The organism is Kosakonia sp. R1.Fl (assembly GCF_023516815.1).
Taxonomy (GTDB): domain Bacteria; phylum Pseudomonadota; class Gammaproteobacteria; order Enterobacterales; family Enterobacteriaceae; genus Kosakonia.
The window spans coordinates 1,025,384-1,254,898 of record NZ_JAMGSQ010000001.1 but is presented as its reverse complement, the minus strand read 5'-3'; the positions used below and the strand labels follow the sequence as shown (position 1 = coordinate 1,254,898).

214 protein-coding genes, 2 tRNA genes, 1 other RNA gene, 1 pseudogene and 1 other annotated feature (2 of these 219 only partly in view) are annotated in these 229,515 nt (G+C 54.6%); of the genes and pseudogenes, 123 read left to right on the top strand and 95 right to left on the bottom strand.

Annotated elements, in window-relative coordinates; translation table 11 throughout:
- Positions 1-793, bottom strand: the 5' portion of a protein-coding gene (locus M8Q36_RS05950; protein WP_249880330.1) for a right-handed parallel beta-helix repeat-containing protein. The gene continues 1,325 nt to the left of window position 1, outside the view; only the first 793 of its 2,118 coding nucleotides appear in the window; the start codon lies at positions 791-793; the stop codon falls past the left edge of the window.
- Positions 794-1,136: 343 nt separating this feature from the next.
- Between M8Q36_RS05950 and glmU the strand changes: the two genes are divergently transcribed.
- The 8 genes from glmU to phoU all read left to right on the top strand — a co-directional run bounded on the left by glmU (position 1,137) and on the right by phoU (position 10,090).
- On the top strand, positions 1,137-2,507 hold the full coding sequence (gene glmU / locus M8Q36_RS05945) for a bifunctional UDP-N-acetylglucosamine diphosphorylase/glucosamine-1-phosphate N-acetyltransferase GlmU (protein ID WP_249880329.1): 1,371 nt from the start codon (positions 1,137-1,139) through the stop codon (positions 2,505-2,507).
- A gap of 207 nt (positions 2,508-2,714) precedes the next feature.
- Positions 2,715-4,544 (top strand): glutamine--fructose-6-phosphate transaminase (isomerizing), encoded by a 1,830-nt coding sequence (gene glmS, locus M8Q36_RS05940; protein WP_249880328.1) that lies wholly within the window; start codon positions 2,715-2,717, stop codon positions 4,542-4,544.
- Between the two features lie 66 nt (positions 4,545-4,610).
- Positions 4,611-5,189: a hypothetical protein gene (locus M8Q36_RS05935; protein ID WP_249880327.1), complete on the top strand. Its 579-nt coding sequence runs from the start codon at positions 4,611-4,613 to the stop codon at positions 5,187-5,189.
- 272 nt (positions 5,190-5,461) lie between these two features.
- Complete coding sequence (pstS, locus tag M8Q36_RS05930) at positions 5,462-6,502, top strand: phosphate ABC transporter substrate-binding protein PstS (RefSeq protein ID WP_020455856.1); 1,041 nt, start codon at positions 5,462-5,464, stop codon at positions 6,500-6,502.
- 123 nt (positions 6,503-6,625) lie between these two features.
- Positions 6,626-7,585, top strand: coding sequence for a phosphate ABC transporter permease PstC (pstC, locus tag M8Q36_RS05925; RefSeq protein WP_017458058.1), 960 nt, complete (start codon positions 6,626-6,628; stop codon positions 7,583-7,585).
- Positions 7,585-8,475 (top strand): phosphate ABC transporter permease PstA, encoded by an 891-nt coding sequence (gene pstA / locus M8Q36_RS05920; protein ID WP_017458059.1) that lies wholly within the window; start codon positions 7,585-7,587, stop codon positions 8,473-8,475. Before pstC ends, pstA begins: the two co-directional genes overlap by 1 nt.
- Positions 8,476-8,521: 46 nt before the next feature.
- A complete protein-coding gene (gene pstB, locus M8Q36_RS05915) occupies positions 8,522-9,295 on the top strand; it encodes a phosphate ABC transporter ATP-binding protein PstB (protein WP_017458060.1) in 774 nt (257 codons plus the stop codon).
- A gap of 69 nt (positions 9,296-9,364) precedes the next feature.
- A complete protein-coding gene (phoU, locus tag M8Q36_RS05910) occupies positions 9,365-10,090 on the top strand; it encodes a phosphate signaling complex protein PhoU (RefSeq protein ID WP_017458061.1) in 726 nt (241 codons plus the stop codon).
- A 34-nt stretch (positions 10,091-10,124) separates the two neighbouring features.
- On the opposite strand, the gene M8Q36_RS05905 is transcribed toward phoU, so the two are convergent.
- From M8Q36_RS05905 to yieH, 3 genes are read right to left on the bottom strand one after another with little or no spacing between them, the layout of a single operon-like run.
- Entirely contained in the window at positions 10,125-11,027 is a 903-nt protein-coding gene (locus M8Q36_RS05905; protein ID WP_249880326.1) for an ADP-ribosylglycohydrolase family protein, read from the bottom strand.
- Between the two features lie 24 nt (positions 11,028-11,051).
- Positions 11,052-11,639 (bottom strand): PF03691 family colicin E2 tolerance protein CbrC, encoded by a 588-nt coding sequence (cbrC, locus tag M8Q36_RS05900; RefSeq protein WP_249880325.1) that lies wholly within the window; start codon positions 11,637-11,639, stop codon positions 11,052-11,054.
- A 26-nt stretch (positions 11,640-11,665) separates the two neighbouring features.
- Positions 11,666-12,331, bottom strand: coding sequence for a 6-phosphogluconate phosphatase (yieH, locus tag M8Q36_RS05895; RefSeq protein ID WP_249880324.1), 666 nt, complete (start codon positions 12,329-12,331; stop codon positions 11,666-11,668).
- Positions 12,332-12,500: 169 nt separating this feature from the next.
- Between yieH and M8Q36_RS05890 the strand changes: the two genes are divergently transcribed.
- Positions 12,501-13,838, top strand: coding sequence for an NCS2 family permease (locus M8Q36_RS05890; protein WP_249880323.1), 1,338 nt, complete (start codon positions 12,501-12,503; stop codon positions 13,836-13,838).
- Positions 13,839-13,875: 37 nt separating this feature from the next.
- Here M8Q36_RS05890 and M8Q36_RS05885 read toward each other — a convergent pair whose 3' ends face one another.
- From M8Q36_RS05885 to rpmH, 7 genes are all read right to left on the bottom strand, one after another.
- The gene (locus tag M8Q36_RS05885; protein WP_020455851.1) at positions 13,876-14,442 is read right to left on the bottom strand and encodes an NADPH-dependent FMN reductase; all 567 of its coding nucleotides are present in this window, start codon (positions 14,440-14,442) and stop codon (positions 13,876-13,878) included.
- Between the two features lie 19 nt (positions 14,443-14,461).
- A complete protein-coding gene (locus M8Q36_RS05880) occupies positions 14,462-15,205 on the bottom strand; it encodes a 4'-phosphopantetheinyl transferase family protein (RefSeq protein WP_249880322.1) in 744 nt (247 codons plus the stop codon).
- Between the two features lie 197 nt (positions 15,206-15,402).
- A complete protein-coding gene (mnmE, locus tag M8Q36_RS05875) occupies positions 15,403-16,767 on the bottom strand; it encodes a tRNA uridine-5-carboxymethylaminomethyl(34) synthesis GTPase MnmE (protein WP_249880321.1) in 1,365 nt (454 codons plus the stop codon).
- A gap of 72 nt (positions 16,768-16,839) precedes the next feature.
- A complete protein-coding gene (gene yidC, locus M8Q36_RS05870) occupies positions 16,840-18,486 on the bottom strand; it encodes a membrane protein insertase YidC (RefSeq protein WP_097407245.1) in 1,647 nt (548 codons plus the stop codon).
- Positions 18,487-18,488: 2 nt separating this feature from the next.
- Positions 18,489-18,746, bottom strand: coding sequence for a membrane protein insertion efficiency factor YidD (gene yidD / locus M8Q36_RS05865; protein ID WP_017458070.1), 258 nt, complete (start codon positions 18,744-18,746; stop codon positions 18,489-18,491).
- Positions 18,710-19,069, bottom strand: coding sequence for a ribonuclease P protein component (rnpA, locus tag M8Q36_RS05860; protein ID WP_017458071.1), 360 nt, complete (start codon positions 19,067-19,069; stop codon positions 18,710-18,712). Before rnpA ends, yidD begins: the two co-directional genes overlap by 37 nt.
- 16 nt (positions 19,070-19,085) lie before the next feature.
- Entirely contained in the window at positions 19,086-19,226 is a 141-nt protein-coding gene (gene rpmH, locus M8Q36_RS05855) for a 50S ribosomal protein L34 (protein ID WP_000831330.1), read from the bottom strand.
- A 604-nt stretch (positions 19,227-19,830) separates the two neighbouring features.
- Between rpmH and dnaA the strand changes: the two genes are divergently transcribed.
- From dnaA to yidA, 5 genes are all read left to right on the top strand, one after another.
- Positions 19,831-21,228, top strand: coding sequence for a chromosomal replication initiator protein DnaA (dnaA, locus tag M8Q36_RS05850; RefSeq protein WP_017458072.1), 1,398 nt, complete (start codon positions 19,831-19,833; stop codon positions 21,226-21,228).
- Between the two features lie 4 nt (positions 21,229-21,232).
- Positions 21,233-22,333 carry a DNA polymerase III subunit beta gene (dnaN, locus tag M8Q36_RS05845; RefSeq protein WP_065369723.1) on the top strand — a complete coding sequence of 367 codons (1,101 nt, stop codon included), beginning with the start codon at positions 21,233-21,235 and terminating at the stop codon, positions 22,331-22,333.
- A 146-nt stretch (positions 22,334-22,479) separates the two neighbouring features.
- On the top strand, positions 22,480-23,553 hold the full coding sequence (gene recF, locus M8Q36_RS05840) for a DNA replication/repair protein RecF (RefSeq protein ID WP_017458074.1): 1,074 nt from the start codon (positions 22,480-22,482) through the stop codon (positions 23,551-23,553).
- A gap of 28 nt (positions 23,554-23,581) precedes the next feature.
- Positions 23,582-25,996 (top strand): DNA topoisomerase (ATP-hydrolyzing) subunit B, encoded by a 2,415-nt coding sequence (gene gyrB / locus M8Q36_RS05835; protein WP_249880320.1) that lies wholly within the window; start codon positions 23,582-23,584, stop codon positions 25,994-25,996.
- Positions 25,997-26,147: 151 nt separating this feature from the next.
- Entirely contained in the window at positions 26,148-26,960 is an 813-nt protein-coding gene (gene yidA / locus M8Q36_RS05830; RefSeq protein ID WP_249880319.1) for a sugar-phosphatase, read from the top strand.
- Between the two features lie 21 nt (positions 26,961-26,981).
- Here the strand turns inward: yidA and M8Q36_RS05825 are convergent, their stop codons facing one another.
- The gene (locus M8Q36_RS05825; protein ID WP_249882720.1) at positions 26,982-28,070 is read right to left on the bottom strand and encodes an FAD-binding protein; all 1,089 of its coding nucleotides are present in this window, start codon (positions 28,068-28,070) and stop codon (positions 26,982-26,984) included.
- Between the two features lie 124 nt (positions 28,071-28,194).
- Between M8Q36_RS05825 and M8Q36_RS05820 the strand changes: the two genes are divergently transcribed.
- Entirely contained in the window at positions 28,195-29,421 is a 1,227-nt protein-coding gene (locus M8Q36_RS05820) for a YidR family protein (protein ID WP_249880318.1), read from the top strand.
- Position 29,422: 1 nt separating this feature from the next.
- On the opposite strand, the gene M8Q36_RS05815 is transcribed toward M8Q36_RS05820, so the two are convergent.
- On the bottom strand, positions 29,423-29,749 hold the full coding sequence (locus M8Q36_RS05815) for a YceK/YidQ family lipoprotein (RefSeq protein WP_249880317.1): 327 nt from the start codon (positions 29,747-29,749) through the stop codon (positions 29,423-29,425).
- 242 nt (positions 29,750-29,991) lie between these two features.
- Positions 29,992-30,067 (top strand) — a sequence feature (ROSE (Repression Of Heat Shock gene Expression) occurs in the 5'-region of heat shock genes and acts as an RNA thermometer to modulate expression.).
- Here M8Q36_RS05815 and ibpA point away from each other — a divergent pair.
- Together ibpA and ibpB are read left to right on the top strand one after the other, a co-directional pair.
- Positions 30,061-30,474, top strand: a complete 414-nt coding sequence (gene ibpA / locus M8Q36_RS05810; protein ID WP_017458080.1) for a small heat shock chaperone IbpA — start codon at positions 30,061-30,063, stop codon at positions 30,472-30,474. Its footprint overlaps the feature before it by 7 nt.
- A 110-nt stretch (positions 30,475-30,584) precedes the next feature.
- Positions 30,585-31,013, top strand: a complete 429-nt coding sequence (gene ibpB / locus M8Q36_RS05805; RefSeq protein WP_017458081.1) for a small heat shock chaperone IbpB — start codon at positions 30,585-30,587, stop codon at positions 31,011-31,013.
- Positions 31,014-31,055: 42 nt separating this feature from the next.
- On the opposite strand, the pseudogene oxlT reads toward ibpB, so the two are convergent.
- A pseudogene (gene oxlT / locus M8Q36_RS05800) lies at positions 31,056-32,318 on the bottom strand (oxalate/formate MFS antiporter).
- A gap of 288 nt (positions 32,319-32,606) precedes the next feature.
- Between oxlT and M8Q36_RS05795 the strand changes: the two are divergent.
- Entirely contained in the window at positions 32,607-34,268 is a 1,662-nt protein-coding gene (locus M8Q36_RS05795; protein WP_249880316.1) for a putative transporter, read from the top strand.
- Here M8Q36_RS05795 and M8Q36_RS05790 read toward each other — a convergent pair.
- Positions 34,236-34,982 (bottom strand): GntR family transcriptional regulator, encoded by a 747-nt coding sequence (locus M8Q36_RS05790; protein ID WP_020455836.1) that lies wholly within the window; start codon positions 34,980-34,982, stop codon positions 34,236-34,238. The two genes, M8Q36_RS05795 and M8Q36_RS05790, sit on opposite strands and share 33 nt — an antisense overlap.
- Positions 34,983-35,203: 221 nt before the next feature.
- Here M8Q36_RS05790 and M8Q36_RS05785 point away from each other — a divergent pair, with 221 nt between their 5' ends.
- The 5 genes from M8Q36_RS05785 to M8Q36_RS05765 all read left to right on the top strand — a co-directional run bounded on the left by M8Q36_RS05785 (position 35,204) and on the right by M8Q36_RS05765 (position 40,068).
- Positions 35,204-36,823: an alpha-glucoside-specific PTS transporter subunit IIBC gene (locus M8Q36_RS05785; protein ID WP_249880315.1), complete on the top strand. Its 1,620-nt coding sequence runs from the start codon at positions 35,204-35,206 to the stop codon at positions 36,821-36,823.
- Entirely contained in the window at positions 36,820-38,142 is a 1,323-nt protein-coding gene (locus M8Q36_RS05780) for a 6-phospho-alpha-glucosidase (RefSeq protein ID WP_249880314.1), read from the top strand. The genes M8Q36_RS05785 and M8Q36_RS05780 overlap by 4 nt, the downstream gene beginning before the upstream one ends.
- Positions 38,143-38,248: 106 nt before the next feature.
- Positions 38,249-38,596 carry a YidH family protein gene (locus M8Q36_RS05775; protein WP_200551117.1) on the top strand — a complete coding sequence of 116 codons (348 nt, stop codon included), beginning with the start codon at positions 38,249-38,251 and terminating at the stop codon, positions 38,594-38,596.
- Entirely contained in the window at positions 38,586-38,936 is a 351-nt protein-coding gene (locus tag M8Q36_RS05770) for a DUF202 domain-containing protein (RefSeq protein WP_249880313.1), read from the top strand. The genes M8Q36_RS05775 and M8Q36_RS05770 overlap by 11 nt, the downstream gene beginning before the upstream one ends.
- 10 nt (positions 38,937-38,946) lie before the next feature.
- Complete coding sequence (locus M8Q36_RS05765) at positions 38,947-40,068, top strand: anaerobic sulfatase maturase (protein WP_249880312.1); 1,122 nt, start codon at positions 38,947-38,949, stop codon at positions 40,066-40,068.
- Between the two features lies 1 nt (position 40,069).
- Here M8Q36_RS05765 and dsdA read toward each other — a convergent pair whose 3' ends face one another.
- Positions 40,070-41,386 (bottom strand): D-serine ammonia-lyase, encoded by a 1,317-nt coding sequence (gene dsdA, locus M8Q36_RS05760; RefSeq protein WP_249880311.1) that lies wholly within the window; start codon positions 41,384-41,386, stop codon positions 40,070-40,072.
- A gap of 161 nt (positions 41,387-41,547) precedes the next feature.
- Between dsdA and M8Q36_RS05755 the strand changes: the two genes are divergently transcribed.
- Positions 41,548-42,636: a cellulase family glycosylhydrolase gene (locus M8Q36_RS05755; protein ID WP_249880310.1), complete on the top strand. Its 1,089-nt coding sequence runs from the start codon at positions 41,548-41,550 to the stop codon at positions 42,634-42,636.
- Here the strand turns inward: M8Q36_RS05755 and emrD are convergent.
- Positions 42,539-43,723 carry a multidrug efflux MFS transporter EmrD gene (emrD, locus tag M8Q36_RS05750; RefSeq protein WP_249880309.1) on the bottom strand — a complete coding sequence of 395 codons (1,185 nt, stop codon included), beginning with the start codon at positions 43,721-43,723 and terminating at the stop codon, positions 42,539-42,541. The genes M8Q36_RS05755 and emrD overlap by 98 nt on opposite strands.
- Before the next feature lie 177 nt (positions 43,724-43,900).
- A complete protein-coding gene (locus M8Q36_RS05745; protein ID WP_249880308.1) occupies positions 43,901-44,734 on the bottom strand; it encodes an EamA family transporter in 834 nt (277 codons plus the stop codon).
- Between the two features lie 193 nt (positions 44,735-44,927).
- Between M8Q36_RS05745 and M8Q36_RS05740 the strand changes: the two genes are divergently transcribed.
- The 5 genes from M8Q36_RS05740 to M8Q36_RS05720 are packed head-to-tail and all read left to right on the top strand — an operon-like array spanning position 44,928 to position 47,728.
- Positions 44,928-45,134, top strand: coding sequence for a type III secretion system major pilin HrpA (locus tag M8Q36_RS05740; protein WP_131413070.1), 207 nt, complete (start codon positions 44,928-44,930; stop codon positions 45,132-45,134).
- Between the two features lie 42 nt (positions 45,135-45,176).
- Positions 45,177-45,782, top strand: coding sequence for an EscF/YscF/HrpA family type III secretion system needle major subunit (locus M8Q36_RS05735; protein ID WP_249880307.1), 606 nt, complete (start codon positions 45,177-45,179; stop codon positions 45,780-45,782).
- A gap of 15 nt (positions 45,783-45,797) precedes the next feature.
- Entirely contained in the window at positions 45,798-46,502 is a 705-nt protein-coding gene (sctJ, locus tag M8Q36_RS05730; RefSeq protein ID WP_249880306.1) for a type III secretion system inner membrane ring lipoprotein SctJ, read from the top strand.
- Positions 46,503-46,527: 25 nt separating this feature from the next.
- Positions 46,528-47,109 carry a hypothetical protein gene (locus M8Q36_RS05725; RefSeq protein ID WP_249880305.1) on the top strand — a complete coding sequence of 194 codons (582 nt, stop codon included), beginning with the start codon at positions 46,528-46,530 and terminating at the stop codon, positions 47,107-47,109.
- Positions 47,093-47,728, top strand: a complete 636-nt coding sequence (locus M8Q36_RS05720; RefSeq protein ID WP_249880304.1) for an HrpE/YscL family type III secretion apparatus protein — start codon at positions 47,093-47,095, stop codon at positions 47,726-47,728. The genes M8Q36_RS05725 and M8Q36_RS05720 overlap by 17 nt, the downstream gene beginning before the upstream one ends.
- Positions 47,729-47,781: 53 nt before the next feature.
- Here M8Q36_RS05720 and M8Q36_RS05715 read toward each other — a convergent pair whose 3' ends face one another.
- The 6 genes from M8Q36_RS05715 to M8Q36_RS05690 are packed head-to-tail and all read right to left on the bottom strand — an operon-like array spanning position 47,782 to position 55,606.
- A complete protein-coding gene (locus M8Q36_RS05715) occupies positions 47,782-50,106 on the bottom strand; it encodes a hypothetical protein (RefSeq protein ID WP_249880303.1) in 2,325 nt (774 codons plus the stop codon).
- 51 nt (positions 50,107-50,157) lie between these two features.
- A complete protein-coding gene (locus M8Q36_RS05710) occupies positions 50,158-52,269 on the bottom strand; it encodes a hypothetical protein (protein ID WP_249880302.1) in 2,112 nt (703 codons plus the stop codon).
- Between the two features lie 31 nt (positions 52,270-52,300).
- Positions 52,301-54,250, bottom strand: coding sequence for a secretin N-terminal domain-containing protein (locus M8Q36_RS05705; RefSeq protein WP_249880301.1), 1,950 nt, complete (start codon positions 54,248-54,250; stop codon positions 52,301-52,303).
- 17 nt (positions 54,251-54,267) lie between these two features.
- Positions 54,268-54,489, bottom strand: a complete 222-nt coding sequence (locus M8Q36_RS05700; protein ID WP_249880300.1) for a type III secretion protein HrpF — start codon at positions 54,487-54,489, stop codon at positions 54,268-54,270.
- Between the two features lie 16 nt (positions 54,490-54,505).
- A complete protein-coding gene (locus M8Q36_RS05695; protein ID WP_249880299.1) occupies positions 54,506-55,057 on the bottom strand; it encodes a GNAT family N-acetyltransferase in 552 nt (183 codons plus the stop codon).
- Positions 55,058-55,060: 3 nt separating this feature from the next.
- Complete coding sequence (locus M8Q36_RS05690) at positions 55,061-55,606, bottom strand: RNA polymerase sigma factor (protein ID WP_249880298.1); 546 nt, start codon at positions 55,604-55,606, stop codon at positions 55,061-55,063.
- A 345-nt stretch (positions 55,607-55,951) separates the two neighbouring features.
- Between M8Q36_RS05690 and sctV the strand changes: the two genes are divergently transcribed.
- Genes sctV through M8Q36_RS05645 form a run of 9 tightly spaced genes read left to right on the top strand, consistent with a single transcriptional unit; the run spans position 55,952 to position 64,646 of the window.
- On the top strand, positions 55,952-58,054 hold the full coding sequence (gene sctV / locus M8Q36_RS05685; protein ID WP_249880297.1) for a type III secretion system export apparatus subunit SctV: 2,103 nt from the start codon (positions 55,952-55,954) through the stop codon (positions 58,052-58,054).
- An 11-nt stretch (positions 58,055-58,065) separates the two neighbouring features.
- Positions 58,066-58,968: an FHA domain-containing protein gene (locus M8Q36_RS05680; protein ID WP_249880296.1), complete on the top strand. Its 903-nt coding sequence runs from the start codon at positions 58,066-58,068 to the stop codon at positions 58,966-58,968.
- Positions 58,962-60,338 carry a FliI/YscN family ATPase gene (locus M8Q36_RS05675; RefSeq protein ID WP_502825489.1) on the top strand — a complete coding sequence of 459 codons (1,377 nt, stop codon included), beginning with the start codon at positions 58,962-58,964 and terminating at the stop codon, positions 60,336-60,338. Before M8Q36_RS05680 ends, M8Q36_RS05675 begins: the two co-directional genes overlap by 7 nt.
- Positions 60,328-60,780, top strand: a complete 453-nt coding sequence (locus M8Q36_RS05670; protein ID WP_249880294.1) for a hypothetical protein — start codon at positions 60,328-60,330, stop codon at positions 60,778-60,780. Before M8Q36_RS05675 ends, M8Q36_RS05670 begins: the two co-directional genes overlap by 11 nt.
- A 23-nt stretch (positions 60,781-60,803) precedes the next feature.
- On the top strand, positions 60,804-61,838 hold the full coding sequence (locus tag M8Q36_RS05665; protein WP_249880293.1) for a FliM/FliN family flagellar motor switch protein: 1,035 nt from the start codon (positions 60,804-60,806) through the stop codon (positions 61,836-61,838).
- Positions 61,838-62,491 (top strand): type III secretion system export apparatus subunit SctR, encoded by a 654-nt coding sequence (gene sctR / locus M8Q36_RS05660; protein WP_249880292.1) that lies wholly within the window; start codon positions 61,838-61,840, stop codon positions 62,489-62,491. Before M8Q36_RS05665 ends, sctR begins: the two co-directional genes overlap by 1 nt.
- Positions 62,492-62,505: 14 nt before the next feature.
- Positions 62,506-62,772 carry a type III secretion system export apparatus subunit SctS gene (gene sctS, locus M8Q36_RS05655; RefSeq protein WP_249880291.1) on the top strand — a complete coding sequence of 89 codons (267 nt, stop codon included), beginning with the start codon at positions 62,506-62,508 and terminating at the stop codon, positions 62,770-62,772.
- Positions 62,769-63,572 (top strand): EscT/YscT/HrcT family type III secretion system export apparatus protein, encoded by an 804-nt coding sequence (locus tag M8Q36_RS05650; RefSeq protein WP_249880290.1) that lies wholly within the window; start codon positions 62,769-62,771, stop codon positions 63,570-63,572. The genes sctS and M8Q36_RS05650 overlap by 4 nt, the downstream gene beginning before the upstream one ends.
- 3 nt (positions 63,573-63,575) lie before the next feature.
- Complete coding sequence (locus M8Q36_RS05645; protein ID WP_249880289.1) at positions 63,576-64,646, top strand: EscU/YscU/HrcU family type III secretion system export apparatus switch protein; 1,071 nt, start codon at positions 63,576-63,578, stop codon at positions 64,644-64,646.
- Positions 64,647-64,701: 55 nt separating this feature from the next.
- Here the strand turns inward: M8Q36_RS05645 and tisB are convergent, their stop codons facing one another.
- The gene (tisB, locus tag M8Q36_RS05640; protein WP_017458115.1) at positions 64,702-64,791 is read right to left on the bottom strand and encodes a type I toxin-antitoxin system toxin TisB; all 90 of its coding nucleotides are present in this window, start codon (positions 64,789-64,791) and stop codon (positions 64,702-64,704) included.
- Positions 64,792-65,301: 510 nt separating this feature from the next.
- Between tisB and ivbL the strand changes: the two genes are divergently transcribed.
- The 3 genes from ivbL (at position 65,302) to ilvN (ending at position 67,482) form a co-directional block, all read left to right on the top strand.
- On the top strand, positions 65,302-65,400 hold the full coding sequence (gene ivbL, locus M8Q36_RS05635; protein ID WP_249880288.1) for an ilvB operon leader peptide IvbL: 99 nt from the start codon (positions 65,302-65,304) through the stop codon (positions 65,398-65,400).
- A 105-nt stretch (positions 65,401-65,505) separates the two neighbouring features.
- Positions 65,506-67,194, top strand: a complete 1,689-nt coding sequence (gene ilvB, locus M8Q36_RS05630; protein ID WP_249880287.1) for an acetolactate synthase large subunit — start codon at positions 65,506-65,508, stop codon at positions 67,192-67,194.
- A 3-nt stretch (positions 67,195-67,197) separates the two neighbouring features.
- Positions 67,198-67,482 (top strand): acetolactate synthase small subunit, encoded by a 285-nt coding sequence (gene ilvN / locus M8Q36_RS05625; protein WP_017458118.1) that lies wholly within the window; start codon positions 67,198-67,200, stop codon positions 67,480-67,482.
- 9 nt (positions 67,483-67,491) lie between these two features.
- Here the strand turns inward: ilvN and M8Q36_RS05620 are convergent, their stop codons facing one another.
- Entirely contained in the window at positions 67,492-68,394 is a 903-nt protein-coding gene (locus M8Q36_RS05620) for a LysR family transcriptional regulator (protein WP_249880286.1), read from the bottom strand.
- A gap of 104 nt (positions 68,395-68,498) precedes the next feature.
- Between M8Q36_RS05620 and M8Q36_RS05615 the strand changes: the two genes are divergently transcribed.
- The 3 genes from M8Q36_RS05615 to nepI all read left to right on the top strand — a co-directional run bounded on the left by M8Q36_RS05615 (position 68,499) and on the right by nepI (position 70,966).
- Positions 68,499-68,951: a DUF1198 domain-containing protein gene (locus tag M8Q36_RS05615; RefSeq protein ID WP_045507402.1), complete on the top strand. Its 453-nt coding sequence runs from the start codon at positions 68,499-68,501 to the stop codon at positions 68,949-68,951.
- A gap of 96 nt (positions 68,952-69,047) precedes the next feature.
- Complete coding sequence (locus M8Q36_RS05610; RefSeq protein WP_249880285.1) at positions 69,048-69,581, top strand: SRPBCC family protein; 534 nt, start codon at positions 69,048-69,050, stop codon at positions 69,579-69,581.
- A 200-nt stretch (positions 69,582-69,781) separates the two neighbouring features.
- Positions 69,782-70,966, top strand: coding sequence for a purine ribonucleoside efflux pump NepI (gene nepI / locus M8Q36_RS05605; protein WP_249880284.1), 1,185 nt, complete (start codon positions 69,782-69,784; stop codon positions 70,964-70,966).
- 10 nt (positions 70,967-70,976) lie between these two features.
- On the opposite strand, the gene M8Q36_RS05600 is transcribed toward nepI, so the two are convergent.
- The 6 genes from M8Q36_RS05600 to M8Q36_RS05575 form a co-directional block, all read right to left on the bottom strand.
- Positions 70,977-71,879 (bottom strand): EamA family transporter, encoded by a 903-nt coding sequence (locus M8Q36_RS05600; RefSeq protein ID WP_044489528.1) that lies wholly within the window; start codon positions 71,877-71,879, stop codon positions 70,977-70,979.
- A gap of 114 nt (positions 71,880-71,993) precedes the next feature.
- Positions 71,994-73,373: a carbohydrate porin gene (locus M8Q36_RS05595; protein ID WP_249880283.1), complete on the bottom strand. Its 1,380-nt coding sequence runs from the start codon at positions 73,371-73,373 to the stop codon at positions 71,994-71,996.
- A 148-nt stretch (positions 73,374-73,521) separates the two neighbouring features.
- Entirely contained in the window at positions 73,522-73,833 is a 312-nt protein-coding gene (locus M8Q36_RS05590; protein WP_044489757.1) for a PTS lactose/cellobiose transporter subunit IIA, read from the bottom strand.
- A 6-nt stretch (positions 73,834-73,839) separates the two neighbouring features.
- Positions 73,840-75,228, bottom strand: coding sequence for a 6-phospho-beta-glucosidase GmuD (gene gmuD / locus M8Q36_RS05585; RefSeq protein WP_249880282.1), 1,389 nt, complete (start codon positions 75,226-75,228; stop codon positions 73,840-73,842).
- A gap of 37 nt (positions 75,229-75,265) precedes the next feature.
- Positions 75,266-76,594, bottom strand: coding sequence for a PTS cellobiose transporter subunit IIC (locus M8Q36_RS05580; protein WP_020455796.1), 1,329 nt, complete (start codon positions 76,592-76,594; stop codon positions 75,266-75,268).
- A 12-nt stretch (positions 76,595-76,606) separates the two neighbouring features.
- A complete protein-coding gene (locus M8Q36_RS05575; RefSeq protein ID WP_017458127.1) occupies positions 76,607-76,921 on the bottom strand; it encodes a PTS sugar transporter subunit IIB in 315 nt (104 codons plus the stop codon).
- Positions 76,922-77,214: 293 nt separating this feature from the next.
- Here M8Q36_RS05575 and M8Q36_RS05570 point away from each other — a divergent pair, with 293 nt between their 5' ends.
- The 11 genes from M8Q36_RS05570 to M8Q36_RS05520 all read left to right on the top strand — a co-directional run bounded on the left by M8Q36_RS05570 (position 77,215) and on the right by M8Q36_RS05520 (position 87,464).
- On the top strand, positions 77,215-78,171 hold the full coding sequence (locus M8Q36_RS05570) for a LacI family DNA-binding transcriptional regulator (RefSeq protein WP_020455794.1): 957 nt from the start codon (positions 77,215-77,217) through the stop codon (positions 78,169-78,171).
- A gap of 189 nt (positions 78,172-78,360) precedes the next feature.
- Positions 78,361-78,765, top strand: a complete 405-nt coding sequence (locus tag M8Q36_RS05565) for a hypothetical protein (protein WP_249880281.1) — start codon at positions 78,361-78,363, stop codon at positions 78,763-78,765.
- 3 nt (positions 78,766-78,768) lie between these two features.
- Positions 78,769-79,377 carry a hypothetical protein gene (locus M8Q36_RS05560; protein ID WP_249880280.1) on the top strand — a complete coding sequence of 203 codons (609 nt, stop codon included), beginning with the start codon at positions 78,769-78,771 and terminating at the stop codon, positions 79,375-79,377.
- Between the two features lie 25 nt (positions 79,378-79,402).
- Positions 79,403-79,783, top strand: a complete 381-nt coding sequence (locus M8Q36_RS05555) for a hypothetical protein (protein WP_249880279.1) — start codon at positions 79,403-79,405, stop codon at positions 79,781-79,783.
- 28 nt (positions 79,784-79,811) lie between these two features.
- Positions 79,812-80,138, top strand: a complete 327-nt coding sequence (locus M8Q36_RS05550; protein WP_249880278.1) for a zinc ABC transporter substrate-binding protein — start codon at positions 79,812-79,814, stop codon at positions 80,136-80,138.
- Positions 80,139-80,412: 274 nt separating this feature from the next.
- Positions 80,413-82,116 (top strand): ABC transporter substrate-binding protein, encoded by a 1,704-nt coding sequence (locus M8Q36_RS05545; RefSeq protein ID WP_249880277.1) that lies wholly within the window; start codon positions 80,413-80,415, stop codon positions 82,114-82,116.
- A 47-nt stretch (positions 82,117-82,163) separates the two neighbouring features.
- On the top strand, positions 82,164-83,123 hold the full coding sequence (locus tag M8Q36_RS05540; RefSeq protein WP_249880276.1) for an ABC transporter permease: 960 nt from the start codon (positions 82,164-82,166) through the stop codon (positions 83,121-83,123).
- Entirely contained in the window at positions 83,123-84,070 is a 948-nt protein-coding gene (opp4C, locus tag M8Q36_RS05535; RefSeq protein ID WP_249880275.1) for an oligopeptide ABC transporter permease, read from the top strand. Before M8Q36_RS05540 ends, opp4C begins: the two co-directional genes overlap by 1 nt.
- Positions 84,067-85,047 carry an ABC transporter ATP-binding protein gene (locus M8Q36_RS05530; RefSeq protein WP_249880274.1) on the top strand — a complete coding sequence of 327 codons (981 nt, stop codon included), beginning with the start codon at positions 84,067-84,069 and terminating at the stop codon, positions 85,045-85,047. Before opp4C ends, M8Q36_RS05530 begins: the two co-directional genes overlap by 4 nt.
- Positions 85,044-86,021 carry an ABC transporter ATP-binding protein gene (locus M8Q36_RS05525; RefSeq protein ID WP_249880273.1) on the top strand — a complete coding sequence of 326 codons (978 nt, stop codon included), beginning with the start codon at positions 85,044-85,046 and terminating at the stop codon, positions 86,019-86,021. The genes M8Q36_RS05530 and M8Q36_RS05525 overlap by 4 nt, the downstream gene beginning before the upstream one ends.
- 249 nt (positions 86,022-86,270) lie before the next feature.
- Positions 86,271-87,464, top strand: a complete 1,194-nt coding sequence (locus M8Q36_RS05520; RefSeq protein ID WP_249880272.1) for a zinc-dependent alcohol dehydrogenase — start codon at positions 86,271-86,273, stop codon at positions 87,462-87,464.
- An 88-nt stretch (positions 87,465-87,552) separates the two neighbouring features.
- Here M8Q36_RS05520 and nfsB read toward each other — a convergent pair whose 3' ends face one another.
- A complete protein-coding gene (gene nfsB, locus M8Q36_RS05515) occupies positions 87,553-88,206 on the bottom strand; it encodes an oxygen-insensitive NAD(P)H nitroreductase (protein ID WP_160268368.1) in 654 nt (217 codons plus the stop codon).
- Positions 88,207-88,409: 203 nt separating this feature from the next.
- Between nfsB and M8Q36_RS05510 the strand changes: the two genes are divergently transcribed.
- The 3 genes from M8Q36_RS05510 (at position 88,410) to M8Q36_RS05500 (ending at position 91,752) form a co-directional block, all read left to right on the top strand.
- On the top strand, positions 88,410-89,345 hold the full coding sequence (locus tag M8Q36_RS05510; protein WP_249880271.1) for a LysR family transcriptional regulator: 936 nt from the start codon (positions 88,410-88,412) through the stop codon (positions 89,343-89,345).
- A 79-nt stretch (positions 89,346-89,424) separates the two neighbouring features.
- The gene (locus tag M8Q36_RS05505) at positions 89,425-90,378 is read left to right on the top strand and encodes an aldo/keto reductase (protein WP_249880270.1); all 954 of its coding nucleotides are present in this window, start codon (positions 89,425-89,427) and stop codon (positions 90,376-90,378) included.
- Between the two features lie 480 nt (positions 90,379-90,858).
- On the top strand, positions 90,859-91,752 hold the full coding sequence (locus tag M8Q36_RS05500; protein ID WP_160268369.1) for a WYL domain-containing protein: 894 nt from the start codon (positions 90,859-90,861) through the stop codon (positions 91,750-91,752).
- 102 nt (positions 91,753-91,854) lie between these two features.
- On the opposite strand, the gene M8Q36_RS05495 is transcribed toward M8Q36_RS05500, so the two are convergent.
- The 3 genes from M8Q36_RS05495 to M8Q36_RS05485 all read right to left on the bottom strand — a co-directional run bounded on the left by M8Q36_RS05495 (position 91,855) and on the right by M8Q36_RS05485 (position 94,352).
- Complete coding sequence (locus tag M8Q36_RS05495) at positions 91,855-92,250, bottom strand: (R)-mandelonitrile lyase (protein ID WP_200551167.1); 396 nt, start codon at positions 92,248-92,250, stop codon at positions 91,855-91,857.
- Between the two features lie 225 nt (positions 92,251-92,475).
- On the bottom strand, positions 92,476-93,639 hold the full coding sequence (locus tag M8Q36_RS05490; protein ID WP_249880269.1) for a multidrug effflux MFS transporter: 1,164 nt from the start codon (positions 93,637-93,639) through the stop codon (positions 92,476-92,478).
- A gap of 110 nt (positions 93,640-93,749) precedes the next feature.
- Entirely contained in the window at positions 93,750-94,352 is a 603-nt protein-coding gene (locus M8Q36_RS05485; RefSeq protein WP_249880268.1) for a helix-turn-helix domain-containing protein, read from the bottom strand.
- 45 nt (positions 94,353-94,397) lie between these two features.
- On the opposite strand from M8Q36_RS05485, the gene M8Q36_RS05480 reads away from it, so the two are divergent.
- From M8Q36_RS05480 to vapC, 4 genes are all read left to right on the top strand, one after another.
- A complete protein-coding gene (locus M8Q36_RS05480; protein ID WP_249880267.1) occupies positions 94,398-95,090 on the top strand; it encodes a B3/B4 domain-containing protein in 693 nt (230 codons plus the stop codon).
- Between the two features lie 10 nt (positions 95,091-95,100).
- Entirely contained in the window at positions 95,101-95,982 is an 882-nt protein-coding gene (locus tag M8Q36_RS05475; RefSeq protein WP_249880266.1) for a dihydrodipicolinate synthase family protein, read from the top strand.
- A 122-nt stretch (positions 95,983-96,104) separates the two neighbouring features.
- Positions 96,105-96,335 carry a type II toxin-antitoxin system VapB family antitoxin gene (gene vapB, locus M8Q36_RS05470; RefSeq protein WP_249880265.1) on the top strand — a complete coding sequence of 77 codons (231 nt, stop codon included), beginning with the start codon at positions 96,105-96,107 and terminating at the stop codon, positions 96,333-96,335.
- Positions 96,335-96,739, top strand: coding sequence for a type II toxin-antitoxin system tRNA(fMet)-specific endonuclease VapC (vapC, locus tag M8Q36_RS05465; RefSeq protein ID WP_249880264.1), 405 nt, complete (start codon positions 96,335-96,337; stop codon positions 96,737-96,739). Before vapB ends, vapC begins: the two co-directional genes overlap by 1 nt.
- Before the next feature lie 8 nt (positions 96,740-96,747).
- Here the strand turns inward: vapC and M8Q36_RS05460 are convergent, their stop codons facing one another.
- Positions 96,748-97,806 carry an AbrB family transcriptional regulator gene (locus M8Q36_RS05460; RefSeq protein WP_249880263.1) on the bottom strand — a complete coding sequence of 353 codons (1,059 nt, stop codon included), beginning with the start codon at positions 97,804-97,806 and terminating at the stop codon, positions 96,748-96,750.
- 862 nt (positions 97,807-98,668) lie between these two features.
- On the opposite strand from M8Q36_RS05460, the gene M8Q36_RS05455 reads away from it, so the two are divergent.
- Both M8Q36_RS05455 and M8Q36_RS05450 read left to right on the top strand, forming a co-directional pair.
- Entirely contained in the window at positions 98,669-99,349 is a 681-nt protein-coding gene (locus tag M8Q36_RS05455; RefSeq protein ID WP_249880262.1) for a helix-turn-helix transcriptional regulator, read from the top strand.
- A 108-nt stretch (positions 99,350-99,457) separates the two neighbouring features.
- The gene (locus tag M8Q36_RS05450) at positions 99,458-100,561 is read left to right on the top strand and encodes an alkene reductase (RefSeq protein ID WP_249880261.1); all 1,104 of its coding nucleotides are present in this window, start codon (positions 99,458-99,460) and stop codon (positions 100,559-100,561) included.
- 48 nt (positions 100,562-100,609) lie between these two features.
- On the opposite strand, the gene M8Q36_RS05445 is transcribed toward M8Q36_RS05450, so the two are convergent.
- Positions 100,610-100,891: a hypothetical protein gene (locus tag M8Q36_RS05445; RefSeq protein ID WP_249880260.1), complete on the bottom strand. Its 282-nt coding sequence runs from the start codon at positions 100,889-100,891 to the stop codon at positions 100,610-100,612.
- A 242-nt stretch (positions 100,892-101,133) separates the two neighbouring features.
- On the bottom strand, positions 101,134-101,442 hold the full coding sequence (locus tag M8Q36_RS05440; protein ID WP_131412458.1) for a SymE family type I addiction module toxin: 309 nt from the start codon (positions 101,440-101,442) through the stop codon (positions 101,134-101,136).
- A gap of 136 nt (positions 101,443-101,578) precedes the next feature.
- Between M8Q36_RS05440 and M8Q36_RS05435 the strand changes: the two genes are divergently transcribed.
- On the top strand, positions 101,579-101,770 hold the full coding sequence (locus M8Q36_RS05435) for a toxin-antitoxin system HicB family antitoxin (protein WP_249880259.1): 192 nt from the start codon (positions 101,579-101,581) through the stop codon (positions 101,768-101,770).
- Positions 101,771-101,800: 30 nt separating this feature from the next.
- Here the strand turns inward: M8Q36_RS05435 and M8Q36_RS05430 are convergent, their stop codons facing one another.
- Entirely contained in the window at positions 101,801-102,367 is a 567-nt protein-coding gene (locus tag M8Q36_RS05430; RefSeq protein ID WP_249880258.1) for a hypothetical protein, read from the bottom strand.
- Positions 102,354-102,448 (bottom strand) — tRNA-Sec (locus M8Q36_RS05425). The genes M8Q36_RS05430 and M8Q36_RS05425 overlap by 14 nt, the downstream gene beginning before the upstream one ends.
- A gap of 289 nt (positions 102,449-102,737) precedes the next feature.
- On the opposite strand from M8Q36_RS05425, the gene M8Q36_RS05420 reads away from it, so the two are divergent.
- Positions 102,738-104,129 carry a glycoside-pentoside-hexuronide family transporter gene (locus M8Q36_RS05420; RefSeq protein WP_249880257.1) on the top strand — a complete coding sequence of 464 codons (1,392 nt, stop codon included), beginning with the start codon at positions 102,738-102,740 and terminating at the stop codon, positions 104,127-104,129.
- 10 nt (positions 104,130-104,139) lie between these two features.
- Positions 104,140-106,458, top strand: coding sequence for an alpha-xylosidase (yicI, locus tag M8Q36_RS05415; protein ID WP_249880256.1), 2,319 nt, complete (start codon positions 104,140-104,142; stop codon positions 106,456-106,458).
- Positions 106,459-106,508: 50 nt separating this feature from the next.
- Here the strand turns inward: yicI and M8Q36_RS05410 are convergent, their stop codons facing one another.
- The 7 genes from M8Q36_RS05410 to gmk all read right to left on the bottom strand — a co-directional run bounded on the left by M8Q36_RS05410 (position 106,509) and on the right by gmk (position 115,745).
- Positions 106,509-108,245, bottom strand: a complete 1,737-nt coding sequence (locus M8Q36_RS05410; RefSeq protein ID WP_249880255.1) for an AsmA family protein — start codon at positions 108,243-108,245, stop codon at positions 106,509-106,511.
- A gap of 121 nt (positions 108,246-108,366) precedes the next feature.
- Positions 108,367-109,752 (bottom strand): nucleobase:cation symporter-2 family protein, encoded by a 1,386-nt coding sequence (locus tag M8Q36_RS05405; protein ID WP_249880254.1) that lies wholly within the window; start codon positions 109,750-109,752, stop codon positions 108,367-108,369.
- A gap of 124 nt (positions 109,753-109,876) precedes the next feature.
- On the bottom strand, positions 109,877-111,958 hold the full coding sequence (recG, locus tag M8Q36_RS05400; RefSeq protein ID WP_249880253.1) for an ATP-dependent DNA helicase RecG: 2,082 nt from the start codon (positions 111,956-111,958) through the stop codon (positions 109,877-109,879).
- 3 nt (positions 111,959-111,961) lie between these two features.
- Entirely contained in the window at positions 111,962-112,651 is a 690-nt protein-coding gene (gene trmH / locus M8Q36_RS05395; RefSeq protein WP_249880252.1) for a tRNA (guanosine(18)-2'-O)-methyltransferase TrmH, read from the bottom strand.
- A 4-nt stretch (positions 112,652-112,655) separates the two neighbouring features.
- Complete coding sequence (spoT, locus tag M8Q36_RS05390) at positions 112,656-114,773, bottom strand: bifunctional GTP diphosphokinase/guanosine-3',5'-bis pyrophosphate 3'-pyrophosphohydrolase (RefSeq protein ID WP_249880251.1); 2,118 nt, start codon at positions 114,771-114,773, stop codon at positions 112,656-112,658.
- A gap of 18 nt (positions 114,774-114,791) precedes the next feature.
- Positions 114,792-115,067 carry a DNA-directed RNA polymerase subunit omega gene (gene rpoZ / locus M8Q36_RS05385; RefSeq protein WP_007369481.1) on the bottom strand — a complete coding sequence of 92 codons (276 nt, stop codon included), beginning with the start codon at positions 115,065-115,067 and terminating at the stop codon, positions 114,792-114,794.
- A gap of 54 nt (positions 115,068-115,121) precedes the next feature.
- On the bottom strand, positions 115,122-115,745 hold the full coding sequence (gene gmk / locus M8Q36_RS05380) for a guanylate kinase (RefSeq protein WP_017458161.1): 624 nt from the start codon (positions 115,743-115,745) through the stop codon (positions 115,122-115,124).
- 257 nt (positions 115,746-116,002) lie between these two features.
- Between gmk and ligB the strand changes: the two genes are divergently transcribed.
- On the top strand, positions 116,003-117,682 hold the full coding sequence (gene ligB, locus M8Q36_RS05375) for an NAD-dependent DNA ligase LigB (RefSeq protein WP_249882719.1): 1,680 nt from the start codon (positions 116,003-116,005) through the stop codon (positions 117,680-117,682).
- Here ligB and M8Q36_RS05370 read toward each other — a convergent pair.
- Entirely contained in the window at positions 117,676-118,293 is a 618-nt protein-coding gene (locus M8Q36_RS05370; protein ID WP_249880250.1) for a trimeric intracellular cation channel family protein, read from the bottom strand. The two genes, ligB and M8Q36_RS05370, sit on opposite strands and share 7 nt — an antisense overlap.
- A 266-nt stretch (positions 118,294-118,559) precedes the next feature.
- The gene (locus tag M8Q36_RS05365) at positions 118,560-119,423 is read right to left on the bottom strand and encodes a YicC/YloC family endoribonuclease (RefSeq protein WP_020455758.1); all 864 of its coding nucleotides are present in this window, start codon (positions 119,421-119,423) and stop codon (positions 118,560-118,562) included.
- A 122-nt stretch (positions 119,424-119,545) separates the two neighbouring features.
- Between M8Q36_RS05365 and rph the strand changes: the two genes are divergently transcribed.
- Together rph and pyrE are read left to right on the top strand one after the other, a co-directional pair.
- The gene (gene rph, locus M8Q36_RS05360; protein WP_017458165.1) at positions 119,546-120,262 is read left to right on the top strand and encodes a ribonuclease PH; all 717 of its coding nucleotides are present in this window, start codon (positions 119,546-119,548) and stop codon (positions 120,260-120,262) included.
- Positions 120,263-120,445: 183 nt separating this feature from the next.
- Positions 120,446-121,087, top strand: coding sequence for an orotate phosphoribosyltransferase (gene pyrE, locus M8Q36_RS05355; RefSeq protein ID WP_249880249.1), 642 nt, complete (start codon positions 120,446-120,448; stop codon positions 121,085-121,087).
- Positions 121,088-121,120: 33 nt separating this feature from the next.
- Here pyrE and M8Q36_RS05350 read toward each other — a convergent pair whose 3' ends face one another.
- The 4 genes from M8Q36_RS05350 to coaBC all read right to left on the bottom strand — a co-directional run bounded on the left by M8Q36_RS05350 (position 121,121) and on the right by coaBC (position 124,688).
- Positions 121,121-122,137 carry an SMP-30/gluconolactonase/LRE family protein gene (locus M8Q36_RS05350; RefSeq protein WP_249880248.1) on the bottom strand — a complete coding sequence of 339 codons (1,017 nt, stop codon included), beginning with the start codon at positions 122,135-122,137 and terminating at the stop codon, positions 121,121-121,123.
- A 179-nt stretch (positions 122,138-122,316) separates the two neighbouring features.
- On the bottom strand, positions 122,317-122,913 hold the full coding sequence (slmA, locus tag M8Q36_RS05345) for a nucleoid occlusion factor SlmA (protein WP_017458168.1): 597 nt from the start codon (positions 122,911-122,913) through the stop codon (positions 122,317-122,319).
- A gap of 124 nt (positions 122,914-123,037) precedes the next feature.
- On the bottom strand, positions 123,038-123,496 hold the full coding sequence (gene dut / locus M8Q36_RS05340) for a dUTP diphosphatase (protein WP_017458169.1): 459 nt from the start codon (positions 123,494-123,496) through the stop codon (positions 123,038-123,040).
- Positions 123,474-124,688, bottom strand: coding sequence for a bifunctional phosphopantothenoylcysteine decarboxylase/phosphopantothenate--cysteine ligase CoaBC (gene coaBC, locus M8Q36_RS05335; protein ID WP_249880247.1), 1,215 nt, complete (start codon positions 124,686-124,688; stop codon positions 123,474-123,476). Before coaBC ends, dut begins: the two co-directional genes overlap by 23 nt.
- 170 nt (positions 124,689-124,858) lie before the next feature.
- On the opposite strand from coaBC, the gene radC reads away from it, so the two are divergent.
- The 4 genes from radC (at position 124,859) to mutM (ending at position 127,053) form a co-directional block, all read left to right on the top strand.
- Complete coding sequence (radC, locus tag M8Q36_RS05330) at positions 124,859-125,527, top strand: RadC family protein (RefSeq protein WP_020455753.1); 669 nt, start codon at positions 124,859-124,861, stop codon at positions 125,525-125,527.
- A 216-nt stretch (positions 125,528-125,743) separates the two neighbouring features.
- A complete protein-coding gene (rpmB, locus tag M8Q36_RS05325; protein WP_002436699.1) occupies positions 125,744-125,980 on the top strand; it encodes a 50S ribosomal protein L28 in 237 nt (78 codons plus the stop codon).
- Positions 125,981-126,000: 20 nt separating this feature from the next.
- Positions 126,001-126,168 (top strand): 50S ribosomal protein L33, encoded by a 168-nt coding sequence (rpmG, locus tag M8Q36_RS05320; RefSeq protein WP_003024094.1) that lies wholly within the window; start codon positions 126,001-126,003, stop codon positions 126,166-126,168.
- A gap of 75 nt (positions 126,169-126,243) precedes the next feature.
- Positions 126,244-127,053, top strand: coding sequence for a bifunctional DNA-formamidopyrimidine glycosylase/DNA-(apurinic or apyrimidinic site) lyase (gene mutM / locus M8Q36_RS05315; protein WP_249880246.1), 810 nt, complete (start codon positions 126,244-126,246; stop codon positions 127,051-127,053).
- Between the two features lie 11 nt (positions 127,054-127,064).
- On the opposite strand, the gene coaD is transcribed toward mutM, so the two are convergent.
- From coaD to M8Q36_RS05295, 4 genes are all read right to left on the bottom strand, one after another.
- A complete protein-coding gene (gene coaD, locus M8Q36_RS05310) occupies positions 127,065-127,544 on the bottom strand; it encodes a pantetheine-phosphate adenylyltransferase (protein WP_020455751.1) in 480 nt (159 codons plus the stop codon).
- A gap of 3 nt (positions 127,545-127,547) precedes the next feature.
- Positions 127,548-128,318, bottom strand: a complete 771-nt coding sequence (locus M8Q36_RS05305) for a glycosyltransferase family 2 protein (protein ID WP_249880244.1) — start codon at positions 128,316-128,318, stop codon at positions 127,548-127,550.
- The gene (gene waaA, locus M8Q36_RS05300) at positions 128,318-129,592 is read right to left on the bottom strand and encodes a lipid IV(A) 3-deoxy-D-manno-octulosonic acid transferase (protein ID WP_083126951.1); all 1,275 of its coding nucleotides are present in this window, start codon (positions 129,590-129,592) and stop codon (positions 128,318-128,320) included. The genes M8Q36_RS05305 and waaA overlap by 1 nt, the downstream gene beginning before the upstream one ends.
- Before the next feature lie 110 nt (positions 129,593-129,702).
- Complete coding sequence (locus M8Q36_RS05295; protein ID WP_097399819.1) at positions 129,703-130,692, bottom strand: glycosyltransferase; 990 nt, start codon at positions 130,690-130,692, stop codon at positions 129,703-129,705.
- A gap of 158 nt (positions 130,693-130,850) precedes the next feature.
- Here M8Q36_RS05295 and M8Q36_RS05290 point away from each other — a divergent pair, with 158 nt between their 5' ends.
- Positions 130,851-131,954: a glycosyltransferase family 4 protein gene (locus tag M8Q36_RS05290; protein WP_249880243.1), complete on the top strand. Its 1,104-nt coding sequence runs from the start codon at positions 130,851-130,853 to the stop codon at positions 131,952-131,954.
- Here the strand turns inward: M8Q36_RS05290 and M8Q36_RS05285 are convergent.
- From M8Q36_RS05285 to rfaD, 5 genes are read right to left on the bottom strand one after another with little or no spacing between them, the layout of a single operon-like run.
- The gene (locus tag M8Q36_RS05285) at positions 131,933-133,042 is read right to left on the bottom strand and encodes a glycosyltransferase family 4 protein (RefSeq protein ID WP_249880242.1); all 1,110 of its coding nucleotides are present in this window, start codon (positions 133,040-133,042) and stop codon (positions 131,933-131,935) included. The genes M8Q36_RS05290 and M8Q36_RS05285 overlap by 22 nt on opposite strands.
- Positions 133,039-134,142 carry a putative lipopolysaccharide heptosyltransferase III gene (rfaQ, locus tag M8Q36_RS05280; RefSeq protein ID WP_249880241.1) on the bottom strand — a complete coding sequence of 368 codons (1,104 nt, stop codon included), beginning with the start codon at positions 134,140-134,142 and terminating at the stop codon, positions 133,039-133,041. Before rfaQ ends, M8Q36_RS05285 begins: the two co-directional genes overlap by 4 nt.
- Positions 134,135-135,118 (bottom strand): lipopolysaccharide heptosyltransferase RfaC, encoded by a 984-nt coding sequence (gene rfaC, locus M8Q36_RS05275; protein ID WP_249880240.1) that lies wholly within the window; start codon positions 135,116-135,118, stop codon positions 134,135-134,137. The genes rfaQ and rfaC overlap by 8 nt, the downstream gene beginning before the upstream one ends.
- Before the next feature lie 3 nt (positions 135,119-135,121).
- The gene (gene rfaF, locus M8Q36_RS05270; RefSeq protein WP_249880238.1) at positions 135,122-136,168 is read right to left on the bottom strand and encodes an ADP-heptose--LPS heptosyltransferase RfaF; all 1,047 of its coding nucleotides are present in this window, start codon (positions 136,166-136,168) and stop codon (positions 135,122-135,124) included.
- A 2-nt stretch (positions 136,169-136,170) separates the two neighbouring features.
- Positions 136,171-137,103 (bottom strand): ADP-glyceromanno-heptose 6-epimerase, encoded by a 933-nt coding sequence (gene rfaD, locus M8Q36_RS05265; RefSeq protein ID WP_249880237.1) that lies wholly within the window; start codon positions 137,101-137,103, stop codon positions 136,171-136,173.
- Between the two features lie 216 nt (positions 137,104-137,319).
- On the opposite strand from rfaD, the gene kbl reads away from it, so the two are divergent.
- The 5 genes from kbl (at position 137,320) to M8Q36_RS05240 (ending at position 142,928) form a co-directional block, all read left to right on the top strand.
- Positions 137,320-138,516, top strand: coding sequence for a glycine C-acetyltransferase (gene kbl, locus M8Q36_RS05260; protein WP_249880235.1), 1,197 nt, complete (start codon positions 137,320-137,322; stop codon positions 138,514-138,516).
- A gap of 9 nt (positions 138,517-138,525) precedes the next feature.
- The gene (tdh, locus tag M8Q36_RS05255) at positions 138,526-139,551 is read left to right on the top strand and encodes an L-threonine 3-dehydrogenase (protein WP_249880234.1); all 1,026 of its coding nucleotides are present in this window, start codon (positions 138,526-138,528) and stop codon (positions 139,549-139,551) included.
- A gap of 263 nt (positions 139,552-139,814) precedes the next feature.
- Complete coding sequence (locus tag M8Q36_RS05250; protein ID WP_249880233.1) at positions 139,815-141,074, top strand: O-antigen ligase family protein; 1,260 nt, start codon at positions 139,815-139,817, stop codon at positions 141,072-141,074.
- A 68-nt stretch (positions 141,075-141,142) separates the two neighbouring features.
- Positions 141,143-141,994, top strand: a complete 852-nt coding sequence (locus tag M8Q36_RS05245; RefSeq protein WP_249880232.1) for a glycosyltransferase — start codon at positions 141,143-141,145, stop codon at positions 141,992-141,994.
- Between the two features lie 130 nt (positions 141,995-142,124).
- The gene (locus M8Q36_RS05240) at positions 142,125-142,928 is read left to right on the top strand and encodes a capsular polysaccharide synthesis protein (protein WP_249880231.1); all 804 of its coding nucleotides are present in this window, start codon (positions 142,125-142,127) and stop codon (positions 142,926-142,928) included.
- Positions 142,929-142,951: 23 nt separating this feature from the next.
- On the opposite strand, the gene M8Q36_RS05235 is transcribed toward M8Q36_RS05240, so the two are convergent.
- Genes M8Q36_RS05235 through gpmM form a run of 3 tightly spaced genes read right to left on the bottom strand, consistent with a single transcriptional unit; the run spans position 142,952 to position 146,719 of the window.
- The gene (locus M8Q36_RS05235) at positions 142,952-143,893 is read right to left on the bottom strand and encodes a divergent polysaccharide deacetylase family protein (protein ID WP_249880230.1); all 942 of its coding nucleotides are present in this window, start codon (positions 143,891-143,893) and stop codon (positions 142,952-142,954) included.
- A gap of 3 nt (positions 143,894-143,896) precedes the next feature.
- Positions 143,897-145,162, bottom strand: a complete 1,266-nt coding sequence (gene envC, locus M8Q36_RS05230; RefSeq protein ID WP_017458189.1) for a murein hydrolase activator EnvC — start codon at positions 145,160-145,162, stop codon at positions 143,897-143,899.
- A gap of 9 nt (positions 145,163-145,171) precedes the next feature.
- A complete protein-coding gene (gene gpmM / locus M8Q36_RS05225; protein WP_249880229.1) occupies positions 145,172-146,719 on the bottom strand; it encodes a 2,3-bisphosphoglycerate-independent phosphoglycerate mutase in 1,548 nt (515 codons plus the stop codon).
- 245 nt (positions 146,720-146,964) lie between these two features.
- Between gpmM and M8Q36_RS05220 the strand changes: the two genes are divergently transcribed.
- The 5 genes from M8Q36_RS05220 to cysE all read left to right on the top strand — a co-directional run bounded on the left by M8Q36_RS05220 (position 146,965) and on the right by cysE (position 150,102).
- On the top strand, positions 146,965-147,396 hold the full coding sequence (locus M8Q36_RS05220) for a rhodanese-like domain-containing protein (RefSeq protein ID WP_017458191.1): 432 nt from the start codon (positions 146,965-146,967) through the stop codon (positions 147,394-147,396).
- Between the two features lie 31 nt (positions 147,397-147,427).
- The gene (gene grxC / locus M8Q36_RS05215; protein ID WP_020455733.1) at positions 147,428-147,679 is read left to right on the top strand and encodes a glutaredoxin 3; all 252 of its coding nucleotides are present in this window, start codon (positions 147,428-147,430) and stop codon (positions 147,677-147,679) included.
- A gap of 39 nt (positions 147,680-147,718) precedes the next feature.
- Positions 147,719-148,186 carry a protein-export chaperone SecB gene (gene secB / locus M8Q36_RS05210; protein WP_017458193.1) on the top strand — a complete coding sequence of 156 codons (468 nt, stop codon included), beginning with the start codon at positions 147,719-147,721 and terminating at the stop codon, positions 148,184-148,186.
- Positions 148,186-149,196: an NAD(P)H-dependent glycerol-3-phosphate dehydrogenase gene (gpsA, locus tag M8Q36_RS05205; protein WP_017458194.1), complete on the top strand. Its 1,011-nt coding sequence runs from the start codon at positions 148,186-148,188 to the stop codon at positions 149,194-149,196. Before secB ends, gpsA begins: the two co-directional genes overlap by 1 nt.
- A gap of 84 nt (positions 149,197-149,280) precedes the next feature.
- Positions 149,281-150,102: a serine O-acetyltransferase gene (gene cysE, locus M8Q36_RS05200; protein ID WP_017458195.1), complete on the top strand. Its 822-nt coding sequence runs from the start codon at positions 149,281-149,283 to the stop codon at positions 150,100-150,102.
- Between the two features lie 195 nt (positions 150,103-150,297).
- On the opposite strand, the gene trmL is transcribed toward cysE, so the two are convergent.
- The 8 genes from trmL to M8Q36_RS05160 all read right to left on the bottom strand — a co-directional run bounded on the left by trmL (position 150,298) and on the right by M8Q36_RS05160 (position 158,888).
- Positions 150,298-150,807 carry a tRNA (uridine(34)/cytosine(34)/5-carboxymethylaminomethyluridine(34)-2'-O)-methyltransferase TrmL gene (trmL, locus tag M8Q36_RS05195; protein ID WP_249880228.1) on the bottom strand — a complete coding sequence of 170 codons (510 nt, stop codon included), beginning with the start codon at positions 150,805-150,807 and terminating at the stop codon, positions 150,298-150,300.
- A 36-nt stretch (positions 150,808-150,843) separates the two neighbouring features.
- Positions 150,844-152,031: an FMN-dependent L-lactate dehydrogenase LldD gene (lldD, locus tag M8Q36_RS05190; protein WP_065369647.1), complete on the bottom strand. Its 1,188-nt coding sequence runs from the start codon at positions 152,029-152,031 to the stop codon at positions 150,844-150,846.
- Positions 152,028-152,804 (bottom strand): transcriptional regulator LldR, encoded by a 777-nt coding sequence (gene lldR / locus M8Q36_RS05185; protein ID WP_249880224.1) that lies wholly within the window; start codon positions 152,802-152,804, stop codon positions 152,028-152,030. Before lldR ends, lldD begins: the two co-directional genes overlap by 4 nt.
- Positions 152,801-154,456, bottom strand: a complete 1,656-nt coding sequence (gene lldP, locus M8Q36_RS05180; protein ID WP_249880223.1) for an L-lactate permease — start codon at positions 154,454-154,456, stop codon at positions 152,801-152,803. Before lldP ends, lldR begins: the two co-directional genes overlap by 4 nt.
- A 263-nt stretch (positions 154,457-154,719) precedes the next feature.
- Positions 154,720-155,082, bottom strand: coding sequence for a YibL family ribosome-associated protein (locus M8Q36_RS05175; RefSeq protein WP_045507540.1), 363 nt, complete (start codon positions 155,080-155,082; stop codon positions 154,720-154,722).
- A 55-nt stretch (positions 155,083-155,137) separates the two neighbouring features.
- Positions 155,138-155,725 (bottom strand): mannitol operon repressor MtlR, encoded by a 588-nt coding sequence (gene mtlR, locus M8Q36_RS05170; RefSeq protein WP_249882718.1) that lies wholly within the window; start codon positions 155,723-155,725, stop codon positions 155,138-155,140.
- A complete protein-coding gene (gene mtlD, locus M8Q36_RS05165; protein WP_502825467.1) occupies positions 155,725-156,873 on the bottom strand; it encodes a mannitol-1-phosphate 5-dehydrogenase in 1,149 nt (382 codons plus the stop codon). The genes mtlR and mtlD overlap by 1 nt, the downstream gene beginning before the upstream one ends.
- Positions 156,874-156,980: 107 nt before the next feature.
- Positions 156,981-158,888, bottom strand: a complete 1,908-nt coding sequence (locus M8Q36_RS05160; protein ID WP_249880221.1) for a PTS mannitol transporter subunit IICBA — start codon at positions 158,886-158,888, stop codon at positions 156,981-156,983.
- A 514-nt stretch (positions 158,889-159,402) separates the two neighbouring features.
- Here M8Q36_RS05160 and M8Q36_RS05155 point away from each other — a divergent pair.
- From M8Q36_RS05155 to M8Q36_RS05135, 5 genes are all read left to right on the top strand, one after another.
- Positions 159,403-160,011 (top strand): glutathione S-transferase, encoded by a 609-nt coding sequence (locus M8Q36_RS05155; RefSeq protein ID WP_020455724.1) that lies wholly within the window; start codon positions 159,403-159,405, stop codon positions 160,009-160,011.
- Between the two features lie 91 nt (positions 160,012-160,102).
- A complete protein-coding gene (gene selA, locus M8Q36_RS05150) occupies positions 160,103-161,479 on the top strand; it encodes an L-seryl-tRNA(Sec) selenium transferase (RefSeq protein ID WP_249880220.1) in 1,377 nt (458 codons plus the stop codon).
- Positions 161,476-163,320, top strand: coding sequence for a selenocysteine-specific translation elongation factor (selB, locus tag M8Q36_RS05145; protein WP_249880219.1), 1,845 nt, complete (start codon positions 161,476-161,478; stop codon positions 163,318-163,320). Before selA ends, selB begins: the two co-directional genes overlap by 4 nt.
- On the top strand, positions 163,317-163,544 hold the full coding sequence (locus M8Q36_RS05140; RefSeq protein ID WP_249880218.1) for a hypothetical protein: 228 nt from the start codon (positions 163,317-163,319) through the stop codon (positions 163,542-163,544). The genes selB and M8Q36_RS05140 overlap by 4 nt, the downstream gene beginning before the upstream one ends.
- Positions 163,545-163,672: 128 nt before the next feature.
- The gene (locus M8Q36_RS05135; RefSeq protein ID WP_200551417.1) at positions 163,673-164,146 is read left to right on the top strand and encodes a 4Fe-4S dicluster domain-containing protein; all 474 of its coding nucleotides are present in this window, start codon (positions 163,673-163,675) and stop codon (positions 164,144-164,146) included.
- A gap of 182 nt (positions 164,147-164,328) precedes the next feature.
- Here the strand turns inward: M8Q36_RS05135 and avtA are convergent, their stop codons facing one another.
- Positions 164,329-165,579 (bottom strand): valine--pyruvate transaminase, encoded by a 1,251-nt coding sequence (gene avtA, locus M8Q36_RS05130; protein ID WP_349654608.1) that lies wholly within the window; start codon positions 165,577-165,579, stop codon positions 164,329-164,331.
- Positions 165,580-165,728: 149 nt separating this feature from the next.
- Positions 165,729-167,765: an alpha-amylase gene (locus tag M8Q36_RS05125; protein WP_249880216.1), complete on the bottom strand. Its 2,037-nt coding sequence runs from the start codon at positions 167,763-167,765 to the stop codon at positions 165,729-165,731.
- Between the two features lie 315 nt (positions 167,766-168,080).
- Here M8Q36_RS05125 and M8Q36_RS05120 point away from each other — a divergent pair, with 315 nt between their 5' ends.
- On the top strand, positions 168,081-168,908 hold the full coding sequence (locus tag M8Q36_RS05120) for a protein bax (RefSeq protein ID WP_249880215.1): 828 nt from the start codon (positions 168,081-168,083) through the stop codon (positions 168,906-168,908).
- Between the two features lie 47 nt (positions 168,909-168,955).
- Here the strand turns inward: M8Q36_RS05120 and xylR are convergent, their stop codons facing one another.
- The 4 genes from xylR to xylF all read right to left on the bottom strand — a co-directional run bounded on the left by xylR (position 168,956) and on the right by xylF (position 174,008).
- Positions 168,956-170,134, bottom strand: a complete 1,179-nt coding sequence (gene xylR, locus M8Q36_RS05115; RefSeq protein WP_045507552.1) for a D-xylose utilization transcriptional activator XylR — start codon at positions 170,132-170,134, stop codon at positions 168,956-168,958.
- 102 nt (positions 170,135-170,236) lie between these two features.
- Entirely contained in the window at positions 170,237-171,418 is a 1,182-nt protein-coding gene (gene xylH, locus M8Q36_RS05110) for a xylose ABC transporter permease XylH (RefSeq protein ID WP_249880214.1), read from the bottom strand.
- Entirely contained in the window at positions 171,396-172,937 is a 1,542-nt protein-coding gene (locus M8Q36_RS05105; protein ID WP_200551221.1) for a xylose ABC transporter ATP-binding protein, read from the bottom strand. The genes xylH and M8Q36_RS05105 overlap by 23 nt, the downstream gene beginning before the upstream one ends.
- 78 nt (positions 172,938-173,015) lie before the next feature.
- Positions 173,016-174,008 (bottom strand): D-xylose ABC transporter substrate-binding protein, encoded by a 993-nt coding sequence (gene xylF, locus M8Q36_RS05100; RefSeq protein WP_020455712.1) that lies wholly within the window; start codon positions 174,006-174,008, stop codon positions 173,016-173,018.
- A gap of 350 nt (positions 174,009-174,358) precedes the next feature.
- Between xylF and xylA the strand changes: the two genes are divergently transcribed.
- The 4 genes from xylA to M8Q36_RS05080 all read left to right on the top strand — a co-directional run bounded on the left by xylA (position 174,359) and on the right by M8Q36_RS05080 (position 178,771).
- The gene (xylA, locus tag M8Q36_RS05095) at positions 174,359-175,681 is read left to right on the top strand and encodes a xylose isomerase (RefSeq protein WP_249880212.1); all 1,323 of its coding nucleotides are present in this window, start codon (positions 174,359-174,361) and stop codon (positions 175,679-175,681) included.
- A gap of 49 nt (positions 175,682-175,730) precedes the next feature.
- Positions 175,731-177,185 (top strand): xylulokinase, encoded by a 1,455-nt coding sequence (gene xylB / locus M8Q36_RS05090; protein WP_249880211.1) that lies wholly within the window; start codon positions 175,731-175,733, stop codon positions 177,183-177,185.
- Between the two features lie 129 nt (positions 177,186-177,314).
- The gene (locus M8Q36_RS05085; RefSeq protein ID WP_249880210.1) at positions 177,315-177,851 is read left to right on the top strand and encodes an isochorismatase family protein; all 537 of its coding nucleotides are present in this window, start codon (positions 177,315-177,317) and stop codon (positions 177,849-177,851) included.
- On the top strand, positions 177,851-178,771 hold the full coding sequence (locus M8Q36_RS05080) for a GlxA family transcriptional regulator (RefSeq protein ID WP_249880209.1): 921 nt from the start codon (positions 177,851-177,853) through the stop codon (positions 178,769-178,771). The genes M8Q36_RS05085 and M8Q36_RS05080 overlap by 1 nt, the downstream gene beginning before the upstream one ends.
- Here the strand turns inward: M8Q36_RS05080 and M8Q36_RS05075 are convergent.
- Positions 178,764-179,759: an acyltransferase gene (locus tag M8Q36_RS05075; RefSeq protein ID WP_249880208.1), complete on the bottom strand. Its 996-nt coding sequence runs from the start codon at positions 179,757-179,759 to the stop codon at positions 178,764-178,766. The two genes, M8Q36_RS05080 and M8Q36_RS05075, sit on opposite strands and share 8 nt — an antisense overlap.
- A 172-nt stretch (positions 179,760-179,931) precedes the next feature.
- Here M8Q36_RS05075 and M8Q36_RS05070 point away from each other — a divergent pair, with 172 nt between their 5' ends.
- From M8Q36_RS05070 to glyS, 3 genes are all read left to right on the top strand, one after another.
- On the top strand, positions 179,932-180,231 hold the full coding sequence (locus tag M8Q36_RS05070) for a YsaB family lipoprotein (RefSeq protein ID WP_175273629.1): 300 nt from the start codon (positions 179,932-179,934) through the stop codon (positions 180,229-180,231).
- A 136-nt stretch (positions 180,232-180,367) separates the two neighbouring features.
- Positions 180,368-181,279 (top strand): glycine--tRNA ligase subunit alpha, encoded by a 912-nt coding sequence (gene glyQ / locus M8Q36_RS05065; RefSeq protein ID WP_020455704.1) that lies wholly within the window; start codon positions 180,368-180,370, stop codon positions 181,277-181,279.
- 9 nt (positions 181,280-181,288) lie between these two features.
- Positions 181,289-183,358 carry a glycine--tRNA ligase subunit beta gene (gene glyS / locus M8Q36_RS05060; protein ID WP_020455703.1) on the top strand — a complete coding sequence of 690 codons (2,070 nt, stop codon included), beginning with the start codon at positions 181,289-181,291 and terminating at the stop codon, positions 183,356-183,358.
- Positions 183,359-183,414: 56 nt separating this feature from the next.
- Here glyS and M8Q36_RS05055 read toward each other — a convergent pair whose 3' ends face one another.
- From M8Q36_RS05055 to M8Q36_RS05045, 3 genes are read right to left on the bottom strand one after another with little or no spacing between them, the layout of a single operon-like run.
- A complete protein-coding gene (locus M8Q36_RS05055) occupies positions 183,415-184,386 on the bottom strand; it encodes a GGDEF domain-containing protein (protein WP_249880207.1) in 972 nt (323 codons plus the stop codon).
- Between the two features lie 2 nt (positions 184,387-184,388).
- Positions 184,389-185,030 (bottom strand): chemotaxis protein CheC, encoded by a 642-nt coding sequence (locus tag M8Q36_RS05050; RefSeq protein ID WP_249880206.1) that lies wholly within the window; start codon positions 185,028-185,030, stop codon positions 184,389-184,391.
- Complete coding sequence (locus M8Q36_RS05045; protein ID WP_249880205.1) at positions 185,027-185,398, bottom strand: response regulator; 372 nt, start codon at positions 185,396-185,398, stop codon at positions 185,027-185,029. Before M8Q36_RS05045 ends, M8Q36_RS05050 begins: the two co-directional genes overlap by 4 nt.
- Before the next feature lie 412 nt (positions 185,399-185,810).
- Between M8Q36_RS05045 and M8Q36_RS05040 the strand changes: the two genes are divergently transcribed.
- Positions 185,811-187,430, top strand: coding sequence for an ABC-F family ATP-binding cassette domain-containing protein (locus M8Q36_RS05040; protein ID WP_249880204.1), 1,620 nt, complete (start codon positions 185,811-185,813; stop codon positions 187,428-187,430).
- A 45-nt stretch (positions 187,431-187,475) separates the two neighbouring features.
- Here M8Q36_RS05040 and M8Q36_RS05035 read toward each other — a convergent pair whose 3' ends face one another.
- Positions 187,476-187,769, bottom strand: coding sequence for an HTH-type transcriptional regulator (locus tag M8Q36_RS05035; RefSeq protein WP_249880203.1), 294 nt, complete (start codon positions 187,767-187,769; stop codon positions 187,476-187,478).
- A 390-nt stretch (positions 187,770-188,159) separates the two neighbouring features.
- Between M8Q36_RS05035 and M8Q36_RS05030 the strand changes: the two genes are divergently transcribed.
- Complete coding sequence (locus M8Q36_RS05030) at positions 188,160-188,873, top strand: DUF3053 domain-containing protein (RefSeq protein ID WP_249880202.1); 714 nt, start codon at positions 188,160-188,162, stop codon at positions 188,871-188,873.
- Between the two features lie 59 nt (positions 188,874-188,932).
- On the opposite strand, the gene ghrB is transcribed toward M8Q36_RS05030, so the two are convergent.
- From ghrB to M8Q36_RS05005, 5 genes are all read right to left on the bottom strand, one after another.
- On the bottom strand, positions 188,933-189,907 hold the full coding sequence (gene ghrB, locus M8Q36_RS05025) for a glyoxylate/hydroxypyruvate reductase GhrB (protein ID WP_249880201.1): 975 nt from the start codon (positions 189,905-189,907) through the stop codon (positions 188,933-188,935).
- Positions 189,904-191,193 carry an MFS transporter gene (locus M8Q36_RS05020; RefSeq protein ID WP_020455695.1) on the bottom strand — a complete coding sequence of 430 codons (1,290 nt, stop codon included), beginning with the start codon at positions 191,191-191,193 and terminating at the stop codon, positions 189,904-189,906. Before M8Q36_RS05020 ends, ghrB begins: the two co-directional genes overlap by 4 nt.
- Before the next feature lie 80 nt (positions 191,194-191,273).
- A complete protein-coding gene (locus tag M8Q36_RS05015) occupies positions 191,274-192,215 on the bottom strand; it encodes a sugar kinase (protein ID WP_249880200.1) in 942 nt (313 codons plus the stop codon).
- Positions 192,208-192,969 (bottom strand): sugar phosphate isomerase/epimerase family protein, encoded by a 762-nt coding sequence (locus M8Q36_RS05010; protein ID WP_249880199.1) that lies wholly within the window; start codon positions 192,967-192,969, stop codon positions 192,208-192,210. The genes M8Q36_RS05015 and M8Q36_RS05010 overlap by 8 nt, the downstream gene beginning before the upstream one ends.
- 112 nt (positions 192,970-193,081) lie before the next feature.
- Complete coding sequence (locus M8Q36_RS05005) at positions 193,082-194,098, bottom strand: LacI family DNA-binding transcriptional regulator (protein WP_249880198.1); 1,017 nt, start codon at positions 194,096-194,098, stop codon at positions 193,082-193,084.
- A 190-nt stretch (positions 194,099-194,288) separates the two neighbouring features.
- Between M8Q36_RS05005 and M8Q36_RS05000 the strand changes: the two genes are divergently transcribed.
- A complete protein-coding gene (locus M8Q36_RS05000; RefSeq protein ID WP_283945936.1) occupies positions 194,289-196,619 on the top strand; it encodes a molybdopterin guanine dinucleotide-containing S/N-oxide reductase in 2,331 nt (776 codons plus the stop codon).
- On the opposite strand, the gene M8Q36_RS04995 is transcribed toward M8Q36_RS05000, so the two are convergent.
- Complete coding sequence (locus tag M8Q36_RS04995; protein ID WP_175273639.1) at positions 196,582-197,028, bottom strand: N-acetyltransferase; 447 nt, start codon at positions 197,026-197,028, stop codon at positions 196,582-196,584. The genes M8Q36_RS05000 and M8Q36_RS04995 overlap by 38 nt on opposite strands.
- Positions 197,009-197,587: a DNA-3-methyladenine glycosylase I gene (gene tag, locus M8Q36_RS04990; RefSeq protein WP_249880197.1), complete on the bottom strand. Its 579-nt coding sequence runs from the start codon at positions 197,585-197,587 to the stop codon at positions 197,009-197,011. Before tag ends, M8Q36_RS04995 begins: the two co-directional genes overlap by 20 nt.
- A 148-nt stretch (positions 197,588-197,735) precedes the next feature.
- On the opposite strand from tag, the gene M8Q36_RS04985 reads away from it, so the two are divergent.
- The 18 genes from M8Q36_RS04985 to M8Q36_RS04900 all read left to right on the top strand — a co-directional run bounded on the left by M8Q36_RS04985 (position 197,736) and on the right by M8Q36_RS04900 (position 220,806).
- The gene (locus M8Q36_RS04985; RefSeq protein ID WP_249880196.1) at positions 197,736-198,425 is read left to right on the top strand and encodes an autotransporter outer membrane beta-barrel domain-containing protein; all 690 of its coding nucleotides are present in this window, start codon (positions 197,736-197,738) and stop codon (positions 198,423-198,425) included.
- Between the two features lie 242 nt (positions 198,426-198,667).
- The gene (locus M8Q36_RS04980) at positions 198,668-199,870 is read left to right on the top strand and encodes an L-lactate MFS transporter (protein ID WP_249880195.1); all 1,203 of its coding nucleotides are present in this window, start codon (positions 198,668-198,670) and stop codon (positions 199,868-199,870) included.
- Positions 199,871-199,985: 115 nt separating this feature from the next.
- The gene (locus M8Q36_RS04975; protein WP_007369567.1) at positions 199,986-200,417 is read left to right on the top strand and encodes an organic hydroperoxide resistance protein; all 432 of its coding nucleotides are present in this window, start codon (positions 199,986-199,988) and stop codon (positions 200,415-200,417) included.
- 215 nt (positions 200,418-200,632) lie between these two features.
- Positions 200,633-202,315: a kdo(2)-lipid A phosphoethanolamine 7''-transferase gene (gene eptB, locus M8Q36_RS04970; protein WP_249880194.1), complete on the top strand. Its 1,683-nt coding sequence runs from the start codon at positions 200,633-200,635 to the stop codon at positions 202,313-202,315.
- Between the two features lie 91 nt (positions 202,316-202,406).
- Positions 202,407-202,483 (top strand) — tRNA-Pro (locus tag M8Q36_RS04965).
- Positions 202,484-202,519: 36 nt separating this feature from the next.
- Positions 202,520-202,652: non-coding RNA, RtT sRNA (locus M8Q36_RS04960), on the top strand.
- Positions 202,653-203,328: 676 nt separating this feature from the next.
- Positions 203,329-204,936, top strand: a complete 1,608-nt coding sequence (gene dppA / locus M8Q36_RS04955) for a dipeptide ABC transporter periplasmic-binding protein DppA (RefSeq protein WP_249880193.1) — start codon at positions 203,329-203,331, stop codon at positions 204,934-204,936.
- Positions 204,937-205,044: 108 nt separating this feature from the next.
- Positions 205,045-206,064, top strand: coding sequence for a dipeptide ABC transporter permease DppB (gene dppB, locus M8Q36_RS04950; protein ID WP_017458244.1), 1,020 nt, complete (start codon positions 205,045-205,047; stop codon positions 206,062-206,064).
- A gap of 9 nt (positions 206,065-206,073) precedes the next feature.
- Positions 206,074-206,976: a dipeptide ABC transporter permease DppC gene (dppC, locus tag M8Q36_RS04945; protein ID WP_249880192.1), complete on the top strand. Its 903-nt coding sequence runs from the start codon at positions 206,074-206,076 to the stop codon at positions 206,974-206,976.
- 10 nt (positions 206,977-206,986) lie between these two features.
- Positions 206,987-207,970 carry a dipeptide ABC transporter ATP-binding protein gene (gene dppD / locus M8Q36_RS04940; protein WP_020455681.1) on the top strand — a complete coding sequence of 328 codons (984 nt, stop codon included), beginning with the start codon at positions 206,987-206,989 and terminating at the stop codon, positions 207,968-207,970.
- A complete protein-coding gene (dppF, locus tag M8Q36_RS04935) occupies positions 207,967-208,980 on the top strand; it encodes a dipeptide ABC transporter ATP-binding subunit DppF (RefSeq protein WP_017458247.1) in 1,014 nt (337 codons plus the stop codon). Before dppD ends, dppF begins: the two co-directional genes overlap by 4 nt.
- A 629-nt stretch (positions 208,981-209,609) precedes the next feature.
- Positions 209,610-210,122 carry a cellulose biosynthesis protein BcsO gene (gene bcsO / locus M8Q36_RS04930; protein ID WP_249880191.1) on the top strand — a complete coding sequence of 171 codons (513 nt, stop codon included), beginning with the start codon at positions 209,610-209,612 and terminating at the stop codon, positions 210,120-210,122.
- Entirely contained in the window at positions 210,113-210,916 is an 804-nt protein-coding gene (gene bcsQ, locus M8Q36_RS04925; protein ID WP_249880190.1) for a cellulose biosynthesis protein BcsQ, read from the top strand. Before bcsO ends, bcsQ (M8Q36_RS04925) begins: the two co-directional genes overlap by 10 nt.
- Before the next feature lie 15 nt (positions 210,917-210,931).
- Positions 210,932-213,043 carry a UDP-forming cellulose synthase catalytic subunit gene (bcsA, locus tag M8Q36_RS04920; RefSeq protein WP_249880189.1) on the top strand — a complete coding sequence of 704 codons (2,112 nt, stop codon included), beginning with the start codon at positions 210,932-210,934 and terminating at the stop codon, positions 213,041-213,043.
- Positions 213,040-215,325 carry a cellulose biosynthesis cyclic di-GMP-binding regulatory protein BcsB gene (bcsB, locus tag M8Q36_RS04915; RefSeq protein ID WP_249880188.1) on the top strand — a complete coding sequence of 762 codons (2,286 nt, stop codon included), beginning with the start codon at positions 213,040-213,042 and terminating at the stop codon, positions 215,323-215,325. The genes bcsA (M8Q36_RS04920) and bcsB (M8Q36_RS04915) overlap by 4 nt, the downstream gene beginning before the upstream one ends.
- Positions 215,326-215,339: 14 nt before the next feature.
- Complete coding sequence (locus M8Q36_RS04910; RefSeq protein ID WP_249880187.1) at positions 215,340-219,323, top strand: cellulose biosynthesis protein BcsC; 3,984 nt, start codon at positions 215,340-215,342, stop codon at positions 219,321-219,323.
- Complete coding sequence (gene bcsD / locus M8Q36_RS04905) at positions 219,323-219,802, top strand: cellulose biosynthesis protein BcsD (protein ID WP_249880186.1); 480 nt, start codon at positions 219,323-219,325, stop codon at positions 219,800-219,802. Before M8Q36_RS04910 ends, bcsD begins: the two co-directional genes overlap by 1 nt.
- A gap of 8 nt (positions 219,803-219,810) precedes the next feature.
- Positions 219,811-220,806, top strand: coding sequence for a family 8 glycosyl hydrolase (locus M8Q36_RS04900; protein ID WP_249880185.1), 996 nt, complete (start codon positions 219,811-219,813; stop codon positions 220,804-220,806).
- A 39-nt stretch (positions 220,807-220,845) separates the two neighbouring features.
- Here M8Q36_RS04900 and bcsG read toward each other — a convergent pair whose 3' ends face one another.
- The 3 genes from bcsG to bcsE are packed head-to-tail and all read right to left on the bottom strand — an operon-like array spanning position 220,846 to position 224,271.
- Complete coding sequence (gene bcsG, locus M8Q36_RS04895; protein WP_249880184.1) at positions 220,846-222,525, bottom strand: cellulose biosynthesis protein BcsG; 1,680 nt, start codon at positions 222,523-222,525, stop codon at positions 220,846-220,848.
- Positions 222,518-222,715 (bottom strand): cellulose biosynthesis protein BcsF, encoded by a 198-nt coding sequence (gene bcsF / locus M8Q36_RS04890; protein WP_017458256.1) that lies wholly within the window; start codon positions 222,713-222,715, stop codon positions 222,518-222,520. Before bcsF ends, bcsG begins: the two co-directional genes overlap by 8 nt.
- Entirely contained in the window at positions 222,712-224,271 is a 1,560-nt protein-coding gene (bcsE, locus tag M8Q36_RS04885; protein ID WP_249880183.1) for a cellulose biosynthesis c-di-GMP-binding protein BcsE, read from the bottom strand. Before bcsE ends, bcsF begins: the two co-directional genes overlap by 4 nt.
- A 172-nt stretch (positions 224,272-224,443) precedes the next feature.
- Here bcsE and bcsR point away from each other — a divergent pair, with 172 nt between their 5' ends.
- The 4 genes in view from bcsR to bcsB (M8Q36_RS04865) are tightly spaced (at most 25 nt apart) and all read left to right on the top strand, a layout consistent with a single transcriptional unit that may run on beyond the window.
- Positions 224,444-224,632 carry a cellulose biosynthesis protein BcsR gene (bcsR, locus tag M8Q36_RS04880; RefSeq protein ID WP_017458258.1) on the top strand — a complete coding sequence of 63 codons (189 nt, stop codon included), beginning with the start codon at positions 224,444-224,446 and terminating at the stop codon, positions 224,630-224,632.
- 12 nt (positions 224,633-224,644) lie between these two features.
- The gene (gene bcsQ, locus M8Q36_RS04875) at positions 224,645-225,409 is read left to right on the top strand and encodes a cellulose biosynthesis protein BcsQ (RefSeq protein WP_249880182.1); all 765 of its coding nucleotides are present in this window, start codon (positions 224,645-224,647) and stop codon (positions 225,407-225,409) included.
- Positions 225,406-228,009 (top strand): UDP-forming cellulose synthase catalytic subunit, encoded by a 2,604-nt coding sequence (gene bcsA / locus M8Q36_RS04870; RefSeq protein WP_249880181.1) that lies wholly within the window; start codon positions 225,406-225,408, stop codon positions 228,007-228,009. The genes bcsQ (M8Q36_RS04875) and bcsA (M8Q36_RS04870) overlap by 4 nt, the downstream gene beginning before the upstream one ends.
- 25 nt (positions 228,010-228,034) lie before the next feature.
- Positions 228,035-229,515: the 5' portion of a cellulose biosynthesis cyclic di-GMP-binding regulatory protein BcsB gene (gene bcsB / locus M8Q36_RS04865; RefSeq protein ID WP_249880180.1), read on the top strand. The gene runs 904 nt beyond the window's last position; the window shows 1,481 of its 2,385 coding nt (coding positions 1-1,481); its start codon is at positions 228,035-228,037; its stop codon lies beyond the right edge, outside the window.

Below are 229,515 nucleotides of genomic sequence, written 5' to 3'. Positions count from 1 at the left end.
TTTTGGCGTTACGTGAGGCAAAAAAACCCACGTAATAGTGATCCTTATTCTGCACCGAAATCAAATTGGCGCGCGGTACGCTGCGGCTGACCCATTGATCACTGCCCTGCGGCGCCCATGCGCTGATAAAACCGTCATTGGTACGTTCTAATTTCAGGCGGAAGGTTGGCGTCTGGCGAAGATCAACCTCTTCCTGATAACTCTGTTTCGAGATCGTGGCGCCAGCGTTCCCCCATGGTTGGCTGATCCCCTCGCGGGTGATCGCTTGCATCTTCACGCGGAAATTATCTTTTTTATCCTGCGTCATAATGGCGTTCATCACCATATTCGATGCCGCCGGAAACTCTTCATAACCCTCTTTCAACGGCTGCTGGCGAGGAGCACCTATCACGTCTCGTACCAGCAAACCTGCACCTTCCTGCGCGGCGGGTTTTGCGCCGTTTTCCGGACCGAATTGTTCAACAGTAATAGTCGCCTGTAAGACAAAATTTTCGTTACCGGGAAGCTGGGTATAAAAAAACGTCAGTCCTTCGTGGGAATTGGCAATTTTGCCGCCGCGGCTTTCAATTGCGATCGGATTTGTTAACGTTGCCTCATCCGCGACAGAAAGCTTTTTACCGGCGATAGTGACATCATTGACGCCTATTTTTTCCGGTAACACATTCGATGAGAAATTCACGTCGGTAGATTGCCCGAAAGCAATAGCTTTCCAGACAGGGGCTGTTGCAGCCAACGCAGGAACGGAAATAAGTGAACTGCAAACTGTGAGGGCCAGAGGTATTTTATAATTCATTCTATTCTCCTGATTGATAATTACCCGCCATTATCATCAAGATGAAACGCTGTTTCTTTTTTGTTCGTCACACTCTTTGATGATTAAAACACTGTTTTGTTTTTTTGCGATCTTTATTCAGGATGAAAATAATGGCTAACTCATTGTATGAATTAGCACCAGCGGGAAATGGCGCTATTTTTCAGCGGAAAACTGATTTACTCTGCGCACCAAATAGTCTTCAAATGGCCTGAAATAGCGGAACTTGTGCGTTTCGTCGGCAACCCATTTCATGCTACAAAATATGTAGAATTTTCAACGCGAAAGAGGTTTACTTCTTTCCCAAAATAGAGTCAGGACGCATATGTTGAACACAAAAATGAGTGTGGTGATCCTTGCTGCGGGCAAAGGCACACGCATGTATTCCGATCTTCCCAAAGTGCTGCATACGCTTGCAGGGAAAGCTATGGTTCAGCATGTCATTGATACTGCAACTTTTCTTGGCGCGAACCATGTTCATCTGGTGTATGGCCACGGCGGCGATCTGCTCAAAAAACGCCTTTCTGACGATAAACTCAATTGGGTTTTACAAGCTGAACAGCTGGGTACTGGCCATGCGATGCAGCAGGCTGCACCGTTCTTTGCTGATGACGAAGATATTCTCATGCTCTACGGCGATGTGCCGCTGATTTCAGTGGAAACACTGGAACGTCTGTGTGCTGCAAAACCGCAAGGCGGGATCGGTTTGTTAACTGTGGTTCTGGATGACCCTTCTGGATATGGTCGCATCACGCGCGAAAACGGCGTCGTGACGGGTATTGTTGAGCAGAAAGATGCCAGCGAAGAGCAGCGTAAGATTAATGAAATCAACACCGGTATTTTGATCGCTAATGGCGGCGATATGAAACGCTGGCTTGGTAAGCTCACCAACAACAATGCCCAGGGTGAATACTACATCACCGATATCATTGCGCTGGCTTATCAGGAAGGGCGTGAAATCGCCGCTGTGCACCCGCAGCGCCTGAGCGAAGTGGAAGGCGTTAATAATCGTCTTCAGTTGTCACGCCTGGAACGCGCTTACCAGTCTGAACAAGCCGAAAAATTGCTGCTGGCAGGCGTTATGCTGCGCGATCCTGCGCGTTTCGACCTGCGCGGTACGCTGGAGCACGGGCGGGATGTTGAGATCGATGCTAACGTCATCATTGAAGGTCACGTTAAGCTTGGTGATCGCGTGAAGATCGGCGCTGGTTGCATCCTGAAAAACAGCGAAATAGGCGACGATTGCGAAATCAGCCCGTACAGCGTTGTGGAAGATGCTCGTCTGGAAGCGGAATGTACCATCGGTCCTTTTGCGCGTTTGCGCCCGGGCGCTGAATTGCTGGTTGGCGCGCATGTCGGCAACTTTGTTGAAATGAAAAAAGCGCGTCTGGGAAAAGGTTCGAAAGCGGGCCATCTGACTTATCTGGGCGATGCAGAAATTGGCGACAACGTAAATGTCGGTGCAGGCGTTATTACCTGTAACTATGACGGCGCGAACAAACATAAAACTATTATTGGTGATGATGTATTCGTTGGTTCTGACACGCAACTGGTGGCACCTGTCACAGTCGGTAAAGGTGCGACGATTGCCGCCGGTACCACGGTGACGCGCAACGTTAACGAAAATGAACTGGTTTTAAGCCGCGTGCCGCAGGTGCAAAAACAGGGCTGGCAGCGTCCGGTGAAGAAGAAGTAACGATTTCAGGGATGAGGGGAAAGATAATTCCCCCGCCCAAATGCAGTACCTATAAAAATAACCCCACTCTCTACAAGGCTCGGGGAGTCCGATAATCGGACACTTACACTCAATAATTCGCGTTGTACAAAGGCAGCGTCGAAGAATGACGTGTAAACAGGTTGACCGACAACAAAAGGCATAATGCCAAAATCGGAATCAAAAAATATGTGTGGAATTGTTGGCGCAGTCGCGCAACGTGATGTAGCTGAAATCCTTCTCGAAGGCCTTCGTCGTCTGGAATACCGTGGTTATGACTCTGCTGGTCTGGCAGTGGTTGATGCACAAGGTCATATGACCCGTCTGCGCCGTCTTGGTAAAGTGCAGATGCTCTCTCAGGCGGCGGAAGAACACCCGCTGCATGGTGGCACCGGTATTGCTCATACGCGTTGGGCAACGCATGGTGAACCGTCAGAAGGCAACGCGCATCCGCATGTTTCTGACCATATTGTTGTGGTGCATAACGGTATTATCGAAAACCATGAACCGCTGCGTGAAGCGTTAAAAGCACGCGGTTATGTGTTTGTTTCTGAAACGGATACCGAAGTTATCGCGCACCTGGTGCATTGGGAACTGGAGCAGGGCGGCACGCTGCGTGAAGCTGTGCTGCGCACGATCCCGCAGTTACGCGGTGCATATGGCACGGTTATTATGGATACCCGCGATCCTAACACGCTGCTGGCAGCGCGCTCTGGCAGCCCGCTGGTTATTGGCCTGGGCATGGGTGAAAACTTTATTGCATCCGATCAGCTGGCCTTGCTGCCGGTTACCCGCCGCTTTATCTTCCTTGAAGAGGGCGATATTGCTGAAGTGACTCGCCGTAGCGTGACTGTTTTCGATAAATCTGGCGCGCAGGTTAAACGCCCTGAGATCGAATCGAATCTGCAATACGACGCTGGCGATAAAGGCATTTACCGCCATTACATGCAGAAAGAGATCTACGAGCAGCCGAACGCCATCAAAAATACCCTGATCGGCCGTATCAGCCATGGTGAAGTTGATCTGAGCGAACTGGGGCCGAATGCCAACGAATTGCTGTCGAAAGTTGAGCATATTCAGATTGTTGCCTGCGGTACGTCTTACAACTCCGGTATGGTTTCCCGCTACTGGTTTGAAGCGCTGGCGGGTGTTCCGTGCGATGTCGAAATCGCTTCTGAGTTCCGCTATCGCAAATCTGCGGTGCGTCGTAATAGTCTGATGATCACCCTGTCGCAGTCTGGCGAAACGGCGGATACGCTGGCGGCACTGCGCTTGTCAAAAGAGCTGGGTTATCTGGGTTCGCTGGCTATTTGTAACGTTCCGGGTTCCTCGCTGGTGCGCGAATCCGACCTGGCGATGATGACCAAAGCCGGTACGGAAATCGGCGTTGCATCAACCAAAGCGTTCACCACTCAGCTCACCGTATTGCTGATGCTGGTGGCGAAACTGAGCCGCCTGAAAGGGCTGGATGCGGCCATTGAGCACGATATCGTTCATGGTTTGCAGGCGCTGCCGAGCCGCATTGAGCAGATGCTGTCGCAGGATAAACGCATTGAAGCACTGGCAGAAGATTTCTCCGACAAGCATCATGCGCTGTTCCTTGGCCGTGGCGATCAATATCCGATCGCGCTGGAAGGCGCGCTGAAGCTGAAAGAGATCTCCTATATTCATGCCGAAGCCTATGCCGCAGGTGAACTGAAACATGGCCCATTGGCGCTGATTGATGCCGATATGCCGGTGATTGTCGTTGCGCCGAACAACGAGCTGCTGGAAAAACTGAAATCTAACATCGAAGAAGTTCGCGCCCGTGGCGGCGTGCTGTATGTCTTTGCCGATCAGGATGCCGGCTTCACCAGCAACGACAATATGCACATTATCGATATGCCACATGTAGAAGAGGTTATTGCGCCAATTTTCTATACCGTGCCGCTGCAATTGCTGGCTTACCATGTTGCGCTGATCAAAGGCACAGACGTGGATCAGCCGCGTAACCTGGCGAAATCGGTTACCGTGGAATAAGGTCTTAAGCTTGTCATAGTGTAGAAAGAGGTTGCCTGATGGCAGCCTCTTTTTTTAAGGATTCGCATGAGTTTGTTGGAAAAAATGGCAGGTGCGAGATTGCTTGCACTCATCAATTATTGCCGTGTCGTTGATGCGGGAATCGCGGGTCGCAAGCTGGCGCAGTTGAAGCTGGCGGTAGAGGCATTTAAAGAGATGCCAAAAGCCTATCCTGCAGGCAGAGGTGGGATGACATTTTATGGCAGCGTAACGGTGGTGTTTTATGCCTTGTTACTGAGCTATGCCTGCCTTGCGCTGACGGTGAAAACCGCCATTGGCGGTCTGGGTTTTATCGTCGGTGTCGCGGTATTTTTTATCCTGGTCGTGGCCCTCATCGGCATAGAAAAAGGGCGCACGCTCTCCTTAAAATTATTCCTGGTTGTCTGGTTGCTGTTATGTGTTTGCAACGTGCCAGTGGCAGGATGGCTTCTCATTGCTCCGTTTTCCGCACTGTCTCTGGTTTTTTGGGGGATTGGTATTGTTCTGTTATGGCTTACACGGAAAGTGATGAACGGGCCGGAACTCACGAAATTAGTGCAGTGGCGTGTATCGCTAAAAATAGCTCAATTCCGGCGTCAGGCGTTGACGCAATCTAAGCGTAAATAAAGTGATAAGCGGTGGCTTTTTCTCGCGTTTCGTTAGGACTTCTTGTCAGATTCAGCTACGTTTTTAATGTCATAAAACTAAAATTTTTCTGACATCTTATCGTCATCAGCTTTTTTATCTCGCTGATAAATCATCCCGAATTCGTTAAATCTGGCCGTAATCCGTTGCTGTCATCAAACAGTAACAATCTTTGCATATAACTGTCATCAAAGTGTCCTATTTTGCTCATCGTAGCCACTAAACAACGATTTACGATTCTTGCAGGAGACATTATGAACGTTATGCGTACCACTGTCGCAACTGTTGTCGCCGCGACCTTTTCTCTGAGTGCATTTGCTGTAAACGCAGCTGCCAGCCTGACAGGCGCGGGCGCAACTTTCCCGGCGCCGGTGTATGCCAAGTGGGCTGATACCTACCAGAAAGAAACAGGTAACAAGATTAACTACCAGGGTATCGGCTCGTCTGGTGGCGTTAAACAAATTACTGCTAAAACTGTTGATTTCGGCGCGTCCGATGCCCCGCTGGCTGATGACAAACTGGCTCAGGAAGGCCTGTTCCAGTTCCCGACCGTGATCGGCGGTATCGTGCTGGCAATCAACGTCCCGGGTGTTAAATCCGGTGAGCTGGTGCTGGACGGCAAGACCCTGGGTGATATCTACCTGGGTAATATCAAAAAATGGGATGACGCGGCTATTGCCAAACTCAACCCAGGCCTGAAGCTGCCTTCACAGAACATCGCTGTGGTTCGCCGCGCTGATGGTTCCGGTACCTCCTTCGTTTTCACCAGCTACCTGGCGAAAGTGAACGAAGAGTGGAAATCTAAAGTCGGTTCTGGCTCTACCGTTAACTGGCCGACCGGTCTGGGCGGTAAAGGTAACGACGGTATCGCGGCGTTCGTCCAGCGTTTGCCGGGCTCTATCGGTTACGTTGAATATGCTTACGCTAAGCAGAATAACCTGACCTACACCAAGCTGCTCTCTGCTGATGGTAAAGCGGTTAGCCCGACGGAAACCAGCTTCTCCAACGCGGCTAAAGATATCGACTGGAGCAAGTCTTTCGCGCAGGATCTGACTAACCAGAAAGGTGCGGATGTGTGGCCAATCACTTCCACCACGTTCATTCTGGTGCATAAAGAGCAGGCGAAACCTGAGCAAGGCGCTGAAGTGCTGAAGTTCTTTGACTGGGCCTACAAAAAAGGCGGCAAACAAGCTAACGACCTCGACTACGCAACCCTGCCGGATAGCGTTGTTGAACAAGTTCGCGCTGCCTGGAAAGCAAATGTGAAAGACAGCAGCGGTAAAGCACTGTACTAAGTACTGGTTTTTGAAGAACATGGCGGATGGCGCTTACACCATCCGCCTTACAGATCTGCTGTAGGCCGGCAAGCGCAAGTGCCTGCGGGCAAATTCGTAAGACGTTAAACTGAAGAGTAATTTATGGCTGCAACCAAGCCGGCATTTAATCCCCCGGGTAAAAAAGGCGACATGTTATTCAGCGCACTGGTAAGACTGGCTGCGCTGATTGTGTTATTGCTGCTCAGCGGCATTATCGTGTCCCTGATTTTCTCCTCATGGCCAAGCATTCAGAAGTTTGGTTTTTCTTTCCTGTGGACCAAAGAGTGGGATGCACCGAATGACGTCTACGGGGCGCTGGTACCGATTTACGGCACCATTGTTACCTCGGTCATCGCGCTACTTATCGCGGTTCCGGTGAGTTTTGGTATCGCACTGTTTCTGACGGAGCTGTCGCCAAACTGGCTGAAACGCCCGCTGGGTATTGCTATTGAACTGCTGGCGGCGATCCCGAGTATTGTGTACGGCATGTGGGGGCTGTTTATTTTTGCTCCGCTGTTCGCGACTTACTTCCAGGAGCCGGTGGGCAATGTCCTTTCTAACATTCCTTTTGTCGGCGCGCTGTTTTCCGGCCCCGCATTTGGTATCGGCATTCTGGCTGCCGGGGTGATCCTCGCCATTATGATTATTCCGTACATTGCGGCGGTAATGCGCGATGTATTCGAACAAACACCAGTGATGATGAAAGAGTCGGCCTACGGCATTGGCTGCACCACCTGGGAGGTTATCTGGCGTATCGTGTTGCCATTTACCAAAAACGGGGTGATTGGCGGCGTGATGCTGGGGCTGGGGCGCGCACTCGGTGAAACCATGGCGGTGACCTTTATCATCGGTAACACCTATCAGCTCGACAGTGCTTCGCTGTTTATGCCTGGCAACAGTATTACCTCCGCGCTGGCGAATGAGTTCGCCGAAGCCGAATCGGGCTTGCATGTCGCGGCATTGATGGAGCTGGGGCTTATCCTGTTCGTGATCACCTTTATCGTATTGGCCATTTCTAAATTTATGATCATGCGCCTGGCGAAAAACGAGGGGGCACGCTAATGGCTACGCTTGAAATGCAAAGTACAGCGCAACTGGCTGAATCGCGCCGTAAAATGCAGGCGCGCCGCCGTCTGAAAAACCGCATTGCCCTGACATTGTCGATGGCGACGATGGCCTTTGGTTTGTTCTGGTTGATTTGGATCCTGCTGTCGACGGTTACGCGCGGTTTTGATGGTATGTCGCTGGCGATGTTTACCGAAATGACGCCGCCGCCAAATACGGCGGGCGGTGGCCTGGCTAACGCCCTGGCGGGCAGCGGTCTGTTAATTCTCTGGGCGACGGTTGTCGGTACCCCACTGGGCATTATGGCCGGGATTTATCTGGCGGAGTATGGCCGTAAATCACTGTTGGCTGAAATTATTCGGTTTATCAATGACATTCTGCTTTCAGCGCCTTCTATCGTGGTTGGCCTGTTCGTTTACACCATCGTTGTCGCGCAGATGCAGCACTTCTCCGGTTGGGCCGGTGTGATTGCGCTGGCGCTGTTACAGGTGCCGATTGTCATCCGTACTACGGAAAACATGCTGAAACTGGTGCCGGACAGCCTGCGTGAAGCGGCTTACGCGTTGGGAACGCCGAAGTGGAAGATGATTTCCGCGATTACCCTGAAAGCCTCGGTTTCCGGGATTATGACCGGCGTGCTGCTGGCTGTCGCGCGTATTGCGGGTGAAACGGCGCCGCTGCTGTTTACCGCGCTCTCCAACCAGTTCTGGAGCACCGATATGATGCAGCCTATCGCTAACTTGCCGGTGACGATTTTCAAATTCGCGATGAGCCCGTTTGCCGAGTGGCAGCAGCTGGCCTGGGCCGGGGTGCTGATCATCACTCTCTGCGTACTGTTGTTAAATATTCTGGCGCGCGTCATTTTCGCGAAGAGTAAACACGGTTAATTTTTGCGACGCGGCGAATGCGGCGTCGAGTTGAGGAAAGAGATAAATGAGTATGGTTGAAACGACGCCGGGCAAGATTCAGGTTCGCGATTTGAACTTCTATTACGGCAAATTCCATGCACTGAAAAACATCAGCCTGGATATTGCCAAAAATCAGGTGACGGCGTTTATCGGGCCGTCGGGCTGCGGTAAGTCCACGCTGCTGCGTACGTTTAACAAAATGTTTGAGCTCTATCCTGAGCAGCGCGCGGAAGGCGAGATCCTGCTGGATGGCGACAATATTCTGACTAACACGCAGGATATTGCGCTGCTGCGCGCGAAAGTAGGGATGGTGTTTCAAAAGCCAACGCCGTTCCCGATGTCGATTTACGACAATATCGCTTTCGGTGTGCGCCTGTTTGAGAAGCTTTCACGCCCGGATATGGACGAGCGAGTGCAGTGGGCTTTGACTAAGGCCGCATTATGGAACGAAACCAAGGATAAACTGCACCAGAGCGGGTACTCTCTTTCTGGTGGTCAGCAGCAACGTCTGTGCATCGCCCGCGGCATCGCGATCCGCCCGGAAGTGCTGTTGCTTGATGAACCCTGTTCAGCGCTCGACCCGATCTCAACCGGTCGTATTGAAGAGCTGATTACGGAACTGAAACAGGATTACACCGTTGTTATCGTAACGCACAACATGCAGCAGGCGGCGCGCTGTTCCGATCACACGGCATTTATGTACCTCGGTGAGTTGATTGAGTTCAGCAATACAGATGATCTGTTCACGAAGCCGAAGAAGAAGCAAACGGAAGACTACATTACCGGGCGCTATGGTTGATTTACCGAGCCGTAAAGGTCTCAGCAACCCTGTTACAACGTGAAATCTGTCGGGCATTTGGAGTGCACCATGGACAATCTCAACCTTAACAAACACATTTCCGGGCAGTTCAACGCTGAGCTGGAAAGCATTCGCACTCAGGTAATGACCATGGGTGGAATGGTGGAGCAGCAGCTTTCTGATGCGATCACCGCCATGCACAACCAGGACAGCGAGCTGGCTAAGCGCGTTGTTGAGGGTGACAAGCAGGTCAATATGATGGAAGTTGCCATCGATGAAGCCTGTGTGCGTATCATCGCTAAGCGTCAGCCGACGGCGAGCGATTTACGTCTGGTGATGGCAATTATCAAAACCATCGCTGAGCTGGAACGTATAGGCGACGTGGCGGATAAAATCTGCCGTACCGCGCTGGAAAAGTTCTCCCAGCAACATCAGCCGCTGCTGGTAAGCCTTGAATCGCTGGGCCGTCACACCGTGCAGATGCTGCATGACGTGCTGGACGCTTTCGCCCGTATGGATCTGGACGAAGCGGTGCGTATCTACCGCGAAGATAAAAAAGTGGATCAGGAATATGAAGGCATTGTGCGTCAGTTAATGACCTACATGATGGAAGATTCCCGCACTATTCCGAGCGTGTTGACCGCGCTGTTCTGCGCCCGTTCCATCGAGCGTATCGGCGACCGTTGCCAGAATATCTGTGAATACATCTTCTACTTCGTGAAGGGGCAGGATTTCCGTCACGTTGGCGGCGATGAACTGGATAAACTGCTGGCGGGAAAAGATCCCAAAGAGTGATGCGAAAACCCCCTCAGCGACGAGGGGGTTTTTTTCAGGCTGATTTTGCCAGCAGCTTTCTTGCCAGCGTATCGATATCCTCGTACTGCCAGAGTTTGTCACGCCACGTTTGCGGAATGCCATTTACCCCGTAGAACGCGCCAGCCAGTTGTCCGGCAATGGCGGCGGTAGTATCCGCATCATCGCCGAGGTTGGTGGCCAGCAGGATGGTTTCTTCAAAGTCGTTACCTTTGGCGAAACACCACAGCGCCGCTTCCAGGCTCTGCACGCAGTAACCGGTACCAAAAATCTCCGCCCGGTTTTTTTGCAGATAGCGACCTTCAGCGATGTGGCGCAGGTTTTCCTGCTCCGGCAACTGCGCGATATCGGTCAGCGTTTCCTGCTTACTTTTGCCCTGTAAAGCATTCATAAGCTGTTGCGCGAATAGACGGCAGCTGGCGAGTGCTTCCGGCGCGGCGTGCGTCGTGCGTGAAGAGGCTTGTGCATATTCCAGCACTTGCGCTTGATCCGGAAAGAACCACAGCACCACAGGCGCCAGACGCATCAGCGAGCCGTTACCGGCTGTTCGCGGATTGCTGGAACCGGCAAACGGTTCGCCATCATTGGCGAACTTCTGCAGCGCGCTGGCAACGGTCATGCCGATATCAAAACAGTGACCCGTAGAGCTTAAATAGCCCCACTTCCACCAGTTCAGATAACGGTTCATCTGATCCTTAGCGTCAAACCCGTTACAGGTGACCAGACTTTCCGCAAGGCACAGCGCCATTGACGTATCGTCAGTCCACTGCCCGGCCTGTAAATGAAACGGGCCGCCACCTTCCATTCCCGTCACGGGTGGAAAGGAGTCCTTCGCGCTGAACTCCACTGTGGTACCAACCGCATCGCCTGCGGCCAGCCCAAGCAGGCAACCCTGATAACGTGCAAGTAATTCAGACATCTGTTGTGCTCCTGTCGCTCTCCATCAGGAGAAATCGGCCCACAGCCGCAGTTTCCCACAATGCAGACAGCGGAAGAGATAACCCTGGCAATCACCACCGTCGAGCAGGTATTCGGGTAGCTTCTCGTAATCAATGCCGAAAGCATCGCAGTCGGCCTGCAGATCGGCAAATTGGTCCAGCTTGTCGGCAATCTCTTTCCAGCCCACGTACCCTTCGAAGGCGCAGAAATCATTACAGTGCGCCAGCCAGAACTCCTGCTGCCAGCCACAATATCCCGGCGTTCTTTCGGTCAATTCAATCACGCTGGCTTCCGGCCAGGGATTTTTAAAGCCGGTAAATTCGCCTTCGTCGTCGAACTCGCTTTCTATACCCTCCAGAGAGGATTCATCCTGAAAGCTACCGCCAAATTTCGCTGCGGCTGCACCGTCTGCAATACACCATGGGCAGAGATAGTCGACATCTTGCTGGGTATAGAACGGATTGGTGTAGTAGACATTGGTCGGCTGCTGACAGCAGGCGCAGGTGACCGTTTTGTCTTCAGAGAACACCCCGGTTTCCAGAGGCTGCGGGTGATATTTAAATACCGGTAGAGGGCGATGTGTCTGGGCCATAAAAACATCCTGTTTAGTGGTTTAGATTAACGCGTAACATGCCACCCGCGAGCGCGCCACAGCTCTGGCAACTGCGCCAAATCAGTGAACGTAGTCACTTTTGGGTGGTCGATGGGTTTGTTATGCGGATCGGCGCAGAAGTAAAATACTTCCATCCCTGCCGCGATACCAGATTGCGCCCCGGCGGTGGAATCATCCACCAGAATACAGTTTGCCGGATCGACATTAAGCGCTTTAGCTGCATGGTACATTATCGCCGGATCGGGCTTCCAGCGTTGGATGTCATAGCCGCTAAACAGTTTTTCAGGAAAGTGATGTAGCATTCCAAGTTTGCCCAAAGAGTGTTGCATTTTGCTGACTGGGCCATTAGAAACGACGCACATAGGAATATCCATCGCGTCCAGCAATGCATTCGCGCCGGCAATCACTTCCAGCTCGCTGTCAAACAGACGCGCCACTTCTGCGCGATACACCGGCTCCAGCGCGCTTTTATCCAGCGGTTTACCGTACTCCTCGCCGATAACATCGATGATTTCATACAGTTTCATGCCTTTAAATCGTTTAAAAACCTCGTCCAGATCGAGCGAAATACCAAACGCTTCAAACATATGCACGTACGCGCGGGAACAAATTACTTCACTGTCGACCAGGGTGCCGTCACAGTCGAAAAATACCGCTTCAATGTGGGACATGCCGTTTCCTGTTTTATTGCAAGTTTAACGTTTACTTAACGCAGATTACGGGACGCAATCGTTGCCGTATAAGCAAATTCAATGAAAAAAAGTGTGTGATAACCGTCAACATTGTCTCATTTTGGTATAGGATAGCGACGAATTTTCCCTCCTATTCCGGAAATTGATAATGAGCCAACAACACACTACCCAGGCTTCAAGCCAGGGGTTGCTTGACCGCGTGTTTAAACTGCGCGAGCACGGTACTTCGGCACGCACCGAAGTGATCGCCGGTTTCACGACGTTTTTGACGATGGTGTATATCGTTTTTGTTAACCCCCAGATTCTGGGCGTCGCCGGAATGGATACCAGCGCAGTATTTGTGACAACCTGCCTGATTGCCGCTTTTGGTAGCATTCTGATGGGGCTGGTGGCGAATTTGCCGGTCGCACTGGCACCGGCCATGGGTCTGAATGCTTTCTTTGCGTTCGTGGTGGTTGGCGCAATGGGCCTCTCCTGGCAGATTGGCATGGGTGCGATTTTCTGGGGCGCGGTCGGTCTGCTGCTGTTGACCATTTTCCGCGTTCGTTACTGGATGATTGCCAATATCCCGGTGAGCCTGCGTGTTGGTATTACCAGCGGTATTGGTTTGTTTATTGGCATGATGGGGCTGAAAAACGCCGGTGTTATCGTCGCCAACAAAGAGACACTGGTGAGCATTGGCAACCTGACGTCTCACAGTGTTCTGCTGGGTGTGCTCGGTTTCTTTATCATCGCCATTCTGGCGTCGCGCAACATTCACGCCGCGGTGCTGATTTCTATTGTTGTGACAACGCTGCTGGGCTGGCTAATGGGTGATGTGCAGTACCACGGCATCGTTTCCGCGCCGCCGAGCGTTGCGTCTGTTGTCGGCAACGTTGACCTGGCTGGTTCGTTTAACATCGGTCTGGCTGGCGTGATCTTCTCGTTTATGCTGGTTAACCTGTTCGACTCTTCCGGTACGCTGATTGGCGTGACGGATAAAGCCGGTCTGGTGGATGAGAGCGGCAAATTCCCTCGCATGAAGCAGGCGCTGTATGTAGACAGCATCTCTTCGGTTGCCGGTTCGTTTATCGGCACCTCTTCCGTGACGGCGTATATCGAATCATCTTCTGGCGTGTCTGTCGGCGGGCGTACCGGTTTGACCGCGGTGGTGGTTGGTCTGCTGTTCTTGCTGGTTATCTTCCTGTCGCCGCTGGCGGGCATGGTTCCGGCATATGCCGCTGCAGGTGCGCTGATTTATGTTGGTGTGCTGATGACTTCCAGCCTCGCGCGCGTGAAGTGGGAAGATATGACAGAAGCCGTGCCTGCATTCATCACAGCCGTGATGATGCCGTTTAGCTTCTCAATTACTGAAGGTATTGCGCTCGGCTTTATCTCTTACTGTGTGATGAAGATTGGCACCGGTCGTTTGCGCGATCTGAGCCCGTGTGTGCTGGTGGTTGCGGTGCTGTTCCTGCTGAAAATCATCTTTATTGACGCGCATTAATCTTTCTCCCTCTCCCGCAAGGGAGAGGGATTTACCACTACCGCTTAACGCGTTGAATATAATCACCAAACGCCGTTAGCTGCCCGGTCAAATGGTCGAGCGTACTTTGATCAACCACTTCTCCTGTTTGCTGATCCACCTTGTTCTGGATCACGCCGCCCATAAACTCCGGCTTGTTCATTACCATCGCATCCAGGAATACCAGGATCTGGCGTAAGTGATACTGGCAGCGAGCACCACCAATCGCGCCCATTGAACTGGTCTGGATCAACACAGGTTTTCCAGCCAGCGGTTGCTCAGGCAGACGCGATAACCAGTCGATGGCGTTCTTCAGGCCGCCAGGCACGGAGTAGTTATACTCAGGCGTCACAATGACCACGCCATCCGCAGCGCGGATTTGTGCCGCGATTGCTTCCACACTTTGCGGGAAACCCTCTTCTTGCTGGATATCCGCGTCATACAGTGGGATATCAGCAATGGAAGGCAGCGGCGTCACTTCCATTCCTGCTGGAGCAAGTTTCGGTAACGTGCGTGCAACCATGGCATTAAATGAGCCTTTGCGCAGGCTCCCGAGAAGTGTCACAACCTTAAGTTCAGCAGACATAATGACTCCTGTGTAGGGATCAATTAAGGATCAGGGCTTTTTCCGCAGGCAGGCTGGTGAAGCGCATTAAGCGGGATGCTGGATCGTTAGCGCGCGTTTGCACATCTGAAAGGTAACGCCACCCTTTTTGACTGTCGAATTCCCAGATCTTCAGGCTTTCGATTGCCGGGCTCACCGCGACCGACCAAATCAGTACATCTTCCGCGTCACACATCACTTCCAACTGCGACAGCTGCGCGGCTCGCAGACGCCCGGATCCCGGCAATAACTGTAGCTGGCCCGGCTCATCCTGCATCTGGTGCAGTAGCTTCATTACGCTCTGGCGAATGGTCAAAAGCTGGGTTTGCGCTTCGTTAGCATCGTTTTGGTTGTTGATCCACAACTGTTCATTATTGGTGAACGTGTGTTTATGGCCGTGCGGGCTATGAAAACTCCGCGTTGCGCGCTGTAACTCCATATCCAGCCCGCATTCGCCTTCGGTGGTGATAGCCACACCGACCATGTTCCCGGCATATGCCAGTGAGAAGTGCGGCAGGCTGCTGTCGACAAACCTCGGTCTTCCGCTTGGCTCAACTTCTATTTCCGGCAGTTCACTCGCGCCGTAAAGCATAAACAGCATTTCGGCGAGTAACGCGCGGGAAGCGAGAAAGCGTGAGCGGCGATGTTCAGGAAGCTGGCGCGCCGTATCATGGCAGGCTAGCGGTAACCGGGTAGAGATGAGATTCCCTTCTGACAGGATCCCTCTTGCAAAGTGCGTCGCCATTTTTCTCTCCGTGATAATGGTCTGAATTGATCGAATCGATAATCAATATTATCGCCCATACTGCATAGGTTTTAATGCGGAAATTCGCATCTGAAAAGTCCTAATGGGGATATTTACACTTTCTTTCGCTGATCCGAAACACTTTAGGAAAATCCACCGTAGTAACACAAACGGCCGTTAAAACGGCCGCCGTGTCATTACTTACCAATACAGAAACTTGAGAAAATGCGCCCCAGCAAATCGTCTGAGGTAAACTCGCCGGTGATTTCACTTAAGTTCTGTTGTGCCAGGCGTAGCTCTTCGGCAAGCAGTTCACCTGCCCATGCACCTAACAGTTGCGCTTTGCCCTGTTGCAAATGCTCTGCGGCCATTTCCAGCGCTTGTAAATGACGACGACGCGCGAGGAAGCCGCCCTCCATGCTGGTGTCAAAGCCCATACTCTGTTTAAGATGCTGACGTAACACATCCACACCTTCACCGGTTCGTGCTGACAGACGAACAAGTGAGTGATTATTCACTTCACTAAGACCCAGCGGTTCGCCAGTCACGTCGGCTTTATTGCGCACCACGGTAATCGGTAGTTTCGCTGGCAAACGGGCAATAAAATCAGGCCAGATCGCCGCCGGGTCAACCGCATCGGTTGTGGTGCCATCCACCATAAACAGCACGCGGTCGGCTTGCTCGATCTCCTGCCAGGCGCGTTCAATACCAATGCGTTCCACTTCGTCGCTGGCTTCGCGCAGCCCGGCGGTATCAATGATATGCAGTGGCATACCGTCGATATGAATATGTTCGCGCAGTACGTCGCGAGTGGTGCCGGCGATATCGGTGACGATTGCCGCTTCGCGCCCGGCCAGCGCGTTCAGCAGGCTCGATTTCCCGGCATTTGGGCGACCGGCAATGACGACCTTCATCCCTTCGCGCAGCAGGCTACCCTGGCGTGCTTCGGCGCGTACGGCATCCAGATCGGCAATAACGTTATTCAGTTGCGCTTCGATTTTGCCATCGGAGAGGAAATCGATCTCCTCATCCGGAAAGTCAATTGCCGCTTCGACGTAGATGCGCAGGTGAGTAAGTGCTTCCACCAGGTGATTCACGCGGGCGGAAAACGCGCCCTGCAATGAGTTAACCGCCGAACGCGCCGCCTGCTCAGAACTGGCATCAATCAGGTCGGCAATTGCCTCAGCCTGCGCCAGGTCGAGCTTGTCGTTAAGGAATGCGCGCTCAGAGAACTCGCCAGGATTGGCGATACGCAGCCCTGGCAGCGTCAGGATGCGTTTTAACAGCAGATCGAGGATCACCGGGCCGCCGTGGCCTTGCAGCTCCAGCACGTCTTCACCGGTGAAAGAATTCGGGCCGGGGAACCACAGCGCAATGCCCTGGTCCAACGCGGTGCCGTCGACATCTATAAACGGCAGATAGTCGGCATAACGCGGTTTCGGTAGCTTGCCCAGCACCGCCTGCGCTACATCGCGTGCTTTGCTGCCTGAAATACGCAGGATGCCCACGCCACCGCGTCCCGGTGGGGTTGCCTGGGCGACAATCGTGTCGTTGTGGTTCATGGTTTATTTTCCGAAATCTCAAAATAAGAAAGGCGGTCAGTTGACCGCCTTCCGTAGAGCTATGACTTACTGTCAGGAGCTTTTCTTCTCGCGGCTATGCAAACCACGTTTCTCCAGACCACGGTAAATCAGCTGCTGCTGAATAATGGTCACCAGGTTGCTGACGATATAGTACAGCACCAGACCTGACGGGAACCACAGGAAGAACACCGTGAAGATGACCGGCATAAAGGTCATGATCTTCTGCTGCATCGGGTCGGTCACGGTGGTCGGCGACATCTTCTGAATGAAGAACATCGTTACGCCCATCAGGATCGGCAGGATGTAGTACGGGTCTTGCGCGGACAAGTCGTGGATCCACAGGGCGAACGGCGCGTGGCGCAGCTCAACGGAACCCATCAGCATGTAGTACAGCGCGAGGAAGATTGGCATCTGAATCAGCAGCGGGAAACAGCCACCCAGCGGGTTCACTTTCTCCGCTTTGTACATCGCCATCATTTCCTGGCTCATACGCTGTTTGTCATCGCCTAGACGCTCACGCATCGCCTGAATTTTCGGCTGCAGCATGCGCATTTTCGCCATGGAGGTGTACTGCGCTTTAGTCAGCGGGTACATGATGCCACGTACGATAAAGGTGATGGCGATGATGGCGAAGCCCCAGTTGCCGAGGAAGCTATGGATCCATTTCAGCAGTTTGAACAGCGGCTGAGAGATGAACCATAACCAGCCGTAATCCACGGTCAGATCCAGGTGAGGTGCCGCAGCAGCCATTTTGTCCTGAATCTCCGGGCCAACCCACAGGGTGCTGTTTAGCGCGGTAGTTTGACCCGGCTGAACAATCACCGGCTGGGATTTGTAGCCGATAGCGGCCACGCCATTACCCAGATTGCTGGTGTAGAAGTTATTGGCACTGTTGCTGCTCGGGATCCACGCTGTAGCGAAATACTGTTGCAGCATCGCAACCCAGCCGCCATTGGAGCTGACGTTCAGGTTTTCGTTATCGGCGATGGTGTCGAATTTGTATTTCTCATACTTCGCGTCTGGCGTGGAGTACGCCGCGCCACGGAAAGTATGCAAAGCAAAGTTGCTGCTGCCGGTATCACGGTGAGTCGGTAAATTGATGGATTGCTTCAACTGACCGAAGGCTGCCACTTCCAGCGGTTTGTCGCTGGCGTTCTGCACGTTATAGCCGACGTTCACCGTGTATTCACCGCGTTTCAGGGTGAAGACTTTAGTGAAGGTGTTGCCAGCCGCATCGGTATAGGTCAGCGGGATAGCCAGCTCGTTCTGGCCATCAGCCAGCACAAACGCATCTTTTTCCACGTTATACAGCGGACGTGGGCCGTTCGCCGGGTTATCCGGGCCATCACGACCTGTCAGGCCACTCTGCGCCTGATAGATAAACTGCGGGGTGGTTTCCAACAGCTGGAACGGCTCGCTGGAACCCAGCTCTTTCGGGTAAGCCGGAAGCAGTGCCTGCTCAACATCACCACCACGGGTGTTGATGGTCAGCTCGAGCACATCGGTTTTAACCGTAATCAGTTTCCCCTGGCCACTGGCCGGAACGCCCTGGTCGGCTGCGTTACCCGCTGCGGTGGTCGTAGTCTGCGTGGTCTGCTGCTGCGCCGGAGGAGGATTTTTATCCTTCTCCCACGTTTGCCAGATCATGAAAGACACGAACAACAAAGCGATGATAAAAAGATTGCGTTGCGAATCCATCGTTAGTGTTCTCTGGTTTTAGAAGGTCCTGGCGGGACGGGATCGTCTCCACCCGGGTGTAAAGGGTGGCATTTTAATACGCGTTTCACTGTCAACCAACTGCCTTTTATCACTCCAAACCTGCGCAATGCCTCAATTCCATAGTGAGAGCAGGTTGGGGTGAAACGGCAGTGCGGCCCGAGTAGCGGACTAATCAGGCGTTGATAGACCCGAATGAGGGCTATCAGGACCCTTGAGCCAGGCGACAATGGCGGCGCCATAATTTTTCCAACGCTTCCGAGAGAGCACGGTTATCGAGGTCGGCAACCCCTTTCTTCGCCACCACCACAAAATCCATTGCCGGCAGTTCATGCTGGCGTAAACGGAAACTTTCACGCGTCAGACGTTTAATCCGATTGCGTTCATGGGCGCGTTTGACGTTTTTTTTGGCGACGGTAAGACCGATACGGGGATGCCCCAGCGAATTCAGGCGGCCGAGGATGGTGATTTGCGGCGTGCCAGCCCGTTGTGGCTGCTGGAAGACGAAAGTGAAATGAGTGGGAGTTAACAAACGTAACTCCCTGGGAAAAGCGAGCTTAACCACTCAGGGGTTAGCTTTATTACTTGGAAACGGTCAGACGTGCGCGGCCTTTAGCGCGACGACGAGCCAGAACCTGGCGACCATTTTTAGTAGCCATACGAGCACGGAAGCCGTGAGAACGGTTGCGCTTCAGTACAGACGGTTGAAAAGTGCGTTTCATGGCGGTTTCTACCTAAACTTGAATAAATTCACTGACTTTTGCGTATGCCTGAACGGATATCGAACGACTGGCGCGCAAGCCATGGGTAATTAAAGAGGCCGGATTGTAATAATTGTACACTCCGGAGTCAATTCTCTTTCCTTATTGCGCTCCTATTTTTGCACAGATCCGCACAAAAAATAAGCAGCATTCGACGCCCAACAAGAGCAATACGCGCCGGGGGCAGAATTATACGGAGCCAACAGCAAAGCGCAAGGATCCTCCAGGATCTTCATTAGATCGTTTAAGCAATAAATCGGCGTTACTCATTAAATTTTCCAATATGCGGCGTAAATCGTCTCGCACGTCTGGTTGGATCGTTTACACTTACCCGATTCCGAATCGCCCTGTGGATAAATAGTGAAGAATCTGTGAGAAACACAAGATCTCTGCCGCGGTTTACGCTATGATCCGCGGTCCCGATCGCGATCCAGGATCGTGAGCAGGGCAAAAACCGTAAATAGCGGTTCGCACGTCACCCGGTTGGGTCTTATCGACGTGTGTCAAAAAACATTAATGTTTCTGTCTTTACTATTTATCGATTTTCGTTCGAGTGGAGTCCGCCGTGTCACTTTCGCTTTGGCAGCAGTGTCTTGCCCGATTGCAGGATGAGTTACCAGCCACAGAATTTAGTATGTGGATACGCCCATTGCAGGCGGAACTGAGCGATAACACGCTGGCTTTGTATGCGCCAAACCGTTTTGTCCTCGACTGGGTTAGGGACAAATACCTTAATAATATCAACGGGCTGCTGAATGATTTCTGCGGCACGGATGTTCCGCAGCTGCGTTTTGAAGTGGGCACCCGCCCGGTTAGCCAGACCCTGAAAGAACCTGCTGTTGTCGCTGCGCCCGCGCAGGCGGCGCAAGTGGTGGTGCAGCGTGCGGCTCCTGCAGCTCGCCCTGGCTGGGATAATGTTCCGGCACCTGCGGAACCGACTTACCGCTCAAACGTTAACGTGAAACATACCTTTGATAACTTCGTTGAAGGTAAGTCTAACCAGCTTGCTCGTGCGGCGGCTCGTCAGGTCGCGGATAACCCCGGTGGTGCGTATAACCCGTTGTTTTTATATGGCGGAACCGGTCTCGGTAAAACGCACTTGTTGCATGCGGTGGGTAACGGCATTGTGGCGCGAAAGCCCAACGCGAAAGTGGTGTATATGCACTCCGAGCGTTTTGTCCAGGACATGGTAAAAGCCCTGCAAAACAATGCGATCGAAGAGTTTAAACGCTACTACCGTTCCGTTGACGCCCTGCTGATCGACGATATTCAATTCTTTGCCAATAAAGAACGATCCCAGGAAGAGTTTTTCCACACCTTTAACGCCTTACTTGAAGGCAATCAGCAGATCATTTTGACGTCGGATCGTTATCCAAAAGAGATCAACGGCGTTGAAGATCGTCTGAAATCCCGCTTCGGCTGGGGGTTAACGGTGGCGATCGAGCCGCCGGAGCTGGAAACTCGCGTGGCGATCCTGATGAAAAAGGCCGATGAAAACGATATTCGTCTGCCGGGTGAAGTGGCCTTCTTTATTGCTAAGCGCCTGCGCTCTAACGTGCGTGAACTGGAAGGGGCGTTGAACCGCGTTATCGCCAACGCCAACTTTACTGGCCGCGCGATTACTATCGATTTTGTCCGTGAGGCGCTGCGCGATTTGCTGGCGTTGCAGGAAAAACTGGTCACCATCGACAATATTCAAAAGACGGTGGCGGAGTATTACAAGATCAAGGTAGCGGATCTGCTGTCGAAGCGTCGATCCCGTTCGGTAGCCCGCCCGCGTCAGATGGCGATGGCGCTGGCAAAGGAGCTGACCAACCACAGTCTGCCGGAAATCGGCGATGCATTTGGTGGTCGCGACCATACTACCGTGCTGCACGCCTGCCGTAAGATTGAGCAGTTGCGTGAAGAAAGCCATGATATCAAAGAAGATTTTTCCAATTTAATCAGAACATTATCTTCGTGACGCTATGAAATTTACCGTTGAACGTGAACACTTATTAAAGCCGCTGCAACAGGTTAGCGGCCCGCTGGGCGGACGTCCGACGTTGCCTATTCTCGGTAATCTGCTGCTTCAGGTTACTGAAGGCGCGTTGTCGCTGACCGGCACCGATCTCGAAATGGAGATGGTGGCGCGTCTTGCATTAGTCCAGCCGCATGAACAGGGAGCGACCACCGTACCGGCGCGTAAATTCTTCGACATCTGTCGCGGTCTGCCGGAAGGCGCTGAAATCGCTGTGCAGCTGGAAGGCGAGCGTATGCTGATCCGTTCCGGGCGCAGCCGTTTCTCTCTTTCCACTCTGCCTGCTGCAGATTTCCCCAATCTGGATGACTGGCAAAGCGAAGTGGAGTTCACGCTTCCGCAGGCCACCATGAAACGCCTGATCGAAGCGACACAATTTTCGATGGCGCATCAGGATGTGCGTTACTACTTAAACGGCATGCTGTTTGAAACCGAAGGCGAAGAGCTGCGCACGGTTGCGACTGATGGTCACCGTCTGGCAGTCTGCTCGATGCCAATTGGTCAGGCGCTGCCGAATCATTCGGTGATCGTGCCGCGTAAAGGGGTGATTGAGCTGATGCGTATGCTCGACGGCGGGGATACGCCGCTGCGCGTGCAGATTGGCAGCAATAATATCCGTGCGCACGTTGGCGATTTCATTTTTACCTCCAAGCTGGTTGATGGCCGTTTCCCGGATTATCGTCGCGTATTGCCGAAAAACCCGGACAAGACCCTCGAAGCGGGTTGTGATTCGCTGAAACAAGCATTTGCCCGCGCGGCGATCCTCTCTAACGAGAAATTCCGCGGCGTGCGTCTGTATGTCAGTGAGAATCAGATCAAAATCACCGCCAACAACCCGGAGCAGGAAGAAGCGGAAGAGTTTCTCGACGTCACCTACGGCGGGAGCGAAATGGAAATCGGCTTTAACGTCAGCTACGTGCTGGACGTACTGAATGCGCTGAAATGCGAAAATGTGCGCATTCTGCTGACCGATTCGGTTTCGAGTGTGCAGATTGAGGATGCGGCGAGTCAAAGCGCAGCCTATGTTGTCATGCCCATGCGTTTGTAGTGATTAAAAGGGGCTGGTTTACTTGCCATTTCGCCTTCCGGCAGTGCTCGAAATGCTCACGTACTTCGTGTACGCTCCGCTTTCTGTGCGCTGGCGGTAGACGAACTGGCTGCGATACTCACGCCCCTGGACTGATGCTCTGAACTATGTCACTGACCCGCCTTCTTATTAAAGACTTCCGTAACATCGAGAATGCGGATCTCGCGCTCTCCCCCGGTTTTAATTTCCTGGTCGGTGCGAACGGCAGCGGCAAAACCAGCGTGCTGGAAGCGATCTATACGCTCGGTCATGGGCGGGCGTTTCGCAGTTTGCAAATCGGCCGTGTGATCCGCCATGAGCAGGAATCTTTTGTTCTGCACGGGCGTTTACAGGGCGAAGAGCGGGAAACGGCGATTGGCCTGACCAAAGACAAGCTCGGCGATAGCAAAGTGCGCATTGACGGCACCGACGGGCATAAAGTCGCGGAGCTGGCGCTGCTGATGCCGATGCAGCTAATCACGCCGGAGGGGTTTACTTTACTCAACGGCGGCCCCAAATACCGAAGAGCGTTCCTCGACTGGGGATGCTTTCACAACGAAACCGGTTTTTTCACCGCCTGGAGCAATCTTAAGCGTTTGCTGAAACAGCGTAACGCCGCGTTGCGCCAGGTGAGTCACTACGCGCAGCTTCGTCCGTGGGACAAAGAACTTATCCCGCTGGCCGAGCAAATCAGCCGCTGGCGTGCGGAATACAGCACCGCTATCGCTGAAGATATGGCGGATACCTGCCAACAATTTTTGCCGGAGTTTTCCCTGACGTTCTCTTTTCAGCGTGGCTGGGAGAAAGAGACGGACTACGGCGACGTGCTGGAGCGCAATTTTGAGCGCGACCGCATGCTGACCTACACCGCGCACGGCCCGCACAAGGCGGATTTCCGCATTCGTGCGGACGGCGCGCCGGTAGAAGACACGCTGTCGCGCGGGCAGCTAAAACTCCTGATGTGCGCGCTGCGTCTGGCGCAGGGCGAGTTTTTAACGCGCGAGAGCGGACGACGCTGTTTATACCTGATAGATGATTTTGCCTCAGAACTTGATGACGCGAAGCGCGGGCTGTTAGCCAGCCGCTTAAAAGCTACGCAGTCGCAGGTTTTCGTCAGCGCTATCAGCGCTGATCACGTGATGGACATGTCGGACAAAAATTCGAAGATGTTCACCGTGGAAAAGGGTAAAATAACGGATTAACCCAAGATTAAATGAGCGAGAAACGTTGATGTCGAATTCTTATGACTCCTCCAGTATCAAAGTCCTGAAAGGGCTGGATGCGGTACGTAAGCGCCCGGGCATGTATATCGGCGATACGGATGACGGCACCGGTCTGCACCACATGGTATTCGAGGTGGTAGATAACGCTATCGACGAAGCGCTCGCAGGGTACTGTAAAGATATTATCGTCACTATTCATAGCGATAACTCCGTCTCCGTACAGGATGATGGTCGTGGTATTCCGACCGGTATTCACCCTGAAGAGGGCGTTTCCGCTGCGGAAGTGATCATGACCGTTCTGCACGCAGGCGGTAAGTTCGACGATAACTCCTATAAAGTTTCCGGTGGTCTGCACGGCGTGGGTGTTTCCGTGGTCAACGCCTTGTCGCAGAAACTGGAACTGGTTATCCAGCGCGATAACAAAATTCATCGCCAGATTTATGAGCACGGCGTTCCGCAGGCACCGCTGGCGGTTACCGGTGATACCGAGAAAACCGGGACGATGGTGCGTTTCTGGCCGAGCTATGAAACCTTCACCAACGTTACCGAATTCGAATATGAGATTCTGGCGAAGCGCCTGCGTGAGCTGTCATTCCTGAACTCTGGTGTGTCTATCCGCCTGCGTGACAAGCGCGACGGTAAAGAAGATCACTTCCACTATGAAGGCGGCATCAAGGCTTTTGTTGAATACCTCAACAAGAACAAAACGCCGATCCACCCAAATATCTTCTACTTCTCCACCGAAAAAGACGGTATCGGCGTCGAAGTTGCGCTGCAGTGGAACGATGGTTTCCAGGAAAACATCTACTGCTTTACTAACAACATTCCGCAACGCGATGGCGGTACTCACCTTGCAGGTTTCCGTGCGGCGATGACCCGTACGCTGAACGCCTACATGGATAAAGAGGGCTACAGCAAGAAAGCCAAAGTCAGCGCTACCGGCGATGATGCCCGTGAGGGCCTGATTGCGGTCGTCTCTGTAAAAGTGCCGGACCCGAAATTCTCCTCGCAGACCAAAGATAAACTGGTCTCTTCTGAGGTGAAATCGGCGGTAGAACAGCAGATGAACGAACTGCTCAGTGAATATCTGCTGGAAAACCCGTCCGACGCGAAAATCGTGGTCGGCAAAATTATCGATGCGGCGCGTGCGCGTGAAGCGGCGCGTAAAGCGCGTGAAATGACCCGCCGTAAAGGCGCGCTGGATCTTGCCGGCTTGCCAGGCAAACTGGCGGATTGCCAGGAACGCGACCCGGCGCTGTCCGAACTCTACCTGGTGGAAGGGGACTCCGCGGGCGGTTCTGCGAAGCAGGGCCGTAACCGTAAAAACCAGGCGATTCTGCCGTTGAAAGGCAAAATCCTGAACGTTGAGAAAGCGCGTTTCGATAAGATGCTCTCTTCGCAGGAAGTGGCGACGCTTATCACGGCGCTGGGTTGCGGCATCGGCCGCGATGAGTACAACCCGGATAAACTGCGTTATCACAGCATCATCATCATGACCGATGCGGACGTCGATGGTTCGCACATCCGTACCCTGCTGCTGACCTTCTTCTACCGTCAGATGCCGGAAATCGTTGAGCGCGGCCATGTCTACATTGCGCAGCCGCCGCTGTACAAAGTGAAAAAAGGCAAGCAGGAGCAGTACATCAAAGATGATGAAGCGATGGATCAGTACCAGATCGCAATCGCCCTTGATGGTGCCACCCTGCACACCAACGCCAGTGCGCCTGCGTTAGCCGGTGAGCCGCTGGAAAAACTGGTCGCTGAGTACAATGCAGCGCAGAAAATGATTGGTCGCATGGAGCGCCGTTTCCCGCGCGCGCTGCTGAAAGAGCTGGTGTATCAGCCGACGCTGGCCGAAGCCGACCTTTCCGACGAACAGAAAGTGACTCGCTGGGTTAATGCCCTGGTCACTGAGCTGAACGAAAAAGAGCAACACGGTAGCCAGTGGAAGTACGATGTGCGTGTTAATAGCGAGCTGAACCACTTCGAGCCGATTATTCGCGTGCGTACTCACGGCGTCGACACGGATTATCCGCTGGATAACGAGTTTATTATCGGTGGCGAATACCGTCGTCTCTGCGCATTGGGTGAAAAGCTGCGTGGCCTGATCGAAGACGACGCCTTTATCGAACGCGGCGAGCGCCGTCAGCCGGTTGCCAGCTTTGAGCAGGCGCTGGACTGGCTGGTGAAAGAGTCCCGTCGTGGTCTCGCTATCCAGCGTTATAAAGGTCTGGGCGAAATGAACCCGGATCAGCTGTGGGAAACCACCATGGATCCGGACAGCCGCCGCATGCTGCGCGTAACCGTCAAAGATGCGATTGCCGCAGACCAGCTGTTCACCACGCTGATGGGCGATGCGGTTGAACCGCGCCGCGCCTTTATCGAAGAAAACGCCCTGAAAGCGGCGAATATCGATATCTGATCCGCTGTTTCCCCTCTCCATCCGGAGAGGGGAAAATTTAAAAGAGGCACTTCCCGCCCCGGTTCTATCCCCCTTTTCCCGCCATCTCCGTGCTGTTTTTTGAGCGGAATCGCGTTAGCATGAGCCTGGAAATATCTCATCTGGGGATCTCATGGCTATCAAACTTATTGCAATCGATATGGACGGCACGCTGCTGCTGCCGGACCACACCATCTCTCCCGCGGTTAAAAACGCGATCGCCGCTGCGCGTGAACGCGGTATTAACGTGGTGCTGACCACTGGCCGGCCTTACGCGGGCGTACACAGCTACATGAAAGAGCTGCATATGGAACGGGAAGGGGATTATTGCATTACCTATAACGGCGCACTGGTACAGAATGCCAGCGATGGCAGCACTGTCGCGCAAACTGCGCTGAGCTATGATGATTATCGCTATCTGGAAAAACTCTCCCGCGAAGTGGGTGCCCACTTTCACGCGCTGGATCGCAATACGCTCTACACCGCTAACCGTGACATCAGCTACTACACCGTGCATGAATCGTATGTCGCCACCATTCCGCTGGTGTTCTGTGAAGCGGAAAAAATGGATCCGGCAATCCAGTTGCTGAAAGTGATGATGATTGATGAACCAACCATTCTCGATCAGGCCATTGCCCGTATTCCGCAGGAAGTGAAAGAGAAATATACCGTGCTGAAAAGTGCGCCGTACTTTCTCGAAATCCTCGATAAACGTGTCAACAAAGGCACCGGCGTCAAATCGCTGGCCGATGCGCTGAATATCAAACAAGAGGAGATCATGGCGATTGGCGATCAGGAAAATGACATCGCGATGATTGAATATGCAGGCGTGGGCGTGGCAATGGATAACGCCATCCCGGCGGTGAAAGAGGCGGCGAATTTCGTCACCAAATCGAACCTGGAAGACGGCGTTGCCTACGCGATTGAGAAATTTGCGCTGAACTAAGCCGTAACATGCGCAAGGGCGCTACGCCCTTGCCGCTGTTGTCGGTTTTTCTGCTGTCAGCGGGATATGCGCAACGCCGCTTTTCATGATCCATTTGCGTAACCACGGTGTGGTCAGAACGCGGTTTTTGATGATTTTTCCCAGCAGTTTTACGCGTAATCCTCGCGTTTTTCGGCGATAGACGGTATTCGCATTGTCCGGTGTACTACAAAGCACGCCGCTGAGGATTTCGGCGCTATCCAGCGCGTAACTGATGCCCCCGAGCGAGCTGGCGCTGATAAAACCGGCCGCTTCACCAATCAAAAACGCATTATCTTCTCCACAGACAAAATCGCCCCAGCGCGACGGGCATAACACCGTACATTTCTCGCTTTTTACCACCTCGCCAAAGCGAAAATCGAACGCTTCCAGCCGCGTTTTCAGCGCCTCAAAATTTTCACGGCTGTTTTTCAACGCAAACGCGCCGCCAAAAATAAAGTAGCCCTCTTTGCTGATGCTCCATGCATAACAATCGGTGGTCGCGTTATCAAAAACACAGGAGTAGAACGGCTGTGGATGTCGGTCTTTAAACCACTGTTGCAGCGCGACATATTTACGAATGTCATGCGCTGGGTAGAGCTCCCGCCTCACCATTGAGTTTGCGCCATCTGCGCCTACCAGATAGCGGCACGACACGGTGGATTCCACGCCTTCGGCGCAAAACGTCAGATGCCAGAGATCGTTTTCACGCCAGATTTTTCGGCAGAGCGCATCGTGGTAAACGTTGACTGAAGGTGGAATCAACGATTTCATCCACAAATCAAACGCATGGCGATCGATATTCAGGTAACTGCGCTGGTAGTTTCGCGTAAGGCCACTTTGCACATCGACCGTACGCACGCTAAAAATCTGCGGATCGGCCATCACCTGCACCGGAAGCGTAATACCTGCGCGGATAAACGCCCGCTGCGCATCGGGTGCCAGCAGCCCACCGCACGGTTTTTTAAAGCCGCGATTGCCCTGCTGCTGCTTTTTATCCAGCGCGATAACGCTCAGGTTCCCGGCTAACTGCCGCGCCAGTGCCGCGCCTGCTGGCCCCAGCCCGATTATTGCCACGTCAAAATGCTGCATCATTTCCTCCTGTGTCGAGCGAGGAAGGCTAAACCGTGTCTGTGAAGAGACCGTGAAGTGCAGAGTAGGCGAATCCCGCCCATTGCTATACCCTGAAGCGACATTATGGCTTCAGGGTCTTTTCATGAAACAGCTCACCTTTGCTCCGCGCAATCATCAACTTACCAATATCAACACCTGGACGGCAGACAGCCAGTGGCTGGTATTTGATGTTCGGCCCTCTGGCGCATCGTTTACTGGTAAAACCATTGAACGGGTCAATGTGCGCAACGGTGACGTTGAGGTGCTGTATACCGCAACACACGGTGCGCATGTCGGGGTGGTGACGGTGAACCCTCGGGCGCAAGAGTATGTCTTTATCCACGGTCCGGAAAACCCGGACGCCAGCTGGCAGTATGATTTTCACCATCGGCGCGGCGTGGTGTTGGCAAATGGTATCGCCCGTAATCTTGATGCGCTGGACATTACCGCGCCTTACACGCCCGGTGCATTACGCGGCGGCACACATGTGCATGTGTTCAGCCCGAATGGTGAGTTTGTGAGTTTCACGTATAACGACCATGTATTGCACGAGCGCGATCCGGCTCTGGATTTACGCAATGTCGGCGTTGCGGTGCCGTTTGGCCCGGTAACGCCGCCTTGTACGCATCCACGCGAATATGGAGGAAGCCACTGGAGTGTTTTGGTCAGCCGCACGACGCCCACGCCGCGACCGGGCAGCGATGAGATCAACCGCGCCTATGAAGAGGGTTGGGTGGGCAACCAGCGGCTGGCGTTTATCGGCGATACCTTGTCGCACAGCGGTGAAAAAGTGCCGGAGCTGTTTATTATTGCGCTTCCCGGCAATGAACAGGGCTGGAAAACGCCGGGCGATGCGCCATTAGCGGGCAGCGAACAAACCCTGCCCGCGCCGCCAAAAGGTGTGATGCAAAAACGCCTGACGTTTACCCATCACCGCCGCTACCCAGGATTAGTGAATGTGCCGCGTCACTGGGTGCGCAGCAATCCGCAAGCCACGGCAATCGCGTTTCTGATGCGCGACGACGATGGTATTGTGCAATTGTGGCTGATAAGCCCGGACGGCGGCGAACCGCGCCAGTTAACGCATACAACCCACGGAATTCAGTCAGCTTTTAACTGGCATCCTTCCGGCGAGGCGCTGGGGTTTGTGCTGGAAAACCGTATCGCGATGTGCGACGCACAGCATGGCGATATCACCTTTTTGAGCGCCGATCATGCAAACCCGCCGTCGGCGGATGCGGTGGTGTTTTCACCGGACGGTAAGCAGATTGCCTGGATGGAAGAGGTAGATGGTTTCCGCCAGCTATGGATGACGGAAACCGGTTGGTAATTTAATGCGCCGGCATAGGCGCGGGGGGGATCACCGAATCGGTTGCAAGCGAGGCTTTCTCGCTTTGTTCCACCCGCGATTTGAGAGAACTATCGCGGCGGAAAAGATCCCACGGCAGCAATAGCGTATCCAGGATGGCGGTAAAGGGCATATCCAGCACCACCAGTGATTTCGTGCCTATGCCGGTGTCATCATCAGCCAGCATCGCCGAACTGGCGCGTGTGCCGGGGTACGTCCCCTCTTTGCCGCCAGTATGCGACATCACGCTTGAACATCCCGACAACACCATCCCGCTGAGCAATGCAGAAACTATCAGAATCGTTTTCATTTTCGATATGTCATCGTTGTTTATCGTTTGAATGCTATCCGGGGGGTTATAGCCTCCCGAACGAGAAAGCGACAGCATTCGAGCTCCGCTCTGTAGCGGCATTCGCACTTTAACCATTTGTGCTGCAACCCCAGTCTATGCGTTGTGCCAGAAAGTGCAAAAAAAAGTCCGAATTGTGGGCTTGAAAACCTCTCCTTTAGCCACATTTTAGGAATGTAGCCCGGGAACATGCCGGAAGGGTGTTCGGCTACGTTAGTTGCCTGTCCATTGTGGAAGGCATAAAAATCTCGCTGATTTCAGGAGCTTTAACTATGCGTAACTTCGATCTTTCCCCGCTTTATCGTTCAGCCATTGGTTTTGACCGTCTGTTTAACCTGCTGGAAAACAACCAGAACCAGAGCAATGGCGGTTACCCTCCGTACAACGTCGAGTTAGTGGATGAAAACCACTATCGCATCGCTATTGCTGTGGCCGGTTTCGCTGAAAGCGAGCTGGAAATCACCGCCCAGGACAACCTGCTGGTGGTGAAAGGTTCCCATACCGACGAACAAAAAGAGCGCACTTACCTCTATCAGGGCATCGCCGAACGCAACTTCGAGCGCAAATTCCAGTTGGCGGAAAATATCCACGTTAAAGGAGCCAATCTGGTCAACGGCCTGCTGTATGTCGATTTAGAACGCGTGATCCCGGAAGAGAAAAAACCGCGTCGTATCGAAATTAACTGATTATCCAGGGTCGCGACTGGCGGCCCATTCCAGACATGCTCGCCGACAGGGAGCATATGTGAGCTTACGCGCTCGCAGGTATTCACTCGCTTCTTAGAAGGAGAAACACAATGCGTAACTACGATTTATCCCCGCTGCTGCGTCAATGGATCGGCTTTGACAAACTGGCCAACGCCCTGCAAAGCACCAGTGAGCAACAGGCGTTTCCGCCCTACAACATTGAGAAGGGCGACGACAATCACTACCGCATTACCCTCGCGCTGGCTGGTTTCCGCCAGGAAGAGCTGGATATCCAGTTGGAAAACGGGCGCTTAACCGTTAAAGGTACGCCGGAAAAACCGGCTAACGAGCCGAAGTGGCTGCATCAGGGGCTGGTGATCCAGCCGTTTAGCCTGAGCTTTACGCTGGCCGACTATATGGAAGTCTCCGGCGCGACCTTCACCAACGGCCTGCTGCATATCGATCTGCTGCGTAATGTGCCGGAAAGTGCCGCGCCACAGCGTATTGCCATCAGCAATCGCCCGGCGTTAAACAGCTAACGGTTAATAACGAAAAGGCTCCGCATGCGGAGCCTTTTTTGTTTATGCCCGCACACTCTGCAAGAAGCGGTGACGCCAGGGTTTCAGCACAAAAAATGCCAGCAAAGCACAGAGAATATCCAGCGTAATGGCGCAGCCAAACACCAGATCCCAGCTACCGGTTTTCTGGTACAGCAGCGCCGCCAGCGGGCCGCCGAAAATCGAACCAATCCCTTGAGAAATATAGAGCCAGCCGTAATTCGAGGTGGCATGCTGCGTGCCGAAGGTGTCGGTGAGCGTGGCGGGAAACAGGGAGAAAATCTCGCCCCAGCCGAAAAATACCACCCCGGAAAGCAGCACAAACAGCAGCGGATCGTCTTTGCACAACAACCACAGCGCCATTGCGCAGCCTTCCAGACCAAAGGCGATAAACATCATGTTTTCCCGGCCAATCCGGTCAGAAATATAACCGCACACCGGGCGCGTCAGCCCATTCATAAAACGGTCAATAGTCATTGCCAGCGGCAGCGCTGCCATGCCCATTACCGTTACGGCGGTGATGCCGAAATCCTCAGCGAAAATGGCCATCTGCGACGTCACCATCAGTCCTGAGGTAGACATCATGGTCATCATCGCAAACATCAACCAGAACAGCGGTTTGCGCAGCATCTCTTTCGGCGCGAAGCTTTTATCGCTCATATTCAGGTTGCTGGTAATTTCTTCTGTTCGGATGCTGTGCGGCGCCCGTAGCCCCTGGCTGGCGATAAACCCGATGACCGCCATCAGCAGGCCAAATTGCCACAGCGTATTCTCCAGCCCTTTGGCGGCCAGTGATTGCGTCACCGGGAAAGTCGTCAGGATCGCGCCCATACCGTAGCCCGCCGCCACCATCCCTGTGGCAAATCCGCGTTTTTCCGGGAACCATCACACCATCAGGCCAACCACGCCGATATAAACAATGCCGGTGCCAAGGCCGCCCAGTACGCCGTAATAGAGATAGAGTTCCGTCAGGCTGCTGATGGTGGCGGTCAGCATCCAGCTAACACCGCTCAACACCGTGCCGATGGCAATTAGCCGCCGTGGGCCAAACTTATCAATTAATCGCCCCTGAAAGGGGGAGAAGAAGGTTTGCAGAATAATCAGTAGCGAAAAGGTGAGCTGTATTTCCGCCAGGGGCACGTGCAGTTTTTCCATAAACGGCCGAGTCAGCAGTGCCCAGACATACTGCGGGCTGGAAATGGAAACCATGCATACCAGACCCAGCGCCAGTTGCATCCACTTTTTCGGGCTTGCTACCACCACGTTGGTCAATGTTGTATTTGTCATTCTGCCACCCTGTTGTTAACAAAAGTGGTCTTTTGCATTAACTATGCCATAACCTATTATTGCGGCTGGGATTGCGCCGATACTTAGCAGGCATAGGGTTTGAATCAATCCTGAAGCGGTCAGACAGGCGAACAGCACTGCTTTGATTCGGGGCAACCGTTATTTGCTGGTGCACTTTTCGCCACATCACGAAGCAGAGAAAATCCCTGCACTTTGTGCAGCATCACCCATACAGTTATTACAGCTTCTGCCAATATTCCTGTAGTCATCATGTACAGGGAAAAGATCATGAGTGATATCGCGTTAACCGTAAGCGTTCTGGCACTCGTTGCTGTTGTCGGGTTATGGATAGGTAACCTGAAGATTCGAGGCGTCGGGTTTGGCATTGGTGGTGTGCTGTTCGGTGGGATAATCGTCGGCCACTTTGTTGATCAACTGGGCATTCCGTTGAGTAGCCCAATGTTGTTATTTGTGCAGGAGTTCGGCCTGATCCTGTTTGTTTATACCATCGGCATTCAGGTCGGCCCGGGGTTCTTCGCCTCGTTACGCGTCTCCGGCCTGCGGCTGAATCTGTTCGCTATTCTGATCGTACTTCTCGGCGGCCTTGTCACCGCCATTTTGTATAAGCTGTTCGCCATTCCGTTGCCGGTGGTGCTGGGGATTTTCTCCGGCGCGGTAACCAACACGCCAGCACTTGGCGCGGGTCAACAAATCCTGCGTGATTTGGGCATTGCAGGCCCGGTGCTGGATCAGATGGGCATGAGCTACGCGATGGCCTATCCGTTCGGAATCTGCGGGATTTTGTTCAGCATGTGGTTACTGCGCGTGCTGTTTCGCGTCAATGTGGATGAGGAAGCGCGTAAGCACGACGCCACGCTCAGTAACGGCACATCGCTGATTCGCACCATCAATATTCGCGTCGAAAACCCGAATCTCAACAACATGGCGATTCAGGACGTGCCGATCCTCAACAGCGATAAAATCATCTGCTCGCGCTTAAAACGCGGTGAGTTGTTGATGGTGCCTGCGCCCGGTACGCTGATTGAAGCCGGCGATTTGCTGCATCTGGTGGGATTACCTAAAGATCTGCATAACGCTCAACTGGTTATCGGTCAGGAAGTTGATGTCTCGTTATCCACGCGCGGTACGGATTTGCGAGTGGAGCGCGTGGTGGTGACCAACGAAAAAGTGCTGGGGAAAAAGATTCGCGACCTGCACTTTAAAGAGCGCTATGACGTGGTGATTTCACGGCTTAACCGCGCCGGGGTTGAACTGGTGGCGAGCAGCGACGCCAGCCTGCAGTTCGGCGATATTCTCAACCTGGTAGGACGGCCATCGGCGATTGACGCCGTCGCGAATCAAGTCGGTAATGCGCAGCATAAACTGCAACAAGTGCAGATGCTGCCGGTGTTTATCGGTATTGGCCTCGGTGTGTTATTGGGATCGGTGCCGGTGTTTATCCCCGGTTTCCCTGCGGCGCTAAAACTGGGCCTGGCCGGTGGGCCGCTGATTATGGCGCTGATCCTTGGGCGTATCGGCAGTATCGGCAAGCTGTACTGGTTTATGCCGCCCAGCGCCAACCTGGCGCTGCGGGAACTGGGCATTGTACTGTTTTTGGCGGTGGTCGGGCTGAAATCGGGCGGGGATTTTATCGCCACGCTGACCCACGGCGATGGGGTGAAATGGATGTGTTACGGCATTTTCATTACTGCCGTTCCGCTGATAACCGTCGGCTTGCTGGCGCGGATGGTGGCGAAGATGAACTATCTGACCTTATGCGGCATGTTAGCCGGGTCGATGACCGATCCGCCCGCGCTGGCCTTTGCTAACGCGTTGCACCCCACCAGCGGCGCGGCGGCGCTCGCCTATGCCACGGTCTATCCGTTGGTGATGTTTTTGCGCATTATCACGCCGCAATTACTGGCGGTGATCTTCTGGGGAATGGGCTAATGGCGTTTCCGGGTGGATACGCCGCAAATGGTAATCCACCTGGTAATCGCGGGTGTTACGGAACATCACCGAGTAGTTAAGGAACTCGCCGCTGTCGCTGTAGGAAAGGGAGGTGATGCGCAGCAGCGGCGTTTGTTCCTGGATGTTCAATATTTGCGCCAGTTGCTTATCTGCCAGCACCGGCGTCAGGCTTTCGTAGTTGCCGCTGATCGTTATTCCGCACTCCTTTTCGATGTAATCGAACTTTGACCCTTCAAGGTGCGCCAGCGAGAGCGTACGGAACAGTTTCACCGGCATATAGCTATCTTCCAGCATCAGCGGTTTGCCTTCGACATAACGCACGCGGCGCGAGAAGTAGATGCGCTCATTGATTTGGATGCGCAACTGGCTGGCGATCGCCGGTGGCGCAGGCATCACTTCAAACAGCAGCACTTTGCTGTGTACCTCTTTCCCTTGCTGGCGCAGCACTTCTACCAGCCCCGTCAGGTTGGTAGTTTCATGATGTACATCTTTGCGCGCCACAAAGGTTCCGCTGCCGTGACGGCGCACCACCAGCCCCCACACCACCAGCAGATCAACCGCTTTGCGAATGGTCATTCGCGCTACGCCAAACTCCTGCGCCAGCGTTTTTTCACCCGGTAAGGGACTACCGACATTGTAATCCGATGAATTGAGCCGCAGACGCAGCCGCTCGGCTATCGATTTGTAGATCACCTGTATACCTCTTTACCCCCCATGTCAGGAATATACGCACCCTGCATGTCTATTTTTAACTCAAAAAGTAGACCTGAAGAGGCGAAATAAAACCATGAAAGGGATCACGGAACGCTGCGGCGTGTCCTGCCGGCAAGAAGGTGAATTCTTATGCTCATTTCAGGCCACTAAAACAAAACAAGGCCTCTCCCCCCTACAGGTTGTTTCATGAGGATTTAAAAATGCTCAGTCAAATACAACGTTTCGGCGGCGCAATGTTTACCCCGGTGCTGCTTTTTCCCTTCGCGGGCATGGTGGTGGGTATCGCCATTATGCTGCGCAACCCGCTTTTCGTCGGTGAAGCATTAACCGCACCCGATAATCTTTTCGCGCAGATTGTGCACATTATCGAAGAGGGCGGCTGGACCGTGTTTCGTAATATGCCGCTGCTGTTTGCCGTTGGTTTACCGATTGGCCTGGCAAAACAAGCGCAGGGGCGTGCCTGCCTGGCTGTGCTGATCAGCTTTTTAACCTGGAACTACTTTATTAACGCGATGGGAATGACCTGGGGTCACTTCTTTGGCGTGGATTTCTCCGCAGAGCCGACTGCTGGCAGCGGTCTGACGCTGATTGCCGGGATTAAAACGCTCGATACCAGCATTATTGGCGCGATCGTGATTTCCGGTATTGTGACCGCCATCCATAACCGTTTTTTTGAAAAGCCATTACCGGTCTTTCTGGGGATTTTCCAGGGCACGTCGTTTGTGGTGATTATCGCCTTTCTGGTGATGATCCCCTGCGCGTGGTTAACCCTGCTCGGCTGGCCGAAAGTGCAGTTGGGCATTGAATCCTTACAGGCTTTTTTACGCTCTGCCGGTGCGCTGGGCGTGTGGGTGTATACCTTCCTCGAACGCATTCTGATCCCGACCGGGTTGCACCATTTTGTCTATGGTCCGTTTATCTTCGGCCCGGCGGCAGTGGAAGGTGGCATCCAGGTTTACTGGGCGCAGCACTTACAAGAATTCAGCCAGAGCACCGAGCCGCTGAAAGCTCTGTTCCCGGAAGGCGGATTTGCGCTGCACGGTAACTCGAAAGTCTTCGGTTCTGTCGGTATCGCGTTGGCATTGTGGTATACCGCCGCGCCGGAAAACCGCGTCAAAGTTGCCGGTCTGCTGATCCCCGCCACGCTCACTGCTGTACTGGTAGGGATCACCGAACCGCTGGAATTTACCTTCCTGTTTATCTCGCCGCTGCTGTTCGCTATTCACGCGGTACTCGCCGCGTCCATGGCGACGGTGATGTACAGCTTCGGCGTAGTCGGCAACATGGGCGGCGGGCTGCTCGACCAGTTCCTGCCGCAAAACTGGATCCCGATGTTCCATAACCATGCGGCGATGGTGTTCACCCAAATCGCCATTGGTCTGTGCTTTACCGCGCTCTACTTCGTGGTTTTCCGCACATTGATCGTGCGCTTTAACCTGAAAACCCCGGGCCGGGAAGAGAGCGAAATCAAACTCTACAGCAAAGCCGATTACAAAGCCGCGCGCGGGCAAACCACGGCAGCGGCAGCGAATACCCAGCTCGGTCAGGCCGCCGGTTTCCTGCAGGCGCTGGGTGGCAGCGCAAATATTGAAAGCGTGAATAACTGTGCCACAAGGCTGCGTATCGCGCTGATCGATATGGCGAAAACACAAAGTGATGACGTCTTTAAAGCGCTTGGCGCGCACGGCGTGGTCCGGCGCGGCAACGCCATCCAGGTGATTGTCGGGCTGCATGTCCCGCAAGTACGCGACCAAATCGAATCGTTAATGAAAACCCCTTTAACCCCCGAACCATCTACCATGACAGAGGCTGTATCATGAAAAAATTCTCCGTTGTTATTGCCGGTGGCGGCAGCACTTTTACGCCGGGTATCGTTTTAATGCTGCTGGCTAATCGCGAACGTTTTCCGCTGCGGGCGCTGAAGTTCTATGACAATGACGGCGCGCGCCAGGAAACCATCGCCGAAGCCTGCAGAATCATCCTGCGTGAGCAGGCACCTGATATCGAATTTAGCTACACCACCGATCCGAAAACGGCCTTTACCGATGTCGACTTTGTGATGGCGCACATCCGCGTCGGCAAATATCCGATGCGCGAACAGGATGAAAAAATCCCGTTGCGCCACGGTGTTGTCGGCCAGGAAACCTGTGGGCCTGGCGGCATTGCTTACGGCATGCGCTCGATTGGCGGCGTGCTGGAGCTGGTGGACTATATGGAAAAATATTCCCCGAATGCCTGGATGCTGAACTACTCCAACCCGGCCGCGATCGTCGCGGAAGCGACACGCCGCCTGCGTCCGCAGGCAAAAATCCTTAATATCTGCGATATGCCCATCGGCATTGAAGGGCGTATGGCACAGATTGTGGGCCTGCAAGATCGCAAACAGATGCGGGTGCGCTATTACGGGCTGAACCACTTTGGCTGGTGGACATCGATTGAAGATTTGGACGGCAACGATTTAATGCCGAAATTACGCGAATATGTGGCGAAAAATGGCTATGTTCCTCCGGCGAAAGATGAGCACACCGAAGCAAGCTGGAACGATACCTTCGCCAAAGCGAAAGATGTGCAGGCGCTTGACCCGGATACGATGCCGAACACCTATCTGAAGTATTACTTGTTCCCGGATTATGTGGTGGCGCACTCCAATCCTGAGCGTACCCGCGCCAATGAAGTGATGGATCACCGTGAAAAACAGGTGTTTGGTTCCTGTCGCGCCATTATTGAAGCGGGGAAATCATCGGCAGGTGAGCTGGAAATCGACGAACATGCGTCGTATATCGTCGATCTGGCAACCGCCATCGCCTTTAACACCCAGGAACGGATGCTGCTGATTGTGCCGAACAACGGCGCGATCCATAACTTTGATGCTGACGCGATGGTGGAGATCCCTTGCCTGGTGGGTAAAAACGGCCCGCAACCGCTCACGGTGGGCGATATCCCGCATTTCCAGAAGGGGCTGATGAGCCAGCAGGTCGCCGTGGAAAAACTGGTGGTCGATGCCTGGGAGCAGCGCTCGTATCAGAAGTTGTGGCAGGCGATAACCTTGTCCAAAACGGTTCCGAGCGCTTCTGTCGCCAAAGCCATTCTGGATGATTTAGTCGAAGCCAATAAAGCGTTCTGGCCTGAGTTGCATTAATCCCCGCGACCGGCATCGTCAGGATGCCGGTCCTTACTCTGAAACGTATCGAAAAAATTCACCGTATCCGCTACTTTGTTGACCAGTACACCAACAAGGAGCACTGATGAAAATTTCTCGCGTTGGCCAGGCGCCGGACTACCGCTTCTCACTGGCGAACGAACGTACTTTTCTTGCGTGGATCCGCACGGCGCTTGGTTTTCTGGCGGCCGGTGTGGGTCTGGATCAGTTAGCACCGGAATTTGCCACGCCGCTGATTCGCGAAGTGCTGGCGCTGCTGCTGTGTCTCTTCGCAGGCGGTCTGGCGTTGTATGGCTATCTGCGCTGGCTGGGCAATGAAAAAGCGATGCGCCTGAAAGAGGATTTGCCTTACACTCGTGCGTTACTGGTAATAAGCGTTATTTTGCTGGCGGTTGCACTGGTGGTGATGGGGCTGGTTTTCTATGGCGGATAACCGTAAAGCACGCCGCGAAAAAGATCCCGGCTTGCAGCCGGAACGCACGTCGCTGGCGTGGCTGCGCACGTTGTTCGGCTACGGCGCGCTGATGGCGCTGGCGGTCAGGCATAACTGGCAGCATTCAGGGCTGCCGTTTTGGATCTCGCTGGGAGTGCTGCTGTGCGTGGCGCTTCTGCTCTGGCGTTACACACATAAACGTATCTTAATGGATGTGAATAAAAGTGATTTCGTCTTATCCGGCGCGGTACGTGACAAATTATTGATCTCCCTCGCGGTGCTCTCCCTCGCATTACTGTTTGCTGTAACGCATATCCGTCAATTACTCCTGATTTTCTGAGGAACACCGCATGCCCGGCTGCCACGTTATGGCCAAGCCCGCCAGTTCTCGCTGCAATCTTAACTGCCGCTACTGCTTTTACATTGAAAAGCCGCAACAAAAGGTCATGGATGATGCCACCCTGCAGGCGTTTATTCGCCAGCAGATCGACGCCCAACCGGGCAATGTCGTGCCGTTTGCCTGGCAAGGTGGTGAACCCACACTCAGCGGGCTGGATTTCTTTCGTCGGGTCGCCACGCTTCAGACGCAGTTCGCCAACGGCAAACGAATCGAAAATGCCTTTCAAACTAACGGTATTTTGCTGAACGATGCCTGGTGTCGCTTCTTTCGCGAGCACGGCTGGTTAGTCGGTATCTCTATTGATGGCCCGGCGCAGATGCATAACGCTTACCGCGTTAACCGTAGCGGCAAGCCGTCACACCATAACGTGATCGACGCCATTCAACGGCTGGCGAAACACGGTGTGGAATACAACGTGCTCTGTGTCGTCAACAACCTCAATAGCCAGCAGCCGCAGCGCTTGTACCAGTACCTGCGCACGCTCGGTACGCCTTTTTTGCAGTTTATCCCACTGGTGGAACAGGATGAGCAGGGGAATTTAACGGCGGAATCGGTGAGCGGCGAGGCGTGGGGGCGTTTCCTGACCACGGTTTTTGATTGCTGGGTGCGCGAGGATATTGGCCGGGTTTATGTTCAGCTCTTTGATTCAACGCTGGGCGTATGGAGCGGTTACCCGTCGCAAATGTGTACCTTTGGTGAAACCTGCGGTCACGCCTTCGCGCTGGAAGCGAACGGCGATATATATCAATGCGATCACTACGTTTACCCGGCCTACCGGCTTGGCAACCTGCACCATATTCCGATCAAAGAGATTAATCTCAGTCACGAGGTTAGCGCTTTTGGGCAAAACAAAAAGAGTACCCTGCACGCTGCCTGCCGCCGCTGCGATATGCTGCGCTTTTGTCAGGGCGACTGCCCGAAGCACCGCTTTGTGCAGGGAAAAAGCGCGTTATGCCACGGCTACTTTCACTTTTTCAGCCATACCGCGCCGCATATGTGCGTCATGCGTGACCTGCTTAAACAGCGGCGTTCACCGATGGAGTTAATGTCTTTTATGCGCAACCACCGCTGAATCAGCGCGCGTTCGCCAGGTATTGCGCCATCTCTTCTGCCGGAACCATACCGCCGCCCGTCGCCCACACCAGATGGGTGGCCTGCGCCAGTTGCGCCTGGCTAAAGCCGTGAAGCTGATGGTAAGAACTCTCTTCACTGATCTGTTTCGGACCCGGCATGCCCGCCAGCGCCGACGGTTCCAGTAAAATGTTCTCTTCCTGCGCCAGTAATCCCAGCAGGTTATAAAGTGTTTGGTCATCGACGGTGTAAAAACCGTCCAGCAGGCGTTCCATCGCGCGGCCAACAAAACCCGACGCGCGCCCGACGGCCAGCCCATCGGCGGCGGTCTGGTTATCAATGCCTAAATCCTGCACCGCAATGCCATCATGCAGGCCGGTGTACACGCCAAGCAGCATGCACGGCGAATGCGTCGGTTCGGCAAAAATGCAGTGGACATCATCGCCAAACGCCAGCTTCAGGCCGAACGCCACACCGCCAGGGCCGCCGCCAACGCCGCAGGGGAGATAGACAAACAGCGGATGGTCTTTATCGACCACTTTACCGATACGGGCGAACTGATCTTTTAGCCGTTGCCCGGCGACCGCATACCCGAGGAACAGCGTGCGGGAATTTTCATCATCAATAAAAAAGCAGTTCGCGTCTGCCTGCGCCGCGCGGCGGCCTTGCTCAACGGCGACACCGTAATCTTCGGCATACTCCACCACGTTCACCTCGTGGCTGCGCAGCAGCGCTTTTTTCCAGACGCGGGCATCGGCAGACATATGTACTGTTACGCGAAAACCGAGGCGCGCACTGATAATGCCAATCGACAGCCCGAGGTTACCGGTCGAACCGACGGCGATACTGTACTGGCTAAAAAAGCGGGTGAATTCCGGCGAGAGCAGGCGGCTGTAATCGTCTTGCGGCGTCAGCAACCCGGCGGCGAAAGCCAGTTTTTCTGCGTGGGTCAGCACCTCATAAATGCCGCCGCGCGCTTTGATTGAGCCAGAAACCGGCAAGTGGCTGTCTTTTTTCAGCCACAGCTCACCGGTGATGCTTTGTCCCAGACGGCGCTGCATTGCCGGGATCGGCACTACGTCGGATTCAATGATGCCGCCGCTGGCAGCGGTTTCCGGAAACGCTTTCGCAATAAAAGGCGCAAAGCGTGTCAGGCGGGCGTGCGCATCGCTCACATCTTGCGGTGTCAGACCAACATGCGGCAAAGCCTCGGCAACCGAGGTAGTATTAGGGTTAAACCAGCGCGTTTCTTGCAAATCAATCAGGCGTTGCACTAGCGGGTCGTGCTGGATGAGCTTCTGGAGGTCGGCGTTTTTCATCGGTTCTTCATCATCGAAAGCGGATGGTTAAAGAAAACAGGAATACGCCGTCGGTGCAAGTGTGCAGACGTGGTGAGAATTTATTACGTTTTGCCGCTACACGTTGTGGCGTAAAGCATGCTAAATACATGTATTCGCCCCCAATTTTCACAAGGTTAACTGTGTTAAAGCCACTGATTGCTGTTGCTATGCTGCTGGCGGGAACCTCTGCGTTTGCCGCTGATACTCCGCTGACAGCGGCGCATTACGCGCAGCAGTTGGGTGTGGGGATGGATGTCGACTGGGCGCGTACCGACCGGGGAATTCGTGAGTTTGACCCGCTGGTGGTGCGTGATTTCTACGAGGCGGGCATTCGCCATGTGCGTATTCGCGTTGCTGATAATATGACCGAAGCACGCCTGATCCATCTGCGAAAACTGGTGGAAGCCTGTGAAGCGTATGGCGTCATTCCGATTATTGCTTACCAGGCCGATAGCTTTAAAGCCGATCCCGACGCAAAAAACGAAGCGCAACTGGTGGTGTGGTGGAAAACCGTCGGCACCTTTTTTGGCACTGACCACCCGACGCTCGGTTTTGATGTAATCTATGAACCGGCCGATAAACTTAACCATGACCTTCCTGCGCTGAATCGCGCCTATGAAAACGTTGTCAGAACGCTGCATGATATCGATCCGCAGCGCATGATTTTTATCGCGCCGCGAATGCGCGCCGCTCCTGAAGATCTGCCCTCGCTGAAGCTGCCACCGCATAGTCAGAATTTCCTGCTCGCCGAATGGCACATCTTTCCCTGGGGACCGCTAAAAGCGAACGGCAAATACCCGTGGACATCCGGCACGGCGGCGGAAAAAGCCGCTATTCGCGCGCGTATCAACACCGCTGTACGCTGGCAGCAGAAAACGGGCCATACCAGTTGGGTTGGCGGTTGGGCAGTCGGCGAGTCAATGAAAAGCGCGCCAACCGAGTCGCAGCTGGCGTTTGCCCGTTTTATGGCGTGCGAATTGAACAGGGTGAAAATCCCGTACGCAATTAACACCGATACGCAATTTTATGACGGTGAAGAGGGCGCATGGCGACCCGCGCCGGAGCCGTTACTGAAGGTGATGATCGCGCCAGAGTGCTGCAAGCCCGACGCGAAGTCGGGCCATCATGAGGTTAAATCGCCGGTTCGTGGCGAGCAAAACGCGACGCCAGCGGCAGCCAGCACAGCAGGATCAAAAGCCCGGCCAGCGTCATCAGCATCCCAAGGCTAAACTGGCTGTTCTGCGGCAGTTGTGACGAAAGCCACGCCAGCCCGCCGGAGCCGATATTCTGCAAACCCCCGACCAGCGCCCCCGCCGTTCCGGCGAGAAACGGGAACGGCTCCATCGCACCGCTGGTTGCCAGCGGGAACAACATCCCGGCACCAAAGAAGAACAACGCGGCGGGAACCACCAAAGTCCAGATGTTCATCACGCCCAGCAAACCGGGGATCCACATCAGAATACCGGCCGCCAGGCAGCTAATCACCGACTGCCACATCAGCGTGGTGAAGCGCTTATTCTGCCGCCCGGCAAACCATGCGCCGAAAAACGCCGCCGGAATCGGCAGGATAAACAGCACGCTGACCGTCATGCTGTTGAGACCAAGAACACCGCCCATCAGCACGCCGGAACAGGCTTCAAACACCGCAATTCCCGCCAGACCGCCAATTAACATCAGCAGATAGCAGTTAAACGCACCGCTACCGAACAGTGTTTTATAGCTGGCGATAAGCCGGATGCGCGGCGCGTCCGTTGGGCGGGTTTCCGGCATCCAGCGCGCCATGCTGTAGGTGACGAAGACACACAGCGCCAGCAGGAAAATAAAACAGGCGCGCCAGTTCACCAGCGTGTTCAGCACGCCACCAATCAGCGGCGCCAGCAACGGGCTGACCAGAATCCCCATATTCAGAAGACTATTGGCGTGGCGCAGCTCCGTACCCGCGTAAAGATCACGCGGCAGGGTTCGCGCCATCACGCCGCCGACGCCGGTACCAATGCCTTGCAAGGCGCTGGCCAGAATGAGCACCGTCAGGCTGTGCGTGGAGATAGCAATCAGCGTCGCCAGCATAAAAATGGTCATCCCGGCGAGGATCACCGGCCTGCGCCCAATTCTGTCCGCCAGCGGGCCGTAAAACAGCTGCGAGACGCCATAAGTCAGCAGATAAGCCGCCATCACGCTCTGTACCGCGCCTTCACGCACGTTTAAATCGCGCGCCATATCGGCAATAGCCGGAATATAAATGGTTTGCGCCATTTGTCCGACAGCGACCAGAAGCACCAGCATCAACAGCAAATTGACGTTTCTTTGCCTTTTCATCTCGATGATTACTTTAAGAAAATGAGGAAATAAAGAATATATGGCTGCAATTCAGCCTTTATGCGGGAGAAATCTAACACAGTCAGATGACAGAACCACTATGCGGCACAGCAAAGGCGATGCTGCGCCAGGCAGGTTTTGTAAACGATCTTCGGCAACTTTTGTTGCCAGTTTGTCTTATGAAAGACGTAGTAAAATTGCTCCAACGGCAATACCGCAGGCAGCGATGATTCGCAGCCCGGCGACTTTCTCATTCAGCAATAAAAATGCCAGCAGCGCGCCGAACAGAATCGAGGTTTCGCGCAGTGCCGCCACTACCGCCAGCGGCGCTTGTGTCATGGCCCACAGCGCCAGCCCATAGGAGCCCATCGTGCCGATACCGCCGGGCAATCCCTTTTTCCAGTTTGCCGCCAGATAACGCGTCACTTCTTGTCGGCGCGCCAGCATTGCCCACAACAGCAGGCAGAAGCCGTTCATAAAGAATGTCCACAACGTGTAGCCGAGCGCCGAACCGGCGAGGCGCACACCAGTGCCATCCACCAGCGTGTAACCGGCGATAAAGCAGGAGTTGAGTAACGCCAGCCAGATGCCTTTACGCGACTGACTGCGGCCATTGAATGCCATGCCGAGAATCGACAGGCAGATCACCGCAATTCCGCCCCATGCCACGCTGGAGAGCGAATCACCAAGCCACAGCACGCTGATTATCGCCACCAGCAGCGGCGCGGTGCCGCGCATCAGCGGGTAGGTCTGGCTCATATCCGCCACCTGATAGGTTTTGGCGACCAGCACCGTGTAGATCACCTGTAAGGCGCAACTGGCAATGAGATAAGGCGCGCTGGCGAGAGTCGGCTGCGGAGAAAAAGGCAGTAAAACCAGCGCGATTAATGCGGCGGAACCACTGACGGCAATGGCCGAATAGAGCTTATCGCTGCCCGCTTTTACTATCGCGTTCCAGCTGGCATGCAGCAACGCGGCGAACAGCAGAATGCAAAATACAGAGAGGGTCATAGCGGCACACGTGGGTGGAATGTCACCAAAATGTAACATGATGAGCGCAATGGAAGCCAGCTAACCAGACCTGCGCAAACGGCACGCTAAACAGTGAAAAACGTCCCGCGAAAAGTGAACAGTTTTATAAAAAAGCGCCACCAATAAATCGTAGCAACCCCAAGTCACTACTTATCAATAAGGAGAAAACGTTATGGCCGGAGGAGCTTCAATGGGAGCGTCTTTAGCTTCCATGGGACAACTGGATATGGTTTCCGCCGCAACAACCATGATGAACGCCCAGGCGCAGTCAGCCAAAATGATCACCGATACCATTAACGGTATTACCAGTTCGTTCATCGATTCATCAACGAAAGCGCAAAACTCAATGCAACAGGCGGGTAAAGCCATTCAATATTGAATGGCAGCAATAAAATAACACTGTGCGATAAAGGAGTATTTTATGTGTTTTATTACCAGAGCAGCTTTAAATATGGTAAGCAACCCACAGGTTGTTTTTCAGCAAAATAACAACAACACCAACAATGTGCTAACGCGCTGCGGTTCCACCCCTAAACCGCCTGAAAATAATAATAACTGCTGTAAACCAGACGATGGCAAAAACTGTAATAAACCCAATAATGACTGGAATCATTGCAACAAGCCAAACAATGACTGGAATAACTGCAATAAACCTAATAACAACTGTCATAAACCAAATAATAACTGGGATGGTTGCAACCGCCCTGATAATAACTGGAATGGTTGCAATCGACCTGGCAATAATGGGAATAACTGCTCCGGTTCAAATAATCACTATCGGCCGGGCAATGACCGAAATGATTGTAATACCGATACGAAGTCTATCCTGCGCCAGTTATCTGATATGTTAGAAAAGCTGTCCAGGCAGGCGGGACGGGATTTAAAAGCGGCTTCCGGTAGCAATGATCCTTATGATGTGCTGAAAGCCAACCGTTCGATGTCAAACTATTATTTGAATAATCAGTTTGTCTCGAAAATGATCAGCAAAATGACTAACAGCGTGGAGCGAATGACAAACCTCCAATAACGATAAAAATCCATTATGTTAATAAGAGCAATTAACGCCACCATCTTGTTATTCCTGGTCATCTTCCTCTCCGGGTGTCAGGGTGAGCTGGCGTTATATCAGGGGCTTGCTGAGCCAGCGGCTAACGCCATCGTTGCAGAACTCAAGGACAAAGGTATTGAAGCCGCGAAGCATTCGGATAAAACGGGTTATTCCGTTTCGATAGCTATGTCCGATCTTCCTGAAGCTGTGAAAATATTACATTCCGCAGGATTGCCCTCCCAGAGCTATGTTAGCCTGGGAGATGTTTTTCGTAAGGAAGGTATGATTTCATCACCGCTTGAAGAACGTGTTCGTTATATTTATGCCCTGTCGCAGGAACTTGAGTTTACGTTATCGCAAATAGATGGTGTCATAATGGCAAGGGTGCATATTGTTCTTCCGGAACGTATCTCCGCTGGCGAGCCAATACAACCCGCATCCGCGGCGGTATTTATTAAATATAATCGGGATATTGATGTGGAAAAATTACAGCCTGTTATTAGACGCATGGCGCTCAGCAGTATTCCGGGAATGGTTAATGCCGATGATAAAAAGTTATCTATTTCCTTTATCCCCACGGCGGAATATAAAGTGCAGGGTGTTGTGCCGGAAGATAAAAAGTCAAACACCATGATACTGTATTTCCTCGGTTGTCTCTGCTTACTTGCGTCTTTTTATTTCTTTATACAGAAAAAATAAAACTAATTTTATTAAAGGGATTTTCATGCTGCGATGGATTCACTGGTGGCGCGATGGCTGGCGCCATAAACGTCATCACAGTTGGCCGTTGCCGGAAGAGTTGCACATTATCCACGCGGTTATCACTCATGCTGAAGCACATCAAAGACACTGGATCGATAGCCTTTTTGGCGTCAAACCTACGGCAATTCCTGAGCCAACAGAGGCGTTTATTAACGTCATTGAGCTCTTACAATACCAGCGCGTTTTATTATTTGAAGTCCTTTTTTGTGTCTGCGTGGATCATCCACAATCGGCCTATCGTTTTATGTCTTCAGGTGCTTTGCAATGGTGCCGCCGGTTGGCTATGGGGTTAAAACCTGGGCTGTGGACACCACCTCTCTCTCCTGATCCGGAAATTACCGCAATCATCCTGCTTCGTGGCTGGGTGGGTGAGCCGGTCTGGTCGCGGATGCGTTTTTCTCTACCGAAAGAAAAAGTCGAAGAGGTCGAGCGCCAGCCAGCCATCACTATCACAGCGCATAAGCTCTCCACGCTGTGGATGGCGGTTATCGCCTGGATGCAGCGCGAACGCCAACGGGAAAACGGTCATGTTAACGGTACATAAAATTAACCTGCTCGCCGGGGCTTCTCTTGTGCAACAACCGGTGCTGCGTAGAGAAGAGATAACCAATTTTTTTGTCGCGCAACAGGCGTGCGACATTGCCAATCTGCGCGCCAGCGAGACGATAAAACATGCGCAATTAGCGGCAGAGCGGATTCGCCATCAGGTGTATGAAGAGGTGTCGAAGACGCTATGGAAACAGGCACAGGTATTACTGGATGACTGGCAAAAAGAGCGGGAAGAGATGCGTAAGCAGGCGGTCGAGTGCGCAAAACAGTTGCTTACCCAGGCGCTGCGCCTTGCTCTTGCCAAAGAGCCCGCCAAAGCACGTATACACGCCCTTTTCAAACAGTTGCAAAAACATCCTGACGTTAACCATGCGGCAATGCTAATCGTTAATCCGCGGCAATATGAACAAGTCGAACAATTTTTAGGCGCGCAAGGCGATACACCCTGGACGCTGGTGAGTGATCCTCAGCAGGCCAAAGACGAATTGTGTCTGAAAAGCCCTCACGGGAAATATACGATCGGCTGGCAGACATTAACCGACACTTTTCTTTCTGCCATCACGGAAAGCGCGGTGAACGCCAGCGGGGAAAATGAAACCGAAGGGGGAGAGTAAAGTCATTGCGGAGCCATTACGCGGCGGTAATAGCTCCGTTTATTTTGCGGGCGTTAATAGATTTTGGTTATTTTATCCGGCGTGACCTGGTCATTGGCGAGATGAACCTCATCGAATGACCAGGCGTAATCGCCAAATCTTTCCAGCTGATTGACGCTGCGCAGACCAGCGACATATCCGGGCTGCATGGTGTTTGCCAGCTCCATATATTGCTCATTGTGTTCAATATTTTCCCGAAGTGAGACACCGGGTATGCCTTGCGCATCAATTTCATACAGATGAAAACCATTGTTCAGCTCGCCACGGCCAAAACGTTCTGCGCCCTCACGGGTTCGCGCAACGAATACCACCGGCCCGGACATCATCTTCTCAACACCGGCAAAGTAATTGCCGTCCCTGAAACCAACATCCTGTGGATCGCCACGCCGGTCGACCCGATCTGCCTGCTCAACGCGGTACAATTTATTAAAATCCCTTCTCTCAATGTAGCCACGATCGTTCAGATAGCTTCCAGGTGGCAACTGAACGTTATCTGCCCAGGGGTTGAAATTAATTGCATCGTCGGCGTAAGGCGTGTACCCAGCGCCGGAGGTTGCGACGGATGATGGGGTGCTCCTCCCTGAACTGTTTCCTGATCGCATTTCGGCGACCGATAACTCACTTTCCGCGCCTGGTGTTAACGGCCTGGAAAGAGGTGAACTTCGGTTTTCTGAGCCAAACAGGGAAGCGCCTGGCGTGCGCGGGAGGCCTGTTGCGGAATAACCTTCTGACATGGCTGGTGAGAAGGGGGTAACAGGTGTTGGTGCACGGCTGCTCGCCGTTGTGAATATCGGCGTGCCGGGCGTGGGTGGCAGGCTGTTTTCCGGCGATCGGCCATCCGGTAAGCGGCGGGGCAGACTCAGATCAAGAGGGCGTTCCGTTTCTGCTGTGCCGCGCGCTGTCGAAGGGCCTGGCTGTGAATCAACGTCCATCGGCGCTGGACGCGATAGTGATGCTGGCCGGGAGACACTGAGGTCGAGTGGCTGCTCGGGAAGGTCTGCGCGTGGATTGCCATACATTTTGCCTGCTGGCGCATTCAACGACTGACCCGGGTTAACCCCGCCGGGTAATGCGCTGCGCTGCCACTCGCCGTTGCCCGACTGCACGGTCAGCACCGGCTGGCGGGTCTGCGGGTCGATAATGCGCGCCCGCCCTTCGCCTTGGCGGAAATCCTGCCCGACTTCGTACACCCTGCTGTCACCTGTTCCATCGCGGTAGCGCAGCAGCCAGCGGTCATTTCCGGCGGCGTCCTTCACCTGATGAATGCCCCCGGAGCTGGCGCGGCTCCCGTTGAGCAGCGCCTCGCCATCCTTCACGGCGTACTGGCTGATATCACCCGCCAGCGAAGGACGCAGCCGGTTTACTGCTGCCGTTCCGGTTTCTCCGGCTGCTGCCGCCGTGGTTTCCCCTGTCATTACTCCCTTAGCGGCTCCGGCGGCGGCTGCCCTGGCTTCACCGGCCACTGCCATCTCCGCTGCTGCGGTACCGGCTTCGCTGGTTATCGCCACACCGGCTTCCCCGGCGGTCGCCAGCTCAGAGGTGTTGCGCAGCGTGGCCAGCGCGCTCCGGCCTTCCGTGGCCACCGCTTTTTCAGTGAAAAACTCCGCCATGGCGCCCGCTTCTGCGGCAATGCCGTCGAGCATCAGCAGCGCGCCGATATCTTTCATCACCCGCTCTGCGTTGGTGGGTTCATTCTGTTCGGTGCGCAGCGGCTGCCCGACAAAATGGCGCAGTGACTGCACTTTATCGCGGTCGCTGTACTGCGCCAGCGGTTTGCCTTCCAGACCCGGAACGTCATCGTGAGTGTTGGTTTTGTACTGTGCACCGGTATTGATCTGCTGGTCGAAAAAATCCCGCGCCGCCGCCACCAGAAGGGAAGGCGTGCGCGTGTTGCCCTGCGCGTCATAATGCGCCTGTGGGGAGGCGGCATACTGCTCGCGGACCTTATCCAGCATCGCTGTCGTCCGGGTATGCCCACTATCGGGCAGGCTGGATGGATCGTGAATGCCCGCCGCCGCCAGGCCATAAGCGAGGAGGGATTTTCTTGCCTCGTAAGGTGCGCCGTAGGAGGCGGTAAAGCCGGATTCGCTGGTCTGCCCTTCGCGCTGGCGGATCATCTGCCCGGCAATCTGTTTCTCAATGGAGGGATACCCTTCGCCACGCGGATCGGGAGTAAAAATCAGCGAGCGGGCATCGGGGCGGACAGGGCGGTCGTCATTGTTGTTTTGCGGGCCGGTATATAACGAGCCGGTGGGGATTTCACGTTTGTTTTTGGCAGAGGTTTCCTCGCGGATAAACGGCTGGGGAAAAACAGGAACGGATACAGAATCGATTTTCATAACCACCTCTTTTGCACAAATAAAAAAGATGTCGTACTTCAGGTCGCCAAATTAATGACGGATACCTAATTTTTTCAGGAGTGGCACTTCGACGGCGGGTAATTCAATTTTTCCGGAAAAAATATTCTTAATATCATGCCTGAAAGGGTGTTCTGCATCTTTCAATCTGACAATGGTTATGGGATCGCGTGATGCATTTCCTTCGAGGGCGTGAATCTCTTTCACTTTTAAAGGCGTGTTGGGATTAACTAAAATATGGTCCGGGAGCATTCCTCCGGCAGCCATTTTTTTTGGCGTAGTGTGGTCTAAAATGAAAAGCACTTTGTCAGTAGATTGCTTTTCAAATTGTCCAGTCCAGGTTTCAAGCCAGTTTATTGAATTCTGCGGTAATGCGGATGCCGACATAAATCCTGCGTCGGTCACCACATCGTTAACTTTTATTTTATTACCATACGTACCAGCGGGAACCGTCGCCGCCCGGTATGCCGGTGCGTCATAATCCTTTAATTTTGATACAACTGCTTTTAGTTCTGTTGCCAGCGTTTCCCCTTCGGCTGAGGGACTAATATGCCGCAGATGGTTATTTATCGTGCGGTAAGTCCCATCTCCCCCTTCAATATATTCCGCAAGAATAGCTGACTCTTGCCTGTTTTTAACCGAATTCAAATCCAGAAGGATTTTTTCATCGGCTGCTTTCTCTTTGGGTGTTCTGGCCCGGTATTGCCCCTCATCAGGCCTCATATAAAGTTCGCGAAGCTCTTCGCTGACCGGTGAAAACTTTTCCTGGCGGGCAGAGGAGAGCGCACTGCCGCCGGATGTTCCGGCGCTCGCTGCAAAGCTGGTTTGCGGTTCGGTGTTGGTGCGCGGCTTGACCCCACCGGGTAATGCGCTGCGCTGCCACTCGCCGTTGCCGGACTGCACGGTCAGTACCGGCTGGCGAGTCTGCGGGTCGATAATGCGCGCCCGCCCTTCGCCTGGGCGGAAATCCTGCCCGACTTCGTACACCCTGCTGTCACCTGTTCCATCGCGGTAGCGCAGCAGCCAGCGGTCATTTCCGGCGGCGTCCTTCACCTGATGAATGCCCCCGGCGCTGGCGCGGCTCCCGTTGAGCAGCGCCTCGCCATCCTTCACGGCGTACTGGCTGATATCACCCGCCAGCGAAGGACGCAGCCGGTTTACTGCTGCCGTTCCGGTTTCTCCGGCTGCTGCCGCCGTGGTTTCCCCTGTCATTACTCCCTTAGCGGCTCCGGCGGCGGCTGCCCTGGCTTCACCGGCCATCGCCATCTCCGCTGCTGCGGTACCGGCTTCGCTGGTTATCGCCACACCGGCTTCCCCGGCGGTCGCCTGCTCAGAGGTGTTGCGCAGCGTGGCCAGCGCGCTCCGGCCTTCCGTGGCCACCGCTTTTTCAGTGAAGAACTCCGCCATGGCGCCCGCTTCTGCGGCAATGCCGTCGAGCATCAGCAGCGCGCCGATATCTTTCATCACCAGTTCAGTGTTAGTGGGTTCATTCTGTTCGGTGCGCAGCGGCTGCCCGACAAAATGGCGCAGTGACTGCACTTTATCGCGGTCGCTGTACTGCGCCAGCGGTTTGCCTTCCAGACCCGGAACGTCATCGTGAGTGTTGGTTTTGTACTGTGCACCGGTATTGATCTGCTGGTCGAAAAAATCCCGCGCCGCTGCCACCAGCAGGGACGGTGTGCGTGTGTTGCCCTGCGCGTCATAGTGCGCCTGTGGGGAGGCGGCATACTGCTCGCGGACCTTATCCAGCATCGCTGTCGTCCGGGTATGCCCGCTATCGGGCAGGCTGGCCGGATCATGAATGCCCGCCGCCGCCAGGCCATAAGCGAGGAGGGATTTTCTTGCCTCGTAAGGCGCGCCGTAGGAGGCGGTAAAGCCGGATTCGCTGGTCTGCCCTTCGCGCTGGCGGATCATCTGCCCGGCAATCTGTTTCTCAATGGAGGGATACCCTTCGCCACGTGGGTCGGGAGTAAAGACCAGCGAGCGGGCATCCGGGCGGACAGGTCGGTCGTCGTTATTGTTCTGCGGGCCGGTGTATAACGAGCCGGTGGGAATATCCCGGCGGTCCCGTTTCTCAATGCCAGGATCTTGTTTGTTCTCCACCGGTGTATTAGTAATAGCAGGGGTTAATGGGTTAATTTTCATTGTAGGGCTCCTTCACGAACTTCGGACGAGGTTATTTCTGTGCTTCGATCTTTCTGGCAATATAAACTTCGATATAAGCACCGGGTGATATAGGCGCATTGGGGTAAGGGATAATCATGACATTTTCATCGTTATCACAATCGGCATCATGAAATAAAACGGACTGTTGCCCTGCGTTTTTTATTAATGATGAAGAAATAGTATATTCCTGCGTTGCCAGCGATTTAACGTTTCCAGCCAGAACGGTCAGTGGCCAGTTAATATCGCAGATATCCTCGATGGTTATATCATCGTTAGTTGGCGACGTAGCGGGTGGAATAGTGCCGCTGGATAGTCTGGTAATATCATCGAAAATCTGTTTGTACATCTTTTTAGAAAACGATTCGCCATATTCTGATGCGTTTTTTCTTGCCCTGGTTTTTTCTTTGTTAGCATCTTTTTGGATTATCTTCGGCGTAATGATAATAAACCGTTGCCGATTTTCACTTTCCCGCAAGTTGAAGGTAGTGTTCTTTTTTTCATGGACAGATAAACCGCCAATAATTAACGAATCACCCTCATCGACCGTTACCAGCGTGCTGAGATTGCCCGTCTTGTTGTTATCTTCAGGCGCTGGCGTTGTCCCTTTGTTATACATATTGACTTTTATCTGCAGCGCTTCCTGTTTGTCACTGGTAATAACACGAGGCGTGATTTGCAGCACCGCACCGTTGGATGCAGTAGAGAGCGGGTCATCTTTTGTCGCTTGTCGATTTTGATTACTAAAATTAAAGACTGCCGGAAAATTCTCCATTGTTGTCAGTGAAGGGCGAGCGGTTAACGACGCGCCGCCTTGCTCGACAATTTTTTGAATTTCAGCCTGGAATTTTTTCATCTCCTGGGCGTTAAGGACAGATTTGTTGCCGTTAATAACCTCATCGTAAACGCTGCCTCTGCGGCTTAAACGTTTTTCCTGCATGCCGGTGTTAAGAACCTGGCGGTTATCCACGTCGATAACCAGGGTGTCGATGGCGACCGATCTCAGTGGCACATCGAGTTTTTCAATGAGCTGCGCATATTCACTCCTTTTGGCGGGATTGTCCTGAATGAGGATGGCATTGCTGCGTGTACTGACCACGATTTTCGGTTTGTCCTCGCTGGACGCGGGCAGTGCGGGTGCTAGTGAAACGCGGTCAGTCAGGGCTGAAAACGAAGCGCCTAATCGGTTATTAAACGGGGTTTTGCTATCACCCGCATCGAGCGCAGCTGGGTAATTGTACCGCTGTAGCTGTGGCGAGGATTTCTTTGCATCTAATAGCTCCGATAATATTGTGCCAACACCCGGAATGGTGATCAGCTCATTCTGATATTCAACCCGGATATCGGCCGCTTCTGCGAAACGTAAAGGAAAGAACATGGTTTCAAAAGCGCCCTCTTTGTTTTTACTGGCATCAGGCTGCTCGGCAAACATCTTTATTAAATTGACATATTCGGTTGGGCCACTTACCAATATTTCAGCGCTCTCCGGCAGCTCTCCCCAGCCAAATCGCTTATCCAGCAGACCTATATCCGTTAATGCCTTTTTAAGGCTGTCAATCGACTCGCCAGAAACTTTTATTTTGAGAGATTGCTGATCCGTTTTACTGCTAACGTATAATTTATCTTCAAAAATAAACCACTGTAAATTATATTCGAGCGCCATGCGTTCAATAAACTGCTGAGCCGTATTAGCGCGTAGTTTATTCTTTACCTCTGCCGAAATCTTTGGGTCTATAACCAAACGTAGCGAAAATGCATGGGCAAAATCCTCCAGCACTTTATTTAACGGTGCGGGAGTGTTTTGATAAGAAAACTCACCACTGTTTAATATGGCAGGCACAGCCGCCACGGCATGTTGATGTATCAGGACTGTTAAAAATATCAGGGCTAGCGTTGCGCATCGTTTATATAACCTGGCGCAATGTGAAATAGGTGAATAAAAGACACGCCAGTATAATTTCATACATGCCACCTGTTAGCTTATCGGCCATCGTTGATAATTGAACGGGCCAGGTTATGATTGAGCGTCACTTCCTGGTTTGCAGCCCAGGTGGCTGAAGAATATTGTTTCATCTGCTGATGAAACGTGAGCCAGTCGCCCATTGACATGCCATTCATATTTTTCGCAGCGGTCTGAAAATCACTGCTGGCTTGTTTGAATTTACTATCTAACTGGCTACGCACAGAATCCATTTTTAGCATTACAATTATTCCTGTTTTATTTATAAAGACGCAGATCTGGCCGGAAACCAAAAAGCATGACGCTGGCGCGTTGTTCACCAAAACGGGCAATTCTGGGTAAGAAAGCCCATTGCTCTCCACCGAGATATTTAGCAATTCGTTGGCTGGCAAGGTTAGAAGCCATAATCCAGGCGACCATGGTTTCAAACCCATATTCGCGGCCAAGCAGCAACGCCGCCAGCCCAAGATGCACGCCAAGGCCGCTGCCGCAGCGATCCGCGCGCACATATAAAGCAATTTCTCCGGTTTGCCGGCAAGCTAATGTTCCCCAGCTAAAGCGGTTAATTGACAACCAGGCGACGATTTCCCCTTCGCGCTCCAGTACATACACCGGCAATTTATCCTGTTGATAAAGCTCGATATAAAACCCCAGTTCTTTAACGGTAATCAGCCTTGTTACGGGAGAATTCGCGCCGGTATTCGCAGTCTCATTGAAAATCATGGTCATGGCTTCAATATCGCTTTTTTGCGCTACCCTCAGCCCGCGAGGCAGTCTTTTTAAGACGCGTTCATCTAGTTTCATTTCCATTAATTACCTTTCTTGTTGATTATTTTTCAGTATTTTTCGAACTCTGGAGAGTCTGGAACGTATTGTTCCAATGGGAATACCTAATTGCTCGGCGGCGTCGTTATAACTGGTGTCTGAATCCATAATATGGTAAATGACGCTTTGCATTTTGAGCGGCAATTTATCGACCATGGCAATGGTTTCAGAAAGTTGTATTTTATGTTCGTTGATATAATCAGGATTGAATATCTGATCGGAAATTAAAAAATTGACATCATCCAGCGCCACCATCTCAGGTTTACTAAATGTCTTTTTAAAATGATTTCGCACCAGATTAGACGCAATGCCAAATAACCAGGTTTCTTTACTGGATGCGCCAATAAACTTATGTTGATTGCGAAACGCTTCAAGGTAGGTCATTTGTACAAGATCATCGACATCACTTTGATTGTAAACCCGACGGCTGATAAATTTCTTGAGTCTGGTCGAGGTGTTTGCGACTAACTCATCTATATCGAATGCACTTTTATACCCGGATTCATTATTAACACTGATGGGTAACTTCCCCATAAAAATTCCCTTTATATTATCCAGTTGTTCCTTGTTCACTTATGAGTGGCTATTAAGTGAAAATCTGCCTGGTTAATTTGCAGAATATTTCAAATACACCTTCAGATAAGTGATCTGTTTTTATGTGTGCGGGTGTGTGGAATACGCTCTCTACAATGTGTGATACGTTTTAGGTATTTTCTTTTGTACGGATTCATGGGTTGGGAACACTAAAGTAAAGGTGTTGCCTTTTGATTGATTTGAAAAATGTCGATTGCTGACGCGTTATCTAATACTGAGATGATTATCGATGGTTAATAAAGCTTACTTATTTGATCAATCTGGAAATATGTGGTGTTCATGAGAATGTTTTTCACAAAACTGGCCGTTCGAATGGTTAACCAGACGGAACTCATTGGTGCGGTTATTGTCATGACGATTGTCTTTATGATGGTTTTACCGCTGCCGGTTTTTATTATTGATACCGCCCTCTCTCTGAATATCTGTATTGCCACGTTACTGTCCATCCAGGCATTATTTATGCCCCACCCGCTGGCATTTTCGACGTTCCCTGCAGTGTTATTGCTGACAACCATGTTCCGCCTCGCGTTATCTGTCGCCACGACGCGCATGATTTTATTGCAACATGATGCGGGTCATGTTGTTGAAACTTTTGGTAATTTTGTCGCCGGCGGCAATCTCGCTGTGGGATTGGTTATCTTTTTAATCCTGACGCTTGTTAACTTTCTGGTCATTACGAAAGGGGCTGAGCGCGTTGCAGAGGTGTCGGCACGTTTTAATCTGGATGCGATGCCCGGTAAGCAGATGGCCATTGATAGCGATTTACGCTCGGGCCTGATTGATACGGCAGACGCGAGAGTGCGCCGCGAACAACTGACGAAAGAGAGCCAGCTTTTTGGCGCGATGGACGGGGCGATGAAATTCGTCAAAGGTGACGCCATTTCCGGGATTATCATCGTCTTTATTAACTTAATCGGTGGTTTTTCCGTCGGCATTTTGCAGCACGGCATGCCCGCCGCCGACGCCATGCATATCTACTCAATTTTAAGCATTGGTGATGGCCTGGTGGCGCAGATCCCGGCGCTGCTGATCTCGCTCGCGGCGGGCATTATTATTACGCGCGTCAATTCCGATAATGCAGCTTCCAGCGTCAATATTGGCGGTGAGATCATCTGGCAGTTAACGCGCCACCCTAAAGCCTGGATCTATTGCGGCATCATTATGGCGCTGTTTGCGGTGGTGCCTGGCATGCCAGCAATGCTTTTCACCACCCTGAGTTTGCTCTGCCTGACGTTAGCCTTCCTGCTCACCCGGCAGGAAAAGCCCAGGCTGGAAATGGCGGGGCAACCTACTTCATCGATTGCCGGTGTTGAGCCCGATAATTCAACAGAACTAATGGGTTATGAAAATGTTCGCCGCTTTTTTCCGCTGCGCCCCTACCTGATGCAATTTCACCCACAGCATCAACAACAGCCAGCGTTTGAACAACTGCTTCAGCGCATCTATGCCCTACGCAACGACACGGTTTTTGAATATGGCCTCACGCTGCCCTCTGTCGAGCTTGAGGGTAATGCGCAGCTGGCGCCCGATGAATTTCGTTTCTGCGTGTATGAAGTGCCGGTTATTCGCGCAACATATGATCCTGATAAGTGCGCCGTCTACGCCAGACTGGTCGCAGAAGATGACGGTACGCCCGGGCTTGAAGAGCGCGATGAGCAAGGCTTGCGATGGTTTGACGTTGACGATCACCGCTTATCTCAGTACGAGAACGAAAAACGCACTTCTGGCGATCTGATCCTCGCCAGAATGCGGCGGGCCATTCTGTCAACGGGGTGGAAATTTGTCGGCTTACAAGAGAGCAAAGCGCTGATTGACTGGCTACGAAGCGAGCAGCCTGAGCTGGCCGATGAACTCGAAAGGTGCTTGCCCATCGCGTGGTTTTCGGCGGTTTTGCAGCGGCTGGCCGCAGAACGTGTCACCCTGCGACCGCTGCGCCTGATTGCCGAAACATTGATTAAACATAGCCGCCATGAATCCAACCTGATGGTGTTAACCGAGCAGGTTCGCCACGCGCTGAGAGAGCAGATTTGTTACCAGTACAGCCAACATGAAACGCTGAATAGCTGGTTACTGGCACCCGCCACGGAAGCGGTGTTCCGCCAGGCATTAAACGCGGCGGATGCGCAGCCGATGACGCTCTCTTCAGTAATGCATGAGGCGTTACTTTCCCGTTTAGCGCAGTGCTTTCCCGCTGATGAAGAGTCCCCTTGCGTGCTGCTTGTCGAGCCTGAGTTGCGTGGCCCGCTTGCCGGTCTGCTACGGGAGTCGTCCACGTCTGTTCCGGTACTCGCCTTTTCGGAGCTTATCCCATCGATAAAAGTTCAGATCCAAGGGCGGATCGATCTTGAAGCAGAAACCCACGAACCCGCAGAACATGCAGCAGATTGAGGGAAAATAGCGTGCTCTATGAACTGAGAGTGCTTAGCGGTATGAATAGCGGCGCACTGTTACCCTTGACCGGTACGCAGTGGTTAATTGGATCATCGCCCGATGCGGACATGGTGCTATACGACGCGGCGATTGCGCAAAACCATTGTCAGCTGCGTGCGATGGACAACGGCTGGCAGCTGGAAGCCCTGCAAGGCGCGGTGCTGACGAATGAAGGTCGTCGCGTTGAACACATTGATAACCTCGAACCCGGTACGCCCTTCTCGCTGGCGGGGATTTGGTTATGTGTGGCGCAGTCCGACACGCCGTGGGAAACGGAAAGCGCTCCCGCTGCGCAAGCCGACAGCCAGGCGGGTTCGCACGCGCCGGTGGCTGAAAGACCGCGCCGTCGACTGAATAAAGCCGTGGCTGCAGTTTGTTTTATCCTCGCGATAGCCGCGTTCGGACTGGGCGGTTTTTCCGGCAAGGACGAGCAACCGACAGCGATTTCAACGCCGGTGCCGAAACCGCAGAAAACGTTTCTTGACTCTGCCGCGCAAACCCGCGAAATGCTGGCCTCGCTGCTTCAGCAGGCCGGTTTAGGGCAACGCGTCGATCTGGAAATAACCGGCAGTGACGACATTGTTTTGCATCTGGTCGGCGATGATAAGTTACAGGCTGAAACGCAGGCGCTACTGCAACATTTTGCCCGGCGGTACCAGAGTGCTGCGCAAATCTCAGTGGATATTGTCCAGCCGCCGCCACCGCTGCCTTTTCGCATTGCCCTTGTGGTAAAGGGTGAATCCCCGTATATCGTGACCGACAACGGGCTGCGGGTGTTTATCAATGATGAGATTAATGGCATCAAACTTCTCGCCATTAACGAAGAAAAGCTGATCTTTCAGGGTAAAACGCGGTTTGAGGTGCCCTGGTGAGCGACGGCTGGCAAGAGGAACTTGCCCGCTGGCAGCAGGCTACACAACGCCAGCTTGAGCAGACAGAGCCGGTAAACATTATCGGCTCGGTGACCGGGATTAGCGGCATCGTTTTACAGTGTTATCTTCCGGGCGCGCGCTTAGGAGACTTATGCCTTTTGCCGCGCACGTCGGGCGAGCCGATTATGGCTGAAGTGATTGGCTTCGATTCACAGGAGGTTTCACTTGCCGCACTGGATACGCTGGAAGGCATTAAGCCCGGCTCAGCGATCCACCCTTTAGGCTTGCCCCACAGCATACAGGTCTCGCCAGCGCTGAAAGGGTGCGTATTCGATGGGTTTGGTCGTGCTCTTGGTGGGCAGGGTCAGGCCGCTTTTGTCGACACCTTAACCGCGCGATCTGTACCGGTGATGCATAACGCCACGCTGGCGACCGATCGCCTGTGTATTGAGACGCCGCTCTGCACCGGGCTAAGCAGTATCGACGGTTTGCTGACGCTGGGCGCAGGCCAGCGGGCGGGGATTTTTGCCGGGGCGGGGTGCGGTAAAACAACGCTGCTGGCGGAGCTGGCGCGAAACATCCCTTGCGACACTATCGTGTTTTGTCTGACGGGTGAACGCGGGCGCGAGCTGCGTGAGTTTATGGACAGGGAGCTGGATGAAGCGCTACGTCAGCGCACCGTGCTCGTGTGTGCCACCTCGGATCGCAGCAGCATGGAGCGTGTGCGCGCTGCGTTTACGGCCACCGCCATCGCCGAAGGATTTCGCCAGCAAGGGGAATCCACATTGTTAATTGTTGATTCACTGACACGTCTTGCCCGCGCACAGCGCGAAATCGGGCTTGCCAACGGCGAACCGCCGGGGCGCAATGGCTTTCCTCCTTCGGTTTACAACCTGCTCTCGCGGCTGGTTGAACGCAGTGGGCGTACCCGGCAAGGAACCATCACCGCGCTGTATTCGGTACTGGTTGAACAAGATTCGATGCACGACCCGATTGCTGACGAAGTGCGCTCTTTAGTGGACGGGCATATTATCCTTTCGCGCAAACTGGCCGATCAGGGGCATTATCCCGCCATTGATGTGGCAGCCAGCCTGAGTCGGGTCATGAATAATATTACGGGAACTGAACAGCAAACTATTGCCACACATATAAGGCAATTAATGACGGCCTATGCCGATATTGAAATGTTAATTCGCCTGGGAGAATACCAGACCGGCAGCGATCCCTTTACCGATTACGCGGTCGCGGTTAAACCGGCACTGGACAATGTTCTCAAACAATCATTACGCGCGCCGCGAGCGCCTGAAATAACCTTAAATCAATTACGGGAGATCGTGGCGAATGCTCCGGGTCCGCAAGGTGTTTTATAACGCAGAGGATGAAAACACTGCAGATGAATCGCTAAGATTAACTTCGCTGCTGCGCCAGTTATTATCGCTTTATCATTACCGGACGATAAAAACGGAACTGGCGTGGTTAAAGCAACAGCGCGAAATGGTAAAAATGGCGCAACAACTTGATGCGCTTAATCGCCATTCACAACATATCGCCCACTATAATCGTGATTACTTTTCCGCGATGAGCGACCGTAATACACAGCGCGCGTTATCGTTAATGGATATGCGAAAGTGGCTTGAAAAAGAACAGGGAATGGTGCAGCAACAGCAGGACACCATATTGCGGATTAAGCAGCAAGAAACCGATTATCTGCGCCAGTGCGATAAGGTCGCTGCGCATTTTCAGTTGGTTGTCGGGAAAAGAAAACGGCAGGAAAAGTTTCGTTTTATCCTTGAACATCTGCATGCCATTTAGTGTTGGGCAACGAGCCATTATTGATGAATAAAGCTGCGCTGTTTTTTCCTCCTGTCAGTAAAAATGAGGTCATTGCCCGGCAATATCTGGATCGACAACCGATATTGAATTTTCAACTTAACGACCAGCAGGGGCAGTTACGGCTCTTTCCGTTGCAGGCAGGAGAACGACTGGCGAATAAACCGATATGTTTTGCCAGTCAACACGGGAAATTACGCCTTTATAATGCGGAACCTTTGCTGAACCTGTTATCGATTTGCCCGTTATTAGCCGAAAATAATAATGCTTCAGCCCAATGGTATTGGGATGTCTATAACGCCGCGCTCAGTCAGGAAATTAAAAATGTGCTGGGTTACTTGCAGCCTGCTGAGGAAAGCCATGAACCAGAAATTTATTGTTGGATTGAAATAAAAAACAGCGAGCAATATGAAAGAGGGTTAATGGCGCTATCGCCGTTAACATTAATTCGCCTGCTTCAGCATTCATCGTGGCACTTTTCCCCGACGCGGCAAAATAAGCAGTTTTTACTCTCTTTCCCGTTGATCCTGGCCTCAACGGAGCTTGCGGCAGACGCATTACGGCATTTACGCGTTGGCGACATTGTGCTGCCAGAAAACCGGCTTTTTAACCCGGCAGGAGCAGGGCAACTGCAAATCGGCACACAGTGTTTCTCTTTACAGCAATGCGCCCCGCTGGCGCACAGCTTTACGATTGTTTCCCATAAGGAGATTGAAATGGAATTCACCCCTGTTGATACGGCATTTCCGCACCCGGACGCGACGATTCCCCCGGTGCCTTTGTCGCGCGAGATCCCGTCACAACCTCATGAAATGCCGGATCTTTCCTCTGTTCCCCTGCGGATAACGCTGCGTGCGGGAACGCTCACATTGACGCTCGACGCGCTGCAGTCGCTGCGGGCGGGTTCGATACTGACATTCACGGATTTTACCCCCGGTCAGGCGGCCATTTATTATGGCGAGCGCCCGCTGGCGCAAGGTACTTTGGTGGATGTTGAAGGCGTGCTGGGGCTGCAAATTACCCGCATGGAGCATTTCTGATGGATATTCAGCAGATCAATCCCGCGGCGCTGGCGCTGTTTATCGCGGCGCTGACGTTGTTGCCCTTGCTGATGATTATCTCCACCTCGTTTCTTAAAATTTCCGTTGTCTTGCTAATTGTTCGCAACGCGTTGGGTATACAGCAGGTGCCTGGCAACATGGTGATCTACAGCATCTCGCTTGCCGCAACGCTGTTTATTATGGGGCCGGTGTTTAATGACATGACCCAGCGCGTGCGACAAATCTCACCGGATAAAATAGATGTCGCCGCGATTTATGCTCACTACCCGACGGTAATTGCGCCGCTACAAAATTTCTTACAGCGCAATATTGATGCCGAAACGCACGTTCGCTTAACGGAAGCGGCAAAAAAACTGTGGAAAGATCAGGCGAGTAACCCAATAACGCGCGATAACCCGGCGCTGATATTAAGCGCGTTTGTCCTTTCGGAATTACAGTCCGGGTTTAAAATTGGCTTTTTAATCTATATTCCTTTTTTAGTGATAGACCTCGTTGTATCGACAGTGCTGATGGCATTGGGAATGCAAATGGTGGCGCCGATGTTTATTGCTATTCCGCTTAAATTACTGCTTTTTGTTTTGATTGAAGGGTGGAGTCGTTTACTCGAAGGATTATTTTACAGCTACATTTAGCGATGAGAATAAATATGTATATTGTCGAACTGCTCAAGCAGGGATTAGTGCTGGCAATGTTGATATCGGTTCCTCCGGTGGTGACCGCTGTGGTAGCGGGTATTATCATTGCGCTGCTGCAATCGGTGATGCAATTACAGGATGCAACATTACCTTTTGCCATAAAAATGGTAGCTGTTGGCGTCATTCTGGCTTTTTCCGGTCACTGGATGCTGCAAAAAACAGTGCAATTAAGTATTAACTGTTTTGACTTAATCAGCCAAATAAGAGCCTGGCAATGACGTTTGTCTCTTTCGACTGGTTAGGTGAGGCGTTAATGGCTCTGGTGAGTGCCTGTGCGCGCATTTATCCCTGCATGGCTATTATTATTGCTTTTTCTTTCAAGGAGATCAGAGGCGCGGTGCTTTACAGTATCGCACTGGTATTTACTTTGCTTCCCGCCACTACCTTTTATACGCAACCCGATTTTGGCAATATTAAAGGCATCATGTTTATTTTTATGATGATAAAAGAGTCGCTGTTGGGTATTTTTTTAGGCTTTTTATTGGTTGTGCCTTTCTGGTTATTCGAAAGCGTCGGGGTTCTGTTTGATAATCAGAGCGGCGGACAAATGGGCGAGCAAATTAACCCGGCAATAACCAACAGTGGATCATTTTTTGGCTATGTCTTTAAAAGTATTTTTCTGCTGATTTTTATTCATTTTCACGGTTTCGCTTATCTCATTGATATTCTCTGGCGCAGCTACACCTTCTGGCCGATCGATAAACTTTTCTTCACTGACACAGCGGTAACCTTTAAACAGTGGTTAGCTTTTCTCGCAGACATATTCTCTTTTATTGTTATTTACAGCGCGCCTTTTGCTGTGCTGATGCTGATGATCGAATTTAGCGTGGCGATCCTGAGCCTTTACAGCCCGAAAATGCAGGTCACCACCGTGACCATCCCGTTAAAAATTATTATCGGTTTGTCCTTTCTGGTGGTGTATATCCCGATATTGCTGCATCTCGCTGAGCAGCAATTATTGCAGCCTGCGCGCGTCATCCCGATGATTTCTTCCACGCTTAATCTGAAAGCGGATTAAGCGATGGCGGAAAAAAACGAACAACCTACGCCGAAAAAAATCCGCGATGAGCGTAAGAAAGGGAATGTATTTAAAAATGAAGGTGTGCCGTTGCTGCTGCTGATCACGCTGGCGATGGAATTCATTTTTATCATTATGGAGCGCGGCATCGCTCGTCTGCAGCAGCTCTTCATTGTGGCGCTGAGCTTCATGACGCTGCCGTTTATTACAGCGGCAAAGCGGTTAACGCAGTTGCTGGCAGTAGAGTTGAGTATCTTCCTGGCGCCTGTTCTGGGTGTGGCGATAGCGGCAAGGTTATTAGGAAACTGGCTGCAATTTGGCTTTCTCATCGCGCCCGAATCGGCGATGCCGAAATTTGAACGCCTAAACCCGCTACAAAAAATTCAGCAAATGTTCTCCTCCAGGGAGCTTGCAGAATTGGTGAGCAGCCTGCTGAAATTCTTAACAATTGTCTATGCCAGCTACAGCGCGGTTTATCCACATATCAACGAAATCGTCTTCCTGGCGGCAAGCCCGCTGATGCGCTTACCGCAGGTGCTGCGTAACCTGGTTAGCGACATCTTTCACCACATATTGATATTGCTTGCGGTCTGGACGGCGCTCGATTTCGGCCTGCAAAAATATCTGTTTATCAAGACGCAAAGGATGAGCCTTGAGGAGGTGCGCCGGGAAAACAAAGATACTGAAGGCGATCCGCATATTAAATCGTACCGCAGAAGCCTGATGATGAGCCCGCCGCCGGTGCCCGTCGATGTGCCGCAGCCCGGGGAGGTATTAAAGCTGGCGGATGTGGTGCTGAATGATGCCGCATCACGGGCGGTTCTCCTGCGTTACGAACAGCAGAACATCGCGTTACCGCATATTCTTTTTAAACAGCAGGGCAAAGACGCAGTATCCGGGCTTCTTGATAGCGCCCACGCGTTGAACATCCCGGTTATTGACGCGCCGCAACTGGTTCATCTGCTGATGCAATATGAGAGTGGGCAGGCCATTCCACGCCAGGCGATTGCCCACACGGCGTATATTTACAACCAGTTGCAGCAACTGAAAAATCGCGAGCCAGAGACAGCCTGATAAGCGTAAAAGAGGGGCGGTTTCCCGCCCCTCTTTGGTGCGACTTGAACCTGAATTACCGCAAAAACTTCAGGACAGCTTCAAGCAGTTGCAACAAGGCAACAATGAGTTTCAGGATCAGAATAAACATCTCCATTCCGCCCATACGCTTCTCCTCTGGTCAAGGAGCACCGGCTGACGTACCTTTCCGCTACCTGTTGCCAGCCTTGTTGTTGGCGTAACGCAGTGTGCTCTTGAGGGGTTAAGGCACTGACGGCACCACCCGTTTCAGCCAGGAATTCTTGCGCCGTAGAACGCGGCCCCTCACGCTGGTTCGCAAGGTCATTATACATTAACACTGTTTATATATACAGTATTTATTGGCGGAATTTTCGACATTGATCCATACTCAATGCGGGAAAAACCGCCTGAAAATTGCGCATCCGCAGGATTCGTCGTATAGTTGCGTGGTTGACGTAACGCAGTGTGTTTTGCGGCCACCAACCGCGAAAATGCTGACAAAAACCTCGCTCCGGCGAGGTTTTTTGTTTTCAGACGCCAGGCAAATAAACGTGATCGGCTGCGCAGTTTTCTGCGGGTGCGTAAAAAGCAGTTGTCGGCGAATGATTCCTGTGCTTGTATAAATCTCGTAAATAACACAACAGACAGGCCCCTAATGAACGCTTCCACCAATCCGATGAGCCTACTAAAAACCGCGCATAACGCCGCGGTGGTCGTCGTGCGTGTGGTGGTGGTCGTCGGCAATGCGCCGTAGGGTCCGGAACAACACACGATTCCAAAACCCCGCCGGCGCAAACCGGGCGGGGTTTTTTGTTTAAGCCTCTCCTGGAAAGCCGGCTCAGAAGAAAAGGACTGGAGCATGGCAAGTTCGGGCAGCACATCGCAATCCACGCGCTACACAGGCGCGCAACTGATTGTTCATTTACTGGAACGTCAGGGCATCACCACCGTGACCGGCATCCCCGGCGGCACCGTTTTGCCGTTATACGACGCGCTAAGCCAAAGTAAACAGATTCGCCATGTGCTGGCGCGTCACGAGCAGGGCGCGGGCTTCATCGCGCAGGGCATGGCGCGTACGCAGGGCAAACCGGCGGTTTGTCTGGCGTGTAGCGGGCCAGGGGCAACCAACCTGGTGACCGCCATTGCCGACGCGCGTCTCGATTCGATCCCGCTGATTTGCATCACCGGCCAGGTTCCGGCCTCGATGATTGGCACCGATGCGTTCCAGGAAGTGGACACTTACGGCATTTCTATCCCCATCACGAAACACAACTATTTGGTTCGCGACATCAGCGAACTGCCGCAGGTGATTTGCGATGCGTTTCGCATTGCGCAGTCTGGTCGCCCGGGCCCGGTGTGGATAGATATTCCTAAAGATGTGCAGACGGCGGAAATCACCCTCAGCGAGCTGCCGGAACCGGGTCATAAAGCGCCAGCGCCCGCCTGGAACGCTCAGGATGTTCACGCCGCCGCAGAGATGATCAATGCCGCCGAGCGCCCGGTGCTGTATCTGGGCGGCGGGGTGATTAACGCACCGCAGCAAATCCGCCACCTGGCGGAGAAAGCCAATATGCCCACCACCATGACATTAATGGCTCTCGGCATGTTGCCAAAACAGCACCCGCTGTCGCTCGGGATGCTGGGAATGCACGGTGCCCGCAGCACCAACTACATTTTGCAGGAAGCGGATCTGCTGGTGGTGCTTGGCGCACGTTTTGATGACCGGGCGATTGGCAAAACTGAACAGTTCTGCCCGAATGCCAAAATTATTCATGTGGATATCGACCGCGCAGAGCTGGGCAAAGTGAAGCAGGCGCATGTGGCAATCCAGGGCGACGTTGGCGACGTGCTCGATGCGCTGATCCCGCAAGTTGAAGCCCATTCCCGCCACGCCTGGCGTAACACCGTGGAGCAGCTGCAAAAAGAGTTTCCCGGCGCGATCCCGCAAGCGGGCGACCCGCTCACCCATTACGGTTTGATCAATGCGGTCGCTGCCTGCGTGGACGACAGTGCGATTATCACCACCGATGTTGGTCAGCATCAGATGTGGACGGCGCAGGCTTACCCGCTGAACCGCCCGCGCCAGTGGCTGACTTCCGGCGGGCTGGGCACCATGGGCTTTGGCCTGCCGGCGGCGATTGGCGCGGCGCTGGCAAACCCGGAGCGTAAGATCATCTGCTTTTCCGGTGATGGTAGCCTGATGATGAACATCCAGGAGATGGCCACCGCCGCGGAAAATAATCTCGATGTGAAAATCATCCTGATGAATAACGAAGCGCTGGGGCTGGTGCATCAGCAACAGAGCCTGTTCTACAAATCCGGCGTGTTTGCCGCAACCTATCCCGGCATGATCAACTTTATGCAGATTGCCGCTGGTTTTGGCCTGCATACCTGCGATTTAAACGCCGAGTCCAACCCGCAGGCTGCGTTGCAGGAGATAATCTCCCGTCCTGGCCCGGCGCTGGTGCATGTGCGTATCGATCCGCAAGAAAAAGTTTACCCGATGGTGCCGCCGGGCGCGGCGAATACAGAAATGGTGGGGGAATAAGCCATGCAAACAACTGATAACGTCATTCTCGAACTCACCGTGCGCAACCATCCGGGCGTGATGACGCATGTCTGTGGGCTGTTTGCCCGCCGCGCGTTCAACGTGGAAGGCATTCTTTGTCTACCGCTACAAAGCGGCGAGCAGAGCCGCATCTGGCTCCAGGTGGCGAACGACCAGCGGCTGGAACAGATGATAAGCCAGATCGATAAGCTGGAAGATGTGGTGCAAATTATCCGCCACCAGACCGATCCCGGCGTGTTCAACAAACTCGGTCTGTTCTTTGAATAAGCGTTGTGCTTAGTCCCGGGTGATGTCGAACAGCAGATTGCGTAGCCACTGATGCGCCGGATCGCGGTGGCTGCGTTCGTGCCAGGCCAGGGTTTTGGTAAACCCCGGTATCGGCAAGGGCGCTTCACGCATACACATGCCCGGTGTCAGGCTGGCGAGGCGTTGCGGCACCACGGCAATCATATCGCTGACGGTTAACATCTCTGGCAGGATCAGAAAGTTATTCACCGACACGCCCACGCGGCGGCTTTTGCCGATTGCGGCCAGCGCATTATCTGCCACGCCGCGAAAACGGTCGCCATCCCACGATACCAGCGCATGCTCCAGCGCGCAGAAGCGATCAAGTGTCAGCGTGTCTTGCGCCGCATCCGGGTGATCGGCGCGCATCATGCAGACAAAACACTCATCAAACAGCGCCCGGCTGTGCAGTGCTTCCGGCGTGCTGTGCGGGGTCATTAACGCCGCATCCACTTGGCCTCGCTCAAGCTGGTTCACCAGCCGCTGCGGCTCCACGGGTTCAACGCGGATGCGGATCCCCGGCGCGTGCTTTTTCAGCTCAGCAATAAACGGCACGATCACCACTTTCAGCGCGTAGTCGGTTGCCGCCAGCGTCCAGATAAATGTGGCGCTGAGCGGGTCAAAGGCGGTGGGTTTGAGCAAGCGGTCGATATCCGCCAGAATCTGTTTAACCGGTGCCGCCAGGGCCTGCGCACGAGGCGTGGGCACCATGCCATGCGGCGCGCGGATAAACAGCGGGTCGGCAAAATAATCACGCAGGCGCGTCAACATGCCGCTCACCGCCGGTTGCGTCAGCGAAAGGCGGGCGGCAGCGCGGGTGACATTGCGTTCATCAAGCAAGGCATCGAGCGTTTTCAACAGGTTAAGATCGAGGTTTCTGATATCGTTATTCATGATAGTGACCAGCCAGAGCGATAATAAAGATTATCGCATTTACGGCTGTCCGTAGCGGGTAATTTCCCCGTATGATGAGCCTCTTTTGCGCTTCGGGAGCGGTTATGATTTGGTTGATGTTGGCAACGCTGGTGGTGGTTTTTGTGATTGGTTTCAGAGTATTAACCTCTGATTCTCGCCGCGCGATTCGCCGCCTCACCGACCGACTCAACATTCAGCCCGTGCCGGTGGAATCAATGATCGACCAGATGGGCAAAAGCGCCGGTAACGAATATTTAAGCTACCTGACGCGCCCGGACGAAGCGCACCTGCAAAACGCCGCCCAGGTGTTACTGATCTGGCAGGTGTCTATTGTCGATAGCAGCGAGCAGAACCTGGTTTACTGGCACCGGTTGCTGCAAAAAGCGCGGCTGGCAACACCTGTCACCGATGCGCAAATCCGCCTGGCGCAAGGGTTTCTGCGCGAACTGGAACCGGACAGAGCCGATCTCAATAATTTCCAGATGCGCTATAACGCGCTATTTATGCCCGAAGAGGGTGTTCACTGGCTGCACTGATATCACGCAGCGTGATGATGCTCATCAAAGATAGTCATTAGATTTATAACACCGCGCGGCGCAAAGTGGCCTCGTTCATCCATAACGAGGTACACCATGACGCAATCTCTGACGCAAAGTGCCATTGTCTGGCCGCAGGATTACTTGCCAGGCACCACCGATAATTTTGCCTCCAACGAAATCATTGTCGCCGGGCTTACGGCACACGACATTTGGGCGCAACTGAACGACACCCGCTTGTGGCCGACTTACTACAGCAACGCGCAAGATATCCGTTTCCACGATGGCAGCGGCCCGTTATTAAGCGCCAGTGCCCGTTTTTGTTTCACTACCTTTGGTTTCCCGGTCGAGGCGCAGGTGTGTGAATATGTGCCGCCGGTTGAAGGCCAGGCCGCTCGTATCGCCTGGTACGGCTGGGTGGAAGGGGATGCGCAGTCGCGCCTGGATGTGATTCATGCCTGGCTGTTTGAGGATTTACCCGGCAACCGCGTGCGCATCCTGACCCAAGAATCGCAAACCGGTGTTCCTGCGCAGCAAATGGCGAGCGCGGTGCCAAACCCGATGATCAATGCTCACCAGGAGTGGATTGTTGGCCTGGCAACAGCGGCGCGTAACGCACGGGTTAAATAGCTCCTGGTGCTGGTGACGCGGCATAAAACCCACCGGCGTTATGCCGCGATTCCGCGTCGCCATATACACACTGGCGGACGCGCCTTCTGCCTGGCGGTTGAATTCATCGCCGCCACAGAGTTGCCAAATTGTTAATTGCGTCACACATTTTGAATGTTACACTGCGCGACTTTCACGAATAAAAACTAAGCAGGTAACTAATGAGTGAGCAATCTGTGACGCCCTCTTCAACGGATGCGGTAAGCCGCCCGAACTGGTCGGCGGTTTTCGCCGTGGCGTTTTGCGTGGCCTGCCTGATTACCGTGGAGTTTTTGCCGGTAAGCCTGCTCACGCCAATGGCGCTGGATCTGGGCGTATCGGAAGGTCTGGCCGGGCAAACCGTCACCGTGACGGCATTTGTTGCGATGTTTGCCAGCCTGTTTATCACCACGGTTATCCGCGCGGCCGACCGCCGCTATGTGGTGATCGCGTTCGCGGTGCTGCTTACGCTTTCCTGCCTGCTGGTGTCGTTCGCCACCAATTTCACTTTGTTGCTGCTGGGTCGGGCCTGCCTTGGCCTGGCGTTAGGCGGTTTCTGGGCGATGTCGGCGTCGCTAACCATGCGGCTGGTGCCGATGCGCGTCGTGCCAAAAGCGCTGTCGGTGATCTTTGGCGCGGTGTCGATTGCGCTGGTGATCGCCGCCCCGCTCGGCAGTTTTCTCGGTGGCATTATTGGCTGGCGCAATGTGTTTAACGGCGCGGCGCTGATGGGCGCGGTCTGTATCATCTGGGTGTGGCGGGCATTGCCATCGCTGCCGGGGAAAACCGAGCACCACGAGAATATGTTCGGCCTGCTCAAGCGCCCCGGTGTACTGGCCGGGATGATCGCCATTTTTATGGTCTTCGCCGGGCAGTTTTCGTTCTTCACGTATATTCGCCCGGTTTATATGAATCTCGCCGGGTTTGACGTTGACGGGCTGACGTTAGTGCTGCTGAGCTTTGGTATCGCCAGCTTTGTCGGCACGTCGTTCTCCTCGGTGGTGATGAAACGCTCGGTGAAACTGGCGTTAGCGATGGCACCGTTAACCCTGGCCATTAGCGCCCTGGTACTGATTCTGTGGGGCAGCGATAAGGTTGTCGCGGCGGGCATTGCCGTTATCTGGGGGCTGGGTTTTGCGCTGATCCCGGTGGGATGGTCGACGTGGATCACCCGCACGCTTGCCGATCAGGCAGAAAAAGCCGGTTCCATTCAGGTGGCGGTGATCCAGCTTGCCAACACCTGCGGCGCGGCGATTGGCGGCTTTGCGCTGGATCATTACGGTTTACTCTCGCCGCTGGTCCTTTCCGGTAGCCTGATGCTGTTAACGGCGCTGCTGGTGGCCGCGAAAGTGCGGGTAAAAGCGTAAACCAGTCGGCTTATGCGGCGCGTATTTTGCGCCGCGAATCCCAGGAAATCAGCAATACCGACGAGACAATCAGCAGCGTGCCGAGCCAGTCCGGCAGCGAAAACGCCACGCCGAGGAGCGCCACTGACAACAGGGCGCTGCTCAGCGGTTCGGCGCAGCTCAGAATGCTGGCTTTCGAGCCGCCAATCATCTGCGCGCCTTTCAGATAGAGGCTAAATGTCAGCGCGGTGCCAATCACCACCAGGTAGAAGAACGCCATCAGCAGGCGGCCATTCACCACAACATCATTTCCCTGCCCGCCAAAGAACGGCGTCAGCATCAATCCCGCCAGCAACATACTCCAGCCGACAATCGGCAGCGTGCCGTAACGGGCGATAAGCTGCGAAGGGTAGGTAGTGTAAAACGCGGCGGCAAACGCCGAGACAATGCCCCACAGCAGCGCTTCAGGTGAAATAGAGAGCGACGTCAGATTGCCGTGCGTCACCAGTAAAAATGTACCGATAAGCGAAGTGACAATCGCCGACGCCACGGGGAAAGTGGGGCGCGCTTTGCGCACCAGCGCGAACCACGCCACGATAATCGTCGGCGAGAGAAATTGCAGCACCGTCGCGGTGGCGGCGTTGGATTTTTCAATCGTCAGCAGGAAAGTGAGCTGCACGGTTAGCGCGCCAAACAGCGAGAAGAACAGCAGGCTAAAGGCGTCTTTGCGGTTTTTCAGGATGGCGAAAATTTTGTCACCGTGGACAAACGACAGCGTTAACAAAATCACGCCGGTGAACAGCAGTCGCGTCATCGTCAGCCACGGCGAGGAGATATGACTTTTCTGCATGATGTACTGCGCGCAAACCCCGGAACTGCCCCATAAAACGGCGGCGGCCAGGACGTAAAACATCCCTTTCTTACTTGAACCCATGTGCTAACCCAACTCTGTGATGCTGATGACTTATCGTAAGGCCGCGCATCATAACACATGTACAGAGTTTAACCGGAGGCGGCATGAGGGGGGACCGCCTCCGGTTTTGTTACCTTACCACCAGGCTTCCCACATCGCGCCGATGTTGAACGAATCGAGCGTCGAGTCGTTGGTGCCGTTCACGCGTGCGGTGCGTTTGTTATCCACTTCGCCGCCGGTCACGTAGAAGCGCAGCATCGGGCGGAACTCTGGTCCCATCGCGATAGAGATGTTCTGCGACAGGGTTGCTTTCCAGCCGTGGTTATCGCCGCCGTCATCATAATCTACGCGTTGATAACCCAGTTCCAGCCAGGTGGAGTGCACATCGTTCCACCAGTGCATCGGGCGGACAATCGCACCATAGTTGCGGCGGTTATCCGCTTTGTTGGCGCTGTTGTCGTAGTCGTGGTACGCGAGCAGGTAATCTATCTGAGTCTGACGGGAGAATTTGTAGCTGCCTTCGAAGCTGGCGTAAATCGCGGTCAGATCGTCGGTTTTGTTAAATACGCTGTTATCCGCGTTATCGGAGTAGCGCGCGATCAGTTTGTTAATGCCGTGGTCGTAGGTGTGGCTCAGCACCGCACCACCTTGCCAGGCTTTCAGACGGGCATCGCTTTCAATCGCTTTCGAATCAAAACCGTAGTTAGCGTAGATTTCCAGATCCAGCGGGCCGACTTTCATGCCGTGGATTTTGGAGGTCACCGCATAGTTACCTTTATCGCCGACGTTGGAGCCGCCAGTACAGGTGATGCGTGACGGGTTGGCTTCATCTTCCAGCACTTCCGGGCTACAGGATGCCACCGAACCAACAGCCGCGACATCAAACTGCACGCCGCCGATATCGAAGTTTTTCACCCCGGCGCCCTGGCCGTCGTGGTTCATCCAGAAGTAGTCGTTGATGCCCTGTTGTGGACGCTGGTGGAAATCACGCCCTGCCCAGAAGTAGGCGTTCGGGTTGGATGCCAGCAGGTTGGTCACCCCGGCATAGGCTTTTTTCAGGTTAACTTCGTCGCCCCAGTGGTCGAACATCACGTTGACGTCCCAGATTGCGCCGTTGTCGCCTTTAAAGGCTTTGGAGAGCTGGAATTCACCGCCGTTGCCTTCGTTGCCCAGACGACCAATCGCCGACGCGCCGTTATAGGAGCCATCAACGCCAACATATTTCTGATCGCCAGACTGGAAGTGCGCGCCATAACGGGCGTAACCGCTAAATTTCAGGCCGTAAGGCACCGCCAAATCCGGGGTTTGCGCCGCGCTTTGCGGCTCCACCACCACATCCGCTTTTTTGTTCACGGCGGCGTCCATTTTCGCCTGGCGTTCCGCCAGCGCTTTATCCACCGCCTTGGCGACGATGGCATCGATTTGCTCTTGGGTAAACTCTTGTGCGAAGACGGAGCCAGAGCAAAGGGTGGCCGCAACCGCCAGCGCCACTGGAAGTTTTTTATTAATTCTCATGGTTATCTCAATTTAGTAAGTTATTCTCAGACAATAACCATCCCGGGTGACCGGGCAGAGATTATTGCCATCACCATTACGAACTGCTTTTATTTTTTAAATGCGGGTACAGCTTAATTAAGATTTACCGTAATCAATTCTCCGTTAATTATTGCCGATATAAAGTGTGAAGCTGAATTATCTCTTCGGATAACTCACGCGCTAATAATGATGTCATTAAATGATCCTGCGCGTGTACCATAATTAATGTCATCGGTTGCCGGGCTTCGCCCGCATCCTGTTCGATTAATTTGGTTTGCATGTGATGCGCCTGGCGCGAGTAGCCATCCGCCTCCTTCAGCAACTGGCGCGCTTCGTCAAGATTGCCTGCCCTTGCCGCGCGCAGCGCTTCAAAGCACAGGCTGCGCGACTGTCCGGCATTGACGATAATTTCCATTACCGCTTCTTCGAGTTCAATCATTGTCATTTAATCCTGAGTAAAACCATTATTTTCAGCGGTGGCGGCAAACCACTCTCCACTTTTCTTAATGGTACGTTTTTGCGTTGCCAGATCTAATTGCACAAAACCGTAGCGGTTTTTATAGGCATTACACCATGACCAGTTATCAATAAATGTCCACATATGGTAGCCAAGGCAATGACACCCTTCGCTAATTCCTTTATGCAGCCAGATAAGATGATCGCGAACAAACATAATACGATAGCTATCGTTTATTTGCCCATCTTCAATAAAACGCTGTTCGTTCTCGACGCCCATACCGTTTTCGGAAATAAAACAGCGTGGGTTACCGTAATTGACGCGTAAGTTCGTAAGAATATCGTAAATACCCGGCTCATAAATTTCCCACCCGCGATACGGGTTCATTTTGCGCCCTGGCATTTCGTAATAATCAAACAACCACTCCGGCATAAACGGCGCGTCGGGATTGACCGCGCTGTCCCGGCACTTTACCCGCCGTGGCTGGTAATAGTTAATGCCGAGCAGGTCGATTTTCCCTTCTGCAATCAGCGCGATATCGTCCGGCTGGCAGGCGGGCAACTGGTCATACTCTTTGAGCAGCGCCACCAGGTCAGCGGGATACTCGCCGCGCAGTACCGGGTCGAGAAAACTGCGATTGAACAGCAAATCGGCATAGTGCGCCGCTTTCACATCCGCCGGGTGCTGCGAACGTGGATAGGACGGCGTCAGGTTCAACACAATGCCAATCTCACCGGCGTAAAACCCGGCGCGAAATGCTCTCACCGCGCTGGCATGCGCCAGTACCGTGTGGTACGCCACCGTGGCCGCACGTTTAAAATCCACCACGTTCGGGTAATGGAAATCGTACAGATAACCGCCCTCTACCGGCACAATCGGCTCGTTAAAGGTGAACCAGTGATGAACCCGATCACCAAACAGCTCGAAACAGATTTGCGCGTAGCGGCTGAAAGCCTGCACCACTTCCCGGCTTTCCCAGCCGCCTTTTTCCTGCATCACCATCGGCATATCGAAGTGAAACAGCGTGATAAACGGCGTAATACCCTGCGCCAGCAGCTCGTCGATGACCTCGTTATAGAACGCCACCGCCTGCGGATTCACTTCACCATCGCCATCCGGGATCAGCCGTGACCAACTGATCGAGGTGCGAAAGCTGTTGTGCTTGAGCTGCTTTAACAGCGCGATGTCCTGCCGCCAGTGGCGATAAAACGTCGAGGTCTCTTGCGGCCCAATCTGCTGGTGAAAGCGCCACGGTTGGCTGGCAAACCAGGCATCCCATGTGGTTGCGCTTTTACCGCCTTGCTGGCTTTCCCCTTCGGTTTGCAGCGCAGAGCTGGCGCTGCCCCACCAGAAGTTTGCGGGAAATACGTATTTCATTACCGACTCCTTTTCGTTACTGCGAATGCGTTACGGCTTAGTTACTGCGGACGGTTTCCGTCATCGGCGCGCTGCTCTGCGCTTTTTCTTCTTCTGCTTTCATTAATGAATGCTCGTAAGCACGCAGGAACGGCAGATACATCAGGGCGGACATCACCATACAAATCAGGCACATCACCACCGGGCTAAAGGCCCAGTTCGCCGCCCAGGACGCACCGATAGGGGCAGGCGTTGTCCACGGTGTCAGGGAGACGACTTGCGCCAGCAGACCCATTTTGGTGGCGGTGTAAGCCAGCACGGCGTTCACCAACGGCACACAAACAAACGGCACAAACAGCATCGGGTTCATGATGATCGGCGCGCCGAACAGAATCGGTTCGTTGATGTTAAAGAAGCTCGGTACGACGCCCATTTTGCCGATGGTGCGCAGATGCGCGACGCGGCTACGCAGCAGCAGGAACGCCAGCGGCAGGGTGGAACCGACGCCGCCAATCAGCAGGTAGTGATCCCAGAAACCTTGCAGATAGACGTGCGGCAGCGCGGCGCCCGCAGCCAGTGCGGCCTGGTTGGCGGAGAGGTTTGCCATCCAGAACGGGTTCATGATGCCGGTGACAATCAGCGAACCGTGGATACCGGCGAACCAGAAGATCTGGCACAGCAGCACGGAAAGCAGAATGGCAGGCAGGGAATCGGACGCGGAGACCAGCGGTTCCAGCACGTGCATAATCGCCTGCGGCAGGATCATGCCGGTTTGCGCTTCAATAAACAGGTTCAGCGGGTGCAGCGTACCAATGATCACCAGCACCGGAATGAGGATTTCAAACGAACGGGCAACGCCGGTCGGCACCTCTTTGGGCAGGCGAATGGTGATGTTGTGCTGTTTAAGCCAGGCGTAAACGCGGGTGGAGTAAATCGATGTCAGCAGCGCGGTGAAAATGCCCTGCCCGGAGAGATACTGGGTAGAAATTTTGCCATCTGCATACGGTGCGGCGACAAGCAAAAATGCCATAAACGCCAGCAGACCGGTCATTACCGGGTCGAGGTTAAACTGACGACCGAGGCTCGCGCCGATCCCGACGGAGATAAAGAAGGTCATTACCCCCATGCTGAGGTTAAACGGCAGCATCAACTGCGCGCGGTATTCGGTGGAGAAATCGAGCCACGCGCGGGCGAAACCAACGGTGGTGTCGGCGGAAAACGGCGGGAAGATAAACACCAGCATAAACGAGCCGATGATCATAAACGGCAGCGCGGCGGTAAAACCGTCGCGAATAGCGATAACGTACTTCTGTTGCCCGAGGCGACCGGCCAGCGGCGTAATGCTTTGCTCAATAACCGTAATCATTGATTGATATAAGGAACTCATAAGAACACCTTTTTAATGCGCCGCTTCTATGAGCGACAGTGCATAGTCCAGTACCTCATTGCCACGTTGCATTCCGTAGTCCATCGGGTTGATGGGTTGGACCGGAATACCCTGAGCGGCGGCCTTTTCTGACAGCGTGTTTAACATGTATTTGACTTGCGGTCCGAGAAGCACGACCTGGTAACGCGGAAATTGCGTGTCGAACTCCGCGACGCCATACGCGTCGATCTCTACCGGTATATCGCGTTCCTTCGCGGCTTCCAGCATTTTCCTCACCAGTAAGCTGGTGGACATACCGGCTGAACAGCACAACATAATCCTGAACATCGTTAACCATCCTCGAAGTGTAAAAAGTTATTGCGGGGTCGATTGGATATCATATGGAAACCGGTTTCCATTTGTTCGCCGCAGAAGTGTGATAGCTGTCAATGTCTATGAATTATCTGATGCCGTAATTGGATTTGCGTCACGGAATTTGGCACTCTGTTGAGAATAAAAAGCGCAAAATGGAAAATCGGTTTCCATCAAAAAGCGAAACCGTTATACTGCGTGTGGTTATATATTAGCCGTTGAAGTATTTAGATTTTGCGGGCGCAATGTGCGTCTGTCAGGGGAGAAAGATGTCTACAATCAACGATGTATCACGTTTAGCTGGGGTGTCGAAAGCCACAGTCTCACGGGTGTTGAGTGGTTCGCGCGGCGTTAAGGAAGCCAGTCGCCTCGCGGTGCTGAAAGCGGTCGAAGAGCTGAATTATCGGCCCAATGTTATCGCGCAGTCATTGCTCAGCCAGTCGACAGGCTGCATCGGTGTTATCTGCGCCCAGGACAATATCAACCAAACCACCGGCTACCTCTACGCGCTGGAAAAGCATTTAAGCCAGAGCCAGAAACATCTGCTGCTGCGCTTCGCCAACACCAAAGCGGAAGTGATGAGCGCGCTGGATGAGCTGACCTGCGGGCTGTGTGACGATGTGCTGATTATCGGCGCGCGTTTTCCGCTCAAAATTGACGACGAAAACGTCATTCTGGTGGATTGCGTTGAGTCTGCCGACGCCACGCCCAACTGTATTCAATTTGATCACGCCTTCGCCGCCGAAACGGCCTGTAACTACCTGATTAGCCAGAGCCGCCGACAAATTGCGCTAATCCACCCGCGCACCGCCGCAGCCGATCAAGTGCTGCACGGCTATAAGCTGGCGCTGGAAAATAATTTCCTGCCGTTTAACCGTAACCTGGTGTTTATGGATGACACTTCGTCCTCTGTTGCGTTGCAGGTGCTGCTCAATAACGCTACTACCCTGAATTTCAACGCGTTGCTAGTGGCGGATGAGCAGGAAGCCCAGCGAGTGATCCCGCAATTGCAGGCGTTTAATAAATCGGTGCCGGGCGACATTATGGTCTTCAGCCTCGCTGGTTCACTGCATTTGCCGGGCATTCCTACCATTCCGGCTATCGAATATTCGATGGACGCGATGGCGGCACGTATTGTCGCCTGGCTAAATGAAAAAACGCAGAGCGTGCTGGGCGCTTACCGGGTGCGCGGGGATTTAATTATTCCCGATGTCAGCAAACGCTAATCGCTATTTTGAAAGCCTCCGGTTGGGGGCTTTTTTATTTCCCGCTTCTAATTTTCGTCCTTAAGTTAAATAAAAACCGCTTTAAGGTAAATCGCATTTTTACTACAAACAATTCTCTCTCTGTGCTTGTTACTGCCGATAATCCATTAGAACATCGTAAAAACGCGTAATCAAAGTGGGGAGCGGAAGATGAACAGACTGCAGACCATTTCTGTCGCACTGGCGCAGAAGATGGATCAGTTGCAAGCGAGAGAGAACATCCAGCTTGCCATCGCTGCCTGCCAGTATGCCTTACGTGTTTCGGGCTGGAAGGATGCCGATGTGGATAAAGCGTTCTCAGAGTTGAAACGCAACGGTACCCTGACTGAACCTGAATTGGCGTTCTGCAGAAAGCGCGGCGAGGCGCTGGATAACGACTATTTCATTAAGCAAGAAAACGGCGAGACTGATTCTATCATCTCATTTAGCCGCGCCCGGGTAGTATCCGCAATACTGCTTTTGCATGCTGGCGAGTACGCCGAATCTGTATATGAGTCATTGATTTCTTTAGATGATACTGCGCAGTTACTGGCGGTACTCTATGAAAAAGGATAAGTAATGAACAGCTTAAATATTGATTGGGTGCCTGAGTTCGGTACGATCCATACCTGGTTTGCCGCCGATAAACACGGCCGTATTGCCGTGATGGTGAATAACTGTTTTGGCGATCTTCCCAGAGCGTTATTACAAATAACAGATGTTGAATCGCTGCTGGAAAATATGAATGAGTTTATATGGGAAGAGTCGCCCATTTTTGATGCGTACCCAGAGAATAAAAATGGCGCATTTTCCGTGGATTTATTTTCACATTTAAGATTCAGAAGTCACCCTGATAAAGCACATATTACAGAAGAGCTTAAACAGGACTGGCAGCGGTTAGGGTCGCAAAGTGATGTTAATCTGGCTATCAATAAAGGGATGTTTCTTTATTTTGGTGTAGAAGGTTCCAATCCCGGTGAGGATTACCCTGTCGGGTATGAAGGTACGACGCAAATGGGCGATTACTTCCGCTTCTTAGTTCCTACAGTGTTCGCATCGGTTGATGATTTTCCTCAACCGCTTCGCCGGGGTATTGCCGTTTCGACCATTATTGATTTCGAAAAAGACAGGTTACTGGATAATCGCCAAATCAATACTTGGTTTCCCGCCATGTTCGCTGGCCACTAAAATGCGCGGCGACGGTACTATCCCGATGGATGAATCACTCCTGGAATGCGATCTGGACTGGTTTGGCGTTGCGCCGGATGGTTCACTCGCCCATTTCGCTACTGCTGGCGTTGGCCCCGTTCCGGTGGAATTTAGTGGCTCTGTTGCCAACTATGAATTGGTTTACGACTATTTTGCTTCGCTGCAACCGATGTCAGATATTGAGGTGATTGAGGAAAATCTGGAGGAGTTTGCTAATGAGGAGCAGCGCCAGCGCTATCTGGCCTCATTTATTGCCATGTCGCGTAAAGGGTTGTTGAGTTATGATTTTAAAGAGAATGCGTATATATTAGTTGTGCGCCCAATAGTGCCGATGAAATATGACCTTCTGCCTGAAAATATAAAAAACACCCTCCCTTTTATTTAATATATCAATACGTTTGACGGCCTTGCCTATGAAGAAGAATGAAATCTATATTGAAATGCTATCGCTGGCTTTACCCTATATCAGAAATATGCAGTCGCAGGGTGCGGAAATAAAAGCACAGGACACATCCTGTTTTTTTGAGGCGGAATTACTGCATAATCTCATGCCGACACTGCTAATACCCGACGTTGTTGAGCATGACATTTGGTTTTTAAATCACCAGACGAGGTATTATGTTGTAAACTGCAACGCAGATATTTCTCCGAATTATTATCAGCATCTCAATTCTATTAAGTCTATATTCTCGCTGGTTCCGCCTGAATTGCGGGCAGCGCTACAGTGGCAAGGCCCCTAAGCGAAACCCCGTCCACAATGTGCTGTTTCCCCGAGATTTAGCTCAAGCAGAAAAAATAACCGCTGCCGGGAACGGCTTAAGGCACGCTCTTACATCGCCCGCGCAGCGCGGGTTATCAGCCATTTAGCTAAATCCCACCAATCGTTAGCCATAAGTTTGCTAAGGACGTTTAGCTATAAGCCATACGTTTTCGTTGTTAGACAGGGTGCGGCGCGGCTCTTATCGTTCGTCATTATTTGTAAATTCCACGCAATCATTTGATGAGGGAGCAATTTTGGCCAGCTTCGTGAATAGCTTAAAAACAAAACCCACGCGCTTCACCCTCGCGCTGAAAATCGCGCTACTCAGCAGTGTGGTGGCGTTCTCGTCTGCCTCGTTCGCCGATGAGATCTTAAAAGAAGGTATCACACCGGCGACAGACGCCAGCCAGATCCCGGCGGCGGCGAAGCTGCGCAAAGACACGGTGGTAGCCGGTATTTCGGAGCCGCAGGGGATTTTTAACCCGTACTTCTTCGTCAATGGTTGGGATGAAAACGTCACCAACGTCATCTTCTCGCGCCTGATCGACTGGGACAGCCACGGCAAACTGGTGCCGGGTCTTGCCGAAAGCTGGACGGTTAGCCCGGATAACAAGGTTTACACCATCAAGCTGCGACCGAACCTAACTTTCAGCGACGGCTCGCCGCTGACCGCCGAAGACGTGGCCTTTACCCTGACGGTGCTCTACGACCCGAAATATGATGGCGACACGGATATCACGCTGGCGAATATCGCGGGCGGCGCAGAATACAAAGCCGGGAAAGCGGACAGCGTCAGCGGTCTGAAAGTGATTGACCCGTTAACGCTACAGGTCACCACCACCCAGCCTGGTGCGACGACGCTGGCGAAAATCGGCGGGCCGGTGCTGTCCAAAGCCTATTACGGCAAGGGCTATCAGCGCGGCAATCTGGACTACCTGCGCACGCTGCATGGCAAACCGCTCGGCAACGGGCCGTATGTCTATGAGAAATACATTCCGGGCCAGGAGATCCGCTTCCACGCCAACACCCATTTCTACCGTGGCACACCGCCAACGCCGCGCTTTATCTACCGCGTGACCAATCCGTCCACCAACTTCCAGTTGTTCCAGACCGGCGAGACGGACTATGACGCGTTCACCTCGCGCCCGGATGATATTGAACAGCTGAAAATGCTCGGTTTCGCCAATATCAACCTGTACGGCTCCAGCGATTACAGCAAAGTGGAATTCAACGTGCGTCGTCCGGCGTTGCAGGACGTGAAAGTACGCCAGGCGCTGATTTACGGCCTTGACCGCCAGAAGCTGATTGATGTGGTGTATCAGGGGTACGGCAAAGTGGCGATTGAGCCAATTGCGCCGATCTCCTGGGCCTATAACACTGACGGGGTTAACCCGTACAAATTCGACCCGGCGCAAGCGAAAAAACTGCTGGATGAAGCGGGCTGGAAACCGGGGCCGGACGGCATCCGTGTGAAAGACGGCAAACGTCTGGAACTGACCTTGCTGGTGAGCAAAAAAGTGCTGAACGACGCGCTGATCCCGATTGCCAAAGAGAACTGGCAACAGATCGGCGTGCTGCTGAAACCGCAGGTTGTCGACTTCAACGCCCTGATGGCGCAGCGTAAAGCCGGCAATTATGACCTTGCCTCCTTTAGCACCAGCACGTTAAACGATCCGCATGACGGCGTGTGGGATTACTACAGCACGGAAGCGAAAGAGTCCGGCTATAACAACCCGCAGGTCGATAAGCTGATTAACGAAGGTAACGCGGTGCTGGATGTGGAAAAACGTAAACCGATTTACCACCAGCTCTATAAAGTGCTGGCGGATGATCCGCCGGCGATCCTGCTGGGCAACCGCGAAATTTTGTCGGCCAGCAGCGCCCGCGTCACCGGTTTTAAACCGGATATCTACAACGGCCTGACCGGCAGCCTGCCGGATGTGAAAATCGTTAAGTAACACCATCACAACTGCCGGGGCGTCCCGGCAGTTGCCATGAGAACGCTATGCGAAATTTTATCCTGAGGCGGCTGCTGCAAACCATTCCCATGCTGCTGCTCGCTTCGCTGATTATCTTCATGCTGTTTGCCAAAACGCCGGGCGACTTTATCGACGGCAACGTCACGCTGACCGCCGCCCGCGCCGCGGAACTGAAAGCCATTTACGGCCTCGATCAACCGCTGTTCACCCGCTATCTGCACTGGCTCGGCCAGTTATTACGTGGTGATTTAGGTTTCTCATTGCAATACCAAATCCCGGTGAGCCAGTTGCTGAACCAGTACATCTGGAACTCGTTCCTGCTGGCAAGCGTCGCGCTGGTGTTTTACTGGGGCATCGGCCTGGCGGTGGGTATCGCCTCGGCGCTGAAACCCAACTCGTTGTTTGATCACCTGGTCAGCGTGGTGGTGTTCGCTGCCATGTCTTTTCCGACCTTTTTCCTCTGCCTGTTGCTGATTAAGTGGTTTGCGGTTGATCTGCACTGGCTGCCGGTCGGCGGCATGACCAACACCGGCAGCGACGAAGGCGGCTGGGCGTGGGTGCTGCAGGTGGCGGCGCACCTGGTGCTGCCGGTGCTGGCGCTGGTGATGTTGCAGGCGGGCAGCCTGACGCGCTATTTCCGCGCCAGTATGCTTGATGTGGTGAAGATGGATTTTATCCGCACCGCGCGCGCCAAAGGGTTGCGCGAACGGACGGTGATTTTTAAACACGCGCTGCGTAATGCGCTGCTGCCAATTATTACCCTGCTCGGGTTTGAACTGCCGGGGCTGTTTTCGGGTGCGATCATCACCGAAAAAGTGTTTAACTGGCCGGGCGCGGGGCATATTCATATCGATTCGCTGGCGGCGCGCGATTACCCGGTGCTGATGGGCTTTACCCTGTTTCTGGCGGTGCTAACCATTCTCGGCAACCTGATTGCCGATGTGCTTTACGCGTGGGCTGATCCGCGTATTCGGGTGAGGTCGTGATGTTCGGTTCGCTTTTTTCAACCAATCGCCGCCTTCGTAAAGCGGAAATCCCGGCGCTGGCGCAGGCCACGCCTTCACCGTGGCGGCAAGCCTGGAAAGCGCTGCGCCATAATCATTTAGCCATGTTATGCCTGTTTTTGCTGGTGGTGATGACGGTCTGGTGCGTGATTGGGCCGCTCTGGTCGCCGTGGAAAAATGACGCCACCGATGCGCTGATGATCAACAAACCCCCCGGTGCTGAGCACTGGCTGGGCACCGATTTTCTCGGCCGCGATGTCTATACCCGCCTGCTGCTGGCGGGGCGCATTTCATTGATTATCGGCCTGCTGACCATGCTGCTCTCCGTGGCGCTCGGTTATCTGCTGGGCGCGGTCTCCGGTTATGCGGGCGGCTGGACAGACAAACTGATTATGCGGCTGGCGGATTTGGTGATGACCATCCCGAGCTTACCGCTGCTGATTGTCGCCGGTGCGATGCTGTCAGAACTCGATTTCTCCGCAGAATCACGCATCTATATGGTGGTTGTCATGCTCAGTTTGCTGGAGTGGCCAAAGCTGGCGCGGCTGGTGCGCGGGCAAATTCTCTCCCTGCGCGAGCGCGATTTTATGCTGGCGACGCAGGTGCTGGGTTTGTCGTCGCGTCGCCGTCTGTTTGGTCACTTGCTGCCGAATACCATCCCGATTCTGGTGGTGATGGCGACAATGGCGGTGGCAAACGCCATCCTGATGGAATCGGCGCTGAGCTACCTTGGTCTTGGCGTGGTGCCGCCCACGCCATCGTGGGGCAACATGATGGACGCCGCCAACAGCCTGATCGATTTTCAGCGCCGCCCGTGGCTGTGGATGCCGCCGGGTATCGCCATTTTTATTACCGTGATTGCGATTAACGTGTTGGGTGACGGCCTGCGTGATGCGCTGGATCCGAAGATGAAACGGAGCGTGAAATGAGCGAACCGCTGGTCACCTTTAATCAATTGTCCCTCTCTTTTGCCGGCGATCAGGGGCGCGTGCGCGCCGTGCAGGACGTGTCGTTCACCATCAACGCCGGGCAAACTATCGGCGTGGTGGGCGAGTCCGGCTGCGGCAAAAGCGTCACCGCCATGTCGCTGATGGGGTTGTTACCACCGCAAGCGGCACGCATTGACGGCGGGCAAATCCTGTTTCAGGGCACCGATCTGCTGCGCCTGAAGCCGTCAAAAATGGCGGATTTGCGCGGCAACCAGCTGGCGATGATTTTCCAGGAGCCGATGACCGCGCTTAACCCGGTTCTGACCATTGGCGAGCAGCTTTGCGAACCGTTGATTCGCCATCGCGGTGAAACGCCAAAAGCGGCGTGGGCGCACGCCACGCAGTTAATCACCGAAGTGGGACTGGCGCGGGCGGAGAGCCTGATGAGCAGCTACCCGCATCAGCTCTCCGGCGGCATGTTGCAACGCATCATGATTGCCATGGCGCTGAGCTGCCAGCCAAAACTGCTGATCGCCGACGAACCGACCACCGCGCTGGATGTTACCGTGCAGGCGCAAATCTTGCGGCTGCTGCGCGACCAGGCGCGGGCGCATGAGATGGCGCTGATGCTGATCACCCATGATTTAGGCGTGATCGCGCAAATGGCGGAGCATGTGGTGGTGATGTACGCCGGGCGCATCGTTGAACAAGGCCCGACGGCCGATGTGCTGCGTAACCCGCTGCATCCGTACACCAAAGGGCTGATCGCGGCACGTCCCATTCCGGGCGAGCGCAGGCGTCGGCTTTACTCCATTCCCGGCCAGGTGCCGGATCTCGCTGCGCTGCCGCCGTACTGCGCCTTTTATGATCGCTGCGAGCGGGCGACTGACGCATGCCGGGCGGGGATCCCGCCGCTTATAGGCCAGACGCGGCAAGCTGCGTGTATTCACAGTACGCTTCTGGAGCCAACCGCATGAGTGAGCAATATGTCATTGAAGTGGAAGGGCTGAAAAAGCACTTCCCGCTGCGTGACGGGCTGTTTGGCCAGCAAACCGGAGAGCTACGCGCCGTGGACGGCGTCAGCTTTAAGATTCGCCAGGGGACGATTTTCGGGCTGGTGGGCGAGTCCGGCAGCGGTAAAACCACCGTTGGCCGCACTTTGCTTGGGCTGTACGACAAAACCGCAGGCAGCGTAAAGTATCGCGGGCAGGAGCTGCAGGATCTGAGCGCGAAACAGATGCGCGCGCTGCGCCCGAAAATCCAGCTGGTGTTTCAGGACCCGTACAGTTCGCTGAATCCGCGTATTCGCGTGGGTGATGCGATTGGCGAAGCAATGCTCGAGCATAAGCTGTGCAGCCGGGCGGAGCTGCGCGACAAGGTGCTGGACGTGATGAAGATTTGCGGGCTGGCGCCGCAGCACTACAACCGTTTCCCGCATGAGTTTTCCGGTGGGCAGCGCCAGCGTATTGGCATTGCGCGCGCGTTGATCCTCAACCCGGATTTCATCATCGCCGATGAGCCGATTTCGGCGCTGGATGTCTCCATTCAGGCGCAAATCATTAATCTCTTTGCCGACCTACGCGACGATCATGGCGTGACATTCCTGTTTATCTCCCATGATTTAGGCGTGGTGGAACATCTGTGCGATGACGTCGCGGTGATGTACCTCGGGCAACTGGTGGAAACCGCCAGTCGCGATACGCTGTTTAACCAGCCGCTGCACCCTTACACCCAGGCGCTGCTGGCGGCGGTGCCAACGCTCGACCCGGATAGCGAACCCGTCGCTGTGGTGCAGGGGGAAATTCCCGATCCGTCGCGCCCGCCGTCCGGCTGCCGTTTCTCGTCGCGCTGCCCGCTGGCGACCGCCCAATGCCGCGCTGAAATCCCGGTGCTGCGTGAAGTGGAACCTGGGCATCATGTGGCGTGTCATTTGGTGGGAATGGCAAAATAAATAGTGGTCTTTTTATTTCTGGCTGGCGTTACGGCTCCAGCCGGAAATAGAGAAAAATAATCTCTCTATTATTGCCGAATAATTAATATTCATCTTTTTAATCAGCGAAACGGTAATTTCACAGGTAATATTGTTGTGACCAAAAATAACCGTTTCGCTGACATTAAGAATTACTGCCTATTTTATTTTTCTGCTCTGGTCTGTTCTATGCTTATCAGTTCTGTCTGAACCTTATAAGGAACAGGATATATGAGAGCACTGACTTATCATGGCGCGCATAAAGTTAGCGTTGATAACCGCCCCGACCCGGTTATCGAATCGTCAGACGATATTATTCTTCGCGTTACCGCAACGGCAATTTGTGGTTCCGACCTGCATCTTTATCACGGGAAAATACCGGGCACCAATCACGGCGATATATTCGGTCATGAATTTATGGGCGAAGTGGTGGAAACCGGGCCGGGCGTTCATGCCGTCAGTAAAGGCGACCGGGTAGTGATCCCTTTTGTCATTGCCTGCGGGGAGTGCTTCTTCTGCAAACTTCACCAGTACTCGGCCTGTGAGCAAACCAATTCCGGCAAAGGCGCGGCGCTGAACCGCAAAGGCATCACGCCGCCTGCGGCGCTGTTCGGTTACAGCGATTTGTACGGCGGTATTCCCGGCGGCCAGGCCGAATATGTACGCGTGCCGAAAGCCAACACCGGACCGTTTAAAGTGCCGGACACCCTGACCGATGAGAAAGTGCTGTTTCTCTCCGATATCTTGCCTACCGCATGGCAGGCGGTGAAAAACGCCGAGGTGAAACCTGGCTCCAGCGTGGCGATTTACGGTGCCGGGCCGGTCGGCTTACTGACGGCGGCCTGCGCACGTCTGGAGGGAGCCGAACAGATCTTTATGATTGATGACAGCGATTACCGGCTGGCTTTTGCCCGCGATCGTTATGGCGTGATACCGATTAACTTCGATAAAAATGACGATCCCGCGGCCTGGATTATTGAAAACACGGCGGGTCACCGTGGTGTGGACGCCGTTATCGATGCCGTGGGATTCGAAGCCAAAGGCAGCACCACCGAAACGGTGCTCAGTACGCTGAAAATCGAAGGTAGTAGCGGGAAAGTGCTCCGCCAGGCGATCGCCGCTACGCGACGCGGCGGGATTGTCAGCGTGCCCGGCGTATATGCCGGTTTTATCCACGCGTTTATGTTTGGCGATGCCTTCGACAAGGGGCTGACATTCAAAATGGGCCAGACGCATGTGCAGGCGTATCTGCCGGATTTGTTACCGCTGATTGAGTCTGGTCATTTGAAACCGGAAGAGATCGTTACGCACCACCTGCCACTGGAAGAGGCCGCTCGCGGCTATGAGATCTTCGATAAACATGCCGAAGATTGCCGTAAAGTGATCCTCGTGCCGGGCCTGAATGCACAAAAAGCGACGATTTAACCTGTCGCTTTTTCGCTAACACCGGCGGGAAGTACTGTGACGTGGCATGCCTCTCCCGGCGAGGAGGGGCATGCCGTAGCGCAGGTGCTTAAATAAAGGTGAAAATCTCGTCGCGCGGCAGGCGCGATTTTGGTAGCGCGGCGTTGAAATCGCTGTCACTGCGAACGCCAAGCGACACCAGCACCACGCTGGTCAGCCCTTTTTCACGCAAGCCGAGAGCAAGATCCAGCTCGCGCTGGTCGAAACCTTCCATCGGCGTCGCATCAATACCGAGCATTGCCGCACCCAGCAGCAGCCCGCCCAGCGCCAGATAAACCTGTTTTTCCATCCACTGCGGCAGATCCCGCTGCTCATAACGGTGAATCGCGACGTACGAACGGCGGCCCTTATCCTGACCCGCTTTTGCCGCTTCGTCTTTAAAGCGACCATCTTTCTGCTCCTGCTCCAGCACATTTTGCAGGTGCTGCTCATCAAGATCGCTGCGGATGCACAAGGCAATAACGTGAGACGCATTGACGATTTTCGGCTCGTTATAGATGAACGCCGCGGTGGCGGATTTCGCCATTGCCGCGCGGCCTTCGGGCGTGGAGGCGACAACAAAGTGCCACGGTTGTGAGTTCACCGAAGAGGGGCTGTTTCGCAGCACGTTGAGCAAGGTATCGATTTTATCCTGTGGCAGCGTTTTGCCAGGTTCAAAGGCTTTCACGGTATGGCGGGCAATTACCGCATCATCAAGTGTCATTGTCGTTCTCCTGCGCAATAGATGAAAAATTCGGGGCGAACCGTCCCGTAGAGTGTGACGAGAATAAACAGAAAGCGGCACAAGATAAATCGGTGTAAAAAGGCAGCACTTTCACTCACCGAGTGAAAATGGTGTTTGCCAGGGCGCTGTTTTCTGGCAAAACAGAGGAGCCACTCGCCTGTTATTAATCCTGCGGAGAAACCATGATTCGGCTGGAAGATGTCACGCTGTTCGTTCGTTCAGCGCTACTGGGAAGTTTTTCAAACGCGGCGCGCGAAGCCGGGCTGTTGCCAGGTCAGGTGAGCGCGGCGGTACACCGGCTGGAGCGCGATCTGGATAAACGGCTGTTTGTACGCTCCACGCGCAGTTTGCGTCTTACCGCCGAAGGGGAAAAATATCTCCCTTTCGCCCAGGAGATGCTGGCGGTTGTCGCCGCCGGCGCGGAGAGTTTGCACAGCGGCGATAAAGAGATTCAGGGTGAACTGCGCGTGGCGGTGCCTTCCGATATTGGCCGCAATGTGCTGTTACCACTGATTACGCGCTTTTGCGAGCAGCACCCCAGAGTGTCGCTGCGGCTTTCGCTGTCCGATCAAATCAGCGATGTCTTTCGCGATCCGGTTGATATCGCCATTCGTTACGGCGTGCTGGACAACAACAGTTATGTCGCCTTGCCGCTGGCGGAAGATAACCGTCGTGTGCTGGCGGCGTCACCGGCTTACCTGGCGCAGCACGGACGCCCGCAAACGCTGGATGACGTGGTTAATCACCACTGTTTACTCTTCACCATGAACAGCCAGGTGTATGACAAATGGAGCTTTCCGGAAAACGGCATGCGCCGCCAGTTGATCGTCAAAAGCCGGATGCTGTGCGACGACGCCGATGTTGCCCGGCGTTGGGCGCTGGAAGGCATGGGCATTATTTATAAATCGTGGATCGATATCAGCGCCGATGTGCTGGCAGGCAGGCTGGAAGTGTTGTTGCCGCAGCATCCCGGCGAAGCCACGCCGCTGAACCTGATTTGCCCGCATCGCAAACAGTTTTCCCCGGCAATTCGCCATTTGCATAGCGTGCTGCGTGAACATCTACGGCCAATCACCGCGTTGCTGCAAACTCACCCGGCCTTTAAACCGCACGGATGACCAAAAAATGTACGTCACTGCGCGCCAGGATTAACCTCTTTGCACAGGACATTACGCACGCTTACGGAGGTATCAGCACATGGCTTTACGTTCACTGGGCACAACAGGGTTACAGATCCCGACACTGGTTTTCGGCGGCAACGTTTTTGGCTGGACGGTCGATGAAAAGCAGAGCTTCAGCTTGCTGGATGCGCTGCTGGAAAGCGGTTTTACCGCTATCGACACCGCCGATGTTTACTCGCGCTGGGCACCGGGCAATAAAGGCGGCGAATCGGAAACCATAATTGGCAACTGGCTGGCGGCGCATCCTGGCACGCGCGACAAAGTCACGCTCTTTACCAAAGTCGGCGCCGATATGGGCGAAGCGGGTAAAAAAGGCCTTTCCGCGCGCTGGATCACGCAGGCAGTGGAAGATTCGTTACGCCGCCTGAAAACGGACTATATCGATCTTTATTTCTCACACTGGCCGGACAGTGAAACTGCCTATGACGAAACACTCGGCGCGTATGAAAAACTGCTGAAAGCCGGGAAAATCCGCGCCATTGGCGCATCCAACCTGAATGCTGAGCAACTGAGCGAATCGCTAAAAGTGGCAGACGCCAACGGCCTGCCGCGCTACCAGGTGCTGCAGCCGGAATACAATCTTTATGACCGTTCCAGCTTTGAAGGCGCGTTGCAGGATTTAACGATACGGGAAAACATTGGCGTGGTGACTTATTACAGCCTCGCGTCCGGTTTCTTGTCCGGTAAATACCGCAGCGAAAAAGATTTGAGCCAAAGCCAGCGCGGCCAGGGCATTGCCAAATATCTGAACCCGCGTGGTTTCGCCATTGTTGAGGCGCTGGAAAGTGTGGCGGCCAGCCATAACGTGAAACCCGCCGAAGTCGCGCTGGCGTGGCTGATCCAGCAACCGGGCGTTACTGCGCCGATTGCCAGTGCCACCAAACTGGCGCATATCGACAGCTTTGTCACCGCCGTGTCGTTAAACCTCTCCACCGATGAAATCGCCGCACTGAATAAAGCGGGTGCCTGATCCTATCGCCCGGCGGCGCCTGCTGCCGGGCTGTATAACCTTGCGCAGTTGCGCGATAACCGCGCGCCATCCCAGACTCGCATACTTTTAAAAAACAACGCAAAGCAAACCGCTTACTGGCGGCGCGAGCGGCACGGGTGTTGTGTTTTTGCAAACTCCGGATCTTAGCCCTGAACTCTCACGTTGCTCATCGAACCGGCGTCGGTCACGCGGATACCTGCGTCATGAGCGCAGCGGTAACGCCCAAAAAAACCCCAAGTGACATGCCCTGTCAGGGCGATCATTTATCTTTCCCTGAGCGAAATCATGGCATTGTGTAATTGTTGCGCTTTGGGCAGAAATTTCATTTTAGTTTTTCGCATTCCTGCCGTTAACCACTATGAAAAAACAAGGTTTTACCTGAATAACAGGGCCGTGGCGCAAGGGTCAGGCCGTAACCGTTAACGTCTTCTGAGACTTTGTATTCCGGAACCCGTCACAATGAAGGAAAGTCACGACAGAAAACACGACCCGTTGATTGAGCGGCTGTGCGAGATCTTCGCGGCGTTGTATCAGGGAAAGATCATCGATAAGGCGTGGTTGTGCGAAAAATTCGGTATTACTGAACGTACGGCTTATCGCGATCTGGCTCGGCTTGGGCATATTCTCGATCAGGTTTCGCCGGGGCGGTATAAACTCAGCGTCCATCTTCTTCCTGCCTTACATAATGGCCATTTGGCGGAGTTCGCCGATTTTACCGGCGTAGCGCATCTTTTTCCGCGTAATGATGGTCAGTCACTGCGCAACAGTATGCAGCACCGCGGCAATATTACCTTTCACGCGCCGAGTAGCCGGGAGAACCGGCAAATCGAAGATCTGCTTAATCAGCTTAATCACGCCATTACCGGCCATTGCGAAGTGGAATATCACTATCGCGATAAACCCCGGTGCGCACAGCCCTATCGGCTGATTAACCAGTACGGTCTCTGGTATCTGGCAGCGGTGGAAAACGGGCGGCTGAAAGCGTTTGAAGTAGCGCGAATCGAAAATCTGAAAAGCACGACGCTTAATTTTGAACCCCACGCCGAGGTGCTGGCAGAGCTGGAAAACAGCGTCGGCATTCGCTTTGGTTCAAGGGTTGAAGCACTGCTGCGCGTTTCAGCCCACGCCGCCGAATATGTCACCCGTCGGGCGCTGTTTCCGGCACAACGCATTGTTGAACAGCATGATGACGGCAGCTTGACGCTTGCCACCGCCATCACCGATCCGCACACGCTGTTTCGCTGGTTGCGCTACTGGCTGCCGGATATTGGCATTCTTTCTCCGGCGTCGCTGCGCGAACAGTTCGAGCAGGATCTGCACCTGCGCTACGCCCACGGCGTGGCGCAGAGATAGCGTCCGCGTTTATCGCCCTTACTGGCTGGCACCTTACGTTGTTGGGCCAGTAATCACGGGCCACGCCGCGAATACGCCACTAAGCGGCGGTTGTTCAGGTGCTCAACCGTGATACTGCTCGTCGGTAACATGCTCAAGCCAGGTAACCGGGCTGCCGTTGAGTGATTCGGCAATGGCGATATGGGTCATTGCGTTTGTGGCTGTTGCGCCGTGCCAGTGTTTCACGTCTTCCGGGATCCAGACGATATCGCCCTGGTTCATCTCCTGGACGGCTTCGCCTTCGCACTGAATCCACCCTTTACCGTGGGTAATAATCAGCGTTTGTCCCAGTGGATGGGTGTGCCACGCGGTACGTGCGCCGGGCTCAAACGTGACCGTCGCACCGCCAACGCGTGCGGGTTCATCGGCTTTAAATGGCGCGTCGATACGTACGCGGCCGGTGAAATAGTCCTGCGGCCCTTGCGCAGAGGGAACCGATGCACTGCGGATGATTTTCATGCTGCTCTCCCGTGTTTGAATACGTTTTAAAGCGTAGCTGGCGGGTGAGAAACCGTTGCAGGCAGACAGCGGCGGTTCGCGGCCAAAACCGCGACTGACACCGGCAATCAGCAAGGTTTTCTGTGCCATATCCGCTCCGAAAGGAAAAGTGACAGGGCGATCATAATCCTCACCGACTACCGGCACTATTGGGCTAAATCGGCATGAGCTTATGAGTAAAGCTCATCAATGGCGGCGCAGCGCCATGACGGCACTGGCAAGGGTAAACAGCGCCATGATCCACGCCATCGTCCACGGCGTTCCGTCGCGAAACCACGTCAGCAGCAGCGACGAGATAATACCGCTGCCATATTGCAGCGAGCCAATCAGCGCCGAGGCGGAACCGGCGATAGAGGGCACGGCGTCGAGCGCGGCGGCGGTTGAGGTGGCGGCGATAATGCCGTTCATCGAAAAGAACAGAAACACCGGAATGATCACCGCAACAATACCGCCGAACTGCAACTTCACCGCCAGCGCCAGAGTTACCATTGCCAGCGCGGCAATGGTAACGGCAATTTTCAGTAACTTATCCAGCGGATGGCGCTGCACCAGCCGCCGGTTCAGAAAGCTCACCCCCATTAGGCCGACAATATTGATGGCAAACAGCCAGCCGTAATATTGCGGATCAATATCGTAATAGCGGATGTAAACGAACGGCGAACCGGTAATAAAGGCATAGGCAGAGACATAGAAAAAAGTCACACACAGCGTATAACGCATAAATGCGCGGTTACGCAGCAGCGCGAAGTAGTTACGAAACGCGCCAGGCAGCGAGGCTTTGGTGCGCTTTTCGGCGGGTAAGGTTTCCGGCAGGAAATAGAGCGAAAGAAACATCAGCGCGCCAATCCCCGCCAGCAGCCAAAAAATAGCGTGCCAGCTGCTGATTTGAATAATTTGTCCGCCCGCCAGCGGCCCAACGATCGGCGCAATCGCCATGATGATGGTTAATGTTGAGAGCATTTGCGCCGCGCGGGTGCGAGCAAACAGATCGCGGATCATCGCCCGCGCCAGCATCGGCCCGGTGCAGGCACCAAAAGCCTGAAACACGCGCCAGAACACCATCTGATGGATTTCTGTGGAGAGCGCGCAGCCGGCAGAACCGATGACAAACAACAGCATGCCAATAAACAGCGGCGTGCGGCGACCAACCGCGTCGCTAATTGGCCCCCAAACCAGCTGCGCCAGCGCGAAGCCGACCAAAAAACCGGTGATGGTCAGTTCGATATCGCCCTGTAACTCTTTTGCCATCAAAGGCATCGCGGGCAGGTAAATATCCGTCGACAGGGAGGTAAAGGCCATCAGCGCGCTGAGGATCGCGAGAAATAGCGGCCCGTGGAGCTTGTTGTTCATAAGATCCTGATTAAGTTACGAAGGGAATGCCGACAAGGGCGGAACGGTATCTTAATCAGTGCGGCACAAATGATAACGCCATTAAATCATAATGACGTTATGAGCCAGATTCATGAATGGCGCTCGCTGACCGTCATGGTGAAAATAACGGGTTGGCTGCTTTCGTTGGCGTAGTGATGCGCGGTGTCGGTTTGCGCCACGGCGGAACAACCTTCGCCAATAATAAGCGCCGTTTGCCCAACCTGAATGTGCAGCGTGCCGCGCTCAACATGCAGAAGCTCAACGGTACCGGAAGGGTGGCCTGGTGAGGCGAACCGTTCGCCGGGGAACATCTCCCAGCGCCACATCTCCAGCATATCCGGCCCGCTGGTGCCTGCCAGCAGGCGAGCTGAACCGCCATTTTCGCCCTGCCACAACGTCGGAATCTCTTCTTTTGCTATCAGATGTGCGGTCGGTTTACTGGCGACATCGACGATATCGGCCACCGAAACGCCCATCGCGGCGGCGATTTTACACAGCAGGGCGATGCTCGGGTTGGCGAGGCATTTTTCGATCTCAACCAGCATGCCTTTGCTGACACCCGCGCGGCGCGAAAGCTCATCCAGCGAAAGTTTTTGTTGCTTACGAAACGCTTTAATACGCGTTGCCACCGCTTCACTGACGCGATGAACATCGGCGCCGGAGTCGGTCGGTTTATTGACTTTTTTGGTCATCGGTCGATACTGTGCAATAAAATGGTCACTAAAAAGGATTATCCGATGCTTTCCGTTCAGCCGTCAATTGATGCCCGTCTTGCCGCTATTGCCCCTGGTTTTCGCGCGCTTAGCGTTTATGTTGATGCCGCGCCGCTACTAAACCCGCAAATGGGCGAAGCGGCACTGGCAAGTGCGTGTGAATGTGTCGCGGCGGGCGGCCCGGCCTGGGCGGATGCGCATCTGGCAGCATGGGATGAGGTGTTTAAGCGCTTCGGCGCGAAGCCAAAACGCACGCCCTGCTCAGCCCAGGCGCTGCGAAAACGTGTGCAGCGCGACGGCGTGGTACCTGCAATTGACCCGGTGGTGGATCTCTATAATGCCATCAGCCTGCGCTACGCTATTCCGGTCGGTGGCGAGAACGTTGCGGCCTATCACGGCGCGCCGCGTCTGACGATCGCCGACGGTACGGAGCTGTTCGACGTGATGAAAGAGGGCGAGCTGGCGCACGAGTCACCGGAGCCGGGGGAAGTTATCTGGCGCGATGACACGGGCGTAACGTGCCGCCGCTGGAACTGGCGGCAGGGCGTGCGCACCCGCCTGAGCGCTGCCGACAGCCAGATGTGGTTTATCCTCGAAAGCCTGCCGGAAATGCCGCTGGACGCATTATGTGAGGCAGGCGACGAACTGATAGCCGGATTGCAACGTATGATGCCGGGCTGTCGTGTTGAAAAAACCAGGCTCGGGTTTGATCTCTGAAGGGGGAAGAATGGATTTCACAGGATTGAGCGCCTTTCCGCTGTCGCCGCTGCGCGACGAACGACTGGATGAAGCGGCTTACGTGAAGTTGATTGAACGGCTGCGTGTTGCTGGAGTCGATTCGATTGGCGCACTGGGTTCGACGGGGTGCTACCCCTATTTCAGCCGTACCGAGCGGGCCAATGCGCTGCGCCTGGCGACGGAGCATTCCGGCGCGATTCCGGTGATTGCCGGGATTGGCGCGTTGCGCATGCGCGATGTGCTGTGGCTGGCGGAAGATGCGCAGAAAGCGGGTGTTAGCGCCGTGCTGCTGGCACCGGTCTCCTACCACGCGTTAACCGAAGAGGAAGTGTTCAGCCTGTTTGCCGCCGTCACGCGCGAACTCTCCGTGCCGCTCTGCGTGTACGATAATCCCGGCGCCACCCATTTCACCTTTAGCGACGAGCTGCTGCTTCGTATTGCGCAGTTGCCCAATATTGGTTCAATCAAAATCCCACCGATTTCCGCACCCGAGCGGGCTGCGCGCCTGCGCCCGCAAATGCCGCAGAGCATTACGTTGGGTATCAGCGGTGATGCCGTCGCGGTTGACGGTCTTCGCGCCGGATGCGGCGTCTGGTATTCGGTGCTGGGCGGTCTGTTCCCGCAAGCGGCGCTGGCTATTTCCCGCGCGGCGCAAGCCGGTGATTTTACTCAGGCACGCGCCCACTCTGATGCGCTGCAACCCTTGTGGGACCTCTTTAAACGCTACGGCGGTAGCCTGCGGGTGATGGCCACCGCGGCGGAACTGCTGGGTTTAGCGGGCGTATCGTGCTTACCAGCGCCATTGCGGACGCTCACCGGCGATGCGCGCCGCGAGGTGGCGGAAGTGATTGAGCAACTGCGGTTAGCCTGATGATTACTCTTTGAACGTTTCTTTTTGGTTCGTTGCATGGGGTATTTTGTATATCCCATTGACATATCCCATTGGTAAATTATCCTGTCTTTCAGTGTGAAATTTCACCAATGGAGGCGCATGTGGAAAAAACGACACTTTTCAAAAGCAACCGTAGTCAGGCCGTGCGTTTGCCAAAGGCAGTCGCGCTGCCGGAGGACGTGAAACAAGTCGATATCATTGCTGTAGGAAGAACACGCATCATTACCCCCTCCGGGGAGGCCTGGGATAGCTGGTTTGATGGTGAAAGTGTGTCACCAGACTTTATGGCTGCACGGGAGCAGCCAGGGGATCAGGACAGGGAAGACTTTTGATGCTCAAATTTATGCTGGATACGAATATTTGCATTTTCACTATCAAGAACAAACCTGAGATCGTCAGGCAGGCTTTTAATCAGCACAACGGGCAGATGTGTATCAGCTCTGTCACGTTGATGGAGCTGATTTATGGTGCCGAGAAATCAGCCATCCCCGAAAGAAATTTGCGTGTTGTGGAAGGGTTTATGGCGCGCCTGGAAGTGCTGCCATATGGTATAGATGCTGCTGTTCATACAGGTCAGTTGCGTGCGGAGTTAGCCAGAGCTGGCACGCCAGTCGGACCATATGATGCCATGATTGGCGCACATGCTCGCTCACTGGGACTGGTACTTGTCAGCAATAACACTCGCGAGTTTGTCCGAATACCAGGCTTGCGTTTGCAAGACTGGACCTCGCATTAACCTGGAGATTACGCCCCCAGTCGTTTCGCCACAAAGCGGGAAATCGCCGGGCCGGTTATCAGCACCAGGATAAACCGCCCGGTCTGCATTGCCATCACAAACGAGATATCGACCTGGCTTGACGAGGCGATAATCGCCACCGTATCCGCGCCGCCGGGGCTGGTCGCAAGGTAGGCGGTAAGCGGGTCGATGCCGGCGAAGTGCACCAGTAACCAGGCAAAACCGCAGCACACCGCGACAAGCGTCAGCACCGACAGTAGTACGCGCGGTAACGCGCGGGCGGCATAGCAGACAATCTCCCGCGTAAAACGTAAACCGATACTCCAGCCAATCATCGCGTAGGAGAGTGCCAGCAGCCACGGCGGCAATTCCAGCGTCAGCAAACCGGTATCTTCCACCATTATTCCCAGCGCCAACGTTATCAGCATTGGCCCGGAAGGAATTTTGACGCAGCGGGCAATCAAGTAACCTGCGGCAATCACCAGTACTGTTCCGGCAAATGGCAGCCAGCGCACTGGGCCAAACAGGGTAAAGGTGGCGACCGCGTGATCCGCGCTCTCAGTGCCCATCCACATACGGGTCACCAGTACCGCGACCAGCGCCACGATCATCACCCGCAGATACTGCATAAACGCCACCAGGCGAACGTCCGCACCAAAGCTCTCGGCCATAATCGTCATGGCCGCCGCGGCGCCTGGCGACGATCCCCAAATCGCCGTTGAGCCTGGAAAAACCTGCAATTTCGCCATGATCCAGCCCAGGATTGCACTGGCGAAAATAACGGAGAAAATACAGCTGATAAACAGTGGCCAGTCGGCGGCGATGCGGCCAAATACGGACGGCGGGATCGCATGTGCAATCATCGCGCCGACCACCGCTTGCGCGGCGGCGAAGCATTTTTTACTCACGGTAACAGGCCGGTTGAAGATGGCGAGAAGAATGCCGGAAAACATCGGGCCCAACAGAAGCGCTGCGGGCAGGTGGATCAGTTCCATCACAGCAACGAAGAGCAATGAAAGGGCGATAAGCTGTAACCAGTTGCGAAACCAGGGCGCGTGAATCGCCATCAGCGGCGCTCCCTGCACGCTACAGCAGCGGCGGTAAGATCAATTAACGGCATAACGCTTCCCGAAAATAACGTGTTGAAAAGCAAGGTTGGGTCTTTGAATGTAAGTGTTCTTCACTATCCCTGCAAATGTGCTTTTCCTCACGGTAACATGGCTTAGCAGACCTTACTCTTCCTGTCGGAATTTGCGGTCAGCCTGTTCGCTGTTTTCAGCCATTGATAAGTGCAGCTCCACCTATTTGTTCTGCGTACTGTGAAGCGAAGCGGCTTTTTCACCAAAAATATTTATTCAAAAGGATATATTTTTTCTAATTCAACTATTTTCTGCTTTTGTATTAATTTGATTGGTATAGGCTATTATAGCTATAGGCTTGGACATTTATGAAAATTCCTAAACTATTGTGAGCCTTCTTGCGTTATGCAACCTTAGTGGCTAATTTTTTATTACTCTGTGTTACTGTTGTTATTTGGAAATAATAAGTCGTTAATATATTTACATATTTATGTGATTTTAAATGTGGCAGAATTTATTGCCGCGTTTTTTATTAAGTTAAAAATAGCGCTTCCAGGTGATTGATTCATAAAATATCGCGTCTCCCTAAGTGAAATTTTACTTCGGCCACCCATTATTCCTATTATGGATTAAATTGCTTTTGTTATGGATTTATCGGCTATGGCGAATATTGGACGTCTCGGTATGCTTTGGTGAAAACCAGGGGCGGTAGCATTTTTTTTGCGACTTTATTTTTCTGATTCACCCATTTCTCTTATTGCAAAACGCTATATAACCTTTTGAATTAACCGAAGGCATAATTTGTTTTCGTTATAATTCGCTGGCAAATAATATTTCCCGGAGGTTGGATATGTATATCATCTCTCAGGATAGCTATTTTGTCATGGGCATGGATAAGCTGCTTAAAGCCATTAATCCGCATGCAACACACACGTTGGTTGCATTTGATCGGGGAGATGGAAAGATATTATTTTTTAGCATGAACTCATTGCTTTATATTTTAAGTGAAGAAAAAGGGTTTAATTCATTTATTTGCACTCGATTTATCTCTATCGATAAATCTTCATCTGTATCTTTGCTTCGGCATGAGATCAGAAAGATACTTAATTTCCTTAAGGGTCATGAGGATATATATTCCTTTCGCGAAGTCCATTTTAGCGCGACGGAGTATAAAATTATGCTGCGGTTTCTCGAGTACCAGTCCAGCGATACGATTTCGCAAGCATTGGGCATCGATAAAAAAATCGTCAGTAATTATAAAAACGCGATACTGCGTAAACTCGGTTTAAACAGTATGGCGGAGCTTATTCATATTTATAATAACTGGAACGACTGTTTTTGTTGCTCTGAAGGAAAAGTCATGCCGGATGCGATGTTTCTTCCCCGTATCGGGACGAATGAGCTAAAGATGATACGACGCGCGAATAAGCTTGCTTCAGAACCTGCTGTTTCACCTCTTTATTCTGGCAGTTTCTGCCACATACCTGCGATAAGGGCAGGCCAGCGTTATTTATTGACAACCTGGCAATAGTTTATTGCTTTTATTGCTGTTTATTCAAAACTCTTGTGCGCCTATCCTGCTTCGCATCAGGTTGTTAACCGCAACCACATTGACCGAATCAAAAAAGGATAAGCCACCATGTTATTCGATAAATACGCCCTGAATGCACTCGCATTGACTAACCGTATCGTTATGCCACCGATGACCCGCTCCCGCGCCGGAACGGGTGATGTGGCAACCGATATGATGGCGGATTACTACGCCCAGCGCGCCAGTGCCGGGCTGATTATCAGCGAAGGCACGCAAATCAGCCAGCAGGGTCAGGGCTACGCCTGGACGCCGGGTATTTACAGCGATGCGCAAATTGCGGGCTGGAAAAAAGTAACCGATGCGGTGCATTACGCGGGCGGCAAAATCTTTGCTCAGTTATGGCATGTGGGGCGCGTCTCCCACACGGTTTTGCAGCCGGGTAATGCAGCACCGGTTTCCTCTTCGGCGATTCAGGCCGAAGGCGTAAAAGTGTTTGTCGATGTGGAAGGGCGCGGGCCGGAAAACGGCGTGGGTGATATGGTGCAGCACTCCATGCCGCGTGCGCTGTCAGTGGATGAAATTCCCGCTATTGTCAACGATTACGCACAAGCGGCGCGTAACGCGATTGCAGCCGGTTTCGATGGCATCGAATTACACGGTGCGAACGGTTATTTAATTAACCAGTTTATTGATTCGCAGTCGAACCTGCGCGACGACGAATACGGCGGGTCGCTGCAAAACCGCCTGCGCTTTATGAAAGAGGTGGTGGAAGCCGTTTCTGCGGCGATTGGTAAAGAGCGTGTCGGCATTCGCCTGGCTCCGCTTACTACGCTGATGGGTTCACGCGATGATACGCCGGAAGCGACTTATCTCGCGGCGGCGAGCGTTCTGAATGCGATTGGCATTGCTTACATTCACATTGCTGAAGCGGACTGGGACGACGCGCCGGTTATGCCGGCTGCGTTTAAAGAAGCGCTGCGCATAATTTTCCACGGCACGCTGATTTACTCTGGCAAATACACGCCGGAACGCGCCGAAGAGGCGCTGGCGAAAGGCTGGGCAGACTTAATTGGTTTTGGCCGACCGTTTATCGCCAACCCGGATTTGCCGTACCGCCTGCAACATAACCTGCCGCTTAACGAACCGATCAGAGAGAAATTCTTTGGCGGCGGCGCAGAAGGCTACCTGGATTATCCGCTGCTGAAAGCGTAATAACGAACGGGGGCAAATACCCCCGTTTTTGCGTGCTGCAAACCACCGTCAGAAATCATAGGCATTAATAACTTTCATTAATGCCGCGTCATTCTTGTATTTTTCCCGCAGCGTTTTAAGCTGCACCACGGCTTTGCCGCAGGTGGCTTGCAGGCTGGCGTCCAGCTCTTTCTGGCGCTGCTCGTCGAGATCCGAATCCTGCTCGCCGGCAAAATGCTCGCACTCTTCGGCAAGATTGCGGAAATCCTGAACGTCTTTCGGTAACGGGGCGGCGGCAAAGCTGGTGTTGAAAATAAAGACGGTGGAGAGAATTAAAAGGAAGCGCTTCATCGGTTGTTGTCTGTGGAATTTCGAGGCGCTTATCTTACTCCTTAATAATGGCGTTGCAGAGGGGGAAACGAACGACTTTTAACGCGTTTTTTTGCGGGCAATATTTAACCGATGCTGCCGATTTCACCGCGTTCTTCCCGCCGTAAAACACCTTCCAGGTTGGTCTTTTCATTTCTTCCGCCCCGGCAAATACAGCCTGCCCGCAGGCACGCTGTATTTGTCATGCTGCAAATCGGCCGAATTCAGTCTGGCCGTGATTGCAGATATGCGTTTTTCATGACGTCCTTCACTTCCCTGAGCTGCTTGCGCGTTTTATCCAGCGCCGTCGCCAGCCACTCCTCTTTATCACTGTATTTCACCAGCACGATGCAGCCCTGCATCACTTTCACCAGAATATGTTGCCCGGTATTAAATCCGGCATCGCGCAGCCATTTGCCGGAAAGCGTGATGCTCGGCGTGCTCGCGTCGCCTTGATTCGGGCGATATCGCACAATTACGTTGTGCTCGGTTCCGGCAATGGTGAAGTCTGAGGTAGAATGCGGATCAGCCATTATCAACTCCTTGATAGTTGGGGATGGTTAGCTCTCGCCTGGTATCGCAAGTACCTGGCGGGAGCGTTTAAGCATCAGGACGACTTATTTATGGGTACGTACCTGAGTGATTAAATCTTACGCTTTAGGTACGTACATGACAACAACCAAACGCGATACTAATAAATCAAAATGCGGCAAAGCTCCCACATTTCAAATGAGGATTACGCCGGAGTTAAAAGCACAGTTTGAGGCGGCGGCAGCCGAAGAAGGGGTGAGCTTAGGTCAATGGTTTAAGAATTTAGCCCGCAAGGAGCTTCTTAATAAAGGAATTGAGCCGAATGGATGATATTTATTTAAAGTTAACTTACTGATAAGATCATTTTTGATTATTATCGACAATGTCATTAAAAGTATTTTTTAAATTTAAAATTCTTTCCGAATAAACTTTCTCTCTCTCACTCATAAGCTGATTAATCTGTTTTATTTCACTGATATATTGGTTTCTTGAGCTATCAATGAGACTGTAATTATACTGTTTTACTGCTCCATCTAGTGCCGTATTTAATGGGCGCATAGATTCTATGTGTTCAGTGTTAAGTTGGTTGATCTGCTTACTAAAAATGGATGCAGTGGTTTCTTTTTTATCGGCAATTTCAAGTTCTTTTGAAGACCATATAAACCCAACGATTCCACTAAGAAGGCAAAATATAGAAAAGAACGCCAGGAAAGGCCATGCGCTCTTTATCGAATGCTGAGATTTAATACTGTTATTAATAATTCTAAAAAAAAGCACTACCGACAAAGCTAATAAACCTAAGTAACCATATTTTAAGAATTCAGGGAACATTAATAACTGTCCTTGTAAAGATAAAGAATGGAAGGGTTTAAATACTTCTGGAAATATCATAATGAAGTGCAATTCTAACTTTTGGCGGAAGATCACAGGAGTCGAACCTGCCCGGGACCGCTGGCGGCCCCAACTGGATTTGAAGTCCAGCCACCTCACCGGAGATGACGATCTTCCGCGCCTGCATTGCTACATGGAGGCGGGGCGCATTATAGCTACTTTCAGGCATTTACCACATACCTCCGTCATAAATTTTCGCATTGTGCTTCCGCCGCAAACGGTTGTTTAAGATAAATCTTTATCTTTTCCACGGCTTAGCAATTTTGCACCCGCTAAAGGAACCGTGATCACAGAAAAGAATAAACGTAATCAGATAACTAGAATTCGCAATACCCGGCTGAAATCCAATCGTTTACAACGTCTGAAACCGCTTTCTGCGTATTTTTCATGCGTAAAGGAAACAAAAATGGACAGTCAGATTATTTCTGTGAAAGAAAAGATTGGCTACGGCATGGGTGACGCCGCCAGCCATATCGTCTTTGATAACGTAATGCTGTACATGATGTTCTTTTATACCGATATCTTTGGCATCCCTGCCGGGTTTGTCGGCACCATGTTTCTGCTGGCGCGTGCATTAGACGCCGTTTCGGACCCATGCATGGGGCTGCTCGCCGACCGCACCCGCAGCCGCTGGGGTAAGTTCCGTCCGTGGATAATTTTCGGCGCGCTGCCGTTCGGCATTGTGTGCGTGCTGGCCTACAGCACGCCGGATCTCAGCCTCAGCGGCAAGATGATCTACGCCGCTGTCACTTATACGTTACTCACGCTGCTTTACACCGTGGTCAACATTCCTTATTGCGCCCTCGGCGGCGTGATCACCAACGATCCGCAGCAGCGCATCTCGCTGCAATCCTGGCGCTTCGTGCTGGCGACGGCTGGCGGCATGCTCTCTACCGTACTGATGATGCCGCTGGTGAAACTGATTGGCGGCGATGACAAAGTTTTCGGTTTCCAGGGCGGTATTGCGGTGCTCTCCGTGGTCGCCTTTATGATGCTGGCATTCTGCTTCTTCACCACCAAAGAGCGTATTCAGGCACCGCCGAGCACCACCGGCATGCGTGAAGATTTGCGTGATATCTGGCAAAACGACCAGTGGCGCATCGTGGGTCTGCTAACCATCCTGAATATCCTCGCGGTCTGCGTGCGCGGCGGCGCGATGATGTATTACGTCACCTGGATCATGGGCGATGCCGCCATTTTCACCGCGTTTCTCACTACCTACTGCGTCGGCAACCTGATTGGCAGCGCACTGGCTAAGCCGCTCACCGACTGGAAATGCAAAGTCACCATCTTCTGGTGGACTAACGCCGCGCTTACCGTGCTCAGCATCGCCATGTTCTTTGTGCCGATTCAGGCCAGCGTCACCATGTTCATCTTTATCTTTGTCATCGGCGTGCTGCATCAGCTCGTCACGCCGATCCAGTGGGTGATGATGTCCGACACCGTCGATTACGGCGAATGGTGCAACGGTAAACGTCTCACCGGCATCAGCTTCGCGGGCACGTTGTTCGTGCTGAAACTTGGTCTCGCTTTCGGCGGCGCACTGATTGGCTGGGCGCTGGCGGGCGGTGGCTACAATGCTGCGGCACAGAGCCAGAACAGCGCCACCATCAGCATCATCATTGCGCTGTTTACGCTGGTTCCGGCGGTCTGTTACTTGCTGAGCGCTTTTATTGCCAAACGCTACTACACCCTGAAAACACCGTTCCTCAAAACGATCATGGAACAGCTGGCGCGCGGCGAGCACCGCAGCCAGCCACGGTTTGGGCATGTTTCACCACGGGAAGAGTTACTGTAAGGAGTCATGCATGAAAATCAGTGATGGCAACTGGCTTATCCAGCCGGGTCTGACATTGATCCAGCCGGTGCAGGTGTTTGAAGTCGAACAACAGGGTAATGAGATGGTGGTCTATGCCGCCCCGCGCGACGTGCGCGAGCGCACCTGGCAACTGGATACGCCGCTCTTCACCCTGCGCTTTTTCTCGCCGCAGGAAGGGATTATTGGCGTGCGCATCGAGCATTTTCAGGGCGCGGTCGATAGCGGCCCGCACTTCCCGCTTAATGTTGCGCAAAACGTCCACGTGGCAATGCGCAACACCGACGAATTTGCCGAGCTGCAAAGCGGTGCGCTCAGTGTGCGCATTGGTAAAGGTGAAAACTGGGCACTCGACTTTCTGCGAGATGGCGTGCGCATTACCGGCAGCCAGTTAAAAAACAACGGCTACGTGCAGGATGGCAACAGTGGTCGCAATTACCTGTTTGAGCGGCTGGATTTGGGCGTGGGTGAAACCGTGTATGGCCTCGGCGAGCGCTTTACCGCGCTGGTGCGCAACGGGCAAATGGTGGAAACCTGGAACCGCGACGGCGGCACCAGCACCGAACAATCGTATAAAAATATCCCCTTTTATCTCACCAATCGTGGCTACGGCGTGCTGGTAAACCATCCGCAATCGGTGGAGTTTGAAGTGGGTTCGGAGAAGGTCTCCAAAGTGCAGTTCAGCGTTGAGGGCGAATATCTGGAGTATTTCGTGATCGACGGCCCAACGCCGCAGGACGTGCTGAACCGCTATACGCAATTCACCGGTCGTCCGGCGTTACCGCCAGCCTGGTCGTTTGGTTTGTGGCTCACCACCTCGTTTACCACCAACTATGACGAAGCGACGGTTAACCGCTTCATTGACGGCATGGCGGAGCGCCAGCTACCGCTGCACGTTTTCCACTTCGACTGCTTCTGGATGAAGGCTTTCCAGTGGTGCGATTTTGAGTGGGACCCGGTGACTTTCCCGGATCCGGCAGGGATGATCAAACGCCTGAAAGCGCGCGGGCTGAAAATCTGCGTCTGGATAAACCCTTATATCGGCCAGAAATCCCCGGTTTTTCGCGAGCTGAAAGAGAAGGGTTACCTGTTGAAACGCGCGGATGGTTCGCTGTGGCAATGGGACAAATGGCAGCCGGGGCTGGCGATTTATGATTTCACCAACCCGGAAGCCTGCCAGTGGTACGCAAATAAACTCAAAGCGTTAGTGGCGATGGGCGTGGACTGCTTCAAAACCGATTTTGGCGAGCGCATCCCGACTGATGTGGTGTGGCATAACGGCGCGTGTCCGCAGAAAATGCACAACCATTACGCGTACATCTACAACGAGCTGGTGTGGAACGTGCTGAAAGAAACCGTTGGTGAGCAGGACGCGGTGTTGTTTGCCCGCTCGGCATCCGTTGGTGCGCAACAGTTCCCGGTACACTGGGGCGGCGACTGCTACGCCAACTATGAATCGATGGCGGAAAGCCTGCGCGGCGGGCTATCGATTGGCCTGTCTGGTTTTGGTTTCTGGAGCCATGATATTGGCGGCTTTGAAAACACCGCTCCCGCGCATGTTTACAAGCGCTGGTGCGCGTTTGGCCTGCTCTCCAGCCACAGCCGCTTACATGGCAGCAAATCTTACCGTGTGCCGTGGGCGTACGATGACGAGTCCTGCGATGTGGTGCGCCACTTCACGCAACTGAAATGCCGCCTGATGCCGTACCTCTACCGCCAGGCTGCGCTGGCACACGAATCGGGTTTGCCGATGATGCGCGCCATGATGCTCTCTTTCCCGGACGACCCGGCTTGTGACTATCTTGACCGCCAGTACATGCTTGGCGATGCGCTGCTGGTCGCGCCAGTGTTCAGTGAAGCGGGTGACGTGCAGTTTTACCTGCCGGAAGGACGCTGGACGCACCTGTGGCACAACGACACATTAACCGGTGGCCGCTGGCATAAACAGCGCCACGACTTTATGAGCCTGCCGGTGTACGTGCGGGATAACACCCTGCTGGCGCTCGGCAGCAACGATCAGCGCCCGGACTACGCCTGGCATGACGGTACCGCTTTCCAGTTGTTTGCGCTGGAAGAGGGACGCGAAGCGTTGTGCGAAATTCCGGATGCCCGCGGTGCGGTGATCTTCCGTTTACGGGCCAAACGTAACGCGGGGGTGATCACCGTACGTAGCGAAGGAGAGTGTCACAACTGGACGCTGTGCCTGCGTAATATCGCGCAGATTGCGGGTGTACAAGGCGCCACCCAATCCGGCAGCGAGTCAGGCGTGGTGATTACGCCACAAGACGGGGAGATACGCATTACGCTGTGAGTTTTTGATTTGCGATATTCCTCTCCCGTGGGGGAGAGGAAATGTCATGTTCAGGGAGTCGGCTGAGGTGAAGGCGCTGATGTGGATTCCGCCGGAGGCGCAACGACGCCGCCGGATACCACACCGCCATGCATGCTCTGTTTGATTTGCTGTTTCTGCACGTTAATGGCAGAAAGTTCGGCGTTCACCGACGGTTTAAGCGGCGCATCGGCGCGCACGCTGCCGCTGGCGGTGAGCTGGAGGTTACCGTCGCCGTTGATGGGCAGCGCCGGCCAGCCCCACTCCTGCAATACATTCACCGGCACGCCGCGACCGTTCAGGTTGAGGTTTACGCTACGATCCGGCGTTTGCGCAACCACCGCTTTGGCTTCCAGCAAGCCTTGCCCGGTAAAGGCGCTTAGCTCGCTGATGGTGACGACATTGCTGTTGGCGTTCAGTGCCAGTGACGGGCGGCGTACGTCCACGCGGTTAAAGGTGGCGGCAGCGGCGTTCAGCTTCGCCGTTCCGCCCCATACGCCCCATTTGCGCTCGCGCACCAGTTGCAGGTTATCGCCGTAGCCGTCCAGCGCCGTCAGTTGCCACGGAAAAGCCGGGTCGATATCAATCACCAGATTGCGGCTGGCGCTGAATTTTTTCAGCGTCACGGTGTTCAGCCATGCTGGCAAATCATCCATCCATAGCTGCTTCCAGTTTTCCGGCAGCGTGTATTCCAGCCCGGCGAAGGCGGTGTCATCAAGTACCAGCGCGTGGCCTGCGCGATACCAGTTGCCGGACGTGCGCACCATGCCGTTTTCCCAGCGTGATGTGAACTGTTGCAGCGCAATACCCAGCGGCGAGAAGTTGGCATTGAGGATCGGGTCGAACAGGTGCAGCGAGCCGTAAATAAACTCGCTGGCGTTCATCGACAGTCTGCCGTCCTCGCTTTTCCAGTCGCCATTCATCAGCGTCAGGTTGCGCAAACTCAAATCGAGATCGGTGACCGCCCAGCCAGGCCCTTGCAAACGGGCATCGGTCACTTCAACGCGGCCAATTTGCAGCGACGGTAATGTCGTCAATGGATTAAAGAAATCGAGCAGCGACTTATCGCTTTGCAGGCGGATATCATTCAGCCGCAAATTATTCACCACCCAACTGCCATCGGCGGCGCGCTGCGCGTCTCCGGTCAGAGAACCGCGCGCCATATCCGCACCGATGGTGGTCAGCGTAACGACATCTTTATCAATACTTCCCTGAATCAACACATTACTGGCGGGAACGCCGTTTAACGTCAGCGAACCGGCGCTCATCTGAATTTGCGCTTTGCTGCCCAGTACACTTCCTGCAACAGGCTGCCACGGCGCAACGCCGCCTGTGACGCGCTGGGCGCTGAGATCCCAGCCGGTGGTCGGGCTGTTAAATGCCATATTGCTTAATTGCAGACGGTCTGCCTGGAACGGCAGCGGTGCGGCTGCCGGAGAGAGGTTCAGCGTGCCGTCCTGCAACAAAATGGTATCGACATGCAGAGGGTCGGTAATTTGTCGGCTGCTCAGCCCGATATCCACCGTTTTGGCGACCAGCGTAGCCGGTTTGCCTTTACGGCCAAAATTCACGCCTTTCAGCAACACATGGGAAGGAGAGGAGAAGCGGTGATCCATCGCTTCGAAAGTGAGGTGATAGTCACTGTTGTCGTTTACCCACTTGCTGACCTGTGTTGCGCCCCAGCGGGTTTGCAGCAGGAAATAGCAGGCGATGACCGCCACAAGCAGGGCGATAACAACGACAAGGAGCAGCTTTCCAAGAAATTTCATGATCTTCCATCCCCAGTTGCCAGTCTGGCAGTTATGCACGATTTATGCGCAATGCTCAAGGGCGGAATGATGAAAGGGCGTTACGGCGGCAACGGTTTTTACCCCGTTGCCGCGGGGTTTATCAGTTTTTCTCTGGCGGAAAAATCAGATTCAGTACAATCGCGGTGATCCCGCCTGCGGCGATACCGGAAGAGAGCAGGTTTTTCAGCCAGTCCGGGGCGAATTGCAGGATCTGCGGCTGCTGAGAAACGCCGAGACCTACGGCCAGCGACAGCGCGATAATCAGGATCGCACGGCGGTTCAGCGGCTCGCGGGAAACAATGCGCACACCAGATGCGGCAATCGTACCGAACATTACCAGTGTTGCGCCGCCCAGTACCGGCTCAGGCAGTTGCTGAACAAAAGCGCTAACCGCCGGGAACAGGCCGAGCACCATCAGCATCACCGCAATGAAGAAACCGATATAGCGGCTGGCAACGCCGGTCAACTGGATCACCCCGTTGTTCTGGCCGAAGCAGGAGTTCGGGAAAGTGTTGAAAACAGCGGAAACAAATGAGTTGAGACCGTTTGCCAGCACGCCGCCTTTCAGGCGTTTCATATACAGCGGGCCAGCGACGGGCTGCTCGGAAACGTCAGACGTGGCGGTGATATCACCAATGGTTTCAAGCGAGGTGATCATAAATACCAGCATCAGCGGCAGCAGCAAGGTCCAGTCAATGCTCAGGCCGTAGTAAAGCGGCGTCGGCACCATAAAGGAGGTTGCCGGTGCGCTATATGCCGGTAGCATGCCCATAAACATCGCCAGCACATAGCCAACGGCCATGGCGATCACCAGCGATGCAATGCGTAAATAGGGGTTACGTTGACGGTTAAGCAGAATAATTAGCCCCAGCACCACACCTGCCAGCAGCAGGTTTTTCGGCGCGCCGAAGGTGTGGTTGCCCATCGCGGCAAAACCGCCGCCTACGGATGTCAGACCCACCTGAATCAGCGACAGGCCGATAATCATCACCACCACACCGGAAACCAGCGGAGTAATAATGCGACGCGCAAACGGTAGAATGCGGGAGACGACCATTTCGGTGCAGCTGGCCAGCATCAGGGTACCGAACAGCGCAGCCATCATCGTAGGTACGTCCGCACCGCCGGTTTTCAGCGCGGTACCGCCCATAATCAGTGGCGCAACAAAGTTAAAGCTGGTGCCCTGAATCGAGAGCAATCCGGAGCCGACCGGTCCCCAGGCTTTGATCTGGATAATAGAGGCGACGCCCGAGGCGAACAGCGACATGCTGATAATGTGCTGAGTGTCCTGAGCCGGTAAACCCAGCGCCTGGCAGATGAGCAGCGCGGGCGTGATAACGCCAACAAACATTGCCAGCAGGTGCTGGAGCGCGGCAAACAGGGTCTGCGGCAGCGGCGGGCGATCTTCAAGGCGGTAGATCAGTTCGCTGGGTTGAGTCTGCGCAACCGGTTGCGCACTTTCTGACTCGATGGTGTTTAAGGACATCTCAAGCAATCCCCTGATGGAAAAGCGCTGATTTTATCGGACTGTTTGGTAAAAGCAAACGGTTGCTAAGCTAAAAACATACTTTTCTAAGGGGTGTTCGTTTTGCGGGATAAGGTTCTAAAACTCAGGCGTTGGAGTAGCGTTCTGTTTCCGGCATCCAGCGGTCGATCAACGCTTCGGCAAGCTGCGGATAACGCTCATGAATATGGCGGGCTACGCGCTGTACTTCCGGGATCATCGCCTGATCGCGCAGCAGGTCGGCAACTTTAAATTCCGCGTTGCCGGTCTGGCGGGTACCAAGCAGTTCGCCGGGACCGCGAATTTCCAGATCTTTTTGCGCAATCACAAAGCCATCGTTACTGTCGCGCAGCACTTGCAGACGTTTTTGCGCGGTTTTGGAGAGCGGGGATTTGTAGAGCAGTACGCAGTGGGAGGCCACCGCACCGCGTCCAACGCGGCCACGTAGCTGGTGGAGTTGCGCAAGACCGAGCCGCTCCGGGTTTTCGATAATCATCAGGCTGGAATTTGGCACATCGACACCCACTTCAATCACCGTGGTGGCGACCAGCAGATGTAACTCGCCCTGTTTGAACGCCTGCATCACCGCCTGTTTTTCTGCCGGTTTCATGCGGCCATGCACCAGGCCAACATTCAGCTCCGGCAACGCCAGTTTTAGCTCTTCCCAGGTCGCTTCCGCCGCCTGTGCTTCCAGCAGATCGGACTCTTCGATCAATGTACAAACCCAGTAGGCCTGGCGACCTTCGCCAGTACAGGCGCTACGTACGCGGTCGATAATCTCACTGCGTCGTGTATCCGGGATGGCAACAGTAGTGACCGGCGTACGACCCGGTGGCAGCTCATCGATCACCGAGGTGTCGAGATCGGCGTAGGCGGTCATCGCCAGCGTGCGCGGGATCGGTGTTGCCGTCATGATCAGCTGGTGCGGGTGAAAGCCCTGCTGCTGGCCTTTTTCCCACAACGCCAGCCGCTGGTGAACGCCAAAGCGGTGCTGTTCGTCGATAATCACCAGCGCAAGGCCGTTAAACTGTACCTGTTCCTGGAAAATGGCATGGGTGCCCACCACCATTTGTACCTGACCGCTGGCGATCGCCTCTTGCTGTGCCTGGCGCGCTTTGCCTTTTTGCTTGCCCGCCAGCCAGCCTACTTCCACGCCAAGCGGCGCAAACCAGTTGCGGAAATTGTTAGCGTGCTGCTCTGCCAGCAGTTCGGTGGGTGCCATCATCGCCACTTGTTTGCCATTGGCAATCGCCCGCAAGGCTGCCAGCGCGGCGACCAGCGTTTTACCGGAGCCCACATCGCCCTGCACCAGGCGCATCATCGGCATATCCAGCGCCATGTCGCGCTCGATCTCCGCGACCACGCGCGTTTGTGCGCCGGTTGGTTTAAACGGCAATGACGCCAGCAGGCGGTTTTTCAGTTCATCTCTGGCGCTGAGTGGCTGCGCATGATAACGCTGCGCGCCGGCGCGCAACGCCAGCATACTGAGGTTGTGCGCCAGTAATTCTTCAAGGATCAAACGGCGCTGCGCCGGGTGCCGCCCGCTTTCCAGATCGCTTAATTGCAGTGACGGCGGCGGGCGATGCAGCGTATGCAGCGCCTCTGGCAGGCTCATCATGCCTTGTGCCAGCTCCGGCGGCAGCAGTTCGCTGATGGCGCACGTCGCCAGTAATTCCAGCGCCTGGTCGGTGAGCTTGCGCAGTGTCGCTTGTTTGATGCCTTCGGTGGTGGGGTAAACCGGCGTCAGGGTTTCCTGCAATTCCGGGGTGCTGAGATCGCCCTGCACGCGGTATTCGGGATGGATCATTTCCGCGCCGAACTTCCCGCGTTTCGCTTCCCCATAGGCCAGCACACGGCGGCCAGTGGCGAGGCTGTTTTTCATCGCCGCGTTGAAGTTGAAAAAGCGCATCGTGAGAATGCCGGAACCGTCGCTAATCTGGCAGGTCATCATCCGGCGACCGCCGAACGTGATATTACAGTTCAACACCTCGCCTTCCACCGTGGCGTAAACGCCTGGCAGTAAGTCGGCAATCGGGTAAAGCTGAGTGCGATCTTCGTAGCGTAGCGGGAGATGAAGCAGGAGATCCTGAACGGTATGCAGGCCGATTTTCGCCAGCTTGCTGCTCTGCGCCGCGCCGACACCGGTCAGCGAACTTAAAGGCACCGCATCGAGCAGCTTACCTTTCATTGGTTATCCCGCCGCCTGCATCGTTGCCCACCACGTTGGGTCGGCTTCGATTTGGCCTTCCGTATTTACGTGGGGGTAAGGCAGGCCCTTGCGTTTCGCGACTCTCGCCAGCACCGGGTAGCCCCCCTCAAACAGCAGGCGTTGCTGAACTTCATCCGGCAACATGCTGTTTTCACGCTCATACATACCGGCGTTTTGCCGCTGGCGCTGCGCTTCGTAAAGGATCAAGGCAGATGCCACGGAAACATTCAGTGACTGCACCATGCCAGTCATCGGGATGATGATGTCCCGATCTGCCAGATCCAGCGCTTCCTGCGTGATCCCGGTTTTCTCCTGGCCCATCAGAATGCAGGTCGGGCGGGTGTAATCGATCTCGCGAAAATCAACGGCGTTATCAGACAGGTTGGTGGCGAGGATCTGCATACCGCGCGCTTTCAGCACGCCAACAGCATCGCCAATGGTACGGTGGGTTTTCACTTCAACCCAACTGTTGCTGCCCGCAGCAGAGGAGGCCATGGTGCGCATGCGCTTGCCTGGCCAGACGGCGTGAACTTCATGCACGCCGACGGCGTCCGCAGTGCGAATAATGGCGGAGACGTTATGAGGTTTGTGAACCTGCTCCATGCAGACCGTCAGGTCCGGCTGACGCCTGGCGAGCATCTCGCGGATACGCGCATAACGTTGAGAATTCATAAAGTTAGTTTCGGTTGCGGGTGACTTTTATCACATCCGGCATCACGCGGATTTTGCGCATGATATTCGCCAGATGGACGCGATCGCGCGCCGTCAGACGGATGAACGCGCTGTAGACGCGGCCATCTTTTTCTTCGGTATTCAGGCTTTGAATATTCGAAGAGGCCGTATTTATCGCTGCCGTCAGGTTCGCCAGGGCGCCCTGATGGTTGAACATATCCACCTTGATCTCGGTGATAAATTCCTGCGCGGTCTCTTTATCCCACTCGACAGCCATGAACTTCTCTGGCTCTTTCTGGTAGCCACGAATGTTGCGGCAGGACTCATGGTGAATAACCAGCCCTTTGCCGGGGCTGACGTGCGCGACAATCGGGTCGCCAGGAATGGGGCGACAGCATTTGGCAAAGGTGATCAGTACGCCGTCTGCTCCTTTAATCGGCAGATGACCACCGTTTGCGCCAGCCGGTGCTTGGGTGCTCTGCACGGCTTCCCCTTGCTGCAGGTTTTTCGCAACCACAACGCTCATGGCGTTGCCAAGACCGATTTCGGCCAGCAAATCGTCGAGCGACGCGAGCTTCATGCGATCCAGTTCGCGCTGCACATGTTCCTGCGGGATTTCGGCCAGTTTACGGCTTCCGCCCAGCGCGTGATTCAGCAGACGGCGGCCGAGGCTCACGGAGTCGTCACGCTTGAGGTTTTTCAGCATCTGGCGGATTTTGGCGCGTGCTTTCGAGCTGACGACAAAGTTCAGCCATGCGGCATTCGGGCGGGCGCCCGGTGCGGTGATAATTTCTACCGTCTGTCCACTGGAAAGCGACTGCGACAGCGGATACGGCTGGCGGTCGACGCGCGCGCCAACGCAGGCATGGCCGATATCCGTGTGCACCGCATAGGCGAAATCCACCGGCGTGGCGCCGGCAGGCAGCTCGACAATACGGCCTTCCGGGGTGAAAACATAAATCTCATCGGGGAAGAGATCAGATTTAACGCTCTCGATAAATTCAAACGAACTACCGGCGCTCTGTTGCAGCTCCAGCAGGCTTTGCATCCAGCGCTGGGCGCGGATTTGCGCGGTGGTACTGCTCTCGCCATGCTCTTTATACGCCCAGTGCGCGGCAACCCCCATCTCTGCCATCTGATCCATATCTTCGGTACGGATCTGCACCTCGACCGGCACGCCGTGCGGGCCAATCATCGAAGTGTGCAGAGATTGATAGCCGTTCGCCTTGGGGATGGCGATATAGTCTTTCACGCGGCCAGGACGTGGCTTGTACAAACTGTGCATCTGGCCCAGAACGCGATAACAGGTATCCAGATCGTGAACAATCACGCGAAAGGCGTAGATGTCCATAATCGAGTGGAAACGCTGCTCTTTCAGCACCATTTTGCAGTAGATCGAGTACAGGTGCTTTTCGCGACCGCTAACGCGGCAGGGAATACCCGCTTCCTGTAAACGCCCTTCGATTTCCGAGAGGATTTTTTGAATCATCTCTTTGCGGTTGCCTCGCGCGGCTTTGACCACTTCTTTGATCACGCGATAGCGGTTCGGGTACAGCGCTTCAAAGCCCAGCTCTTCAAGCTCGGTTTTGATGTGATGAATACCTAGACGGTGCGCCAGCGGGCTATAGATTTCGAGGGTTTCACGGGCGATGCGACGACGTTTGTCCGGGCGAAGAGAGCCCAGCGTGCGCATATTGTGGGTACGGTCGGCGAGCTTGATAAGAATGACGCGGATATCCTGCACCATCGCCATAATCATCTTGCGAAAGTTTTCGGCCTGCGCTTCTTTCTTATCCTGAAACTTGAGCTTATCAAGTTTCGACACCCCTTCCACCAGCTCGGCAACGCTTTTGCCAAACAGCTGTTCCATATCCTGGTAGGTGGCGGGGGTATCTTCAATCACGTCATGCAATAGCGCAGCCATCAGCGTTTCGTGGTCGAGTTTCATCTCGGCCAGAATGCAGGCTACCGCTACCGGGTGCGTGATATAAGGTTCACCGCTTGAACGTGTCTGGCCCTCGTGAGCGTCACGTGCAACGAGATACGCCTGCCTGAGACGTTTGATTTGATCTTCAGGCAGATAGTGTTGAATCAGCTGATTCAGGCTTTCAAACAGATACAAGGGTGACCTGCAGGTTAATTAACGACGACCTTCAGCAATGGCGGTTACGGCCTGCAGTTCTGCGGCTTCCTGCTCTTGCTGTTCCTGGCGCTCACGGACGTCGAGGATCTGGTTGTTGATCAGACCTTCTTCGATTTCGCGCAGCGCGATAACGGTGGTTTTATCGTTTTCTTCCGGGACTAACGGATCTTTACCGCCAACCTGCATCTGACGAGCGCGACGCGCGGCGACCAGCACCAGGTCAAAACGGTTACCAACTTTCTCTACAGCGTCCTGAACAGTTACGCGTGCCATACTTTAAATGCTCCACAGGTGAAGAAATGACTGGGCATGATACTGAAACCAGGCTCAGTCTGCCAATAGTTTGCTGATTAAAGCGTCATGTCGCTGCTTTTGGCGGCTCATGCGCAGACGTTCGGCGCGAATAATGGTTTTCAGATCGCCCAACGCGGTATCGAAATCATCATTCACAATCAGGTAATCATATTCCGCGTAATGGCTCATTTCCGCAACTGCCTGCGCCATACGCTTCGTAATGACTTCTTCGCTATCCTGGCCGCGCCCGCGTAAGCGGCGATCGAGCTCCAGTTTAGAAGGCGGCAGAATAAAGATGCTGCGCGCCTGCGGCATACGGGCGCGAATTTGCTGCGCACCCTGCCAGTCGATATCAAGAAACACATCTACGCCGGTTGCCAGCACTTGCTCAATGGCTGCGCGCGAGGTGCCGTAATAGTTACCAAAAACTTCGGCATGTTCAAGAAACGCGTCCTCGCCAATCATGGATTTAAATTCATCATGATTAACAAAGAAATAGTGTTCACCGTGCACTTCACCCGGACGCGGAGCGCGCGTGGTGTGCGAAACAGAAACCTGCGTATCGTATAACGGTTGGGTTTTTAGCAAAGCCTGAATGAGGCTTGATTTACCCGCGCCGCTAGGGGCGGAAACAATATAGAGCGTGCCTTGAGCCATGAGAGTCTTTTGTATGTGAATTGCGAAAGGAAACTTACATACGTGCCTATTATACACATCGGCGCTATGCGACGTAGCCTTTGTCACACTTTTTCCCGCTGAGTTTGACATTTTGCGGCCTGCTTTCCTGTTTTATTTGCAAATTTTCACAGCAACAGTGAATTGCCGGAATCCTCCTCGCAATCTCTCTCTTTCCATGTCGTCAGCACGGCGTTGGCCACGCTATAACAGCGGCGCTATCACAAGGAGAAGGGATGATGTGGAAAAGAACCGGATTCGCGGTGTGTCTATTGCTATGGAGCCTGTCCAGCCAGGCGGTGTGCCCTGTCTGGTCGCCATCTAGAGCGCAAGATGAGGTTAACCGCCTTCAGCAGCAACTTGCCCAGTGGAATGAGCACTACTGGAAGCAGGGCGCAAGTGAGGTAAGCGACGCTGTTTACGACCAGCTCAGCGCACGGCTGGCGGCGTGGCAACGCTGTTTTGCGCTTGAACCCGCAAATTCAGCACCTGTTTTACCGGGCGGCAGTGTGAAACATCCTGTCGCACACACAGGGGTACAAAAACTGGCAGGTAAGCAAGCGCTACAGCGCTGGATGGCAGGAAAAACCGATCTGTGGGCGCAACCAAAAGTGGATGGTGTCGCGGTGACGTTAGTCTATCGCAATGGTGAACTGACGCAGGCAATCAGTCGCGGCGATGGTCTGGCTGGTGAGGACTGGACGGCAAAAATACGCGCTATCCCATCGATCCCTGAAAAGGTGAGTGGTGCGCTGGCGAACAGCGTATTGCAGGGTGAACTGTTTTTACGCACGGAAAACCATATTCAGAAACAGGCCGGTGGGCTTAACGCCCGCGCAAAAGTTGCGGGCGCGATGATGCGCCGCGACGAACCCGCCATTCTCAATGATCTGGCGTTTTTCGTCTGGGCCTGGCCAGACGGCCCGGCAACACTGGCACAAAAGTTAGCGGAACTCAGCAAAGCGGGGTTTAGTGACGAAGTGCAATATAGCGTGCCAGTGAGTACGGTAGAAGACGTGGAGAAGCTGCGCAGCCGTTGGTTTACCTCAGAATTGCCTTTCGTTACCGATGGTGTTGTGGTGCGCTCTGGAATCGAACCAGCGGGAAATACGTGGCTGCCGGGGCAGGGTAATTGGGTGGTGGCATGGAAATATGAACCGCCCGAGGAAATTGCCACCGTAAAAGATATTCAGTTTGCCATTGGGCGCACCGGTAAAATTTCCGTGGTGGCTCTGCTGGAACCGGTTCAACTCGATGATAAGCGCGTTCAGCGGGTCAATTTGGGCTCTGTCAGACGCTGGCAAGAGCTGGATGTTGCGCCTGGCGATCAAATCGCTGTCAGTCTTGCCGGTCAAGGGATCCCGCGCATCGACAGTGTGGCGTGGCGTTCACTTGTTCGCGATAAACCTGTCCCACCAGCGCCACGTTTTACCGCGTTGACCTGCTTTTATGCCTCTGCAGAATGTCAGGAGCAATTTATTGCCCGTCTGGTGTGGTTGAGTTCGGCAAAAGCGCTGGGAATTGAAGGGATTGGCGAAAGTGGCTGGAGGGGGTTGAATCAGGCGCATCACTTTGAACATCTCTTTTCATGGCTGGCGCTGACAAAAGAGCAATTACAGTCGACGCCCGGCATTTCGCCGGAACGCGGTTTACAGCTTTGGCATCGCTTTTCGCTGGTACGAGAAAAACCGTTTATTCGCTGGCTTATTGCACTTGGAACACCGTTACCTCAGCCTGCTCTGAAAGTCACTGGCGACACAACATGGCAGCAAATGCGCATGCGTAACGAAAAGGAGTGGCAGCGTTTCCCGGCAATTGGTGCTGAAAAAGCCCGGCAGATCGTTGCCTTTATGCATGCTCCCGAGATTGAACAACTTTCGGCTTGGTTAGGCGAACAAGGAATAAAAGCGTTTCAGTGAGCGCTGTGCTTGTAGTGGAACACGGGCAAGCCAAGCTTCCAGCGGATAGCCAGTAACCGCGTAATGAAGCCAAACAACAACGTTGCAATTACCACCGTATCGTGGCTGGGAATCATATGACCAAGAACGATATAGAGCACGGCAGAGGCGAAGGCGATCCCAGCGTACAGCTCTTTCTGGAACACCAGCGGGATACGTTTACAAAACATATCCCGCAACACACCGCCGAACACGCCGGTAATCACCGCGGCAATCACGGCGATAACCGGGCTTTCACCCATGTCGAGGGCAATCTGCGCACCGATAATGGAAAACACCACCAGCCCCAGGGCATCAAGCACCAGAAACAGACGGCGCAGATGCGGCATCACCGGCGCGAAGATAGTCGTTAATACTGCCGCGACGGCAACGATAACGACATATTCCGGGTGCCTTACCCAGCCGAGCGGATAGTGACCAAGCAGCATATCGCGTACCGATCCGCCGCCCAGCGCCGTTGCTGTGGCGATAATTATCACACCAAAGGTATCCATTCTGCGACGGCCTGCCGCCAGTGCGCCGGTCATTGCCTCGGCCGTGATGCCAATCAGATAGAGAATATGTAACAGCATGCCCGCTCCCGTAAATCAGAAGCGGCAGGGTAGCGATTTCTACACAGGCATACGATTGAGATTTTCTAAGGAGCGGTGTTTTGGATAATTTTAACTAATGCGATGTGCTGGGTTTGGATGTGTTTATATATATGATTTAAAAATTTAATATGAATGGGAAGTGGCTGGTAAATGGCAGCGATTAATAAAATTAAGCATAAGTTAATTACAGGCAGCATGATAAATAAAAAGGCCCGATTGGGCCTTTTCAAGGTGCTGCTGATAGCTTACTCGATATTCTGAATCTGCTCGCGCATTTGCTCAATCAGGACTTTGAGCTCGATAGCGGAGTTAGTCACCTCTGCGTTAATCGACTTGGAGGCCAGCGTGTTCGACTCACGGTTGAACTCCTGCATCATAAAATCGAGACGGCGGCCAACCGCTTCTTTTTTCTTCAGAATGTTGTAGGTTTCTTTAACATGCGCTTCAAGGCGATCCAGCTCTTCGGCGACATCGATGCGCTGTGCCATCAGCACCAGTTCTTGCTCAAGGCGGTTATTCTCGAGCTGCACCTGCGCCTCTTCCAGCTTGGCGACCAGGCGTTCGCGCTGCCATTGCAGGATTTCCGGCATGTGGGCGCGGACTTTGCTGACTTCAGTGCTCACGCCTTCCAGACGCTGTTCAATCAGCCCTTTCAGCGCCTGACCTTCAGTTTCACGGGCGACGATAAAATCATCCAGCGCGCCGTCAAGTGCGGCGAGGATCTGCGCGGCGATGGCGTCCAGATCCTGTTCTTGCGCAGCCATAACGCCTGGCCAGCGCAGAATATCAACCGGGTTGATTTCCCCTTCGTCGCTCTGCATTTTGACCCAGTTCGCCGCATTCACCAGTTGTTTAGCCAATTTTTCGTTCAGGATCAGTTCGCCCTGCGCACTGGCATCTGGCTCAAAACGGAGATTACACTCCACTTTACCGCGCGTCAGACGGCTACGGAGACGTTCACGGACAACCGGCTCGAGGCTGCGAAATTGCTCCGGCAGGCGGAAGTAAGTTTCCAGATAACGCTGGTTAACCGAGCGCAGTTCCCAGGAGGCAGAGCCCCATTCACCCTTGATTTCACGCCGGGCATAGGCGGTCATACTGCGGATCATAGACGTTCCCGTTTTCAAAGAGAGATGCGGGGATTATAGCTTTCGTGGCCTTATCAGGATAGGAATAACCTTGGTAAGCCAGTATAATGCGCAGCCACATTCGATAAGCCGGAGAAATTATCATGCGTCCAGCAGGCCGTAGCGCCAACCAGGTGCGCCCCGTCACCCTGACCCGTAATTACACAAAACACGCAGAAGGCTCCGTGCTGGTTGAATTTGGTGATACCAAAGTGCTGTGCACTGCGTCGATTGAAGAGGGTGTTCCGCGCTTTCTGAAAGGTCAGGGCCAGGGCTGGATCACCGCCGAATATGGCATGCTGCCGCGTTCGACCCATACCCGTAACGCGCGTGAAGCCGCAAAAGGCAAACAGGGCGGGCGTACCATGGAAATCCAGCGTCTTATCGCGCGTGCGCTGCGTGCAGCGGTTGATTTGAACGCGCTGGGCGAATTCACCATTACGCTTGACTGCGACGTCATTCAGGCCGATGGCGGCACGCGTACCGCATCAATTACCGGCGCGTGCGTTGCGCTGGCGGACGCGCTGAACAAACTGGTCGCCGCCGGTAAGCTGAAAACCAATCCGATGAAAGGCATGGTGGCGGCGGTTTCCGTGGGTATTGTTAATGGCGAAGCCGTTTGTGATCTTGAATATGTGGAAGACTCCGCAGCTGAAACCGACATGAACGTGGTGATGACCGAAGACGGTCGCATGATTGAAGTTCAGGGTACGGCGGAAGGCGAGCCTTTCTCCCATGAAGAGTTACTCACCCTGCTGGCGCTGGCCAGAGGGGGGATCGAATCGATTATCGCGACGCAGAAGGCGGCGCTAGAGAATTAATTTTAAGGGCGACTGATGAGTCGCCCTTTTTTTTGCGCTTTATACTTCATGCGGCTTCTTTGTCGGCTGTCGCGAGTCATGTCTGCGTTATTCACCAGGTATGATTTACGTGGTTTGCGCGAGGTCGCGCGACGTATGTTGCGTAATCTGTAAATAATGAAAAGTGAGATGAGGAGCGGATCCATGAAAGCGTATCAGCGTCAGTTTATTGAATTTGCGCTTAACAAGCAGGTACTGAAGTTCGGCGAGTTCACGCTGAAATCCGGGCGCAAAAGCCCCTATTTCTTCAACGCCGGGCTGTTTAATACCGGGCGCGATCTGGCTCTGTTAGGGCGTTTTTACGCCGAAGCGCTGGTGGATTCCGGTATCGATTTTGATCTGCTGTTTGGCCCGGCTTACAAAGGTATTCCTATCGCGACCACCACGGCCGTAGCGCTGGCGGAGCACCACGAGCGCGATGTGCCTTACTGCTTCAACCGTAAAGAAGCCAAAACCCACGGTGAAGGCGGCAATCTGGTGGGCAGCACGTTGCAGGGTCGTGTCATGCTGGTGGATGACGTAATCACCGCCGGAACGGCGATTCGCGAATCGATGGAGATTATCCAGGCGAACGGCGCAACGCTTGCTGGCGTGCTGATTTCTCTGGATCGCCAGGAGCGTGGTCGCGGTGATATTTCGGCAATTCAGGAAGTAGAACGCGATTATGGCTGTAACGTGATTTCGATTGTCACACTCAAAGACTTGATCGCCTACCTCGAAGAGAAACCGGAGATGGCCGATCATCTGGCCGCTGTGCGTGCCTACCGCGAGCAGTACGGCGTTTAAATGTGTTCCCGGCAGGCGACTGCCGGGTCCGTTTTACACCAGCTTCGCGCCCTGAGTGTTTACATAAAGTGAATAGACCGAGGTGCTAGAAGCCATAAACAGGCGATTGCGCTGTTCGCCGCCAAAGCACAAGTTAGCGCAGCGCTCCGGCAGGTGGATCATTCCAATCGCTTTGCCTTGCGGATTGAACACGCGCACGCCGTCCAGCTCCTCGGTACCCATTCCCCACCCGCACCACAGGTTGCCATGCACATCGATGGCGATGCCATCTGCCGTGCCGTTGCCGCAATCGATATGTACCCGCCGGTTTTTTAGCTGATTCCCTTCGATATCCCACGCCAGAATTAAGCGATTAGGCGTCGCGCGGCTTTCCACCACAAACAGCGTTTTTTCATCCGGCGAGAAGCAGATGCCGTTTGGCCCTTTAACATCGCCCAGCACCACTTCCAGCTTGCGGGTTTCAGGATCCAGGCGATAAACGTTTTGCGGCAACTGCGGCGTAGCTTTATGCCCTTCATAAAAACCGGCAATACCAAATGGCGGATCGGTAAACCAGATGGAACCGTCGGATTTCACGGCAATGTCATTCGGTGAATTCAGCGGCTTGCCGCTGTAGCTGTCTGCCAGCACGGTGATGGTGCCGTCGTATTCTGTGCGCGTAATGCGGCGGGTATCGTGCTCACAGCTGATTAGACGCCCTTGTCTGTCGCGAGCGTGGCCGTTGGCGTTATTGGAAGGCTGGCGAAAAACGCTGGTTGTACCGGTGGCTTCATCCCAGCGCATGACCGCGTTGTTGGGAATATCGCTCCACAACAGCATGCGGGTATCGCCAAACCACACGGGCCCTTCTGCCCAGCGGCATCCGGTTGCTATCTGCTCTACTTTGGCGCTGGAAACCATATAGTCGCGAAAGCTGTCATCCAGCGCGACGATGCTGGGATCGGGATAGCGGGCCGAGGGTGCCCAGGCGGCGATACTCTTTTGGCTTAGAAGTAATGATGCGGTGGCAATACCGCTGAGTTTAAGCAGTTCCCGACGTGATGTTGCCATCAAGCGTCTCCTTATTTGTAGGGTATTTATGAGGATATTTCGCTTAAGTGGAAAGATACTGCCAGAGGGAGGGTAGGGGATCCGCGACGCCACAACATCTGGCATCTTAACGAATTACGTTGGGCTTTTTTACAGATTGCGGGGAAATGAGAATGCAGCCGCAAGGGCTGCATGAGGTATTACTGTAATTGTGCGGCCAACAGCGGCCAGCGGGCGTCGAAATCTTCGGTCGGGCTGTATTTAAACTCACTGCGCACAAAGCGCGACAGCATCCCTTCGCAAAATGCCAGCAGTTGGCTTGCCAGTAACGTTTCATCCGTCGCGTAGGCTTCGCCTTCACGCATCTTGCGTTCGCGCAGCACCTGGCGCAGCTGCGCTTCAATGCGTTCGAACAGCTGGCTAATGCGCCCTTGCAGGCGGTCTTGTTCGAACATCAGCGCATGGCCGGTCATAATGCGTGTCAAACCCGGATTACGTTCACCAAAGCCCAGAATCAGCAGCACAATCAGACGCAGACGCGCGGTTGTGTCTTTCTCGTCTTTTAAAATCAGGTTGATACGGGTAATCAGGCTATCTTCGATAAATTCAATCAGACTGTCGAACATGCGCGTCTTACTGGGGAAGTGGCGATACAGCGCCGCTTCAGAAACGCCAACGGACGCCGCCAGTTTTGCCGTCGTAATACGCTGGCTTCCATCGCTGGATTCCAGCATCAGCGCCAGAGATTGAAGTATTTCCTCGCGACGATTCCTTTTCGCAGTTTGTTTTTCTGCCATGTTCCAAAATACCCCTGAAAATAAGCACTTGTCAGGCGAGCAACCACAGGGCGACCGCAAACGGAGTGCGTTTGCGGTGATGTTATCGCGTTATTTCGCCGTGTGATGCGTTAAATAGGGCTGCTTATTGGCGCCCGGAATGGCCGAAGCCGCCTTCGCCGCGCTCGGTCGCGTCAAAGGATTCTACCAGGTTAAACTCTGCCTGAACGACCGGCACAAAGACCATTTGCGCGATGCGTTCACCCGGCACGATGGTAAAGCTGTCCTGGCCTCGGTTCCAGACGGAAACCATCAATTGACCCTGGTAATCCGAATCAATCAGCCCCACCAGGTTGCCCAGCACGACGCCATGTTTATGGCCCAGACCGGAACGCGGCAGAATGACCGCAGCCAGTGATGGATCGGCAATATGGATTGCCAGACCGGTCGGCAGCAACGTCGTTGCGCCTGGCGCCAGCTCTACGGCGTCGTCGAGACAGGCACGCAGGTCAAGTCCGGCGGAACCGGAGGTGGCATATGTCGGCAGCGGGAATTCCTTGCCAACGCGCGGGTCCAGAATCTTAACGTCGATTTTTTTCATCATAACGGGTAACGATCTCATCCAGTAATAGGTGTCCCAGAAGTTCTTTGCGCTCCAGCGGCAAGCGTTTGTCGCCATCCTGCCAGAAAAGGTGTAATGCGTTGTTGTCGCTGTTAAATCCCTGATTCGATTGCGAAACATCGTTGGCGCAAATCAGATCCAGATTTTTACGGGCGCGTTTTTGCCGGGCATATTCTTCCACATTATTTGTTTCGGCAGCAAACCCAACAACATAAGGGCGATGCGCAGAAAGTGCGGCAACGCCAGCGACGATATCCGGGTTTTTCACCATTTTTATCGTGATTTCATCGCCTTGCTTTTTAATTTTTTCTTCAGCGATGCTGGCGGCGCGATAATCCGCAACGGCGGCGCAGCCGATAAAAATATTCTGCTGCTGAACGCGGCTCTGAACCGCGGCCTCCATCTCCAGCGCCGTAGTCACATCCACACGTTGCACCAGCGGCGGCGTTGCCAGCGAAACAGGGCCGGAGACCAGCGTGACATTCGCACCGCGACTTGCAGCAGCGGAGGCAATGGCGAAGCCCATCTTACCGGAACTGAGATTGGTGATGTAACGTACCGGATCTAACGGTTCACGCGTCGGACCGGCGGTAATCATGATGTTCAGATGTTGCAGATCTTTGACCGGCGAGAAATGCGCGGCGGCCATATCCACAATGGTCAGCGGATCGAGCATTCTTCCAGGACCAACATCGCCACAGGCCTGGCTGCCGCTGTCCGGGCCCCACAGCAACAGCCCGCGCGAGGCCAGCACCTGCAAATTATGCTGGGTGGCGGCGGCGCGGTACATCTGCTGATTCATTGCGGGAACAACGGCGACAGGCGACGGTGTGGCGAGGCAAATCGTGGAGACCAGGTCGTTTGCCATACCGGCAGCGACGCGGGCGATCAAATCCGCGGTGGCGGGGGCGAGAATCACTAAATCAGCCCATTTGCCCAGCTCAATATGGCCCATTGCCGCTTCGGCGGCGGGATCAAGCAAGCTATCGGAAACCGGATAACCGGAAACGGCCTGCAGGCTCATCGGCGTAATAAAGGCTTTTGCCGCCTCGGTCATTGCGACACGGACTTCCGCTCCGCGATCGCGCAGACGGCGCACCAGTTCGGGCGCTTTATAGGCCGCGATACCGCCGCTCACGCCGAGGACAATCTTTTTACCCGCCAGACTGATCATGATTCTTTCCTGTTGGATTTCACCAGAAGCTGGGCATTTTATCACAATCCTGGTGTTGTCGTGCTGTTGCCCACAAACCACTTTGCGAGGCGCTACGCAGAGATATGACTTTCTCGTCGAAGCGAAACGGCAGCTATGGCAGCATTGGCAAGAGTGAAGGAGAAATGAATATGGATATTGTTTTTACGCCCCAAAAACCGCGTGAAAAGATGATGAAGTTCGGTATTGAGTCACTGACTGACGTGGAACTGCTGGCGCTTTTTTTGCGCACCGGAACACAGGGAAAGAGCGTGCTCACCGTGGCGCGTGAAATGCTCAAGCAGTTTGGTTCGCTGTATACGCTGCTCTCCGCCGATCTTGATGATTTTAAAGAGGTGCATGGCATTGGCCTTGCCAAATACGCTCAATTGCGGGGTATCGGTGAACTGGCGCGGCGCTATTATAATGCGCGCCTGCTGGAAGAGAGCTCACTGCTGAGCCCGGAAATGACGCGCGAGTTTTTACAAAGCCAGCTTGCGGGCGAAGAGCGCGAGATCTTTATGGTGATTCTGATGGATAACCAGAACCGGATACTTAAACATTGTCGGCTTTTTACCGGCACGATTAACCAGGTTGAGGTGCATCCGCGAGAAATTTTGCGTGAAGCGTTAAAAGTCAATGCGGCCGCCGTGATCCTCGCGCATAATCACCCCTCTGGTAACGCTGAGCCGAGCAAAGCGGACAGGCAGATCACTGAGCGGGTAATAAAATGCTGCCAGTTCATGGACATCCGGGTGCTCGATCATCTGGTTATTGGCCGCGGTGAGTATGTTTCTTTTGCCGAACGTGGTTGGATTTAGACCACTTTGCGCGATCCATCGGGATCTTTGTCTGTTCGGGACTTGAGCACACCGCCGACTCAGCGTATACTACGCCACCTTTGAGAATCTCGGGTTTGGCATTTGGGCCTGGCAATCGAGAGTTCACATAGAACTGCGATGACCGGGCTGTAAAGCCTGACGAGGCGCCGATACCCCATACGAAGCTCGAGCTAATTTGATTTTTGGAGAATAGACATGTCCCGAGTCTGCCAAGTTACTGGCAAGCGTCCGGTGACCGGTAACAACCGTTCCCACGCACTGAACGCGACTAAACGCCGTTTCCTGCCGAACCTGCACTCTCACCGTTTCTGGGTTGAGAGCGAAAAGCGTTTTGTCACCCTGCGTGTATCTGCTAAAGGTATGCGTGTAATCGATAAGAAAGGCATTGATACAGTTCTGTCTGAACTGCGTGCCCGTGGCGAAAAGTACTAAGTACTTAGAGGATATAAATCATGGCTAAAGGTATTCGTGAGAAAATCAAGCTGGTTTCTTCCGCTGGTACTGGTCACTTCTACACCACCACGAAGAACAAACGTACTAAGCCGGAAAAACTGGAACTGAAAAAATTCGATCCAGTTGTCCGTCAGCACGTGCTGTACAAAGAAGCTAAAATCAAATAATTTTAGTTTTCTTGCACAAAAACCCCGCTCTGTCGGGGTTTTTGCATTTCTGACCACCCATAAACCGGAGACGAGATGCCTGAATTACCCGAAGTCGAAACCAGCCGCAGAGGTATTGAACCGCACCTTGTTGGCGAAACCATTCTTCACGCGGTAGTGCGCAACGGGCGATTGCGTTGGCCGGTTTCCGAAGAGATCCACAGCCTGAGCGACAAACCGGTACTGAGCGTTCAGCGCCGCGCCAAATATTTGCTGCTCGAATTACCCGACGGCTGGATCATTATTCACCTTGGCATGTCCGGTAGCCTGCGCATTCTTCCCCATGAGTTACCTGCTGAAAAACACGACCATGTCGATTTGGTGATGAGCAACGGCAAAGTGCTGCGCTACACCGATCCACGTCGTTTTGGCGCGTGGCTATGGACGAAAGAGCTGGAAGGGCACAATGTGCTGGCGCATCTCGGCCCGGAGCCGCTCAGCGACGCTTTCAACGCTGACTATTTCCAGCAGAAATGCGCGAAGAAGAAAACCGCCATTAAACCCTGGCTCATGGATAACAAGCTGGTGGTCGGCGTGGGGAATATCTACGCCAGCGAGTCGCTGTTTGCCGCCGGGATCCATCCCGATCGGCTGGCTTCGTCACTCTCGGCGCAGGAGTGCGAAATTCTGGTGCGGGTGATCAAAGCAGTGTTGCTGCGCTCTATCGAGCAGGGCGGAACCACGCTAAAAGACTTTTTGCAAAGCGACGGCAAACCGGGCTATTTCGCTCAGGAGTTGCAGGTATATGGTCGGGAAGGGGAACCTTGTCGCGTCTGCGGCACGCCGATTGTTGCCGCAAAGCATGCACAGCGCTCAACGTTTTACTGCCGACGCTGCCAGAAATAAGTACCGGGAGCTTACTTAAGCTTCTCTAACAGCGCCTGGTGAACGTCAGGCGGCAGGAAGTGGGTGACATCGCCCTGATGGCGCGCCACTTCTTTGACCAGCGTAGAAGAGATAAACGACCACTCTTTCGACGGCATAAGAAATACGCTTTCCAGCTCCGGCATCAGGTGGCGGTTCATATGTGCCAGCTGCATCTCATATTCGAAATCCGCTACCGCCCGCAAACCGCGAATAAGGATATTTGCCTGCTGGGCGCGGGCAAAATTGGCCATCAAATCACTAAACCCCACCACCGAAACATTCGGCAGATGCGCCGTCGCGGCCTGCGCCAGCGCCACGCGCTCTGGCAGGTCAAACAGCGGTTTTTTGCTTGGGCTGGCGGCAATCGCTAATACCACCTCATCAAACATCGTGGCGGCGCGGGTCACAATATCAATATGCCCGTTAGTGATGGGGTCAAAGGTGCCGGGATAAATCGCTTTTGTACTCATCGCTTATTCTTTCTCTGAATAACCGTGGTTCAGCGCCCACAGCTCGGTGTATTTATTGAAAGTATACTGCGCGTTAACCACTGCCAGCAGCCAGCCCTGTTTTCCATCCAGTACGCCGCCGCGCAGCAATAATGTTTTGGCGAATGCGCCCAAAGTATGCGCGAAAATTCCCGGTAGTGACGTTTTTTTACCGCGCTGATGGCGTTCCTGCGCCCACGCCGTGGCGTAATTGAACTGTTTACGCTGAAAGCTGGCGAAATCCCGGCAGGTCAGATGCAGCAAATCACCACTGAGCGCAATGACCGGCGCTTGCGGCGCATCCAGTGATTCATGCACCAGATTGCCGTTGTACTGATAGCGCTCGCGCTCGTACAGGCGGGTAACGCGATCCGGATACCAACCGCTGTGGCGCATAAAGCGGCCAAGAAAATAGTTACGGCGGGCAATGCTGTAAACGGCGCCCGGCTGCGGTGCGGCGAGCGTCGCGCGAATGTGCTCTGCGAGTTCCGGGGTGACGCGCTCGTCGGTATCGAGCATTAGAATGTAATCGCCGCTGGCGTAGCGCTGTGCCAGCTGGCGCTGTACGCCGTAACCCGACCAGTCGGTATGGGTGAAGACTTTGGCGCCCGCGCGGCTGGCAATGCCCACTGTATCGTCGCTGCTGCCGGAATCCAGCAGCACAATTTCATCCGCCCAGGCAACGGATGCCAGACAATCGGGCAGCAGATCCGCCGCGTTTTTGGCGATCATCACCACCGACAAACGTTTGGACATTAATGGCTCCGCTGAGGCAAATACGGTTGCAGAAGTTGCAGCAGGCGCGCCAGAGCGCCCTGGTTCTGGTGCAGCACTTCCACCGCGTGGCGGCCGTACCATAAACGGTAATCTTCATCCGTCAGCAGGGTCGACACCTCTTTCACCAGCGAATCCGCATCGGTGACGGTGATCAACCCTTCCGCTTCCTGCAGGCGTGCGCAGATATCTTTGAAATTAAACGTATGTGGCCCCATCAGCACGGGAATCGCGTGTGCGGCAGGCTCCAGCGGGTTGTGGCCGCCGCGTTCAACCAGGCTGCCGCCGACAAACGCCAGATCGGCGATACCGTAGAGCAGCATCAGTTCACCCATCGTGTCGCCGATCACCACCTGTGTGCTGCTGGAAGGGATTTCACCTGAGCTGCGCAAGGTGTAGCTGAAGCCGGCTTTCTGCGTCAAATTGCGCGCATCCGGGAAGCGTTCCGGGTGGCGGGGCACCAGAATTAACAGTAAATCAGGGAAGGTTTCCAGCAGCTTGCGGTGCGCTTGTAAAATAATTGCTTCTTCGCCGTCGTGCGTGCTGGTAGCAATCCACACCTGGCGGCGCGGTGCCCACTGGCGGCGCAGCGTTATAGCGCGGGCAGCAAGTTCAGGCGTCACGGAGATATCAAATTTCAGGCTGCCGGTCACGGTCAACTGGCTGCGCTTTAAGCCTAATTGCAGAAAACGGTCGGCATCTTCCTGGTTTTGCGCGGCAATCAGGGTGATTTTGCTCAGCAGGCGGCGCATAAATTTGCCCAACTTGCCGTAACCTTTTGCCGAGCGTTCTGACAGTCGCGCGTTAGCGATAACCAGGGGGATTTGGCGCGCTTTCAGCGCGGAAATCATGTTCGGCCACAGTTCGGTTTCCATCACGATCACCAGCTTCGGGCGAACATTGTTGAGAAAACGGTTCATGGCGCAGGGCAGATCGTACGGGAGATAAACATGATGTACGTCTTTGCCGAACGCCGACATCACCCGTTCCGAGCCGGTTGGTGTCATGGTGGTCACGGTGATGGGCAGCGAAGGGTAGCGATGGCGCAGCGCACGTACCAGCGGGATCGCCGCCAGCGTTTCTCCCACGGAGACGGAATGCAGCAGAATACCGTCCGGCTTCACTTTGTTACGACAAAAACCATAGCGTTCAGCCCAGCGTTTGCGGTAAGCAGGGGCTTTGCGGCTGCGAAGTAATAATCGCAACCACACCAGAGGCTGAATTAAGTAAAGCAGGGTGGTATACAACAATTCCAAGCGACTATCCGTTTTTTTAAGATTCGGCGGGCAAATTCTAAGCATTTAGGGCGGTTAAAGCTATACCTTTGACGCGCGGGCATCTCCCCGCGCGTCAAGATGTTCTCTGTTTAGCTTTCAGCCAGATAACGTTTCAGGCGGAAATAGCGACGCCCCAGACGCCAGCGCTGACGCAATCCGCGTGCGTTACGCCAGATCATTTGCCAGATACCGCGATCAAACAGCTCTTGAGTTATCTCTTTGCGCTTCGCAGGATCGTCAATATTGTTAATGCTATGAAGGATCCCAAGGCCTTCTTTAGCGATTTGCCACTGGCAAGCCGGAACACGTTTCACCTGCTCCGGATAGCGCAAGTTGATGGTATTAAGCATCTCGAGAATTTTCATGTAGTGGCGCGCCGAACGCATCCGCGTGTCGTTAGTTCCCGGCGTATGGGAAACAGAGGCGGAGTGGATCAGATAATCGTAATAGGTTTCATCGATGTACTGCACCCGTTTCGCGGTTAGCAGCACTTCGGTCGTCCACGGAATGTCCTGATGCCGTAAACCGTGTTCGAACGTAAACCCCTGCGCTTTGATAAAGTCGTGGCGGTAAATATTCAGCCAGGTAACATGCAGAAATTTACGCGACGCCAGCGCTCGCTGGAGCCAGACCGGCCCTTCCAGCACATCAGTGGAAGCCAGTTTATCTGAAGGGAAGATTTTCTTTGACGGGCGACCATCATCGTAAATATAGGTGCCGTTACAGGTTGCCACATCCAGTTGGTTTTTGAGTGCGATCTCCAGCAAGCGCGGGTACATGCCTGGATGAATCACGTCATCGATATCGGGAAACGCCAGGTACTCGCCTGTCGCCACCGCCAGCCCGGTATTGCGTGCCGCCGAAACGCCCTGGTTCGCCTGGCTAAGCACCCGGTAGTTGGCAAATTCTTGCGCATACTGAGCAATGATCTCTGCCGAGCGGTCAGAAGAGCCATCGTCAACCACAATCAGCTCAAGGCTATCGAGATTTTGCGCTTTGATGCTGTCAAAAAATGCGTTAAGAAAATTTTCGCCATTGTAAACAGCGACCACAAGACTGAGTTGGGGTTTGTCGGACATGCTTTCTCCGGTGGGGGCCAATACCGCGTCGTGGGCGGTTATGCGGTGCTTGATGGTGCGGTATTATATCCGCTGAGGGCTAAAAGAATAATCTTTGTAATAACAAAGATTCCGGGCGTTATAATTCGTCGTTTGGCAGGTAAGGTCACAGGAAATCTATGCATATTGTTCACACCGAAGCAGATGGCGGGAAAGGCGGGCAGCCGCTGCGGATTATCAATGAGTCGTTAGGCATGCTGGAGCGCGGCCATCAGGTGACTATCCTGTGCCCGGAAACCGCGCCGCTGCACCAGATGGCGAGCGATGCCGGGCTAACGGTAGTGACCATGCCGCTGAAACGCAAAAATATCAGTAACCTGCTTGCGCTGCGCCGTTGGTTGCGCGCGAACCGCGACAGCATTGATGTGATTAATAGCCATAATTCCGCCGATACCTGGCTGGTGGCGCTGGCGAACCTTACGCTGTCGCGCCCGGTGCCGCTGGTGCGTACCCGCCACGCTTCCGGTACGCCGCGCAATAACTGGACCACGCGCTGGCTGTTCCGCCGTGCCTGCGCGCATATCGTCAGTACCGGAGAAGCGCTGCGCTATCAGATGGTCGATATCGGTGTGCCGCTGGAACAAACCACCTCGGTGCCAAGCGGTGTTGATACCCGACGTTTTCATCCTGCTGATAAAACGGCTGCGCGTGAACAGTGCGGGTTAGCGCAGGATGCCCTGTGGCTGGGTGTGGTGTCCCATCTGCGCCCGAACAAAGGGCATAGCGTGTTGCTCAAAGCGCTGGCGCAAATTAATGACCCGGCGATCAAACTGGCGATTGTCGGTGAAGGGCCGCATCGGGCGACGCTGGAACAGGAAATCGTTCAGCTTGGTTTGCAGGATCGCGTGCTGATGGCGGGCCATCAAAGCAATCCTTCGCAGTGGTTTCCGGCGTTCGATATTGCGTTAAGTCCGTCGCACGATATGGAAGGTGTACCGCAAGGCGTACTGCAATCGCTGGCTTGCCGCATCGCGACTATCGCCACAGATGCAGGGGGCACTGCGGATGCCATTATCAATGAACAAACCGGCTTGCTGGTGGCACAGCGCGATATTGAAGCCCTGCGCGGTGCGATTGTTCGCCTGGTTGACGATGCCGCGCTACGCGATACGCTGGCGCAACAGGGTTATGATTACCTGTGCGCCCACTTAACGCGTGAATGTATGCTGGCGGCGATGGAAAAGGTGTTCGCCGACGCCGCTCAGCGCAGCAGGTCGCGGTAAAGCGCCTGCAACTCCTGGGCCATCCGATCCAGCGTCCAGGGTTCTGCGGTGGCGCGCGCCGCCGCCGCATAATCCACGCCGCGCGTACGACCAGTCAGCCACTCATCGACAGACGCGCTGTAACCTTCGCTATCCAGCGCATCGCGCACCCAGCCGTTTTCCCCTTCGACCACCCATTCGGCAGCTCCGCAGCCAGGGCTGGTAAACAGTGGCAGCCCGCAAGCCAGCGCTTCAACGCAGACGTTCGGGAACGGATCGTAGAGCGTTGGCAGGATCAGCGCGTCCGCTGAACCGTAGACCTGGCGAATATCCGCCACCGGGCCAAGAAAACGCACACGCGGCATCACGCCCAACTGGCGCGCCAGCTTTTCAAACTTACGGGCGTGTTTATCGCGACCAGCTATCAGCAGCCAGACGGATGGATGCGCGACAATCGCACGCAGCGCCGTCGCGACACCTTTACGGGTAAAACCGGAACCGACATACGCTAGTACCGGTGCGTCGATAGGAATTGCCAGTGCCGTTCGCAGGGACAACTCACGCACGCTGGGGTGGAAATGGGTGGTATCGACACCGTTATAAATCACCGTCAATTGATCGTCGCGCAATTGAAAACGACGGGCGATATCATCGCGCACCATCCGCGAATTACAGATAACCTTGCGCAGCGCAGGATGCGCGAACATCTGGCGCTCCGCCTGCAAAATGTAGTGGTGATAGGGGCTGAAATTCTGCGACCAGCGTTTTAGCGGTGACAGAATGCGGCTGTACTGTTCAAGCCAGGTGGCATGTACGCCGTCTCCGGCGCGGAAAATGGTCGCACCGGGAATGCGCTCATGGCTCTGCACAATGTCGAAATCGGCAAAGTGCGCCGCTGCGGCGTCAGCAAAACCCGCTTCGCGCATTTTGCGGTTACGAAACGGTGGGTTGACCGTCAGGGTGTGCCAGCCAGCGGCGTTTTCCCATTCGCGGGCGATCAGCGTGACATCCAGCGAGGTATCCTGCGCCAGCACATTCAGGGCGCGGGAAACGAAACGTTCTGCGCCGCCGTTCGGGTTATAGGTTTGTCTGACGATAGCCAGCTTCATGCGGGATTTTCCAGCAGTAAAGTATCAATCGCGCCGAGCACCTGCGCAGGCGTAATGGCGGTAATGCAATCAGAAACCTGGCTGTCGCCGCAGCCCGCTTTGCCGCATGGCTGGCAGGTGAAACCGGCGGTAATGACCCGGTAAGTGACACCCCACGGTGCCCATTTTATCGCGCCCGTTGGGCCGAAAATGGCGACGGTGGGCGTACCCACGGCGCTGGCCAGGTGCATTGGCATGGAATCCACGCCGAAGAAGAGCCGCGCGTGTTTCATCAACGCGCCCAGTTCTTTCAGATTCAGTTGCCCGCTTAAATCAAACACCGGCTGCGTCAATGCGGCGCGCAGCTTATCCATATAGTCGCTCTCTTCTTTCGACGGCGCGGCCGAGAGAATGATCGGTAAGCCACGGGCTGCCAGTGTGTCGATGGTCGCCGCCAGCTTGTCGATTTGCCAGGCTTTGAACATCCAGCGCGATGTCGGGTGCACCAGAATGTAGGATTTGCTGGCGAGACCAAAGCCCACTAGTTTTTGCAAAATGGTGTTTTCCGCTTCCTCGCCTGGCGTAAACAACGTGCGTTTGTCCTCTGCGCTGGCCGGGTGGATGCCAATACGGCGCAGGGCGTCCAGGTTCACTTCCACCATATGGCGGCTGTTATCCTGAATTGCCGGATAGAGCGTGGTGAAGGATTTCACCCAGCGCCAGCGGGCGAGGCCGCCGCGCTTATCCGGTTTGAAGCCGACAGAGACGCGGGGTTTCAGCTTGCGCGCCAGACGCGCGCCGTGCCAGTGTTCGGTGAGGTTTATCAGCACATCGTAATTGCGCGCTTGAAGCTGGTTGCGCAGGCCGCGATAGAGGCTTAACTGTTTCAGCCAGCCCTGTTTGCGCCATTTGCGCCCGATGGTATGCACCTGATCGATATACGGATGGTTGGTTAACATCGCCTGAGTATCGTCGTACACCAACGCATCCACTTCGACGCCGGGCCAGTTTTTCTTCAGTACGGTAAACATCGGCGAGGTCAGCAAGACATCACCGTGGTGACGCAACTTGATAATCAGCACCCGTTTCGGCGGGCGTTCGGGTGAGAAAAAATCAGACATGGACACGCTCAGCTGTCAGCAAAGGCTGTAATTGGCGATAAACCGCAGCGGCAGAAAGGCTGCTCAACTGCGAAGAGTTTTCCGGGCGGCAAATGGTTTGGTTTTTCCCGTAGCCACCGATAAGACCAGGATCCGTTGGGCCATAAAGCGTGACGTTCGGCCTGTCCAGCGCAGCGGTAAGATGGCTTAAACCGGTATCAACCGAGACGACAAACCGCGCGCCTGCCAGTTCCCGCGCCACATTCTCAAGGCTCATCCGCGGCAGGACATCGACAAAATTCAGCCCTTGCGCCAGCCGTTTCGCGCGGGCCTCTTCATGCGGCGCGCCCCACGGTAACTTTATGCGTAAGCCGCTGTCAGCCAGCAGATTAAGTAGCTCGCGCCAGTGCGCTTCCGGCCAGTGTTTATCATCGCGGGTGGTGGCGTGTAAGAACACGGCATAGGGCGAATGCGCCGCGTCGGCGACGGCAAAATGGCGGGCGATGGCGTAATCACCCTGCGTTTGCGGTTTGGTATAACCGAGGCTTTTGGCGAATAATTCGCGGGTGCGCTCAACCGCATGTTGCTGTTTAGCAATGTGGTGACGGCGATTGTAAAACAGGCTCGCTAAGGGCTCGCGCGCGGTGCGCCAGTCCATACCGTGTTTCACGCCGTGCGCCAGCCGGGTGACCAGTGCGGCGCTTTTCACCAGCCCTTGCGCATCAATAATCGCGTCGTACCGCTCAGCCTGTACCGCCTGGCGAAAGGCTTTACGCTCGGCGGCAATGGGGGCGGAAAACCAGGCTTTGCGCCAGCGGCGGATCGCCACCGGAATAACGCGCTCAACGGCGGCGTGCCAGGCGGGGATCTGGGCGAAACCCTCTTCCACCACCCAGTCAAAGCGGATGCCGGGAATTGCCTGCGTAGCGTCGGTGAGCGCGGGCAGCGTATGCAGCACATCGCCCATCGACGAGGTTTTAACGATCAATACCCGCATCGGTTATCCTTCCGCGTCCAGCAACAGCGCGTTCAACTCTTCCAGCACGCGCTGCGGGGTAATGTCGATCAGACTCTGGTGATAGCCTTCGGCGGCGTCGCCTTTGCGCACTTTGTGGTAGCCGGAAATCAGGCGGATCACGCGGGCTTTGTGCGACAGCGGCGGGGTGAAATCCGGGCTGCTTGGCCCGTAAAGCGCCACCAGCGGGCGGTTAAGCGCGGCAGCGACATGCATCAAACCGGAATCATTGGTCACCACCGCTTTACAGGCGGCAATCAGCACAACGGCTTGTTCCAGCTGCGTTTCACCGGCCAGATTGCGGCACCAGGCTTGCTGCTCGGTGCTCAGCGAGGCCAGAATCTCGTTGCCCGCTTCGTGATCTTTCGCCGAACCAAACAGCAACACCTGATAGCCTTCATCAATCAGTTGCTTGGCCAGTTCTGCGTAATGGTAGTGCGGCCAGCGTTTGGCCGGGCCGAACTCTGCGCCGGGGCAAAAACCAATCACCGGGCGTTCGGCAGAAATAGCAAACGTCGCGCAAACTTGTAATTTCTCGCTGTCGTTAACCTGCAACTGCGGCCACAGCAGCGGCTGCGGCAGATCCTGCGCCGAGCGCATCACACCTTTGTCATAGGCCAGCGCCACATAGCGCTCCACCATTAACGGCCAGGCTTGTTTATCCAGTACGCGAGCGTCATTGAGCAGACCGTAACGCATTTCACCGCGCCAGCCGGTACGGTGCGGCACGTTGGCAAAGAACGGTACCAGCGCGGATTTAAACGAGTTGGGCAGCACATAGGCGCGGTCATAGCGGTGCTCGCGCAGGCTGTGGCCCAGCTTACGGCGTGCGCCAATTTCCAGCGCACCGTGGCCGAGCGGCATTGGGATCGCTTCGTTGACTTCCGGCATGCGTGATAAAAGTGGACGGCACCACGCGGGTGCCATCACATCGATTATCGCCTGGGGAAAGCGCGCTTTAAGCGTGCGGTAAAGACTCTGCGACATCATCATGTCGCCGACCCAGGACGGGCCAATGACCAAAATTTTCATACTTACGCGTCGCGGTTCAGCCAGGCCATATACTCGGTTACGCCTTCGGCGACGGTTTTAAACGGTTTGTCGTAACCTGCAGCGCGCAGGTTGGTCAGATCCGCCTGGGTAAACGCCTGGTAGCGGCCTTTCAGTTTGTCCGGGAACGGAATGTATTCGATGCTGCCTTTTTTGTGGAAGGCCAGCGTCGCATCGGCCACAGCCTGGAAAGATTCCGCGCGACCGGTGCCCAGGTTGTAGATACCGGAAACGCCGTTTTCCCAGAACCACAGGTTCACCGCCGCCACGTCGCCAACATAGACAAAATCGCGTTTGAAGTTATCGCTGCCTTCGAACAGTTTCGGGCTTTCGCCGTTGTTCAACTGGGTATTGAGGTGGAAGGCCACGCTCGCCATGCTGCCTTTGTGCCCTTCGCGCGGGCCATAAACGTTAAAGTAGCGGAAGCCGACAATCGGTGAGTTCGCTTCCGGCAGGATGCCGCGCACATACTCGTCGAACAGCATTTTTGAATAGCCGTAAACGTTAAGCGGCTTTTCGTATTCGCGGGATTCAATAAAGTCCGAAGTACGACCACCGTAAGTCGCGGCAGAAGACGCGTACAGGAACGGGATTTCGCGCTCCAGGCAGTAGTGCAGCAGCTCTTTGGAATACTGATAGTTGTTATCCATCATGTACTTGCCATCCCACTCGGTGGTGGATGAACACGCACCTTCGTGGAATACGGCTTCAATATCACCGAACTCTTCGCCAGACATAATCTGGATCAGGAAATCTTCTTTATCCATGTAGTCGGCAATGTGCAGGTCGACCAGATTGACGAATTTGGTGCCGTCTTTCAGGTTGTCCACCACCAGAATATCGGTGATGCCTTTATCATTCAGGGCCTTAACGATGTTGCTGCCGATAAAACCCGCGCCGCCGGTCACGATGATCATAACTGTACCTTTGAAAAGTGGAGCGTTGAGACGATCTCAGACACTAATGTCTCTTATCATATCATCACATTGACGACCCTTCAGCCATTCACCCAGTGAACGATATGGCTATGCGTGATTTATGCTACAAAATGAAGAATGGATGCTGTGTCATCTCGTATCACCGTATACCTTTCGGTAATATGTGCCGAAATTTGCCCAGTCTGGAGAATTGCGATGCGTGGGGATTTTTATAAACAGTTAACGAACGACCTGGAAACCGCGCGTGCGGAAGGGTTGTTTAAAGAAGAACGCATTATTACGTCGGCCCAGCAGGCTGATATCACCGTGGCCAATGGCGACCATGTCATTAACTTCTGCGCCAATAACTATCTTGGCCTTGCCAACCACCCTGATTTGATTGCTGCCGCGAAAGCCGGTATGGACAGCCACGGCTTTGGTATGGCGTCGGTGCGCTTTATCTGTGGCACGCAAGATAGCCACAAAGCGCTGGAGAAGAAGCTGGCCGATTTCCTCGGTATGGAAGATTCCATTCTCTACTCCTCCTGCTTCGATGCGAACGGCGGCCTGTTTGAAACGCTGCTCGGCGCGGAAGATGCCATCATTTCCGACGCGCTGAACCATGCTTCTATCATCGACGGCGTGCGTCTGTGTAAAGCGAAGCGCTATCGCTACGCTAATAACGATATGCAGGAGCTGGAAGCCTGCCTGAAAGAGGCGCGTGAAGCGGGTGCTCGTCATGTACTGATTGCGACCGATGGCGTGTTTTCCATGGACGGCGTGATCGCTAACCTGCAAGGTGTGTGCGATCTGGCGGATAAATATGACGCGCTGGTGATGGTCGATGACTCTCACGCGGTCGGTTTTGTTGGCGCCAATGGTCGCGGTACGCATGAATATTGCGATGTGATGGGGCGCGTGGACATCATCACCGGCACACTCGGCAAAGCGCTTGGTGGCGCGTCCGGCGGTTACACCGCGGCGCGTAAAGAGGTGGTGGAGTGGCTGCGTCAGCGTTCCCGCCCGTATCTTTTCTCCAACTCACTGGCGCCAGCCATTGTTGCGGCGTCCATTAAAGTGCTGGAAATGCTTGAGTCCGGCGCTGAGCTGCGCGATCGCCTGTGGGCCAATGCCCGTCTGTTCCGCGAAAGAATGACCGCCGCAGGCTTTACGCTGGCAGGTGCAGACCACGCGATTATCCCGGTGATGCTGGGCGATGCGGTGGTGGCGCAAAACTTTGCCCGCGAACTGCAAAAAGAGGGGATTTACGTCACCGGTTTCTTCTTCCCGGTGGTGCCAAAAGGTCAGGCGCGTATCCGCACACAGATGTCTGCGGCGCATACGCCTGAACAAATTGAGCGTGCGGTTGCTGCCTTTACCCGCATTGGTAAACAACTGGGTGTGATTGCCTGAGGGCGTGAAATGAAAGCGTTATCCAAACTGAAAGCAGAAGAAGGCATCTGGATGACCGACGTACCGGAGCCGGATGTTGGTCATAACGATCTGCTGATTAAAATTCGCAAAACCGCGATTTGTGGCACTGACGTGCACATCTACAACTGGGACGACTGGTCGCAAAAAACCATTCCTGTACCGATGGTCGTCGGCCATGAATATGTCGGCGAAGTGGTGGGCATCGGCCAGGAAGTGAAAGGTTTTAAAATTGGCGATCGCGTTTCCGGTGAAGGCCATATTACCTGTGGTCATTGCCGTAACTGCCGCGCCGGGCGTACGCATCTGTGCCGTAACACCACGGGTGTGGGCGTCAACCGTCCGGGCTGTTTTGCCGAATACCTGGTGATCCCGGCGTTCAACGCTTTCAAAATCCCCGACAATATTTCTGACGATTTGGCGTCGATTTTCGATCCGTTTGGTAACGCGGTGCACACGGCGCTCTCCTTTGATTTGGTGGGAGAAGATGTGCTGGTCTCCGGCGCAGGCCCGATTGGTATTATGGCTGCGGCGGTGGCAAAACACGTTGGTGCACGCCATGTGGTTATCACCGATGTGAATGAGTACCGCCTCGATCTGGCGCGCAAAATGGGTGTTACCCGCGCGGTTAACGTCGCCAAAGAGAATCTGGCGGATGTGATGGCAGAACTGGGTATGACCGAAGGTTTCGACGTGGGTCTGGAGATGTCCGGCGCGCCGCCAGCGTTTCGCACGATGCTCGACACCATGAACCACGGCGGCCGTATTGCGATGCTGGGTATTCCGCCGTCCGATATGTCTATCGACTGGACTAAAGTCATCTTCAAAGGGCTGTTTATTAAAGGGATTTACGGTCGTGAGATGTTTGAAACCTGGTATAAGATGGCGGCGTTAATCCAGTCTGGTCTGGATCTTTCCCCGATCATTACCCACCGTTTCAGAATTGATGAGTTCCAGCAGGGCTTCGACGCGATGCGCTCAGGACAGTCCGGCAAAGTGATTCTGAGCTGGGATTAATTTGGCTTTAGGGGAGGTGACAGCATATATCTCCCCTCATTCCCGGCTGTTTATGCTGCTGAGGTTTATTTGCAGATTCCGCGTGGCGAAGATCGCCTGGGGCGATGCTGCATCAGAAAACTCTTTGAATGAATAAGTTTTCCGCCGATGCTTTGATTTCGCTAGCGCGGTGTGTAATATTTCGCATCTATTGTTGCTGTGGGTGCTTCAATAGCAGGCCATTACTATTATGAACGCATATGCGAAATTGAGTTATTAAGATAATGATAAATAGTAAATTTGAAAACGCGCAGTTAATATTAAAGCAGATAATGTTTTTTCTTTGTGTTATTGCTTTTTGCTCTATTATTGTTAATCCCTATTTGTCGGTAAAAATACTTGGTGTGGCAGGGGTAGGTGCTTTTTTTATCACTCTACTGGATTGGAAAGAAATTAAAAATAGTGATGCAAAATGGTTGTGTCTTTCATTGTTTTTAATTGGTTCGAGTGATTTGGTATGGTATGGGTTATATAAAAATGCCGATAGTCCGGTAATAAATTCATATCGTGCGTATCTTGAGGTCGGTAAAATCTGTTTTTTTGGCGCCTTTATTCTTAATGTACTGTCAGACAAGAATCGCGGATTCATCTTTAATAAAAAAGTGCACTATTTTTCAGCTGCGCTGCTGCAAATTATGGTGATCAGCTATGTTCTCTGGCAGAGCTTTTACCTTGGTAATCCTCGAGTCACCTTTACCCTTGCGGGAGGAGCTGACGCAACCGGAGCAGCATATACAGTCGTATTTATCTCTCTCTATACTATCCTGGTGCTGCAGCATTTACGTATCAGAATAAGAGAATTACTGCTGATCGCGCATTTTTTCATTACCATGGTGATCCTTGTTGCTACTGAAACCCGTGCCACAATATTGACCTATCCAATTCTTATTCTTGCATTGTTACTTACTAAAATATACCGGGAAAAACATGTGCCGTGGAAAGCGTTATCGGTATTTATGCTTGTTTTGTTAGCAGGAGTATGGATTAAACACGATAGCATTGTTCAACGCTATAATGAATTCAACCAAGATATCGTTGCCTATGACCAAAATAACTCTGTTACCTCAATCGGTGCGCGTTTAGCAATGTGGGAAACAGGTTTGATTTCAGCAAGGCACAATTATCTTTGGCAATCAGCCGATCAACGCAGTGCGATTATTTATAAGATTGTTGAAAAAGATCCGTCTTTAAAGGGGGCGTTATATTTCGAAGGCGGTCATTTACATAATGAAATTGTTGAAACGTTATCAACAAAAGGCCCTTCCGGGTTATTAATGTATATTATATTTGTTGTCTCGTTTGCTTTGTACGCATACCGAAAACTGAATAGTATTATTATGTGCACGTTCCTTGCCGCAATAGTTACTTTTGGTTTCTCCGGCGTTATGTTCTATTCCAAAACTACGCCTATTGCCTGGATGCTGGCGTTGATTATGTCCGTCACACTCCTTGTCAGCAATTCAAAAGATAAGGTTTTTAAGTAGCTTTTGCTTATCCACCGGGGAAAAGGTATTCTTCCGGTGGATAGATTATTACCAATAATATGAGTTTTATGATGAAAGAATTGGTCTCAGTTATAATCACTACCTTCAACCGGGAAGACCTTCTGGAGAGGGCGATCCGCTCTGTTATTAACCAGGATTATCCGGCCATTGAATTGATTATTATTGACGATCATTCGAACGACAAAACCGCGCAGCTTATCGCAAAATTGCACAATGAATGTGAAGCGCGTTTTGTTCGCTTTATTTATCAACGCAACGAAATGAATAGTGGTTCGAATTTCAGCCGAAATCGCGGCTACTCTTTAGCTCAGGGAAAATTTGTCACTGGCCTTGACGATGATGATTATTTTCTGCCACAGCGCCTGTCTGCGTTAGTCGCCCGTTATGATGAAAAGTTCGCTTTCGTCAGCGACGCGCCAGCGAGGCTTGATAAGCAGCAGAAGAAACAGCTCTTCCCGGAAAGTAAAAAAATCATCACCGCACAGGATCTGCTATGTGAAAACGTTGTTGGTAACCAGGTGCTTACCACGCGTGAGAAATTGCTGGGTGTGGGGGGATTTTCACCTGAAATCAGACAGCAGCAAGATCGTGATGTCTGGATCAAACTGACGTTGAAATATGGCCCAGGCCTGAAATACAACTTCAGCACCGCGATGGTGGATGCGGAACACGGCAGTGACAGAATCACCGCCCGCTTAAAAAAATACCATTCCTACCGTAAGCTTTATTTCAAATTTAAACCGCAGATGACGGAAGAAACCATCAGTCACAACCTTTATCAATTGATGTCATTTCGCGGGGTAAGTTCCAGCAAGATGAATGCGCTGCTGCGCGGCCGTAAGAAAGGCTGGAAACTTCGGCTTAAACTGCTGCGTCGCACCCTTAAAGAGATGTTCTAAAACAGGTGGATCCATGTTTGCGCTTAATCTGCTGAATAAACTCATTAAAAAGTCCAGGCGCCTGGCAAAAAAAACCAAACTCCCGTTTTTTCAGCGCTTCTCCACACGGTTGGAAGAGAAGAAAAAGCGGATGATTTTCTCTGCTATTGATGCGCTGGGGGTGAAACCCTCAATGGATGAGCCCGCAGTGGCGGAGCCGACGCGCATTGTCTGGATCTGCTGGTTGCAGGGACGTGAGCACGCGCCAGAGCTGGTTAAGCGCTGTATTGCGTCAGTCGAAGAAAATGCCGTAGGGGCAAAAGTGGTGGTGCTAACCGATGAAACCATCCCGCATTATTTGACCTTACCTGAGCATATTGTGCAGAAGTACCAGCAGGGGCGAATCAGTCAGGCTCCGTATTCAGATATTGTGCGCTGCTCGTTGCTCTATCAATACGGTGGGATTTGGATGGATGCGACCATGTTTTTAACACGCCCCGTTCCTGAATCGCTATTCGCGCGGGAATTCTCCTCGCTGCGTTTTGATCTTAATAAAGAGGCTAATGCCCTTAGCCAGGGATTTTGGACTACCTACTTACTAGCTTCTCACAAACACAATTCGCTGGTGAAATACGTGCGCGATGTACTGTACGCTTATTGGCTCCAGCATGATGAATTAATTGAATATTTTCTGACAGATTATTCATTTCGCCATGCACTGGAACATTACGCAGAATTCCGTACGTTGCTGCTTGGGCAACCGGTGATTGGCAATAACCGCTTTCTGATTCGTCAGTTTATGAATAAAAAAGCGGATAGCAATGGCTGGTCGGTGTTGCGGGATGACGCCGTTGGTATTTATAAGCTCTCGCATAAAGAGACGTATCAAACGGAAGATAACCAGCAGCCAACACTCTATGCGCAGATCCTGAAGGGCGAGTTCTCGCTCAACTAATTACTCGCCCGTCGGATAATCTCTTAAGGGTGGGTTGTTTTCCACCCTTGCCATTGATTCTGCATATAACGCACCAGCGTACTTTCCCCAACACTTTCACTGATTACACTAAAGAAGCGGCTGGCATAAACCGGTTCAGGTTTGTGCTTCGCTTTACACAGTTTTGCGCCGCGAAACGGATTACGCGGTGGCTGAACGGTACCGCCTGGCGGTGTGGCGTTGGGCGTTGAGGTATCTGTCTGCGGTTCATTGAGCAGATCGCTCGGGCGCACCAGCGTAATATCGGCCGGCAGGCTGGGGAGCACTTGCTGTAACACGCGAACGGTAGTGGGATGCGGGTGACCAATTGCAATGGCAGAACCATTGCGACGCGCTAACTGTACGGCGCGGTCAAACTGACGGCGGATATCGCCTTCGTTTTGCGTATCGTCGAGGAACACCTTGCGCTTAATGACTTTTACCCCGGTACCGGAAGCGGCGCGCAGCGCCTGGCTATTGCCGATAGTCATGCTATCAAGGAAATAGAGGTTATAGCGCTCCAGCGCCTGCATCACTTTCTGCATGCCAAACAGACTTGATGTCATGGCGCTGCCCATATGGTTATTCAGCCCGACGGCATACGGCACTTTGTTGACGGCATCGCTGATGATGCGCTCAATCTCTGCGCTACTCATTTCCGGGCGCAGCGTGTCTTTTTCCAGCGGCTGTTTACTCAAAGGTGCCATTGGAAGATGGATCAACACTTCATGGCCACTGTTGTGCGCTTTGGTCGCCATTTCGCGAGCATGCGTTGCATTGGGCAGCACCGCGACGGAAACCGCCTGCGGCATGGCCAGCACCTGATTTTCAGTTTGTGGACGGTAGCCGAAATCGTCGATCACGATGGCCAGTTTCCCGGCGAATACCGGAGCGGAAAACGCCAGCGCACTGGCGAGCGTCAAAACAATACGACGAAATTGAAGCAAACCTTATCTTCCCAACCACGGCTGTGGATTGACCGCCTGACCCTGACGGCGAATTTCGAAATAGAGTGAAGGCCGGCCCTGACCGCCACTGCTCCCTACGAGGGCTATCGGCTGACCGGCGCGAACCTGAGTGCCTACGCTTACCAGCGCGCTCTGGTTGTAACCGTAAAGACTCATGTCGCCCTTGCCGTGTTCAACCACCACCACTAGGCCATAGCCTTGCAGCCAGTCGGCGAGGATCACGCGCCCGTCGGCGATAGCTTTCACTTCGCTGCCTTCCGACGCGCCGATAACAATCCCTTTCCAACGTAGCTCACCCTGCAGTTGTTCGCCATAACGATGCAGCAACGGGCCGCGAACCGGCCAGACGGCTTGACCTGACGGCGAACCTAAACCGCCGGTGCGGGACATCAGCGAGCGTTCGCTCTCGGTGGGTTTATACGTGGTGCCTTTGCGGCTGGCTTCATTCTGGCGGTCACGCACGGCTTGCGCTTCGCGGGCTTCACGTTCGGCACGGGCTTTAGCTGCCGCTTCCGCGCGGGCGAGGCGATCGCGCAACCTGGATTCGTTGGCGCGCATTTCGCTTAGCTGTTGTTGCCCTTCCTGAATGGAGGATTCCAGACCAGAAAGGGTTTTCTGCCGCTCACTGCGTGCTTGTTCAAGTTTGGCCTGCTGCGCTTTTTGCTCATACAGCAGCGTTTGTTGCTGGCTCTGCTTCTCTTCCAGCTCGGATTTTTGCGTGGCGACCTCTTCGCGCGTCTGCTTCAACTGAGCGATGGTTTCCTGGCGCGCCTGGTTGAGATAACCAAAGTAGGCCTGCAAACGCTGGCCGCGCTGGCTCTCTTCGCCGCTTAAAATTAGCTGGATCCCGGTGTGTGGCCCCTGGCGGAACGCCGCATCAAGCTGTGCCGCAAGGTTGTGTTCCTGCGTGGTGCGCTGACGTTCCAGTTTGGCAATCGAGGCGTTCATCTCGGCGATCTGCTTATTGAGCTGGGCGAGGGTGTTTTGCGTTTCCCGCAGCTGGCGAGTGGCGGCAGAGATGGCTTCTTCCTGTGCCTTTAACTGGGCAAGAAGACCCGCGCGTTGCTGTTGTTGCTGGCGAACCGCGCGCTCTTTTTCAGCGATATCGGCCTGAATAGATTTGAGCTGATCGCGGTCATCCGCGTGGGCGGAAACGGCGCACAGCAATGCGCCAGCGCTGAGTGCGCTGGCGCAAAGAAAGGGCCGGATCCCGACCCATGTAATTGAAAAAATCGCCTTTCCCCTCATGGGGAGCGATTATTCCACGATGAACAGCGGCTTACCAGTCATCTCTTGCGGGATTTCCATGCCCATCAACGTCAGCATAGTCGGCGCGATGTCGGAAAGTTTACCGCCGGAAACGGCTTTCAGCGCTTTGTCGCCAACATAGATCAGCGGCACCGGCAGGTTGGTATGCGCAGTGTGTGCCTGACCGGTTGACGGGTCACGCATCTGCTCGGCGTTACCGTGGTCGGCGGTGATCAGCATCTGGCCGCCGACGGATTCCACCGCTTTGCTCACCTCTGCAACACAGTGATCCAGCGCTTCAACAGCGGCGACAGCAGCTTCAAACACGCCGGTATGACCGACCATATCACCGTTCGGGTAGTTACAAATAATGGTGTCGTACTTCCCGCTGGTGATCGCACCCACCAGTTTCTCGGTCAGCTCTGCGGAGCTCATTTCCGGTTGCAGATCGTAAGTCGCCACTTTCGGCGAGTTGATCAGAATGCGGTCTTCGCCCGGGAACGGCTCTTCTACGCCGCCGTTAAAGAAGAAGGTGACGTGGGCATATTTTTCCGTTTCGGAAATACGCAATTGAGTTTTGTTGTGCTTCGCCATCCACTCACCGAGCGTATTCGCCAGAGAAGCCGGTGGATAGGCGACGGCAGTTTTGATGTCGGCGGCATATTCGGTCAGCATAACGAAATCGCCCAACTTAACCACTTTCTTACGTGCGAAACCGTCGAAGACTGCGTTAACGAACGCGCGGGTAATTTCGCGTGCGCGGTCGGCGCGGAAGTTCATGAAAATCAGCGCATCGCCATCTTCCATTGCCGCATCGGGCTGGCCTGCGGCGCGAATAACCGTCGCTTTTACAAACTCGTCATTTTCGTCGCGAGCGTAAGCCGCTTGCAGACCCGCAACGGCGCTATCAAAGGTGAACTCGCCTTTGGCCTCGGTCATCAGGTTGTAAGCTTGTTCCACGCGATCCCAGCGGTTGTCACGATCCATCGCATAGTAACGACCAATAATGCTCGCAACACGGCCTTTACCCAGCGCGGCGAACTTGTCTTCGAATTTTTTCAGCGAGGATTCTGCGCTACGCGGCGGCGTGTCACGCCCATCGAGGAAAGCGTGCAGATAGATTTTTTCCGCGCCGCGTTCCGCAGCCAGTTCCACCATCGCCAGAATGTGGTCTTCATGGCTGTGCACGCCGCCTGCGGAGAGCAGACCCATAATGTGCACGGCTTTGCCAGCGGCAACCGCTTTGTCTACCGCACCGGCCAGCACCGGGTTGCTAAAGAACGTACGCTCTTTGATCTCTTTATCCAGGCGAGTCAGATCCTGGTAAACAATACGCCCTGCGCCCAGATTAACGTGGCCGACTTCGGAGTTGCCCATCTGGCGATCCGGCAGGCCGACTTCGAGGCCTGACGCGTCAATCAGCGTATGCGGGCGGGTTGCCCACAGTTTGTCCATCACCGGGGTTTTAGCGTTAAAAATAGCGTTATCCTGCTGGTCTTCACGGTAGCCGTAGCCATCCAGAATCACCAGTACCATAGGTTTTTTAGAAACCGACATTGCGACAACCTCATGCTCAGAAGACAAAAAATTTGCGTAATTTTACTACAGCTGAATCGATAAAATAGCCGCAGAAGATCAAAGAAAGCGGCTGACCAGGCTCTTGTTTGCGCCGCGAGTCTTTATTTTTTCTGTAACACTCCGCAGAAAATGCATTCCGTCGCGCTCGCTGGCTGTATTTGCCCCACTGCGCAGGTATACTCCTTGCTGGTTTTTAATCACTAAGTCCGGAGTTGTAACCCCAGATGCAAGAAATTATGCAATTTATTGGCCGCAACCCAATCCTGTGTATCGCCTGGATTGCGTTATTCGGTGCTGTGCTGTTTACCACTTTCAAGGGCATTGCGTCTAAAGTGAAAGTGATTTCTCGCGGCGAAGCTACGCGCCTCATTAATAAAGAAGATGCCGTGGTAGTGGACTTACGCCAGCGTGATGATTTCCGTAAAGGTCACATTGCAGGCGCGGTGAATTTGCTGCCAAACGAGATCAAAGCCAATAATGTAGGTGAGCTTGAAAAACACAAAAGCGCGCCGATTATCGTTGTTGATGGTACCGGCATGCAGGCCCAGACCCCGGCGAACGAGCTGGTGAAAGCCGGTTTCGAGAAGGTCTTTGTGCTGAAAGACGGTATCTCTGGCTGGATGGGCGAAAACCTGCCGTTAGTTCGCGGTAAATAATTTACCCACGGGTAAACATCGGAGAAGAGATATGGCCAATATTGAGATCTACACGAAAGCGACTTGCCCGTTTTGCCATCGCGCAAAAGCGCTGCTGAACAGCAAAGGTGTTGCTTTTGCTGAGCTGCCGATCGACGGTGATATGGTAAAACGCGAAGAGATGATTCAACGTAGTGGCCGTACGACGGTTCCGCAGATTTTCATTGATGCGCAGCACATTGGCGGCTGCGACGATTTATATGCGCTGGACGCGCGTGGCGGGCTGGATCCGCTGTTGCGTTAATGCTTTTAGAGCACTACAACACTTAAGGGTTATTCACTCATGTCTGAACAAAACAACACCGAAATGACTTTCCAGATTCAGCGTATCTACACGAAAGATATCTCTTTCGAAGCGCCGAATGCGCCACACATTTTCCAGAAAGAGTGGCAGCCGGAAGTGAAACTGGATCTCGACACCGCCTCCACCCAACTGGCGGAAGGTGTTTATGAAGTGGTTCTGCGCGTTACCGTAACCGCTTCCCTGGGCGAAGAAACTGGCTTCCTGTGCGAAGTACAGCAGGGCGGTATCTTCTCTATCGACGGTATCGAAGGAACGCAGATGGCGCACTGCCTGGGTGCATACTGCCCGAACATTCTGTTCCCGTATGCCCGCGAGTGCATCACCAGCCTGGTTTCCCGCGGTACTTTCCCGCAACTGAACCTTGCGCCAGTGAATTTTGATGCGCTGTTCATGAACTACCTGCAACAGCAGACTGGCGAAGGTGCCGAACAACATCAGGATGCCTGATGAACGCACTTAATGCTGCAATGACTGTGATCGGTGCCGGCTCTTACGGCACCGCTCTTGCCATCACGCTGGCAAGAAATGGCCACCCGGTTGTGCTGTGGGGCCATGACCCAAAACATATCGCGACCCTGCAACACGACCGTTGCAACGCCGCGTTCCTCCCCGATGTGCCTTTCCCCGACACGCTGCAATTAGAGAGCGATCTTGCCCGCGCGCTGTCCGCCAGCCGTAATATCCTGGTCGTGGTGCCAAGCCACGTCTTTGGCGATGTGCTGGCGCAAATCAAGCCGCTTATGCGCGATGACGCGCGTATCGTCTGGGCGACAAAAGGGCTGGAAGCCGAAACCGGGCGTCTGCTCGAAGAGGTGGCGCGCGAAGTGTTAGGCCCGGATATTCCGCTGGCGGTGATTTCCGGCCCGACATTTGCCAAAGAGCTGGCGGCGGGTCTGCCAACGGCGATTTCCCTCGCTTCTGCTGATCCTCAGTTCGCTGAGGATTTACAGCAGCTCCTTCACTGCGGCAAAAGTTTCCGCGTCTACAGCAACCCGGATTTCATCGGCGTGCAACTGGGCGGCGCGGTGAAAAACGTCATTGCGATTGGCGCGGGCATGTCCGACGGCATTGGCTTTGGCGCCAATGCGCGTACAGCGCTGATCACCCGTGGTTTGACCGAAATGTCACGTCTCGGTGCCGCTCTGGGTGCCGATCCTGCCACCTTTATGGGCATGGCGGGTTTAGGCGATTTAGTGCTGACCTGTACCGACAACCAGTCGCGCAACCGCCGCTTCGGCATGATGCTTGGCCAGGGCATGGACGTACAAAGCGCCCAGGACAAGATTGGCCAGGTGGTCGAAGGTTACCGCAATACCAAAGAAGTGCGCGCGCTGGCGCACCGGTTTGGCGTCGAAATGCCAATAACCGAGGAAATTTATCAGGTATTGTATTGCGGAAAAAATGCGCGCGAGGCAGCATTGACCCTATTAGGTCGTGCCCGCAAGGAAGAGCACTAACCCCTTAGTCGCAGGGACTCTTTTTGAACTCACGATAAGGCTGGCGCAGACCAGCCTGTCGTCTTATCACGTCTGGAGTAAGCAATGCCGTGTGAAGAACTGGATCTGGTCTGGAAAAATATCAAAGCCGAAGCCCGGGCACTGGCGGAGTGTGAGCCAATGCTGGCCAGTTTTTACCACGCGACATTACTCAAGCACGAAAACCTCGGCAGCGCGCTGAGCTATATGCTGGCGAACAAACTGGCCTCGCCGATTATGCCCGCGATTGCCATTCGTGAAGTCGTCGAAGAAGCCTATGCTGCCGACCCGGAAATGATCGCCTCTGCTGCCTGTGATATCCAGGCCGTACGCACGCGCGACCCGGCGGTGGATAAATATTCCACGCCGCTACTCTATCTGAAAGGTTTCCACGCGCTACAGGCATACCGCATTGGGCACTGGCTGTGGACGCAGGGGCGCGAGGCGCTGGCGATTTTCCTGCAAAATCAGGTGTCGGTCAGTTTCCAGGTGGATATTCATCCGGCGGCACGCATTGGTCGCGGCATTATGCTCGACCACGCAACCGGCATCGTGGTGGGCGAAACGGCAGTCATTGAAGATGACGTGTCGATCCTGCAATCGGTCACGCTCGGCGGGACCGGTAAAACCAGTGGCGATCGCCACCCGAAAATCCGCGAAGGGGTGATGATTGGCGCGGGTGCCAAAATTCTCGGCAATATCGAAGTGGGGCGCGGTGCGAAGATTGGCGCGGGTTCGGTAGTGTTGCAACCGGTGCCGCCGCATACCACGGCAGCAGGCGTGCCGGCGCGGATTGTCGGTAAGCCAGAAAGCGATAAGCCGTCAATGGATATGGATCAGCATTTCAACGGGATAAACCACGGATTCGAGTACGGCGACGGGATTTAATGGTCTGGCTATTTTATTTGCCAGTCTGAGTCAGGGCTGCGAGCAAGACGCAACAGCGTGTTGAACATCCGCAGGAGGCGCGAAGCAAATAATCCCCAGGATTCTGTGTTCGCGCCGGTTTTCTTCGCTGCTCGTGTTTTACTGCCCTCGCCAGTTAGCGCAGAAAAATAGATGCGTCAGTCATGACGGGCATCGCTATCCGCAGGTCGGATAACATCCGTCAATTCCCCTTAAGCTACGCAGCACCGCGCCCGGGTAACCGAGCTGGCGCCAGGCTTCATACACCACCACCGATACGGCATTCGACAGGTTCATGCTGCGGCTGTCCGGCATCATCGGAATGCGGATTTTCTGCTCCGGCGGCAGCACGTCAAGGATAGTCGCTGGCAGGCCGCGCGTTTCCGGGCCAAACATCAAATAATCGCCATCCTGGTAGCTCACCGCGCTGTGCGCTGGCGTGCCTTTGGTGGTGAGAGCAAATAAGCGTTGCGGCTGCTCGGCTTCAACAAAGGCGGCGTAATCGTGATGGCGTTTTACCGCGGCGAACTCATGGTAGTCCAACCCTGCGCGGCGCAGGCGCTTGTCGTCCCAGGTGAAGCCCATCGGTTCAATGATATGCAGACGAAAACCGGTATTGGCGCATAAACGGATGATATTCCCGGTATTTGGCGGGATTTCAGGTTCGAATAAAACGATGTTTAACATACTGCCCCCTTAATAGCGGGGGCAGGATAGCACTCTCTAGGCGGCGTCGCCATGCGACAACGGCGCCAGCGCGGCAGGTAACTGGTTCAGCCCCTGTACCAGCGAATCTTTACTGATATCACGAATCGATTTCGCGCTGGTCAGCGTCATCGCTACGCGCATCTCTTTCTCAATCAGATCCAGCAGATTCGCCACGCCCTGGCGACCATGCGTTGCCAGCGCATACAGATACGCGCGGCCCAGCAGGACGGAATCTGCGCCAAGCGCCAGCATCCGCACTACATCCAGCCCGTTACGGATGCCGCTGTCGGCCAGGATTGTGATATCGCCTTTCACCGCATCGGCAATCGCCGGAAGCGCGCGGGCAGAAGAGAGCACGCCGTCGAGCTGGCGGCCGCCGTGGTTAGAAACCACAATACCATCTGCGCCAAAGCGCACCGCGTCGCGGGCATCTTCCGGGTCGAGGATCCCTTTGATCACCATCGGGCCATCCCAGAATTCACGGATCCACTCCAGGTCTTTCCACGAAATCGACGGATCGAAGTTCTTCGCCAGCCAGCCAATGTAATCCTCCAGCCCGGTCGGTTTACCGAGATAGGCGGAGATATTTCCCAGGTCATGCGGCCGCCCGTTAACGCCGACATCCCACGCCCACTGCGGATGCAGTACCGATTGCAGGTAGCGGCGCAGCGCCGCATTCGGGCCACTCATGCCGGAATGGGCATCACGGTAGCGCGCGCCTGGGGTAGGCATATCCACGGTGAATACCAGCGTTGAGCAACCGGCGGCTTTCGCCCGCTCCAGCGCGTTACGCATAAAGCCGCGATCGCGCAGCACATATAACTGGAACCACATCGGGCGCTTAATCGTCGGCGCGACCTCTTCAATCGGGCAGACGGAAACTGTCGAGAGCGTAAAAGGAATGCCTTTCGCATCCGCCGCGCCCGCCGCCTGCACTTCACCGCGCCGGGCGTACATGCCGCACAAGCCAACCGGGGCAAGCGCCACCGGCATCGATAACTTTTCATTAAACAACGTGGTTTCGAGGCTCAGTTCAGACATGTCTTTCAGCACCCGCTGGCGCAGCGCCACCTGAGACAGGTCTTCAACGTTGCGGCGCAGGGTGTATTCGGCATACGCGCCGCCATCGATATAGTGAAACAAGAACGGCGGCAAAATGCGTTTAGCCGCCGCGCGATAGTCGCTGGCTGCGGAAATAATCATGCTTTTTTCTCCCTGGAGTGAGTGTGCTGCTCGTCGGGCAGGCGGGTGATGCGTGCCTGGCGGGCCTGATCTTCATCGAATTTGCGAATAGTGGTATGCACGAAGCCGAGATGCGCCATCATCGCCTGGCGCGCACCATCGGCGTCTCCGGCAAGAATGGCGTTCATCACCGCCTGGTGCTGTTCGGTCAGTTGTGAAAACACTGGCGGAACGAGGTACATACGCTGGCGGCTCTGTTTTACCGAGGATTGCAGCAGGTCGAAGAATCCGCGCATGGTTTGCAATAACACCACGTTATGCGAAGCCTCGGCGATCGCGAGATGGAAACGCACATCGGCCTGCGAGGCGAGATCCGGGTCGTCGGATTGTGTGGCTTCAAAGCACAGCACAATTTTCTCTTTATCGGCCTCGGTGGCGCGCATCGCCGCGTGCCAGGCTGTGCTGGCTTCAATGGCGTGGCGCGCTTCAAGAATATCGAAACTGTAATCCGGGTCATCATGCAGCAGCGTTTTCAGCGGCTGGACGATGTTTTGCTCCGACCAGTCGTCATGCTGCCAGCGCACAAACGTACCGCCGCCGCGACGGCTGAGCAGCAGGCCTTCGCTGACCAGTTTTGATAACGCTTCACGCAACGAGTTGCGCGACACGCCAAGCTGTACGGCGAGCTGGCGCTCTGCGGGCAATTTCATGCCCGCTTCCAGTTGTTGTTCAGCAATCAGCGCCCGCACACGATCGGCAACCTCGTCTGTCAGGCGTCTGGGTAACACTTTCATGGGATCATCCAGGTCAGAACATAGGCCTGAAGTGTAGTAATCACCCCCACCATACAGGTGAAAATCAGGCTGTGTTTAACAGTAAAACGGAACAGGTCGGACTCTTTGCCCACCAACCCTACCGCCGCACAGGCAATGGCGATCGACTGCGGTGAAATCATCTTACCGGTAACGCCGCCGGTGGTATTCGCCGCCACCATCAGCACATCCGAGACACCAATTTGCTGCGCCGCGGTGGCTTGCAGCGCGGCGAACAGCGCGTTGGATGAGGTATCTGAACCGGTCAGGAAGACGCCCAGCCAGCCGAGGAATGGCGAGAAGAAGGGGAAGGCACTGCCGGTGTGCGCCAGTGCCAGTGCCAGCGTCGATGACAACCCGGAGTAGTTAGAGATAAAGGCGAACGCCAGCACCATACCAATCGAGTAAATCGGCAACGCCAGATCACGCAGCGTGCTGGTAAACGTTGTGACGGCATCCTTCGGCTTCATGCGCAGCCAGATAATCGACAAAATGGCAGCAAACAGAATGGCGGTGCCGGTGGCGGAGAACCAGTCAAATTTATACACCGCAGCGTAAGGCGTGGCGGCGCTCACCACCGGCGGCATCCGCGCAACCAGCTTATCGAGATGCGGTACAGAAACAGTGAATACCCAGTCATACAGCGCACCGCCAGGGGCAAACAGCGCCTTAAACGGCGGCACGCTCCACAGCGTTACGGTGGCGGTCAAAAACAGGAACGGTGACCAGGCGCGCAGGATCTGCCCGCCGCTGTATTGGGTGCGTTTCAAATCGAGATCCACCTGCGATGCGCCCATATCGCCGAAGCGGAAGATGCGCACCGGACGCCAGCGCTTGAGGAACAGCGTCAGGCAGACCAGCGAAACCAGCGATGAGATGATGTCCGGCAGTTCCGGGCCGATAAAGTTGGAGCTCAGATACTGGGCGATAGCAAACGAGCCACCCGCGACAATCACCGCCGGCCAGGTCTCTTTAATGCCGCGCCAGCCATCCATAATCGCCATGATCCAGAACAGCACGATAATGGTCAGGAACGGTAACTGGCGGCCAACCATCTGACCAATTTCAAAGCTATCCAGCCCGGTAACCTGTCCGGCAACCAGGATCGGAATTCCCATTGCGCCAAAGGCGACCGGCGCGGTGTTGACGATCAGACACAAGCCTGCGGCATACAGCGGGTTAAACCCTAAGCCCACCAGCAACGCGGCGGTAATGGCGACCGGCGCGCCAAAGCCCGCAGCCCCTTCCAGAAACGCGCCGAAAGAGAAGCCGACAATCAGCATTTGCAGGCGCTGGTCGGGCGTTATCGACAAAATCGAAGAGCGGATAATGTCGAACTGCCCGGTTTTGACCGAGATTTTGTAGACAAAAACGGCGGCGATAATGATCCACGCAATTGGCCACAGTCCGTAGAAGAAACCATAAACCACCGAGGCCAGCGCGTGATCAAGCGGCATATGGTAAAACATCAGCGCCACGCCAAGGGCGATAACGACAGTCCAACTGGCGGCAACATAGCCTTTCAGTTTGAGCTTTATCAGCGCAAAAAAGAAAAACAGGATCGGTAACGATGCAATTAAGCTGGAAAGCCAAAGGTTGCCAGCCGGGTCGTAATTCTGTTGCCAGAGATTCATGCAGGTCTCCTGAGAACCACAACAAAACCGGCGAGCGGCAAGTCTGCGCTTAGCTCTGCGTCACATGTTTTGTAAAAGTGGTCCTGCCAGTTGGGTTGTGTAGGGGTTGTGATAACGAATGGTTATCCAAATGTTGCTGGCAAGCAATATATCTGTGACGAGATTTAATGGATTTGTGAACCAGGGAGAGGAACAGTAGGAATTGGTAGGGCCAATTAAACAGCCCTGGCGCTAGCAGGCGCCCAGGGTTGTTAAAGCGAGGATCAGAACTCGCTGTTGGCGAAGCCGGTCATTGCATCGAGACCCATTTCGCGGCCCAGCGCAGTCATTGGGTGGACAACCACCAGACCACGGACGCTTTTTTTCAGCTTACCGAGGTCGGCCTGCTCTTTTTTGGTGATGGCGCGGCGAAACGGCATTTTCATCAGTTTCTGCGCTTCTTTGCTCAGCTTTTGCGTGTACTGCTCACGCAGACGGGCGATTTCGCTTTCCAGCGTGGTTTTCTCTTTTTCCAGTTCCGCGTATTTTTCCGCTGCGTCAACTAAGGAGAGATCCGCCTGCTGGTGGCGAATCGCGTCGAGGCGGTCGCTCAGACGCTTGATTTCGTTTTTTTCGACTTCTTTCATGGGGCTCAATTCGTTGGGGAGTAAAACGATAAGGATACAGTATTTATGGCGAAGGTTATTTCTGGAATGCTTTTTTTAAGCTGATACGGGAAATAAGCTCGGTCAGAGAGAGCACCATGGTTGAACGCACGACTTGCTGGTAGCGCTGTTTTTGCATGGCCAAAAGCCTGGCGTCACTGGTATCAAACACTGGCGTTGGCGGCAGGGCGGCAACGCAGTGCAGCTCGCCAAACGGCCCGAGGATCTCATCATCGGTAAACGCGTACTCTGTGCCATCGTGGTTGAGCTCTTCACGCAGCGCCATCAACAGCTCGGCGTCTTCGTATTCCGGGCGGGAAATGACACCCAGACCGTAAATCAGCTTTAAACGCACCGACAAATTGCCCAGCGGTCCATCTCCGTCAAGCAGCGGCTCTACAGCGTATTTCACCGCGTAGTCATCTTTGCGAAATACCTGCAACACCAGAATATTGATAGCTTCGTTGAGTAACTCAACGGCGGCGATCAAAAAGCTTCGCACGGTTTTGCCAGCATTCAGACGCTCGAGAACACGGTTTTCGAAAGCCTGCGTTTTTTCCATTATTGCCTGCATATCTGACAATTTCGTTAACTGGCGCGGGAGCTCCCGCGCCATCGTCGGCATCATGCCCTGGCGTTATAGGCGCTGACGGCTTCGTTAACGACCGGGCTGTTAGCATCCAGACCGGAAACCTGCGCCAGCGCGGCTTGCGGGCCTTTCTCTTCGATAAGCTGAGCCAGCTCCTGCGCCTGCGGATCCTGCTCGCTACGGTAATGCATAGCAGCGGCAATGCCTTTCACCAGGTTCGCGTGCGGCAGGTTGTATTCCAGCGTGCCGAGCAGCGGTTTAATCAGGCGATCGCCCGCGCTCAGCTTACGCAGCGGTTGACGACCAACGCGCTCAACATCGTCTTTCAGATAGGGGTTTTCAAAACGGCCCAGGATTTTCTGAATGTACGCAGCATGCTTGTCGGCATCGAAGCCATAACGTTTGATCAGCACCGCGCCGCTCTCTTCCATTGCGCCTTTCACAACCGCACGGATATTGGCATCCAGAATTGCGTCGCGAATGGTTTGATGGCCGGTCTGTTTTCCAAGGTACGCGGTTATAGCATGCCCGGTATTCAGCGTGAAGAGCTTACGTTCAACAAATGCCATTAGGTTATCAGTTAATTCCATACCCGGAATGTTCGGCAGCGCGCCCTTGAACTGGGTTTTGTCGACAATCCACTCGCTGAAGGTTTCAACCGTTACTTCCAGCGGATCGTTAGTCGCGGATGCCGACGGCGGAACAATACGGTCAACGGCGGAATCCACGAAGCCAACGTGTTCTTCAACCCAGGCTTTGTCAGCGTCCGCTAATGCGGCAATAACATGGCCTTTTAACTGCGTGGTGCCGCGCACCATATTTTCACAAGCGATAATGTTCAGCGGCGTGTTAATGCCCTGCGCTTTACGTTTTGCCAGACCTTTGGCGATAGCCGGGGCGATGCGTTCCAGCACCACCGGGCCGACCGCCGTGGTTACCAGATCAACGTGCGCAATCAGCTCGACAACCTCGTCGCCAATGCTGCTCACGGCGTTAACGCCGGAGACGGTATCGACCTGCTCTTTTTCACCAACCACATGCACCTGATAGCTATGACGGGCATTAAGGGCGTCGAGCACCACCTGGTTCACATCGGCGAACGTCAGTTCAATCCCCGCGTCGGCGAGCAACTTGCCGATAAAGCCACGTCCGATATTACCTGCGCCAAAATGCAATGCTTTCATAGTCTTAACCTTCATCAATGTTTTTACCCGAGAGGGCTGGGGTGAGGAACCGCAAATATTTCCCCTCACCCTAGCCCTCTCCCCGTGGGGAGAGGGAGGAAAACCGATTACTTGCCGAGCAGTGCCAGCACTTCTTCAACACTGGTGGTGTTCGCCAGACGCTGAATCACGGTCTCGTCATCCAGCGCATTGGTGAGGCTGGTGATGACCTGGATGTGCTCATTGTTACGTGCCGCGATGCCGATCACCAGACGGGCGATGTCATCTTCGTCTTCACCGAAGCGAACACCTTCCGGGTACTGGCAGAACACCACGCCAGTTTTCAGTACGCGATCTTTCGCTTCCACTGTGCCGTGTGGTACCGCGATGGACTCACCCAGATAGGTCGGGGTCAGTTTTTCGCGTTCCAGCATGGCATCCACATATTCCGGCTGAACGTAGCCGCCTTTGACCAATTGCTCACCGGCAAAACGGATGGCTTCTTCTTTGTTGCTCGCCGTGCGGCCAAGGAAGATATTCTCTGCGCCCAGCTTGAACAGATTGCTGTTCGGAGCATCGAAACTATCTTGCAAGCTGCTGGTGACTTTTGCTTCGTTGTCAGTATGGCGCTGTGCGGCAACCAGACGTTCGGTCAGGCTGGTGTACAGGCCGCTGTCGAGGAAGTTGGTCAGCGAAATATGCTGCGCCTGCGGCGCCTGGCGCATGGCGCGCTCGGTCAGATCGCGGTGCGTAATCACCAGGTCAACGTCAGACGGCAGGCTGTTAATCGCGCTGTTGGTGACAGAGATGTTGCTCAGACCCGCATCCTGTACTTTCTTACGCAGCACGCCCGCGCCCATGGCGCTGGAACCCATACCGGCGTCACATGCGACGATGATTTTACGCACGTGGCTCAGGTCGTTGGTCACGTCGCCCGCCGCCAGCGGGGTTGCGCCTTTAGATTCGGCTTTCATTTCGTGAATACGACGGGTCGCTTCTTGCAGGTCTTCGTCGTCTTTCACTTTGCTGGTTTTCAGCAGGATGGAAGAGATAACGAAAGAGACCACCAGCGCAGCGAAGATCGCCGCCAGGTTCGCGAAGTACGCACCTTTAGGTGTCATTGCCAGCACCGCCAGGATGGAACCCGGAGAAGCCGGAGAAACCAGGCCGCCGTTCAGCACGCTCAGGGTGAACACGCCAGTCATACCGCCGAGGATAACAGCAAGCAGCAGACGCGGGTTCATCAGTACATACGGGAAGTAAATTTCGTGGATACCACCCAGGAAGTGAATGATAGCCGCGCCGCCAGCAGACTGTTTAGCGCTGCCGCGACCAAAGAACATATACGCCAGCAGTACGCCCATACCCGGACCCGGGTTTGCTTCAATCAGGAAGAAGATGGACTTGCCGAGATCATGCGATTGCTGGATACCCAACGGTGAGAAGATACCGTGGTTGATGGCGTTGTTGAGGAACAGGATTTTCGCCGGTTCCACAAAAATAGACGCCAGCGGCAACATTTCGTGCGCAACCATGAAGTTAACGCCCGCCGCCAGAACTTTGGACAGCACTTCAACCGCAGGACCAATGCCGAGGAACGCCAGGATGGCGAGGATCATACCGATGATGCCAGCGGAGAAGTTGTTCACCAGCATTTCGAAACCGGATTTGATCTTACCGTCGACCCAGTTATCAAAATGTTTAATCGCCCAGCCGCCAAGCGGACCCGCGATCATTGCACCGAGGAACATCGGCATATCCGCACCGACGATAACCCCCATTGTGGTGATCGCGCCGACTACGCCGCCACGATCGCCGCCTACCAGACGACCACCGGTGTAACCGATGAGCAGCGGCAGCAGATAAGTAATCATTGGGCCAACGAGTTTCGCCAGCGTCTCGTTAGGCAACCACCCTGTAGGAATAAACAATGCGGTGATGATCCCCCACGCGATAAACGCGCCGATATTCGGCATCACCATATTGCTGAGAAAACGACCAAAGCTTTGCACCTTGATCTTGATATCGGATGACATAAAACACCCCTTCTTATGTTTGCTATCGCACAGGCCGGAAGCCCGAGGTTTTTTGTTAACGTGGCGGCAGAGGTAGCCGGACCTGGGTTATCTGTGAGGCGAAATCTCGCACCGAATCACGTGACTGTCCAGATGGCGGGTTTTTATGTGATTCAGATCACACTAAAGCAGGGGGTATGCCACCATTTAGTGTGATATTAATCACATAAAATCAGTGTAAAAAAAGAACAAAGCGCAAAATCTGGACGTTATGAGCCTGTAAGTGTGATGTTATTCACATTTTATGCGCGATGGTTTGTTATGTATTTGTGATATATATCACAAAATATTTTCGTCAGGACTTTTCCGAATGTGATCGTCAGCAAACTGTGTTTTTGACGACCTGCAGAACCTGTAACTTCCTTTCACAGCCTGTTGCGATATGCACAGTAGCGGCAGAAGTTTTCATCCTGATGAAACATTCTGCGCCCGCTCGTTCATACTTAGGTTTTTGTTGGCGGAAACGGAGAAGGCAATGAAACTGATCGGCAGCTATACCAGCCCTTTTGTACGCAAAATATCGGTGATCCTGCTGGAAAAGGGCATCACCTTCGAATTTATCAATGAACAGCCTTATAACGCCGTTAACAGCGTGGCGCAGTACAACCCGCTCGGCAAAGTACCGGCGCTGGTAACCGATGATGGCGAAGTGTGGTACGACTCGCCGATCATCGCGGAATACATTGATTTACTGAATATCGCTCCGGCCATGCTGCCTACCGATCGCAAAGCGGCATTGAAAATTCGCCAACTCGAAGCGCTGGCCGATGGCATTATGGATGCGGCGCTGGTCTCGGTTCGCGAGCTGGCGCGACCGGTCGAACAGCAGTCGGAGACTGAACTGTTACGCCAGCGGGAAAAGGTTTCGCGCGGTTTGGATGCGCTGGAAAACTATCTTAAAGATGGCACGCTGGGCGTGGACGACCTGAATCTGGCGACAGTGGCAATTGCCTGCGCCATTAGTTATCTCAATTTCCGCCATGTTTCACCCGGCTGGTGTGTTGATCGTCCACTGCTGGTAAAGCTGGTGGAAAATCTGTTCCAGCGCGAGAGTTTCGCCCGCACCGAACCGCCGAAGGCTTGATAAGCATGATGTTCGCCTGAGCAAGTCACTGTACAATCCCCTCACGTCAAACCCCCTGACGGGAGGGGGCAACTCATAGCCAGGCCTTTTCATGACAACTCTTTACAGCCAGATCCCTTCGACCGATCGCCTGTTACGTGACGAGGCGTTCGCCGCTTTATTAGCCACTTTCGGCCACAGTCGCGTGGCGCAAACGCTGCGTCAGCTTCAGGACGAGGCGCGCGCGCAGATCCGTGAAGCACAAACGTTACCCGCCTGGTGCTCTGACTGGGCAGCGGCGGCGCAACAGCGGCTGGAACAAAGCGACAGCAGCGCGCTGCGCCCGGTGTTTAACCTGAGCGGTACGGTGCTGCACACGAACTTAGGCCGCGCGGTACAAGCGCAGGCCGCTATTGATGCCGTCGCGCAGGTAATGGGCTCGCCGGTGACGCTCGAATATGATCTCGACGGCGCAGGGCGTGGTCATCGCGATCGCGCCCTGGCCGATCTTCTCTGTCAGCTTACTGGCGCGGAAGATGCCTGCATCGTTAATAACAATGCCGCAGCGGTGTTACTGATGCTGGCGGCCACGGCGGCTGGCCGCGAAGTGGTGGTGTCGCGCGGCGAACTGGTAGAAATTGGCGGCGCGTTTCGCATTCCGGACGTGATGCGCCAGGCGGGTTGTGTGTTGCATGAAGTCGGCACCACTAACCGCACGCATGCGAAAGATTATTGCCAGGCGATTAACGACAGCACCGCGCTGCTGATGAAAGTCCACACCAGTAATTACCACATTGAAGGCTTTACCAAAGCGGTGGATGAAGCGGAGCTGGTGGCGCTGGGTGAAGAACATGCTCTACCAGTGATTGTCGATCTCGGCAGTGGTTCGCTGGTCGATTTAAGCCGCTACGGTTTGCCGCAGGAACCGATGCCGCAGACGTTGATTGCTGCCGGTGTGAGCCTGGTGAGTTTCTCCGGCGATAAGCTGCTCGGCGGCCCGCAGGCGGGCATTATCGTGGGTAAAAAAGCGCTGATTGAGCAGTTGCAGCAACATCCGTTAAAACGCGCGCTGCGGGCGGATAAAATGACGCTGGCGGCGCTGGAGGCGACGTTACGCCTCTATCTGCACCCTGAAAAACTCGCTGAGAGCCTGCCGACGCTGCGTTACTTAACCCGCCCGGAGGCGGAAATTCGCGAGCAGGCGCAGCGCTTATGCACGGCGTTGGCGGCGCGTTATCACGAATTTGAGTTGCGCGTGGAAACCTGCCTGTCACAAATTGGCAGCGGTTCGCTGCCGGTCGACAGGCTGCCTGGCGCGGCACTGACGTTTACCCCGCGCGATGGCAGTGGCCGTCGTGTGGAGGCGCTGGCTGCGCAGTGGCGGGCGCTGCCGCAGCCGGTGATTGGCCGTATTTACGATGGTCGCCTGTGGCTGGACTGTCGCTGTGTTGATGATGAATCCCGCTTGCTGGAGATGTTGCTGAAATGATTATTGCCACTGCCGGGCATGTCGACCACGGCAAAACCACCCTGATTGAAGCCATTACTGGCGTGAATGCCGATCGCCTGCCGGAAGAGAAAAAACGCGGTATGACCATCGATCTCGGTTATGCCTACTGGCCGCAGCCGGATGGCCGCGTGCCGGGTTTTATTGATGTGCCAGGACATGAAAAATTCCTCTCTAACATGCTGGCGGGCGTTGGCGGCATTGACCATGCGCTGCTGGTGGTGGCGTGTGACGATGGCGTCATGGCGCAGACGCGCGAGCATCTGGCGATTTTACAACTGACCGGCAACCCGGCGCTGACGGTGGCGCTAACGAAGGCCGATCGCGTGGATGAGGCACGCATTGCCGACGTGCGCGCGGAAGTAAAAAACACGCTCCAGGCCTTTGGTTACTCGCAGGCGACGCTGTTTGTCACCGCCGCCACGGAACTGCGCGGCATTGCTGAATTGCGCGAACACCTGTTGCAGTTGCCAGAACGCGCGCACCCGGAGCATCAGCGTTTCCGCCTGGCGCTCGATCGCGCTTTCACGGTAAAAGGCGCAGGGCTGGTGGTGACGGGAACGGCGCTTTCCGGCGATGTCCGCGTAGGCGATACGCTGTGGCTGACCGGGGCGAATACACCGATGCGCGTGCGCGGATTACATGCGCAGAATCAACCAGTTGAACACGCTCATGCCGGGCAACGCATCGCGCTGAATATTGCCGGTGATGCGGAAAAAGAGGCGCTCAGCCGCGGTGACTGGCTGTTGTCGCAGCAGCCCGACGAACCCACCGAGCGGCTGATTGTCGCCCTGCAAACTCACGTTCCGCTGACGCAATGGCAGCCATTGCATATTCATCATGCCGCCAGCCATGTTACCGGGCGCGTGTCACTGCTGGAAAATGGTCTTGCCGAACTGGTGCTTGATACGCCGCTGTGGCTGGCGGACAACGACTTACTGGTGCTGCGCGATATCTCCGCGCGCACGACGCTTGCGGGGGCACGTGTGGTGACGCTGAACTCACCGCGTCGCGGCAAGCGCAAAGCAGATTACCTGGCGTGGATTGATGAACTGGCGCAGACCAAAGACGACGCCCAGGCGCTGGCAGTGCATTTATCGCGCGGAGCAGTGGATCTGCGCGCGTTTGGCTGGGCGCGCCAGTTAAGCGGCAGCGGTCTGGCGGCGCTACTCGATAACCCCGGTTTTATCCGGGCGGGGGATAACCTGCTTAATGCGCCGGTGGCGGCGCGCTGGCAGCGCAAGTTGCTGGACACGCTGGCGACTTACCATGAGCAGCACCGTGAAGAGCCGGGTCCAGGGCGCGAACGCCTGCGACGCATGGCGCTGCCGATGGAAGATGAAGCACTGGTATTAACCCTGATTGAACTGATGCGGGAGAGCGGCGATATCCACAGCCACCACGGCTGGCTGCACTTGCCGGAGCATAAAGCGGGTTTCAGCGACGAGCAGGCCCAGCTTTGGCAAAAAGTCTCACCGCTGTTTGGCGACGAACCCTGGTGGGTGCGGGATTTAGCCCGTGAAATCGGTGTGGATGAACAGGTGATGCGCGGCGTATTACGACAGGCGGCACAGCAGGGGCTGATTACGGCGATCGTCAAAGATCGTTATTACCGCAACGATCGCATTGTGACTTTTGCCAGCATGATCCGCGATCTTGATGAAGCGCGCGGCTCGACCAGCGCGGCGGATTTTCGCGATACGCTGAACGTGGGGCGCAAACTGGCGATTCAGATCCTGGAATATTTCGACCGCATTGGTTTTACCCGTCGCCGTGGCAATGACCACATCCTGCGCGATAAGGCGTTATTTCTTAAAGAGTGATTAAACCCCAGGCTGGCGATTTTTCGCCAGCCGCACCAACCCTCGCAAAACCTTCTTACCGCAAGGAAGCGCTGGTCATCGCCTGCAATAGCGTCCAGAACTCAACGAAAAACCTGCCGTTAAGCGCAAAAAAACCGGCAACGGGTGTGAATTATCTGGAACGTGATAAGCAGGCACAACACGCGCTGGCGAACGGCTCCTGCACACCTTTAGCGACATCTTGAGCGCGTGCTACAGATTGCCGGAAATGTTCAGGCAAATGACAAAACTGGCGGCTTTCCCGGTTACGATCAAAGCATTGCGGCGGTTTTTTCTGGCACCCTTGTCGTTTTCGTGCCTGGTGGAGTGGGGAATGAACCGTTTTATTATCGCTGATCCGGCCAAATGCATTGGCTGTCGCACCTGCGAAGTGGCGTGTGTGGTGTCGCATGAAGATAATCAGGACTGCTCGGGTGTGAAACCCGCGACCTTTTCCGCACGCATCCGCGTGGTGAAAACAGGCGATTTCTCCACTGCCGTTACTTGTCATCATTGCGAAGACGCACCCTGCGCCAATGTCTGCCCGGTCGGCGCTATCGGTCGGGCCAACGGTGTGGTGCTGGTGGAGCAATCACGCTGTATCGGCTGTAAAAGCTGCATGATTGCCTGCCCGTTTGGTGCCATGCAGGTGATGCGCGTTGAGAACCGGGCGCAGGCGCTGAAGTGCGATCTCTGCCAGCATCGCGAAAACGGCCCGGCCTGTGTCGACGCTTGCCCGACCAACGCGCTGCGTTGCATAAACCCGGTACAGCTTCGCGAGAACCGGCTACAAAGCCAGCGACTTTAGGCAGCAAATCAGTGCGTATTGCGCAAAGCCGTGATTAACCCGCTAACGTAAAGAAAAGCTGCTGCCAGTTCTGCGCGCGTTAAATCCGCAGACATCAGGTAGAGCAAACTCGGTTCTGATGCACCCGTTTTCGTTAGTGATAAAAAAGCCCTCGACAGAGGGCTTAATTCAGCGTGTTCGCTTTAGTTTTCTTGCCATGCTTTCTCAATCTCTTCGGCGAGGATTTTCACGCCCGCTTCGATAAGCTCCGGCTCCGGCACATAGTTCATGCGCATGCACTGATGCGTGTGTGGCCAGGGTTTATCCAGACCCGGGAAGAAGTAGTCGCCTGGCACCATCAGCACGCCGCGTTTTTTCAGCCGTTGATACAGCAGCTCGGTGCTGATTGGCAGGTCTTTAAACCACAGCCAGAGGAAAATCGCCCCTTCCGGTTTGTGGATCAGGCAGCGTTCTTCCGGTAAATAGCGGCGCAGCGTGGTGATCGTTTCCTGTACCCGCTGGTAGTAAAACGGTTTGATCACCTCTTCAGAAAGGCGCAGCAAATCTTTGCGCTTAATCATTTCGCACATCATCGCCGGGCCAATGCCGCCTGGCGCGAGACTGATAATGCCGTTCATATTGCGGATCGCGGAGATGATTTTTTCGCTGGCGATGATGATGCCGCAGCGGCTGCCCGGCAGGCCCAGTTTTGACAGGCTCATGCACAGAATAATGTTCGGGTTCCACAGCGGGCGCGCTTCGCTAAAGATAATGCCCGGGAAAGGGACGCCGTAAGCGTTATCAATCACTAGCGGAATGTTGTGCTGATTCGCCAGCACATCCAGCTTCATCAGCTCTTCGTCAGTGATCACGTTGCCGGTCGGGTTGGTCGGGCGTGAGACGCAGATCATGCCGGTCTCTTCGCCAATATGCAGGTGTTCAAAATCGACGTGGTACTTAAACTGCCCGTCTGGCAGCAGTTCAATATTGGGGCGCGCGGAGACAAACAGATCTTCTTCCAGCCCGGAATCGGCATAGCCGATGTACTCCGGTGCCAGCGGGAAAAGCACTTTTCTGGTGCTTCCATCGGCGCGACGGCCAGCAAACAGGTTGAACAAGTAGAAAAACGCGCTCTGGCTGCCGTTTGTTAGTGCAATATTCTGTGGCTCAATATCCCAACCTAACTCTTCACGCAGCATACCTGCCAGCGCCGTCAGTAGCTCCGTTTTACCCTGCGGGCCGTCATAATTGCACAGCGCATCAGTCGCTTTGCCGTTTTCCACCATGTCTGCAAGCAGGTTGTGGAAGTAATCGGTCATCGCCGGGATTTGTGCCGGGTTACCACCGCCGAGCATGATAGCGCCAGGGGTGCGTAAACCGTCGTTGAGATCCTCCATCAGGCGCGTAATGCCTGCGTGGCGGGTAAATTTGTCGCCGAAAAGTGAAAATGTCATCGCTACTGCTCTGTCGGGCTGCGGATCAAAGTGGCTAACCATAGCGCTCCGGACGACGAGGTGCAAATCGCCGCCGGCGCGCCTTTTCCACGCTTAATTCTTATCGATAGCAGTTTAGCGATATATTGTGCTGATATTTGTTTTATGACTCAGTGGCGAGCCGCGCCCGCCCAGACCACCATCACTTTGTCATCACCCTGTTCACGCACAAAACCGTAGCCCTGCGACAGCGTAAGCGTGGTCTGTTTTCCCATGCCCAGCGCCGGGTGGCGCGCGCGGAATTGGCCCAATGTTTGCCAGTGCCGCAGACTGGCGGCGCTTTTGCCGTTAAGATCCTGCCAGTTCATATCCGATCGCGTCCCTTGTAGTGGATCCGATCCTGTCGGGCCAAACGGCCGCGCGCTTTCATCACCGTAAAAGATCTGCACCGCGCCGGGGGCGAGCAGCAAAAGCTCTGCGGCTTGCTGGCCGCCCTCGCGGAACAAGCGGGTATCGTGCGAGGAGAGATAGCTCAGCACATTAAAGCCTTGCAGTTTGTCGGCCATCTGTTGCCAGACAGTATCCATATTCGCCAGACACGATACCGCGTCGGCGGCCTGTTGCTGATAGTCAAAATTGATCATCGCATCAAAGCCATGGCGGTAGTAATCACTCTGCATCACACCGTGGCCCCAGGATTCGCCGGTCATCCAGAAAGGGGCGTCATCGATTTTTTTCTGCGGATTGGCCTTTTTCCATTCGGCGAGCGCCGCCGTGGCCTGCGTTTTTAATTGTTGCCAGGCTGCCAGCTCGACATGTTTGGCAGTATCAACGCGAAAGCCGTCAATGCCGTACTCGCGCACCCATTCGCTGAGCCAATGGGTGAGGTAATCGCGCGGCGTAAACCCTGCGATTTCACGCGCGCGCGTATCCGGTTTGTGGCGATAAAACACCGGCAGACCGGAAGGGGTGGTGGATTCGGTTTTCAGATCCGGCAAAAACGCCAGCGACATGGTGAGGTCGTCAAAACCGGGGTTGTCATAATCGCCGATATCGGTGCGGATCCAGTTCTTACCCCACCAGTTTTGCCAGGCGGTTTTATCGCTAAAGTTGATGTAATCATTAAAGCTGTGCCAGCTTTGCCCGGCGGCGGGACGCCAGTCAGTCCAGTGCTCGCCGAGGATCTTTTTGCGTTCTTCTTCTTTCAAATACAGCGCGCCGAACTGGAAGGTTTGCATATCGGCTAACGTCGCATAGCCGGTGTGATTCATTACCACGTCAAACAGTACGCGGATGCCGCGTCGGTGTGCTTCATCAACCAGCTTACGCAGATCGTCTTCGCTGCCCATGTTGGCGTCGAGGCGCGTCCAGTCCTGCGTGTAATAACCGTGGTAGGCATAGTGGGGGAAATCGCCTTTTGTGCCGCCGCCAACCCAGCCGTGGATCTGCTCCAGCGGCGAACTTATCCATAGTGCGTTAACACCAAGTTGTTGTAAGTAATCCAGTTTGCTGGTCAGCCCTTGCAGGTCGCCGCCGTGAAAGGTGCCAATCTCTTGCATGCCATCTTTGTGCCGCCCGTAGCTGTTGTCATTGGCGGGATTACCATTCACAAAGCGGTCGGTAAGGACAAAATAGACCGTGGCGTTATGCCACTGAAAGGGGGCTGCGCCCTGCGTCTGCGCTTTTTCCAACAGGAGAAGACCGTCACTTTCCGGTGCAGGCTGCAGGGTGATTTTCCCGTCGCGTACCGTGGCGGTTTGCTGGCTGTAGAAATCGCGTACCAGGCTGCCTTCCGGGAAGGTGTTGCCAACAGGCACGGTCAGCGGCTTATCGTCACGCACCGGACACTGGCGCGCTAGTTTGGCAGGCGTTTCGCTGGCCTCGCTTTTGACACTTAGCAGCAATGTTGGCGTGCCGGAGCGGGTATCGAGTTGTATCTGGTAATCGCCATCACGGAATATCCGCCACTGCGGCGCGCGCCCACTGCAAGGCTTCAACGAAAGCATTTGGTTCAGCTTGATGTCGCTGGCGGGCTGCCAGCACTGCTGACCCTGCTGTAACGCGATTGGATGCTCGCCTTTTTTCAGCGCGGCCTGGCTGCGCCAGAGGCCGGTGCCGTCGTCAGTTAAAGGGGGAAAACCAGCGGCGGACCAGTCGGCGAGAGCGATGCCGGGAAGCAACAACAGTAACAGTGCGGAGTGTTTCATCGGATGTCCCAGTGATGGCGATTTTACCCAGTTTGCCACTCTGTTTACCGGGGAAACTCCTCCCTGGTCGTAATCGCCAGGGAGGAGGGCGCAGGGTGAGCGATCGCGCACATATCGTTGATGTGGATTTGCGATAACCGCCACATTTATAAGAGATTGTCCGTTTTGTGTGCAGTTTCCTCGTGACATGATTTCAGAATTGGATTATTTCTGTACGTGCTCTTGCAGGCTATTTTTGGTATGATTTGAGATTCAGCTCTCAAAATCATGCAAAAAAGAAGGTGTTGGAATGTTCATATCCGACCAGGAGACCTAATGATATCGATACCCATGCGACGACTTGGGGCCACGATACTCATGTTTTCCACCTTGATATTTTCAGGTGGGGTGCTGGCGAAGACGCACACAGAAACAGCGAGTCACAAAGCCCACGTCACTAAGGCAAGCGTAAAAAAACAGGCAAGCAGTAAACAAGAGTATTCTCGCAATAGTGTAAAAAGTAGTTCACTTCCTGATTTGCGAAAATACCCTTCCGGAACACCAAGGAAAAAAGCGTTTCTCCGGACGGTAATGCCTTATATCACCAGCAAAAACTCTGCGATTACCGCCGAGCGTAACTGGTTGCTGTCAAAACAGTACAACAGCCAATGGTCGCCTGCCGAGCGCACGCGTCTGAAGGATATTACGCAACGCTACAAAATCAGCTGGAACGGGAATACGCGTCGTATTCCATGGAACGCCCTGCTGGAGCGTGTAGACATTATCCCGGACAGCATGGTTGCGACTATGGCGGCAGCGGAAAGTGGTTGGGGCACGTCAAAACTGGCGCGTACCAACAACAATCTGTTTGGCATGAAATGTGCGAAAGGTGCCTGTAAAAACGGGGCTGGCAAAGTGAAAGGTTACTCTCACTTTAACTCCCTGCAGGAATCGGTGGATGCTTACGTCACCAACCTGAATACGCACACGGCCTATGCGTCATTCCGTAAATCCCGTGCGCAGCTGCGCAAAGCGGATCAGGAAGTGACGGCGACCAACATGATTCACAAGCTGAAGGGCTACTCAACCCGTGGCGAGAGTTACAACAACTACCTATTTGCCATGTATCAGGACAATCAGCAGTTAATCGCCGCCCATATGTAATATCAGCTCTGTAAACGCCTTCCAGCCGGAAGGCGTTTTTCTTTGTGCTAGATAAGGATTTCGCTATAGCGGTCGCGATAGTCTTTTGGTGTGCTGTCGTACTCTTTACGAAACACCGAGTAGAAATATTGCAGCGACGGGTAGCCGCACATCTGTGAGATTTCATTGATCGAGAGCGACGTTGATATCAACAGGCTACGCGCCTTTTCCAGTTTCTCCGCATGAATTACCGCGTGAATCGTCTCTCCGACCTCTTCTTTAAAGCGCTTTTCCAGGTTGGAACGCGAGATGCCAACGGCATCCAGCACCTGATCCACTTTGATGCCTTTACAGGCGTGATTGCGAATGTAATGCATCGCCTGAATCACCGCCGGGTCGTTCAGCGAGCGGTAATCCGTCGAGCGCCGCGCCACCACGCGTACCGGTGGCACCAGCAACCGCTGTAACGGCATGGTTTCGTTATCCAGCAGACGATGCAGCAGCTTCGCCGCCTGGTAGCCCATTTGCCGGGTTCCCTGTGCCACGGAAGAGAGCGCAACGCGCGAGAGATAGCGGGTGAGTTCTTCGTTATCGATGCCAATCACGCACAGTTTTTCCGGCACCGGAATATGTAAATGGTCACACACTTGCAGAACATGACGTGCGCGGGCGTCGGTCACGGCGATAATGCCGGTCTGCGGCGGCAGCGTTTGCAGCCAGTCCGCCAGCCGGTTTTGCGCATGTTGCCAGTTCTCAGGCGCTGTGGTCAGCCCCTGGTAAACCACGCCGCGGTACTTCTCTTGCGCCACTAACTGGCAGAAGGCGTGCTCACGTTCTGCCGCCCAACGTTTGCCGCTGGAGGACGGCAGGCCGTAGAACGCAAAACGGTGCACGCCTTTCTCTTTCAGATGCAAAAACGCGCTCTCCACCAGCGCGTAGTTGTCGGTCGCGATGTAATGCACCGGCGGGTAGTGCTCCGGTGTGTGATAAGAGCCGCCCACGCCGACAATTGGCACGTCGACATCCGCCAGCAGACGCTCAATGTCCCGATCGTCATAATCGGCGATCACGCCATCGCCCAGCCACTCTTTGATATTTTCAATGCGGGCGCGAAAATCCTCTTCAATGAAAATATCCCACTCGGATTGCGAGGCTTGCAAATACTCGCCGACCCCTTCGACAACCTGGCGGTCGTAGGCTTTATTGGCATTAAATAACAACGTGATGCGATGGCGCTTCTCAAACATGTTGGTTTGCTTCCTGACTTTCCATCCGATCTCATTATCATATTCATCAAACTGATGAATAAAAAAGATCCGGCAGTGTGATCGCGCCTTAATTCACAACTTTCAGGCCCGCCGTTTGGTGGCGGAATCCATCCACACGGCCAGCAGCAAAATGGCCCCTTTGACGATGTATTGCCAGAACGTCGGCACATCCATCATGCTCATGCCGTTATCCAGCGACGCCATAATAAACGCGCCCATTACCGCACCCGCGACGCTACCAATACCGCCTGCAAGGCTGGTGCCGCCAATCACACAAGCGGCAATGGCGTCCAGTTCGGCGATGTTTCCGGCGGAAGGTGAGCCTGCCCCGAGGCGCGAACTGAGGATCAAACCGGCAATCGCCACCATCAATCCGTTAATGGCAAATACCGCAAGTTTGGTGCGCTCGACGTTAATGCCGGAAAGCCGTGCCGCTTCCAGGTTGCCGCCAATAGCGTAAATACGGCGGCCAAACGCGGTGCGCGTCGCCATAAACATGCCCGCCAGCAGTAAAAACGCCAGCAGCAGTACCGGAGTGGGGACACCCCGGTAATCATTCAGCAGCCAAATGGCTCCCAGCACGATAACTGCGATAATTGCCTGACGTCCAACCGCCGTTGATGAGGGCGACGTTGCCAGCCCCAGTGTCTGGCGGCGCATACGCCCGCGCCACTGCCAGAGTACAAAAGCGACCAGGCCCAGCAGGCCTACGCCGAAACCTACGCCGTCTGGTAGATAGCTTTGGCCAATCTGCGACATTGCCGCGCTGGTGGGGGAAACCGTGGTGCCGTTAGTAATGCCGATCAGCACGCCGCGAAAAGCCAGCATCCCGGCCAGCGTGACGATAAATGAAGGGACTTTGCGATACGCCACCCACCAGCCGTTCCAGGCGCCAAGCAGCAGGCCGAGCACCAGTGTTACCGCTACGGTCAGCGGTAGCGGCCAGCCCAGCCAGACATCGAAAATCGCCGCCGCACCGCCGAGCAACCCCATCATGGAGCCAACGGAGAGGTCAATTTCGGCGGATATAATGACAAACACCATTCCCACCGCCAGGATGCCGGTGATGGCGGTCTGGCGCAGCAGGTTAGAGATATTACGCGCGCTCAGGTAGGCGCCATCAGTCATGCCGGTGAAAAACAGCATAATCACCACAATGGCGGCAATCATCACAAATATTTGTAAATTAAGGGACTTTAGCCCGGAAAAAGCCCCTGGTGAGGCGGTAGTTAACTTGATTTCAGACGGGTTGCTTTTCGACATGATGTTCGCTCCTCAGCGCCGCTTCCATGACCTGCTCCTGGGTCAGATTACGATTGATGAGATCGGCTTTTAGCTTGCCTTCATGCATCACCAGCACCCGATCGCTTAATCCCAGCACTTCGGGAAGCTCGGATGAGATAACGATGACGGCGATCCCCTGCTGCACTAATTGGTTAATCAGTTTGTAGATTTCGTATTTCGCGCCGATATCGATACCGCGCGTAGGTTCATCGAGGATCAGGATGCGCGGGTTGAGTAACAGGCAGCGGGCGAGAATCGCCTTTTGCTGGTTGCCCCCGCTCAGGCGGCCGATTGCCAGCTCCGGGGAAGACGTTTTCACTTTTAGCCGCTGGAGCGACTGTAAAATGCACGCCTGCTCGGCGGCGTCGTCCAGGCTGCTTAACGCGCCGGTAAACTGGTTAAGCGCCGCCAGCGTGATGTTCTTACCCACCGCCATCACCGGCACGATGCCGTCTTTTTTGCGATCTTCCGGCACCATGGCAATGCCAAAGTCGATAGCCTGCTGGCAGTTGTGAATCTGTACCGCTTTGCCATCAAGGAAGATTTGCCCTTCCCAGCGCCCTGGCCAGACGCCAAACAGGCACTGCACCGCTTCGGTTCGCCCCGCGCCGACCAGCCCGGCGATGCCAAGTATCTCGCCGCGCTTCAGGCTGAATGAAATATCGTTCACCCGTTTGATATGGCGGTTTACCGGATGCCAGGCGGTAAGGTGCTCAACGCGCAGGATCTCGTCGCCTGTCGCGTGCGGTTCATTGGGGTAGAGCGCAGTCAGTTCGCGACCTACCATCATCGTGATGATGTCGTCTTCGCTCATGCCGGCGGCATCACGCGTACCGATATGCTTGCCATCACGGATAACGCAAATAGTGTCCGAAATCGCTTTGACTTCATTCAGCTTGTGTGAAATGTAAACGCAGGCGATATCGTGGTTGCGCAGGTCGCGGATGATATCCAGCAGCACGGCGGTTTCCTGCTCGGTCAGCGAAGCGGTGGGTTCATCGAGGATAAGCAGCCGCACTTGTTTGTTCAGCGCTTTGGCGATTTCGACCAGTTGCTGTTGCCCGAGCCCTAAATCGCCCACCCGGGTATCTGGCGAAATCGACAGGCTCACCTGTTTGAGCAATTTTTCGCAGCGCAGTGTCATTTGGTCGTAATCCATCACACCGTGACGGGTGATTTCCGTACCGAGGAAAATGTTTTCCAGCACGGTTAAATGTTTCACCAGCGCCAGCTCCTGGTGAATGATGGCGATACCTTTCCGCTCGGTGTCGCGGATATGGCTGGCTTGCAGGGTTTCGCCCGCAAAAATGATTTCTCCCTCGTAACTGCCAGCCGGGTAAATCCCACACAGCACTTTCATCAGCGTGGATTTACCCGAACCGTTCTCACCGCACAGCGAGAGCACCTCACCCGCGTTAAGGTGCAGGCTGACGTTATCTATCGCCTTTACGACACCAAAAGTTTTGGTGATATTTTTCATTTCAAGTAAATAAGGCATGGCTGCTCCACGTCATTCGCTGATATACAGCGCCTGAAAGAGATGGCAGCCGACGCGCCCGCAGGCGCGCCGACGGTTTTAGAGCTGATTTTTCTGATGGAAGCCGTCTTTGATGACAGTAGCGTCGATGTTGTCTTTGGTGACTTCAATTGGCGTCAACAGGCGGGCAGGGACATCTTTCAGGCCGTTATTCAGTGAAGCGTCCGCTTTTGGCGTTTTGCCGTTACCCAATTCGACAGCGATTTCCGCAGCCGTATTCGCCAGTTGGGTGATTGGCTTATAGACCGTCATGGTCTGGCTGCCGTTAATCAACCGTTTCACGCCTGCGAGGTCGGCATCCTGGCCCGAAATCGCCACTTTGCCGGCCAGACCTTGAGCGCTCAGCGCCTGAATTGCGCCGCCAGCGGTCGCATCGTTGGAAGCTACCACCGCATCAATTTTGTTATTGTTGGCGGTGAGGGCGTTTTCCATAATCTTCAGCGCGTTTTCCGGTAACCAGCCATCGACCCATTGATCGCCGACAATTTTAATTTTCCCGCTATCGATATAGGGTTTTAATACTTTCATTTGACCGGCGCGGAATAACTTGGCGTTATTATCAACCGGCGAACCGCCCATTAAAAAGTAATTTCCCTGCGGGACTTTGCTTACCAGGCTTTGCGCCTGTAATTCCCCGACTTTTTCATTATCGAAAGAGATATAGAAATCGATGTCGGCATTATTAATCATGCGGTCATAAGCCAGAACTTTAATTCCTTCCTGTTTGGCTTCTTTTATTACGTTACTTAATACCTGGCCGTTGTAGGGAATAATAACCAGCACATCGACACCGCGGTTGATCATATTTTCAATTTGCGACATCTGCGTTTCTTCATTTCCGTTTGCGGATTGAACAAACACGTTAGCGCCGAGCGACTCGGCTTTTTTCACAAAGATATCGCGGTCTTTTTGCCAGCGTTCAAGGCGCAAATCGTCAATCGCCATGCCGATTTTCACCTCTTTGGCATGGCCGAAAGCGCTTGCCAGCAGTAGGGAGGCGCAGAGTGTAAGGCAAAGGTTCTTTATCTTCATAATAGTGATACCTTTTGTAGGGTGAAGGGCGAGATAAAAGAAACATGCACTGCTATAGACGAGCAAATTCTTAACGCAGAATTCTTCTCTGGCAATTACAGATTTTTATCCGGGCATTACGTTTTTTGGTTTATTTGCTGATTTATGACCGCGATCTTATTTTAAAAAAAGCAAAACCGATTTTGCATAAAAAAGAGGAAGGCGCCTCGCAGCGGCAGATAGCATTATTTTGCGAGCCAGCGCACGTTTGTGCATTCTCTTAATAGCAGTGTGAAATAACGTAATTGAGCGAGTCAGAGAGAGAATCCAGTATTAACGTCAGATTTGTACACTCGCCAATGGAGCTCATTATGCAAGCTTATTTCGACCAGCTGGATCGGGTTCGTTTTGAAGGTCCAAAAACCACGAATCCTTTAGCGTTTCGTCATTACAATCCGGATGAGCTAGTGCTCGGTAAGCGCATGGAAGATCACCTGCGTTTTGCTGCCTGCTACTGGCACACCTTCTGCTGGAACGGCGCAGATATGTTTGGTGTGGGCTCCTTCGATCGCCCATGGCAACAGCCTGGCGAAGCCATCGCGATGGCGAAGCGTAAAGCCGATGTCGCGTTTGAGTTTTTTCATAAACTCAATGTGCCCTATTACTGCTTCCACGATGTGGACGTTTCGCCGGAAGGCGCGTCGCTGAAAGAGTATCTGAACAATTTTGCTCAGATGGTGGACGTGCTGGCGGAAAAACAGCAGCAGAGCGGCGTGAAGCTGTTATGGGGCACGGCGAACTGCTTTACCAACCCGCGCTATGGTGCGGGCGCGGCGACCAACCCGGACCCGGAAGTATTCAGCTGGGCGGCGACGCAGGTGGTGACCGCCATGAACGCCACTCACAAACTTGGTGGCGAAAACTACGTGCTGTGGGGCGGTCGCGAGGGTTATGAAACCTTGTTGAATACCGATCTGCGCCAGGAGCGCGAACAGATTGGCCGCTTCATGCATATGGTGGTGGAGCACAAACACAAAATCGGTTTTCGCGGCACGTTGCTTATCGAACCAAAACCGCAGGAACCGACCAAGCACCAGTACGATTATGACGCCGCTACCGTTTATGGGTTCCTGAAACAGTTTGGTCTGGAGAAAGAGATTAAACTGAACATCGAAGCCAACCACGCCACGCTTGCCGGTCACTCCTTCCATCATGAAATCGCCACGGCCATCGCGCTGGGGCTGTTTGGTTCAGTGGATGCGAACCGCGGCGACCCGCAGCTCGGCTGGGATACCGACCAGTTCCCGAACAGCGTCGAAGAGAACGCGCTGGTGATGTATGAAATTCTCAAAGCGGGCGGTTTCACTACCGGCGGCCTGAATTTTGACGCCAAAGTACGTCGTCAGAGTACCGATAAATACGACCTTTTCTATGGTCATATTGGCGCGATGGACACCATGGCGCTGGCGCTGAAAGTGGCGGCTCGCATGGTGGCAGAGGGCGAGCTGGATAAACGCGTGGCGAAACGCTATGCGGGCTGGAATGGTGAGCTGGGCCAGCAAATTTTGCAGGGGCAGCTTAGCCTCGCGGAGCTGGCGAAGTACGCTGAACAGCAGAACCTGGCGCCGCGCCACCAGAGCGGTCATCAGGAGCAACTGGAAAACCTGGTTAACTACTACCTGTTTGATAAGTAAACCGTTCTGCGCCGCTGATAACGCGGCGCACTAAAAAGGAGTGGTCACTATGTATATCGGGATCGATCTCGGCACCTCTGGCGTGAAGGCGATTCTGCTCGGTGAGCAGGGCGAGGTGCTGGCCTCGCATACGGAAAAACTCAGCGTGTCGCGACCACACCCGTTGTGGTCGGAGCAAGATCCCGAAGCGTGGTGGCAGGCGACGGACCGCGCCATTCTGGCATTGGGCGAGGTGCATTCGTTACAGCAGGTGAAAGCGATGGGCCTCGCCGGGCAGATGCACGGTGCAACGCTGCTTGATAAAGATAACCAGGTATTGCGTCCGGCTATTTTGTGGAATGACGGTCGTTGTGGCGAAGAGTGCGCGCTGCTGGAAGAAAAAGTTAAAAATTCCCGTGCGATTACCGGCAACCTGATGATGCCCGGTTTTACTGCGCCGAAACTTTTGTGGGTGCAGCGTCATGAGCCAGAAATATTTGCTCGTGTAGCGAAGGTCTTGCTGCCTAAAGATTTTCTGCGTTTGAAAATGTCTGGCGTATTCGCCAGCGACATGTCCGACGCGGCGGGAACCATGTGGCTGGATGTGGCGAAACGCGACTGGAGCGATGACATGCTGGCTGCCTGCTCGCTTTCACGTGCGCATATGCCTGCGCTGTTTGAAGGCAGCGAAATTACCGGCGAACTGTTACCCGAGATCGCCCGGCGCTGGGCGATGCCCGTCGTTCCGGTTGTCGCGGGCGGCGGAGATAACGCCGCCGGTGCTGTCGGCGTCGGTATGGCAGACGCAGGCCAGGCGATGTTGTCACTGGGCACATCCGGGGTCTATTTTGCCGTCAGCGAAGGGTTCCTCAGTAAGCCCGAAAGCGCGGTACACAGTTTTTGTCACGCGCTGCCTGGCCGCTGGCATTTGATGTCGGTGATGCTTAGCGCGGCGTCGTGCCTGGACTGGGCGGCGAAGCTAACGGGGCTGGAGTCAGTTCCGGCACTGATTAACGCCGCGCAACAGGCGGACGATAACGCCGGGGATCTGTGGTTTTTACCCTACCTTTCCGGCGAGCGTACGCCGCATAACAACCCGCAGGCGAAAGGCGTGTTCTTTGGTCTGACGCATCAGCATGGCCGCGAAGAACTTGCCCGCGCCGTGCTGGAAGGTGTCGGTTTCGCGCTGGCGGATGGTATGGATGTCGTCCACGCCTGTGGCGTCACGCCGCAGAGCATTACGCTTATCGGTGGTGGTGCGCGTAGCGCATGGTGGCGACAAATGCTGGCGGATATCAGCGGATTGCAGCTCGATTACCGCACCGGCGGCGATGTGGGGCCAGCGCTTGGCGCGGCGCGGCTGGCGCAAATTGCCGTCAATTCGCAAACGCCTCTGGCGACACTGTTGCCGCAACTGCCGGTTGAGCAACAGCATGCGCCGGATGCTGCCCGACATGCTCATTATGCGCCACGCCGCGAAACGTTCCGCCGTATCTATCAGCAGCTACTGCCGCTGATGTCCTGATTTTTCCTGCTTATCCTGCCCGCTATTCAGGTGGGCTGGAATCACCCTGATGTTGTCCTTTTTTGGTCTTAGCAGGCGCAAAACTCCTTGCCACAATAGCGTTAACCCTACTGAGCAAGGAGTCCTGAAATGTCCCGCACCGCGCTGATTAACATCGACACACAGCAATCTTTTTTCCATCGTGACTACTGGCAAGATACGGATTTCGCCGCGTTTCAGCAGGCCATCTCCACGCTTATCGCTGGCTGTGAAGCACGTGGCGTACCGGTAGTCGATATCTTTCATGTCGCCGACAGCGGGCCGTTTTCGCAGGAGAGCGGTTTTGTCGCGCCGATGCCCTTCCTGCAACACCGCGCCGCCGTAACGTTTTATAAGCATGTGCACAATGCGTTTACCGATACCGGACTCGATCACTGGCTGCGCAGCCGCGACATCAACCATCTGATTATTTGCGGTATTCGCACCGAGCAGTGCTGTGAAACCACCGCGCGCGTCGCATCGGATCTGGGGTATCGTGTGACCTTTGTCAGCGAAGCGACACTGACCTTCCCGATGACGCATAAAGGGGTTACGCTGGATTGCAGCGCGCTGCGCCACCGCACTGAAACCGTGCTGGAAGGCCGCTTCGCTGCCATTAAAACCGTCCACGAAATCCTGGAACTGTAATGACCACAGATGTCTGGTTTGTGATGTTGCCCGGCGTTCTGGCGCTGGATATGACCGGCCCGGCGGAAACCTTCGCGCTGGCAGGTAACGCTTTTCGCCTGCACTACGTTGGGCCGGAAGCGAGTGTGTCGACCTCGATTGGCCTGACGATGGGCAATATTGCACCGCTACCGGATACCTTGCCGGCAGGCAGCCTGCTGGTGCTGCCAGGTGTGTCAGATTCCTCACGGTTATTTGATACGCCGCAGGCGAACGCGGTGCGGCACTGGCTGATGCGCCTGCAACCGCTGATCCACAGCCAGAGCATTACGTTGATGTGCGTCTGTTCCGGCGCGGTGCTGGCGGCGAAGGCCGGTCTGATGAACGGTATTCAGTGCACCACTCACCATGATGTCATTGCCCGTTTACGCGCGGTGGCGCCTGCGGCGCTGGTCAAAGAGAACCGTATTTTCATTGAGGATCGCAGCATCTGGACCAGTGCGGGCATCACCTCCGGTATTGATCTGGCGCTGCATCTGATTAACCGCTTTTGCGGGCCGGAGACGGCGCTGGCGGTAGCGCGGGAAATGGTGGTCTGGTTCCGCCGTTCCGGGGAAGATCCGCAAATTTCTCCGTGGCTGCGCTATCGTAACCACCTGCATCCGGCGGTGCATCGCGCACAAGATGCGTTGACGGCGGAGCCGCAAAAAGCCTGGCAACTGAGCGACATTGCCGAGCGGGCACACGTCAGCCCTCGACATTTAACGCGTCTGTTCCAGCAACATCTCGGGATCAGCGTGCGTGATTATCTGGAGCAGCTGCGGCTGGTGATTGCCGAACAGTATCTGTTGCAAGGGCGTGGCACCGAGCAGGCCGCGCTTGCCGCCGGGTTCTCCTCACCGCGCCAGCTACAGCGTGCGCGCCAGCGTGCCATTAACTGACGAAACGGCGTTTGTCGAGGCGTTGCACCAGCATCGACAGCGCCAGGCTTGCCAGAAGCGTGGCGGTGAAAATCCAGACGATATCGAGCAGCGGTGAAGCGTGGATTTCAACGCCGCGCGTGCGCAGGGCGTGAATAATCAGCGCGTGAAAACCGTAAATACCCAGCGAATGGTGAGAAATCAGCGTTAGCCCCGGCAGCGTGCGGCTATTCAGCGTGTTTTTGATGAGCGTAAACAGCGCAATGGCGCACAGAAAGACCATCGGCCCGCAGTAGAGATACCAGGTATCGGCGAAATTGCCGCGCCATTTCAGCTCATTGAGCGTACCGCGTGAAATCACAAACACCGCGGCTAAAAACAGGGCTGCACAGGCCCAGCTTAATGCCCGTTTTTGCGTCTCCATCATGCCGATAGCGCGCCCCAGCATGCCGTACAGAATGTAGTAAAACGTATCCCCGCCAATATAAAGATTGACCGGCAGCCACTCAAAACCGCCGATTTTCTGCGACACCGTATTCGGGTTGGCCACAATGCCAATCACCACCACTAATGCCAGCAACATTTTGCCGCTGAGCGCTTTCACCTGAATCAATGGCGACACCAGGTAAATGACGATAATGGCGAAGAAAAACCACAGGTGATAAAACACCGGTTTTTGCAGCAGGTTTTTCAACGACAGCTCGCTGTTAATCGAGGTGAACAGCACGATATAGAGCAGGGCGATAAGGCTGTAGAACACCAGACAAAGCGCGATGCGCAAGAAGTGGCGCGGCTGTGCGCTGCGTTCGCCAAAAAAGAGGTAGCCGGAAATCATAAAAAACAGCGGCACGCTGACGCGGGAAGCGGAGTTGAGGATATTGGCGATATTCCAGTCGAAAGTGGTGATGCTGGCAGGATTGGTAATGTACCAGGTAGTGGTATGGATCATCACTACCATTAAACAGGCTATCCCTCGCAGATTATCTATCCAGTAAATTTTCGACTGCATCAGTTCCTCTGTGTTCACGTTAAAGACAACTCCCTCAGACTGTAAGATTATCCGCCCATCTCATTAGATAATTCTGAGTTTTACCGCTCTTGCTTGTGCGTTTTGCGCAGATTTGCAAAATTTGCGTTCCCCGCCTTTAAAAATAACAGCCCGCGAGCAGGCAGTGATAAAAATGATGAAGTGTATTGCCCCCGCGCTGGTGCTGCTATTAGCTGGCTGCAGCGCCTCTGCAGATATTCCCGCGCAGCAAGCGCAAAAAGCCAGACCTGGCCCCGAACATTCGCTGGATATGGAAAATTTATGCAGACAAAACGCCGCTCGCCGTTACAACACTGGCGTACAGCAAATTGATGTCACTGGCTTTGAACAATTTCAGGGCAGCTATGAAATGCGGGGCATGACGCCGCGCCGGGAAGCCTTTGTCTGCACTTTTGACGCGGAAGGCCAATTTTTACACCTTTCGATGCGCTAAACCGCCAGATTCCCGCCCGACGGCGCGTGCTTTCCCCAATTTTCCTTAAACAAACCCGTTTCGTACTGTATATCTTGCAGCCAGCGGGTATACTGGGCGCTTCCTTTAAATCCACACGTATCCAGCACGAAAGAATATGCAAAAGTTTGATACCAGGACCTTTCAGGGTCTGATCCTGACCTTACAGGATTATTGGGCTCGTCAGGGCTGTACCATTGTTCAACCTCTGGACATGGAAGTGGGCGCCGGTACATCGCACCCAATGACCAGCCTGCGCGCGCTGGGGCCAGAACCGATGGCAACCGCGTATGTGCAACCTTCCCGCCGTCCGACCGATGGGCGCTATGGCGAAAACCCGAACCGTTTACAGCACTATTATCAGTTCCAGGTGGTGATTAAGCCGTCTCCGGATAACATTCAGGAGCTGTACCTCGGGTCACTGAAAGAGCTGGGTATGGATCCGACCATTCACGATATTCGTTTCGTGGAAGACAACTGGGAAAACCCGACGCTGGGTGCCTGGGGTCTGGGCTGGGAAGTGTGGCTGAACGGCATGGAAGTGACGCAGTTTACCTACTTCCAGCAAGTTGGCGGTCTGGAGTGTAAACCGGTTACCGGTGAAATCACCTACGGTCTGGAACGTCTGGCGATGTACATTCAGGGCGTGGACAGCGTTTACGACCTGGTCTGGAGCGACGGCCCGCTGGGTAAAACCACTTACGGCGACGTGTTCCATCAAAACGAAGTGGAGCAATCCACTTACAACTTCGAATACGCGGATGTCGACTTCCTGTTCACCTGCTTCGAGCAGTATGAAAAAGAAGCGCAGCAGCTGCTGGCGCTGGAAAACCCGCTGCCGCTGCCTGCCTACGAGCGCATTCTGAAGGCCGCCCATAGCTTCAACCTGCTGGATGCGCGTAAAGCCATCTCCGTGACGGAACGTCAGCGCTATATTCTGCGCATCCGCACGCTGACCAAAGCAGTGGCTGAAGCGTATTACGCTTCCCGTGAAGCCCTTGGCTTCCCGATGTGTAACAGAAATAAATAAGAGGCGGCCATGTCTGAGAAAACTTTCCTGGTGGAAATCGGCACCGAAGAGCTGCCACCAAAAGCCCTGCGCAGCCTGGCCGAGTCCTTCGCTGCCAACGTTACCGCTGAGCTGGATGCGGCAGGTGTCACCCACGGCGACGTGCAGTGGTTCGCCGCGCCGCGCCGTCTGGCGGTAAAAGTCGCGAAACTGGCGGCTTCCCAGCCGGATCGCGAAGTTGAAAAACGCGGCCCGGCAATTGCCCAGGCGTTTGACGCGGAAGGCAAACCGAGCAAAGCGGCTGAAGGTTGGGCGCGAGGTTGCGGCATCACTGTCGATCAGGCCGAGCGTCTGACCACCGACAAAGGTGAATGGCTGCTCTATCGTGCGCATGTCAAAGGCGAAAGCGTGGAAACGCTGCTGCCGAACATGATTGCTAACTCGCTTGGCAAGCTGCCGATCCCGAAACTGATGCGCTGGGGCGCGTCGGATGTGACGTTTGTTCGTCCGGTTCATACCGTTACGCTGCTGCTGGGCGACACCGTTATTCCGGCAACCATTCTGGGTATTCAGTCCGATCGCGTGATTCGCGGCCACCGCTTTATGGGCGAGCCGGAGTTCACCATCGATAACGCCGATCAGTACCCGCAAATCCTGCTGGAGCGCGGCAAAGTGATCGCCGATTACGACGCGCGTAAAGCGAAAATCAAAGCGGATGCTGAAGAAGCGGCGCGTAAGATTGGCGGCAATGCCGATCTGAGCGACAGCCTGCTGGAAGAAGTGACCTCGCTGGTGGAATGGCCGGTGGTGCTGACCGCGAAGTTCGAAGAGAAATTCCTCGCCGTTCCGGCGGAAGCGCTGGTTTACACCATGAAAGGTGACCAGAAGTACTTCCCGGTGTATGGCAATGACGGCAAACTGCTGCCGAACTTTATCTTCGTCGCTAACATCGAATCGAAAGATCCGCAGCAGATTATCTCCGGTAACGAAAAAGTGGTGCGCCCGCGTCTGGCGGATGCCGAGTTCTTCTTCAATACCGACCGTAAAAAACGCCTCGAAGATCATCTGCCGCGTCTGCAAACTGTGCTCTTCCAGCAACAACTAGGTACGCTGCGCGACAAGACCGATCGTATTCAGGCGCTGGCGGGCTGGATTGCCGGGCAGATTGGCGCGGATGTCAATCACGCCACGCGCGCGGGCCTGCTTTCCAAATGCGACCTGATGACCAACATGGTGTTCGAATTCACCGACACCCAGGGCGTGATGGGCATGCACTATGCGCGTCACGACGGCGAAGCAGAAGATGTTGCTGTGGCGCTGAACGAGCAGTATCAGCCGCGTTTTGCCGGTGATGAACTGCCGTCAAACCCGATCGCTTGCGCACTGGCGATTGCCGATAAGATGGACACCCTCGCGGGGATCTTCGGTATCGGCCAGCATCCGAAAGGCGATAAAGACCCGTTCGCACTGCGCCGCGCGGCGCTGGGCGTGCTGCGTATTATCGTTGAGAAGAACCTGGCGCTGGATCTGCAAACCCTGACCGAAGAAGCGGTGCGTCTGTACGGCGACAAGCTGACCAACGCGAAAGTGGTCGATGATGTGATCGACTTTATGCTGGGTCGTTTCCGTGCCTGGTATCAGGACGAAGGCTACAGCGTGGATACCATTCAGGCGGTGCTGGCGCGTCGTCCGACCAAACCGGCAGATTTCGATGCGCGTATGAAGGCGGTTTCGCACTTCCGTACGCTCGACGAAGCGGCGGCGCTGGCGGCAGCGAACAAGCGCGTTTCCAATATCCTGGCGAAATCCGATGAGACGCTGAACGATATCGTTCACGCCTCGGTGCTGAAAGAAGCGGCGGAAATTAAGCTGGCGGGTAACCTGGTGGTGCTGCGCGATAAGCTGCAGCCGTACTTTGCCGAAGGCCGTTATCAGGACGCATTAATCGAACTGGCGCAGCTGCGCGAGCCGGTGGATGAGTTCTTTGAGAACGTGATGGTGAATGCCGACGACAAAGACGTGCGTATCAACCGTCTGACATTGCTGTCTAAACTGCGTGAACTGTTCCTGCAGGTGGCGGATATCTCTCTGCTGCAGTAATCGTCATGGCAATAAAAAACCCGCTGCGGCGGGTTTTTTTATGTCTGGCGTCAGGGCTACGGCGTATTTTGCTCGCCGGGATAAGGAACGAACGGCGTAAACGTGGCGTTGACGCGAACGTTGTTACGGCCTGCTCGCTTGGCTTCATACAGCGCATTATCAGCGCTCTGGATAAGCTGCCCGTACTCGGTGTGGCTTTTCTGGCAAAGACTGGCGACGCCAATACTGACGCTGACGATTCCACCGGGGGAACTGGCGTGGGGTAAATCCAGCAGTTGTACGCTGGTGCGGAGTGTCTCGGCGAGTTCAACGGCATCGGCACAGCGGGTTTCAGGTAACAGGGCGCAAAACTCCTCGCCGCCGTAACGGAACAGGACATCGGCAGGGTTTTTCAGCGCGCCGCGCATCGCGGTGGCGATTTGCTGTAAGCACTCATCGCCGCGCTGGTGACCATTGCAGTCGTTATAAAGTTTGAAGTAATCCACATCAATTAGCAGCAGCGAGAGCGGCTTGTTATTGCGCTTGCTGGCGCGCCATTCACGCTCAATGCAAAGGTCGAAATAACGGCGGTTACCCACGCCGGTAAGCCCATCGGATAGCGATTGCGATAAAAGCTCATGCGCCTGTTCACGCAGTAAGGATTCGCGGCGCACGGCGGCGGTGACATCGACTATCTGAATCAGGCAATAACGTTCCGCATCGCCTAACGGCACAATGGTGACTGCCTGGCTCAGGCGCGCGCCAGGGCGTGACGGTTCGGCGTAGAGTGGGAAGGGCGAACGGTGCAAAGATTGCGAAAGCAGGGCAGATAAATTGTGGCCAATAGCCTGACGAATCGCATCGCCGACACGGTGATACACCAGGTCGGGAAATACGCTAAAAAAATCCTCACCAACCGTGTCGCAGGCCGCACGGCCGGTGTGCGTTTCTAACCACGCGTTCCACAGGGCGATACGGTAGTGTGCATCAACAATGATCACACCGAGGCTTAAAGATGAAAAGGCATCAAACAACAACTTATCTTTCATTTTCAATGCATTCCGTCTGGAACACTGCCGGTTTCTACCCGGCTGATATAAAGCCGGATCTGTTCGCGTAAGTCGCGCAGCGCGGACATATCAAGGATAAAGGCGAGATATCCCTGAATCTGCTGGCGCTCAAGCGCAAAATCGATGCGTAGCATCATCACCAGCGGGTCGTTGTCATCTTTATTCGGGTTGAGGATCTGCTTGCTGCTGCCCACGCGAACGACGGGCAGCGAACCTTGCAGCTCTTTCTGGAACATATTGGCCAGCGTCCCGACACAGGCGTTGAGCACAATATTGCCAATTTCGCTCATCGCTTCGCGTTCCATCTCGCCCAACTCATGCGCGGGGATCAGGTCACCCACCATCATGCGCACAATTTCAAAACTGGCGGCTTCAGGAAACATCAAAATCGCTTCGGTGGCATACGCGCCCTGATAGTGCTGGCTAATGCCGAATAATGAGATGCCCGCTCCCAGCTCGTCAGCAGCTTCAGAGCGCGGCGTAAAGCGGATCGTAGGCACCGACATCCGCACTTCTTCATTGACGATATTGCTCATCGCGGCGGCGGCCTGGCCGACACCGATGTTGAAAATCTCCATCAGGCTGTCGGTTTCAATTTCGCTGATATCCGGCAATTCACTCATGGATGTGCCTCCAGGCTGTTCAACAACGCGTGGAGTTGCGGCTCTTTCAGCGGTTTTGGCAGAAAGCCGAGGCCGAGCGCTTGCGCAGCGGTTTGGATGGAGTGCTGAACGTTGGCGGTGAGCAGAATGATATGCGTGCCAGGGTGCGTCTGGCGGATGCGCGAAGCGGTTTCCATGCCTCCAATACCCGGCATGTTTACATCCAGCAGGATCGCAAAAGGTGTGTGCGCCGATGCCAGTTCGATCGCCTCTTCGCCCGTTCCGGCTTCGTCGATTTTCCAGTCCTTGTGCAGGCTGAGCACATACTGGCGTGAAATCATGCGTGACAGGCGGCTGTCATCGACAATCAGGATATATTTCGACATCATTCATTCTCGTCTGGTGATTCATTGCCTGAAAAGGACAATGCACAGCGCCCGGGGTGGCTCTCTTCCCTGATGAATGCGGCTTAACGTCTCAACATCGTTATGTTTCACATAACGCGCTGTTTCGTTTTTTCCTTTGTTAAATTCCCTTCCAGGTTTACACGCGCGGCCTGCTACTTTTAGTTAAGTCACCCTATTCATCGGCAATAACATGCAAATGATTAGCCTCTTTATGACGAGATGGTGAAAATTTAATCTTGAAGAGGGCAGATGATGCGGCTATTCTTTGCCGCGACGAACCTCTCGTCTCACCGGAGCGCCCTCTGAAAATGAACAAACACGACTGATGAACTCGGATCCTTGCTAAACGCGCAGGCGTCAGCAGGGGATGTATTGATTTCATTCAGGAGTGCTTATGGCTCATTGCGCCCAGATCCCCGCTTTTATTTTGCATCAGCTCACCTGTCAGTTTGCGACGGGCGAGACGCTTTTTGGCCCGCTTACCCTCTCCCTTGAACCGTCACTGTGCGGCCTGGTGGGGCGTAACGGCGTGGGCAAAACGCAATTACTCCGTCTGCTGGCCGGGTTAGCCATACCTGCCAGCGGGCATATTGAACGTTTCGGCACGCATACGTATGTTGCACAGCAACACGCGGTTTCCGCGCATACCACGCTTGCGGAACTGCTGGGTTACACAGACATTTTCGCGGCCCGCGAGCGCGTCGAACAGGGCGCTTACCAGCCCGACGATCTCGACAAACTTGAAGGCTACTGGGATCTGCCGGAACGCCTGGCAGCGGCTTTTTCTGACGCCAGACTTCCCGCTTTCGACCCGAATAGACCTGCCATTACGCTGAGCGGTGGCGAGCGTGTGCGGGCACTGTTATGCAGTGCGTTTATCGCCAGTGCGGATTATCTGCTGCTGGATGAACCGACCAACCACCTCGACAGGCAGGGGCGCGAGTGGTTTTACGCACAGCTGGCGCAGCGAAACGGCGGTGCGTTGGTGGCGACTCACGATCGCGAGCTACTGGCGCTGATGCCGCGCATTCTTGAACTCACACCCGCCGGGTTGCGCAGTTATGGCGGCAATTATGACGACTACCAGCGACAGCGCGATGCGGAGCAGCAAGCCGCGCGGGCAATGCTTGAACACGCCGTCAACGAGCGCCGCCGTACCCGCAGCAGGATGCAAAAAGAGCATGATGCCAGCCAGCGGCGCTCGGCACAGACGCTGCGAACAGTCGATTCGTTAAATATCGCCTCGTTTGAACGCGTGAAATACAAGAACGCGGCGAAAGAGCGCCCCGATAGCTGGCGCAAGCAGCACCGCGACCAGAATGACACGCTTAACATCGCCGTTAACCAGGCGCGCGAGCGGGTGGAAGAGGAGATGCCGGTACTGTTTACGCTGCCTGGCAGCCATCTTCCTGAAGGTAAGCAGGTGCTGGTGATGGAGGATGTGCTGCTGCCGCACGTGGCGCTTCCTCCGCTTAACTGGCGAATGGATGGCCCGATGCGCGTAGCGGTGCGCGGGCCGAATGGTTGCGGTAAATCGACGTTGCTGAAAGTGATCCTCGGTGAGCTGGCTCCCCGCGGCGGACTGTGCCAGCGCGCGGTTACCTGCGCGTACCTCGATCAGCACTTATCGCAGCTCGATCTCTCGTTATCGGTGCTGGCACATCTCAATTCTGGCGATACGCCGATGGAGGAGGGCGTGCTGCGCACCCGTCTGGCGCAACTGCAACTGGGGGCAGATAAAGTGGTGTTACCGATGGCGGCGCTGAGCGGCGGCGAGCGTTTAAAAGCGGCGCTGGCGTGCGTACTGTGGCGGCGCGATGCCACGCAGTTGCTGCTGCTGGATGAGCCGACGAACCACCTCGATCTGGCGTCAACGCAGGCGATTGAAGGGGCGCTCGCGACATTTCCTGGCGCGATGCTGGTGGTGTCTCATGATGCGTCATTTCTTCAGGGATTAACGCTTACGCACAGTCTGGTATGGCGGGAAGAGGGCTGGTACTGCGAAGCGGAGTAAGGTGGACATTAACCCCCGGATTAGCGGGGGTTCTACCATCACTATTTAATCAATTAACTGCTTACTGAGCGTTGGGTTCGCATGAATCAGACGCATCAGTTTCATCTCGGTGGCAGTGGGTTTTATTCGTTGTGATTCCCATTCATGCACCATCGATACTGAGACTCCCATGGCACGAGCGAAGTCATCAATTTTAAGCCCGGTTCCACGTCGCAATTGTTCAAAGTCACTAAAGAAATTCGGCTTTTTGCTCAGGGTTACCGGCTGCGTTACGTCTTTTTTAAAAACAATTTGTTCCAGGCTGCTTAGCAGCTCAAATTCTGGATCTTTATATTCCATCGAGCACTCCTCGTAAAATCACACAGCGGGATCGTGATACAGCTCATTAAGAATAGTCGTGAAAATTCCTGGTGTGGTGGTTGCGCCAGTGATTATTTATGCGGCGAAACGTTTTGATGCTGTTGAAATACACGTTTTGACTTTGCGTTACCGCTTAATTGCTTGATTACGTTCAGGCTGTATTTATTCAGTATATTTTTGTAAACCTTCAGCAGAATTTTCGATTAAGAATAATCTGTACCGATTCGCGGAAAATTTCATGCCAGGTCGGTTTCGCGCGTTTAAGAATGCATTGAAGGGGTATCTTGCGAAGCAGACCTGGACTATCCTTGTAAGCCTTCAGGCACGCGTGTGCCGGTATGCGCTTTTATGGGTGAAAGGAGTAACAAAATGGCGACAGGAAAGTCCTGCTCTCGCTGGTTCGCGTCTCTTGCGGCGTTATTAATGGTAGTAAGCCTGAGTGGGTGTTTCGACAAAGAAGGCGATCAGCGCAAGGCGTTTATCGATTTCCTGCAAAATACGGCCATGCGCAGCAGCGAACGACTGCCCGCGCTGACGGCGGATCAGAAAAAACAGTTTGGCCCGTTTGTCTCTGATTATGCCGTGATTTATGGCTATTCCCAGCAGGTTAACCAGGCGATGGACTCCGGTCTGCGTCCGGTGGTGGACAGCGTTAATGCTATCCGTGTGCCGCAGGATTATATGACGCAGCGTGAACCGCTTCGCCAGGCTAATGGTTCGCTGGGCGTGCTGAGCCAGCAATTGCAAAACGCAAAAATGCAGGCCGATGCGTCGCATGCCGCGTTAAAGCAGGCTGACGATCTGAAACCGATTTACGATCAGGTGTTTACCAAAGTGGTCACTAATCCGGCAAATGCTCTGCAACCGCTGATCCCGGCGGCGCAGGTATTTACCCAGCAACTGGTTCAGGTGGGTGATTTTATTGCTCAACAGGACACGCAGGTGAGCTTTGTTGCCAACGGTATTCAGTTCCCGACGTCGCAACAGGCAAGTCAGTATAACGCGCTGATTGCGCCGCTGGCCGCGCAGCACCAAGCGTTCAACCAGGCCTGGACAGCAGCCGTTACCGCCACGCAGCAGTAATCCGGCGCAGGCAAAAAAAAGAGGCGACAGGTTCGCCTCTTTTTTTATTGCGCTTGCCGTTAGCTCGCCACTTGCGGGTTGACGCAGTTTTTCTCAACCTTGCCGTTCAGCGCGTCGATCAGGTTATCTACCGCGCACTCCGCCATGTTGTAGCGCGTTTCATGAGTTGCAGAACCGATGTGCGGCAGCGCCACAACATTGGGCAGTGACAGCAATGGCGAATCAACCGGCAGCGGTTCTTGCTCAAAGACATCCAGCCCGGCGGCGTGGATCTCGCCGTTTTTCAGCGCGTCGATCAGCGCCGCTTCATCAACTACCGGGCCGCGCCCGGCGTTGATAAAGATGGCTGATTTTTTCATCATCCCGAACTGCTTCTTGCCAATCAGGTGATGCGTCTCGTCCGTCAGCGGCAGCACCAGGCAGACGAAATCGGACTCTTTCAGCAGCGTGTCTAAATCGCAATAGCGAGCCTGAAAGCGCTCTTCCGCCTCGGTGTGGTGGCGACGTGCGTTATAAAGGATCGGCATGCCGAAACCGAAGTGCGCGCGCTGGGCCAGCGCAAGCCCGATGCGCCCCATACCGATAATACCCAGCGTTTTATGGTGCACATCAACACCAAACCAGTCTGGGCCAATGCCGGATGTCCATTCGCCCACTTTCACTCGCTCGGCGACCTCCACCACGCGGCGCGCGCTGCTCAGCACCAGCGCCATGATGGTATCGGCGACCGTTTCCGTCAGCACGGTCGGGGTGTGCATCAGCAGAATTTTGCGTGCGTTTAGCGCATCCACATCAAAGTTGTCATAGCCTACCGAGACAGTCGACGTGGCGCGTAGCTGCGGCATTTTCTCCAGCAGTTCGCTGTCCACTTTTTCGCTGGAACCCAGCAACCCTTGCGCGCTGGCGAAGGCTTCAGCGTGTTGCGCCACCGTTTCCGGTTTCAGGTTCGCCACGCGGGTCACGGTGAAATGCGTTTCCAGACGTTGCAGCAAATCATCGGGCAAGGCTTTGTACAGGATGATGGATGGCTTCATGCGGTTCTCCCTTGTGATGGTGCGCCTGCCGGAATCTGCTTATTGTTAGCAGGCTTAACAATTAAAGTAAGCCATACGGAGGCGAAAAGCGCCACCCCCATAAAAATGTACGATGCGGACGGGCTGCCGGTTGCGCCGTTGAGATAACCCACCACCCAGGAGCCGCAGAAGGAGCCCAGCGCGCCCATACTGTTGATGAGCGCCATCGCCCCACCGGCGACATTGCGCGGCAGCATTTCAGGAATAATGGCGAAGAAAGGCCCATAAGGGGCGTACATCGCCGCGCCAGCAACCACCAGCAGTGAATAAGAGACCCAGAAGTGGTTCGCGCCAACCGCCCATGAGCCGATAAAGGCAAACGCGCCAATCAGCAGCAGCGGCCAGACGAACAGTTTGCGGTTTTGCAGCTTGTCGGATGCCCACGAGGCGAGGATCATCGCCAGCGTCGCCGCCAGGTAAGGCACGGCGGAGAGCCAGCCGACTTCCACCATGCCCAGGTTTTCACCACCGCTGCGAATAATCGATGGCAGCCACAGGACAAAACCATAGACGCCAATACTCCAGGCGAAATATTGCAGGCACAGCAGTACCACATTGCGTGAGCGGAAGGCTTCGCTGTAGTTGCGTACCGCTTTAATGCCCTGTTGTTCTTTATCAAGCTGGGTTTGCAGTGCGGTTTTCTCACTGTTCGACAGCCAGTTCACCTGCGCGGGTTTATCTTTTACCAGCACCCACCAGCAGAATGCCCAAATCACCGCCGGAATACCTTCGATAATGAACATTTCGCGCCAGCCGAAGGACTGGATCAAGTAACCGGACACCACCGACATCCACAGTACGGTTACCGGGTTACCGAGGATCAGGAACGTGTTCGCGCGTGAACGTTCGGACTTGGTAAACCAGTTGCTGATATAGATAAGCATCGCGGGCATCACGGCGGCTTCCACCACGCCGAGGATAAAGCGGATGGCGGCCAGCATCGGGATATTACTCACCATGCCGGTTAACGATGCACACCCGCCCCACAGGATCAGGCAGATAAAGATCAGCTTGCGCACGCTGCGGCGTTCGGCGTACACCGCACCGGGGATCTGGAAAAAGAAGTAGCCAAGAAAGAACAGCGCGCCTAATAGCGAGGAGACGCCTTTGGTGATGCCTAAATCGTCGTTAATCCCGGCAGCGGAAGCAAAGCTAAAGTTGGCGCGATCGAGATAGGCCAGGCTGTAGGTAATGAACACGATCGGCATGATATACAGCCAGCGTTTTGTTGAATTTGTAGCGTTCATAAGGTTGCCTCTGTGGTTGAGGTGGTAACCGCCTGTTTGTAGGGTACAGAGCGGTGAATCATGTTTGGCGGCGGGGTGCGTTACAGCGCGCCCAGCTCCGCACGGGTTGGCAATCCTTCGCTGTCGCCCGGCACCTGGATTGCCAGCGCGCCGATGGCGTTACCGCGGCGCACCGCTTCGGGCAAGGTTTTGCCTTCCAGCAGGGCGCTGATTACTCCTACGGCGAAACCGTCACCAGCACCGACCGTATCGACGACGTTCTCCACTTTTACTGGCGCAACTGCCCCCTGTTCTCCGCTGGCGGTTTTAAACCATGCGCCATCGGCACCGGTTTTGATCACTACTGCTTTGACGCCGCGTTGCAGATAGAAATCGGCAATCCCTTGCGGCGTGTTTTCGCCCGTCAGGATGAAGCCCTCTTTCAACCCTGGCAGAACCCAGTCGGCCTGGAAGGCGAGGCGGTTGAGTTTTTCCACCATCTCCGCTTCGCTTTTCCACAGCACCGGTCGCAGGTTAGGGTCAAACGAGATGGTTTTGCCCTGCGCTTTCATGCTCCGCGCCGCATGTTCGAGCAATGCGTAAGAAGAGACGGACAGCGCCGCCGCCACGCCGCTGAGGTGTAAATGACGGGCGTCGTTAAACAGCGCTGCGTGAAAATCGTCTGTTGAGAGGTGGCTGGCCGCCGAGCCTTTACGGAAGTATTCCACGATGGGATCGGTTCCATTTTCGGCTTTAGATTTCAGTTGAAAACCGGTGGCATAACGCCCGTCGAGCGTGACGCCAGCGGTACTGATGTTTTCTTTACGCAGCGTATTGAGGATAAAGCGCCCGAAGCTGTCATCGCCGACGCGGCTTACCCAACAGACCTGCAAACCCAGGCGCGCCAGCCCGGTGGCGACATTCAGCTCCGCGCCTGCCGCCCGCTTGATAAACTGCCCGGCATCGGCCAGATCGCCGGTTTCGCTGGCGACAAACATCGCCATCGCTTCGCCAATCGTGATGACATCCAGCGGTTTATGCATGATGGGACTCCTCGCGTAACAAATTAACGTAATGACGGGTAACGGCGGTCAGATCCTCGCCCTCAAGCGGGAATTCGATACCGCGCGGCGCATCGGCCGGTAAGTTATTCAGCAGCGCCAGCCAGCGGGCATCGGCAGTGTCCGGCGGTACGGCGCGGAAACTGTCGCCATGGGTCACAGCGGCTTTGACATGGATATAACTGACCGCAGGCGCAAGCTGGCGTGCAGCGTTTTCAGGTGTTTCGCCAACCCACAGCCAATTACCGGTGTCGAAGGTCAGGCTCACCGGCAAGGCAAGCGTGTGGCAGGCGGCTTTAAAGCGCAGCATTGGCGCGAGTTTGCCGCAGGTGGTCTGGTCGTTTTCCACCACCAGCGGCACCGGGCTGGTCGCCAGCCAGTCACGCAGCGTTTCCAGCGCGGCGTTGTGGCGAAAGTGGCCGAGCGAAACTTTCAGCCACTGAGCTTTCAGCGTCTGCGCCTCTGCCAGCAGGACCGGTAAGCGCGGGTTCAGTGCGCCATCCGCTTCGAACAGCGCTTCCGGCGCGGAATAACAGACTTGCAGGTTGTGCAGGTCGATGGCGAAGGCCAGCGAGGCCAGATGGGTTAACGCCTCTTCGCTTAATAACTCGCGGCGGATCTCAACGCCGTCGGCTCCGGCTTTGGCGATAATCGGCAGCAGGGCAATTTGCCCGCCCAGCGCCTCAATTTGCGTGTGGCCGTAAGCGGCGGTGACGACGATAATTTTTCTCTGCATTGTCCGACTCCCGGGCGACTTTCTCGCTTTCGTATATCTTTAACGCTAGATGGAACCGGTTCCAAAGAAAAGACCGCTGTGCCGGAATTATGATCGTCATCACGAAGGATATTTAACGCGCTGTGGAACCGCGAACGATCAGTTCGCCGGAAAAAACCTGTTCACGAACGGTGTCGCTGTAGCCTTCAATGCGCCGTACGACTTGCTCGACGGCGGCAAAGCCTATTTGCCAGGTCGGTTGTTTAAGGGTGGTGATGCCAACGCCTGCTAACTCGGCCCACTCCAGTTCATCAAAACCGAGCAGACCAATGTCGCTGCCCCAGTTCAGGCCGATACGTTTTAGTGAACGCGCTACTTGCAGGGTGAGTGCGCCGTTGGCGGAGATCACGGCTTTGCGCATTCCCCGGTGGCTGGCGTGGAACTGGCGCAGGGTATTATCGAGCTGCGCGGCTTCATGCAGCACAATTTCGGCGTTTTCCGCCACCATGCCGGGGTAACGGGCAAGCGTTGCGCGAAACGCGGCCAGCCGTTCTCGGCGGGTATTCACCGAGCCCAGCGGTTCACTCAGGAACAACAGCGCTTCGAAGCCCTGTTCAATCAGGTGCTCGGTGGCGGTGGTGGCAGCCTGGGTGTTGTCCAGCCCAACCACATCGCAGGCGAAGTCGGGAATTTTGCGGTCAATCAGCACCATCGGCAGCGAGGATTGTTGCAGCCGGTTTAGCCCCTCTTCACGCATCCCTACAGCGTTAACCACAATGCCCTCCACCTGGTAACTGCGCAGCAGGTCGAGATAATGCAGCTCCTGATCCACTTCGTTGTTGGTGTTACACACCAGCGGCGTGAACCCTTTTTCGCGACAGGCGGCTTCAATGCCGCTCAGCACATGCACCGAATAGGGGTTGGTGATGTCAGCAATGATCAGGCCAATCAAACGGGTGCGGCCGCGCTTTAACCCACGTGCCATCAGGCTTGGGCGATAGTCGAGATCGGCCACCGCCTGCTCGATACGCGCCAGCAACGCGGCGGAAAGCAGATGTTTTTCACCATTCAGATAGCGTGAAATACTGGTTTTTCCCGTTTTTGCCGCTTTCGCGACATCGCTGATTGTTGGCCGCGCCGTTTTCGCCATGGTTGCTTCCCTCACCGTGAATGGTTGCCCACACCTTAGCGCGAAATAGCGCGCAATCAAGCACTAAGCGAGGCTTATCACCCGCAGTGTGAGCGTAATGACGTTTAATTCTTTGCTATCGCGCTGCTGCTGTGGATGATAGAGCGCAAAACAAAATCGACACCACCTGCAACCTATCCAGGAGCACGCGTTGGCAAACTCTGCAATCAAAACTGTTCTCACGGCTGCCCACTGGGGGCCGATGCTGGTCGACACCGATGGCGAAAAGGTGCTCGCTTCGCGCGGCGCGCTGCCGACGCGTCACCCCAACTCACTGCAAACCGTTGTGCAGGATCAGGTCCACAGCCCAACGCGCGTGCGCTACCCGATGGTGCGTAAAGGTTTTCTCGCTTCACCTTCCAGCCCGCAGGGTGTGCGCGGCCAGGATGAATTTGTGCGCGTGAGCTGGGATGAAGCGCTGGCGTTGATTCATCAGCAGCACCAGCGCATCCGTGAAACTTACGGCCCCTCGTCGATTTTCGCCGGTTCTTATGGCTGGCGTTCCAACGGCGTGCTGCACAAAGCGGCGACCTTGTTACAACGCTATATGAGCCTTGCCGGAGGGTATACCGGGCATCTGGGCGATTACTCTACTGGTGCGGCGCAGGCGATCATGCCGCATGTCGTCGGCGGCAACGAAGTGTATCAGCAGCAAACCAGTTGGCCGCTTATCCTCGAACACAGCGAAGTGGTGGTGCTGTGGAGCGCTAACCCGCTTAACACGCTGAAAATAGCCTGGAACGCTACCGACGAGCAGGGCATTCCCTATTTCGATGCGCTGCGCAAAAGCGGTAAGCGGGTGATCTGCATCGATCCGATGCGTTCGGAAACCGTTGATTTCTTTGGCAATAGCATGGAGTGGATTGCGCCACACATGGGAACCGACGTCGCGCTGATGCTCGGTATTGCGCATACGCTGGTGGAAAATGGCTGGCAGGATGCGGATTTCCTCGCCCGCTGCACTGTCGGTTATGACACGTTCGCGGCTTACCTGACCGGCGAGCGTGACGGCGTGGCAAAAACCGCCGAGTGGGCCGCAGAGATTTGTGGCGTTACTGCCGACAAAATTCGCGAACTGGCGGCACTTTTCCACGAAAACACCACCATGCTGATGTCCGGCTGGGGAATGCAGCGCCAGCAGTTCGGCGAGCAAAAACACTGGATGCTGGTAACGCTGGCGGCGATGCTGGGACAAATCGGTACGCCCGGTGGCGGTTTTGGTCTCTCTTACCATTTCGCCAATGGCGGCAACCCAACGCGCCGTGCTGCGGTGCTGGCCTCAATGCAGGGCACGGTGAAAGATGGCATTGACGCGGTGGATAAAATCCCCGTTGCGCGCATTGTCGAAGCGCTGGAAAACCCCGGCGCGCCGTATCAGCACAACGGTATGGACAGGCACTTCCCGGATATTCGCTTTGTCTGGTGGGCGGGCGGTGCAAACTTTACCCATCATCAGGATACCAACCGCCTTATTCGCGCCTGGCAAAAACCGGAGCTGGTGGTGATTTCCGAATGCTTCTGGACGGCGGCGGCGAAACACGCGGATATCGTGTTGCCGGCGACCACCTCGTTTGAACGTAACGATCTGACGATGACCGGTGATTACAGCAACCAGCATCTGGTGCCGATGAAGCAGGTCGTCGCGCCGCAATATGAAGCACGCGATGACTGGGAGGTGTTTGCCGAGCTGAGCGAACGCTGGGAAGTGGGCGGCCGCGAGCGTTTTACCGAAGGCAAAAACGACCTGCAATGGCTGGAGACTTTTTACAACATTGCTGCCGAGCGCGGTGCCAGCCAGCAGGTGACGTTGCCGCCGTTCGCCGAGTTCTGGCAGGCGAACCAGCTTATTGAAATGCCGGAGAGCGAGCAGAATGCGCGCTTTGTTCGCTTTGCGGATTTTCGCCGCGATCCGCAAGCCAACCCATTGAAAACGCCGAGCGGAAAAATCGAAATTTTCTCCGAGCGGATTAACAGCTTCGGTTATGCCGATTGTCCGCCGCATCCAATGTGGCTGGAGCCGGATGAATGGCACGGCAACGCACAACCGCAGCAGTTACAGGTGTTGTCTGCGCATCCGGCGCATCGCCTGCACAGCCAGCTTAACTATTCCCGCTTACGGGAAACGTATGCTGTTGCCGGTCGCGAACCTGTCACGCTGCATCCTGCGGATGCGAAAGCGCGCGGGATTGTCGCGGGGGATGTGGTGCGCGTGTGGAACCAACGCGGGCAGGTACTGGCGGGCGCGGTGGTAACCGATGGGATTAAACCTGGCGTGATTTGCATTCACGAAGGCGCGTGGCCGGATCTTGACCCTGCGGCGGGCGGCATCTGTAAAAACGGCGCGGTGAATGTGCTCACCAAAGATCTGCCCAGCTCACGGCTGGGCAATGGTTGCGCCGGGAATACGGCGCTGGCATGGGTAGAGAAATATCAGGGTCCGGCGCTTACGCTGACGGCGTTTGATCCGCCTGCCAGTTCATGATCCACGTCGGGTGGCGGGTTTCCTCCTGCCAGGCGCTATCTTCGATACGAAAGCCCTGAGCATGGTAGAAATTCACTGCCCGCACGTTTTTCTGATACACCTCAAGACTTAGCCAGTTAAAGCGCTGTTTGGCGTGATCCATCAGCGCTTTGCCAATGCCGCGACCAATGGCGGCGGGGCGCACAAACAGCGCTCCGATAAACTGCGCGTCCATCACACTGATAAAGCCTTGCAGCTCGCCGTTCTCTTCCCAGACCCAGGTTTTTGCCACCGGCAAATACGCGTCGCGCACCAGCGCTTCGCTGTCCTGCCAGTAGCGCACATCAATAAACGGATGGGCAAAGCTTGTGCTCTCCATCCACAGCGTGAGCAGCGGCGACAGATCCTTGCTACGCCACGCGCGGATCATGCTTTCCTCCGGGATGACAGAAACAGCCGGTAATATGGTCGTTGACCAGCCCGCACGCCTGCATAAATGAGTAACAAATGGTGGTGCCGACAAATTTGAAGCCGCGTTTTTTCAGCGCTTTTGATAACGCATCTGACGCCGGAGTGGAGGTGGGGATTTCCGCCAGCGTGGCGGCCTGGGTGAGTTGCGGGGTGTTATCAACAAAACCCCAGACAAATTCTGAAAATGGCTCGCCGTTTTGCGCCATCGCCAGATAGGCGCGGGCGTTGCTGATGATGGCTTCAATCTTGCCGCGATGACGAATAATGCCGGCGTCTTGCAGCAACATTTCTACCTCTTCGGCGGTCATTGCCGCGACGCGTTCAGGCTCAAATTGATGGAAAGCTTTGCGGTAGTTTTCCCTTTTTTTCAAAACGGTAATCCACGATAACCCCGCTTGTTGCCCCTCGAGGCAGATCATCTCGAACAGCTTTTTACCGTCCTTTTGCGCCACACCCCACTCGGTATCATGGTAAGCGAGATAAAGCGGATCCTGAGTAACCCAACCACAACGCTGCATATCCTTACTCCGTCTGTGATATGTAAAATAAACCTCTGCCTGTCTTGACGCACACCCCAGAAAGACAATATTTATTAAAGGGTCTTGACCCTAACAAACAACGATAACAATTACGCCGAATTCGGCTCTTCTCTGGAGTCGCAACTTGATGAAAATAAACCGCAGTGGCCTTTCGCTGGTGCTGCTGCCTGCTTGTCTGCTTTTTTGCCAGACGGCAGCGGCCTGGCAACAAGAATACAGTGGCAGCGACAAACTGAATGTGACCGCCGAACGCTACACCTGGGATAGCGATCGGCAGCCGCGTTATAACGACATTCTTGAAGAGCGCATCCGCTCGACGCAAAACTTGCCCGGCGTGGCGTTTAATCTGCCCGATGAAACCCCGCTGGATTCCATCAGTACTATGAGCATTGGCCTGAATATTCCGCTGGCGAGCAGCGTGACTACCGGCCCGGTTGCGGTGTGGCATTACGATGGCTCAATGACCTCAATGTATAACGAATTTGGCGACAGCGCGACCACCATGCAGTACAGCGATCCGCTGTGGCACGCCAGCGTGAGCTCGCTCGGCTGGCGCGTGGATAGCCGCTTTGGCGATCTTCGCCCGTGGGCGCAAGTCAGTTTCAACCAGCAGTTTGGCGAAAATGTCTGGAAGAGTCAGTCCGGGCTTTACCGCTTAACTGCCGCCAACCAATACGGCAACTGGATGGATGTGACCCTCGGCGCGGACATGCTGTTGAATCCGCATCTGGCGGCTTACGCGGCAATGTCGCAGTCGGAAAATGCCACCGTTGGGCAAAATTATCTCTACAGTATGGGCGTAAGCGCACGTTTCTGATCTCTATTTAAAACAAACTTTTTACACTTAAGAAACAATCCCCGCGCGTTTTATCGCGATAGTATGTACTAACTCACATTTACGATTCGGCGCGTGACGTGTTGCCCGTGCCATTCATTCCCGCTTACGTGCATTTCATTCCTTCTGACGCGCATTTCATGCCTTTTTTAACCAGGCGTGAAATGCGCTTCGTTATTGTTGTCGGCAGTGAATTCCTTCTCTTTCTTTGCAGGACGACTGCCATGAATACACCATCTGCTAATCGCACTCGCTGGCTGACACTGTTCGGCACCATTATTACGCAGTTTGCCTTAGGGTCTGTTTATACCTGGAGCCTGTTTAATAGCTCGCTTTCCGAAAAACTGGGGGAGCCGGTAAGCCAGGTGGCTTTCTCGTTTGGCCTGCTGAGCCTTGGTCTGGCGCTCTCTTCTTCTGTCGCCGGGAAATTACAGGAACGTTTTGGTGTTAAACGCGTCACTATCGCTTCCGGTCTGCTATTGGGGCTGGGTTTCTTCCTGACCGCGCACTCCAGCAACCTGCTGATGTTGTGGCTGAGCGCCGGTGTGTTGGTCGGTGTGGCGGATGGCGCAGGTTACCTGCTGACGCTTTCCAATTGCGTGAAGTGGTTCCCGGAGCGCAAAGGGCTGATCTCCGCGTTCTCCATCGGTTCTTACGGCCTTGGCAGCCTGGGTTTTAAATTTATCGACAGCCAACTGTTAGCCAGCGTCGGCCTGGAAAGTACATTTATGATCTGGGGCGCGATTGTACTGGTGATGATCGTTTTTGGCGCGATGCTGATGACCGATGCGCCGCTGCAAAAAGTGACCACTGCAAACGGTGTAGTAGAAAACGACTTCACGCTGGCGCAATCCATGCGTAAACCGCAGTACTGGATGCTTGCGGTGATGTTCCTGACCTCCTGCATGAGCGGCCTGTATGTGATTGGTGTGGCGAAAGATATCGCACAGGGCATGGTGCATTTAGATTCGCTGACAGCAGCAAGTGCGGTGACCGTGATTGCCATCGCTAACCTGAGTGGACGTCTGGTGCTGGGCGTGTTGTCTGACAAAATTTCCCGCATCCGTGTAATTACGCTGGGCCAGGTGATTTCTCTGGTCGGTATGGCGGCGCTGCTGTTCGCACCGCTGAACGCCATGACCTTTTTCGCCGCTATCGCCTGCGTAGCGTTTAACTTTGGCGGTAATCTCACCGTGTTCCCGTCGCTGGTGAGCGAGTTCTTCGGCCTGAACAATCTGGCGAAAAACTACGGCGTGATTTATCTGGGCTTCGGTATCGGCAGTATCTGCGGGTCGATTATTGCTTCGCTGTTTGGCGGCTTCTATGTCACCTTCTGCGTCATCTTCGCCCTGCTGATTGTTTCTCTGGCGCTCTCTACCACTATTCGCCAGCCGCAACGCCGCGTTTACAAAGAAGCGCACGCCTGAAAGTAAAATTGTGCAGAAACCGCCGCAATGTCGGCGGTTTTTCTGTATCTGCCGCACACTCCCGCCAGAGCGACTATCCTTATTGGTCAGGTTCTACCTACTAAAGGAGTCTCAAATGTCTTTAGAAAAAGTGGTTTATCGTGCGAAAGCGAAAGCAACCGGGGGCCGTGATGGTCGTGCAACCTCCTCTGATGGCGTGCTGGATGTGAAGCTGGGTGTGCCAAAAGAGATGGGCGGCGCGGGCGGTGAAGTGACCAACCCCGAGCAGCTTTTTGCCGCAGGTTACTCCGCCTGCTTCCTTGGAGCGCTGAAACATGTTGCGTCGGTAGAGAAAAAGAAAGTACCGCAAGATGCCTATATTGAAGGGCAGGTAGGCATTGGCCCGTTGCCGACCGGTTTTGGTATCGAAGCGCAGCTGGATATTCACCTGCCAGGCATGGATCACCAGGAAGCGGAAGCGCTGGTACAGAAAGCGCACATCGTTTGTCCGTATTCGAATGCGACTCGCGGCAATATTGATGTGAAGCTCAACGTGATCACCTCCTGATAGCCCATTTCTGTTACGGTTTTCTGACCCCGGCCATATTTTTTTGTAAATATATGGCCGGTTAGCACTTCCTCATGACACTTTTTCCCGCCGCTATGGTCTACTTAGCGCGCTTTAGGAGTTTCCGGGAAAAACTTCCTGCGCGACTTATCACCCTGCGGACGTTAGCGAATAACGCTCGCCAGGTGTTTTTTTCTTCCTTCAGAGTTGCTTGCATGACTTTTATCAAAGCGATGACGCAGCAGAAGCTGAGCTTCCTGCTGGCGATATATATCGGTCTGTTTATGAATAGCGCTGTGTTCTACCGTCGATTCGATGGTTACGCACAAGCGTTCACCGTTTTGAAAGGACTCTCTGCGGTTGTTGAGCTCATTGGTACAGTGCTGGTCACCTTCTTTTTGCTACGCCTTTTGTCGCTGCTGGGCCGCCGGGTTTGGCGTGTGCTGGCGTCGCTGGTGGTTATTTTCTCCGCCGCCGCCAGCTATTACATGACGTTTCTCAACGTGGTGATTGGTTACGGCATTATCGCTTCGGTGATGACCACGGATATCGATCTCTCCAAAGAGGTGGTGGGCTGGCAGCTTATCGTGTGGGTGGTGCTGGTCAGCGCCCTGCCGTTGCTTTCCATCTGGAGTAACCGCTGTCGGGACACATTGCTGCGCCAGTTGAGTACGCCGGGCGCACGCATTCGCAGCGTGAGCATCGTGCTGCTGGCCGGTTTAATGGTCTGGGGACCGATTCGCCTGCTCGATTTGCAGCAGAAAAACTCGGAGCGGACGTCCGGTGTCGATATGCCGAGCTACGGCGGCGTGGTGGCAAACTCTTATCTGCCGTCGAACTGGCTTTCAGCGCTGGGCTTGTATGCCTGGGCGCAGGTGGATGAATCGTCCGATTACAAATCGCTGATCAACCCGGCGAAAAAATTTACCTATGTCGCGCCGAAAGATATCGATGACACCATGGTGGTGTTTATCATCGGCGAGACCACGCGCTGGGATCATATGGGGATGCTGGGCTATTCCCGCGATACCACGCCGAAACTGGCGCAGGAGAAAAACCTGGTGGCGTTCCGTGGTTACTCCTGTGATACCGCGACCAAGCTCTCTCTGCGCTGTATGTTTGTGCGTGAGGGTGGGGCGGATGATAACCCGCAGCGCACGCTGAAAGAGCAAAACGTCTTTGCGGTACTGAAACAGCTCGGCTTCTCCAGCGATTTGTATGCTATGCAGAGCGAGATGTGGTTCTACAGCAACACCATGGCCGACAACATTGCCTACCGCGAGCAGATTGGCGCTGAGCCGCGCAACCGCGGGAAAAACGTTGATGACATGCTGCTGATTAATGAGATGCAGGCTTCTCTGGATAAAGGCACTCCCGGTAAGCGCTTGATTATTATGCATACCAAAGGCTCGCACTTTAACTACACGCAGCGCTATCCGCGCAGCTTTGCGAAATGGACGCCAGAGTGTGTGAGCGTGGATGATAAGTGCAGTAAGGAAGAGCTGATTAACTCCTTCGATAACTCGGTGACATATGTTGATCATTTTATTGATACGGTGATTGATAAGGTGCGCGATCGCAAAGCGATTGTGTTCTATGCGGCCGATCACGGTGAGTCGATCAATGAGAAAGAGCATCTGCACGGTACACCGCGCAAAATGGCACCCCCGGAGCAATTCCGCGTGCCGATGATGGTCTGGATGTCGGACAAATATTTGCAGGATCCGCAGAAGGCGCAGATGTTCGCGCAGCTCAAGCAGCAGGCGGCATTTAAAACGCCGCGCCGCCATGTTGAGCTGTACGACACCATCATGGGATGCCTGGGTTATACCTCGCCGAATGGCGGGATTAATGAGAACAACAACTGGTGCCATTTGCCGTCGCAGACGGCGAAATAAGCCGCTTGCTGGCTTTATCACCAGTCAGTTAGCTTTTTTACACGAAGGGATTGACGGGGCATGTCGGCGGCAGTAAGATGCGCCCCGCATTCGGTGATTGGCGCAGCCTGGTAGCGCACTTCGTTCGGGACGAAGGGGTCGGAGGTTCGAATCCTCTATCACCGACCAAATTCAAAAAAGCCCAACCGCAAGGTTGGGTTTTTTGCTTTCTGCGCCCGAAAGAGGAGTCGAACCTCCGGGGGCAGAGGTTCGACTCGAGCGTAGCGAGAGAACGTTGCTTCAGCAACGGCCCGAAGGGCGAGCCACGCAGTGGCGAGTCATCCTCTATCACCGACCAAATTCAGAAAAACCCAACCGTAAGGTTGGGTTTTTTGCTTTCTGCGCCCGAAAGAGGATGAGAACCTTCCAAAAAAGAGAGACAACACGAAGAGCAAAACCTGCAATTTCATCCGAAATCTCCCTTATCCCCATTTCCCGCTGCCAGTTCACTGTTTTGTGCGATATTTCATTGTATTTTTTTATATATGTTTGAATCTTTTTTCGCGTTGCTTATGGATAGAGGCAGCATTTTCACCTGTGCGTTTTAACGTTCGCGGCATTAATCGCTCAGATATTCAGCATTTCGCAAGAATTTTTTCATTATCTGCATGAATGTTAATCACTGATTACGGAGAATTAATAAGCGCATTATTCTGGCATCTTGCCGCTAGCACAAATTTCCCTGCTGAAAACAGGTGCCTGAAGTTTTTTTTAACTTTGTTTACCGATTCTCACCGTCGTTGTAAATCCCGGTTACCTGTATTGACGTTTTGACATTCTGTTGACAGATTGTAGGGCGTGAGGGGCATTTCAAGGAGAATCTGTACTGCAACTCAGTCAACCTTGTGAAAGGAATCCCCATCTCTCATAACGCCTTCGGGCACAACCGACCAGACCGGGTAAAAATCTAATAAAGGGCTGTCGGATATACCCACTGCATGGGTAACAACACATATCACATTGGAGCAGAATCAATGAGTATTTCCTTGAAGAAGTCAGGGATGCTGAAGCTCGGTCTTAGCCTGGTGGCAATGACCGTCGCGGCTAGCGTGCAGGCTAAAACCCTGGTTTATTGTTCTGAAGGCTCGCCTGAAGGCTTTAACCCACAGCTTTTCACCTCTGGTACCACTTACGATGCCAGCTCCGTGCCAATCTATAACCGCCTGGTAGAATTCAAAACTGGCACCACGGAAGTGATTCCGGGTCTGGCTGAGAAGTGGGATATCAGCGCCGATGGCAAAACCTACACTTTCCACCTGCGTAAAGGCGTGAAGTGGCAGGACAACAAAGATTTCAAACCGACGCGTGAATTCAACGCCGATGATGTCGTCTTCTCCTTCGATCGTCAGAAAAACGATCAGAACCCGTACCACAAAGTTTCTGGCGGCAGCTACGAATACTTTGAAGGCATGGGTCTGCCGGACCTGATTAGCGAAGTGAAGAAAGTTGACGACAACACCGTTCAGTTCGTGCTGACTCGCCCGGAATCACCGTTCCTGGCTGACCTGGCGATGGACTTCGCGTCCATTCTGTCCAAAGAGTATGCAGACAACATGCTGAAAGCGGGCACGCCGGATAAAGTTGACCTGGACCCGATCGGTACTGGTCCGTTCCAGCTGCTGCAATACCAAAAAGACTCCCGCATTCTGTACAAAGCGTTTGAAGGTTTCTGGGGCACCAAGCCGAAAATCGATCGCCTGGTCTTCTCCATTACGCCTGACGCGTCAGTACGTTATGCCAAACTGCAGAAAAACGAGTGCCAGGTTATGCCGTACCCGAACCCGGCTGACATCGCGCGTATGAAGCAGGACAAAAACATTAACCTGATGGAACAGGCTGGCCTGAACGTCGGTTACATGTCCTTCAACACCGAGAAAAAACCGTTTGATGACGTGAAAGTGCGTCAGGCGCTGACTTACGCGGTGAACAAAGAAGCGATCATCAAAGCGGTTTACCAGGGCGCGGGCGTTGCGGCGAAAAACCTGATCCCGCCGACCATGTGGGGCTATAACGACGACGTTAAAGACTACACCTACGATCCTGAGAAGGCGAAACAGCTGCTGAAAGAAGCCGGCCAGGATAAAGGCTTTACCGTTGAGCTGTGGGCAATGCCGGTACAGCGTCCGTACAACCCGAACGCTCGCCGTATGGCCGAGATGATTCAGGCTGACTGGGCGAAAGTGGGCGTACAAGCCAAAATCGTTACCTATGAGTGGGGTGAATACCTGAAGCGCGCGAAAGCGGGCGAACACCAGGCGGTAATGATGGGCTGGACCGGCGATAACGGGGATCCGGATAACTTCTTCGCGACCCTGTTCAGCTGCGCAGCGGCTAAAGACGGTTCCAACTACTCTCGCTGGTGCTACAAGCCGTTTGAAGATCTGATTCAACCGGCGCGCGCCACCGACGACCACAACAAGCGTATTGAACTGTACAAACAGGCTCAGGTTGTGATGCATGACCAGGCTCCGGCGCTGATCGTCGCTCACTCCACCGTTTACGAGCCAGTGCGTAAAGAAGTCAAAGGCTATGTGGTTGATCCGTTAGGTAAACACCACTTCGAAAACGTGTCTGTTGAATAATAAACACGGTGCCTTTTCCCTCTCCCCTCTGGGGAGGGGGAATTTACATTTGTGAGCAATACAGACGCGCCGTCGCCAGGCGTAGCGTCACTACTGAGAATCCGGGTTATGTTGCAGTTCATTCTCCGACGTTTGGGGCTGGTTATCCCAACGTTTATCGGTATCACCCTTCTCACCTTTGCCTTTGTCCATATGATCCCCGGCGACCCGGTAATGATCATGGCGGGTGAGCGTGGTATCTCTCCTGAGCGTCACGCCCAGTTGCTGGCCGAGCTTGGTCTCGACAAGCCGCTGTGGGAGCAATACGTCAACTATGTGTGGGGCGTACTGCATGGTGATTTAGGCATGTCGCTGAAAAGCCGTCTTCCGGTGTGGGACGAGTTCGTACCGCGTTTTAAAGCGACGCTGGAACTCGGCATCTGCGCCATGATTTTTGCGGTGGCCGTAGGCATTCCGGTGGGCGTAATGGCCGCTGTGAAGCGCGGCTCCATCTTCGATCACACCGCCGTGAGCCTCGCGCTGACCGGTTACTCCATGCCTATCTTCTGGTGGGGCATGATGCTGATTATGCTGGTTTCGGTACAACTGAATCTGACCCCGGTTTCCGGGCGCGTCAGCGATATGGTGTTCCTCGACGACAGCAACCCATTGACCGGCTTTATGCTGATTGATACCGCCATCTGGGGCGAGGACGGGAACTTCATCGATGCCGTTGCGCACATGATCCTGCCCGCCATCGTGCTCGGTACGATTCCGCTGGCGGTGATTGTGCGTATGACGCGCTCGTCGATGCTGGAAGTGCTGGGTGAAGACTATATCCGCACTGCGCGCGCGAAGGGGCTGACCCGTATGCGCGTGATCATCGTTCATGCCCTGCGCAACGCCATGCTGCCGGTGGTGACGGTGATCGGCTTGCAGGTCGGCACACTGCTGGCGGGCGCGATCCTGACGGAAACCATCTTCTCCTGGCCGGGTCTGGGGCGCTGGTTGATTGATGCACTGCAACGCCGCGACTATCCGGTGGTGCAGGGCGGGGTACTGCTGGTCGCGACGATGATTATCCTCGTCAACCTGCTGGTCGACCTGCTTTACGGCGTGGTGAACCCGCGTATTCGGCATAAGAAGTAAGGGGCCATCATGTCACAAGTCACTGAAAATAAAGTTGTCTCCGCACCGGTGCCGATGACCCCGCTGCAGGAGTTCTGGCACTATTTCAAACGCAACAAAGGCGCGGTGGTCGGGCTGGTTTATGTGGTGATCATGCTGATCATCGCCGTGTTCGCCAACTTCCTCGCCCCGCACAACCCGGCGGATCAGTTCCGCGATGCGCTGCTTGCGCCGCCGGTCTGGCAGGATGGCGGCACCTGGTCGCACATCCTCGGTACCGATGACGTTGGCCGCGATACGCTGTCGCGCCTGATGTTCGGCGCACGTTTGTCGCTGCTGGTCGGCTGTTTAGTGGTGGTGTTGTCGCTGATCGCCGGGATTATCCTCGGTCTGGTCGCCGGTTACTTCGGCGGCGTTATCGACAACATCATTATGCGTATCGTCGACATCATGCTGGCGCTGCCGAGCCTGCTGCTGGCGCTGGTGCTGGTGGCTATTTTTGGCCCGTCGATAGTTAACGCCTCGCTGGCGCTCACCTTCGTGGCCCTGCCGCATTATGTGCGTCTGACGCGCGCGGCGGTGCTGGTGGAAGTGAACCGCGATTACGTCACCGCTTCCCGCGTGGCGGGCGCAGGCGCGATGCGCCAGATGTTCGTCAATATTTTCCCTAACTGCCTTGCGCCGCTGATTGTTCAGGCGTCGCTTGGTTTTTCCAACGCCATTCTCGATATGGCCGCCCTTGGCTTCCTTGGCATGGGTGCGCAGCCGCCAACGCCGGAGTGGGGCACCATGCTCTCCGACGTGTTGCAGTTCGCACAAAGTGCCTGGTGGGTCGTGACCTTCCCGGGTCTTGCGATCCTGCTGACGGTGCTGGCATTTAACCTGATGGGTGACGGCCTGCGTGATGCGCTCGACCCCAAACTGAAGCAGTAAGAGGCTCGAGATGGCGTTATTAAATGTAGATAAGTTATCGGTGCATTTCGGCGACGTTGGCTCCGAATTCCGCGCCGTAGACCGCGTAAGCTATAGCGTAAGCCAGGGCGAAGTGGTCGGCATCGTTGGTGAGTCCGGCTCCGGTAAATCGGTCAGTTCGCTGGCGATTATGGGGCTGATTGATTTCCCGGGCCGCGTGATGGCGGAAAAACTGGAGTTTAACGGTCAGGATCTGAAACGCATTTCGGAAAAAGAGCGCCGCAGCCTGGTGGGTTCCGAAGTGGCGATGATTTTCCAGGATCCGATGACCAGCCTGAACCCGTGCTACACGGTCGGTTTCCAGATTATGGAAGCCATTAAGGTGCATCAGGGCGGGAATAAGAAAACCCGCCGTCAGCGGGCGATTGACCTGCTGAACCAGGTGGGTATTCCCGATCCGGCTTCGCGTCTGGATGTTTACCCGCATCAGCTTTCCGGCGGTATGAGCCAGCGCGTGATGATTGCGATGGCGATTGCCTGCCAGCCGAAGCTGCTAATTGCAGACGAACCGACAACCGCACTGGACGTGACCATCCAGGCGCAGATCATCGAGCTTTTGCTGGAATTGCAGCAAAAGGAAAACATGGCGCTGATCCTGATCACGCACGATCTGGCGCTGGTGGCGGAAGCGGCGCACAAAATCATTGTGATGTATGCAGGCCAGGTGGTGGAAACCGGCGAAGCGAAGGATATCTTCCGCGCGCCGCGTCATCCCTACACGCAGGCGCTTTTACGTGCGTTGCCGGAGTTTGCGCAGGATAAAGCGCGTCTGGCCTCGTTGCCGGGCGTGGTGCCGGGCAAATATGACCGCCCGACTGGCTGCCTGCTGAACCCGCGCTGCCCGTATGCCACGGACAAATGCCGCGAGCAGGAGCCGGAACTGAACACCGTCGATGGCGGGCGTCAGTCCAAATGTCACTACCCACTCGATGACGCCGGGAGGCCGACACTATGAGTACGCACGAGGCCACCTCGCAACAACCGCTGTTGCAGGCTATCGACCTGAAAAAACACTACCCGGTGAAGAAGGGGCTGTTTGCCCCGGAACGCCTGGTAAAAGCGCTGGACGGCGTGTCGTTCACCCTTGAGCGCGGCAAAACGCTGGCGGTGGTGGGCGAATCCGGTTGTGGTAAATCCACGCTGGGTCGCCTGCTGACGATGATTGAAACCCCGACCGGCGGTGAACTTTACTACCAGGGGCAGGATTTGCTGAAGCACGATCCGCATGCGCAAAAGCTGCGTCGGCAGAAAATCCAGATCGTCTTTCAGAACCCGTACGGTTCGCTGAATCCGCGTAAAAAAGTGGGACAGATCCTCGAAGAGCCGCTGCTGATCAACTCGTCTCTCAGCAAAGAGGCGCGTCGGGAAAAAGCGCTGGCGATGATGGCGAAAGTCGGCCTCAAAACCGAACATTACGACCGTTACCCGCATATGTTTTCTGGCGGTCAGCGCCAGCGTATCGCTATCGCCCGTGGTCTGATGTTGGATCCGGATGTGGTGATCGCCGATGAACCGGTTTCGGCGCTGGATGTTTCCGTGCGTGCGCAGGTGCTGAACCTGATGATGGATCTGCAGCAGGATTTGGGGCTCTCTTACGTCTTTATTTCGCACGACTTATCGGTGGTTGAGCACATTGCCGATGAAGTGATGGTGATGTATCTCGGCCGCTGCGTGGAGAAAGGCACCAAAGAGCAGATTTTCTCCAACCCGCGTCATCCGTACACCCAGGCGCTGCTTTCCGCGACGCCACGCCTGAACCCGGACGAGCGCCGCGAACGTATCAAACTGACCGGCGAGCTGCCAAGCCCGCTTAATCCGCCGCCGGGCTGCGCGTTTAACGCCCGTTGCAGCCGTCGTTTCGGCCCTTGCACGCAGTTGCAACCGCAGTTGAAAGACTACCGCGGGCAACTGGTGGCTTGCTTCGCCGTCGACCAGGATGAAAACGGCGAAAAACCGCACGTTTAATCCCCACGTTATGCCTGGTGGCCCGGCGTTTACCGGATCTACGCAGTGTTGTAGGTCCGGTGATGGTGGTGCCATCAGGCATTATCGTTGCTGGCCTTTCCTTATAAACATTCCTGTTGTATTTAGAAATTTCCAAAAATAGCCGGCCATGTCGTGGTGAAATAATTTCAACGGGAATAATGAGTTGGAGAAATACTCCGTTTTAATACCATTCTAAATATTTCCAGATATTTCATATAGTAATATAAAATTAACAACAATTTAAAGGGTGATAGCGTATTTGTCTTTTTATCTATTTAAAAAAGATATTATAACTAAGTGATTTATCTTAAGTATGAATGTTGCCGGGTGATTTTTGTTTAATCGCGTCATTTACACTTTAATAGATTTCGCGTGAAAAAAAGATGGCGCATCTATAGCCAATGTTTATATATTTGCTGAAATTAAACAGCGTTTTAGCCCTACTAAACTTTGGCACGTAAAACCAGGCTGAAAACCATCGCTGAAGTAAGACTTCGTACCCGCGTAAAACCGCACCGCCACAATTAAAACCTATCACTTGATGCTATCAGGACACCAATCCTGACGGTGGTGGACGCAATTTTATTTTGTAAATCATGAGAATAACTATGGGTCATTACGATGATTTGCAGAGGTTTAAGGATAAGACTCGCAATCAGAAGCACGATTTTAAAGATCTCTCTGCACAGAACCTCGCACAAGACCAGAGCAGTTGGGCAATCATTAATCAACTTTCTCCCGCCACGGATGAATCCATGCTGGCGATGGGCGGTCATGTGTCACTGCCTGTCCCGCAATCCGTCGATCCTGCGCTTTTTGCCGCGCAAGAGCTTGCTGCGACGGTGGATGAGGTTGTGCCTGCACCTGCGCCAACAACCTCTCTGCTAAAAGACGTCGCCAGCCAGCTCGATGCAGTGGCTCCGGCGTTCAACGCCGCCGCCTACGCGCCTGCGCCTGCAAGCGTTGCACCGGTTATGCAGATGCCATCGCCTGCAAATCCTTCTTCGGCCCCTGTCAGCTATGCCCGGCTTTTCGCGGCGAAAGTGGCGGAGGAGAAGCCCCGCGCGGAAAAAAATCAGCCCTTACTCTCGTTGTTAGAAAGGATCGCTTCATGCCGTTGATTTGTGTGTGTTCGCCGAAAGGCGGTGTCGGAAAAACGACCCTGACGGCAAACCTGGCCTACGCCCTTGCCCGCGCAGGCAGCAAAGTGCTGGCGCTTGATTTTGACGTACAAAACGCGCTGCGTTTGCATTTCGGCGTACCGCTGTCGGACGGGCGTGGGTATGTGGCGCGCGCGGCGGATTCCTCCGACTGGAGCCAGTTTGTGCTCACCGTGGGCGGCAATATTTTCGTGCTGCCGTATGGTGATGTCACGGAAGCGCAGCGCGTCGCCTTTGATGAGCGTTTAACCAATGACGAGCATTTTCTGACGCGCGGCCTGAATACGCTGCTCAACTATCCGGGCTTGATTATCGTTGCCGACTTTCCTCCGGGGCCGTCTGCGGCGCTGAAAGCAATGTCGCGACTTGCGGATGTGCATTTAGTCACGCTGCTGGCCGATACCGCCTCGCTCTCACTGCTGCCGTATATCGAAAATAACCGTCTTACCGGCGATGTGCTGAACCGCAAAGCGGGTCACTACTTTGTGGTCAACCAGAGCGATAACCGTCGGCAAATCAGCCGCGATGTTACCGCGTTCATGGAACAACGTCTGGGCAATCAACTGCTTGGTGTGTTGCATCGCGATGAAAGCGTCGCTGAAGCCAATGCTTCTCAGCAGTCGGTATTTGATTTCAGCCCGGCGTCCGCTGCGGCGTTCGATATCGAATTGATTGCTAAACGGGTCGCCGGAATTTTGGGCGTCAAAATCGGTGACGGCACGGTACACAACTCACCACGCATGTCAGGCTTCTAACGCTTCGGGCAACGTATGAAAAAGTTTCTCTCTATTTTGCTGGTTCTGGCAGTGCTGCCTGTTGCCCTGTTGGTGGTGATCACGCCCATGGACAGCCAAAAACAGTACATTTTTGGCCTGATCAGCATCGGCATTCTCTGTTTAATGGGCTTGAGCAAAAAGCGCAGCATTTCGGTGATCATGGTGGTGATGTCGGTGCTGCTCTCAACGCGCTATATCTATTTTCGCCTGACACAAACCCTGCACTTTAATTCCGAAATTGAAACCATCCTCGGTATGGGGCTGTTTCTCGCGGAACTCTATGTCTGGGTAATGCTGCTGCTCAGCTACCTGCAAACGGTCTGGCCGTTGAAACGCGAACTCGTACAGTTGCCGGATGATATGGAGCTGTGGCCGACGGTCGACGTCTATATCCCGACCTATAACGAACCGCTGGATGTGGTGCGCGATACGGTGCTGGCTGCGCAGTGCATGGATTACCCGTGCGATAAGATGAAAATCTATCTGCTCGACGACGGCAAACGCAGTGAATTCGCCGTGTTTGCCGCCGACGCTGGTGTCGGCTACATCACCCGCAACGATAACGCGCACGCCAAAGCCGGTAACCTCAACCATGCGATGAAACTCACCAATGGCGAGCTGATTTGCGTTTTTGACTGCGACCACGTCGCGACGCGCATCTTCCTGCAGGCCACGGTTGGTGGTTTCCTGAAAGACCCGAAACTGGCGCTGGTGCAGACGCCGCACTATTTCTATTCGCCCGATCCGTTCGAGCGTAACCTCTCTGTCGGGCGCAATATCCCCAACGAAGGGGCGCTGTTTTACGGCCCCATTCAGCGCGGCAACGACAACTGGAACGCCACCTTCTTCTGCGGTTCGTGCGCGGTGATCCGCCGTAGCGCGCTGGAAGAGATTGGCGGTTTTGCCGTGGAAACGGTCACCGAAGATGCGCATACCGCCCTGAAAATGCAGCGTCTCGGCTGGGGTTCGGCGTTTATTGATATTCCGCTGGCCGCAGGCCTGGCGACCGAGCGTCTGGTGCTGCATGTGATCCAGCGAACCCGCTGGGCGCGCGGTATGACGCAGATTTTCCGTCTCGATAACCCGCTGTTTGGCCGTGGGCTGACCATCCAGCAGCGCCTGTGTTACCTGAGCGCGATGCTCTATTACCAGTTTGCATTGCCGCGCATTGCCTTTGTCACCGCGCCGCTGGCATACCTGCTGTTTAACCTGAATATTATTCACTCTTCGGCCAGTCTGGTATTTGCCTACGCGCTGCCGCACCTGTTCCTGGCGGTGTACGTTAACTCACGGCTGAATGGCCGCTTCCGTTACAGCTTCTGGGGCGAGATTTATGACCTGGTGATGGCGTTTCACATTGCGCTGCCGACCGTGGTAACCATGCTGTTTCCCAAACGCGGCAAGTTTAACGTCACCGACAAAGGCGGGCTGCTGGATGTCGGCTATTTCGACTTCAGCGTGGTGCGCCCGCATTTGATCATTGCCTTGCTGCTGGCAGCGGGCGTGGTCGCCGGGATTGTCCGCGCCTGCGCGCATGACTACTTTGGGGTTGATCCGCGCGTTATTGTGCTGAACGTTGGCTGGGGCTTGTATTGCCTGATCTTCCTGCTGGCGGCGATTGCCGTTGCGCGCGAAACCCGCCAGACCCGCAAAACCATCCGTATTGATGTCGATATCCCGGTGCTTATCCACTACGCCAGCGGGATCACGTCGCGCAGCCAGACGGCGGATTTGTCGATGGGCGGCTGCCGTATCGTGGCCCCGGACGATCGTCATCTGACTGATGAAATCGAAGCGATTGAACTGCTGCTGCAATCCGGCGCGATCACGATTCCGGTGCAAACCGTCGCCAGCGACGAGCAGCATATCCGCCTGATGTTCGACGATATTCCGCTGTCGCGCCGCCGTGAACTGGTGCGCGTGGTGCTCTCCCGCGCCGATGCGTGGATCCACCCGCCAAAGCCGCAGGACAACCCGTTCCGCTCCCTGTTGACCATTGTGCGTTGCGTCTTTGACCTCTTCTGGCTGACGTGGAAATCACGCCGCGAAAACCGCCGTTTACGCGCGCAGCATGCGGCAAAAGTTGCGCAGGAGGAGAGCGTATGAAACGGCTAACCACACTTGCGGTACTGCTCGGCGCGCTGTTTATCGCGCCGTTACACAGTGAAGAAACGACGGTTGAATCGCTGCTGCCGCTGGATCTGCCGCCGCCAACGATAGCGCAATCCACGCCGACATTTGTGCCTTCGGTGATGAGTAGTGTCAGCATCGCGCAGATGGGCCAGCCGCAAGGGATCACCCTCAGCGGCGGGCAATTCCAGGGCGGCGTTGATTTTACCCTGCCGCTCGACCAGGTAATGACCAGCGCCCGGCTGGCGCTCAACCTGCGCATCTCCCCGGCGCTGGCGGCGCGTAACGCCACCATGCAGTTGATGCTCAACGGCCAACCGCTCGGCACTGTGCCGCTGACGGCGACCGACAGCGATCTGGCCCGTTACCAGCTTGATATTCCCGCTGCGCTGATGGTCTCCAGTAACAGCCTCAGCTTTAAGATTAACGATGGCGACGCCATGCAGTGTCAGCGCGACCTGAGTGACAAATACCGTGTCACTATCCTGCCGGATTCGCGTTTTGAACTGGAAGGGCAGCAACTGGATATCGGCGCGGATCTGAGCCATTTTCCGCGCCCCTTCTTTGACAGCATGCAGATGTCACCGGCGGCGATTGCGGTAGCATTCGCGTCAAAGCTGAGCCCGGATACCATTAGCGCCGGGGCACTGATCGCCTCGTGGCTGGGGATTCAGGCCGATTATCGCGGCGTTTCGTTCGCGGCCTACCATGACCGACTGCCGGAAAAAAACGGCATTCTGATTGGTCACCCCGGCGAGCAAATTGGTGGTTTAACACTGCCGCAAACCAGCCAGCCGCTGTTGAAAATTATCGATAACCCGGCGAACCCGGTTTACAAACTGCTGCTGGTGGTGGGGAAAGACGAAAGCGAATTACGCGCGGCGGCATGGCGTTTAACGCGCGGCAACTTTGCGAAGCAAACCCCGGCGGTGGATGTCGATGCCCAGACGATCCCGTTGAGCAAACCGTACGATGCGCCGCGCTGGATCCCAACCGATCGTCCGGTGAAGTTATCGGAGCTGATCCGTAAAGATCAAAGCCTGACCGCTACCGGGATCTGGCACCCGCCGTTGCAGGTAGCGTTCCGCGCCGCACCCGATCTGTTCTTGTGGGACGGTGAAACCATCCCGCTGCATATTGGTTACCGTTTCCCGACGGAGAACTGGATTGACGAACAACGTTCGTGGCTGAGCATGACCCTGAACGACACGTTCCTGCACAACCTGCCGGTCAATAAGCAGGGGGCGCTGGAGACGCTGTGGCACAAACTCGGTGGCGATGCGCGTCAGGAGCAGTTTGATATGCCGCTGGAGCCGTACATGATTTACGGCGACAACCAGCTTTCGCTCTATTTCAACATCGTGCCGAAAAAGGACGCGCCGTGCAGCACTTTGCTGAATAACAACATTAAAAGTCGCATTGATGACGATTCGTGGATCGATCTCAGCCACACCCGCCACTTTGCGCTGTTGCCGAATCTTTCCTATTTCGTCGGGGCTTCTTTCCCGTTTACCCGCCTGGCGGATTACTCAGAAACGGTACTGATGCTGCCGGTTAACCCCAGCGAAACGCAGATCGCCACGCTGTTTGATATGGCGGCACGCTCAGGCAATGCCACCGGAACCGCGCTCGGTCACAACCGCGTGGTGTTTGGTGTACCGACCGGCGGCAGTTTTCTTGAGCTGCTGCGGGATCGCGATGTGCTGGCGGTAAGCGGTATGGATCAGCATGACTTTAACCGTGCGCTGCTGGCGAATTCGCCGTTTGTCACCCACGACAGCACGCTGGGCGTGCGTGAGCCTTCCAGCTGGCAGAAAGTGCAGCGCTGGATAGCGGGCGACTGGGCGGCAGAAGGGCTGGAAGCCGATCGCTACTTCTCTTCCAATGAAGCGTGGCGCGGCTTTATCAGTTTCCGCTCGCCATGGAACGATGCCCGACTGGTGGTGCTGGCGCTTGGCAGCAACGACGAGCAGTTATCGCATCTGCATGACGATCTGGCTTCGGCAAAAATCAACGCCGGTATTCGCGGTGACGCCGCCATCATCACCAATGAAAATGGCGTGCGCAGCTTCCGCGTCGGCGAACAGTTCCCCAGCGGCGAAATGCCGCCCCATCTGAAAATTGTCTGGTACGCCAACCAGCACTCGGCGCTGCTGGCGATCCTGAGCCTGCTGGTCGGGTCGCTGGTGGGGGGAATGGTGTATCGCATGCTTAAAAAACGCGAGCGTAAACGTCTGGATGCGGGGAACAGCAAGTGAAAAGGGTGACAATAATGCCTAAAAAAACCGCCCGTCGGCTGACAACAATTTGCCTCTCCGGCGCGCTGACGCTGGCGACCTCTGGCATCGCGCAGGCCGCACCAAATGATGCGGCGCTCAAGGCGCTGTTTGATCAGGCGAACTACTGGCACGAAAAATCCCACGACGACCTGGCGATGGAATCGCTCAAAAAGGTGTTAATGGTCGATGCTAATAACACTCAGGCGATGTACCTGATGGCGCTGTGGGCGCAGCAAAATGGCGATTTGCAAACCGCCGCGCAGTGGCGAGCCAGGCTGGCGAAAACCGCGCCGGACGATAGCGGTTTGCAGGCGCTGGATAACGCAAAACAGCTGGCGCAGGTGCCGCAAGGGCAGTTAACACTTGCCCGTCAGCAGGCGCGCAGCGGCAATGTTCCGGCGGCGCTGGAAACCTGGCGCAGCCTGTTCAATGGCGACACGCCGCCGCCGAGCCTCGCGCCGGAATACTATTTGACGATGGCGGGCGATAAAGCGCTCTACCCGCAGGCGCTGGCGGAAATTCAGCGCTTTGTCGCCCAGCATCCGCAGGACAATGCCGCCCGCGTGGCGCTGGGCAAGATGTTGACCTGGCGTGAAGCGACGCGCCGCGACGGGATTTTGCTGCTGGAGCAGATGGCCAGCGGCAATAAAGAAGCGGATGAAGGGCTGCGTCAGGCGCTGCTGTGGCTTGCGCCGCAGGCTGGCGATGAACGTTTTTACGATACCTGGTTGCAGCGCCATCCGCAGGATAGCGAGATCCAGGCGTATTACCGTAAAAATATCGGTGGCAGCGCGAAAGGTGCCGGTTTTACTGCGCTGAATAGCGGCGACAGCAATGCCGCAAAACGTCAGTTTGAGCAGGTACTGCAAACCAACCCGGAAGACGCCGATGCGCTGGCGGGCATGGGTTATATTGCCCAGCGCAACGGTGATTACCAGGCGGCGGCACAGTATCTGAACCGGGCGGCGAGTCAGGGCGGCGAGGCTTCAGCAGAACGCAAAGCGCAGGCGGAAGACGCCGCGTTTTATGGCCAACTGGCGCAGGCGCAGCAAGCGTTAAAAACGGGCAATGTCAGCCAGGCGCTGGCACTTTCCGCGCCGCTGGCGCAGCAGAGCGGTGAGCGCGGCACCGCCGCCAAACTGTTCCGCGCCGATGTGCTGCGCCAGAACAAAGATTATCCGCAGGCGGAACAAGCGCTGCGCGAGCTCCTCAACGAGCAACCGCAGAATGCGCCGGCGCGGGAAAATCTCTACTACGTGCTGCGCGATCAAAACAAAGCGGCAGAAGCGCAAAGCCTGCTGCGCACGTTACCGGCGAGTTTGCAGGAAAAACTGCAACCGCGCGTGGTGACGGGGACGCCTGGCGACCCGCTGCGTCGGCAGGCGCAACAACTGGCAGCCAGCGGAAATACCTCGCAGGCCATTGCCGTGCTGCGCCAGGGCGTGGCGCGTCTGCCGGATGATCCGTGGTTGCGCCTTGATTTGGCGCGTTTGCTGCAACAAGCGGGTCAGGAAAATGAAGCCGCGAACGTGATGCTGCCCGCGCAAAATCCACGAGCCGGAGCCAGCTCACTGTATGCAGCCGCGCTGTTCGCCAGTGAAAATGGCGGCTGGCAACAGGCCAGTTCGCTGCTGTCACGTATTTCGCCGGCCAGCCAGAACGGCCAGATGCGCGACCTGGCGCAGCGGGTTAATTACAACCTGCAAATGGCGACCGCTGAGCGCTACCTCGCTCAGGGCAATATGACGGCGGCAGCCAATACCCTGAAAGCGCTGGCGGCCACACCGCCGAAAAGCCCGGTCGATGCCGGGAAACTGGCGCGAATGCTGGCGCAGACGGGCGATACCACCACCGCCGTCGCGCTGGTGCGTGAAAGTATGAAACAGGGCGTGCAGGGCAACATCGGCGATTATGCCGATCAGGTTGCGGTGCTGAACCAGGCGGGGCTTAACCAGGAGGCGCAGGCCTTTGTTTCCCGCCCGGACGTGCAGGCGCGCAGCACGCCAGCCCAGCTTGCCGGGGTGCGTAATGGTTATGTGATCAACGAAGCGGATCAACTGCGTGAGCAGGGCAATTATGCCGCCGCGTATGACAAGCTGATCCGCGCGTTGCAAAACGACCCGCAGAACACGGATTTGATGTTCGCAATGGGGCGTTTGTATCAGTCCGGCAAGATGAACAAAGAAGCGGGCGTGCTGTATGACTACCTGATGACGCGCGACAGCGAAGATCAGGCGGCGCGCGTCGGCGCGATTGATGTCGCGCTGGCGGAAAATAACGTCGATAAGGCGCAAACCTTAGCCAACGGCCTGCGCAGTAATAATTCACCGGATCGCTTGTTGCTGCTGGCGCGACTGGAAGAGGCGAAAGGCAATCATCAGCAGGCGATGACCTATCTGCGCAGCGCGCGCGGTAAGCTGGTGGGGCTGGAGTCGAACAACAGCGCGGCAACGCCGACAATCGGCGGCGTGTTGCTGGCGGATAACCCGTTTACTACCACCAGTAAAAGCGCAGCGCCGCAGTCGCTGTATGGCCAAACGCTGCCGTGGCAAGTTGCGCAGGTGGCACACGAACCGGGCAGTAATTTGCCGGGCACCACGCGTACCGATCTGCCGGTCGAAACGGCGCAAACGCGAACACTGCGCCAGGTCGACGACATGATGCAGCAGATGAACGAGAAAACCGGCATGTGGTTGCAGGGTGGCGTGGAAATTCGTGGCCGCGACGGGGAAAACGGCACCAGCAAGCTGACGGAAGCCAAAGCGCCGCTCACCTGGTCCAGTTCACCGTTTGGCGATGCACGCTTTGAATTTACCGCCACGCCGGTTTCGCTCAGTTCCGGCAGCGCTTCAGGCGATTCATGGCGGCGTTATGGCGCGAACCCGCTGGCGAATGGCGTGAGCAACATTGCGGCCTCGATTAAAAACGCCAACCAATCCACGGCAACCGACGGCAGCGATAAATTTACCGATCTCGCCGGTTATGCCGATGCCAGCAAATTGTCGCCGTTTACCGAAACGGGTTACGACAATCTCACTTCGCTGCTGTCATCGAGCCGTTTGCAGAGTTTGAGCGCGTCAAACTATAAGACCAACTATAGCGATCCGATTAAGTCTTCCACCGATTCGCAAAACGCCAGCGGCGTGGAACTGAATATGGCGCTGAGCGGCGACAGCTATAAGCTGGATATCGGCAGCACGCCGCTGGGGCAGGATTTAACCTCGCTGGTGGGCGGCGTGAAGTGGTCGCCGAAACTGACCAATTACCTGACGCTTATCCTTACCGGCGAGCGTCGCGCGGTGACCGACAGTTTACTGTCTTACATTGGGCTGCGGGACGCTTACTCCGGCGAGCGCTGGGGGCAGGTCACTAAAAACGGCGGCAGCATACAGTTGAGCTACGACGACGGTGACGCGGGGTTCTACATTGGCGGCGGCGGATACAGCTATCTCGGCAAAGATGTGGCGAGCAACACCAGCGTGAACGCCAATGCCGGGGTTTATCTGCGTCCGTGGCGCGACGATTTCCGCCAGTTACAGGCGGGGCTGAACGTTGGCTGGATGAACTACTCGAAAAACCTCAGTTACTTCACTTACGGCCAGGGCGGTTACTTCAGCCCGCAGAACTACGTGAGCGTGTCGCTGCCGGTTGATCTGTCGCAGAAAATTGATAACTGGAAACTCAGTATTGGCGGCGCGGTGGGCTACCAGTCCTATACGCAGGACAAGAGCAATTACTTCCCGACAGAACCGGAAGCGCAGAAGATGCTGCAACAGCTCGCCGATATGGGCTTTGTGAAAGAGGCGCAGTACCAGGGCGGTTCGCAGAATGGCATTGGCTATAACTTCCATGCCGGGCTCGATTACAACGTGAATAAAAATATGTCGGTAGGTGGGAAAGTCGGTTATGACACCTTCGGCAGTTACAACGAAAGCACTGCCGGGATTTGGCTCCGGTACATGCTGGGGGATAAATAATGACAACCAACACTGCTAACACGCTGCTGCTTGGCTATTTCCAGCAACAGCAAACGCCGCCGGGCTGGTTTGATTTGCTGAGCGTGATGATTGACGGCATGGTGAGAAACGTCGGCGAAGCGGAAAGCCTGCCGTTCCTGCGCCAGATGGGTGAAGCGTTAGCGGACCGTGTACCGCTTCCGGCCTCGGCGACGGTCGGCGAGCTGGAAGCGAATATTAATGCGCAACTGGCGGTGTTCAACTGGGGGTTTATTGATATCGAAACCACGGAACACGGCATGGCGTTTCGCCATCAGGCGCTGCCGGTGGCGCGTGAAGAGGCCTACCAGACCCGCTGGTGCTATGCGTTTTGCGCCATTCTTGAAGGGCTTTATTCGCGCTGGCTGCGAAGCCAGGGCGGTGAGGCGAGCCTCGTGTTTACCCGCGAAAGGCTCTATTCTGTGGCGGATGTTCTCTTCCGTTACGCTAACCCACAGTGAGTTTGCCCATGTTGAAGCGCGTTTTCACCGCAATGGTGGTGATGGTGAGTCTGCTATTTGCATCCGTTTCCCAGGCCGCTGGCGCCTGGGAGAGTTATAAAGCGCGGTTTTTGATGCCGGATGGTCGCATTGTCGATACCGGCAACAAAAACGTCTCCCACACCGAAGGCCAGGGTTTCGCCATGCTGATGGCGGTCGCCAACAATGATAAAGCGGCCTTTGACAGCATGTGGAACTGGACCAATAAAACGCTGAAGAACAAAGCCAATGGCCTGTTTTACTGGCGTTATAACCCGGTGGAAGCCGATCCCATCGCCGATAAAAACGACGCTACCGATGGCGATGTGCTGATCGCCTGGGCGCTGCTGAAAGCCGGGGAGCGCTGGAATAACGCCGCGTACCTTGCCGCGTCCGATGCGATAACCCAGGCGGTGCTCAAACATGCGGTTATCAGCTTTGCGGGTTACCGCGTGATGTTGCCGGGTGCCAATGGTTTTAACCTCAACACCTATGTAAACCTGAATCCGTCCTACTTTATTTTTCCGGCGTGGCAGGCTTTCGCTGAGCGCAGCCATCAGGTGGTGTGGCGCGATTTGATCAAAGACGGGCAAACGCTGCTTGGCAACATGACGTTTGGCAAAGCGCGCTTACCAACGGACTGGGTTTCACTTTCGGCGGACGGCAAACTGAACCCGGCGAAAGCGTGGCCGCCGCGCATGAGCTACGACGCGATCCGTATTCCGCTGTATGTGAGCTGGCAGGATCCGCACAGCGCGCTGTTAACGCCGTGGCGCAACTGGTGGCAGGGTTTTAGCCGCAGCCAGACTCCCGCATGGGTGGATGTGGCGACCAACGATAACGCGCCGTACAACATGAATGACGGTTTACTGGCGGTGCGGGATTTAACGTTGGGTGTAACGCCTGCACAACCGCAGATCACCGCGCAGGATGATTACTACTCCGCCAGCCTGAAAATGCTGGTCTGGCTGGCGCAGCAGCGCTAAATCGATAACCTCTCCCCGCCAGGGGAGAGGTGTGCACGATCACTGCGGGTAGGGCACCCAGTCACCGCCGTTCAGGCGAACATACGGCTTATTCTGGTACTGCAACACAATCGCGTTGGCGTTTTCGGACACTGGCGCGGTTTGCGGCAGATTACTGGTCAGTTGCTGCCAGTTGACGTTGTCCTCGGTAAAGATTTTGCCATCCAGCACGCGGGTAACAATCTCGGAGATAGCGAGGAAACTGCTCGGCTGCGTAATGGTTATCGGCGCGCCCTGATGCGGTGATTTCATACCAAAGAATTTAATCGCCGTCGGCACGTTGGTAATCGACGGGCTTGGGATATCGCGCAGGCCGGAAACCTGCATTTTATCGCCCTGTAGCGCCGCGCCGTGTTCCGGCACCAGCACCACCATCACTTTGCGCCCGGATTTATCCAGTTGCGTGAAGAACGCATCCAGCTCATCAAACAACTTTTGCGCGCGCAGTTTGTAATCGGCGGTTTTGCGATTGCCCGGATAGTGGTTGCCATCGTGTAGCGGCAGCAGGTTGTAGAAGGTTGCGGTGCGCTGGCCCTGTTTAAAGCTGTCGGACTCCATCCAGCGGTTCAGTACTGCCGTGTCGTCATAAATCGGCGAGCCGTCAAACGAGAGCAGCACCGGCGGCAGCCCCGCCTGGTTCATCAGCGGCGCTTGCATACCGCCGTTGTCGCGCACTTCTTTGAGGAAACCGCCGAACTCACCGTTGTGGTCCATCATCAACTGCTGGCTGAAACCGAGTTTCGACAGGTTATCAAACAGGTAGCACTGCGTGTTGGCCTGCTGGTAGAGGTTTTTATGCGACGGCTGGCCGCAGCTGGCGCGCAGCAGGCGAATCGCCGCCGGGCCGCTGTAGGCGGTCGCCGAGTTGAAGTTTTTGAACTCAATATCAAAGTGCGACCACAGCGGGTGCGAGGCCAGACCGGCCGCTTCAATATCAGCCCATGAGAGGGAACAGATGTTAATGAACAGCAGATCGAACGGTTGGGCGTCTGCCGGAAGCTGCGCCGGGAAGGTACTCTGGCGCTTCTCCTCGGCGGCGTAGAAACTTGCCAGCCACGCGTTCAGATTCTCTGAAGTTGGCGGCGCGGTTTGCGCGGGAATATCGCCGACCACCGGCGTATCGCCCGCCGCTGCGACCGTTGCCGCTGCCGAACCGCCAGTGGTGGTGACGGTCGTGGTCGGTTGGCCGGCGGGCCACAGAGTAAACGCCGGCCCGGTCAACGTCAGCACGTTTAACCAGATCATAATCGCGACGACAAAAACGGTGACGCGGATCCACTGCGACAAGAACAGCCAGGCAATCAGCATCACGAAAATCGCGCCAATCATCTGCCAGTTGATAAAACGCGTCACCAGATCCCATAGGTAATCGGCGCTGAAGCCCGCGACCTGCGAGCCCTGGCTCATCATGCTTTCAAGACCCGGCAGCCAGGTGTCGTGCCAGAACAGACCGAAACCGATGGGAATGGCAACCCAGTGGCGTAAGCGATGCAGGCGGACACGCGGCAGCGGCATCAGCAGAAAAGCCATAAACACCAGATTCAGCAGCGGGTGAAAGTTAAGGTAGCCCGCCCACAACAGACCGAATTTCACCAGAAAATAGAAATTCCAGCCGGAAAGGCCGCGCCAGTATTGCCACAATGGCGAAGGCGTTGAAGTGGTCATAGTATGATTAGTCATGTTTTCGGTCTGCCTTGACGAACGATTCCCGGCGCAGCACGCCTGCCGGTTTTACATAGCGTGGTTTGGTAAACAGTATGCGCAGCGCGCTGCGGATAGGGCGTATCCAGTGGCGTGTAAGGTAACCCAGCGGGAAAAAGATCAGGGCGCAAAGCACTACAAGCTGAATAATATCGCTGACTGACATCATGATGTGTGCTCCGTGGCCTTACTGAATAACCGCAACGGTTCCGGGATCCGACGCCAGCTTGTGCCATCGTGCTCAGCGTTAATGATTTTCTTCTCTGTGGCGGTGACGGGCAGCGGTTTCGCCCATTTATCCGGTGACAGCGTGCGCATTTGCACCAGCTCTGCGGCAATCTGGTTATCTTCAAACCACACCACGCGATTAGAAAAAATATCTGCCGTGGGCAGCGGGAAAATGTGGTTCAGCGCCGTGTCGAGATCGTTAACCCGGCAGAACGACAAAAACAGCACCAGACGATTATCGCTAAGGCTGACAATATCGCCCACGCGGTTTGGGCGGCACAGCGTTAACGCTTGTTCAACGCGGATGCCTGGCACCGGGCGCAGCGCGACCAGCACTCCTTTGCCATCGGCGGGCAACAGCGGGTTATTAACCATATTCCCGACGGCGTCGCAGAACACGTTCCACGGCTGAAAGCCACGCAGTTTTAGTGGCTGAGTCATGGACAGTAATGTGGTGATATCTTCCGGCACCAGACGGTTAAATTGCTGGCCCTGCACGCTTTCAATCAGCGTCAGACAACGGGAAAGAGGGGCGTTCCACGGGATCACCATATTGGCGCCACAGCCGAGCAATAAGCGTTCGTCGGTAGCACGCAGGCTGGCCTGGGTTTCACGGACAATAATTTTCAGCCCGCTGCCGCGCTGGCGGCGCAGCGTGTGCACCTGGCGTGCGATGTTGTCGATTTGATTGTTCCGCGCAAGGGCGAAAATCAACGTCGCCGCCTGGCTGGAGCGCGCTTCTTCAAATAACGCTTCGTTGGTATCAAATAAGGTCCAGTGTTCCGACAGCGGCGGTGCGCCTTCCAGCACGGCGACATTACTTAATATGCGTTTCTCATCGCTGCGGGGTTGCACCGACGTTTCTTCTTGCTGCGCGAGCTGCCAGCGACCTTGATGATGATTAAGGACTAATTGCTGGCGCGCGCTAATGCCCTTTTCATTGCACCACCAGGCAACATCATAAAGATACATATCGTTTCGGTAGCGTAAACTCGCCAGTCCAAACAACGAACGGTATTCACTCATTAAAATGGATGATTGTTTGTCGTTATTACTGCCAGGATTAATAACCAGTAAGGAGCATTTATGATATTTCGCCCAGGCATGAGTTCTTTCTAACCACTGTTGTAAATCAGGCGCCGATATATTCTGCCAGGCATTATTTGCGCACAGCAGAATCAGTAAATAATTTTCAGGTTCAAATGAGCAAAGCAAATCACGGGTCAAAAAGTATAGACCATCTTTCTGATTTGGCATTGTGAAAATTCTGATTTTATCTGGACCCTGCTCTTTATCTAACTCAATGATTTTCCTAAGGTCATGACCCATACCGATTGCCGCTACCAGCGCGTCTTTATCCTGGGCCGCGAGCGTTTGATTTATCAGGCTTATTGCATCTTTTTCACGATCGGTATTTACCCACCAAACGCCGCCCGCAGGCATATGACGCAATTCGTCCCATAACGACTCAATGCCGATAGAAAATATGGGCTCCACGATGTCCCTCTTGATGCAAAATTGTCTGTATCTCAGTTTACTAGCGAAAGCCGAGAAATAAACCTAACATTGAAATTAAAGAACATCAGATTTAGCATGTAAACGAATTTTCTCGGGTGCGATGCCCTGCTACTTCTGTACATGTATTTCTTTTCAAAGGGATCGGGCCAGAATGCATAACAATGAACCTAAAACGCAGTCAGACCCTACTCTGGGCTATACATTCCAAAATGATTTTCTGGCGTTAAGTAAGGCATTTTCATTGCCTGAAATTGATTACGCCGATATTTCCCAGCGAGAACAGTTGGCAGCGGCATTTAAGCGCTGGCCGCTGCTGGCAGAATTAGCCCGTCAACAATAAGGGATAACCAGGATGGCCATCTTGGGATTACAGGGGATTCGCGGTGGTGTGGGTACAACATCGATCACTGCGGCTCTGGCCTGGTCATTACAAATTTTAGGCGAATCGGTGCTGGTGATTGATGCCTGTCCTGATAACCTTTTACGCCTGTCATTTAATGTCGACTTTGAGCATCACCACGGCTGGGCGCGCGCGGTTCTGGATGGGCAAGACTGGCGCGATGCCGGAATGCGCTATACCTCGCAGCTCGATCTCTTGCCTTTTGGCCGTCTGGCGGAAAATGAGTGGGAAAACCTCCATTTATTGCATGAACCGCTTAGCCAACTCACCACCATTTTGCAGGCGCTGAAAACGCAGCAAAGTTATCAGTGGGTATTAATCGATCTCCCGCACGGCGCTTCACCGCTGACGCGCCAGTTTGTGGCGCAGTGCGACCATCTGTTTACGGTGGTAAAACCCGACACCAACTGCCATATCCGTTTGCATCAGCAACTTTTGCCTGCGGGCGCGCATATTCTGCTTAACGATCTGCGCATCGGCAGCCAGTTGCAGGACGATCTCTGGCAGGTGTGGCTGCAAAGCCAGCGGCAGATCCTCCCGACCCTTATCCACCGCGATGAAGCGATGGCGGAATCGCAGGCATCGAAACAGCCATTGGGCGAATACCGGGCGGATTCGCTGGCGGCAGAAGAGATATTAACGCTGGCGAACTGGTGCCTGCTGCACTGTGCGCAGCCGCAAGAAGTAAGCTGTGAGCAGGAAGGGAGCCCGCAATGAGCCGCCTTTCTGCCTGGTTGCTGATCCCGCCGGTGAGCGCGCGGTTAAGCGAGCGCTACCAGCGTTACCGTGAACACGGCGCCTCCGGGTTTAGCGCAGCCTCTGGCTGTTTATGGGCGATCCTCGCATGGATGTTTATTCCGCTGGAACACCCGCGCTGGCAGCAGCTGCGTGCGCAGCAGCATTTGTGGTTCCCGCATATTGATCCTGATAAACCGCGACCGCTTGATCCGGCGCGTTATCTGCTGCAAACCTTGTGGTTGCTGGTCATGCTGCCCTGGGGGGACAGAAAATCGCCTCGTCGCCAGCGTTTCGCCCGGGCGCGCGTGCTGCGCGGGCGCTGGTATCACTGGCTGGATACGCTGCCGGAGCGCGTAACGCATCGCACCGGTCATCTGGATGATAAAAAAGAGCTGGCGCATATCAGCCCGCGTACGCGCCGCTTTATTCTCGGCATCATTGTGGTGTTCTCGCTGATCCTCGCCATTCTGTGCATTACGCAGCCGTTTAACCCGCTTTCGCAGTTTGTTTTCCTGATGCTGTTGTGGGGCGTGGCGCTGCTGGTACGCCGAATTCCGGGGCGTTTCTCCGCCCTGATGTTGATCGTGCTCTCGCTCACCGTTTCCTGCCGCTATATCTGGTGGCGCTACACCTCGACGCTGAACTGGGACGATCCGGTGAGTCTGGTGTGCGGCCTGGTGCTGCTATTTGCGGAAACCTACGCGTGGATTGTGCTGGTGCTTGGCTATTTCCAGGTGGTATGGCCGCTTAATCGCCAGCCGGTGCCGCTGCCGAAAGATATGTCGTTATGGCCTTCTGTCGATATTTTTGTACCGACCTATAACGAAGATTTGAATGTGGTAAAAAACACCATTTATGCCTCGTTGGGCATCGACTGGCCGAAAGACAAGCTGAAGATTTGGATCCTTGATGATGGCGGGCGCGAAGAGTTCCGCCAATTCGCCAAAAGCGTCGGCGTCGAGTACATCGCGCGAACCACGCATGAGCACGCAAAAGCGGGCAACATCAATAACGCGCTTAAATACGCGAAAGGCGAGTTCGTGTCGATTTTTGACTGCGACCACGTGCCGACACGCTCGTTCCTGCAAATGACCATGGGCTGGTTCTTAAAAGAGAAAAAGCTGGCGATGATGCAGACGCCGCACCACTTTTTCTCCCCGGATCCGTTTGAACGCAACCTGGGGCGTTTTCGTAAAACCCCGAATGAAGGCACGCTATTCTACGGGCTGGTGCAGGATGGCAACGATATGTGGGACGCCACCTTTTTCTGCGGTTCTTGTGCGGTGATCCGCCGTGGGCCGCTGGATCAGATTGGCGGTATCGCCGTTGAAACCGTCACCGAAGATGCGCACACCTCGCTGCGTTTACACCGTCTTGGGCATACGTCGGCGTATATGCGCATCCCGCAGGCGGCAGGGCTGGCGACAGAGAGCCTGTCTGCGCACATTGGCCAGCGTATTCGCTGGGCGCGCGGCATGGTGCAGATTTTCCGCCTCGACAACCCGCTGATGGGCAAAGGGCTCAAACTGGCGCAGCGTTTGTGTTACGTCAACGCGATGTTCCATTTCTTATCGGGCATACCGCGGCTCATCTTCCTGACCGCACCACTGGCGTTCTTGCTGCTGCATGCCTACATCATTTACGCGCCAGCGCTGATGATTGCGCTGTTCGTGCTGCCGCACATGATTCACGCCAGCCTGACTAACTCGAAGATTCAGGGCAAATATCGTCACTCTTTCTGGAGCGAGATCTACGAAACCGTGCTGGCATGGTATATCGCGCCACCGACGCTGGTGGCGCTGTTCAACCCGCACAAAGGGAAGTTTAACGTCACCGCCAAAGGCGGCCTGGTGGAAGAAGAGTATGTGGACTGGGTGATTTCACGTCCTTACATCTACCTTGTGCTGCTCAACCTGGTCGGCGTACTGGTGGGGATTTGGCGTTATTTCTACGGCCCGGAAAACGAAATACTCACCGTCTTCGTCAGTATCGCGTGGGTGTTCTACAACATGATTATCCTTGGCGGTGCGGTCGCGGTCTCTGTAGAGAGTAAACAGGTTCGTCGCTCACATCGCGTTGAAATGTCGATGCCTGCGGTGATTGCCCGCGAAGATGGGCATCTTTTCTCCTGTACCGTGCATGATTTCTCCGACGGCGGGCTTGGCATCAAAATTAACGGCCAGGCGCAGGTGCTCGAAGGGCAAAAAGTGAATTTGCTGCTCAAACGCGGCCAGCAGGAGTATGCGTTCCCCACCACCGTGGCGCGTGTTCACGGCAATGAAGTGGGCCTGCAATTGATGCCGTTGACGACCAAACAGCATATCGATTTTGTGCAATGTACTTTTGCCCGCGCCGACACATGGGCGCTGTGGCAGGACAGCTTCCCGGAAGACAAGCCTCTGGAAAGTCTGATGGATATTTTGAAACTGGGTTTCCGCGGCTATCGCCATCTCGCGGAATTTGCTCCGCCGTCTGTCAAAGTGATTTTCCGCTCATTCACCATGCTGGTGTCCTGGGTGGTGTCATTTATTCCGCGCCGTCCGGAACGGAATGTAGCGGTGCAGCAACCGATGACGTGACTGGCTCAACAATGATGAAAACGCGATGAAAAGAAAACTTTCCTGGATTTGTGCAGTGGCTATGGGGACGAGTGTTTTATCTCCGGTGATGACGTATGCAGCGCCAGCCCCGACGGTTCCGGCTGTTGCGCCCGCCACTGAGCCGGTGGCAACGCCTGCGCCGGGACAAACGGAATCATTGACGCCAACCACGCCGACAGACGGCCAGAACGTTGTCGGACAGGTGATGCCGGGCGTACCGGGGGCAAGTGCGCCGGTGGTCGACGCCAACGCGCCGTCGCGCGATGTGAAACTGACATTCGCCCAAATCGCGCCGCCGCCGGGCAGCATGGTGCTGCGCGGTATCAACCCGGACGGCGGCGTTGAATTTGGTATGCGCAGCGATGAGCTGGTTTCGAAAGCGGTGCTCAACCTTGAGTACACGCCATCACCCTCTCTGCTGCCCGTACAATCTCAGTTGAAGGTCTATCTGAATGATGAACTGATGGGCGTCTTGCCGGTCACCAAAGAGCAACTCGGCAAAAAAACGCTGGCGCAGGTGCCGATCAACCCGCTGTTTATCACCGACTTTAACCGTGTGCGGCTGGAATTCGTCGGCCACTATCGTGATGTGTGCGAAAACCCGGCCAGCAGCACGTTGTGGCTGGATATTGGTCGCAGCAGCTCGCTGGATTTGACTTACCAGAAGCTGGCGGTGCAAAACGATCTCTCCCACTTCCCGATCCCGTTCTTCGACCCGCGTGACAACCGGGCGCTGACGCTGCCGATGGTTTTCGCCGGCGCACCGGACATTGAACAACAGCAGGCCGCTGCGGTTATTGCCTCCTGGTTTGGCTCCCGCACCGGCTGGCGTGGGCAGAGCTTCCCGGTCACTTACAACGCGTTGCCGGACCGCAACGCGATCGTCTTCGCCACCAATGACAAACGTCCTGATTTCCTGCGTGATGCGCCGGCGGTGAAAGGGCCGACCATCAGCATGATCAACCACCCGAATAACCCGTACGTGAAGCTGCTGGTAGTGTCTGGTCGGGATGACAAAGATCTGATGCAGGCGGCGAAAGGTATTGCTCAGGGTAACGTGCTGTTCCGTGGCGATAGCGTTACGGTGGATGAGGTGAAACCGCTGCTGGCGCGCCAGCCTTACGATGCGCCGAACTGGATACGTACCGACCGCCCGGTTACCTTTGGCGAACTGAAAACCTATGAAGAGCAGTTGCAGTCGACCGGGCTGGAACCCTCGGCGATTAACGTGTCGCTGAACCTGCCGCCGGATCTCTATTTGCTGCGCAGTACCGGTATCGATATGAACCTGAATTATCGTTACACCGCGCCGCCGACCAAAGACAGCTCGCGCATGGATATCAGCCTCAACAACCAGTTCCTGCAATATTTCAACCTGACCAGCAACCAGGACACCAACCGTTTGCTGCTGCATCTCCCGGTGTTGCAAGGGCTGCTGGACAGCAAAACGGATGTCTCTATTCCGGCGCTGAAGCTGGGCGCGGT

Excerpts from the sequence above, each read along its gene's own strand:
- M8Q36_RS05595 (WP_249880283.1), bottom strand. The coding sequence starts at position 73,373 with ATGAGAATTAATAAAAAACTTCCAGTGGCGCTGGCGGTTGCGGCCACC.
- M8Q36_RS05520 (WP_249880272.1), top strand. The coding sequence starts at position 86,271 with ATGAGAGCACTGACTTATCATGGCGCGCATAAAGTTAGCGTTGATAAC.
- dppC (WP_249880192.1), top strand. The coding sequence starts at position 206,074 with ATGTCACAAGTCACTGAAAATAAAGTTGTCTCCGCACCGGTGCCGATG.
- avtA (WP_349654608.1), bottom strand. The coding sequence starts at position 165,579 with ATGACATTTTCACTTTTCGGCGACAAATTTACCCGCCACGCAGGCATT.
- M8Q36_RS05610 (WP_249880285.1), top strand. The coding sequence starts at position 69,048 with ATGACGCAATCTCTGACGCAAAGTGCCATTGTCTGGCCGCAGGATTAC.
- gmuD (WP_249880282.1), bottom strand. The coding sequence starts at position 75,228 with ATGAAATACGTATTTCCCGCAAACTTCTGGTGGGGCAGCGCCAGCTCT.
- M8Q36_RS05035 (WP_249880203.1), bottom strand. The coding sequence starts at position 187,769 with ATGGAATATAAAGATCCAGAATTTGAGCTGCTAAGCAGCCTGGAACAA.
- M8Q36_RS05155 (WP_020455724.1), top strand. The coding sequence starts at position 159,403 with ATGAAACTGATCGGCAGCTATACCAGCCCTTTTGTACGCAAAATATCG.
- M8Q36_RS05735 (WP_249880307.1), top strand. The coding sequence starts at position 45,177 with ATGTGTTTTATTACCAGAGCAGCTTTAAATATGGTAAGCAACCCACAG.
- bcsO (WP_249880191.1), top strand. The coding sequence starts at position 209,610 with ATGGGTCATTACGATGATTTGCAGAGGTTTAAGGATAAGACTCGCAAT.
- mtlD (WP_502825467.1), bottom strand. The coding sequence starts at position 156,873 with ATGAAAGCATTGCATTTTGGCGCAGGTAATATCGGACGTGGCTTTATC.
- M8Q36_RS05350 (WP_249880248.1), bottom strand. The coding sequence starts at position 122,137 with ATGGCAACATCACGTCGGGAACTGCTTAAACTCAGCGGTATTGCCACC.
- rpmG (WP_003024094.1), top strand. The coding sequence starts at position 126,001 with ATGGCTAAAGGTATTCGTGAGAAAATCAAGCTGGTTTCTTCCGCTGGT.
- M8Q36_RS04900 (WP_249880185.1), top strand. The coding sequence starts at position 219,811 with ATGTTGAAGCGCGTTTTCACCGCAATGGTGGTGATGGTGAGTCTGCTA.
- M8Q36_RS05550 (WP_249880278.1), top strand. The coding sequence starts at position 79,812 with ATGAAGAAGAATGAAATCTATATTGAAATGCTATCGCTGGCTTTACCC.
- rfaQ (WP_249880241.1), bottom strand. The coding sequence starts at position 134,142 with ATGTCTGATTTTTTCTCACCCGAACGCCCGCCGAAACGGGTGCTGATT.
- M8Q36_RS05500 (WP_160268369.1), top strand. The coding sequence starts at position 90,859 with ATGAAGGAAAGTCACGACAGAAAACACGACCCGTTGATTGAGCGGCTG.
- xylF (WP_020455712.1), bottom strand. The coding sequence starts at position 174,008 with ATGAAGATAAAGAACCTTTGCCTTACACTCTGCGCCTCCCTACTGCTG.
- dsdA (WP_249880311.1), bottom strand. The coding sequence starts at position 41,386 with ATGAAAAACGCCGACCTCCAGAAGCTCATCCAGCACGACCCGCTAGTG.
- M8Q36_RS05740 (WP_131413070.1), top strand. The coding sequence starts at position 44,928 with ATGGCCGGAGGAGCTTCAATGGGAGCGTCTTTAGCTTCCATGGGACAA.
- sctR (WP_249880292.1), top strand. The coding sequence starts at position 61,838 with ATGGATATTCAGCAGATCAATCCCGCGGCGCTGGCGCTGTTTATCGCG.
- M8Q36_RS05820 (WP_249880318.1), top strand. The coding sequence starts at position 28,195 with ATGAAACAGCTCACCTTTGCTCCGCGCAATCATCAACTTACCAATATC.
- rpmB (WP_002436699.1), top strand. The coding sequence starts at position 125,744 with ATGTCCCGAGTCTGCCAAGTTACTGGCAAGCGTCCGGTGACCGGTAAC.
- M8Q36_RS05935 (WP_249880327.1), top strand. The coding sequence starts at position 4,611 with ATGAGTTTGTTGGAAAAAATGGCAGGTGCGAGATTGCTTGCACTCATC.
- M8Q36_RS05460 (WP_249880263.1), bottom strand. The coding sequence starts at position 97,806 with ATGGCGATTCACGCGCCCTGGTTTCGCAACTGGTTACAGCTTATCGCC.
- M8Q36_RS05475 (WP_249880266.1), top strand. The coding sequence starts at position 95,101 with ATGGATTTCACAGGATTGAGCGCCTTTCCGCTGTCGCCGCTGCGCGAC.
- M8Q36_RS05450 (WP_249880261.1), top strand. The coding sequence starts at position 99,458 with ATGTTATTCGATAAATACGCCCTGAATGCACTCGCATTGACTAACCGT.
- M8Q36_RS05085 (WP_249880210.1), top strand. The coding sequence starts at position 177,315 with ATGTCCCGCACCGCGCTGATTAACATCGACACACAGCAATCTTTTTTC.
- trmL (WP_249880228.1), bottom strand. The coding sequence starts at position 150,807 with ATGTTAAACATCGTTTTATTCGAACCTGAAATCCCGCCAAATACCGGG.
- bcsB (WP_249880188.1), top strand. The coding sequence starts at position 213,040 with ATGAAACGGCTAACCACACTTGCGGTACTGCTCGGCGCGCTGTTTATC.
- bcsQ (WP_249880190.1), top strand. The coding sequence starts at position 210,113 with ATGCCGTTGATTTGTGTGTGTTCGCCGAAAGGCGGTGTCGGAAAAACG.
- bcsD (WP_249880186.1), top strand. The coding sequence starts at position 219,323 with ATGACAACCAACACTGCTAACACGCTGCTGCTTGGCTATTTCCAGCAA.
- glmU (WP_249880329.1), top strand. The coding sequence starts at position 1,137 with ATGTTGAACACAAAAATGAGTGTGGTGATCCTTGCTGCGGGCAAAGGC.
- M8Q36_RS05890 (WP_249880323.1), top strand. The coding sequence starts at position 12,501 with ATGAGCCAACAACACACTACCCAGGCTTCAAGCCAGGGGTTGCTTGAC.
- lldP (WP_249880223.1), bottom strand. The coding sequence starts at position 154,456 with ATGAATCTCTGGCAACAGAATTACGACCCGGCTGGCAACCTTTGGCTT.
- M8Q36_RS05420 (WP_249880257.1), top strand. The coding sequence starts at position 102,738 with ATGGACAGTCAGATTATTTCTGTGAAAGAAAAGATTGGCTACGGCATG.
- M8Q36_RS05250 (WP_249880233.1), top strand. The coding sequence starts at position 139,815 with ATGATAAATAGTAAATTTGAAAACGCGCAGTTAATATTAAAGCAGATA.
- M8Q36_RS05720 (WP_249880304.1), top strand. The coding sequence starts at position 47,093 with ATGTTAACGGTACATAAAATTAACCTGCTCGCCGGGGCTTCTCTTGTG.
- M8Q36_RS05880 (WP_249880322.1), bottom strand. The coding sequence starts at position 15,205 with ATGGCGACGCACTTTGCAAGAGGGATCCTGTCAGAAGGGAATCTCATC.
- M8Q36_RS04975 (WP_007369567.1), top strand. The coding sequence starts at position 199,986 with ATGTCTTTAGAAAAAGTGGTTTATCGTGCGAAAGCGAAAGCAACCGGG.
- M8Q36_RS05540 (WP_249880276.1), top strand. The coding sequence starts at position 82,164 with ATGCGAAATTTTATCCTGAGGCGGCTGCTGCAAACCATTCCCATGCTG.
- M8Q36_RS05590 (WP_044489757.1), bottom strand. The coding sequence starts at position 73,833 with ATGATTGAACTCGAAGAAGCGGTAATGGAAATTATCGTCAATGCCGGA.
- dppB (WP_017458244.1), top strand. The coding sequence starts at position 205,045 with ATGTTGCAGTTCATTCTCCGACGTTTGGGGCTGGTTATCCCAACGTTT.
- M8Q36_RS04980 (WP_249880195.1), top strand. The coding sequence starts at position 198,668 with ATGAATACACCATCTGCTAATCGCACTCGCTGGCTGACACTGTTCGGC.
- M8Q36_RS05885 (WP_020455851.1), bottom strand. The coding sequence starts at position 14,442 with ATGTCTGCTGAACTTAAGGTTGTGACACTTCTCGGGAGCCTGCGCAAA.
- M8Q36_RS05445 (WP_249880260.1), bottom strand. The coding sequence starts at position 100,891 with ATGAAGCGCTTCCTTTTAATTCTCTCCACCGTCTTTATTTTCAACACC.
- M8Q36_RS05705 (WP_249880301.1), bottom strand. The coding sequence starts at position 54,250 with ATGAAATTATACTGGCGTGTCTTTTATTCACCTATTTCACATTGCGCC.
- radC (WP_020455753.1), top strand. The coding sequence starts at position 124,859 with ATGGATATTGTTTTTACGCCCCAAAAACCGCGTGAAAAGATGATGAAG.
- xylB (WP_249880211.1), top strand. The coding sequence starts at position 175,731 with ATGTATATCGGGATCGATCTCGGCACCTCTGGCGTGAAGGCGATTCTG.
- M8Q36_RS05175 (WP_045507540.1), bottom strand. The coding sequence starts at position 155,082 with ATGAAAGAAGTCGAAAAAAACGAAATCAAGCGTCTGAGCGACCGCCTC.
- xylR (WP_045507552.1), bottom strand. The coding sequence starts at position 170,134 with ATGTTTGAGAAGCGCCATCGCATCACGTTGTTATTTAATGCCAATAAA.
- M8Q36_RS05040 (WP_249880204.1), top strand. The coding sequence starts at position 185,811 with ATGGCTCATTGCGCCCAGATCCCCGCTTTTATTTTGCATCAGCTCACC.
- M8Q36_RS05575 (WP_017458127.1), bottom strand. The coding sequence starts at position 76,921 with ATGTTCAGGATTATGTTGTGCTGTTCAGCCGGTATGTCCACCAGCTTA.
- M8Q36_RS05160 (WP_249880221.1), bottom strand. The coding sequence starts at position 158,888 with ATGTCATCCGATATCAAGATCAAGGTGCAAAGCTTTGGTCGTTTTCTC.
- M8Q36_RS05530 (WP_249880274.1), top strand. The coding sequence starts at position 84,067 with ATGAGCGAACCGCTGGTCACCTTTAATCAATTGTCCCTCTCTTTTGCC.
- mnmE (WP_249880321.1), bottom strand. The coding sequence starts at position 16,767 with ATGAACCACAACGACACGATTGTCGCCCAGGCAACCCCACCGGGACGC.
- gpmM (WP_249880229.1), bottom strand. The coding sequence starts at position 146,719 with ATGTCGGTTTCTAAAAAACCTATGGTACTGGTGATTCTGGATGGCTAC.
- rpmH (WP_000831330.1), bottom strand. The coding sequence starts at position 19,226 with ATGAAACGCACTTTTCAACCGTCTGTACTGAAGCGCAACCGTTCTCAC.
- M8Q36_RS05405 (WP_249880254.1), bottom strand. The coding sequence starts at position 109,752 with ATGTCCTTAAACACCATCGAGTCAGAAAGTGCGCAACCGGTTGCGCAG.
- M8Q36_RS05645 (WP_249880289.1), top strand. The coding sequence starts at position 63,576 with ATGGCGGAAAAAAACGAACAACCTACGCCGAAAAAAATCCGCGATGAG.
- yieH (WP_249880324.1), bottom strand. The coding sequence starts at position 12,331 with ATGTCCCACATTGAAGCGGTATTTTTCGACTGTGACGGCACCCTGGTC.
- yicI (WP_249880256.1), top strand. The coding sequence starts at position 104,140 with ATGAAAATCAGTGATGGCAACTGGCTTATCCAGCCGGGTCTGACATTG.
- M8Q36_RS05785 (WP_249880315.1), top strand. The coding sequence starts at position 35,204 with ATGCTCAGTCAAATACAACGTTTCGGCGGCGCAATGTTTACCCCGGTG.
- tag (WP_249880197.1), bottom strand. The coding sequence starts at position 197,587 with ATGCAGCGTTGTGGTTGGGTTACTCAGGATCCGCTTTATCTCGCTTAC.
- M8Q36_RS05615 (WP_045507402.1), top strand. The coding sequence starts at position 68,499 with ATGATTTGGTTGATGTTGGCAACGCTGGTGGTGGTTTTTGTGATTGGT.
- M8Q36_RS05570 (WP_020455794.1), top strand. The coding sequence starts at position 77,215 with ATGTCTACAATCAACGATGTATCACGTTTAGCTGGGGTGTCGAAAGCC.
- yidC (WP_097407245.1), bottom strand. The coding sequence starts at position 18,486 with ATGGATTCGCAACGCAATCTTTTTATCATCGCTTTGTTGTTCGTGTCT.
- gyrB (WP_249880320.1), top strand. The coding sequence starts at position 23,582 with ATGTCGAATTCTTATGACTCCTCCAGTATCAAAGTCCTGAAAGGGCTG.
- M8Q36_RS05135 (WP_200551417.1), top strand. The coding sequence starts at position 163,673 with ATGAACCGTTTTATTATCGCTGATCCGGCCAAATGCATTGGCTGTCGC.
- M8Q36_RS05715 (WP_249880303.1), bottom strand. The coding sequence starts at position 50,106 with ATGAAAATCGATTCTGTATCCGTTCCTGTTTTTCCCCAGCCGTTTATC.
- M8Q36_RS05020 (WP_020455695.1), bottom strand. The coding sequence starts at position 191,193 with ATGAACGCTACAAATTCAACAAAACGCTGGCTGTATATCATGCCGATC.
- dppF (WP_017458247.1), top strand. The coding sequence starts at position 207,967 with ATGAGTACGCACGAGGCCACCTCGCAACAACCGCTGTTGCAGGCTATC.
- emrD (WP_249880309.1), bottom strand. The coding sequence starts at position 43,723 with ATGAAAAGGCAAAGAAACGTCAATTTGCTGTTGATGCTGGTGCTTCTG.
- M8Q36_RS05525 (WP_249880273.1), top strand. The coding sequence starts at position 85,044 with ATGAGTGAGCAATATGTCATTGAAGTGGAAGGGCTGAAAAAGCACTTC.
- xylA (WP_249880212.1), top strand. The coding sequence starts at position 174,359 with ATGCAAGCTTATTTCGACCAGCTGGATCGGGTTCGTTTTGAAGGTCCA.
- M8Q36_RS05050 (WP_249880206.1), bottom strand. The coding sequence starts at position 185,030 with ATGAGTGAATTGCCGGATATCAGCGAAATTGAAACCGACAGCCTGATG.
- coaBC (WP_249880247.1), bottom strand. The coding sequence starts at position 124,688 with ATGATCAGTCTGGCGGGTAAAAAGATTGTCCTCGGCGTGAGCGGCGGT.
- recG (WP_249880253.1), bottom strand. The coding sequence starts at position 111,958 with ATGAAAGGTAAGCTGCTCGATGCGGTGCCTTTAAGTTCGCTGACCGGT.
- M8Q36_RS05620 (WP_249880286.1), bottom strand. The coding sequence starts at position 68,394 with ATGAATAACGATATCAGAAACCTCGATCTTAACCTGTTGAAAACGCTC.
- M8Q36_RS05700 (WP_249880300.1), bottom strand. The coding sequence starts at position 54,489 with ATGCTAAAAATGGATTCTGTGCGTAGCCAGTTAGATAGTAAATTCAAA.
- M8Q36_RS05080 (WP_249880209.1), top strand. The coding sequence starts at position 177,851 with ATGACCACAGATGTCTGGTTTGTGATGTTGCCCGGCGTTCTGGCGCTG.
- gmk (WP_017458161.1), bottom strand. The coding sequence starts at position 115,745 with ATGGCTCAAGGCACGCTCTATATTGTTTCCGCCCCTAGCGGCGCGGGT.
- bcsQ (WP_249880182.1), top strand. The coding sequence starts at position 224,645 with ATGGCCATCTTGGGATTACAGGGGATTCGCGGTGGTGTGGGTACAACA.
- glyS (WP_020455703.1), top strand. The coding sequence starts at position 181,289 with ATGTCTGAGAAAACTTTCCTGGTGGAAATCGGCACCGAAGAGCTGCCA.
- M8Q36_RS05240 (WP_249880231.1), top strand. The coding sequence starts at position 142,125 with ATGATTTTCTCTGCTATTGATGCGCTGGGGGTGAAACCCTCAATGGAT.
- dut (WP_017458169.1), bottom strand. The coding sequence starts at position 123,496 with ATGATGAAAAAAATCGACGTTAAGATTCTGGACCCGCGCGTTGGCAAG.
- ilvN (WP_017458118.1), top strand. The coding sequence starts at position 67,198 with ATGCAAACAACTGATAACGTCATTCTCGAACTCACCGTGCGCAACCAT.
- lldR (WP_249880224.1), bottom strand. The coding sequence starts at position 152,804 with ATGAAAGTGTTACCCAGACGCCTGACAGACGAGGTTGCCGATCGTGTG.
- M8Q36_RS05815 (WP_249880317.1), bottom strand. The coding sequence starts at position 29,749 with ATGAAAACGATTCTGATAGTTTCTGCATTGCTCAGCGGGATGGTGTTG.
- M8Q36_RS05365 (WP_020455758.1), bottom strand. The coding sequence starts at position 119,423 with ATGATCCGCAGTATGACCGCCTATGCCCGGCGTGAAATCAAGGGTGAA.
- bcsG (WP_249880184.1), bottom strand. The coding sequence starts at position 222,525 with ATGACTAATCATACTATGACCACTTCAACGCCTTCGCCATTGTGGCAA.
- phoU (WP_017458061.1), top strand. The coding sequence starts at position 9,365 with ATGGACAATCTCAACCTTAACAAACACATTTCCGGGCAGTTCAACGCT.
- cysE (WP_017458195.1), top strand. The coding sequence starts at position 149,281 with ATGCCGTGTGAAGAACTGGATCTGGTCTGGAAAAATATCAAAGCCGAA.
- M8Q36_RS05490 (WP_249880269.1), bottom strand. The coding sequence starts at position 93,639 with ATGAACAACAAGCTCCACGGGCCGCTATTTCTCGCGATCCTCAGCGCG.
- M8Q36_RS05455 (WP_249880262.1), top strand. The coding sequence starts at position 98,669 with ATGTATATCATCTCTCAGGATAGCTATTTTGTCATGGGCATGGATAAG.
- M8Q36_RS05295 (WP_097399819.1), bottom strand. The coding sequence starts at position 130,692 with ATGTCCGACAAACCCCAACTCAGTCTTGTGGTCGCTGTTTACAATGGC.
- M8Q36_RS05560 (WP_249880280.1), top strand. The coding sequence starts at position 78,769 with ATGAACAGCTTAAATATTGATTGGGTGCCTGAGTTCGGTACGATCCAT.
- M8Q36_RS05055 (WP_249880207.1), bottom strand. The coding sequence starts at position 184,386 with ATGAAAGATAAGTTGTTGTTTGATGCCTTTTCATCTTTAAGCCTCGGT.
- M8Q36_RS05795 (WP_249880316.1), top strand. The coding sequence starts at position 32,607 with ATGAGTGATATCGCGTTAACCGTAAGCGTTCTGGCACTCGTTGCTGTT.
- pstS (WP_020455856.1), top strand. The coding sequence starts at position 5,462 with ATGAACGTTATGCGTACCACTGTCGCAACTGTTGTCGCCGCGACCTTT.
- recF (WP_017458074.1), top strand. The coding sequence starts at position 22,480 with ATGTCACTGACCCGCCTTCTTATTAAAGACTTCCGTAACATCGAGAAT.
- M8Q36_RS05825 (WP_249882720.1), bottom strand. The coding sequence starts at position 28,070 with ATGCAGCATTTTGACGTGGCAATAATCGGGCTGGGGCCAGCAGGCGCG.
- rfaC (WP_249880240.1), bottom strand. The coding sequence starts at position 135,118 with ATGCGGGTATTGATCGTTAAAACCTCGTCGATGGGCGATGTGCTGCAT.
- pstB (WP_017458060.1), top strand. The coding sequence starts at position 8,522 with ATGAGTATGGTTGAAACGACGCCGGGCAAGATTCAGGTTCGCGATTTG.
- M8Q36_RS05565 (WP_249880281.1), top strand. The coding sequence starts at position 78,361 with ATGAACAGACTGCAGACCATTTCTGTCGCACTGGCGCAGAAGATGGAT.
- eptB (WP_249880194.1), top strand. The coding sequence starts at position 200,633 with ATGACTTTTATCAAAGCGATGACGCAGCAGAAGCTGAGCTTCCTGCTG.
- M8Q36_RS04985 (WP_249880196.1), top strand. The coding sequence starts at position 197,736 with ATGAAAATAAACCGCAGTGGCCTTTCGCTGGTGCTGCTGCCTGCTTGT.
- dppA (WP_249880193.1), top strand. The coding sequence starts at position 203,329 with ATGAGTATTTCCTTGAAGAAGTCAGGGATGCTGAAGCTCGGTCTTAGC.
- tisB (WP_017458115.1), bottom strand. The coding sequence starts at position 64,791 with ATGGGCGGAATGGAGATGTTTATTCTGATCCTGAAACTCATTGTTGCC.
- rfaF (WP_249880238.1), bottom strand. The coding sequence starts at position 136,168 with ATGAAAATTTTGGTCATTGGCCCGTCCTGGGTCGGCGACATGATGATG.
- ibpB (WP_017458081.1), top strand. The coding sequence starts at position 30,585 with ATGCGTAACTACGATTTATCCCCGCTGCTGCGTCAATGGATCGGCTTT.
- nepI (WP_249880284.1), top strand. The coding sequence starts at position 69,782 with ATGAGTGAGCAATCTGTGACGCCCTCTTCAACGGATGCGGTAAGCCGC.
- yidA (WP_249880319.1), top strand. The coding sequence starts at position 26,148 with ATGGCTATCAAACTTATTGCAATCGATATGGACGGCACGCTGCTGCTG.
- M8Q36_RS05770 (WP_249880313.1), top strand. The coding sequence starts at position 38,586 with ATGGCGGATAACCGTAAAGCACGCCGCGAAAAAGATCCCGGCTTGCAG.
- pstA (WP_017458059.1), top strand. The coding sequence starts at position 7,585 with ATGGCTACGCTTGAAATGCAAAGTACAGCGCAACTGGCTGAATCGCGC.
- M8Q36_RS05745 (WP_249880308.1), bottom strand. The coding sequence starts at position 44,734 with ATGACCCTCTCTGTATTTTGCATTCTGCTGTTCGCCGCGTTGCTGCAT.
- M8Q36_RS05580 (WP_020455796.1), bottom strand. The coding sequence starts at position 76,594 with ATGAGTTCCTTATATCAATCAATGATTACGGTTATTGAGCAAAGCATT.
- M8Q36_RS05710 (WP_249880302.1), bottom strand. The coding sequence starts at position 52,269 with ATGAAAATTAACCCATTAACCCCTGCTATTACTAATACACCGGTGGAG.
- M8Q36_RS05600 (WP_044489528.1), bottom strand. The coding sequence starts at position 71,879 with ATGGGTTCAAGTAAGAAAGGGATGTTTTACGTCCTGGCCGCCGCCGTT.
- M8Q36_RS05120 (WP_249880215.1), top strand. The coding sequence starts at position 168,081 with ATGATATCGATACCCATGCGACGACTTGGGGCCACGATACTCATGTTT.
- xylH (WP_249880214.1), bottom strand. The coding sequence starts at position 171,418 with ATGTCGAAAAGCAACCCGTCTGAAATCAAGTTAACTACCGCCTCACCA.
- trmH (WP_249880252.1), bottom strand. The coding sequence starts at position 112,651 with ATGAATTCTCAACGTTATGCGCGTATCCGCGAGATGCTCGCCAGGCGT.
- M8Q36_RS05440 (WP_131412458.1), bottom strand. The coding sequence starts at position 101,442 with ATGGCTGATCCGCATTCTACCTCAGACTTCACCATTGCCGGAACCGAG.
- M8Q36_RS05485 (WP_249880268.1), bottom strand. The coding sequence starts at position 94,352 with ATGACCAAAAAAGTCAATAAACCGACCGACTCCGGCGCCGATGTTCAT.
- M8Q36_RS05245 (WP_249880232.1), top strand. The coding sequence starts at position 141,143 with ATGATGAAAGAATTGGTCTCAGTTATAATCACTACCTTCAACCGGGAA.
- M8Q36_RS05070 (WP_175273629.1), top strand. The coding sequence starts at position 179,932 with ATGATGAAGTGTATTGCCCCCGCGCTGGTGCTGCTATTAGCTGGCTGC.
- M8Q36_RS05555 (WP_249880279.1), top strand. The coding sequence starts at position 79,403 with ATGGATGAATCACTCCTGGAATGCGATCTGGACTGGTTTGGCGTTGCG.
- M8Q36_RS05015 (WP_249880200.1), bottom strand. The coding sequence starts at position 192,215 with ATGCATAAACCGCTGGATGTCATCACGATTGGCGAAGCGATGGCGATG.
- yidD (WP_017458070.1), bottom strand. The coding sequence starts at position 18,746 with ATGGCGCCGCCATTGTCGCCTGGCTCAAGGGTCCTGATAGCCCTCATT.
- M8Q36_RS05305 (WP_249880244.1), bottom strand. The coding sequence starts at position 128,318 with ATGTCCAAACGTTTGTCGGTGGTGATGATCGCCAAAAACGCGGCGGAT.
- M8Q36_RS05905 (WP_249880326.1), bottom strand. The coding sequence starts at position 11,027 with ATGTCTGAATTACTTGCACGTTATCAGGGTTGCCTGCTTGGGCTGGCC.
- bcsR (WP_017458258.1), top strand. The coding sequence starts at position 224,444 with ATGCATAACAATGAACCTAAAACGCAGTCAGACCCTACTCTGGGCTAT.
- ivbL (WP_249880288.1), top strand. The coding sequence starts at position 65,302 with ATGAACGCTTCCACCAATCCGATGAGCCTACTAAAAACCGCGCATAAC.
- gpsA (WP_017458194.1), top strand. The coding sequence starts at position 148,186 with ATGAACGCACTTAATGCTGCAATGACTGTGATCGGTGCCGGCTCTTAC.
- M8Q36_RS05695 (WP_249880299.1), bottom strand. The coding sequence starts at position 55,057 with ATGGAAATGAAACTAGATGAACGCGTCTTAAAAAGACTGCCTCGCGGG.
- rpoZ (WP_007369481.1), bottom strand. The coding sequence starts at position 115,067 with ATGGCACGCGTAACTGTTCAGGACGCTGTAGAGAAAGTTGGTAACCGT.
- glmS (WP_249880328.1), top strand. The coding sequence starts at position 2,715 with ATGTGTGGAATTGTTGGCGCAGTCGCGCAACGTGATGTAGCTGAAATC.
- selA (WP_249880220.1), top strand. The coding sequence starts at position 160,103 with ATGACAACTCTTTACAGCCAGATCCCTTCGACCGATCGCCTGTTACGT.
- M8Q36_RS05435 (WP_249880259.1), top strand. The coding sequence starts at position 101,579 with ATGACAACAACCAAACGCGATACTAATAAATCAAAATGCGGCAAAGCT.
- M8Q36_RS05005 (WP_249880198.1), bottom strand. The coding sequence starts at position 194,098 with ATGGCGAAAACGGCGCGGCCAACAATCAGCGATGTCGCGAAAGCGGCA.
- glyQ (WP_020455704.1), top strand. The coding sequence starts at position 180,368 with ATGCAAAAGTTTGATACCAGGACCTTTCAGGGTCTGATCCTGACCTTA.
- M8Q36_RS05510 (WP_249880271.1), top strand. The coding sequence starts at position 88,410 with ATGATTCGGCTGGAAGATGTCACGCTGTTCGTTCGTTCAGCGCTACTG.
- sctJ (WP_249880306.1), top strand. The coding sequence starts at position 45,798 with ATGTTAATAAGAGCAATTAACGCCACCATCTTGTTATTCCTGGTCATC.
- lldD (WP_065369647.1), bottom strand. The coding sequence starts at position 152,031 with ATGATTATTTCCGCAGCCAGCGACTATCGCGCGGCGGCTAAACGCATT.
- M8Q36_RS05505 (WP_249880270.1), top strand. The coding sequence starts at position 89,425 with ATGGCTTTACGTTCACTGGGCACAACAGGGTTACAGATCCCGACACTG.
- M8Q36_RS05775 (WP_200551117.1), top strand. The coding sequence starts at position 38,249 with ATGAAAATTTCTCGCGTTGGCCAGGCGCCGGACTACCGCTTCTCACTG.
- M8Q36_RS05045 (WP_249880205.1), bottom strand. The coding sequence starts at position 185,398 with ATGATGTCGAAATATATCCTGATTGTCGATGACAGCCGCCTGTCACGC.
- rfaD (WP_249880237.1), bottom strand. The coding sequence starts at position 137,103 with ATGATCATCGTGACCGGCGGCGCGGGTTTTATCGGCAGCAACATCGTT.
- M8Q36_RS05290 (WP_249880243.1), top strand. The coding sequence starts at position 130,851 with ATGCATATTGTTCACACCGAAGCAGATGGCGGGAAAGGCGGGCAGCCG.
- ibpA (WP_017458080.1), top strand. The coding sequence starts at position 30,061 with ATGCGTAACTTCGATCTTTCCCCGCTTTATCGTTCAGCCATTGGTTTT.
- ilvB (WP_249880287.1), top strand. The coding sequence starts at position 65,506 with ATGGCAAGTTCGGGCAGCACATCGCAATCCACGCGCTACACAGGCGCG.
- M8Q36_RS04910 (WP_249880187.1), top strand. The coding sequence starts at position 215,340 with ATGCCTAAAAAAACCGCCCGTCGGCTGACAACAATTTGCCTCTCCGGC.
- M8Q36_RS05010 (WP_249880199.1), bottom strand. The coding sequence starts at position 192,969 with ATGCAGAGAAAAATTATCGTCGTCACCGCCGCTTACGGCCACACGCAA.
- ligB (WP_249882719.1), top strand. The coding sequence starts at position 116,003 with ATGTGGAAAAGAACCGGATTCGCGGTGTGTCTATTGCTATGGAGCCTG.
- nfsB (WP_160268368.1), bottom strand. The coding sequence starts at position 88,206 with ATGACACTTGATGATGCGGTAATTGCCCGCCATACCGTGAAAGCCTTT.
- sctS (WP_249880291.1), top strand. The coding sequence starts at position 62,506 with ATGTATATTGTCGAACTGCTCAAGCAGGGATTAGTGCTGGCAATGTTG.
- M8Q36_RS05650 (WP_249880290.1), top strand. The coding sequence starts at position 62,769 with ATGACGTTTGTCTCTTTCGACTGGTTAGGTGAGGCGTTAATGGCTCTG.
- grxC (WP_020455733.1), top strand. The coding sequence starts at position 147,428 with ATGGCCAATATTGAGATCTACACGAAAGCGACTTGCCCGTTTTGCCAT.
- M8Q36_RS05370 (WP_249880250.1), bottom strand. The coding sequence starts at position 118,293 with ATGCTGTTACATATTCTCTATCTGATTGGCATCACGGCCGAGGCAATG.
- M8Q36_RS05665 (WP_249880293.1), top strand. The coding sequence starts at position 60,804 with ATGAATAAAGCTGCGCTGTTTTTTCCTCCTGTCAGTAAAAATGAGGTC.
- bcsF (WP_017458256.1), bottom strand. The coding sequence starts at position 222,715 with ATGATGTCAGTCAGCGATATTATTCAGCTTGTAGTGCTTTGCGCCCTG.
- mutM (WP_249880246.1), top strand. The coding sequence starts at position 126,244 with ATGCCTGAATTACCCGAAGTCGAAACCAGCCGCAGAGGTATTGAACCG.
- M8Q36_RS05780 (WP_249880314.1), top strand. The coding sequence starts at position 36,820 with ATGAAAAAATTCTCCGTTGTTATTGCCGGTGGCGGCAGCACTTTTACG.
- M8Q36_RS05765 (WP_249880312.1), top strand. The coding sequence starts at position 38,947 with ATGCCCGGCTGCCACGTTATGGCCAAGCCCGCCAGTTCTCGCTGCAAT.
- slmA (WP_017458168.1), bottom strand. The coding sequence starts at position 122,913 with ATGGCAGAAAAACAAACTGCGAAAAGGAATCGTCGCGAGGAAATACTT.
- selB (WP_249880219.1), top strand. The coding sequence starts at position 161,476 with ATGATTATTGCCACTGCCGGGCATGTCGACCACGGCAAAACCACCCTG.
- bcsA (WP_249880181.1), top strand. The coding sequence starts at position 225,406 with ATGAGCCGCCTTTCTGCCTGGTTGCTGATCCCGCCGGTGAGCGCGCGG.
- envC (WP_017458189.1), bottom strand. The coding sequence starts at position 145,162 with ATGAGGGGAAAGGCGATTTTTTCAATTACATGGGTCGGGATCCGGCCC.
- ghrB (WP_249880201.1), bottom strand. The coding sequence starts at position 189,907 with ATGAAGCCATCCATCATCCTGTACAAAGCCTTGCCCGATGATTTGCTG.
- dppD (WP_020455681.1), top strand. The coding sequence starts at position 206,987 with ATGGCGTTATTAAATGTAGATAAGTTATCGGTGCATTTCGGCGACGTT.
- M8Q36_RS05495 (WP_200551167.1), bottom strand. The coding sequence starts at position 92,250 with ATGAAAATCATCCGCAGTGCATCGGTTCCCTCTGCGCAAGGGCCGCAG.
- M8Q36_RS05030 (WP_249880202.1), top strand. The coding sequence starts at position 188,160 with ATGGCGACAGGAAAGTCCTGCTCTCGCTGGTTCGCGTCTCTTGCGGCG.
- secB (WP_017458193.1), top strand. The coding sequence starts at position 147,719 with ATGTCTGAACAAAACAACACCGAAATGACTTTCCAGATTCAGCGTATC.
- M8Q36_RS05725 (WP_249880305.1), top strand. The coding sequence starts at position 46,528 with ATGCTGCGATGGATTCACTGGTGGCGCGATGGCTGGCGCCATAAACGT.
- M8Q36_RS05105 (WP_200551221.1), bottom strand. The coding sequence starts at position 172,937 with ATGCCTTATTTACTTGAAATGAAAAATATCACCAAAACTTTTGGTGTC.
- sctV (WP_249880297.1), top strand. The coding sequence starts at position 55,952 with ATGTTTTTCACAAAACTGGCCGTTCGAATGGTTAACCAGACGGAACTC.
- mtlR (WP_249882718.1), bottom strand. The coding sequence starts at position 155,725 with ATGCCGACGATGGCGCGGGAGCTCCCGCGCCAGTTAACGAAATTGTCA.
- M8Q36_RS05285 (WP_249880242.1), bottom strand. The coding sequence starts at position 133,042 with ATGAAGCTGGCTATCGTCAGACAAACCTATAACCCGAACGGCGGCGCA.
- bcsA (WP_249880189.1), top strand. The coding sequence starts at position 210,932 with ATGAAAAAGTTTCTCTCTATTTTGCTGGTTCTGGCAGTGCTGCCTGTT.
- kbl (WP_249880235.1), top strand. The coding sequence starts at position 137,320 with ATGCGTGGGGATTTTTATAAACAGTTAACGAACGACCTGGAAACCGCG.
- M8Q36_RS05075 (WP_249880208.1), bottom strand. The coding sequence starts at position 179,759 with ATGCAGTCGAAAATTTACTGGATAGATAATCTGCGAGGGATAGCCTGT.
- rph (WP_017458165.1), top strand. The coding sequence starts at position 119,546 with ATGCGTCCAGCAGGCCGTAGCGCCAACCAGGTGCGCCCCGTCACCCTG.
- M8Q36_RS04995 (WP_175273639.1), bottom strand. The coding sequence starts at position 197,028 with ATGATCCGCGCGTGGCGTAGCAAGGATCTGTCGCCGCTGCTCACGCTG.
- M8Q36_RS05690 (WP_249880298.1), bottom strand. The coding sequence starts at position 55,606 with ATGGGGAAGTTACCCATCAGTGTTAATAATGAATCCGGGTATAAAAGT.
- dnaN (WP_065369723.1), top strand. The coding sequence starts at position 21,233 with ATGAAATTTACCGTTGAACGTGAACACTTATTAAAGCCGCTGCAACAG.
- tdh (WP_249880234.1), top strand. The coding sequence starts at position 138,526 with ATGAAAGCGTTATCCAAACTGAAAGCAGAAGAAGGCATCTGGATGACC.
- coaD (WP_020455751.1), bottom strand. The coding sequence starts at position 127,544 with ATGAGTACAAAAGCGATTTATCCCGGCACCTTTGACCCCATCACTAAC.
- M8Q36_RS05220 (WP_017458191.1), top strand. The coding sequence starts at position 146,965 with ATGCAAGAAATTATGCAATTTATTGGCCGCAACCCAATCCTGTGTATC.
- pstC (WP_017458058.1), top strand. The coding sequence starts at position 6,626 with ATGGCTGCAACCAAGCCGGCATTTAATCCCCCGGGTAAAAAAGGCGAC.
- opp4C (WP_249880275.1), top strand. The coding sequence starts at position 83,123 with ATGTTCGGTTCGCTTTTTTCAACCAATCGCCGCCTTCGTAAAGCGGAA.
- cbrC (WP_249880325.1), bottom strand. The coding sequence starts at position 11,639 with ATGGCCCAGACACATCGCCCTCTACCGGTATTTAAATATCACCCGCAG.
- M8Q36_RS05480 (WP_249880267.1), top strand. The coding sequence starts at position 94,398 with ATGCTTTCCGTTCAGCCGTCAATTGATGCCCGTCTTGCCGCTATTGCC.
- M8Q36_RS05410 (WP_249880255.1), bottom strand. The coding sequence starts at position 108,245 with ATGAAATTTCTTGGAAAGCTGCTCCTTGTCGTTGTTATCGCCCTGCTT.
- M8Q36_RS05125 (WP_249880216.1), bottom strand. The coding sequence starts at position 167,765 with ATGAAACACTCCGCACTGTTACTGTTGTTGCTTCCCGGCATCGCTCTC.
- vapC (WP_249880264.1), top strand. The coding sequence starts at position 96,335 with ATGCTCAAATTTATGCTGGATACGAATATTTGCATTTTCACTATCAAG.
- pyrE (WP_249880249.1), top strand. The coding sequence starts at position 120,446 with ATGAAAGCGTATCAGCGTCAGTTTATTGAATTTGCGCTTAACAAGCAG.